The sequence below is a fragment of the Rhodococcus sp. BH4 genome (assembly GCF_002079265.1).
GTDB classification, from domain to species: domain Bacteria; phylum Actinomycetota; class Actinomycetes; order Mycobacteriales; family Mycobacteriaceae; genus Rhodococcus_F; species Rhodococcus_F qingshengii.
Window position 1 is genome coordinate 115,344 of record NZ_CP014942.1, and the last position, 230,686, is coordinate 346,029.

211 protein-coding genes and 8 pseudogenes (2 of these 219 only partly in view) are annotated in these 230,686 nt (G+C 60.0%); 90 read left to right on the top strand and 129 right to left on the bottom strand.

Annotation, left to right across the window (positions count from 1 at the left end; all coding sequences use genetic code 11):
• The 3 genes from A0W34_RS29870 to A0W34_RS33255 all read left to right on the top strand — a co-directional run.
• Window positions 1-278: the final stretch of an alpha/beta fold hydrolase gene (locus tag A0W34_RS29870; protein ID WP_042926476.1), read on the top strand. Its footprint begins 544 nt before the window's first position; 278 of the gene's 822 nt are visible here — the last part of the coding sequence; its start codon lies off the left edge, out of view; its stop codon occupies window positions 276-278.
• The gene (locus A0W34_RS29875; protein WP_042926474.1) at window positions 275-1,228 is read left to right on the top strand and encodes a hypothetical protein; all 954 of its coding nucleotides are present in this window, start codon (window positions 275-277) and stop codon (window positions 1,226-1,228) included. The genes A0W34_RS29870 and A0W34_RS29875 overlap by 4 nt, the downstream gene beginning before the upstream one ends.
• Window positions 1,229-1,421: 193 nt before the next feature.
• Window positions 1,422-1,580: a hypothetical protein gene (locus A0W34_RS33255; RefSeq protein WP_167349918.1), complete on the top strand. Its 159-nt coding sequence runs from the start codon at window positions 1,422-1,424 to the stop codon at window positions 1,578-1,580.
• 503 nt (window positions 1,581-2,083) lie between these two features.
• Here the strand turns inward: A0W34_RS33255 and A0W34_RS33515 are convergent.
• Window positions 2,084-2,224, bottom strand: a complete 141-nt coding sequence (locus A0W34_RS33515; protein ID WP_231917508.1) for a hypothetical protein — start codon at window positions 2,222-2,224, stop codon at window positions 2,084-2,086.
• Between the two features lie 222 nt (window positions 2,225-2,446).
• Here A0W34_RS33515 and A0W34_RS33860 point away from each other — a divergent pair.
• Window positions 2,447-3,120, top strand: a pseudogene (locus A0W34_RS33860) (transposase); the annotation flags it as partial.
• A gap of 199 nt (window positions 3,121-3,319) precedes the next feature.
• Here A0W34_RS33860 and A0W34_RS33865 read toward each other — a convergent pair.
• On the bottom strand, window positions 3,320-3,391 hold the full coding sequence (locus A0W34_RS33865) for a helix-turn-helix domain-containing protein (RefSeq protein WP_408990032.1): 72 nt from the start codon (window positions 3,389-3,391) through the stop codon (window positions 3,320-3,322).
• Window positions 3,392-3,431: 40 nt separating this feature from the next.
• On the opposite strand from A0W34_RS33865, the gene A0W34_RS29900 reads away from it, so the two are divergent.
• The 7 genes and pseudogenes from A0W34_RS29900 to A0W34_RS29930 all read left to right on the top strand — a co-directional run.
• Window positions 3,432-5,057 (top strand): hydantoinase/oxoprolinase family protein, encoded by a 1,626-nt coding sequence (locus A0W34_RS29900; protein WP_231917490.1) that lies wholly within the window; start codon window positions 3,432-3,434, stop codon window positions 5,055-5,057.
• A gap of 65 nt (window positions 5,058-5,122) precedes the next feature.
• Window positions 5,123-5,559, top strand: a pseudogene (locus A0W34_RS29905) (acetone carboxylase subunit gamma).
• A 22-nt stretch (window positions 5,560-5,581) separates the two neighbouring features.
• A complete protein-coding gene (locus A0W34_RS29910; protein WP_042926470.1) occupies window positions 5,582-7,708 on the top strand; it encodes a hydantoinase/oxoprolinase family protein in 2,127 nt (708 codons plus the stop codon).
• Between the two features lie 49 nt (window positions 7,709-7,757).
• Window positions 7,758-10,085 (top strand): hydantoinase B/oxoprolinase family protein, encoded by a 2,328-nt coding sequence (locus tag A0W34_RS29915; RefSeq protein ID WP_042926467.1) that lies wholly within the window; start codon window positions 7,758-7,760, stop codon window positions 10,083-10,085.
• A 98-nt stretch (window positions 10,086-10,183) separates the two neighbouring features.
• On the top strand, window positions 10,184-10,993 hold the full coding sequence (locus A0W34_RS29920; RefSeq protein ID WP_042926486.1) for a hypothetical protein: 810 nt from the start codon (window positions 10,184-10,186) through the stop codon (window positions 10,991-10,993).
• A 647-nt stretch (window positions 10,994-11,640) separates the two neighbouring features.
• Window positions 11,641-12,186: a DDE-type integrase/transposase/recombinase gene (locus tag A0W34_RS29925; RefSeq protein ID WP_328587284.1), complete on the top strand. Its 546-nt coding sequence runs from the start codon at window positions 11,641-11,643 to the stop codon at window positions 12,184-12,186.
• Window positions 12,102-12,653, top strand: a pseudogene (locus A0W34_RS29930) (PDDEXK nuclease domain-containing protein); the annotation flags it as partial. The gene A0W34_RS29925 and the pseudogene A0W34_RS29930, both read left to right, overlap by 85 nt.
• 128 nt (window positions 12,654-12,781) lie before the next feature.
• Here the strand turns inward: A0W34_RS29930 and A0W34_RS29935 are convergent.
• The 10 genes and pseudogenes from A0W34_RS29935 to A0W34_RS29980 form a co-directional block, all read right to left on the bottom strand.
• Complete coding sequence (locus A0W34_RS29935; protein ID WP_058228359.1) at window positions 12,782-13,579, bottom strand: hypothetical protein; 798 nt, start codon at window positions 13,577-13,579, stop codon at window positions 12,782-12,784.
• Window positions 13,579-15,540: a hypothetical protein gene (locus tag A0W34_RS29940; RefSeq protein ID WP_231917492.1), complete on the bottom strand. Its 1,962-nt coding sequence runs from the start codon at window positions 15,538-15,540 to the stop codon at window positions 13,579-13,581. Before A0W34_RS29940 ends, A0W34_RS29935 begins: the two co-directional genes overlap by 1 nt.
• Before the next feature lie 16 nt (window positions 15,541-15,556).
• Window positions 15,557-15,871, bottom strand: coding sequence for a type II toxin-antitoxin system PemK/MazF family toxin (locus A0W34_RS29945; RefSeq protein WP_042926284.1), 315 nt, complete (start codon window positions 15,869-15,871; stop codon window positions 15,557-15,559).
• A complete protein-coding gene (locus tag A0W34_RS29950) occupies window positions 15,872-16,093 on the bottom strand; it encodes a hypothetical protein (protein ID WP_042926289.1) in 222 nt (73 codons plus the stop codon).
• A 183-nt stretch (window positions 16,094-16,276) separates the two neighbouring features.
• Complete coding sequence (locus tag A0W34_RS33260) at window positions 16,277-16,624, bottom strand: hypothetical protein (RefSeq protein WP_063892177.1); 348 nt, start codon at window positions 16,622-16,624, stop codon at window positions 16,277-16,279.
• A gap of 29 nt (window positions 16,625-16,653) precedes the next feature.
• Window positions 16,654-17,955 carry an AAA family ATPase gene (locus A0W34_RS29960; RefSeq protein ID WP_058228360.1) on the bottom strand — a complete coding sequence of 434 codons (1,302 nt, stop codon included), beginning with the start codon at window positions 17,953-17,955 and terminating at the stop codon, window positions 16,654-16,656.
• 70 nt (window positions 17,956-18,025) lie between these two features.
• The gene (locus A0W34_RS29965) at window positions 18,026-19,213 is read right to left on the bottom strand and encodes a hypothetical protein (protein WP_081558947.1); all 1,188 of its coding nucleotides are present in this window, start codon (window positions 19,211-19,213) and stop codon (window positions 18,026-18,028) included.
• Entirely contained in the window at window positions 19,210-19,404 is a 195-nt protein-coding gene (locus tag A0W34_RS29970) for a hypothetical protein (protein WP_081558949.1), read from the bottom strand. Before A0W34_RS29970 ends, A0W34_RS29965 begins: the two co-directional genes overlap by 4 nt.
• Window positions 19,401-20,639 (bottom strand): vWA domain-containing protein, encoded by a 1,239-nt coding sequence (locus tag A0W34_RS29975; protein ID WP_081558951.1) that lies wholly within the window; start codon window positions 20,637-20,639, stop codon window positions 19,401-19,403. Before A0W34_RS29975 ends, A0W34_RS29970 begins: the two co-directional genes overlap by 4 nt.
• Window positions 20,636-21,735: pseudogene (locus tag A0W34_RS29980) on the bottom strand (ATP-binding protein). The gene A0W34_RS29975 and the pseudogene A0W34_RS29980 overlap by 4 nt, the downstream one beginning before the upstream one ends.
• Before the next feature lie 776 nt (window positions 21,736-22,511).
• Here A0W34_RS29980 and A0W34_RS29985 point away from each other — a divergent pair.
• Complete coding sequence (locus tag A0W34_RS29985) at window positions 22,512-22,889, top strand: hypothetical protein (protein WP_064113927.1); 378 nt, start codon at window positions 22,512-22,514, stop codon at window positions 22,887-22,889.
• Between the two features lie 292 nt (window positions 22,890-23,181).
• Here A0W34_RS29985 and A0W34_RS29990 read toward each other — a convergent pair whose 3' ends face one another.
• The gene (locus A0W34_RS29990) at window positions 23,182-23,517 is read right to left on the bottom strand and encodes a hypothetical protein (protein WP_081558956.1); all 336 of its coding nucleotides are present in this window, start codon (window positions 23,515-23,517) and stop codon (window positions 23,182-23,184) included.
• Entirely contained in the window at window positions 23,514-24,317 is an 804-nt protein-coding gene (locus A0W34_RS29995) for a hypothetical protein (RefSeq protein WP_081559624.1), read from the bottom strand. Before A0W34_RS29995 ends, A0W34_RS29990 begins: the two co-directional genes overlap by 4 nt.
• Here A0W34_RS29995 and A0W34_RS33870 point away from each other — a divergent pair.
• On the top strand, window positions 24,284-24,520 hold the full coding sequence (locus A0W34_RS33870) for a hypothetical protein (RefSeq protein WP_442971956.1): 237 nt from the start codon (window positions 24,284-24,286) through the stop codon (window positions 24,518-24,520). The genes A0W34_RS29995 and A0W34_RS33870 overlap by 34 nt on opposite strands.
• Here A0W34_RS33870 and A0W34_RS30000 read toward each other — a convergent pair.
• Complete coding sequence (locus tag A0W34_RS30000; protein ID WP_081558958.1) at window positions 24,411-25,133, bottom strand: SOS response-associated peptidase; 723 nt, start codon at window positions 25,131-25,133, stop codon at window positions 24,411-24,413. The two genes, A0W34_RS33870 and A0W34_RS30000, sit on opposite strands and share 110 nt — an antisense overlap.
• A 75-nt stretch (window positions 25,134-25,208) precedes the next feature.
• Here A0W34_RS30000 and A0W34_RS30005 point away from each other — a divergent pair, with 75 nt between their 5' ends.
• A complete protein-coding gene (locus A0W34_RS30005) occupies window positions 25,209-25,424 on the top strand; it encodes a hypothetical protein (protein ID WP_156888965.1) in 216 nt (71 codons plus the stop codon).
• A 206-nt stretch (window positions 25,425-25,630) separates the two neighbouring features.
• On the opposite strand, the gene A0W34_RS30010 is transcribed toward A0W34_RS30005, so the two are convergent.
• Complete coding sequence (locus A0W34_RS30010; RefSeq protein ID WP_081558962.1) at window positions 25,631-25,996, bottom strand: ATP dependent DNA ligase; 366 nt, start codon at window positions 25,994-25,996, stop codon at window positions 25,631-25,633.
• 174 nt (window positions 25,997-26,170) lie between these two features.
• Here A0W34_RS30010 and A0W34_RS30015 point away from each other — a divergent pair, with 174 nt between their 5' ends.
• Genes A0W34_RS30015 through A0W34_RS30025 form a run of 3 tightly spaced genes read left to right on the top strand, consistent with a single transcriptional unit; the run spans window position 26,171 to window position 30,068 of the window.
• Complete coding sequence (locus tag A0W34_RS30015) at window positions 26,171-27,193, top strand: tyrosine-type recombinase/integrase (protein WP_081559625.1); 1,023 nt, start codon at window positions 26,171-26,173, stop codon at window positions 27,191-27,193.
• Window positions 27,190-27,522: a helix-turn-helix domain-containing protein gene (locus A0W34_RS30020; protein WP_042953673.1), complete on the top strand. Its 333-nt coding sequence runs from the start codon at window positions 27,190-27,192 to the stop codon at window positions 27,520-27,522. The genes A0W34_RS30015 and A0W34_RS30020 overlap by 4 nt, the downstream gene beginning before the upstream one ends.
• Window positions 27,522-30,068: a hypothetical protein gene (locus A0W34_RS30025; RefSeq protein ID WP_081558964.1), complete on the top strand. Its 2,547-nt coding sequence runs from the start codon at window positions 27,522-27,524 to the stop codon at window positions 30,066-30,068. The genes A0W34_RS30020 and A0W34_RS30025 overlap by 1 nt, the downstream gene beginning before the upstream one ends.
• A gap of 96 nt (window positions 30,069-30,164) precedes the next feature.
• Here the strand turns inward: A0W34_RS30025 and A0W34_RS30030 are convergent, their stop codons facing one another.
• The 3 genes from A0W34_RS30030 to A0W34_RS30040 form a co-directional block, all read right to left on the bottom strand.
• The gene (locus tag A0W34_RS30030) at window positions 30,165-30,536 is read right to left on the bottom strand and encodes a VOC family protein (protein WP_042953669.1); all 372 of its coding nucleotides are present in this window, start codon (window positions 30,534-30,536) and stop codon (window positions 30,165-30,167) included.
• 183 nt (window positions 30,537-30,719) lie between these two features.
• Window positions 30,720-31,295: an ATP-dependent DNA ligase gene (locus A0W34_RS30035; RefSeq protein WP_232330072.1), complete on the bottom strand. Its 576-nt coding sequence runs from the start codon at window positions 31,293-31,295 to the stop codon at window positions 30,720-30,722.
• A gap of 860 nt (window positions 31,296-32,155) precedes the next feature.
• Complete coding sequence (locus A0W34_RS30040; protein ID WP_156888966.1) at window positions 32,156-33,175, bottom strand: hypothetical protein; 1,020 nt, start codon at window positions 33,173-33,175, stop codon at window positions 32,156-32,158.
• 175 nt (window positions 33,176-33,350) lie between these two features.
• Here A0W34_RS30040 and A0W34_RS32920 point away from each other — a divergent pair, with 175 nt between their 5' ends.
• A complete protein-coding gene (locus A0W34_RS32920) occupies window positions 33,351-33,524 on the top strand; it encodes a hypothetical protein (protein WP_198035723.1) in 174 nt (57 codons plus the stop codon).
• On the top strand, window positions 33,521-34,210 hold the full coding sequence (locus tag A0W34_RS30045) for a nucleotidyl transferase AbiEii/AbiGii toxin family protein (RefSeq protein ID WP_156888968.1): 690 nt from the start codon (window positions 33,521-33,523) through the stop codon (window positions 34,208-34,210). The genes A0W34_RS32920 and A0W34_RS30045 overlap by 4 nt, the downstream gene beginning before the upstream one ends.
• 71 nt (window positions 34,211-34,281) lie before the next feature.
• Here A0W34_RS30045 and A0W34_RS30050 read toward each other — a convergent pair whose 3' ends face one another.
• The gene (locus A0W34_RS30050) at window positions 34,282-35,295 is read right to left on the bottom strand and encodes an NADP-dependent oxidoreductase (RefSeq protein WP_081558970.1); all 1,014 of its coding nucleotides are present in this window, start codon (window positions 35,293-35,295) and stop codon (window positions 34,282-34,284) included.
• A 223-nt stretch (window positions 35,296-35,518) separates the two neighbouring features.
• On the opposite strand from A0W34_RS30050, the gene A0W34_RS30055 reads away from it, so the two are divergent.
• The 8 genes from A0W34_RS30055 to A0W34_RS32925 all read left to right on the top strand — a co-directional run bounded on the left by A0W34_RS30055 (window position 35,519) and on the right by A0W34_RS32925 (window position 43,798).
• On the top strand, window positions 35,519-36,487 hold the full coding sequence (locus tag A0W34_RS30055) for a polysaccharide deacetylase family protein (protein WP_081558972.1): 969 nt from the start codon (window positions 35,519-35,521) through the stop codon (window positions 36,485-36,487).
• A gap of 54 nt (window positions 36,488-36,541) precedes the next feature.
• Window positions 36,542-38,065, top strand: a complete 1,524-nt coding sequence (locus A0W34_RS30060) for a long-chain-fatty-acid--CoA ligase (protein WP_081558974.1) — start codon at window positions 36,542-36,544, stop codon at window positions 38,063-38,065.
• An 83-nt stretch (window positions 38,066-38,148) separates the two neighbouring features.
• Window positions 38,149-39,102, top strand: a complete 954-nt coding sequence (locus A0W34_RS30065; protein WP_156888969.1) for an AraC family transcriptional regulator — start codon at window positions 38,149-38,151, stop codon at window positions 39,100-39,102.
• 133 nt (window positions 39,103-39,235) lie between these two features.
• Window positions 39,236-40,072: an SDR family oxidoreductase gene (locus A0W34_RS30070; RefSeq protein WP_081558976.1), complete on the top strand. Its 837-nt coding sequence runs from the start codon at window positions 39,236-39,238 to the stop codon at window positions 40,070-40,072.
• Window positions 40,073-40,129: 57 nt separating this feature from the next.
• Window positions 40,130-41,347, top strand: a complete 1,218-nt coding sequence (locus tag A0W34_RS30075) for an acetyl-CoA C-acetyltransferase (protein WP_081558978.1) — start codon at window positions 40,130-40,132, stop codon at window positions 41,345-41,347.
• A gap of 44 nt (window positions 41,348-41,391) precedes the next feature.
• The gene (gene fabG / locus A0W34_RS30080; protein ID WP_081558980.1) at window positions 41,392-42,165 is read left to right on the top strand and encodes a 3-oxoacyl-ACP reductase FabG; all 774 of its coding nucleotides are present in this window, start codon (window positions 41,392-41,394) and stop codon (window positions 42,163-42,165) included.
• Window positions 42,162-42,617, top strand: coding sequence for a MaoC family dehydratase (locus A0W34_RS30085; RefSeq protein ID WP_081558982.1), 456 nt, complete (start codon window positions 42,162-42,164; stop codon window positions 42,615-42,617). The genes fabG and A0W34_RS30085 overlap by 4 nt, the downstream gene beginning before the upstream one ends.
• Before the next feature lie 596 nt (window positions 42,618-43,213).
• A complete protein-coding gene (locus A0W34_RS32925; RefSeq protein WP_156888970.1) occupies window positions 43,214-43,798 on the top strand; it encodes a hypothetical protein in 585 nt (194 codons plus the stop codon).
• Window positions 43,799-43,801: 3 nt separating this feature from the next.
• On the opposite strand, the gene A0W34_RS30095 is transcribed toward A0W34_RS32925, so the two are convergent.
• Both A0W34_RS30095 and A0W34_RS30100 read right to left on the bottom strand, forming a co-directional pair.
• A complete protein-coding gene (locus A0W34_RS30095; RefSeq protein WP_442971954.1) occupies window positions 43,802-43,987 on the bottom strand; it encodes a hypothetical protein in 186 nt (61 codons plus the stop codon).
• Window positions 43,988-44,562: 575 nt separating this feature from the next.
• Window positions 44,563-45,576 carry an enoyl-CoA hydratase/isomerase family protein gene (locus A0W34_RS30100; protein ID WP_332316328.1) on the bottom strand — a complete coding sequence of 338 codons (1,014 nt, stop codon included), beginning with the start codon at window positions 45,574-45,576 and terminating at the stop codon, window positions 44,563-44,565.
• Between the two features lie 138 nt (window positions 45,577-45,714).
• Between A0W34_RS30100 and A0W34_RS30105 the strand changes: the two genes are divergently transcribed.
• The 6 genes from A0W34_RS30105 to A0W34_RS30130 all read left to right on the top strand — a co-directional run bounded on the left by A0W34_RS30105 (window position 45,715) and on the right by A0W34_RS30130 (window position 55,653).
• Window positions 45,715-46,899 (top strand): CoA transferase, encoded by a 1,185-nt coding sequence (locus tag A0W34_RS30105; RefSeq protein WP_081558988.1) that lies wholly within the window; start codon window positions 45,715-45,717, stop codon window positions 46,897-46,899.
• Entirely contained in the window at window positions 46,896-48,293 is a 1,398-nt protein-coding gene (locus A0W34_RS30110) for an amidohydrolase family protein (RefSeq protein WP_081558990.1), read from the top strand. Before A0W34_RS30105 ends, A0W34_RS30110 begins: the two co-directional genes overlap by 4 nt.
• Window positions 48,294-49,360: 1,067 nt before the next feature.
• The gene (locus tag A0W34_RS30115; protein ID WP_081558992.1) at window positions 49,361-52,360 is read left to right on the top strand and encodes an ABC transporter permease subunit; all 3,000 of its coding nucleotides are present in this window, start codon (window positions 49,361-49,363) and stop codon (window positions 52,358-52,360) included.
• Window positions 52,357-53,082, top strand: a complete 726-nt coding sequence (locus A0W34_RS30120) for an ABC transporter ATP-binding protein (RefSeq protein ID WP_081558994.1) — start codon at window positions 52,357-52,359, stop codon at window positions 53,080-53,082. The genes A0W34_RS30115 and A0W34_RS30120 overlap by 4 nt, the downstream gene beginning before the upstream one ends.
• Before the next feature lie 23 nt (window positions 53,083-53,105).
• Complete coding sequence (locus A0W34_RS30125; protein WP_081558996.1) at window positions 53,106-54,356, top strand: ABC transporter substrate-binding protein; 1,251 nt, start codon at window positions 53,106-53,108, stop codon at window positions 54,354-54,356.
• 376 nt (window positions 54,357-54,732) lie between these two features.
• Window positions 54,733-55,653 carry a TetR family transcriptional regulator gene (locus tag A0W34_RS30130; protein WP_081558998.1) on the top strand — a complete coding sequence of 307 codons (921 nt, stop codon included), beginning with the start codon at window positions 54,733-54,735 and terminating at the stop codon, window positions 55,651-55,653.
• On the opposite strand, the gene A0W34_RS30135 is transcribed toward A0W34_RS30130, so the two are convergent.
• From A0W34_RS30135 to A0W34_RS30145, 3 genes are all read right to left on the bottom strand, one after another.
• Window positions 55,626-56,456: an SDR family oxidoreductase gene (locus A0W34_RS30135; protein WP_081559000.1), complete on the bottom strand. Its 831-nt coding sequence runs from the start codon at window positions 56,454-56,456 to the stop codon at window positions 55,626-55,628. The genes A0W34_RS30130 and A0W34_RS30135 overlap by 28 nt on opposite strands.
• A gap of 115 nt (window positions 56,457-56,571) precedes the next feature.
• Window positions 56,572-57,969, bottom strand: a complete 1,398-nt coding sequence (locus A0W34_RS30140; RefSeq protein ID WP_081559002.1) for a 4-hydroxyphenylacetate 3-hydroxylase N-terminal domain-containing protein — start codon at window positions 57,967-57,969, stop codon at window positions 56,572-56,574.
• Window positions 57,970-58,246: 277 nt separating this feature from the next.
• Window positions 58,247-59,074, bottom strand: coding sequence for an SDR family oxidoreductase (locus A0W34_RS30145; RefSeq protein ID WP_232330074.1), 828 nt, complete (start codon window positions 59,072-59,074; stop codon window positions 58,247-58,249).
• Window positions 59,075-59,474: 400 nt separating this feature from the next.
• Here A0W34_RS30145 and A0W34_RS30150 point away from each other — a divergent pair, with 400 nt between their 5' ends.
• Together A0W34_RS30150 and A0W34_RS32930 are read left to right on the top strand one after the other, a co-directional pair.
• Complete coding sequence (locus tag A0W34_RS30150) at window positions 59,475-61,022, top strand: AMP-binding protein (protein ID WP_081559006.1); 1,548 nt, start codon at window positions 59,475-59,477, stop codon at window positions 61,020-61,022.
• 556 nt (window positions 61,023-61,578) lie between these two features.
• A complete protein-coding gene (locus A0W34_RS32930; protein WP_156888971.1) occupies window positions 61,579-61,809 on the top strand; it encodes a hypothetical protein in 231 nt (76 codons plus the stop codon).
• Between the two features lie 567 nt (window positions 61,810-62,376).
• On the opposite strand, the gene A0W34_RS30155 is transcribed toward A0W34_RS32930, so the two are convergent.
• The 5 genes from A0W34_RS30155 to A0W34_RS30175 form a co-directional block, all read right to left on the bottom strand.
• Window positions 62,377-63,138, bottom strand: coding sequence for a crotonase/enoyl-CoA hydratase family protein (locus tag A0W34_RS30155; protein WP_081559008.1), 762 nt, complete (start codon window positions 63,136-63,138; stop codon window positions 62,377-62,379).
• A gap of 109 nt (window positions 63,139-63,247) precedes the next feature.
• The gene (locus A0W34_RS30160; RefSeq protein ID WP_232330075.1) at window positions 63,248-63,760 is read right to left on the bottom strand and encodes a DoxX family protein; all 513 of its coding nucleotides are present in this window, start codon (window positions 63,758-63,760) and stop codon (window positions 63,248-63,250) included.
• Window positions 63,757-64,029, bottom strand: a complete 273-nt coding sequence (locus A0W34_RS33265) for a hypothetical protein (RefSeq protein ID WP_198035724.1) — start codon at window positions 64,027-64,029, stop codon at window positions 63,757-63,759. Before A0W34_RS33265 ends, A0W34_RS30160 begins: the two co-directional genes overlap by 4 nt.
• Window positions 64,030-64,640: 611 nt before the next feature.
• Entirely contained in the window at window positions 64,641-65,810 is a 1,170-nt protein-coding gene (locus A0W34_RS30170; RefSeq protein WP_081559014.1) for a thiolase family protein, read from the bottom strand.
• Between the two features lie 45 nt (window positions 65,811-65,855).
• Window positions 65,856-66,626 carry an SDR family oxidoreductase gene (locus A0W34_RS30175; protein WP_232330076.1) on the bottom strand — a complete coding sequence of 257 codons (771 nt, stop codon included), beginning with the start codon at window positions 66,624-66,626 and terminating at the stop codon, window positions 65,856-65,858.
• Between the two features lie 200 nt (window positions 66,627-66,826).
• Between A0W34_RS30175 and A0W34_RS30180 the strand changes: the two genes are divergently transcribed.
• The 4 genes from A0W34_RS30180 to A0W34_RS33270 all read left to right on the top strand — a co-directional run bounded on the left by A0W34_RS30180 (window position 66,827) and on the right by A0W34_RS33270 (window position 70,068).
• Window positions 66,827-67,975 carry an acyl-CoA dehydrogenase family protein gene (locus A0W34_RS30180; protein ID WP_081559018.1) on the top strand — a complete coding sequence of 383 codons (1,149 nt, stop codon included), beginning with the start codon at window positions 66,827-66,829 and terminating at the stop codon, window positions 67,973-67,975.
• Window positions 67,976-67,995: 20 nt separating this feature from the next.
• Entirely contained in the window at window positions 67,996-68,640 is a 645-nt protein-coding gene (locus tag A0W34_RS30185) for a PaaI family thioesterase (RefSeq protein WP_081559020.1), read from the top strand.
• A gap of 158 nt (window positions 68,641-68,798) precedes the next feature.
• On the top strand, window positions 68,799-69,641 hold the full coding sequence (locus tag A0W34_RS30190) for an SDR family NAD(P)-dependent oxidoreductase (protein WP_081559022.1): 843 nt from the start codon (window positions 68,799-68,801) through the stop codon (window positions 69,639-69,641).
• A 100-nt stretch (window positions 69,642-69,741) separates the two neighbouring features.
• Window positions 69,742-70,068, top strand: a complete 327-nt coding sequence (locus tag A0W34_RS33270) for an AMP-binding protein (RefSeq protein ID WP_198035725.1) — start codon at window positions 69,742-69,744, stop codon at window positions 70,066-70,068.
• Window positions 70,069-70,294: 226 nt separating this feature from the next.
• On the opposite strand, the gene A0W34_RS30200 is transcribed toward A0W34_RS33270, so the two are convergent.
• Window positions 70,295-71,080: an enoyl-CoA hydratase/isomerase family protein gene (locus tag A0W34_RS30200; RefSeq protein ID WP_081559629.1), complete on the bottom strand. Its 786-nt coding sequence runs from the start codon at window positions 71,078-71,080 to the stop codon at window positions 70,295-70,297.
• Window positions 71,081-71,140: 60 nt separating this feature from the next.
• On the opposite strand from A0W34_RS30200, the gene A0W34_RS30205 reads away from it, so the two are divergent.
• A complete protein-coding gene (locus A0W34_RS30205; RefSeq protein ID WP_232330077.1) occupies window positions 71,141-72,745 on the top strand; it encodes a class I adenylate-forming enzyme family protein in 1,605 nt (534 codons plus the stop codon).
• Between the two features lie 48 nt (window positions 72,746-72,793).
• Here A0W34_RS30205 and A0W34_RS30210 read toward each other — a convergent pair whose 3' ends face one another.
• Together A0W34_RS30210 and A0W34_RS30215 are read right to left on the bottom strand one after the other, a co-directional pair.
• Entirely contained in the window at window positions 72,794-74,296 is a 1,503-nt protein-coding gene (locus A0W34_RS30210) for a class I adenylate-forming enzyme family protein (RefSeq protein WP_081559028.1), read from the bottom strand.
• A 46-nt stretch (window positions 74,297-74,342) separates the two neighbouring features.
• A complete protein-coding gene (locus A0W34_RS30215) occupies window positions 74,343-75,422 on the bottom strand; it encodes an amidohydrolase family protein (protein ID WP_081559029.1) in 1,080 nt (359 codons plus the stop codon).
• Window positions 75,423-75,601: 179 nt separating this feature from the next.
• Here A0W34_RS30215 and A0W34_RS30220 point away from each other — a divergent pair, with 179 nt between their 5' ends.
• Together A0W34_RS30220 and A0W34_RS30225 are read left to right on the top strand one after the other, a co-directional pair.
• The gene (locus A0W34_RS30220) at window positions 75,602-76,912 is read left to right on the top strand and encodes an acyl-CoA dehydrogenase family protein (protein WP_081559031.1); all 1,311 of its coding nucleotides are present in this window, start codon (window positions 75,602-75,604) and stop codon (window positions 76,910-76,912) included.
• Window positions 76,909-78,024 carry an acyl-CoA dehydrogenase family protein gene (locus A0W34_RS30225; protein ID WP_081559033.1) on the top strand — a complete coding sequence of 372 codons (1,116 nt, stop codon included), beginning with the start codon at window positions 76,909-76,911 and terminating at the stop codon, window positions 78,022-78,024. The genes A0W34_RS30220 and A0W34_RS30225 overlap by 4 nt, the downstream gene beginning before the upstream one ends.
• Before the next feature lie 21 nt (window positions 78,025-78,045).
• Here A0W34_RS30225 and A0W34_RS30230 read toward each other — a convergent pair whose 3' ends face one another.
• Window positions 78,046-79,137, bottom strand: coding sequence for a serine hydrolase domain-containing protein (locus A0W34_RS30230; protein WP_156888974.1), 1,092 nt, complete (start codon window positions 79,135-79,137; stop codon window positions 78,046-78,048).
• A 99-nt stretch (window positions 79,138-79,236) separates the two neighbouring features.
• On the opposite strand from A0W34_RS30230, the gene A0W34_RS30235 reads away from it, so the two are divergent.
• Window positions 79,237-79,833: a TetR/AcrR family transcriptional regulator gene (locus tag A0W34_RS30235; RefSeq protein WP_198035726.1), complete on the top strand. Its 597-nt coding sequence runs from the start codon at window positions 79,237-79,239 to the stop codon at window positions 79,831-79,833.
• 585 nt (window positions 79,834-80,418) lie between these two features.
• On the opposite strand, the gene A0W34_RS30240 is transcribed toward A0W34_RS30235, so the two are convergent.
• Both A0W34_RS30240 and A0W34_RS30245 read right to left on the bottom strand, forming a co-directional pair.
• Complete coding sequence (locus A0W34_RS30240; RefSeq protein ID WP_081559037.1) at window positions 80,419-82,695, bottom strand: CoA transferase; 2,277 nt, start codon at window positions 82,693-82,695, stop codon at window positions 80,419-80,421.
• A 148-nt stretch (window positions 82,696-82,843) separates the two neighbouring features.
• Window positions 82,844-84,325 carry an aldehyde dehydrogenase family protein gene (locus A0W34_RS30245; protein ID WP_232330078.1) on the bottom strand — a complete coding sequence of 494 codons (1,482 nt, stop codon included), beginning with the start codon at window positions 84,323-84,325 and terminating at the stop codon, window positions 82,844-82,846.
• A gap of 180 nt (window positions 84,326-84,505) precedes the next feature.
• On the opposite strand from A0W34_RS30245, the gene A0W34_RS30250 reads away from it, so the two are divergent.
• Genes A0W34_RS30250 through A0W34_RS30270 form a run of 5 tightly spaced genes read left to right on the top strand, consistent with a single transcriptional unit; the run spans window position 84,506 to window position 89,044 of the window.
• Window positions 84,506-84,976 carry a Zn-ribbon domain-containing OB-fold protein gene (locus tag A0W34_RS30250; RefSeq protein ID WP_198035727.1) on the top strand — a complete coding sequence of 157 codons (471 nt, stop codon included), beginning with the start codon at window positions 84,506-84,508 and terminating at the stop codon, window positions 84,974-84,976.
• The gene (locus A0W34_RS30255) at window positions 84,969-86,129 is read left to right on the top strand and encodes a thiolase family protein (protein WP_081559041.1); all 1,161 of its coding nucleotides are present in this window, start codon (window positions 84,969-84,971) and stop codon (window positions 86,127-86,129) included. The genes A0W34_RS30250 and A0W34_RS30255 overlap by 8 nt, the downstream gene beginning before the upstream one ends.
• Window positions 86,129-87,286, top strand: a complete 1,158-nt coding sequence (locus A0W34_RS30260; protein ID WP_081559043.1) for an acyl-CoA dehydrogenase family protein — start codon at window positions 86,129-86,131, stop codon at window positions 87,284-87,286. The genes A0W34_RS30255 and A0W34_RS30260 overlap by 1 nt, the downstream gene beginning before the upstream one ends.
• Complete coding sequence (locus A0W34_RS30265; RefSeq protein WP_081559045.1) at window positions 87,276-88,226, top strand: acyl-CoA dehydrogenase family protein; 951 nt, start codon at window positions 87,276-87,278, stop codon at window positions 88,224-88,226. The genes A0W34_RS30260 and A0W34_RS30265 overlap by 11 nt, the downstream gene beginning before the upstream one ends.
• The gene (locus A0W34_RS30270) at window positions 88,223-89,044 is read left to right on the top strand and encodes an enoyl-CoA hydratase/isomerase family protein (protein ID WP_232330079.1); all 822 of its coding nucleotides are present in this window, start codon (window positions 88,223-88,225) and stop codon (window positions 89,042-89,044) included. Before A0W34_RS30265 ends, A0W34_RS30270 begins: the two co-directional genes overlap by 4 nt.
• Window positions 89,045-89,061: 17 nt before the next feature.
• Here the strand turns inward: A0W34_RS30270 and A0W34_RS30275 are convergent, their stop codons facing one another.
• A complete protein-coding gene (locus A0W34_RS30275; protein ID WP_232330080.1) occupies window positions 89,062-89,361 on the bottom strand; it encodes a hypothetical protein in 300 nt (99 codons plus the stop codon).
• A gap of 250 nt (window positions 89,362-89,611) precedes the next feature.
• Here A0W34_RS30275 and A0W34_RS30280 point away from each other — a divergent pair, with 250 nt between their 5' ends.
• The 4 genes from A0W34_RS30280 (at window position 89,612) to A0W34_RS30295 (ending at window position 94,230) form a co-directional block, all read left to right on the top strand.
• Window positions 89,612-90,817 (top strand): amidohydrolase family protein, encoded by a 1,206-nt coding sequence (locus A0W34_RS30280; RefSeq protein WP_081559049.1) that lies wholly within the window; start codon window positions 89,612-89,614, stop codon window positions 90,815-90,817.
• A gap of 125 nt (window positions 90,818-90,942) precedes the next feature.
• Entirely contained in the window at window positions 90,943-91,368 is a 426-nt protein-coding gene (locus A0W34_RS33695) for a Zn-ribbon domain-containing OB-fold protein (RefSeq protein WP_269750134.1), read from the top strand.
• On the top strand, window positions 91,365-92,537 hold the full coding sequence (locus tag A0W34_RS30290) for a thiolase C-terminal domain-containing protein (protein WP_081559053.1): 1,173 nt from the start codon (window positions 91,365-91,367) through the stop codon (window positions 92,535-92,537). The genes A0W34_RS33695 and A0W34_RS30290 overlap by 4 nt, the downstream gene beginning before the upstream one ends.
• Window positions 92,538-92,583: 46 nt before the next feature.
• Window positions 92,584-94,230, top strand: coding sequence for a class I adenylate-forming enzyme family protein (locus tag A0W34_RS30295; protein WP_081559055.1), 1,647 nt, complete (start codon window positions 92,584-92,586; stop codon window positions 94,228-94,230).
• A 277-nt stretch (window positions 94,231-94,507) separates the two neighbouring features.
• Here A0W34_RS30295 and A0W34_RS30300 read toward each other — a convergent pair whose 3' ends face one another.
• Both A0W34_RS30300 and A0W34_RS30305 read right to left on the bottom strand, forming a co-directional pair.
• The gene (locus A0W34_RS30300) at window positions 94,508-95,107 is read right to left on the bottom strand and encodes a TetR/AcrR family transcriptional regulator (RefSeq protein ID WP_232330081.1); all 600 of its coding nucleotides are present in this window, start codon (window positions 95,105-95,107) and stop codon (window positions 94,508-94,510) included.
• A gap of 717 nt (window positions 95,108-95,824) precedes the next feature.
• The gene (locus A0W34_RS30305) at window positions 95,825-96,937 is read right to left on the bottom strand and encodes a CaiB/BaiF CoA transferase family protein (protein ID WP_081559059.1); all 1,113 of its coding nucleotides are present in this window, start codon (window positions 96,935-96,937) and stop codon (window positions 95,825-95,827) included.
• A gap of 130 nt (window positions 96,938-97,067) precedes the next feature.
• Between A0W34_RS30305 and A0W34_RS30310 the strand changes: the two genes are divergently transcribed.
• The gene (locus tag A0W34_RS30310; protein WP_081559061.1) at window positions 97,068-97,829 is read left to right on the top strand and encodes a 3-hydroxyacyl-CoA dehydrogenase; all 762 of its coding nucleotides are present in this window, start codon (window positions 97,068-97,070) and stop codon (window positions 97,827-97,829) included.
• A 76-nt stretch (window positions 97,830-97,905) separates the two neighbouring features.
• Here A0W34_RS30310 and A0W34_RS30315 read toward each other — a convergent pair whose 3' ends face one another.
• The 5 genes from A0W34_RS30315 to A0W34_RS30335 are packed head-to-tail and all read right to left on the bottom strand — an operon-like array spanning window position 97,906 to window position 103,910.
• Window positions 97,906-98,922 carry an ABC transporter ATP-binding protein gene (locus A0W34_RS30315; protein ID WP_081559063.1) on the bottom strand — a complete coding sequence of 339 codons (1,017 nt, stop codon included), beginning with the start codon at window positions 98,920-98,922 and terminating at the stop codon, window positions 97,906-97,908.
• A complete protein-coding gene (locus A0W34_RS30320; protein ID WP_442971957.1) occupies window positions 98,919-99,755 on the bottom strand; it encodes an ABC transporter permease in 837 nt (278 codons plus the stop codon). The genes A0W34_RS30315 and A0W34_RS30320 overlap by 4 nt, the downstream gene beginning before the upstream one ends.
• Before the next feature lie 59 nt (window positions 99,756-99,814).
• Window positions 99,815-100,753 carry an ABC transporter permease gene (locus tag A0W34_RS30325; protein WP_081559067.1) on the bottom strand — a complete coding sequence of 313 codons (939 nt, stop codon included), beginning with the start codon at window positions 100,751-100,753 and terminating at the stop codon, window positions 99,815-99,817.
• Window positions 100,754-100,770: 17 nt separating this feature from the next.
• Window positions 100,771-102,351 carry an ABC transporter substrate-binding protein gene (locus A0W34_RS30330; RefSeq protein WP_081559069.1) on the bottom strand — a complete coding sequence of 527 codons (1,581 nt, stop codon included), beginning with the start codon at window positions 102,349-102,351 and terminating at the stop codon, window positions 100,771-100,773.
• 35 nt (window positions 102,352-102,386) lie between these two features.
• Window positions 102,387-103,910, bottom strand: coding sequence for an acyl-CoA synthetase (locus A0W34_RS30335; protein ID WP_081559071.1), 1,524 nt, complete (start codon window positions 103,908-103,910; stop codon window positions 102,387-102,389).
• 196 nt (window positions 103,911-104,106) lie between these two features.
• Between A0W34_RS30335 and A0W34_RS30340 the strand changes: the two genes are divergently transcribed.
• A complete protein-coding gene (locus tag A0W34_RS30340; protein WP_081559073.1) occupies window positions 104,107-104,892 on the top strand; it encodes an ATP-binding cassette domain-containing protein in 786 nt (261 codons plus the stop codon).
• 212 nt (window positions 104,893-105,104) lie between these two features.
• Window positions 105,105-105,242: pseudogene (locus A0W34_RS33530) on the top strand (acyl-CoA dehydrogenase family protein); the annotation flags it as partial.
• Between the two features lie 49 nt (window positions 105,243-105,291).
• Here the strand turns inward: A0W34_RS33530 and A0W34_RS30345 are convergent.
• From A0W34_RS30345 to A0W34_RS30385, 9 genes are all read right to left on the bottom strand, one after another.
• Window positions 105,292-106,257: an NAD(P)H-dependent flavin oxidoreductase gene (locus tag A0W34_RS30345; protein WP_081559075.1), complete on the bottom strand. Its 966-nt coding sequence runs from the start codon at window positions 106,255-106,257 to the stop codon at window positions 105,292-105,294.
• A gap of 15 nt (window positions 106,258-106,272) precedes the next feature.
• Window positions 106,273-107,904 (bottom strand): AMP-binding protein, encoded by a 1,632-nt coding sequence (locus A0W34_RS30350; protein ID WP_081559077.1) that lies wholly within the window; start codon window positions 107,902-107,904, stop codon window positions 106,273-106,275.
• Window positions 107,905-107,960: 56 nt separating this feature from the next.
• On the bottom strand, window positions 107,961-108,992 hold the full coding sequence (locus tag A0W34_RS30355; RefSeq protein WP_081559079.1) for an aldo/keto reductase: 1,032 nt from the start codon (window positions 108,990-108,992) through the stop codon (window positions 107,961-107,963).
• Between the two features lie 2 nt (window positions 108,993-108,994).
• Complete coding sequence (locus A0W34_RS30360; RefSeq protein WP_081559081.1) at window positions 108,995-109,831, bottom strand: crotonase/enoyl-CoA hydratase family protein; 837 nt, start codon at window positions 109,829-109,831, stop codon at window positions 108,995-108,997.
• Window positions 109,828-110,583 (bottom strand): tyrosine-protein phosphatase, encoded by a 756-nt coding sequence (locus A0W34_RS30365; RefSeq protein WP_081559083.1) that lies wholly within the window; start codon window positions 110,581-110,583, stop codon window positions 109,828-109,830. Before A0W34_RS30365 ends, A0W34_RS30360 begins: the two co-directional genes overlap by 4 nt.
• Entirely contained in the window at window positions 110,580-111,026 is a 447-nt protein-coding gene (locus A0W34_RS30370) for a nuclear transport factor 2 family protein (RefSeq protein ID WP_081559085.1), read from the bottom strand. Before A0W34_RS30370 ends, A0W34_RS30365 begins: the two co-directional genes overlap by 4 nt.
• Complete coding sequence (locus A0W34_RS30375; RefSeq protein WP_156888977.1) at window positions 111,026-111,532, bottom strand: DoxX family protein; 507 nt, start codon at window positions 111,530-111,532, stop codon at window positions 111,026-111,028. Before A0W34_RS30375 ends, A0W34_RS30370 begins: the two co-directional genes overlap by 1 nt.
• Window positions 111,533-111,585: 53 nt before the next feature.
• Complete coding sequence (locus tag A0W34_RS30380; protein ID WP_232330082.1) at window positions 111,586-113,886, bottom strand: acyl-CoA dehydrogenase family protein; 2,301 nt, start codon at window positions 113,884-113,886, stop codon at window positions 111,586-111,588.
• A gap of 83 nt (window positions 113,887-113,969) precedes the next feature.
• Window positions 113,970-114,626, bottom strand: a complete 657-nt coding sequence (locus A0W34_RS30385; RefSeq protein WP_198035729.1) for a TetR/AcrR family transcriptional regulator — start codon at window positions 114,624-114,626, stop codon at window positions 113,970-113,972.
• Between the two features lie 62 nt (window positions 114,627-114,688).
• Between A0W34_RS30385 and A0W34_RS30390 the strand changes: the two genes are divergently transcribed.
• The gene (locus A0W34_RS30390) at window positions 114,689-115,096 is read left to right on the top strand and encodes a nuclear transport factor 2 family protein (protein WP_081559093.1); all 408 of its coding nucleotides are present in this window, start codon (window positions 114,689-114,691) and stop codon (window positions 115,094-115,096) included.
• 64 nt (window positions 115,097-115,160) lie between these two features.
• The gene (locus tag A0W34_RS30395) at window positions 115,161-115,988 is read left to right on the top strand and encodes a patatin-like phospholipase family protein (protein ID WP_198035730.1); all 828 of its coding nucleotides are present in this window, start codon (window positions 115,161-115,163) and stop codon (window positions 115,986-115,988) included.
• 341 nt (window positions 115,989-116,329) lie between these two features.
• Here A0W34_RS30395 and A0W34_RS33875 read toward each other — a convergent pair.
• From A0W34_RS33875 to A0W34_RS30440, 8 genes and pseudogenes are all read right to left on the bottom strand, one after another.
• Window positions 116,330-116,494, bottom strand: a pseudogene (locus A0W34_RS33875) (IS630 family transposase); the annotation flags it as partial.
• Window positions 116,495-116,764: 270 nt separating this feature from the next.
• Complete coding sequence (locus tag A0W34_RS30410; protein ID WP_081559099.1) at window positions 116,765-117,988, bottom strand: cytochrome P450; 1,224 nt, start codon at window positions 117,986-117,988, stop codon at window positions 116,765-116,767.
• Window positions 117,989-118,041: 53 nt separating this feature from the next.
• Window positions 118,042-119,511: an aldehyde dehydrogenase family protein gene (locus A0W34_RS30415; RefSeq protein ID WP_081559101.1), complete on the bottom strand. Its 1,470-nt coding sequence runs from the start codon at window positions 119,509-119,511 to the stop codon at window positions 118,042-118,044.
• Window positions 119,512-119,539: 28 nt separating this feature from the next.
• Window positions 119,540-120,400, bottom strand: coding sequence for a mycofactocin-coupled SDR family oxidoreductase (locus A0W34_RS30420; RefSeq protein ID WP_081559103.1), 861 nt, complete (start codon window positions 120,398-120,400; stop codon window positions 119,540-119,542).
• Window positions 120,401-120,457: 57 nt separating this feature from the next.
• On the bottom strand, window positions 120,458-121,270 hold the full coding sequence (locus A0W34_RS30425; protein WP_081559105.1) for an NAD(P)-dependent oxidoreductase: 813 nt from the start codon (window positions 121,268-121,270) through the stop codon (window positions 120,458-120,460).
• An 11-nt stretch (window positions 121,271-121,281) separates the two neighbouring features.
• Window positions 121,282-121,599 (bottom strand): ferredoxin, encoded by a 318-nt coding sequence (gene fdxA / locus A0W34_RS30430; protein ID WP_081559107.1) that lies wholly within the window; start codon window positions 121,597-121,599, stop codon window positions 121,282-121,284.
• 3 nt (window positions 121,600-121,602) lie between these two features.
• Window positions 121,603-122,958, bottom strand: coding sequence for an FAD-dependent oxidoreductase (locus tag A0W34_RS30435; protein ID WP_081559109.1), 1,356 nt, complete (start codon window positions 122,956-122,958; stop codon window positions 121,603-121,605).
• Window positions 122,959-122,971: 13 nt separating this feature from the next.
• Window positions 122,972-123,160 (bottom strand): ferredoxin, encoded by a 189-nt coding sequence (locus A0W34_RS30440; protein ID WP_081559111.1) that lies wholly within the window; start codon window positions 123,158-123,160, stop codon window positions 122,972-122,974.
• A 322-nt stretch (window positions 123,161-123,482) separates the two neighbouring features.
• On the opposite strand from A0W34_RS30440, the gene A0W34_RS30445 reads away from it, so the two are divergent.
• Both A0W34_RS30445 and A0W34_RS30450 read left to right on the top strand, forming a co-directional pair.
• Entirely contained in the window at window positions 123,483-125,060 is a 1,578-nt protein-coding gene (locus A0W34_RS30445) for an AMP-binding protein (RefSeq protein WP_198035731.1), read from the top strand.
• 32 nt (window positions 125,061-125,092) lie between these two features.
• Window positions 125,093-125,824: a TetR/AcrR family transcriptional regulator gene (locus A0W34_RS30450; protein ID WP_081559115.1), complete on the top strand. Its 732-nt coding sequence runs from the start codon at window positions 125,093-125,095 to the stop codon at window positions 125,822-125,824.
• Between the two features lie 6 nt (window positions 125,825-125,830).
• Here A0W34_RS30450 and A0W34_RS30455 read toward each other — a convergent pair whose 3' ends face one another.
• From A0W34_RS30455 to A0W34_RS30480, 6 genes are read right to left on the bottom strand one after another with little or no spacing between them, the layout of a single operon-like run.
• A complete protein-coding gene (locus A0W34_RS30455) occupies window positions 125,831-126,475 on the bottom strand; it encodes a PaaI family thioesterase (protein ID WP_442971958.1) in 645 nt (214 codons plus the stop codon).
• Window positions 126,476-126,489: 14 nt separating this feature from the next.
• Window positions 126,490-127,119: a PaaI family thioesterase gene (locus A0W34_RS30460; protein WP_081559117.1), complete on the bottom strand. Its 630-nt coding sequence runs from the start codon at window positions 127,117-127,119 to the stop codon at window positions 126,490-126,492.
• On the bottom strand, window positions 127,109-127,771 hold the full coding sequence (locus A0W34_RS30465; protein ID WP_081559119.1) for a PaaI family thioesterase: 663 nt from the start codon (window positions 127,769-127,771) through the stop codon (window positions 127,109-127,111). Before A0W34_RS30465 ends, A0W34_RS30460 begins: the two co-directional genes overlap by 11 nt.
• 25 nt (window positions 127,772-127,796) lie before the next feature.
• Window positions 127,797-128,582: an acyl-CoA thioesterase gene (locus A0W34_RS30470; protein ID WP_198035732.1), complete on the bottom strand. Its 786-nt coding sequence runs from the start codon at window positions 128,580-128,582 to the stop codon at window positions 127,797-127,799.
• Window positions 128,583-128,586: 4 nt separating this feature from the next.
• Entirely contained in the window at window positions 128,587-129,390 is an 804-nt protein-coding gene (locus tag A0W34_RS30475; protein ID WP_081559122.1) for an enoyl-CoA hydratase-related protein, read from the bottom strand.
• Between the two features lie 58 nt (window positions 129,391-129,448).
• Window positions 129,449-130,435 carry an NAD(P)H-dependent flavin oxidoreductase gene (locus A0W34_RS30480; protein WP_081559124.1) on the bottom strand — a complete coding sequence of 329 codons (987 nt, stop codon included), beginning with the start codon at window positions 130,433-130,435 and terminating at the stop codon, window positions 129,449-129,451.
• Between the two features lie 295 nt (window positions 130,436-130,730).
• Here A0W34_RS30480 and A0W34_RS30485 point away from each other — a divergent pair, with 295 nt between their 5' ends.
• The 3 genes from A0W34_RS30485 to A0W34_RS30495 all read left to right on the top strand — a co-directional run bounded on the left by A0W34_RS30485 (window position 130,731) and on the right by A0W34_RS30495 (window position 135,597).
• Window positions 130,731-131,981: an ABC transporter substrate-binding protein gene (locus tag A0W34_RS30485; RefSeq protein ID WP_081559126.1), complete on the top strand. Its 1,251-nt coding sequence runs from the start codon at window positions 130,731-130,733 to the stop codon at window positions 131,979-131,981.
• A 110-nt stretch (window positions 131,982-132,091) separates the two neighbouring features.
• Window positions 132,092-134,875: a branched-chain amino acid ABC transporter permease/ATP-binding protein gene (locus A0W34_RS30490; RefSeq protein WP_081559128.1), complete on the top strand. Its 2,784-nt coding sequence runs from the start codon at window positions 132,092-132,094 to the stop codon at window positions 134,873-134,875.
• Complete coding sequence (locus A0W34_RS30495; RefSeq protein WP_081559130.1) at window positions 134,872-135,597, top strand: ABC transporter ATP-binding protein; 726 nt, start codon at window positions 134,872-134,874, stop codon at window positions 135,595-135,597. Before A0W34_RS30490 ends, A0W34_RS30495 begins: the two co-directional genes overlap by 4 nt.
• A 162-nt stretch (window positions 135,598-135,759) precedes the next feature.
• Here the strand turns inward: A0W34_RS30495 and A0W34_RS30500 are convergent, their stop codons facing one another.
• From A0W34_RS30500 to A0W34_RS30515, 4 genes are all read right to left on the bottom strand, one after another.
• Window positions 135,760-136,563: a crotonase/enoyl-CoA hydratase family protein gene (locus A0W34_RS30500; RefSeq protein WP_081559132.1), complete on the bottom strand. Its 804-nt coding sequence runs from the start codon at window positions 136,561-136,563 to the stop codon at window positions 135,760-135,762.
• Complete coding sequence (locus A0W34_RS30505; RefSeq protein WP_081559134.1) at window positions 136,563-137,708, bottom strand: thiolase family protein; 1,146 nt, start codon at window positions 137,706-137,708, stop codon at window positions 136,563-136,565. Before A0W34_RS30505 ends, A0W34_RS30500 begins: the two co-directional genes overlap by 1 nt.
• 62 nt (window positions 137,709-137,770) lie before the next feature.
• Window positions 137,771-138,919, bottom strand: a complete 1,149-nt coding sequence (locus A0W34_RS30510) for an acyl-CoA dehydrogenase family protein (RefSeq protein ID WP_081559136.1) — start codon at window positions 138,917-138,919, stop codon at window positions 137,771-137,773.
• A 6-nt stretch (window positions 138,920-138,925) separates the two neighbouring features.
• Entirely contained in the window at window positions 138,926-140,467 is a 1,542-nt protein-coding gene (locus A0W34_RS30515) for a class I adenylate-forming enzyme family protein (RefSeq protein ID WP_081559138.1), read from the bottom strand.
• A 131-nt stretch (window positions 140,468-140,598) separates the two neighbouring features.
• Between A0W34_RS30515 and A0W34_RS30520 the strand changes: the two genes are divergently transcribed.
• The gene (locus A0W34_RS30520) at window positions 140,599-141,669 is read left to right on the top strand and encodes an acyl-CoA dehydrogenase family protein (protein ID WP_081559140.1); all 1,071 of its coding nucleotides are present in this window, start codon (window positions 140,599-140,601) and stop codon (window positions 141,667-141,669) included.
• A 66-nt stretch (window positions 141,670-141,735) separates the two neighbouring features.
• Here the strand turns inward: A0W34_RS30520 and A0W34_RS30525 are convergent, their stop codons facing one another.
• Window positions 141,736-142,365, bottom strand: coding sequence for a TetR/AcrR family transcriptional regulator (locus A0W34_RS30525; protein ID WP_198035733.1), 630 nt, complete (start codon window positions 142,363-142,365; stop codon window positions 141,736-141,738).
• A gap of 206 nt (window positions 142,366-142,571) precedes the next feature.
• On the opposite strand from A0W34_RS30525, the gene A0W34_RS30530 reads away from it, so the two are divergent.
• Entirely contained in the window at window positions 142,572-143,720 is a 1,149-nt protein-coding gene (locus A0W34_RS30530; protein WP_081559144.1) for an amidohydrolase family protein, read from the top strand.
• A 38-nt stretch (window positions 143,721-143,758) separates the two neighbouring features.
• Window positions 143,759-143,971 carry a hypothetical protein gene (locus A0W34_RS30535; protein WP_081559146.1) on the top strand — a complete coding sequence of 71 codons (213 nt, stop codon included), beginning with the start codon at window positions 143,759-143,761 and terminating at the stop codon, window positions 143,969-143,971.
• Between the two features lie 119 nt (window positions 143,972-144,090).
• Here the strand turns inward: A0W34_RS30535 and A0W34_RS30540 are convergent, their stop codons facing one another.
• The 3 genes from A0W34_RS30540 to A0W34_RS30550 all read right to left on the bottom strand — a co-directional run bounded on the left by A0W34_RS30540 (window position 144,091) and on the right by A0W34_RS30550 (window position 147,208).
• Window positions 144,091-145,065, bottom strand: coding sequence for an NAD(P)H-dependent flavin oxidoreductase (locus A0W34_RS30540; RefSeq protein WP_081559148.1), 975 nt, complete (start codon window positions 145,063-145,065; stop codon window positions 144,091-144,093).
• A 127-nt stretch (window positions 145,066-145,192) separates the two neighbouring features.
• Complete coding sequence (locus A0W34_RS30545) at window positions 145,193-146,380, bottom strand: acyl-CoA dehydrogenase family protein (protein ID WP_081559150.1); 1,188 nt, start codon at window positions 146,378-146,380, stop codon at window positions 145,193-145,195.
• Between the two features lie 45 nt (window positions 146,381-146,425).
• Window positions 146,426-147,208 (bottom strand): enoyl-CoA hydratase/isomerase family protein, encoded by a 783-nt coding sequence (locus A0W34_RS30550; RefSeq protein WP_232330083.1) that lies wholly within the window; start codon window positions 147,206-147,208, stop codon window positions 146,426-146,428.
• 395 nt (window positions 147,209-147,603) lie between these two features.
• On the opposite strand from A0W34_RS30550, the gene A0W34_RS30555 reads away from it, so the two are divergent.
• Together A0W34_RS30555 and A0W34_RS30560 are read left to right on the top strand one after the other, a co-directional pair.
• Window positions 147,604-148,434, top strand: coding sequence for a mycofactocin-coupled SDR family oxidoreductase (locus A0W34_RS30555; RefSeq protein ID WP_081559152.1), 831 nt, complete (start codon window positions 147,604-147,606; stop codon window positions 148,432-148,434).
• A 53-nt stretch (window positions 148,435-148,487) separates the two neighbouring features.
• Window positions 148,488-149,963, top strand: coding sequence for an aldehyde dehydrogenase family protein (locus A0W34_RS30560; protein WP_081559643.1), 1,476 nt, complete (start codon window positions 148,488-148,490; stop codon window positions 149,961-149,963).
• Here A0W34_RS30560 and A0W34_RS30565 read toward each other — a convergent pair.
• The 4 genes from A0W34_RS30565 to A0W34_RS30580 form a co-directional block, all read right to left on the bottom strand.
• A complete protein-coding gene (locus tag A0W34_RS30565; RefSeq protein WP_232330084.1) occupies window positions 149,922-150,617 on the bottom strand; it encodes a TetR/AcrR family transcriptional regulator in 696 nt (231 codons plus the stop codon). The two genes, A0W34_RS30560 and A0W34_RS30565, sit on opposite strands and share 42 nt — an antisense overlap.
• Window positions 150,618-150,753: 136 nt before the next feature.
• The gene (locus A0W34_RS30570; RefSeq protein ID WP_081559156.1) at window positions 150,754-151,497 is read right to left on the bottom strand and encodes an SDR family NAD(P)-dependent oxidoreductase; all 744 of its coding nucleotides are present in this window, start codon (window positions 151,495-151,497) and stop codon (window positions 150,754-150,756) included.
• Window positions 151,494-152,798: an acyl-CoA dehydrogenase family protein gene (locus tag A0W34_RS30575; protein WP_081559158.1), complete on the bottom strand. Its 1,305-nt coding sequence runs from the start codon at window positions 152,796-152,798 to the stop codon at window positions 151,494-151,496. The genes A0W34_RS30570 and A0W34_RS30575 overlap by 4 nt, the downstream gene beginning before the upstream one ends.
• A 22-nt stretch (window positions 152,799-152,820) precedes the next feature.
• On the bottom strand, window positions 152,821-153,501 hold the full coding sequence (locus A0W34_RS30580) for a TetR/AcrR family transcriptional regulator (RefSeq protein ID WP_081559160.1): 681 nt from the start codon (window positions 153,499-153,501) through the stop codon (window positions 152,821-152,823).
• A 151-nt stretch (window positions 153,502-153,652) separates the two neighbouring features.
• Between A0W34_RS30580 and A0W34_RS30585 the strand changes: the two genes are divergently transcribed.
• A complete protein-coding gene (locus A0W34_RS30585) occupies window positions 153,653-154,594 on the top strand; it encodes an NADPH:quinone oxidoreductase family protein (protein WP_332316358.1) in 942 nt (313 codons plus the stop codon).
• Between the two features lie 76 nt (window positions 154,595-154,670).
• Here the strand turns inward: A0W34_RS30585 and A0W34_RS30590 are convergent, their stop codons facing one another.
• Window positions 154,671-155,096 carry a Zn-ribbon domain-containing OB-fold protein gene (locus tag A0W34_RS30590; protein WP_081559164.1) on the bottom strand — a complete coding sequence of 142 codons (426 nt, stop codon included), beginning with the start codon at window positions 155,094-155,096 and terminating at the stop codon, window positions 154,671-154,673.
• Window positions 155,093-156,286, bottom strand: coding sequence for a thiolase C-terminal domain-containing protein (locus A0W34_RS30595; protein WP_442971955.1), 1,194 nt, complete (start codon window positions 156,284-156,286; stop codon window positions 155,093-155,095). The genes A0W34_RS30590 and A0W34_RS30595 overlap by 4 nt, the downstream gene beginning before the upstream one ends.
• Before the next feature lie 353 nt (window positions 156,287-156,639).
• Between A0W34_RS30595 and A0W34_RS30600 the strand changes: the two genes are divergently transcribed.
• Entirely contained in the window at window positions 156,640-157,437 is a 798-nt protein-coding gene (locus A0W34_RS30600; RefSeq protein ID WP_081559168.1) for a FadR/GntR family transcriptional regulator, read from the top strand.
• Between the two features lie 68 nt (window positions 157,438-157,505).
• On the opposite strand, the gene A0W34_RS30605 is transcribed toward A0W34_RS30600, so the two are convergent.
• Genes A0W34_RS30605 through A0W34_RS30615 form a run of 3 tightly spaced genes read right to left on the bottom strand, consistent with a single transcriptional unit; the run spans window position 157,506 to window position 160,156 of the window.
• Complete coding sequence (locus tag A0W34_RS30605; RefSeq protein ID WP_198035734.1) at window positions 157,506-158,255, bottom strand: enoyl-CoA hydratase/isomerase family protein; 750 nt, start codon at window positions 158,253-158,255, stop codon at window positions 157,506-157,508.
• A 31-nt stretch (window positions 158,256-158,286) separates the two neighbouring features.
• Window positions 158,287-159,807 (bottom strand): class I adenylate-forming enzyme family protein, encoded by a 1,521-nt coding sequence (locus tag A0W34_RS30610; RefSeq protein ID WP_081559172.1) that lies wholly within the window; start codon window positions 159,805-159,807, stop codon window positions 158,287-158,289.
• Between the two features lie 43 nt (window positions 159,808-159,850).
• A complete protein-coding gene (locus tag A0W34_RS30615) occupies window positions 159,851-160,156 on the bottom strand; it encodes a hypothetical protein (protein WP_081559173.1) in 306 nt (101 codons plus the stop codon).
• Between the two features lie 227 nt (window positions 160,157-160,383).
• On the opposite strand from A0W34_RS30615, the gene A0W34_RS30620 reads away from it, so the two are divergent.
• From A0W34_RS30620 to A0W34_RS30635, 4 genes are all read left to right on the top strand, one after another.
• Window positions 160,384-161,142 (top strand): SDR family NAD(P)-dependent oxidoreductase, encoded by a 759-nt coding sequence (locus A0W34_RS30620; RefSeq protein WP_081559645.1) that lies wholly within the window; start codon window positions 160,384-160,386, stop codon window positions 161,140-161,142.
• Between the two features lie 34 nt (window positions 161,143-161,176).
• Window positions 161,177-163,321, top strand: coding sequence for an acyl-CoA dehydrogenase (locus A0W34_RS30625; RefSeq protein WP_081559175.1), 2,145 nt, complete (start codon window positions 161,177-161,179; stop codon window positions 163,319-163,321).
• Between the two features lie 112 nt (window positions 163,322-163,433).
• Window positions 163,434-164,351: an acyl-CoA thioesterase gene (locus A0W34_RS30630; protein WP_081559177.1), complete on the top strand. Its 918-nt coding sequence runs from the start codon at window positions 163,434-163,436 to the stop codon at window positions 164,349-164,351.
• Window positions 164,352-164,575: 224 nt separating this feature from the next.
• Complete coding sequence (locus tag A0W34_RS30635) at window positions 164,576-165,403, top strand: DUF2889 domain-containing protein (RefSeq protein ID WP_232330085.1); 828 nt, start codon at window positions 164,576-164,578, stop codon at window positions 165,401-165,403.
• 25 nt (window positions 165,404-165,428) lie between these two features.
• Here the strand turns inward: A0W34_RS30635 and A0W34_RS30640 are convergent, their stop codons facing one another.
• Window positions 165,429-165,848, bottom strand: a complete 420-nt coding sequence (locus A0W34_RS30640) for a PaaI family thioesterase (RefSeq protein WP_232330086.1) — start codon at window positions 165,846-165,848, stop codon at window positions 165,429-165,431.
• Window positions 165,845-166,726, bottom strand: a complete 882-nt coding sequence (locus A0W34_RS30645; RefSeq protein WP_332316367.1) for an NAD-dependent epimerase/dehydratase family protein — start codon at window positions 166,724-166,726, stop codon at window positions 165,845-165,847. Before A0W34_RS30645 ends, A0W34_RS30640 begins: the two co-directional genes overlap by 4 nt.
• 103 nt (window positions 166,727-166,829) lie before the next feature.
• On the opposite strand from A0W34_RS30645, the gene A0W34_RS30650 reads away from it, so the two are divergent.
• Both A0W34_RS30650 and A0W34_RS30655 read left to right on the top strand, forming a co-directional pair.
• Window positions 166,830-167,801, top strand: coding sequence for an aldo/keto reductase (locus A0W34_RS30650; RefSeq protein WP_081559183.1), 972 nt, complete (start codon window positions 166,830-166,832; stop codon window positions 167,799-167,801).
• A gap of 47 nt (window positions 167,802-167,848) precedes the next feature.
• Window positions 167,849-168,874 carry a TIGR03617 family F420-dependent LLM class oxidoreductase gene (locus A0W34_RS30655; RefSeq protein ID WP_081559185.1) on the top strand — a complete coding sequence of 342 codons (1,026 nt, stop codon included), beginning with the start codon at window positions 167,849-167,851 and terminating at the stop codon, window positions 168,872-168,874.
• A 111-nt stretch (window positions 168,875-168,985) separates the two neighbouring features.
• Here A0W34_RS30655 and A0W34_RS30660 read toward each other — a convergent pair whose 3' ends face one another.
• Window positions 168,986-169,786: an enoyl-CoA hydratase gene (locus tag A0W34_RS30660; RefSeq protein ID WP_081559187.1), complete on the bottom strand. Its 801-nt coding sequence runs from the start codon at window positions 169,784-169,786 to the stop codon at window positions 168,986-168,988.
• Window positions 169,787-169,922: 136 nt separating this feature from the next.
• Here A0W34_RS30660 and A0W34_RS30665 point away from each other — a divergent pair, with 136 nt between their 5' ends.
• Complete coding sequence (locus A0W34_RS30665; RefSeq protein WP_081559189.1) at window positions 169,923-170,735, top strand: enoyl-CoA hydratase/isomerase family protein; 813 nt, start codon at window positions 169,923-169,925, stop codon at window positions 170,733-170,735.
• Window positions 170,736-170,761: 26 nt separating this feature from the next.
• Window positions 170,762-171,532 (top strand): SDR family NAD(P)-dependent oxidoreductase, encoded by a 771-nt coding sequence (locus A0W34_RS30670; protein WP_081559191.1) that lies wholly within the window; start codon window positions 170,762-170,764, stop codon window positions 171,530-171,532.
• A 106-nt stretch (window positions 171,533-171,638) separates the two neighbouring features.
• Here the strand turns inward: A0W34_RS30670 and A0W34_RS30675 are convergent, their stop codons facing one another.
• The 3 genes from A0W34_RS30675 to A0W34_RS30685 are packed head-to-tail and all read right to left on the bottom strand — an operon-like array spanning window position 171,639 to window position 173,203.
• The gene (locus tag A0W34_RS30675; RefSeq protein WP_081559193.1) at window positions 171,639-171,935 is read right to left on the bottom strand and encodes a putative quinol monooxygenase; all 297 of its coding nucleotides are present in this window, start codon (window positions 171,933-171,935) and stop codon (window positions 171,639-171,641) included.
• 37 nt (window positions 171,936-171,972) lie between these two features.
• Entirely contained in the window at window positions 171,973-172,617 is a 645-nt protein-coding gene (locus A0W34_RS30680; protein WP_081559195.1) for an FMN-dependent NADH-azoreductase, read from the bottom strand.
• Between the two features lie 49 nt (window positions 172,618-172,666).
• Window positions 172,667-173,203 carry an acyl-CoA thioesterase gene (locus tag A0W34_RS30685; RefSeq protein WP_232330087.1) on the bottom strand — a complete coding sequence of 179 codons (537 nt, stop codon included), beginning with the start codon at window positions 173,201-173,203 and terminating at the stop codon, window positions 172,667-172,669.
• An 86-nt stretch (window positions 173,204-173,289) separates the two neighbouring features.
• Here A0W34_RS30685 and A0W34_RS30690 point away from each other — a divergent pair, with 86 nt between their 5' ends.
• Window positions 173,290-174,294, top strand: coding sequence for a DUF2889 domain-containing protein (locus A0W34_RS30690; protein WP_081559199.1), 1,005 nt, complete (start codon window positions 173,290-173,292; stop codon window positions 174,292-174,294).
• A gap of 83 nt (window positions 174,295-174,377) precedes the next feature.
• Here the strand turns inward: A0W34_RS30690 and A0W34_RS33535 are convergent.
• Window positions 174,378-174,783: pseudogene (locus A0W34_RS33535) on the bottom strand (M24 family metallopeptidase); the annotation flags it as partial.
• A gap of 103 nt (window positions 174,784-174,886) precedes the next feature.
• Between A0W34_RS33535 and A0W34_RS30700 the strand changes: the two are divergent.
• The 3 genes from A0W34_RS30700 (at window position 174,887) to A0W34_RS33885 (ending at window position 177,466) form a co-directional block, all read left to right on the top strand.
• Complete coding sequence (locus A0W34_RS30700; protein WP_156888980.1) at window positions 174,887-175,645, top strand: hypothetical protein; 759 nt, start codon at window positions 174,887-174,889, stop codon at window positions 175,643-175,645.
• A gap of 27 nt (window positions 175,646-175,672) precedes the next feature.
• The gene (locus A0W34_RS33880) at window positions 175,673-176,545 is read left to right on the top strand and encodes a LysR family transcriptional regulator (protein WP_442971959.1); all 873 of its coding nucleotides are present in this window, start codon (window positions 175,673-175,675) and stop codon (window positions 176,543-176,545) included.
• A gap of 207 nt (window positions 176,546-176,752) precedes the next feature.
• Window positions 176,753-177,466, top strand: a complete 714-nt coding sequence (locus tag A0W34_RS33885) for a TauD/TfdA family dioxygenase (RefSeq protein ID WP_081559207.1) — start codon at window positions 176,753-176,755, stop codon at window positions 177,464-177,466.
• 55 nt (window positions 177,467-177,521) lie between these two features.
• On the opposite strand, the gene A0W34_RS30720 is transcribed toward A0W34_RS33885, so the two are convergent.
• The 13 genes from A0W34_RS30720 to A0W34_RS30780 all read right to left on the bottom strand — a co-directional run bounded on the left by A0W34_RS30720 (window position 177,522) and on the right by A0W34_RS30780 (window position 191,239).
• On the bottom strand, window positions 177,522-178,262 hold the full coding sequence (locus A0W34_RS30720) for an alpha/beta fold hydrolase (RefSeq protein ID WP_081559209.1): 741 nt from the start codon (window positions 178,260-178,262) through the stop codon (window positions 177,522-177,524).
• Window positions 178,263-178,349: 87 nt separating this feature from the next.
• Entirely contained in the window at window positions 178,350-179,105 is a 756-nt protein-coding gene (locus A0W34_RS30725; protein ID WP_081559211.1) for an SDR family NAD(P)-dependent oxidoreductase, read from the bottom strand.
• 31 nt (window positions 179,106-179,136) lie between these two features.
• Window positions 179,137-180,081: an ABC transporter permease gene (locus A0W34_RS30730; protein WP_081559213.1), complete on the bottom strand. Its 945-nt coding sequence runs from the start codon at window positions 180,079-180,081 to the stop codon at window positions 179,137-179,139.
• Window positions 180,082-180,141: 60 nt separating this feature from the next.
• Complete coding sequence (locus A0W34_RS30735) at window positions 180,142-181,083, bottom strand: ABC transporter permease (RefSeq protein ID WP_081559215.1); 942 nt, start codon at window positions 181,081-181,083, stop codon at window positions 180,142-180,144.
• Window positions 181,077-181,931: an ABC transporter ATP-binding protein gene (locus tag A0W34_RS30740; protein ID WP_081559217.1), complete on the bottom strand. Its 855-nt coding sequence runs from the start codon at window positions 181,929-181,931 to the stop codon at window positions 181,077-181,079. The genes A0W34_RS30735 and A0W34_RS30740 overlap by 7 nt, the downstream gene beginning before the upstream one ends.
• Window positions 181,928-182,953, bottom strand: coding sequence for an ABC transporter ATP-binding protein (locus A0W34_RS30745; protein ID WP_081559219.1), 1,026 nt, complete (start codon window positions 182,951-182,953; stop codon window positions 181,928-181,930). The genes A0W34_RS30740 and A0W34_RS30745 overlap by 4 nt, the downstream gene beginning before the upstream one ends.
• A 269-nt stretch (window positions 182,954-183,222) precedes the next feature.
• Complete coding sequence (locus A0W34_RS30750; RefSeq protein ID WP_081559221.1) at window positions 183,223-184,017, bottom strand: SDR family NAD(P)-dependent oxidoreductase; 795 nt, start codon at window positions 184,015-184,017, stop codon at window positions 183,223-183,225.
• Entirely contained in the window at window positions 183,998-185,584 is a 1,587-nt protein-coding gene (locus A0W34_RS30755) for an ABC transporter substrate-binding protein (RefSeq protein ID WP_081559223.1), read from the bottom strand. Before A0W34_RS30755 ends, A0W34_RS30750 begins: the two co-directional genes overlap by 20 nt.
• A gap of 162 nt (window positions 185,585-185,746) precedes the next feature.
• A complete protein-coding gene (locus tag A0W34_RS30760) occupies window positions 185,747-186,976 on the bottom strand; it encodes a CaiB/BaiF CoA transferase family protein (protein ID WP_081559226.1) in 1,230 nt (409 codons plus the stop codon).
• A gap of 85 nt (window positions 186,977-187,061) precedes the next feature.
• Window positions 187,062-188,744, bottom strand: a complete 1,683-nt coding sequence (locus A0W34_RS30765) for a thiolase C-terminal domain-containing protein (RefSeq protein ID WP_442971960.1) — start codon at window positions 188,742-188,744, stop codon at window positions 187,062-187,064.
• Between the two features lie 20 nt (window positions 188,745-188,764).
• Entirely contained in the window at window positions 188,765-188,986 is a 222-nt protein-coding gene (locus A0W34_RS30770) for a hypothetical protein (protein WP_081559230.1), read from the bottom strand.
• 14 nt (window positions 188,987-189,000) lie between these two features.
• Window positions 189,001-190,191, bottom strand: coding sequence for an amidohydrolase family protein (locus A0W34_RS30775; RefSeq protein ID WP_081559232.1), 1,191 nt, complete (start codon window positions 190,189-190,191; stop codon window positions 189,001-189,003).
• Between the two features lie 214 nt (window positions 190,192-190,405).
• Window positions 190,406-191,239: a FadR/GntR family transcriptional regulator gene (locus A0W34_RS30780; protein WP_198035737.1), complete on the bottom strand. Its 834-nt coding sequence runs from the start codon at window positions 191,237-191,239 to the stop codon at window positions 190,406-190,408.
• A 206-nt stretch (window positions 191,240-191,445) separates the two neighbouring features.
• Here A0W34_RS30780 and A0W34_RS30785 point away from each other — a divergent pair, with 206 nt between their 5' ends.
• Complete coding sequence (locus A0W34_RS30785; protein ID WP_269750135.1) at window positions 191,446-192,171, top strand: FadR/GntR family transcriptional regulator; 726 nt, start codon at window positions 191,446-191,448, stop codon at window positions 192,169-192,171.
• Window positions 192,172-192,193: 22 nt separating this feature from the next.
• Here A0W34_RS30785 and A0W34_RS30790 read toward each other — a convergent pair whose 3' ends face one another.
• From A0W34_RS30790 to A0W34_RS30800, 3 genes are all read right to left on the bottom strand, one after another.
• Window positions 192,194-193,012 carry an enoyl-CoA hydratase/isomerase family protein gene (locus tag A0W34_RS30790; RefSeq protein ID WP_081559649.1) on the bottom strand — a complete coding sequence of 273 codons (819 nt, stop codon included), beginning with the start codon at window positions 193,010-193,012 and terminating at the stop codon, window positions 192,194-192,196.
• Window positions 193,013-193,092: 80 nt separating this feature from the next.
• Entirely contained in the window at window positions 193,093-195,420 is a 2,328-nt protein-coding gene (locus A0W34_RS30795; RefSeq protein ID WP_198035738.1) for a bifunctional acetate--CoA ligase family protein/GNAT family N-acetyltransferase, read from the bottom strand.
• A gap of 74 nt (window positions 195,421-195,494) precedes the next feature.
• Window positions 195,495-196,652: an acyl-CoA dehydrogenase family protein gene (locus A0W34_RS30800; RefSeq protein WP_081559239.1), complete on the bottom strand. Its 1,158-nt coding sequence runs from the start codon at window positions 196,650-196,652 to the stop codon at window positions 195,495-195,497.
• A 124-nt stretch (window positions 196,653-196,776) separates the two neighbouring features.
• On the opposite strand from A0W34_RS30800, the gene A0W34_RS30805 reads away from it, so the two are divergent.
• Entirely contained in the window at window positions 196,777-197,541 is a 765-nt protein-coding gene (locus tag A0W34_RS30805) for an SDR family NAD(P)-dependent oxidoreductase (protein WP_081559241.1), read from the top strand.
• A gap of 58 nt (window positions 197,542-197,599) precedes the next feature.
• Here the strand turns inward: A0W34_RS30805 and A0W34_RS30810 are convergent, their stop codons facing one another.
• The 4 genes from A0W34_RS30810 to A0W34_RS30825 all read right to left on the bottom strand — a co-directional run bounded on the left by A0W34_RS30810 (window position 197,600) and on the right by A0W34_RS30825 (window position 200,545).
• A complete protein-coding gene (locus A0W34_RS30810; protein WP_232330089.1) occupies window positions 197,600-198,016 on the bottom strand; it encodes an acyl-CoA thioesterase in 417 nt (138 codons plus the stop codon).
• Window positions 198,017-198,040: 24 nt separating this feature from the next.
• Window positions 198,041-199,027, bottom strand: a complete 987-nt coding sequence (locus A0W34_RS30815) for an NAD(P)H-dependent flavin oxidoreductase (protein WP_081559245.1) — start codon at window positions 199,025-199,027, stop codon at window positions 198,041-198,043.
• A 9-nt stretch (window positions 199,028-199,036) separates the two neighbouring features.
• Entirely contained in the window at window positions 199,037-199,810 is a 774-nt protein-coding gene (locus A0W34_RS30820) for an enoyl-CoA hydratase/isomerase family protein (RefSeq protein WP_232330090.1), read from the bottom strand.
• Window positions 199,811-199,915: 105 nt separating this feature from the next.
• The gene (locus tag A0W34_RS30825; RefSeq protein WP_232330091.1) at window positions 199,916-200,545 is read right to left on the bottom strand and encodes a PaaI family thioesterase; all 630 of its coding nucleotides are present in this window, start codon (window positions 200,543-200,545) and stop codon (window positions 199,916-199,918) included.
• Between the two features lie 144 nt (window positions 200,546-200,689).
• Here A0W34_RS30825 and A0W34_RS30830 point away from each other — a divergent pair, with 144 nt between their 5' ends.
• A complete protein-coding gene (locus A0W34_RS30830; protein WP_081559249.1) occupies window positions 200,690-201,586 on the top strand; it encodes an NAD-dependent epimerase/dehydratase family protein in 897 nt (298 codons plus the stop codon).
• Between the two features lie 25 nt (window positions 201,587-201,611).
• Here the strand turns inward: A0W34_RS30830 and A0W34_RS30835 are convergent, their stop codons facing one another.
• From A0W34_RS30835 to A0W34_RS30845, 3 genes are read right to left on the bottom strand one after another with little or no spacing between them, the layout of a single operon-like run.
• Window positions 201,612-202,082 carry a MaoC/PaaZ C-terminal domain-containing protein gene (locus tag A0W34_RS30835; RefSeq protein WP_332316386.1) on the bottom strand — a complete coding sequence of 157 codons (471 nt, stop codon included), beginning with the start codon at window positions 202,080-202,082 and terminating at the stop codon, window positions 201,612-201,614.
• Window positions 202,024-202,515, bottom strand: coding sequence for an FAS1-like dehydratase domain-containing protein (locus tag A0W34_RS30840; RefSeq protein WP_081559253.1), 492 nt, complete (start codon window positions 202,513-202,515; stop codon window positions 202,024-202,026). Before A0W34_RS30840 ends, A0W34_RS30835 begins: the two co-directional genes overlap by 59 nt.
• A 7-nt stretch (window positions 202,516-202,522) precedes the next feature.
• Window positions 202,523-203,554: a phosphotransferase family protein gene (locus A0W34_RS30845; protein ID WP_081559255.1), complete on the bottom strand. Its 1,032-nt coding sequence runs from the start codon at window positions 203,552-203,554 to the stop codon at window positions 202,523-202,525.
• A 321-nt stretch (window positions 203,555-203,875) separates the two neighbouring features.
• On the opposite strand from A0W34_RS30845, the gene A0W34_RS30850 reads away from it, so the two are divergent.
• Complete coding sequence (locus tag A0W34_RS30850; protein ID WP_081559257.1) at window positions 203,876-204,676, top strand: FadR/GntR family transcriptional regulator; 801 nt, start codon at window positions 203,876-203,878, stop codon at window positions 204,674-204,676.
• A 96-nt stretch (window positions 204,677-204,772) separates the two neighbouring features.
• Window positions 204,773-205,858: an NADH:flavin oxidoreductase/NADH oxidase gene (locus A0W34_RS30855; protein WP_081559259.1), complete on the top strand. Its 1,086-nt coding sequence runs from the start codon at window positions 204,773-204,775 to the stop codon at window positions 205,856-205,858.
• Between the two features lie 155 nt (window positions 205,859-206,013).
• On the opposite strand, the gene A0W34_RS30860 is transcribed toward A0W34_RS30855, so the two are convergent.
• On the bottom strand, window positions 206,014-207,303 hold the full coding sequence (locus A0W34_RS30860) for an FAS1-like dehydratase domain-containing protein (protein WP_081559653.1): 1,290 nt from the start codon (window positions 207,301-207,303) through the stop codon (window positions 206,014-206,016).
• Window positions 207,304-207,489: 186 nt separating this feature from the next.
• Between A0W34_RS30860 and A0W34_RS30865 the strand changes: the two genes are divergently transcribed.
• A complete protein-coding gene (locus tag A0W34_RS30865) occupies window positions 207,490-208,293 on the top strand; it encodes a FadR/GntR family transcriptional regulator (protein ID WP_232330092.1) in 804 nt (267 codons plus the stop codon).
• 247 nt (window positions 208,294-208,540) lie between these two features.
• Complete coding sequence (locus A0W34_RS30870; RefSeq protein WP_269750127.1) at window positions 208,541-210,997, top strand: CaiB/BaiF CoA transferase family protein; 2,457 nt, start codon at window positions 208,541-208,543, stop codon at window positions 210,995-210,997.
• 898 nt (window positions 210,998-211,895) lie between these two features.
• On the opposite strand, the gene A0W34_RS30875 is transcribed toward A0W34_RS30870, so the two are convergent.
• From A0W34_RS30875 to A0W34_RS30880, 3 genes are all read right to left on the bottom strand, one after another.
• A complete protein-coding gene (locus A0W34_RS30875) occupies window positions 211,896-212,363 on the bottom strand; it encodes a zinc-binding dehydrogenase (RefSeq protein ID WP_198035740.1) in 468 nt (155 codons plus the stop codon).
• 330 nt (window positions 212,364-212,693) lie between these two features.
• Window positions 212,694-212,834 (bottom strand): hypothetical protein, encoded by a 141-nt coding sequence (locus A0W34_RS32940; protein ID WP_156888981.1) that lies wholly within the window; start codon window positions 212,832-212,834, stop codon window positions 212,694-212,696.
• Window positions 212,835-213,070: 236 nt separating this feature from the next.
• Window positions 213,071-215,062, bottom strand: coding sequence for a cutinase family protein (locus A0W34_RS30880; protein WP_081559265.1), 1,992 nt, complete (start codon window positions 215,060-215,062; stop codon window positions 213,071-213,073).
• Window positions 215,063-215,326: 264 nt separating this feature from the next.
• Here A0W34_RS30880 and A0W34_RS30885 point away from each other — a divergent pair, with 264 nt between their 5' ends.
• Window positions 215,327-216,397: a PDDEXK nuclease domain-containing protein gene (locus A0W34_RS30885; RefSeq protein ID WP_081559267.1), complete on the top strand. Its 1,071-nt coding sequence runs from the start codon at window positions 215,327-215,329 to the stop codon at window positions 216,395-216,397.
• Between the two features lie 130 nt (window positions 216,398-216,527).
• On the opposite strand, the gene A0W34_RS30890 is transcribed toward A0W34_RS30885, so the two are convergent.
• From A0W34_RS30890 to A0W34_RS30940, 11 genes are all read right to left on the bottom strand, one after another.
• Window positions 216,528-217,325 carry a hypothetical protein gene (locus A0W34_RS30890; RefSeq protein WP_081559269.1) on the bottom strand — a complete coding sequence of 266 codons (798 nt, stop codon included), beginning with the start codon at window positions 217,323-217,325 and terminating at the stop codon, window positions 216,528-216,530.
• On the bottom strand, window positions 217,325-219,175 hold the full coding sequence (locus A0W34_RS30895; RefSeq protein WP_081559270.1) for a hypothetical protein: 1,851 nt from the start codon (window positions 219,173-219,175) through the stop codon (window positions 217,325-217,327). Before A0W34_RS30895 ends, A0W34_RS30890 begins: the two co-directional genes overlap by 1 nt.
• A 28-nt stretch (window positions 219,176-219,203) precedes the next feature.
• Entirely contained in the window at window positions 219,204-219,503 is a 300-nt protein-coding gene (locus A0W34_RS30900; RefSeq protein ID WP_042445814.1) for a type II toxin-antitoxin system PemK/MazF family toxin, read from the bottom strand.
• On the bottom strand, window positions 219,503-219,739 hold the full coding sequence (locus A0W34_RS30905; protein ID WP_064688354.1) for a YlcI/YnfO family protein: 237 nt from the start codon (window positions 219,737-219,739) through the stop codon (window positions 219,503-219,505). The genes A0W34_RS30900 and A0W34_RS30905 overlap by 1 nt, the downstream gene beginning before the upstream one ends.
• A gap of 375 nt (window positions 219,740-220,114) precedes the next feature.
• Window positions 220,115-220,735 (bottom strand): TetR/AcrR family transcriptional regulator, encoded by a 621-nt coding sequence (locus A0W34_RS30910; protein ID WP_232330093.1) that lies wholly within the window; start codon window positions 220,733-220,735, stop codon window positions 220,115-220,117.
• A gap of 109 nt (window positions 220,736-220,844) precedes the next feature.
• Window positions 220,845-221,819: a DUF2637 domain-containing protein gene (locus tag A0W34_RS30915; RefSeq protein WP_081559273.1), complete on the bottom strand. Its 975-nt coding sequence runs from the start codon at window positions 221,817-221,819 to the stop codon at window positions 220,845-220,847.
• Between the two features lie 631 nt (window positions 221,820-222,450).
• The gene (locus A0W34_RS33540; protein ID WP_007733689.1) at window positions 222,451-222,603 is read right to left on the bottom strand and encodes a hypothetical protein; all 153 of its coding nucleotides are present in this window, start codon (window positions 222,601-222,603) and stop codon (window positions 222,451-222,453) included.
• Window positions 222,604-222,761: 158 nt separating this feature from the next.
• Entirely contained in the window at window positions 222,762-223,544 is a 783-nt protein-coding gene (locus A0W34_RS30925) for a ParA family protein (protein ID WP_029256883.1), read from the bottom strand.
• A 4,218-nt stretch (window positions 223,545-227,762) separates the two neighbouring features.
• The gene (locus tag A0W34_RS30930) at window positions 227,763-228,020 is read right to left on the bottom strand and encodes a hypothetical protein (protein ID WP_029256882.1); all 258 of its coding nucleotides are present in this window, start codon (window positions 228,018-228,020) and stop codon (window positions 227,763-227,765) included.
• A 728-nt stretch (window positions 228,021-228,748) separates the two neighbouring features.
• Complete coding sequence (locus A0W34_RS30935; protein ID WP_064688359.1) at window positions 228,749-229,687, bottom strand: phospholipase D family protein; 939 nt, start codon at window positions 229,685-229,687, stop codon at window positions 228,749-228,751.
• Between the two features lie 475 nt (window positions 229,688-230,162).
• Entirely contained in the window at window positions 230,163-230,390 is a 228-nt protein-coding gene (locus A0W34_RS30940) for a hypothetical protein (protein WP_190287610.1), read from the bottom strand.
• A gap of 78 nt (window positions 230,391-230,468) precedes the next feature.
• On the opposite strand from A0W34_RS30940, the pseudogene A0W34_RS33545 reads away from it, so the two are divergent.
• A pseudogene (locus A0W34_RS33545) lies at window positions 230,469-230,686 on the top strand (NAD(P)-dependent oxidoreductase); its annotated part runs 31 nt beyond the window's last position; the annotation flags it as partial.

Below are 230,686 nucleotides of genomic sequence, written 5' to 3' on the forward strand. Positions count from 1 at the left end.
CCACCTCTGCCGGTGTCCGCGCCCAGACCGCGATGGATCGATCCCACAATCGACTGACCGATCTCGCCGCGATCCAAGCACCGACCCCCGTCATCGGATTCGGTGACGACCGCTTGACCCCGCCGGCGCAGGGCATCGAAGTCGCCGCAGCCATCCCCGGTGCCCGATACGAACAAATCGCCCAGTGCGGTCACTTCGGCTACCTCGAGCGACCCGAGGAGGTCAACGCTCTGTTGATCGCTTTCCTCCACGGCCGGCCCTTGCCGCAGCAGCCATGACGGACCGGCACCTTCCCTGCCGCAGCGAGCGACTGTCCGCACGCGGCGAGAACACACCACCTCAGGACAACATGACCGCTGATCACCCCGACCTCGACGCACCCAACCGACAACACGCCACGAATCCGATGCTGCCGGCCGGCGGGAAAGTTGTTGTGATCACGACAGATCCGATGTGGAGTCTCCTGCGTAGATTGCACCGCAACCGCAGGACCTGGGGTGAGGGATACGCCGCGCTCATCCGCTACCGCACCGCACTACGCGCGGAGCACACCGCACTCTCGTTCAACGACGTTCCGCGGTTGGTCGAAACCATTCTCGCGCTCCCGGATCACGTCGAGACCGTATTCCTGATCGGACTGCCGCCCTACGGGACCGCGATCGTTCAGCACGAAGTGGCTGCACATCACGGCCCCCTCGTCATCGCGGACAACGAGACCATGACCGCGTCACTCGCGGCCCTGACGCTGACCGCCCTCGACAGGCAAGGCGTGTGGCCGTGGATGGCGACTGTCTACATTTCGCAGTCCCGGCACGCGCCACTACTCGAAGATGTGCTGACCCAGTGCGGCATCGGCACCGTCACCGACATCGATACCACCAACTCAACACGCGAGGACACCCGCCGGATCATCGAACAGTGCGATGTGTTGATCGACTTGTCCACCACCGAGAAATCGATCTCACCTCTTCGGTGCATTCGCCCGCCAGCAGATCCCTTCGAATACTCGTCGTTGCCGCTCGCGGGCCTGCTCAGTGCAGGCTGCGGTCACCGCATCACCATGATGACCCCGAATCTGATCGCCGCATCGGCACGCGCTCTGCACTCGCGCACCGCCGCGCACCGCTTCCTACCGGACATCACCGATCGCACCCTCGTGCGAACGGTCTCCGAGCACGTCGGAGCAGCTATCACGGTCTCCGCGCTTCACACCAGGCTCCAGCGATGAGAACCCGACCACCGGTGCACCGCCACGGAACAGCACCACCTCGACCCGCAGTAGTGGCCGCACGAAAAGCCGTGACCCTGCGCAGGGTATTACACCGAAGTTCGTTCCGACACCGCACAACTCGACAGACTCCGGACCGTATCGCAGTCACCCCGCCAGATCATCCCGAACACTTCACCTGCAGGAGCCCGTCATGCGCTTTCGCTACATCGGAACAGAGGAAATGATCTACCAAGGACCGCCTGCCCGCGTTCTCGGATACGGCGACATCGTCAGAGCCCTCACCAACCCCAACCCCCGATACTTCGAACCACTCGAAGCGAACCCGGAACTGGACGGACAAGAACAGTAGGCACCCGTGCCCGCGCCTGACAAACCCACGATCATGGCCGCCCCAGAGGGTTAAACAAGAGCAACCCGTACAGATTTGCGCCGCGTTTAGGCCCGGCCACGGTGGCAGGTTCAGGAGATCGAAAGATCCCCTGAAGTACAGCCAGGCTCACCCGCACCGATCGAATGCGCTATGAAGCGCCTTCTCTCGCTCTGAGGTAGATGGACCAACTGGTGCTCGCGTACCGGGTCCGTGGCAGGGAGCTATCGGTGAGGTATCACCGCAACTACTCGGCGTGGTCTTCCTCATTCTGAAATTCTTTTGGGTAAGTGTCGTTGGGACGAACGATATCGATACCGGCGACGAGGCCGCGCGCGCCCATCAAGGAGATCTTCCCACGACGCCCTTCGACCCAGACGAACCGATAATGAACGAACCTCACGTGACCGACAGAGCGAGCCTGTCGAGAAGCAACTTCTACTCGGGGCGGCCTCGCTTTGAGCTTTGCGGAACAGACCTGCCACTTAAGGGTACCCGTCACGCTCGGTATCCTCGATGGAGGTCTGCATACACAATGCTTTGCTCAACGACGCTTCGACGAAGCGGATCAGGTTGTAGTTCTTGTTTCGCGTTCGAGTCGCCGCGCCGCTCTCTTGAGCGCTCATTGCCTTACTCCATTCTCACCCCGCCCGACTTTCCTTTGTCACTGGGGCGATACCTGACACAGAGGTCCTCCATGCACCGTTACCACACGAGAGAATCTGGCTCTTCCGGATCTGGAGTGCATGAGTCGATCCACCGGTGATCAAGTGAGGCAAAAGATGTAGAGGGTCCTGGGATACGAGGAGGAAGGTTCCGAGCCCGAATCCGAACACATCACAGGACCCATGGACCAGACTACTAACCTTGTCGCCGACACCATCTGCAGAACCGTCGAACTCGGCGTCACTATCACCGGCGCCGCCGTCGCAGAACACCTCACCCACATCGACTGCCGGCCCGTCGAACACGACCCGACCTGCCCAACGTGCGGCCAGCCCGGTCGGCTCCGCGACCACGTCACCCGCACTCTCCTCGTGGTCGCCGCACCACCGGCTAAATCCTCGAACGACTCGCCTGCGACAAGACATCCGTTTCGGCGGCGGCTGCAGCGTTGGGGTTGAGTTGGGACGTGGTAAACTTCCCGGCTCTGTCCACGGTCCGGCATGTGGTCTACGACCAGTCCGGTCACCTCGACAGGGTGCGAGCCTTTGGGTGCGGACGAGCACAAGCGGAAACACGTTCGCGGGCAGGGTAATCCGAGCTTCGTGACCGTGATCGTGATCAGGCGTTTCGGGACCGGGTGAAGGTCGTCTCGATGGACGAGTTCACAGGCTACCACTCCGCCGCGAAGGACGTATTACCGCAGGCCAAGAGGGTGATGGACCCGTTCCATGTCGTGCACCTCGCCGCCGAGACACACCGTGTGCCGGCAGCGGATCCAGCAGGTCACACTCGGGCATCGTGGCCGGTCCGGCAACCCCGGGTGTACGCCATCAAAAGGGCGCTGCTGACCCGCGCGACGTCAAGCAGAAAGCGCGACGCGAGGCAGTGTTCACCGACGAGGAACACATCGATGTCGCGGTCACCGAACGCACATTCCGACACATGCGATCGGGTGATCATCTATGCCCACAACCGCACTATGCCCCGCAACAGAAGTCGCACCGACTGAATCAGCACATCGGTGCATTCAGGCTTAATGCCACAGGTGTTTCGTTTCATATCTTATAGATTTTCATTTTTCGATACAGCGATGATCGAGCAATTCCGAGGCTCTTTGCTGTACGCATTCTGTTTCCATCATTCTCTTCCAGGCTTTTTACTATAGCCTTGCGCACCGACGCAGAGTCTGCATCACTCTTAGACGACCTTGTCGGTCCCCGCACCTCGGTGGTCTCGGACGAGCTCGATGCCGACGCCTTGACCACGACATTGGTCGCGGAGATCAACAGGTTGACGACAGCGGGTGCGGAACGGCTGATCCTCGCGGCGAAGACCAAAGGCCGTGAGGCGCTGTTCAAACGGATCATTCTCGAGAGCTTCCCGAGACATCTCCTCGGGTCAGTCCCCGTTCTCTTCAGCTGGGAATTCGCCTCCGACGAACTTCGATCACGCCGAATCTGGTCCGGCATCATCAACTCGTTCCTCCACCCCACCGTAGAACGCTTCCTCTACAGCGCCGAACGACGCCTACGCACCTACAAGATCAAGAACCCGCTCCTCATCTACCGCAATGACGGGGCGTCCTCGCGGGTCGCGAAGTCCGTGGCACTCAAGACCTATTCTTCCGGACCTCGCGGAGGGCTCGAAGGCACACGCGCACTTGCCCAAGCGTACGAGCTTCCCCATGTGCTCATGATCGACGTAGGCGGAACTACCACCGATGTAGGGACGGTGAAGAACTATGCCATCGCCACCGAACGCCGGGGTCATATCGCCGGTGTTCCTGTCTCGTACGAGCTCAGTGACGTTCACTCCACAGGAGTCGGGGGCAGTTCCATCATTGCGGTAGAGAACGGCCGGATCGTAGTCAGCCCGGAAAGCGTCGGCGCGTCCCCCGGACCCGCATGCTTCGGTTTCGGCGGCAAGAAGGCCACCATCACCGACGTCAATTTGCTCTTGGGTGTTCTCGATCCCGACACCTACCTCGACGGTGAAATGTTTCTCGACGCCGAACGATCCCGCGCCGTGATCACTGAGAGCATCGCCGAGCCTCTGGGGCTCACTGTCGAAGAAGCCCTGCTCGAGATGGCATCGGCCTATGCGGCGAAGGTATCGGAATCGTTCGCCTCTTCCGTCGAAAGCGCTGAGACGACAACTGTGGCCGCGTTCGGCGGCGGCGGCCCGATGAGTGCGTGTGATGCCGCACGAATCGCCGGAGTGCGCCGGGTACTCGTCCCGAGACTGGCCGCGGTGTTCTCCGCGTACGGTATCAGTTTCTCCGACATCTCCCAGTCCTACGAAACCAACATCACCGACTGCACCCCTGAGCAAATCGACGCAGCGAGAAACGAATTACGTTCCCGCGCAACACGAGACATGTTCCAAGAAGGATACGACACCGCAGAGTGCTCGTTGGAGTGGACCTCTGTAGTCGAGGACGCGGATGGGATGGCGGCGCGCACCCAGTTCGAGCATGATCTCGATGTCAGTTCTACCGCGGGAAACACGACCATCCTCGCACTGAAAGTGACACGGGAACTCCCCCATTCGGTTGTCAAGGGCGGGTCTCCCAAGAAGAAGACGCCGGCGGTGTCGACGCTGGCGAGATCGGTCCGCACCTCCCCCACGCTGGTCGAGGAACTACCTGTCTATCTACTCGATCAGCAGATCGCAGGTGCGGTCGCATCCGGTCCGGCCATTGTCGAGGGGCAGTTTTTCACAGCTCAAGTCCCGACCGGCTGGAACCTGGAGGTCTCCAATTCCGGTGACCTCATCCTGACCGACACCGTGTAATCGGGCCCGGCGGTACCGCCCGAACGATCACATCGACATTTCTCGACACGAAGGTAACGAACATCATGCGTATCCCCATGACCGAATATCTTGCGATCGATCTCGACTCCGAGCGGTGGCTCTGCCGGGTCTGCCAGCACGACCTGGGCAATGCTCGGGGGAACTACAAAGAAGGCACTCTGGTCTACGACCGAGACCCCGCGAGATTCACCCCTCAATTCTCGATCCGGAGAAATACGAGTACACCTTCGCCCCGGATCCGTTGTTCTGCCGCATCCTCGAATTCTATTGCCCGGGGTGCGGTACGCAGATCGAAACCGAATACACCCCACCCGGACACCCACCGACCGTCGACATGATCTGGGACATCGACGCACTCAAGAAGCAGTGGGCCGACCGCGACGGCGATCCGGAAACACTGATCAACTACGGGCCCGGCGAGAACGCCATCTCCGAACCTCGCACTTCGCATTCGCACTCCCATTCACACGCTCAGCGCTGACCCCGGATCGAAGGAGACTTTCATGAAACGCATTTCTGTTGACATCGGTGGAACATTCAGCGACTGCTTCTTTGTCTGGGACGACATTTACGTCGAAGCGAAGGCGTTGACCACCCACCACAACCTGGCCCTCGGCTTCAACGAAGCACTCGATTTGGCATGCTCACGCGCCGGCGTCAGCCGCAGTGACGCTCTACGCGAGGTCGACTCGGTCCGCTACGCCACCACCCTCGGCACCAACGCACTCATCGAAGGCAAAGGCCCCAAGGTTGCCGCTCTGGTGACACACGGATTCGAAGACACGATCCACCTCTCCCGTGGCCGCGGCTACGGCGAGGGCCTCGACGGCATCAAACAAGGTGACATGGCAGACGCCCAACGACCGGATCCTCTAGTGCCGCGTCACCTGGTTCGATCCGTCAAGGAACGGGTCGACGCTGTCGGCGAGATCCTCGTTCCACTGATGGTCGACGATGTTCGTCAGCAGGTTCGCGAGTTGGTGGACAACGGCGCCGAAGCCATCGTCGTGGCGCTGACCAACGCCACCGAGAACTCCGCCCACGAGCAACAGATCCTCGAAATCATCCTTGATGAATACCCCACGCACCAGCTCGGCGCGATCCCCGTTCTGCTCAGCAGTCAGGTATCGGGCCGAAAAGGCGAATACGTGCGAGCAACATCGACGATTGTCGACGCCTTCCTCCACGAGACGATGTTCCACGCGCTCAACCAACTGTCGAGCAATCTGCGTGACTCCGGGTACGAGAAGCCGATGCTGGTCATTCACAATTCCGGCGGCATGGCCCAGCCGAACTCGACCGATGCGCTCCAGACTATCCACTCAGGCCCGATCGCCGGAGTCGGTGGGGCACAACACTTGGCGGAAACCACCGGAATCGGTGACGTCGTATCGATGGACATGGGAGGAACATCGTTCGACATCGGCCTGGTCCCCGAAGGCGGAGTTCGGCACTACGATTTCCAGCCGACCATCGGCCGCTGGCTGGTGTCGGTCCCGATGATCCATCTCAACACCCTCGGCGCCGGCGGCGGCTCGATCGCTTCTTTCGACAGGATCCACAATTCGGTGCAGATCGGCCCCGAATCGGCAGGTTCGGACCCCGGCCCCGCCTGCTACGACCGCGGCGGTTTGCAGGTGACGGTCACTGACGCCGATTTGGTGCTCGGATACCTCGACCCCGAGAATTACGCCAACGGCTACATCGCGCTCAACAAGAAGCGCTCTACCTATGCGATCGACGAAAATCTCTCCGACGAGCTCGACATGGACGCTGTCGACGTTGCGAAGGTCATCAAGCGCACCGTCGACGAGCAGATGGCCATCGGCATCGAGAAGGAATTGCGCTCGCGTGGCGGTCTCGTCGAGGACTACACCATGCTCGCGTACGGCGGCAACGGCCCGCTGCACGCCTGCGGGATCGCATCCAAGGCCGGAATCAGCAAGATCCTCTTCCCCCCGTTCGCATCAGTTTTCTCCGCCCTGGGCGCGGGCAACATGAAGCCCCTCCACATCCACGAACGGAGCGCGTACATCGTGCTCTACGAACCTCGCGAGCGAACCATCTACGACCAGTACGAACAGCTCAACACCTACATCGGCGAGCTTGAAGCCAAGGGCGCCGAGGACCTGGTCCGTCAGGGCTACAACCGCAGCGACGTCAAGTACCGACTCGAGATGGACATGCGTTACGGCAACCAGTTGGTCACCACCGCAGTCTCTTTCGACATCAACCGAGTCAACGGTGTCGCCGATGTGCTGTACCTGATCAAAACGTTCGCCGAAATCTTCGGCCAACGGTACGGCGAAGGCACCCAGGCCCCCGAAGCCGGTGTCCGCGTACAGACCTTGCGCGTCGCCTCCTACATCGACGGCGACGTCGTCAAATTCGATTCCATCGACGCCGGCGGTGACCGCGCAACCCCGGCACCTGTGACCACCCGCAAAGTGCATTTCACCGACATCAGCGAACCTGTCCAGACCCCGGTCTACGACGAGAACGCCCTCCACCACGCGTACGTGATCGCCGGCCCCGCCATCGTGACGACAGAAAGCACCACTTACCTGGTCGAACCGGGCTGGCGACTCGAGCCGACAGTGCAAGGCGCCGTCTGGCTCCTCAAAGACTGACGAGCAGTCGAATCAAACCACAGTTCTTACTAAGGAGCCTGAAAACATCATGACGATTTTAGACAACGGCACCGGGCCATCCGCAGACCGCGACGGGACCCAGCAACTCAGCGAGCAAGAGCAGCAGTGGGTCGACAAGTTCATGGACGAGACCACCCTCTTCCTCGGACCCGACCCCGACATCATGCGTCATCACCAGATCGCGCCGCGCACAGCGCACGAAAGCTATTGCATGACATCGGATACCGATCCGATCGAAGCCGACCGCATCCGCAAACGCCTCGCAGGCGCACTGGACGAGGCCTTCGAGATGTGCGAAAGCATGGGCGCGGCACCCGGCGCAAAATGGGCTGACCTCTCCGTCGCCGTCTACACAGCCGAAGGCGATGTCAGCTACCTTTCCAACCGCGGCGTCATCGCCTTCTCCGCAGTGTTGCACCACCCGATTCGCTACATCATGAAGAACTGGAAAGACGAACCGACAGTCGGGATCCGGCCCGGAGACGGCTTCTTCCACAACGATTCCCGGTTCGGCATGGTGCACAACACCGACCAATCGATGCTGGTACCCGTCATGCGAGACGACCGGATCATCGCCTGGGTAGGGGCCACCATCCACGAAGGTGAAAACGGTGCCTGCGAACCCGGCGGCATGCCGTCAGGCTCCGAAACGCCCTTCGACGACGGGCTGCGCGCATCGCCGATCAAGATCGTCGAAGGCGGGCGACTGCGCCGCGATCTGTTGACCTTCCTCCAGCACTCGACACGTGACCCCAAACTGATGCTCGCCGACATCAAGGTCAAGATGGGCGCCGTCAGCAGAGTGATGGACACCGTCGACCGCCTCATCGACGAAGTCGGTGAAGAAGCATTCGTCTCTACTCTTCGCACCACCGTCGAGAACGTGGAAGCCGAGGTACGGCGCCGCATTTCGGATCTTCCGGACGGCACCGTCACCTTCAACCAGTTCGTCGATTCGACCCTCAAAGAAAACATTCTGATCAAGTTCGCCTGCAAGATCACCATCAAGGGTGACACGATGACCGTCGACCTGACGGGTACCGGGCCGGAGATCCTCAACCGGGCGATCAACTCCCCCCTCGGCTCGACCAAATCGTTCATGACGCAAGCGATTCTGTCGTACTGGTGGCCGGACCTCCCCCGCAGCACCGGCGCCCTCTCCCCCATCGAGGTCATTTCCGAGGAACACACCTGGGCCGACGCCGGATACGACGCACCCGTCGGACAGTCGCTCCAAGCCTCGTTCCGCGGATTCTCTGCCCTACAGACCGCGTACGCGAAACTTCAGTTCTCCTCCCCCACCAAGTACTCGAACGTGATCGCCCCCTGGTTCAACCAGATCAACGACTTCCTGTGGGGCGGAACCACGCAGCACAGTGAGCAGGTCGGCAACCTCTGTGCCGATCTGAACGGAATGGGCGGCGGCGCCAAGGCATTCCGAGACGGCGAAGACGGCGTAGCACCAATGTTCTGTGCAATGGCCGACATCGCCGAGCAAGAAGTCATGGAAGAAGAAGTCCCGTTCCTGCAACTGGTCAGTAAGCGACTGGTCACAGACAATCAGGGCTTCGGAAAGTACCGCGGCGGCATGGGCTACGAAATGATTGTCGCTTCACGCGGCACCCCCAGCTGGGGATTCATGACCGTCACTTCCGGCTCGAAGTTTTCGTCGGTGAGCGGAATGTTCGGTGGCTACGGATGCCCCACCTATCCGTTGTCGATGGTCAAGAACATCAATATCTACGACATCATCCGCAAGGACCCATCACAGTTCGACTTGTCGATCGAACGGGTGATGAACGAACAGCCCTACGAGGGCGGCAAATACCTGACCGGCCACATGGGGTTGCAGTTCGATGTCGCCAAGGAAGGCGAGCTGTACATGATCAGCCAAGGCTCCGGCGGCGGATACGGGGACATCCTCGAGCGAGATCCAGAACTGGTCATGGCTGACCTGCAGCTCGCGCGGATCTCGGACAAGGTGGCCGGCGAACTGTACGGCGTCGTCTACGAACCCGACACATTCGTCGTCCGCGAAGAAGAAACCACAGCGCTACGCGCACAAATGCGCCAGGACCGCTTGAAGCGAGGCAAGCCGTACAAGGAATTCGTAGCCGAATTCGTCAAGCCCGAACCTCCGAAAGAGTTGCTGTACTTCGGTTCCTGGGGCGATGACAACGACCAACTGGTTGCCACGCACTGGGGCAAGAGTGCGCCGGAGCGGGTAACCGCGCGGCTCGAGGATCTACCCCTCATCATGATTCCGGACCGTCGCGTGCTCAAGATCGAGGAGCTGAGCAAGCGGGTACGCGAGCTCGAGACCAAGTGCGGCGAGAAAGTCCAGCACAAGTCCTGACCCTGCCGATTTCGCGCGGTGATGCTCCGCTGACCCAACATCACGTCGGTGTGAGCATCACCGCGCGGTATCGCACCAATCTCTCGAGGAAGACCATCATGACCACCAGCCTTCTCACCGCAATCGCCTCACCACCCTCGGGCCGCGCCACAGCCCTCCTACTCGATCACCACGCGTACGCCCAATCGGTGTTTCTGCGCAACCGGCCCGCCCCCTGGGACGACCCCACCAGCTACGCCCGCTTCTTCAACCAAGCACAAGGTCTACTCAAACCCGACCTGGCCATCCTCGACCTGAACCACTTCTACACCCATCACCTCGAACAGAACCCCGCCCTGCGGGATTCAATGTCTCAGAAGAAACGAACCGGATATGCCCTGCGTACCATGCTCGCGGACAAGGGCCTCACCCGTAGCGTCATCGATCTTGCGCAAACACTGACAGCAATGGCGTCAGGACCAGTAGTCCTACAGATCCCCTCCCCCATGCAGTGGCTACGAGCCACACACCACTATTCGGGTTCTTCCGACATTGACAGCCTCGACGCCGACGACGCGGAAAACTCGTCAATGTACGTCGCCGATTGGCTCCGCGGCTTCGCAGCACTCCCATTCGCCGCGATACTCCTCGACGACCGACCGATAGACCCCTCCGCACCAACCACACCGGTCGGGTACGACGCCTACACCCCGATCACCAACATCACCGCGCACTACCGACTTATCGTCGGCATGCGCGACTCCCATGGGGTAACCCTCCATCAGCAGACCATCCGCGGAAGTGTCCTCCCCGAGAACTACTGGCGCGGAGAACAAACAACACTTCCTCCCTGCGACTTTCACATCACTCAGATCCCCGCCACCGCAGTACCCGAAGTAGTCCTCAATCAACTTGCCCAGCTCAAGTAACACAAACTCATCCGAACCAACCAACCCGACCCGAAATCGCAACGAGCGAGTCGTCAAGCCCCTTCAACAGGCATCAGCGCCACGCACCCTATGGGAACCGCATGAGCGTGCCGCTCGGATGAATAGCGGGTTGACACATTCATCCAGATACTCTCGATTGACCTCACGGAGGGTTCTCTGCATCTGCAAGATATTCGCGTACAGAGCCGACGCCGTCGGAGTGGGCACCCCGAACTCTTGGCGATATCCGTGAATGCCATACCCGCAGTAGGCCTCTCATACGCACGCTGCCGACGTGCAATCCGTTCGGCGAGCTTGTCCCGCTTGGCTTGCCTCTCGCGGCTTCCGCGGAATGACATTCTCCCGCTTAGCTTCCTGCCGTATCACTGCAAGATCGGGAATAGAACTGCATGCCAGTCACCATTCCAGCGGCAATTGGGCATCAGCTGCACATTGCTGCGAGCATCGTCACCTTGGCTGTGCTGGTGACCGCTGGGGTGGTGGGTGACTGTGATCACAGCCCAGAATTCGTCAGCCACGCCGTGTGACTGTATTACCGCTTCACGTTGAGCCTGCGTGATGTGGAGGAACTGATGTTCGAGCGCGGCGTCGTGGTCTCCCACCAGACGATCCGGCAGTGGTGCGCGATGTTCGGCCGGTCCTATGCCAATGAGCTGCGTCTCCGAAGGCCCCGCCCGGGCAACAAGTGGTACCTCGATGAAGTGTTCACCTCGAATCAACGGCGAGCAGAAGTATTTGTGGCGCGGGGTCGATCAGGACGGCCTGATAGCGACGCTATCGTCCAGTCGGGTCGAAACGCCACTGCTGCCAAGCGGTTCTTCCGCAAGGTACTCAAGGGTCTGCGGTACGTGCCGACGGTGCTCGTGACCGCCAAGCTGGCCAGCTACAAAGTGGCGTACCGCGAGATGCTGACCTCTGCCGAGCATCGCCGGTCGAAGTATTTTCAGCAATCGGGCCGAGAACTCGCGTCAGCCAATGCGACAATGGGAGCGCCGGGTGAAGAGAATCGCTTCAGCCGGGCAGGCGCAACGGTTCATGCTGGCTGTATTCGTCTAAGTGATCTCGCGGATGATGCGAGCGGTGTTACCGACAGTTGGTGCGTGACCCGTACGTCTTCGATTTTCTCGACATCACCGAACGTGTCGCGGAGCGGGAGCTGGAGTCCGCGCTGATGCGTCGGCTGGAGCAGTTCCTCCTCGAACTGGGACACGGGTTCGCCTTTGTTGGACGCCAATACCATTTCGAGGTCGGTGATCAGGATTTCTATATCGACTTGCTGTTCTTCAACTGGGTGCAAGCGAGGTTCGTCGTCGTCGAGTTGAAGGTAGGCAGGTTTGAGCCGGAGTATGTCGGGAAGCTCGGCTTCTATGTTTCGTGGATCGACGACAACCTCCGCAACAAGGACATCCACGCCCCGACTGTGGGAATCTTGCTCTGCGCCGGCCGCAACGACAACGTCGTCCGGTATTCACTTGCCGGGACAACTGCACCCCTCGCCGTAGCCGACTACACCTATGAGACTCTCCCCTCCCAGGTTCGCGATCTCGTCCCTACCGACGACGAGATCGCGGCAGCTGTGGAAGCCACTGTCTCCGAACTCGACTCCCAACTGCCCGTCAAACCTGACAACTCCGGCTGAGAGGCGCCATTCGATTTTCGAACCTGGCCGACATATCCTCTGGTGCCGAGATCGCTACCGGTGTTTCGCACGAGGGTCTGCGAACGCGATGCCTGGTCCCGCCCGGTGCGTCGAGGAGCAGGGCAGTTCTATGTCCAGTCGATGTGGACGGATTCGATGGAATCGAAGTGAAATCCGAAAGTGTCGCCGTACTGGTCGAATCCCTTGTTTTCAGGGTAATCCATCGTGGCGTGACGTTCGAGGATGGCAACCACCCGGGCATGATCGTCGTTGGCCAAAGCCATGGCGAGTTCTCGTGTTTCGTCGAGACTGAAGGGGCTGTCGGAGTTCGCGAAATCGAGGGTACGCACTCGATAGTCGTAACCTTCTTCGGAACCGTTGCGGACGGACACTCCCCCGCGGACTCGGATGGTGGCCTTTTTGGGTTGCCCGTCGGGTCGTAGGACGCCGGCGCGGTCCATGACGTCGTGCGCTTTGACGTTCTTGAGTTTCTTTTTCGCGTCAGCGCGCAGCTCGTTCGTTTCGCCGGAACGGTAGCGAGAGACCGCTGATCGTGAACGACCGATTTTCTTTGCGACAGCGTCGATTCCACCGAGGCGTTCGATGGCGGCTCGCCGTTGTGCACGTTCGGTGACGTCGGGGTGCGGGATTCGTCCTTGCTGCGCCCAGCGGCGCAGTGTTCGGTCAGATGGGGGCTTTCTCCCGGCGTCGACAGCTGCTTGCCGTAGGCCTTCTTTACCGATTTCGGTACGGATCTGACGTACGGAGACTTTGCTGGTGAGTCCGGCCAATCCCCCACTTTTGACCGATTTCGATTTTTCGACACCACTGGTCGCTGCTGTCGAGACAGATACGTTGAGTCCGTCCAAACCGACGGTCTTCTGTGCGGGTTTGGTAGATCGCGGTTTCGGAAGATGCAGGGCCACTATATGTTTCCTTCATCTTCGTCGGTGAACGCAGCTTTGAGTGCGAGGTTGATCTCGTGGGTGTCGCGGGCGTCGGTCAGCATGACGGTTATGTTTTCGGTGAGCGGGGCGCTCTTTTCCAGAGTCATTTTCCCGAGTGCGTCACTCTCGTCTGCGATGTCGATGCCCAGGGGCAGGGGGTAGACCCAGGAGTCGGTGACGGTGCGCAGTGGCCAACGCCCGGTTTCGCGCGCGATGCGCATCGCGACGCGGCGGCCTCGCCAGCGGCAGTGTGCGATGATCGCTGCTCGCCAGAGCGGCTGATGATGGTGTTGCATTTGTTTGGCGGTCCACATGTCGGGGTTGACCATTCGGCCGATATAACCCTTGTAGCAGGCGCCGATGAACCGTTTCATTGCTGTGTCGCCGGTGTCAACGGCAACTTTGCGGGCCTCTCTCAAGATTTTCGCCCACTTGTCGAGGGCTCGACCCTGTTCGGGGTAGACCCACGCTTCTGCGATGTCGAGGTCGTCGAGTTCTGCGCCGATTCCGCCATCGGCGATGGACGTTTGAAGTGCATCGAGGCTGACGGTGGTGATCCAGGTCTGCACAGGTTGGTCGGCGAGCATGTGTGGGTGAGGCAACGGTAGAGCGGGTGGGAGCGCCAGCATGTCACCCGGTGGGAGGGTTACACGCCAGAGTCCGAACGGGGTTTTCGATTGCCGCGCAGCATCGAGCGCGTCCTCGCCGCGAAGATGTCGAGGTTTTCCGTAGCCGAATTCGAGCATGCCAGCCGAAGCGAGGTACGCAGCTCGTTGGTCTATCGATACCAGTTGTGTTGCATCGGAAAGTTCTTCGAGGTCCGGGATGCGGGTCCATCCGAGGGCAGGTTCGAGATCTCCGCGGGGTTCGCCGTCCAACGGTGGGACCGGTCCACCGACAGTGACGACGATTCCTTTACCGCTGCGGGTGCGGTCGCGTTTGATCTTGTCGACGATGGCGGCGCCGGTGCGTGCGGGGGTGGGCCCGGGTAGCACGCCGAGGTGTTGTGCGCACCAGGCGAGTCGGCGTCCCAGTTCGCGGGCAGCGGGGAGGTCGTCGTCGGGGAGGTAGGTTCCGGCGGCCGGTGACCCGAGGATCCCCATGTCCCCCACGCGATTGCCCCATCCGAAGTCCTTGTTCCAGTAGGTCCACACGTAGGGTTCGATGAAAATGTCGACCATGGATGTGAAGTTCCCGGTGGTGCGGGAGAGGTGAACGACGTGGCCGGGTTCTCCGCGCAGTTCCCATCCTGCGGTCAGCATCGGGGTCAGCGTGGCGTGGAGGATCGCGGTGAGCTCTTCGGCAGCGCGGGTACGGAGGACTTCCATGTCGTCGACATCGTCTTCACTGCCCGGGTCGATGATCCATCCGAGCATCTCGCACGCTTCGATTCCCACTATCCAGATCTGTGCCGGCGCGCCCAGCGGGGTGAGCGTTGCCCATCTGATGAGTTTGTCAAGTTTTTCGATGGAATCGACTGGGCCGGTGAGTGTATGGCCAGACGGTGTGTAGGTGCCGGCTGCTGTGACAATGACGGCGTGGCCGTCTGCTGCCTCGCCGGCGGGAGGAAGGGCGGCCGGTTCGGTTGCGCCCCGTTCGGACGCCGGGGGAGGTTCCGGTCCCACGTCAGCAATGGGCTTATCTTGGGGCACAACTGTTTCCGTGCTGTAATCCGAAGACGGTGACGAGTCCGTACCTTGCCACGCTATGGGGGCGCTTTCGCCTGCCACTGGTTCGACCTCTGGTTCCGCGGCGACACGATCCTCCGCAATCGGCGCACGGGCATCCATCACGTCAGCATCGGGATCCGGCGCCGCGGCGTCGTCGAGATCGAAGAGCGCTGGTTCAGAATCGACCTCAGAACCATCCCCATGAACTCCGGGCACCGGAGAAGGATCGAGGTCGAACAGGGGAATCTGCTCCCACTTCCTCACCACCATCGCTGCCCCATCCCCGCTACTGGCGTCCTAATGACTCGAGATCAAATGCTGATCGCAATGCCCTGGTCAACAACACTTCCTGAGCAGGCAAGAGAAATCCTCGATTCACCCCGAGTGCCGACACCGGGATGGTCGTCACCCCGTCGCAGTCGACAACCGATCCGTCCTCGACACCGTTGTCTTCGCCCAAACTCAGCTCGGTCGATAACCCCCGCCCCTCCGCACGAACGGGAGCAACAGTGACCGTCCCCAGATGAGGCCGAACCAGCTCCCTCGTCAGAACCAAGACCGGACAGAGCGTTTCGAGGTGGGCGTCATGGATTGGCCGCACTCAGTTCTTCTTCCCGTGCGCGGCGGCGATATTCACATCGCTACCGGTTCCGAGACCATCAGACAAGATCTCCACGTCTCGGGCTGCAAGCTGTCGACGCTGCTCACGCTCCAACGCTCGAAGCACAACTTGAGCACGGCTTTTCGCGCGCCCACCACTGACCTCACTGTCGAGAAACACCACGATGTCCTCGGGTAGCCGTACCGCGATCTGCGTGCTCATAATCATCATGATACCGAATTGGGATGTAAACCGGTACCGGCCATTCCGTTCATCTTCCCTCAGCCTCCGCCCCTGACACTCCCGGTGCCGTGGACTGCCGGCCGAACGTCCGTGGACTGCCGGCCGAACGTCCGTGGACTGCCGGCCGAACGTCCGTGGACTGCCGGGCCGTCAGTGCCCCGATTACTCGGTGCCGTACAACTCGGCGGTGTAATGCCCCTCCCCATTGCGTGTGGCCTCATCCCAATCGACGCCCAACGCGTCGGCCAGGTGATGTGCATCGGAGAGGAAGTCCGCGAACACGGTGGGCAATTCTTCGGTGCCGGTTCCGCAGCGGCGGGCATACGCGATCATTCCGTCTGCTGCCCGCACAGCGCGGACGCCGTTGTCGTGGATCTGCGACTCGGGGTCTTGCTCGTAGCGGAAGTCATCGCGCTTGCTGCCGCCTGCTGTCGATGCCGCGACTGCATCGAATGTGTCTATTCCTTCCCAGACGCGTGCACGGCATTCGATCTTCGTTGTTTCGGACATTGCCCAAGTCCCTTTCTTTTTCGGTTGAACTACACAGCGGGGGTGCTGTGCAGCGCGGCCAACAGGCCGGTCTGGACCTCGAGCGCGGGCGACGGCGCACCATGTGCAAGAACGCTCGCAGTCGCGCTGTCGATGACGACGGACATGTGGGCGCGGTGACGCGAGAGCATCACGCAGGCGCGGCCCGCATCGAGGTTGAAAGGTTCGGCGGTCCGGTATCCCGCCAACGGGTGCAGCACCACGACGGCAGGACGCTCGAGGCCTTGCAGCGAGTTGGCGGTGCCGACCAGTACGTCGGGGTGCTCGCTCAGTAGGGCACGGATTGCCGCAGCCTGAGTCACGTGCGGGACCACCACGGCCACGTCGGCGGCCGTCATTGGCCGCTGGCCTGCGGTGGTGACCAGATCCGCTGCCAGTAGTTCCGCCGCCCGCGCGGCGCATGCGGTCACCAGGGCCGGATCGGACGGGCCTCCGCAGGCTGTGATCGGGCGGTGCGCCAATTCGGGCCACACGGCTCCGCTCGAATCGGTGAGGTGTTCCGGGGGCCGCTTCGAGGTGAACGGCAGATCGGGGTAGAACAGTGGCGCGATCAGTGCTGTGGTGTCGGGGCCAAGTCTCCAGGTGTGCGCCAACCGCACCATCCCCACCACGTCGCCGTGCGCAGCCAACAGTGCAATCGGGGCGGGTAGATCGGGTGCGGTTTCGCTTCCCTCCCAACGAGATACATCGCCGGTCACCACCGGGTCGATCTGTCCGGGATCACCGACGCACACCACCTGTTTCGCCATGGCTCCCAGCGCTCCCAGATCGGCGTAGGTGCATTGCCACGACTCGTCCACGATCAACACGTCCGCACCGACTCGGTCCGGGTCCGAGAACAACCATCGCGCCGTCGTGCCGATCAGAATTGCACCGACGTCGCCCTGCCAGCGCACTTTCTGTCCCGAGACCACCGGTGTGTCGCCGCTGTCCGGTGCCGGTGCTTTCGCTTTCCACATCAATGCGGCGCGGTCGGTGAGTGTTCCCAACCGGCGTGCAATCTCCACCGCCTGTTCGCGGGTCTGCGCCGCGATCCCTACGCGCAGATCCGCCCGGTGCGCCAATGCCGCAGCCAGTAATGCAACCAAGCGGGTCTTGCCCGCACCGGGAGGGGACGGCACCACCACCGCAGGATCACCCGACCACACCGAAAACAGCACACGCGCTGTGATCGGGTCGGCCATGATCTCCGACCCCGGCCACCCCGTCAGCGACGGGACGGGCGGACGGGACGACGACGGCACCGGGCCGGAGGGGGCAGCAATATCGGACGACGAGGCAGTAATGCGCATGACGAATCAAACCTTTCAGGAAAAAAGTCTCTGAACTGGCTATTTACATACTTTGTGCCCAGTGCCGGCGTTATTCCTCTGCGCCCGCGATGAGCACGTCCAACGGCACTTCACGCCGGGAAGGAACGGGTGTCTGCCCCGTCGAAAGCCAGGACCGCCGCCCTCGGTAGAGCCGCCAGTACCGGCCACGACCAGCGCGCATCGTGTGCGGTGACGCCGCTTGCGGCATCAACACCACCGACGCCCCACTCGGCGGCGCATACATCCCTACCGAACCGAGTCCGAGCACCAACTTCCCGCCGACAACCTCGGTCGATGTGACTTCGACGGTGAACTGCTCGAACGGACGCCGTCGCGGTGTACCGACCCACCCGGTGACAGCAGATCCGACCCGCAGCCGTGGATCCAGACGCTCACACGTCACCGACAGCGACCCGTTGCGGCGACGTGAACCTTTCGGTGGCGGCGTCATCGATGCCACACCCACCGCGACGTGGCCGGTGTGCAGTGCACGCTCGCGCCACATCGGATCATCGAGCAGGGCTGATGACATCACATCTGCTGCGTCACAACGACTTCGCAGACCCATCGCGGCGCTGGCCGTGTTGTCGGGACGTGACCAGTCGTGGCCGTCCACCAGTGCGGACTGTGCCCGAGAAAACGAATACGCGTCGTCTTCGCCGATCGCAGCGAGCAGCGGCAGCAACGGGCCACTGCCGATCGCACGCGCCCATTCGTGCATCCCGGCGACACTCTCGTCCGCGATCTGAAACCACGTCCGCCACACCCTCGCCGACCGCTGCGCTTCCGGCACCACTCCGAGCACGTAGCGGGCACTGGAGGTGGCCGGAAGATTCACCACCGCCGACGTGCCGGGATGATCCGCCCGATCCGCCCACCACCCCACCATCGCGGCGCTACCGGAGATGTTCGGGTCACTGTGGTGAGCGTGCGCCCGCGCCAACCCCACCAGCGCCGGAATCGTGCCGCCGTCGTCGGTGAGCAACATCGCCGGGGCATCCGCCGCCAACGTGCCGCCCAACCGTGCCAGCAACGCCAACCCTGCCTCATCGCACGCGGTTTCCTCACCTCCACCGAACGCCGCAGCGGACACGCTCACGCTGCCGCCGCGTGCGCTCGCCCGCACCGCCAGCGCCGACGCTGACGGGGTGAACGTGGTGTGTGCGAGCCGAGCAACGGGGCGCCCTGTTTCGGCGGCATAGAGACGCTGAGCCAGATCGAACCATTCCACGCTCACGACACGTCCTCCGTCTGTTCGCACGCCAGGACCACCGGATTCGCGGCGCACTCCCACCCCGCACGCAAGGCCCGCGCCGCCGCATCCTCGCCGGTACCGGCGACCACGCTCGCCACCTGAGCGGGCTCGTGACCGGTACCGGTCAACACCTGCTGCGCGTACCGCAACAGGTCACCGCTCACCGCGTTCACGACGCACCGACCGGGATCTGCACACTCGACGCCCAGTCCGGGGTCCGTGCCAGTGCGGCGTCGTTGCCGATCACCGCGCACACCAGATGCGCCCGCGACGGCCGATCCGGCCACGGCGTATCCCCGTCCGTCAACACGATCACCACGTGCGGGGCAGGGCGGGCCGCGTTCGCCGCGTCGATCCCGACGCGCATATCCGTACCGCCGCCGCCCACCAACTGCACATCGGCCACCGACCGCACCGCCTGCGCAGACGTCGATTTCGCATCGCACGAGAGAATCCGTACCCGCTCCCGCGCTACACCGCCTGCCCGCAGTACACCCGCCACCTCACCCATCGCCGCCGACAGATCACCTGCCGACATGGACCCCGACGTGTCGATCACAATCGACACCGTGATCGACGGACCCCGCATCGCCGGGGCCACGATCCCCGGCAGGCTGCGCCGCGACGGACGCGCATAGCTGTAGTTCGTCCTCCCCGACTGATCCGCCAGCGCGCGCCGGATCACCGCACGCAACACCCGATCCCACGGCACGGTCGGCGGCGTGAGAACCTCACCGGCCCAGCGCGCCAATCCTGCCGGTGCGCTCCCGCGCCCCTTCCCTTGCGCCGCCTGCACCGCCCGCGCCACATGACGGCGCACCAGATCCGCTTCCGCGCCGTCCAACCCGTCCGCGACCTCCCCCGCTGCCGCACCCAACTCCCCCGGCACCGGCGCGCACCCCGCACCGGACCCGCATCCCACATCGTCGTCGTCTGGAAACTGCTGTCCCGTAGCCGGATCGATCAGGTGCGTGTAGTAGTCCTCTGCGATTCCGCCGTCCTCGCACCCGAACGATTGTGGAGTGATCACCCCGTCCGGTAACCCGATGCCCGCCGCCAGCAAGTCGTCGTTGATTTCCGCGTCCGCCGCGTAATTCCACGCCACGTGGTGCACCGGCTTCGGCAAGGACTGCCCCCGCACACCGTGTGCCCGCAGCAAGTGCCCGACCTCGTGCAGCAACACCGCACCCGCCACCGGCACCGGCCACGCACCCGCCCCCACCAACAACGCCGGATCTAGATAGAGCCGCCATTGCGCATCCACCGCGAACGTGCCCAACCCCGGTGCAGCAACAGGCTGCGCCGCGAACAATGCCCGCATGAAATACGGCATCTGTTCGGCAGAAACCAGTCGTGCCAGGCGAAACGCCCGCAACTCATCCGGCGCGAGGACCCGAACCCCGCTCATGCTGCCGCCTCCATCAGACCCGCAGCGGTCAACATCGGCGCGAACCGACGTGCAGACGCCGGGACAGTCGCCTTCGCCGGTCGCGCCTTCGCCAGCGTGCGCGCCGCCGCGCCCGCCACGTCCGGTGCGCCCGCCTCCGCAGCCGCGATCAGCGGACCCCACGCACTGCGCCAGGCCTCCACCGTGCCCCGTCCCACCGCCCACGCCGTGACACCGGACAGCACCGCCCACACCAGATCAGGACGCGACTGCCAATCGAACGCCGACTCGGGATTCTCCACCACCGCAACCGGATCGGGCAGATCGGCGCTACGTCGCCACTCCAAGAACTCCACGCCCGCGCCCTCACCGATCAACCCGAACACCGCCGTGTTGATCGCCGCGTTGTCGTCCTCGCGCAAATGCGGCAACACCGCCGCCAACATCGACCACGTACGACGCGACGGCCACGCGCCACCGGTCTGCGCCGCCGACGACGGAAACGCATCCAACGCATCAGGATTGCGCTGCACAAAGCCGGTGATCGAACTGCGCACCAACGCAACCCGCTGCTCATCGGTGGCCACCGCACGCGAGGCAGGTGGCGCACCCCACCCCGTCGACATACCGTCCAACCACTCATCCACAGACGGCGTGAACTCCACATGGCAGAACCGATTCGCCAACGGCGCTTCCAACTCGTACCCACCAGCGGCGCAATCCGGAGGGTTCGCCCCCGCAATCACCCGAGTTCCCTTCGGCAACTGCACATCACCGACAGTCAGATCCAGCGCCACCGCCAACATCGCCGCCTGCACAGCAGGCGGACTCGTCGTCAACTCGTCCAGAAACAGATACCCGCCACCACCGGCCACCAATTCCTTCGCCCACGCCGGAGCCTCCAACGTCACACCGTGCTCCCGCACCACCGGCAACCCAGCGAAATCCGACGGCTCACGCAACGACCCAGCACCGTCTTGCACAACACCCCATCCGCCGCAGCCAACCCACGCACCAAACTCGACTTGCCCATCCCCGGACCCGAAATCAGCAACGACGGCACACCCGCCCGCCCATTCGCATCCAACACAGTCACAGCAGTAGCCAAATCAGCCACAGGAATCCTCCAGAATCGAGCGAACTGGTCAGGTCCGCTACCGAATTAGACTCCCCAATTATATAGGTTGACCTGCACAAATAGGCGCTAGAATCGTTTCTCACGTCCCCGGCGCACCCTGTGCCGGGGACGTGAGAAACGATCATCACGCCCGACTGCCGGCACCACCGCGTACGAGGTACGAAAGGCCGCCAACGACGTGGAGTGCCAACTCTTCGCACTCGGGCTGCGGTCCGGACTGGGAAACACTTCGTATCGTCTGAACCCCCAGCGAGCCAGACAGAACCAGTGATCCCGCACGCCCCGAGACAATCACGGCCGTCTCCGCAACCGTCTAGGTGGCCGGCACCGCGGTGATGGCGTCCACACAAGTGACGAGCACGTCGATCAAGATCGGAAGGACAGGAAGGAAAAGGATCTTTTCGCTTCTACAGAGCGGAGCGCAGCGGAGCATCCTCTTGGGGGACACCGCAGGTGGCCGGGCCGCCGGGCAGGCGGATGCAGTAGGTGATCCGACCGACCGGGTTGAGTGCCAGGCATTTACTCATTTGGAGCTGAAAGCGGCAAGCGGATCGTTTCCGCCTCCGCACTTAAAGACGATCAGCCTTGTTTCACCTAGTCATAAAGTGTGAATGCCCAGATTGCGAGCCTTCGCGCTACAGCCGACGTGACCGACGTCATGTTCTCGCAAATGTTCGGTTATCACCTTTTGCGCTACCGTCAGTTAAATCAAGTTGGTTGCGGCCGATGCAGCCTTCGCGTCACAGGAGGTTTCCATGTCCCGTTCACGTATGGCTGTAGCTGCACTGTTGGTCCCGGTAGCGGCCGGTGCTGTGGCCCTCCTCGGGGCGGGTGCCGCTTCTGCCGCGACCCCGTATTCCGGCAACGGATTTGTCGGAGTCAATTTCGATCAGAACGAGACCCGATTCATCGCCGACACTAATGCCGGCAACCTCCTCGGCCCCATCCCGGATCGGGGTTGGCGCGTGAACCTCGGCCCTGGTTCCGTCTATCAGCCCACCGGGAACGTCGTCTACGCCACCGTCGACCAGATCGTCGACGAGGCAGCTTCACACGGAGGTCGTGTCTCCATCACGCTCAGCGACCCGGCGCTCTGGAATGGCACGTACGTCACCGGTTTTCAGCGCTGGTGACATAGGTCGATCTCGCATTTCCAGCGCCGGTGAGCACATCGCTCACCGGCGCTTTTGCGTGTCATTTGTCCAGCCTTCAACTCGCACTGTTGGTCGGGAGCTAATTGGTTGATCCGCCACGATCCAGGAGTGGATGGCGTGTCAGGGAAGCCTCGCGTGACGTACTCGATCGCTCCATCGGCGCGTACCACCATCAAGGCAGCGTTGGCGGACGCCCGCGAGCGTGAACGGCGTGGGAGCAGGTTCCGAGCGCACGGACCGCGGCTGCCACCTTCGATCGAGTAAAAGACGTTCAGGTGGCCGGCACTTCGGTGATGGCGTCGGCGGTCACGAGCATGTCGATTTCGACGAGGTTGGTTCCGCCGGCATCGGTAACGCGCACGGTTACCCCGGCCAACCATTGTCCGTCGTGCATTTTGACCCAAAACTGTTGAGCTGCATCAAGATACCCGGACATGTAGAGCGCGGACGTTTTCACCCGCATGCTCACATGATCGGCGCGCGAGGCTCCCCCACGTCCGAGCGGGAGCGCGCGGCCGATGTCGACTTTCACCGCTCTCGGCGGGTCGAATGTCCTGATCACGGGGTGGTCGGGCCATCGTTCAGTCCAGTGGTCGGTGTTGATCACTGCGCTACCCGGAGCGGCGGTGTCGCAGCACGCGTGCTGTCGTCGAGGGTTGCCCAGCGGAGTTGTCCGCTCTCGTCGCGGATCTCCAGGCTGCCTGTGCGTTGTTGGAAGCCTTTGCCGACGGCCGCGACGTCGAGCCGAACGCCTGTCACCCGCCCTCTCCCCGCTGATAGACCCGTATATCCGGACACTCGCGACAAGATCCGCAGATCCGGACCGTCCCATTGCCCTTCTGTCACGATCAACAGCGATCCCTTACTTCTTGCCCGCGCAGCCACAGCCCTTCCGCGAGAGGGCGTTACAGCGCCACCAGAGAGCCCCAGAACAACCACGTCGAAGCCCTCCAGCAAAATTGCAGCGCAGTCGATTGCAGCATCCTTTGGCTGCGGCACCAGCGCGACCTTCGCCAAGTTGCCACCTTGCTCGTGGAAGGCGAGGAGTCCGAGTCCGGGCAGTCCGATCACCGCAACGTGCCCGCCGGCGGCGGTGACGGTGGCGAGAAGGCCGATGAGGACCGATGCTGCGCCGTCGACGCTGACGACGGTTCCTCGGGCCAACCCGCCGCGTGGGAGCAAATCACCGATCGGCGCCGGAACGGGAAGCATCCGGAGAGTCGATTGCGCCGTGGCCACGATCGGAGTCGGCTCTTTTTCGCCGACGGGTTTGAGCATCACCGACGGTGTGGCTGGTTCGGTGCCGTCCGAGCGGGCGGGGATCGAGGCCATCTTGCGGCGTAGCTGTTCGAGCTTTTCCGCCTTGGTCAGCACTGTTGTTGCTGATGAGTGGGGCTTTTGGTTCATCGTCGCCCCACTTTCCTGGATCCGCGCGTACGTCCCGCCCACCAGGATACTCGAACACAGGTTCGATAAAAACAGACTCGGGGCGGTTGGGCTTTACGCCGGTCCAGCGATCGGCTCGAGCAAGCTCGGATCGTTGTTCCTCGGAGAGTTCACAGCGGTCGAGACTTCGTAGGGTTCGAGGTGCGGCTCCGGAACGGAGTTGATCATGGCCTGGACTTCACTTTTGTCGGTGAGATTCGGGTCGAGCCAGTGTTCCCAGAATGATTCGGGCAGGATCAGCGGGGACCTGTCGTGTATGTGTCCCAACGAATCTGAGGCTGGCCGAGTCAAGACTGTGCAGGTCCATACCCACTTGTTCGGATCATCTTCGGGCAGTTCGGGATCGGGCCACAACTCGTAGAGTCCGGCCATCGCGAGAATGTCGTCCTCGCCGTGAAGAAAATAGGGAATCTTCGACCCTGCTTCACTTTTCATCCACTCGTAGTATCCCGTCGCCGGGATGATGGCACGCCTTTTGGAAGCGCTACTCCTGAATGACGGCTTCTCCGTGACGCTTTCACTGCGGGCGTTGATCAACTTGGACGCCATCTTCCGGTCTTTTGACCAAGCAGGGAGCAAGCCCCATTTGACCGTCCTGAGCTGGCGCTGGGGCTCGGCGTCGGGTTCCTCGCGTGGGGTTCGTTCGAGGATCACGCGGACGGGCTGAGTGGGTGCGACGTTGTACGACGGGGGCAGTTCGTCGCCGACAGTCTGCATCGTGTCGAAAAACGACTGCAATTCCTTATCTGAGCTTCGGTTGGCGTAGCGCCCGCACATGGCCTGACCTCCTCGTAGTCGGTTCCTGTCCCATTGAACAGCGTGGGTCCGACTTCCACGCTCGCATGGCGTGTGATGATCTCAGCAAATACATCACAGCAGGGAAGGGGTAGCGCGATCAACGGTCCCCGGCCGGCACCTGCCGATGTCGCGTTGGCGGTCGCGTCCGCCACAGTTCTCGGTGTCACCGTGGGGGTTCTCCTTGCGGAGGTGGTGACCGGCGTTGTGGTCGGAGCCGGCACCGCGGTGGTCTTCCGTTTCGTCCTGCGCTCGATCATCACCCGAAAATGACCTTTCTTTGCTGGTCAGCAGCGCGGAATAAGTTCGCGCATCGTCTCGTTGTAGAGGCTGTCGGTGTTCGGTTCTTTGCCCCGGGTACCACCCCAGAAATGCCGCTTCGAGCGGCCACTTGCCGAGAGGCGCAAGACGGGCACCGACCCTGTGAAGCCGCTGGACACCTTTTTCGGGCCCGGCGGCTTCGTCATAGCCGGTGGCGATCAGTGGCGGCCGGGTAGGTCGACCTCATCAGCGGTCTTGTCGTTGCGCAGCCGCCGAAAGGATGGGTGCCGAAGGCTGCCACCGGTGTACTCCCTGTATTCCACGTCGCAGACAAGGATCGGCCTCGACCAGGATGCATTGCGGGTGACCGCTCTCGGCGGCTCGATAGTGAACGGGCTGATCGACTGATGGAGTTCGACGAGCTTGTTCCGTAGTTCGCGCCGCTGTCGATCGGTCAGACCCGTACCAACGTTTCCGATATATCTTAGGACCCCTGAAAACCCGGTGGAGTTGCATCGGATGCACGCGATTCGAGGATTCTCCCTGGCGAATCCGGGGCGCTTTGAACGACAACGCGATTGTATCGCGCCTTGCTGATCAGGCCTTCACGGCTTTATATTGCATCTAACGCAATATACGTGCACCAGAAGGAGACGGCAGCGGTGGCTGACAAGTATCGTGAGTTGCCCGGTTCTGCGCGGCTCGAACTTGTCGAAGGCGTCTCGCTGCTGCATCCCGAAGATGCCGTTCTCGGCGCGATGCTCAGAGGCTGGGAGCAGCAATTGCTCGGGGGACGGCGGATGGCCCAGCGGACAGTCCGCGCCTACCTGGGGACTGTGAACCGTTTTTCGGCCTTCACTGACGAGTATCCATGGTTGTGGACTGCTGCCCATTTCGACGAGTGGATGGCGGAGTTGGTCGGCGCTCGACAGCGTAAGAAGTCGACGCTGCGGAACTATCAAGGCGCGGTGAGAGACTTCTGCACCTATCTGACCTCGCCGCACTACAAGTGGCCGGAAGAGTGCGAAAACCGGTTCGGTACTCATCCTGTACAGATCTGCCACGAGTGGAACACGGTCGGTCACCTGGTCGACTACGAGGGCGATCCGGACCGCCGCCCGTTGAATCGCACTGAATTGCAACAACTCCTGGACTACGCCGACGACAGGGTGGAGTTGGCGGTCAAGCGCGGACGGAAAGGCGCGTTGACCGCCTACCGTGACGCGACGGTGCTGAAAGTGGCGTATGGCTGGGGTCTGCGCGCTCGGGAGGTCTCCCGACTCGACACCACCGACTGCTATCGAAGCCCGTCCGCCCCGGAGTTGGGCAGCTTCGGGCAATTGCACGTTCGATGGGGCAAAGCCAGTCGAGGTTCGCCACCCAAACGGCGAATGGTGGCGAGCGTAATGCCCTGGGCAGTAGAAGCTTTGCAAGACTACGTGGCCAACATCCGCCCTCGATTCACAGACCGAGCAGATGGACCGCTGTTCATGACCGAACGCGGCACCCGGCTCCAACCAAGGGAGATCGATTCGCGATTCGCCGACTATCGCGATGCCCTGGATCTACCGAGCACGTTGGTCCCGCACTGCCTTCGACACAGTTACGTGACGCACCTGATCGAAGACGGCGCGGATCCGAAGTTCGTGCAGGAACAGGTCGGTCATCGGTTTGCGTCCACCACGGCGATCTATACCGCGGTCAGTGGAGACTTCATGAACACGATGATGCGACGAACATTGGAGCGGGGACTCTCCGCAGACGAGGAGTGGATGGATTGAACAGCAAACTCGACTACCGCTGGCACCTACGAACGCTCATGGCCACCCGCGGTATGTTCTCCACCAGCGACCTCAAGCCACTACTCGCCGACCGCGGCATTGCTCTGTCCACCAGTCAGGTCTATCGACTGGTCGTCGAACGGCCCGAACGGTTGAGCCTGAACACACTGGTTGCATTGATGGACATTCTGGACTGCCGGATGGAAGACCTGATCGAGCCGGTCACCGCCACGGCCAGACGACGTAAAGCCGCCGGCGCCAACGAAACCGGGTCTGTCGGTGACCACCGCCCCAAACGTGCCCGCATCATCGGCACAAACGAGTCCTGATGGGGAACCGGACAGTCTCTGGGTACGCCGCAGCGGTGCTGGACGATCCGCTGTCGATCATCCACGCCGCGGTGCAACGTGCCGACCCCACACTCGCGGCTTCGGTGTTGTCAGCAGCACTCGCTGAGGCGGCACCCTCGATCACCGTTCAGCGTCGACTGGCGCAAGCACTGTTCGAGAATCCGGAGTTGCTGACAGACCGACAACCGCTGGGCCCACCCGCCATGGATCGACTGATCAAAGCGCTGCAGGGCCACGGATCAGCGGGCATCGAACTCCCCCTGTGCGGCGTGTGCCATCGCGACGTCGATCTGACGAATCGGCAGGGACCGCTACGGATCTGCGGAAGTTGCTACACCCGAGAACGCAAACGCATCGAGTCCTGCACGTCCTGTGAGAAATCAATGCTCACTCGCTACCGAGACTGGGAAGGACGCCCACTCTGCGCTGCGTGCGAGCACCGGATATCGGAAGTTGATCAACTGAATCGACTCGTCAACCAGATCACGATCATCAACGCAGCCGTCGACACTGGCCTCCTCCGCGAGATCGTCGAACGTGAGCTTCCCAAGGCAGGCAATCAGAGACGAATCGCAGACGAACTCGCGGAGCATCCTCTGCGGCTGACGACTGAAGCAGCACACGCCACAGCGGCAACCACTGGACTACTCCGCGCACTCGTCAACGCAGACATCGGCGGGTTCGTCATGCCACCCTGCCCGTTCTGCAACCGCGCAGTCGAACTGACCACGGTGCGTGAACGGCTCCGTTCGTGCCGCCGTTGCTACGAGCAGCACCACGCCCACATCTGTGCAGGGTGCGGAGCCGCCCGCCCTGCCGCCAGTAGGAACGCCTCGGGCGCACCGATTTGCCGAAGCTGCCACAATCACCAGCCCGAAAACCAGGACACGTGCCCGGGGTGCGGGGAGCGCGCGCGGTTGTATCGGCTCGCGGGCCAACAACCGCGCTGTCGCCGCTGTCAGCGATCACCCATAACCATCTGCGCGTTCTGCGGGAAACTCAAAGAATGCTATTTCGCCGACACCGCAACGCCGCGCTGCGAGCCGTGCTCGAGCAAACTGCTCCGCCGCGAGCCCTGCTCGATCTGCAACCAGATTCGTATCGTGCGCACCCGCACCGCCGACGGCGCACCTGTCTGCAACAACTGCGGCCTACCGAAAGCGTTGTGCCACAGCTGCCACCGGGTCATGACCGTACGCGCATGGCTACCCGACGGCCCACGATGCAAGGCGTGCTATCGCAGACACCCCGACTCCTTCAAACCCTGCCGACAGTGCGGAAAACTGGAGCATCTCCATCATTTCGGCCTGTGCAGAGGCTGTGCCTGCATCGCTCAGCTGCGGACCGCGCTCGGTGATGACACGAACATCATTCCTCGACTCCAGCCCATATACGACGCGCTCGCTCGTTCATCGCTTGAGAGCACGCTCACCTACCTCGAAGGGGGTGGCTCTCAGCTGCTGGGCCAGCTCCGCGAGACCGGCCGCCCCGTCACACACCAACTGCTCGACGAGTATCGCAATTTGCCGCATACACGTCCGCTACGGGACGCGTTGGTCTGCGCCGGTGCACTCGCACCGCGCGACGAGATCCTCCACACCCTCGAGGAACAACTTCACCGTTTCCTCTCCGACATCGACGACGAGGAAGATCGAAAGCTGCTGCGCAACTACGCCACCTGGCGGTTGTTACACCAACTCCGGACGAAAGCACGTCGACCGCTCACCCGACCACAAGCTACCTATGCCCTGCTCAAATTGTCGATCGCGGCGGATCTTCTGAAGTACTTGCGCCGGCACGGCCGACAGCCCGAGGAAGCGGACCAGCACGACCTCGACCGCTGGCAAATGTCGAACACTCAGGCGCATCGTGCTCGTGATTTCTTCCAGTGGGCTACCGCACGCCGACACTTTCGACGCGGCCTGCTCCTCGCACCTCGTCCTCGTCACCACGGCTCCGGCGCCATGACCGACGACGAACGCTGGAAGCACGCTCGCCGGCTACTGCACGACACCAGCATCGACCGTTGTGACCGGTTCGCGGGGCTGCTGCTGTTGCTTTTCGCTCAACCATCAAGGCGCATAGTCACACTGCGCACCGATGCCATCACTCAACGCATCGACAACCGCGCCGTCAGTCTTGCGCTTGGAACCGAACCCGTCGTCCTCCCCACGTTGATAGGTCAGTTGGCACTCGACCTGGTCGTCAACAGATACCGCGGACGCGCCGCACTCGCCCAAACAAGCGATCACGATTGGCTGTTCCCGGGTGTACGCGCAGGAAGCCCGATGAGCAGCCAAAACCTCAATATCCGCTTCAACCGTGTAGGTATTTCAGCCCAGCCCGCGCGTACTGCAGCGTTGATGGACCTCGCCGCGCAGATGCCGGCAGCAGTACTCGCCGCACTTCTCGGCATCGAAGTAACGACCGCCCAGGGCTGGGTCACCGAAGTCGGCCAAAACGGCGCCTACGCCGCCGACATCGCCAGAAGGCATCGACCTCCGAGCGAACAAGCCAATCCCTGATCACAATGTTCGACTCTCGATCCCCATGCACGATAGAGCCGTTCAACCGAAACCACCGTCACCAACCAATTCACGAAAGCGTCCGTTCGCGTCCAGTCAGTCGAGACAGAACTCATTGCCCTCGATGTCTTGCATCACAAGGCACGATTCGTGAACTCCGTCAGCACGCAGTAGTCGCACGCGTACCGCGCCGAGCTCGACCAGTCGTGCGCATTCGGCCTCGAGTACAGCCAAGCGCTCCTCACCCACCAGACCGGTACCGACCCGCACGTCAAGGTGCAGCCGATTCTTGACAACCTTCCCTTCAGGGACGCGCTGAAAGTACAAGCGCGGGCCCACACCTGAGGGATCAACGCATCCTGAACCCTTGTGTTCGTAACCAAGTACCTCGCCCCAGAAACGAGCGAGGCGCCCAGGGTCTGCGCAATCAAAGGTGACTTGGATTTGTTTGACCGTGAGTTCGGGCACGCTCTCATCGTTTCATTTCGATCTTATGCCGACTCCATTTCTGCTCAACGGGATTCGATTCAATCGAACCTGCTCGTCAGGCAACTCTTTCGGGTCCACCTCACAGACAAACTCCATTGTCAATTTTACTTCGGTATATCAGACGCAAGGAATCACTCGCGCCAACCAATCAGATCCACGCATTCAGCACGTTTGTTTATCACGCATTACCGGTGTCGTCGTGGGCCCGAGGATCAACGAACCGACTCCGCCTGCTGCGCCACCCGATCCAGGGATGAATCCGCACAATACGGCCTCACAATTAGCCCTCAACGGGGTCTTCAGCCAATCCCGAGATCGCTTGCCGGGCTGGTAGATCGAGGAAATATTTTTGGCAACGATACCTTCCAGATGGTGCTTCTTCGCGACTTCCAACATGGTCGGCCCATCGACGTTGAGCCAGTGCGGCGGAACTTTGATGCGCGGATGTTCGAGGCTGAGATTGGCGAGCGCTTCACGGCGCCCAAGGTAAGGCAGCTGGGTCGTCGACGTACCGTCGACGTCGAGGATGTCGAAAACATAATACGAGGTCAGAGCCTCGTTGCGAAGCTGCGCGGTGGGCCGCAGGACGTGCATCCGGCGCTGCAAAAGGGAGAAGGACGGCACACCGTCGGGTCCGAGTGCGACGATTTCGCCGTCGAGGACGGTTTCGCGGTGATCGAGCACCGCGCTTAGTGCGTCGAGAATCTCGCAGACGTCAGAAGAAGCTCGGCGGCCCACTACTAACACCAGATCCCGACTGACTGCATCACCTTCACGCTCCGGAGTGCCCTCCAAGACGGAATATTTGACGGATTCAAACTCCTATGTGCACTATTTCCACCGGTGCGAACGAATCCGAATTCCTTACCTCCACCGAAGGTCACGGCAACATTGGAGACAATACCGCGATTGACACTTGCACTCCCAATGTTCAGTACGCTGACGACCCACATCACCCGGGCCAGGTTTCGGCGCCGAAGTAGTGGGCAGGTGCTATTCGGCGGGTTAACCCTCTGCGCAGCAGGGTGATTCGTAGTTGCTCTGCCTGGGCGCCGCCAACCGACTGGTGATTCCACGGGAGGCGCATGCCCGGCTGCCTGAGCCTGCCCCGCGTTCAACAGCTCGCCTCGCCGAGCAGCCAGCGCGGCAATCACTCGAAGTTGCGTACATGCGCGCACCAGCGCCGTCCGAAAACTCGATAAGCCAGACCGGAGTCGACCGTTGTCCTAGCGCCTGAGCGACGCTCTAGGGAACGATTTTCCATGCGAGTGCTCGTCGTCAGCTCCCAACTCCCAAACGGGGCTCGCCGACGACGACGGACGCAAATCATTTGCCGCTTGGAGTAGATACTGTGCGGATTCAACCCGCACAGTAGGCGTACTTCCAGGATCCGAGAACGCCTGCTTCCACCACGGCACGCTCTCGTTGCGCTACAACGGCAGGACCAAGTAGGGAAGCCGGCGTCCACAGGCGATACATCAGAATCCCCCGACCACATCGCGCCGTCTACATCCGACCCCGACGCCCAGCCGGTTCGAACGGTGCATTGCCCGATTTCGATATTGCCGATAGCAAACAAGTAATCCAGACAGTCATGACTAACTAGGGTCCCCGTCGCTCCTCTTCGATACCCATTCCCCGAACCAACTCTGCGTTCCATCGTCGTCGTAGCCTTTGAATACGACCTTCTTCGTCAGCTCCGGATCACGGTGTCTTTCGCTCGACAAGCCCAACACCAGCGGCGACGCCACGAACTGCACCTTCGGAGTCTTCTTTCTGTGTGGCGCGTCAGTCGGTTTACCACGCCTCTTGATGACGCACAGTCCTACCATCTGAATGTGTCGTGATTTGAAATCGGAGTATGCCGTCGATGTCGTGACATATACGGGGTCGTACGGCATGACGATACGGACACCTCGCTTCGTAAAATGAATGAGGGGATCCACATCGTAATCACCAGTAAGGGAAGGGGTTTCACCCGGAGAGGGCCCGTTGAGAGTGAAGACTCGCCTGTCGAAGACCAACAAGTCACCCACGTCGAGAGATCGCATCCTGAATTCCTGAGTCAGCTTCTTTACCGGAAGTGCGACTCGCGCCAACCCTCGGGTTATCGAATCCATCACAGCCAGGAGCTCCATCATGTCCCGCTCCCCAGGAAGACTGAGGTCTGGCAGATCCAATACGATTTCGTGGGACGACAAGAGGTGCCTTAGTCGCGGAACATTGGCGTAGTGCACCGTGTCGATTCTCGGCAACCGGTGCAGTCGTAGCTCACCGGCGCCAGATGCAGGATCCGTCGCGGACTCCGGAGTTGACCCGGATGCCGGCCGAGCGCCTCTTCGTGCGGCCCCTTCCCGTTTCGCTTTTTCGTAGAGCGGCCAAAATCCGCCCGGAAGAGGTCGCTCCTTGGCCAGATAGGTAACGAGGATTCCAAGACTGTGTTTGTCCGCAGGAACCGCGTGACCGGCGAACCAGTCCCCCAGGCTGGACTTGTTGAGCTTCGTTCCTAGCGCAGATACGTCTTTGATGATTGTTTCGTAAGTCGGGTTGCCCGCGCCCATCTTCAAATCCTTCAACATTGTCCCGAGCTTGGCTTTCGCAGGTGTCGAATCAAGCACGAACATTCCCTTCAGTCCCGGGTTTATCCGAGGATCCGAGAGTCGGAATTCCGGAGCACCCTATTTGAACAGGCCTTTCAGGAACTCTAACGTGCCTGGACATCGCCGGACGCCACTGCCCGATGGGAGAACTAGAGGCACAGCACATCAACGGATTCGAGGAATCATGCCCAGTATGTCCGGAACACTCATCAACCTCGGTACTGACGTGGTGCCCCATCTTGCACTCACGGGCTACTTCGCCCTGATCACCGTCTCGACAATGACGGCACTGTGCGCTCGCACCAAAACACGTCGTCGTCACGCACTGGAGGTCCTACGCACTCTTCTCCTCAGAAAACAGGGGTGACTGGTCACGAGTTGCCTTTCTGCCCGCATCACATGCATTTACCCGCCCAATGCCCGATCGCCGAAACCGACAGCAATCTCGACCCGTTCCGGTTCGTGTTCGACACCCCGCGGCTGATGACCGGCGGCGTATCTGGAGCCAGCGTGAAAGTGAAGGTCTACCTCGGCGCCGTTCAACTCGCCGACTTCCCCATCGACCTGTCCACCGAACTGGTCCCGGTCGGCGACGTGGACTACCAACTTCCTCACCCGGTGGTTGAGATGGACGAGCTGGCGCCCATGCCGAAATTCGCTTTGTACCCACTGCCACAACAGGTTTCCGACAAGGTGTGCGCAATGTACGAACGATACGGAGACCTGCAACAACCCTCGACGCGCTACCACGACCTGGTCGACCTCGCGTTGATCGTGACCGCCTGGACCCTCGACGCCGCCCTCACCCGCACTGCTCTGCACCAAGAATCCGCGCGCCGCACACTGACACTGCCAACCAGCCTCTCTGAGGCTGCACCATCCTGGACTGCCGGCTACGCCAAAATCGCCAAAACCGTATCCGGATTGCCCGAACACGCACGCGAAATCGACGGTGCACTACGCATCGTCGGTCAATGCCTCGACCCACTACTCGGCCGGCACCTCGACCGTGGAACATGGAACCCGATCAAATCGAACTGGTCGATGTCCTAGTGTTTCTGAGGCGTGGTTATCGAGGCAGCCTGCGGTTGTCGGGTTATGACGTGCGGCAGCGTAGCTGCGAGCTACCGAGTCAGATCGATGATGATTTTGCCTGGTCGGCCGTTGGAGAACGAGTCCACGAAAGCCTCCGGTAGCTGCTCGAATCCGGGCAATACGGATTGCACAGCCTCCACCTGCCCGGAACTGATGAGTGCCCCGAGCTTTGCTTCTACCTCAGCTGCCCGGTCCATGTAGTCGAGAACGACGAATCCTTGCACAAGGACGCGCTTGGTGAGCAGTTGTCCGAAATTTGCTGGACCAGAGGGCCTTTCCGTCAGGTTGTAGCCGTCAATCAGACCGCACAACGCGATGTGAGCATGGTTGTTCAGCCTGGAAATTGTCGCCTCGAACATCGGACCGCCCGAGTTCTCGAAGACGCGATCAATGCCGTCGGGTGTTGCCGCCTTGAGGTGGTCCTCCCAATCCCGGGATTTGCGATCGATGACGACGTCCGCGCCCAATCGGGCCACCATCGCGCACTTCTCAGCGCCTCCTGCGACGCCGACAACCCGCGCCCCCGACTGCTTCGCGAGCTGGACAGCCACACTTCCGACTGCACCAGAAGCGCCGGAGATCAAGACGGTATGGCCTGGTGTCGGACGCAAGATGTCGCACATCCCCGCCCACGCAGTCAGGCCCGTCATCCCGAGGACTCCGAGGTAATGCCCCAAGGGGATATCCTCACGCGGTGTAAGCCGATCCCATTCACCGCCAGGGGAACTGACGATCTGGCGTCGTTGCCACCCGACGAAGCCACGAACGATATCGCCGACGGCGAAGTCGCTGTTAAGAGACGCCGTCACACGTGCCAGACCGAGGGCGCGAACTGGTGCTCCGAGCGCAACCGGCGGAAGGTAACTCGGCCGATCGTCGAGCCAGCCTCTGATAGCCGGATCGATCGAGATGAAGAGCGTCTCCATCTCGATGCCTCCAGCCTCCAGGTCGGGTAGGACGACATCCTCCAGACGGAAGTCTTTCGAGCTCACGTTCCCGTGAGGTCGCTGTGCCAGGACAATTTTTTGCGATGATGCATTCACGGCGTGCTTCTCCTTCGTCCCTACGACGGTATGAGTCGAGACGAGCCGGAACTTGGCCCCATGCGCACGGCATTCGACGGGTGCGCATAGTGGGCGCGAATCTCATGCGCGTGGTGAAAGTAGGCGCGCGCACACAGCCAAGACGTGATGTCGATCACTTCATAGGGTCGGTGAGAGACGGGCTTCGTGCCGAGAGCCCTGAGAAGATTTGGAGTCACCTTTCATGAATGACACCCGCGCCGTTCGACCTCTCAAGATTGCGGTCACGATCGATGACTTCGTCCTGTGGGACGGCGTGCCCATGCCGGACGACACAACGCCCACTGATGTCGCGCGATCTGTCGCGAAGACGCTCAACGACTACGGACTTGGAGGGACCTACGGCTTCTCTCATACGTACCGCCTCGAGAATGAGCCGATGCAGATGGAGGCCTTCGAGGCGTGGGCCGAAGCTGGCCATCACCTGGGCAACCACACTCACCAGCATGCTCCGTTGCGCTGGATGCCTGACGCGGCATTTCGATGCGATTTCGAGACGGCAGAGAAGTACATCGGGCATCTGATCGACGCCGCGCCGTCGAAATACTTTCGCTATCCGATGGACATGTCCTCCGGATCCGAACAACGTCGAGGAGAGGTCGAGAAGTACATCGCTGACCTCGGCTACCGAACTGCCCCGATCACCAGCTGGTTCAGCGATTTCGCGTTCATCATGCCGTACTTCCGTGCGAAGACCCTCGGCGACAAGGACACCCAGAAGAAGGTGCGCGACCTGCACGTGGCGACGGCGGTTGACCAGCTGTACAAGCATGCGGACACCGCACGTACCTTGTTCGGCGCCGATGCTCCTCTTATCTGGCTCGTGCACGGCACTCCCATCTCCCGTGACACCCTCGCTCCCATTTTCGAGGCTTTTCTCGAGCGCGGAGTGGAGTTCGTAACCCTCGACGAGGCCATGAAGCACCCGGTGAACTTCGCACAGCCGCCATGTGATGAAAGCTTCACCAATCAGCTCCAAAGGTTCGCGCTTGCCGCTGGGTTGCCGAAACCCGAACTCGGTTTCGAACAGCTGTCCGAAATCGTTTCCCTCGCACCGATTCCCGGCCTCGACACGATGTCGACTTACGAAGAAGGCATGTTCAAGCCACTGGCGAAGCGGGTCGGAGCCGAGTACGACTGGGATTGGTCCTGAATCGGGTAGTTCTCACCCAACACTGTCACACAGTTATCACCTGAAAGCAGGATCATGCTCAACCTGGCCACCATGCTCGCCGACACTGCTCGCCGCACTCCCCGCAGAATCGCTGTCATCGAAGGCGACCGCACCCTCACCTTCGGCGAGATCGATTCGGCTGCGAACAGTGTCACCCGCTTCCTTATTTCGCTGGGGGTGCGCCCAGGTGACCGCGTCGCCCTGACAATCCCGAATGTCGTCGAATTTCCGATTGTCTACTTCGGCATCCTCAAAGCAGGTGGGGTTGTCGTCCCGCTCAACACCATGCTCAAACGGGAAGAAGTTGCTTACCATCTGCGGGACTCTGGCGCGGTGGCTTACTTCTGCAGCGTGCCGGGGCTAGACGACGAGGCATGGCGCGGGTTCCATGACGTGGAATCCTGCGAGCACCTCGTCACGTTGGGTTCCGCATTGCTCGATGAGCAGAGCGAGGGAACATCCTTGGCTGATGTACTGACCGAACACGCCAGCGAAGACATTCTCCAGGTGACCGAAGCCACCGACACGGCGGTGGTGCTGTACACGAGCGGGACGACCGGTAAGCCCAAGGGTGCGGAGCTCACTCACGCCAATTTGGTTCTCAACGCGCTCGGGCACAATCAACTGCTCGACGCGCGTGCCGAGGACGTTCATCTCGTCGCTCTTCCACTCTTCCACTCGTTCGCGCAGACCGTGCAGATGAACGCCGGTTTCGCTGTGGGTGCCACCTTGGTATTTCTGCCACGATTCCACCCAGCTACAGCCCTGGAGTTGATAACGCAGCACCGAGTGACGATCTTCGCCGGCGTCCCGACGATGTACTGGGCTTTGCTCAACAAGGCCGGAGTCGACGGCATCAGCGCCGACCTCGCCGGTCTCCTACGAATCGCGCTCTCCGGCGCAGCCGCTATGCCGGTCGATGTGCTCGAGCAGTTCAAGGACGTCTTCGGTGTCGGCATCCGGGAAGGCTACGGACTCTCCGAAACCAGCCCGACCGTCACGTTCAACCCGCTCGATCAACCAAACCGGCCGGGATCGATCGGCAAACCCATCTGGGGAGTAGAAGTGAAGCTGATCGACAAAGACTGGAACGAGGTCCGTGCCGGTGAGCCAGGAGAACTCGCAGTACGGGGGTACAACGTGATGAAGGGATATCTCGGCAGGCCCGAGGCGACAGCGGAAGTGATCCGCGACGGCTGGTTCCGCACGGGCGATATCGCACGGCGCGACGAGGACGGTTACTACTTCATCATCGATCGCGCCAAAGACTTGATTGTGCGGGGAGGTTTCAACGTCTACCCGCGAGAGCTCGAGGAGGTGATCATCGCCCATCCGGAGGTCAGCCTCGTGGCCGTTGTCGGAATCCCTGACGAGCGGATCGGTGAGGAAGTGAAAGCCTTCGTCATCCGCGAGCCTGGATCGCAGCTGAAGGCGGAGGATCTGATCGGCTGGTCACGCGAACGTTTGGCGGCGTACAAGTACCCCCGCATGGTGGAATTCAGGGATACGTTGCCGATGAATGCAACAGGAAAGCTCCTCAAGCGGGCGCTACGATGATCGATCCGTTGGCATGCACGCCGGAGCGCGCTACCGTCGACTGTGGCCGGGGTCGTGGTTTCGGCTTACTGGTATGAGAAGGTGTGACCTTGTATTTTGTCGATACGTTGCGCAGTAACGAGTACGGCCAGCGCGAGCGTGGCGATTGGTGGCGCGATCAAGTTTCGTCGATCCATTGTCCGATGTCCTTCTCCCTCGCTGACAACTACCAGGGGACACTCGAGCATCAGCATTCGGATACGTACCAGTTGATCCGCTGGTGGGGTGAAGCAGAAGTCCTCTCTCGTACCTCAGCCGACATTCGTCGGCATCCTCACGGTGCGTACGAACTACTCATCCCGATCCGGGGCGAAGTGATCCTCGAGCAGGATCGTCGGATAGCCGCGATCAATCCTGCGGTCATGGCGCTCACCTCGTTGGACACCGTGACGGATCTGCGTCACGGTGATGGTTTCTCCTCTGTTGCATTCGTGATTCCACGTGATCGGCTCGACGCGCGCGTGCCAGCAGTGCCACGTGCAGGCACCACCCTCGACGCGACATCTGGACTGGGCCGCATCATTGTCGACGTTGTCACCAGTCTGCGCAGAGAGCGAAATGAGCTCACAGGTAGTCAGTTCGACGCGATCGCCGACCGAATCGTCGATCTCGTCGCGCTCGCCTACAACGCCGACACGACCACGCCTGCCGTGGCTGTTCAGGAAGGGTTGGTCACCTCGATCCGGCGCTTTGTTCGAGAGAACGCGCACGATCCGAACCTCACCGGAGCCGTGGTCGCAAGGCGCCTCGGGTGGTCGCTCCGGCACGTTCAGGCCCAACTGCAGCGGATCGGAACGAGCCCGTCGGACCTCATCCGGGAGGAGCGTTTAGCGTTGGCCCGGCTGCGACTTCAGGACCGTGGCTGGAGCCACCAGAGTGTGACTCAGGTGGCGTACTCTTCCGGATTCGGTGACCTCAGCACGTTCAGCAATGCATATCGGCGAAGCTTCGGTGAGCGCCCGTCCGACACACGTTCTGCAGCATCCGACGTCGAGTGAAACAGTGACCCGCGTGCTAGCTCGGTATGACACCTGAGCCTGCCCACGGATTGCTCATGGGCGATGCGCGTCCAGCAAGTGGAGTGCGTTGTCCCCCAAGCGATGACGGCGATCCAGCCTTAGCGTCGATAACATGACTACTACAACCGACCCCGAGGCGTATCCGGCACTAAACTCCCTCTTTTCCGTTGCAGGGAAAACTGCTGTCGTGACCGGCGGCTCACGAGGAATTGGCGCTATGATCGCTCGCGGCCTGGCGTTGGGCGGCGCCCACGTTGTCATCACCAGCCGAAAAGAAGAGCAGTGCCGCGCGACAGCCGAAGCGATCAACGCTGAGGCAGACGCTGCGGGAACGGCAGGACGATGCACGCCCGTCGCCAGTGATCTGTCGTCGAAGGAAGGGGTGAGCGGGCTTGTCAGCTGGCTCTACGAGCACCTGACAAGCGTCGACATCCTGGTCAACAATGCCGGGGCAACGTGGGGTGCACCGCTTGAAGAGTTTCCCCTCATCGGTTGGACAAAGGTACTCAACACCAACCTCGTCGCCCCGTTCTATGTGATTACCGGAACACTGCCGCTTCTGCGTAAAGCTTCCAGTCCCGACCGACCCGCTCGTGTGATCAACATCGGCAGTGTGGATGCCTTGGCCACGCCGAGCTGGGACAACTACTCGTACAGTGCGAGCAAAGCCGGGTTGCACATGCTCACCCGCCATTTAGCCAAGCAATTGGCGTCCGACGGAATCACCGTCAACGCCATCTCACCCGGCCCCATCTTGACGGACATGCTCGGACACGTCGCGGCGGATCCTGAGGTGGAGGCGGACCTTCTCGAGCGTGTCCCGCTCGGCCGGTACGGGCAAGCCGACGACCTGATAGGCACTGTCCAGTTCCTAGCCTCCCGGGCTGGCTCCTATCTGACCGGCACCATCATTCCGCTCGACGGCGGAATCTCGGGCTGCGCAGGGTGAACGAGAACCCACCAGCCTTCCTTCACTACACAGCAATCACCGATTCGAGGAACAATTATGTCTGAAGCTGTCATCGTCGCCACTGCCCGTTCGCCGATCGGAAAAGCAAACAAAGGCTCATTGAAGGACATTCGCCCCGATGACCTCACCGTCCAAATGGTCACCGCCGCGTTGGCGAAGGTGCCGGCCCTCGATCCACGCGATATCGACGACCTCATGCTCGGCGTCGGTCAACCATCCGGCGAAGCCGGCAACAACCTCGCCCGCGCGGTCGCAGTACTCGCAGGCTTCGACCGCGTCCCGGGCACCACGGTCAATCGATTCTGTGCTGCCAGCCTACAAACGACACGAATGGCCTTCCATGCCATTCGCGCTGGGGAAGGCGACGTCTTCATCTCTGCCGGCGTCGAAACCATCAGCCGCTACCTGCCAGGTGCTGCGGACGGTCTCCCTGCCAGCGCCAATCCGGCCCTCGCCGCAGCCCAAGCCCGCACCGAACGATTCTCCGCCGGCGGCCAGAGGTGGACCGACCCGCGCGAGGACGGGCTACTGCCGGACGTCTACATCGCCATGGGACAGACAGCGGAGAACGTTGCCCAACTCAAAGGAATTTCCCGAGCCGAGCAGGACGCCTTCGGAGTACGAAGCCACAACCTCACCGAGAAGGCACTCTCGAATGGTTTCTGGGAGCGCGACATCACCCCGGTCACACTTCCCGACGGCCGCGTGATCAACACCGACGACGGACCGCGTACCGGTGTCACGCTTGAATCGATCTCCGCCATGAACCCGGTCTTTCGGCCCGACGGAACAGTCACCGCCGCCAACTGCTGTTCACTCAACGACGGCGCCGCATCCCTGGTGATCATGTCTGATCAGAAGGCGAAAGAACTCGGAATCGCCCCTCTCGCACGCATCGTCAGTACCGGGGTCACCGGACTGTCACCCGAGATCATGGGCCTCGGACCAGTCGAGGCGTCACGCCAAGCACTTGCCCGCGCCGGCCTCGGTATCGGCGACATCGACCTCGTCGAAATCAACGAGGCCTTCGCCGCCCAGGTCATCCCCTCGGCCCGCGAACTCGGCATCGACGAGGATCGACTGAACGTCAACGGCGGGGCCATCGCCATCGGCCACCCATTCGGCATGACCGGGGCACGAATCACCAGCACCCTCATCAACTCACTACAGACACACGACAAGCAGTTCGGCCTCGAAACCATGTGCGTAGGAGGAGGACAAGGCATGGCACTGATCCTCGAACGGCTCTCCTGACCCGAATCGCTTCTCACCCGACCATTGAAAGGAACCCCACTTTCGTGAGCCCCTCATCTCACCCCGGACACCGCCGCATCGCAATCGTCACCGGCGCCGCACGGGGAATCGGTGCCGCCGTCGCACAACGACTCGCAGCAGACGGCCACGCTGTTGCCGTCCTCGACCTCAACGAAGACACCTGCCAGAACGTGGTCGACACCATCACCCGGGCCGGAGGTACTGCACTTGCCGTCGGCGCAGACGTTTCCAACGGAACCGCAGTAGAAAAAGCTGTGGACAAGATCGCCGCAAAGCTCGGCGCACCAACCGTTCTCGTCAACAATGCCGGCGTCACCCGCGACAATCTCCTATTCAAAATGACTGCTGCAGAATGGGATACAGTCATGAACGTGCACTTACGTGGCTCGTTTCTGATGACCAGAGAAGTCCAGGGACACATGACTGAGGCCGGCTTCGGACGAATCATCAACCTGTCGAGCGTGTCAGCGCTCGGAAATCGAGGGCAAGCAAACTACGCCGCAGCCAAAGCTGGGCTCCAAGGATTCACCAAGACTGTGGCCCTCGAACTCGGAAAATTCGGCATCACAGCCAACGCGGTTGCTCCCGGCTTCATCGAGACCGAGATGACAGCGGCAACGGCAGCGCGCATGGGAATGAAATTCCATGAACTCAAAACGAGAGCAGCCGCCGATATCCCCGCCGCCCGAGTCGGGGTCCCCGACGACATCGCCCATGCAGTGTCATTTCTCGCCAGCGAGGGAGCCGGATTTGTCTCCGGGCAGATTCTCTACGTTGCCGGAGGACCCAAAGCATGAAGACACTCAACGGAATCGACGAACTACGCGCCGCGGCGAACACCCGGATCGGATACTCGTCCTGGCACACCCTCACCCAGGAGAAAATCGTCGCATTCGCCGATGCGACGGGCGACCACCAGTGGATCCATGTGGATCCATCAAGGGCTGCTGACGGACCGTTCGGAACCACCATCGCCCACGGGCATCTGCTGACCTCGATGATCCCGATGCTTGTATGGGAGGTCTACACCGTCGACGGCGTCCGAATGGGCATCAACTACGGATCGAACAAGATTCGATTCCCATCGCCCGTACCTGTCGGCTCACGGATTCGAGCTGCAGTAGACATCAAAGATGTCGACACCGTTCCCTCGGGCGTCCAAGTTGTCACGGCCGTGACAATAGGACGCGAAAATGCGGACAAGCCGGTTTGCATCGCCGAGATCGTCAGCATCTACGTACCGAGTTAGATGTTGCGGGCGTGGACGTGAATGACACGGGAATGACGTAGACGTGCCCTCGGCGCGCGGCTTGACTTTGCGACACAACGGTTCTCCACCACCAAGGACCAGCCCTGCGAAACACCCACATTGTTCGATGCCGGTGGAGGAGGCGGCGACTCGTCGAACTATGCTTAACCGTCCGATAGCGCAGGTGCCCGGAACACGAACCTTATCGAGCAAACCGGAGACGCGCTCCAACCGGCCCGGGACGGAAGGTCCTCACCGACGCCTGGACACAGATCGAAAAGCAGCGCCTGGCACGGCCTTCCTCATCGAACCTGACGGAACCCATCCGTGACCACTGCCCTTGGTCCTGCGATAACGACTACTGCACTGTCGGCATTCGCAGCAAACCTTGTCGAGCACCACATGTCGTGTACACGAACAGCATCGGTGAGATCGGCGCGGCCGTCGTTCGGAATGACCCGTGCCGCTGGGCATCCCGCCTCTCACCCGACTCGCGACGCTGAAGCAACCTGACAGCACTATCGGATATACCGTTTGCCGGTTCGACTATGATTCCCCGAGCTTCGGTGACCGGCACCGCAGCGATGGAGAGGTTCATGGCAACGACGAAGCAGAAACTCAGTTGGGGACTAGGCGCTGTGTTGGTGCTGGCGGTGTTCGGCAGTTGCATCAACGACGATGGTCCATCGACCAACTCGATCGCAGCGCCCACGACCTCCGCTCAAGCGTCGCCCACGACAACCTCTGCGGTATCGATCCCGGTACGAAAGCGAGTCGAATGGGAAGGCACGGTCCTCGACTACGACGCAGCCGGATCCGGCGCAGGCCTCTACATCGACGTCGACGGAGAACGAACGCGCGTCGACATCAGCCACGTCGGCGCTGTGACCTGCGGCGGCTACACCGCCTCCGACTCGAATCGCGCGGTGGTGCGGCAGCGGTTGACCGAACTTGCACCGATCGGAACCGCCGTAAGGGTCGTGCGTTCCATGCCCCTCACACCTGGCGGATACGTGTACATCGCTGGACCCGTCGAAACCATCACCACCAATACCGCAACTGCAACGGAACCGACCACCACGGCCGGGTCAACGACTGCGTCAACAACGGCATCGGCCAGCACCACAACGACCACAACAGAAAAGACGTCCACGACCAAGACAACCTGTCGTTGCCGATGAAGATCAGAGTGAGCAAGGCGACGCCGATGAGAGCTGCCGCGACGCGGTCTTGATACCGGCCTGCCCGCGATCGGAGCGAAGGGTGAAGCTGAGCGCGAAGACTACGACTGCGAGGGCGAGGACGATACCGAAAACCAGACGCCATCCGACCAGTGTGCCGAGGGCGCCTCCGATGAAGAATGCACTCAATCCAGATACTGCCCGTGCCGAGCCCAACGAATCCAAGGCCCATGGGCACTCTCCGATCCGCGTGTCCCGACCTTCAAACCTTTTACCCCAGGTATTTGGATTGCAAACACATCACAAAATTTTCGCTGCGCCGAGCGATCTGACAGCGGGCGGCTTACCGTGAAAGTGCGGGGTTAGTCATGAGGGGGCAACTCGGCACGGATAGAGGGTCTTCGTGTTGTGTGCTCAACACGAATGACAAGAGGCCCCATCCTCCCAACGAGAGGGGCCTCTATTCTTGACCAAGACGCCGCCACCCCAACATGCAAAGCCACCGTAGGTGGATCCGTTGCGCACCGATGTACGTTTCGCCCCTCTATGAGTGGTGACCTTCACCGTCGCGCTCGCCAGAACTGAAGCGGGCATGGCAGTGCCGCGCGATCGTGGCAGCAAAGAGGCATCGCGTAATCCTGTTGTGTAACTGCGCCCTTCATGCTGACAGGATCCACACTCGCCGAATCTCCAACACATTTCATCGTTGAAACGAGTGGGTGGGTCTTGGCCGCATTGACCTCACCTATCAATCGCTGACGTTGTCAGCGCTCCTCGATCAAGTCGATCAGTCCCCATTCCAGGGCCCGACCAGCATTGATCGCAGTGCCAGAAACAAAAAGGTGATAAGCCCGCCACCGACCGATCCGACGAGGAATCGACACGGTGCCGCCAGCTCCCGGAATCAAACCCATCCCTATTTCCGGCAGTCGAAACACACTGCATGGGTGAGCCTTGATGGTCCGTGCAAACGCCGGGACTTCAATCCCCGCACCGACGCAACTTCCGTGGACATGGACTTCGATTCGATCGGCGAGTCGCGCCATCAATCTCGCCGCACCCGCTCGCGTCCGAATCAAGTGTGCGATAGCCAGATCCGGAGTGGTGCCGAACTCGTCTAGATCACCTCCAGCAGAGAACGACGGACCGGCTCCGTCGAGCAGGACCTGTTCGATACTGGAATCCATCGAGGCAAGCTGGAGTGCGGCCACCAGCCCGTCACGAACTTGTGCACCGTAGGCGTTGCGCCGCTCAGGACGGTTAAGTGTGATGTGCAGCAGCGCTTCACGGCGATCGATCAGCACCGGTTCCCGCGGCGCCGGGGGAGGCAGCGGTCTTGACCCTCGCCGATCGAGCCACCGCCGAAAATCAGGAGTGCCCAGAAGCGTCGAGTACGCTAAGGATTCCACGTCCAAGGCAGCCTGAATGGGCAAATTTTCACTCAACCGCAGAACCTGCGCCGCAACAACTGACGCATATGGATTCTCACTGAAATGCTCGACGACAACTTCCAATTCGGTATCGAGATCGTCGACGCTCACAAACTCCCGAATGCCGGAGCCATGGTGAGACGCGACGGTGGTATCGAGTGCCCGGGCGAGTGATCGACACGCCGCATCAGGAACTCTGTCGGCCCGACCAATGACAACACGGTCGCCCGCGACAACTTTGGCCGCCGCAGCCACGGCCGTGACTGCGGAGATCGGCTGATCAAGATCGACAACAACCACCGCGTCGTCAAGAACGCCACCCTCAGCCAGAATCGGACGATCGAGCACCCCATCGACAATGTCCGACGGAGACACCAAGTGAACCTGACCGACCATCCTCGTCCTTCGCACGTATAGGCACCGAATAGCTCCCATGTGTGCGGGATTGCCGGTCCGGTAGTACTTTTCGGAGTGTAACATCGTGTGATGTTCACCTGGCCGGACACCGTCGACGAAGCTGTCCGAATCCGGGACTGGCTGAGCAGCGGCATTGTTCCTCTAACCGGACCGTCGGACGGCCCTCCCCTGATTCCCCCCGGAAACGCCGCCACAATCGCCGATGCCTTGGGTTCGTTCATCGGCACACCGGTCCGCGGAGCTCGTTTCCTCTCCGAGCGAGCAGCGTTTACGGGAATGAACCGGAACGGCAATGTCTCAGTCGGCGGGAAAACCCGCCTGCTTCCTACGTCTGACGGTTGGGCGGCCGTATCCTGCGCTCGTGAGAGTGATCCGAGCCTCCTGGCCGCGCTGATCTCACACGATATCGGAAATGATCTCTGGCCTGCTGTCGGCGCCTGGCTGTCGGAGCGCCCTGGTGCCGAACTAGCTGAGCGAGCAATGTTGCTCGGGCTTGCCGCCGCACCAGTCCAACGCAGCACAATGCCGGTTCCCACTCCGACTACACGACGCAGTGTCGAGGGAATGCTGGTTGTCGATTTCAGTGCGCTCTGGGCCGGTCCACTGTGTGCACACCTCCTCGGGAAAGCGGGAGCGCGCGTGATCAAGGTTGAAACGCCCACCAGGCCTGACGGAGCGAGGCTGGGAAACAGGGAATTCTATTCGCTGCTGCATTCGGGGCATGAGTCGGTTGCGCTCGATCCTGATACCCCCGCTGGAAGGTCTGCACTAGCTCTGTTGGTCGAGCGAGCAGACATTGTTGTCGAAGCGTCACGGCCACGTGCACTGGCAGGGTTCGGGCTCGACGCAGATGCGGCGGTCGCGTCAGGGACCACCTGGATCTCGATCACCGCGGCCGGACGAGACTCACCACGTATCGGTTTCGGTGACGATATCGCTGCGTCGAGTGGGCTAATCGCACACGACGACGCTGGGTCCCCTGCCTTTGTCGGCGATGCGATAGCCGATCCGCTCACCGGCCTTCTTGCCGCAGCACTCGCCATGTCCGAAACTCCTCACGGAGCAGGGGAACTCTGGGACATCTCGATGGCGGCTCTCGTATCATCTACACTCTCGTCGCTGGTCGTCGAAACACCCAAACTCGACGCCGAATCAATTGCCTTTCCTTGCAGGCGCGCGAGCATCGGCATCGCGCCGGCGTCCGGCGCCGACACCGAACCAGTCCTTCGCAGCCTGGGAATCGACGTCCCGTGAGCGACCTTGTGATCGCCAACTGCGCAATCGAAGCTGTTGCAGGATTGGATATTCGAATCGAAAGTGGACGGATCTCCGAGATCGGACACAACCTCAGGCGCTCCGGTAATGATGTCCTCGATGCCGAAGGCAATGACATCATTCCAGGATTGTGCGATCACCACATCCATCTTCACGCCCTGGCTGCACAGCGCGCGTCTGTCGATTGCGGTCCGCCGTTCGTCCGGAATTCAACAGAACTTGCTGCAGCACTTAATGATTCAACAGGAATCAATGGATGGGTGCGCGGTGTCGGTTACTTCGAATCGGTTTCCGGAGAACTCGATCGAGAGCGTCTCGATCGTCTTCACTGTGCTCGCCCGGTCCGAATTCAACATCGTAGTGGCGCTCTGTGGATCCTGAACACCGCTGGCATCGAAGTAACCGGATTGGATCAGGCGAATCACCCTGGCATCGAGAGAGACAGTGCGGGTCGCCCGACCGGGCGTATCTGGCGAGCCGACGCATGGCTCCGCGATCGGATTCCCGGAAACACTCCCCCGTCACTGAGAGCTGTCGGGTCCGAGCTTGCTGCGCTCGGTATCACGTCCGTCACCGACGCAACCCCTGACCTCGACGTGGACGGTATCACCGCGATCGCCGATGCGATGTCCAAAGGTGATCTCCCACAACGGGTACACCTTCTCGGAGCACCGGTAAGCAGCCCCTCCCCGTTGGAAGACGTGAGCGGTTGGGCGACCCAGAGCACCTCCGCCCGTCTAACGATCGGTCCGTACAAAATTGTTCTGGCAGATTCCGGTTTGCCCGACCTCGACGAACTGGCGCGAACAATCACTGAGTGCCACCGTGTCGGTCGGGCGATCGCCGCGCACAGCGTCAGCCGCGAAACGCTACTGATCTTGCTGGCCGTGCTGAACGAAGTCGGCTCGATTCCCGGCGACCGAATCGAGCACGGAGCACTGATCCCTGCTGCGTCCATCGAGGAAATCCGCCGGCTTGGGCTAACGATAGTCACACAACCCGGATTCATCGCAGACCGTGGTGACGATTACCTCGAACACGTCGAGCGCGCCGATCAGCAGGATTTGTACCGGTGCCGATCTTTGATAGATGCGTCAATACCGATTGCTTTTTCGAGCGATGCGCCGTACGGACCTTTGGACCCGTGGACAGTCATCGCGGCTGCGCAGCATCGCATGACGCCTAATGGCATCGTTCTCGGCGGGAACGAAACAGTTGACGCCGCACGTGCTCTTGATGCCTATCTGAGCAGATCGGACGATCCGGGCGGCCCCGCACGTCGTGTGCAGGTCGGCGCACCGGCTGATCTCGTCCTAGTTTCCGGAAGCCGCAGGGCACTCGCAACCATCATCGGTGGTCGACAAGTGTACTGACGGAGGGAAATCCCTATCGATCACTACTTTCGGTCAACGGAGAGTTCCGCTTCGACGACCGCCACGGCTACCAGAAGAGCTCCGGCTGCCCGAGTACGTACGCGGGCAGCGCCTTAGGATCCGGGAACTACCTGGGCAGCAGTACCACATGGGAAAGACTTCACCGATAGTTCCCAGGAATCGGTCAACTGAGGCATTCCAACAGCTCGACCATGCCAGCGGTCCGCAACTGCCAAGAGGAGCGACCGATAGTCGAACCAAAATCCTGCTCCGCTCTACTTGCGAAATACTTGCACCCAGAGCTCATCGTCTTGATCTCGCACGCCCCAAGCCGGCACCGAAGACCTTACGCTTCGGTCCGCGCCAAGATGCGCCGACTCGATCCGCCGGACTCATCAGACTCCGACATCGAGCCCGAACACACGATGATCAAAAACACCATCAGACCTTGCGCGCGCAAACTCACCTTTCGGCGCACCACGAAAACAGTCGACGCGAGCTAGACCGTAGTCTCCCTTCTCCACTACAAGAGGAGGGAGCATCTACGACGGCGCAGTCCATTGAAGATTGCTTACAGCTGAGTCGACGTACTCAAGTAGTCACCGCGTGCGGCACGGCCGATCGCCTGCCCAGTTCGACACTCACAGTCAGTGTGAGTTGAAACCCGACATAAACCCACTGTTGCCTGGATCACTATACGTGTATATTGGGCGCATTGCCGCAGGCATTAATGCTTGCTACCGCACCGGAGACGGCCCGCCAGGAGAGGCCGGAACAACTGCTGGACAACAGATCTCACATGTTCGAGGCGCCGGAATGGAACGGCGACCTGCGCCTGCACAGGCACTGCTTTCATAGGGTACTCACACAGAGTTTCAGGCACCATATCCGGCATTGACAGTCCCGGCAGCCTAGCTACCAGGCATCGCCCGAACTCAACGCTGCGTGCTGGACCTGCAGCACAAGTCAATTAGCAACTCCGATGCGACGTTTCACGTCGCACAACAGAGGGAGCAAAACGTGCTAGGACCATCAAACAAACGAGTTCTCACGGCAGAGGTCCTGCTGTGACTGATTTTATGGGATATGGCGTCCTGAGCCTCGGCACCGCAGCCCTATACGCCTTTCTCGCAATCGGAATCGTCCTCATTCAGCGTGGATCCGGCGTGATCAATTTCGCGCAAGGCGCACTGTTGATGTTCTCGGCCTATTTTTTCAATCAGCTCGTGGAAACCTGGACGTTGCCGACTGCTGTGGCTGCCGCGACCACAATCGTGGCCACCGGCACCATTGGGCTTACCTTCCACGTGGTCGTGCTACGGCGCCTTCGAAATTCCACTCAGCTCCATCGCGTAATTGCGACACTCGGGTTGGCAATTATCCTGCAGGCCAGCGTCGGCCTCGCATTCGGTAGCGATCCCAGATCTGCGCCGGCGATACTACCGGACGGCAAAGTGTCGCTATTCGACCAGCAGATCGGCATCGATATCCTTTGGCGATTTCTGATCATATTCATTGTTGCCATTGGACTTTGGTCCTTTTTTCGATATTCCACTGCAGGTCTTGCGACGACTGCGGCCGCTGAAAACCCACAGGCAGCGTCGACGATCGGGTGGTCTCCCGACGTGATCGCGGGCGCCTCATGGTTTGCGGGTGCAGCTCTTGCAGGTCTAGCTGGTGTCCTCATGGCCCCACTGCAAAACCCGTTAAGCTCGAACAATCTACTTCTTCTAATAGTCCCCGCCCTGGCCGTTGCTCTATTCGCGGGATTCACATCATTTCCACTAACGATTCTTTCCGCATTCATCATCGCTCTCATCGAACTAGAGATCCAGGTACACAAATTTGGAGATAATTTCTCGATCGGAGGGCTCGACAAAGCGGTCCCCGTGATCGCGATTGTGATTTTCCTGATCTGGCGAGGACGCAGCATCCCTGACCGCGGGCATACAAGCGAAGACAGGCCAATCTTAGGAACTGGGCGGGTGAACCTACCAGCTCTCCTTGGAGGTTCCATTGCAGCGTTCGTATTGATCTGGTTCATCTTGCCGACACCGTGGTTGAATGCGATAACCCTCAACAGCGTCTGGGCGCTGCTCTTGCTCTCGGTGGTTGTAGTTGTGGGTTATGCCGGCCAATTGTCTCTGGGCCAAGTAGCTTTCGCGGGCATCTCAGCTTTGGTGTCAGGTCGCTTGGTGGCAACCCAAGGATGGCCCCTCGAGTGGGCGTTACTCGCCGGTGTCGTGGCGGTTGTGCCTGTTGGCATCTTGTTCGCACTACCTGCGCTACGAGCACGAGGACTTCAACTCGCCGTTGTAACCCTGGGTCTGTCGGTCGCAGTCGACGCCATCTTCTTTCGTCGCAGCTACTACTCGCCTGCGCCCGATGGGGCCAAGACTTCGGTCTTTGGAGATGCCCTGAGCAAGCCTGAAGGGACTATCGTCGGCAACGCCGAAATATTCGGCATACCGATTGACAAAACCTTGTACCCCGAGCGCTACGCCACGTTCGTCCTCATCGCGTTCGTTCTGGTCGCACTTGCAGTTGCGAGCATGCGCAGAGGCCGCGCTGGGCGACGGCTGATCGCTGTTCGAACAAACGAACGCGCAGCGGCATCAATCGGCGTGAGCATCTTTGGAGCCAAACTGTATGCATTCGGCCTTTCTGCGGCGATTGCAGGCCTTGGTGGTGTGCTGTTCGCGTTCCAGCAACGGAATATCACGTACGGCGGTGGCGCCTTCGACCCCTTCCAAGGCATACTCATCGTCGCATTCGCGGTAGTCGGCGGAATCGGTTACATAACCGGATCATTCGCGGGAGCTATGCTCGTCAGCGGCTCTTTGGGATCACGAATTAGCCTGTCCCTAAGTTCTTTTCTTGCGAAAGCCCCATTGCTGAGCCGACTGATAGGTACGCTCATCGCGGCTCTGACAGGTCTTGCAATTGGGCGAGCGGTGCTGCGAGGAATTGGACGACTACCCCGCTACCTACCGTGGATTGGTCTTGTTGCCTTCGGGTTGGTGGGAATCGTCTTCGGAGACCGGCTACAAGACTGGCTAACCAACTTGGACCGATATATGCCTCTGATCGGCGGCGTCGTCCTGCTTCTGATTCTGACACAACCGGGCGGCCGTGGTATCGCGGGCATGGCAACTGCTGACATTCAACGAGTTTCGGACCGAATTATGCCGAAGTCGTCGCGTCCGAGTCGTCAACGGCGACCAGTCGTTCTCGAAGAACTGCCCGCCGGCACTAAGCCTGTGCGGCCGGAAACCCAACTGCTGGTCGAGGATCTAACAGTTCGATTCGGCAACGTGGTTGCGGTGGACGGTGTGAGCCTGACCGTGCGGTCAGGAGAGATCGTTGGTCTGATCGGACCGAACGGCGCAGGCAAGACCACAATTGTCGACGCTATTACGGGATACAGCCAAATCGTCTCCGGTCACGTTCATTTGGACGGCATTGCGGTAGACGGAATATCGGCGCACAAGCGAGCACGTGCTGGAATCAGCAGGTCATTTCAGAATCTTGAACTCTTCGAGGATCTAACCGTGCTCGAGAATATCCGCGCCGCGAGTGACGAGCGGGACACCCTTGCGTATTTCACCAATCTAATCTGGTCTGGCAACAAACCGTTGACAGCAGCTGCGGTCGCCGCGATCGTGGAATTTGATCTGAAAGAGGACCTGCACCGGCCCGTCCGTGAGCTGTCGTACGGCCGGCGTCGTCTTGTGTCCATCGCCAGAGCAGTCGCGACCGCTCCTACAATCTTGCTTCTGGATGAGCCTGCCGCGGGCCTCGACGAGCATGAGAGCGCAGAACTCGCCACCCTCACAAGGCGTCTCGCAGATGAGTGGGGCTTAGGGATTCTACTTATTGAGCACGACATGGCCTTTGTCATGAAAGTCTGCGATCGGGTGGCGGTGCTGGACTTCGGTAAGCGGATCGCTGAGGGCATCCCAGCTGACGTGCAGTCCGATCGCACTGTGCTCGCAGCCTATCTCGGCGACGACTCGCAAGTGGAGTTGACCGAAATGGAATCGACAACAATCGGAGGTAAACAATGACAGCGGTAATCGCTGGTCGAAAGCTCACCGCCGGCTATGGTCCCGTCCCTGCTGTAGTCGATATCGACATTGAGGTGAACCCCGGTGAGGTCGTCGCATTGCTCGGCGCAAATGGTGCTGGGAAAACAACAACGTTAATGGCACTGGCGGGCGCGGTACCGGTGTCGTCTGGAGACGTACTGTGGGACGGGCTCAACACTCACGCTCCGCTAAGTCGACGAGCACGTATGGGAATGTCTTTAGTCACCGAGGAGCGCTCGACGTTCGCGGGATTAACTGTGCGGCAAAACCTCCGAATAGCTCACTGCGAAATCGAAGAGGTCGTTCGTCAATATCCGGAACTTGCGGGCCATCTTGAGCGCAAGGTGGGCTTACTGTCCGGAGGCCAGCAACAGATATTGGCGTTAGCGCGAGCTCTCTCGCGAAAACCGCACGCTCTACTCGCAGACGAACTCTCCCTCGGGCTTGCACCACAAATTGTTTCGCGCCTGCTGGCAGCTGTTCGAACCGCTGCCGACCAGGGTGTTGCCGTTCTGCTCGTCGAACAGCACGTACACAAAGCGCTGAAGATCGCTGATCGTGTCTGCATCCTTCGGCAGGGCCGAATCGACTGGACCGGAACCGTATCCGAGGCGCAAGCGATGCGGTCAGAGATTGAAGAGTCGTACCTGACTGGCCGAAAAGCTGGCGGCAGTAACGAATCGGCAGACCTTGCACGTTGAACTCACAATTGAAAGGAAATACATTGCGTAACAACAAGAAAGTCGCCGTATATGGGGCAGCGATCAGCCTCATTCTGGCGATGAGTGCGTGCAGCAGCACCGACTCGAAGGGGGACAGCGCCGAGACAGCGTCAAGTGATCCGATTAAGGTCATGACCATAGCCCCGACCGGCACATCCACAGGCGGCGCCAACCTGCCGGAGTCGGTTGCCGCAGTCTCAGCTGGCGTGAACGCGCTAAACAAGCGTGGCGGCATCAATGGGCGCCAGGTCGAGCTTGTGTATTGCAACGACAAAAATGATGCAACGGCCGCGGCGGAATGCGGCCAGCAAGCAGCTGATCAAGGTGCCGTCGCTGTCGTGGGAATGTACTCACAGACAGGTGGCGTGCTTCCGGCACTCGAAGCGGCAGGGATAGCATCGATTGGTAGCGCGGGCATTTCAGGTGATGGTTCGGAGCTGACGAGCAAAAACAGCTTTGTCTACTACGACGTCCCGATGGGTTTTGTGGCATGTCCGACCGTCTTGGCACAGGCTGGCGCCAAGAAGGTTGGTGGCATCTGGTTTGATGCCGCAGCATCCGAACGCATTGGACAGTTGGTGCAGGCTGGCGGTGCTGCAGCAGACAGACCGATCAATCCGATCATCAAGTTGCCGTTGACGACTAGCGACTATGCTCCGGTTGTCGCACAGTTGCGTTCGGCACAGGCCGACGCGGCGACCATTGTTTCCACTGAGCAGAGTTCCGTGGCGATCATGCAAGCAGGTGGCGACAGTGTCATGTACTGCAACGCACAAGGCGCACTTTCGAACGAAAGTCTGATCTCTGCCGGGCCCGCTGCGCAGAACTTCTACGAGGTCGGTCCCTTCCCTCCGTTTTCGGCGGCAGGACAGTATCCGGAGCTTCAGCGATTCATTTCAGAAATGGATGCTGAAGAGGCATCTGGAAATGCAGATGCCTCTGCCACCAAGCGTAAAGCGACGTCTATTAACGCTTGGCTGGCCGTTCAAGTCCTCGAACAAGCGGCAAAGGAGATCTCCGGCCCGATCACCGGGCAAGCAGTGCTCGATCAGTTGAATCGAACAACCCACATGGATGTGGGCTTGATCCCTCCGATGGACTTCACACAGCCAACCCCTATCCCTGGCTTGAATCGGATGTTCAACACCTCCGTCCGCGCAAATAGATGGGATTCGGCTACCCAACAGTTGGTGTCGGTCTCCTCCGAGGTCTATGACGGACTGAAACTCATCGCTGCTGGACAACCGAAGTAGCTTGGTCCAAGCTGCCCAATTCGATCAGGGACGCTCCGCGGGTAATTCCTGCGGGGCGTCGCCGGCCTATACCCAGGTTCTCTTGAAAGATCGAACCTACAGGATTCGTCCAGGCTACGGTTTGATGAGATCACGATGCTCACAGAGGGATTCACCCTCCCTTGACTCCTTGATCGATGCGGACGTCGAAGCAGTACGGTCGACCGTAGCTGTTGCAGTTTCAGAGGGCCTTTCCTGAGGTGACGAGGCGAAGTTTTCGGATTCGCAAGTCACTCACCACGTTCCGTCGACGTTGTCGCCAGACTGTCCGATCGATATGTTGTGTCGATATGTTGTTCGGGAAATCCGAAACACATGATGTCGCTACGCTGAACATATGCCACTTGCAAATGCGCCAGCCAGTCCCGGAGCACACGTCGGCGCACGGGTGCGAAAGATTCGAGGTGCAGCGGGGGTATCGCTGCGTGAGTTGGCGCGTCGGCTGGCAGTGAGTCCGGCGACCATCACCGCGCTCGAGACGGGCCGAACAACGATGAGCGTCAATCGACTTCATCAGATCGCCGTCGCACTTGACGTCTCCCCGAACGAATTATTCGCGAATGGGTCAGTCAAAGTAGCAAGAGTCCGAGTCGACGCGAGGGTGAACGAGAAGTCTGCAGAGGATGGGAGATGGCGAGAGTTCGACAGCCTCGACGTCGATGACGTGCTGCGCGCAGCACTCGCCGGAATTGGGCGAATGGGCTACCACGGATGCTCAATTCGAGATATTGCCGAGGAGGCAAACTCGAGCGTATCTGCCCTGTACCACTACTACCCGAGTAAACAGGCGATATTGGTAGCTCTGTTCGACCTCACGATGACCGAACTACTTCGCCGTGCCACGGTAGCGCGGGACGAATGCGAACCGTCTGATCCCATTGGTAGGTTCTCGAGATTGGTGGAATGCCTTGCGCTGTTCAATAGCTACCGCCAGGAGATGGGATTCCTTATCAGCAACGAGATGCGCAGCCTAGAGGGTGCCAACCACGCTGCCACCGAGGAGAGACGAACGGCGCTACAACGCATGATAGAAGCCGAGGTTCGGGCAGGTGTCGAACTCGGGGTATTCCTCACTGCCCGCCCTTACGAATCAGCCCGTGCCGTGCTGACTATGTGCGTCGCAATCGCTGAGTGGTACGACCCGGCGTCCGGCGAACGTCCAGAAGAGATCGCCTCTGTCTACGTTCGGTTCGCGTTGGACCTCGTCGGTGTCATCGAGAGTGATGATCTTCACCGGGGATCAACGAAGATATCGTAGTCCAACGGCGTCGTCCCTCCGTAAGGGCTCAAGTCGGTGACCCCGACTTCGGCGAGAACGTCCACGTCGATCATCGTTTTACCTGTCCGATAACCCGGAGTATGTGAAAGCACTGCTGCCGCAGCATCTGCCATCACCTGGGGGCTTCGGGCATGCGCCGCGCCTTCCTCGCCGCCAAGAAGGTTCTTCACGGCAGCAGTCGCGATGGTTGTCTCGGGCCACAGACAGTTGCTGGCGATGTCGAAGTCCCTGAATTCCGCGGCGAAACCTAATGCAAGAAGCGTCATTCCGTACTTTCCGAGCATATATCCGGGATGTTTACCCAGCCACTCCTCGGACATGTTGAGTGGTGGTGAGAGCGTCAGTACGTGCCCGGATTCCGATTTCTTCAGATAGGGCAGGCAGGCCTGCGTCAGCGCGAACGTGCCGCGCACGTTCACCTGCTGAATGAGGTCGAATCGTTTGAGCGACAGCTCTTCGGTGTTCGCGAGGTTGAGGACACTCGCATTGTTGATGCAGATGTCGACACCGCCGAACACCTCTGCGGCAGTCCGAGCAGCGCGTTCTACGTCATCGTCGTTTCGCACGTCACCGACCACACCTACGGCACGACCGCCTGCTGCCTCGATCTCTTCCACCGCAGTATGAATGGTGCCGGGTAGGCGTGGATCCGGGTCGTCGGTCTTGGCAAGAAGGACCAGGTTCGCCCCGCCGCGGGCAAGTTCGACTGCGATCGCAAGTCCGATGCCCCGACTTCCGCCGGACATGACGGCAGTGACCCCACTGAATCTTTTCTCGCTCATAGCGCTTCCTTCCTCAAAATTGTTCGATGATGGTGGGCGATGCCGCCGGACATACCTGGCGATCGGTGTCGAAGTGGCTCTGCCACATTCGAAGTCGAGTGGGTTGATGACAGAATCAGAATCCGAGGAGCTCTGAGACGTACGTACGCGCACGTGTCGAATCAAAGGATCGTGCGATCTGCATCTTCTCGGCCTCGGTAGATCCTTCGGCGTGTGTGGCGAGCACGGATTGATATCCGCCCCAACTTCCGGTGCAGAGGTCCCCGATCAGATTGATCAGCCGGAGACGTTGTTCGGCGGGAACAGCTGCGGCGAAGTACTTTTCGAGCACTTTCCTGGTGTCCGGGTCGGCCCAGTCTCCGCCACCGGGCCCCGTTGCGACCAAGCCGCCCGCCAGATCGAGAACAGTGGCAGTAGCAGCGTGGAAACCGTGGGCGAAGTGATACTTGGCCATATTGACTGCCAGCGGATCCGGGAGCTGAACACCGTTGTCGCCTTGAGTCGACCGCAGTGCCGCCAATTGACCGAATCCTCGAACGGTCTCTGTGTAGGAAACCAGTTCGGTCAGCTTGCTCCGCACGTGCCCTGCCTTGGAGATTCCATTCGCCTCGGCGACCATCGTCGCCGCACCGACCAGGAGATCAAGTAGTGGGAGCTTGTAGTTGATGGCGGTATATCGGTGGTAATCGACGAATGCGATAGCGAGTGGGCCGGCTAGCTCTGGTTGCCGCGCCAGGAATACACGGTTCTTCGGAACCCGAACGTCGTCGAACACAGTAAGGCTTTCGAGAAGCTTGTGCTTCGACGAGATCGGATGCGAGAACTCGTCCCGATCACCGTGAAGATAGGGAGAAACATACAGCGTCAGGCCGGGAGTGTCGACAGGTACAGCGAAGCTCAAAGCGTAGTCGGAATCAGCCGGACCCATTGCGCGGGTGGGTAGTACGAGAATCTCATCGGCGTTCGCCGAGAACGAGGTATGTACCTTTGCGCCTCGCACCGTAATCGTGTCTGCGTCTTCGTCGACGATGTGCAAGTACAGATCCGGGTCGGCTTGTTGATGCGGTGCCAGCGAACGGTCGCCCTTGACGTCGGTCTGTGCGACTGCGATCGCAACATCGTTCGCGCAGCAATGGTCGTAGAAGGCGCGAGCGTTCTCGAGGCCTTGTCCAGACAGAGCCCGCAGGAGTCCGAACAATGCGTCGCTCCCGACCTCCTTGAGAACGATCGTGCCGGTCCCCAGTTTGGACACGCTTTCGATCAATTGCCCACGTGCGGTGATGTCCTCAGCGGTACGGGGCACGCGATAGAACGCCGTGTACGGACCGTCACCGTCATCCGCGACAGCGAGTTCGGGCTCGAGAGTTGCGATGTCGTATGCGAGCGCTGAGTGGGAAATGGCTGTGTCGAACTCTTCGAAGGCGGTCACATCGGTGACTGGTTTCCCCTGGTAGACGATTCGTCGGCCGTCCTTCAGTCCCTCCCGGTACTGCTGTGCTGTGCGGATGCTCATCTGAACTCCTTGATAGTCGATGCGGCGCCGTGCCAAGAATGTTTGATTCGTGCGATCGTTCGGGCAGTTCGGGAACTGTGCCAGACGGTAGAACTGCGCCTCGACAGAGTCGAAGCTGGGTCTATCGAGAAATAGTGATTACCGAGACTGAGCACTGCAGACGGCGATGCCATTTTGACGCCAGTCACTGTCGCGTTCGCTCGCGTCCGACACCGAAGCTCTGTTCGTCGCGCTCCGACCAGGGCAACCCCGCCGCAAAGATAACCGGTACCACCCGTCATGCCCGTCGCCTCGGTGCCAGTGCTGTTGAAATTCGTTCTGCTAGATCGGTATTCGGCGTCCGTCGTAACTGATACTCGCGTACCTGCTGACCGGCTACGTGCACGACACGGCCGGTAATGTCCGCGGCGGCAGGCGAAGACAGGTACACAACCGCTCGGGCCACGTGTTCGGGGTTGAGGTCGTTTGGGTCGCCATCGGGGTCATTGGCTCGCCTGAATGAACGAAGGTGTTGTGCGCTCATTCGGGTGAGGGCGGCGGGCGAGATGGCGTTGACCGTAATTCGATCGTCGGCCAGTTGTGCCGCACTGGTCATCGTGATCGACCACAATGCTGCCTTGGCTGCAGAATATCCCAGTGAACCACCTGATCGGGCGTCGAGGGCCACTTCCGAGACCGTATTAATGATTCGCCCGTAACGTTGGGCTCTCATGTGGGGTATTGCTGCGCTCATCGTTCCCAGCGCCGCCTTGACATGCACCGCCGCTAGCGCATCGAATTCGTCCTCATCGGGGCACTCGATGGTTCCGCCGCCGCGAGCGAAGCCAGCGTTGTTGACAACAATATCGAGGCGTCCGAAGTGACCCAGAGCGGCCTCTACTACCGCTCGACCGCCCGAGACAGACGCAACATCGTGTACATCAGCAATAGCGCTACCGCCCGCGGCGCAGATTTCGGCCACAACGCCAACTGCCGGTTCAACGTCTTGTCCGGATCCGTTGAGCGCTGCCCCGAGATCGTTGACGAGGACCTTCGCGCCGGCCTTCGCCAATGCGATGGCATGGGCGCGGCCCAGGCCCCTACCTCCACCTGTCACCAGCGCCACACGTCCATCCAATATGGGCACCGGTTCGCTTGCTTCAATCACTAGGTCCGCCCGCCTGTACTTGTGAAGTGGATTTGGGTGACAGTCGAAACGTCGACCAGTTCGCGGGTTGGACCGCGCAAGACTGATTCCGACGAAGCCTCGGCATTCTCAAGCTGAGAATCTGCATCAGACAACGCTACTATACTTGTATAGTAGCGTCAGGATCCTTCAGCAACGGACAAGACCACAACCAAGACCACAACACTGTCGGACTCGCACGCCACAAAGGAGACCCGCCAGCGCGTTCAAGGTTGGTCCGCGAGTCCGCATCATCGTTCTCCACCGAGAGCGCCAAGGTGGTCGGCACTGATCCAGCGTTCCCATGAGCAGCATGATCTCGACCACCGAGGAGCACTGAATGCATACCGACCCCGTCAACTTTTACCAGTACGCCACGGAACTTCCGGACAAGGTCGCGGTGATCGAGCCCAATGGCAACTCAGTCACGTACGGAGATCTGCACAAAGTCGCCAACCGCATTTCCCACTCGCTGCTCGACGAAGGACTTCAGGTCGGCGACAGAGTCGCGCTGCTATCGCCCAACACAGCTCACTTCCTGGCGCTTCTCCTCGGAGCTGAGCAAGTCGGGATCAAGGTAGTGCCCGTGAACTATCACCTGACGGCACCCGAGATCGCATACATCATTGCCAACAGCGGCAGTACGCTGCTTTTCGCCGACAGGAAGCATCAGCCAGAGACGGAGCAGGCATTGACATCAATCTCGTTCCCTGCCGAGCGGTGTATCACTCTCAATGATCCTGTCTCGACAGGTCGCGACCTTGCCGACTTCATTGACGGAAAGCGTGACGTATCTCCGACGGAGCGAGTTCACGGGTCGGTGATGCTTTACACATCCGGAACAACAGGTAGACCGAAGGGAGTCCATTGGCCGGCCCGTATGGTCGACCCGGAAACCGCTGCGAGGGGGATGGATCCGATCATGGCCTTGCGCGGAATGGAACACGACCTCGGTGCCGTAAGCATCATTACAGGGCCTCTCTATCACGGGGCACCGCTGGGCTGGGGATTGCATGCACTTCATCACGGACACACAGTCGTACTGATGGAGCGCTGGGACAGTATCGAGTTCCTCCAGAAAATCCAGAGCTACGAAGTCACCACAGCGCAGTTGGCGCCCATACATTTTCATCGCCTGCTCCAGCTGCCCGCAGCGCAACGGCAACTCTTCAACACTGACTCCCTGAAAGTCGTCTCTCACTCCGGGGCCGCAACTCCCGTCCAAGTCAAGAGTCGCATACTGGAGTGGCTGGGACCGGTCTTGTTCGAGTACTACGCCTCCTCTGAGGGATTCGGCACGAGTATCACATCTGCGGACTGGCTCGAACATCCCGGAAGTGTCGGCCGTTTCGACGCCAACGGGGCTCAGATGAAAGTACTTGACGACCTCCAGAACCCGCTTCCGGCAGGCGAAGTCGGGACGCTGTGGATCGAGAACCCTGGCGGGCAAACCGCCGAGTACTTCGGCGATCCGGACAAGACCGCGGCTGCTCGCCTCGGGACATACTTCACTACAGGAGATATGGCCTACATCGATCAGGGCGGGTGGTTATTCATCGTCGATCGACGGACCGACATGATCCTGTCGGGCGGGGTCAACATCTACCCCGCCGAGATCGAAGACGTGATGCGAGCAGACGCCGCCGTCGACGACGTCGCCGTTCTCGGCTTGCCCGATGACGAATGGGGTCAGCGTGTACACGCCGTAGTTGTCCCGTCCCGGTCGGTCGAAGCCAACGACGCGCTCACTCGCGAAATCCTCTCGACGGCAGCGCGTTCACTTGCGAAATTCAAGATTCCCAAAACGATCGAGTTTCGGGACTCTCTTCCGTACTCGCCTACCGGCAAGCTGCTCCGACGAGTGCTGCGCGACGAACTCACCCGCTGACACCAGAGCAGGTGAACGATCCTTCTGTCCTACTTACTGCAGTCGGAACGATCTCTTCGGGACGCCCTCGCATAACGCGTAATGAAGGTACCTGCCTGCGCCCATACCGTTCCGCTGCACTTCCTACTCTCCGGTACGTCTCCCCGAAGATTGCTACGGGGAGACGTACCGGGAGCGTGGTGCTTTAGTTGCGCATGCCAGGGTGGGCCATGACCACTAGTTCGCCTGGTTTCTGCGAAGACCTGGTATCAGCAACGTTGCAGGAAAATGCTCAATACGAGTGGGTCGGTACTCATGCGGATGCGGTTCAGGGGCACAAGCTACGGAAGGCCGCCCCACGATAGCCAAAGTCTGCGAATCAAATTGGCGTGCCGACGCTTCAGCTGGGATCAAGCGCCGCGCTTTACCATCTGCCGTCGACCTTTCCATCTCGAACTCGATCGCGTTCGATGACTGGCCGAGCTCCGCCGCTTATTGCAAGCGAAGCAACTTCGGAGCGTCTGCACCGATCTTCATTCCGTGATCGACGACAACACTCAACTGGTTGGCACATGCCGTGGACTTCAACTACAAAACTGACTGGTCAGCAATAGATTTCATGGAAGATGCCGTGCGCATTTTCGCTACGCACGGCATCAACCGTATCGAACGCGCCATGATGGATAACGGATCATTCGATCACGCAGAATATTCACCACCACGCTACTGGAGCGCGGCAATACTGCATCCGGCCGCACACTCTGAAGTGCAACGGGAAAGCCGAGCACTACAACTGCCTGCTGACTGAAGAGCTGTTGCATGCTCGCGGGTACACGAGCAAGAAGCAGCGACGCGCAGCCGCACCGTGCGAAATGTTCACGATACTTACCGTCCACCGAATTCAGTATGCGGAACTGCGACTGCCCGCCGATAACCCTCGGCACCGAGTCATCAACGTCCGCGCTTCATACAGTTAGACACTTCTGACGCACCTGGCAGTCCGCACATATCTGCTTGACAGCTCATGCGCCGAATCTGTCTAGTTCATAGAAATCGTTCTTGCGGAATAGATTTGGATACACCTGGAAAACAAGTCAAAACCTACCAGTGACGCCCATACGGAGCATCCGACGGAGGAAGAACACACTGGCATGAGTCGCACACTCGGTTAGACGCCGGCCCGGGAATGTCGAGGTGCCTGCCCATACTCGCCCACGTTGCGCGATCAAGGCTTGTCCACAATTCTGTCCGCGAGTACTCCGACAGTCGAGATATCGTAGATGAGCCCCTGTGGTGTTCGAACCGTCCTGAACACGCAGACGGAACGCCCAACTGAGCGTTCCGTCTGCGGGCCAAGCCTATGTCCCGTATTCGCTTACTTAGCCAGCCATCTCGGAGCACGCCTTTCCGCGAACGCTTGTGCGCCCTCCCTGGCATCCTCCGACGCGAAGACCGGCATCATGATGTCCTTCTGTTTTGCGAACGCCTCGTGTGTTGTCCAGGACTGGGCAGCGACGATGATCTCCTTGGTTGCAGCGACCGCAAGGGGTCCATTGGCCGTGATATCCGTCGCAAGTTCGAGCGCCGCTTCGAGAGCGCTGCCGTCATCGACGCAACGATTCACCAGTCCATACCGATGAGCCTGCTCGGCCGTGAATGGTTCGCCTGTGAGCGCCAGTTCCATCGCGACTTGATACGGGATACGAGACGGAAGCCGGAGTAGCCCACCGCCACCGGCGACGAGGCCACGCTTAACCTCCGGCAAACCGAACCTCGCGCTTCGTCCGGCCACTATGAGGTCGCAGGCCAGGGCCAGTTCTGTGCCACCCGCCAGTGCATACCCCTCGATCGCAGCGATGACAGGTTTGCGCGGCGGCCGCTCGGTGAAACCGAGCCCACGACCCTCCACCGCAATGTCCTCGCCGGCTACGAACGCCTTCAAATCCATTCCAGCGCAGAAAGTTCCCCCGGCACCCGTAAGAATTGCCACCGAGAGGTCCTGATCGTCGTCCAGGATGTCCATGGCATCTGCGAGGCCGCGACTGGCCGAGGCATTGATCGCATTTCGCACGTCGGGCCGGTTGATGGTGACGATGAGAGTACGTCTCTCACGTCGGGTGATCACATCCTCTGACACCTGATGTTTCCTCTCACATTGTCATTCTGCCTGTCTCCGCACGGTCGCACGAAGGACTCGGTCACGCTCGGTCCGGTGGATTCGGATCGTTTCAGATAAGGCACAACTTCTACTCAGCCGTCGCGTCCACAGTCGGCCGGAAGAATGTTCCGAGCAGAACTGCCGCGGCCGCCAGACCGCCTAGGAGTGATATACCAAGCCCCCACCAGCCGTCGAACCAGGTATCGATCTCGATCAGGCTGTCGAACGACCATCGCCCGGGTCCGATCGTGGCGACACTGATACCGACGGTGGCGAGCACAAGGTTGTACTCCCAGCCGTTGTTGGTAACGAAAAAGGATCGATGGACGGTGTACGCGGCGACAAACATCAGCGATACAAATGCCGCGCCCGCGAACGAGGTCAGCAGACCGAACGCGAACAAAATTCCTGCTGCAAACTCGGTGGTCGCCGCGAGCACCGCGTGCATCCTGCCTGGTCGCATTCCGATGCTGTCGAACCAGCCTGCGGTACCGGCGATCCGGCCGCCGCCGAAGAACTTGTTGTAACCATGCGCAGCCACCGTCAGTCCGACCACAACGCGTAGAATGAGCAGGCCGAAATCAACAGCATGCTGGCTCACTTGATCACCTCGGTGACATCGAAAGGCTTTCTCGCAACGACTATCTCGTCCCATTCGACCAGCTTGATGTCCTTCCGCACGTAGGGCTCGCCGGAAACGAACTCATGTGCATCCAGCGCACACCATCCCCCAAGCGGGAAAACCGTTGTCCGCGCAGTTTCACGTCGACCAAACACGGGAACTTCCGGCGCCCAGTCCTCTGCCAACTCGGCATTGAAACAATCGCGAACTTCTGTCCACAGCATTTTGCCGCTGATCCCTGTCACCATGTGTGCGCCAGCGGCAATGCGGTCAGTGGATCGGGTCTCGTTGTGCGCATCGATAGTCACTGTTCCTCGTTAACTTGTGGGCGGTCGAACCGGCCACAGAATACGCTCTGCCGCAGCAGATACGCATCGTGGTTGCGGCGGCTGCGCCAGATTCGGAGTCATAAAATTAGGGCCAGAATTGCAGTCATTCTGTTGCACTAGAAGCGATTTAAGCAGCGCCTACCTTGAGCGTCAAATGCCGCGGCTTCGAAAGCCGTGAACAGTCGATCTGGCCTTGACGAAAAGCTCGATGCGCCACTGCAAGGGACTCCGCCGTTGTTCAGGGCCTTGACCCCGGAGCGTGCTGTTCGACGAACTGTCCGCGGGCTTCCAGTGCCTGAGCGATGACATTGCCGGGCATGGTCGATCAAACAGTCTCTCTCACAGCTATTCCCACAAAGAGTGACGCCCTTGATCGGATCAGTGATCGACGTCTCGGCTATGGGCGACTTTCTGCAGCATTACTCGGGCTGCACAAAGAATGTGGTCGGTCGAGATTACCTGGCTCGATATCGACGGACACTGGTTGATATCAGCCTTCGATCCCGTTCAGTGAAGAACGGATGCAGTCGTCATATCCGTTCATAGATGGTCGCGTTGGCAGTGCCGCCACCTTCGCACATGGTCTGCAATCCGTATCGGCCCCCGGTGGCGATGAGGTGATGGATCAAAGTAGTGGCTAGACGCGCGCCGGAGCATCCGAGCGGATGGCCGAGGGCAATGGCACCACCGAGGGGGTTGAGTCGGTCTGCCGACGCTCCCGTATCGAGCAGCCAGGCAAGCGGGACAGGCGCGAAGGCCTCGTTGACCTCGAACGCGTCGATGTCGTCGATCGACAATCCGGACTTCTTCAGAGCAAGTGCCGTCGCCGGAATCGGTCCCGTCAGCATCTTCACCGGATCATCGCCCGTGACCACCGCGGTGTGGATTCGGGCCAGCGGTGTCAACCCGAGCGATCGCGCCTTCTCCGACGTCATCACCACGACGCCCGCGGCGCCATCGGAGATCTGGGAGGCGTTGCCTGCCGTGATCATTCCGTCCTCCACGAACGGCGCGGAAAGAGTTCCGAGCTTCTCCACTGTCGATCCTCGGCGAATACCTTCGTCGGCAGAGACAAGCGTGGTTTCGGTCTGGACAGGTACGATCTCGCGATCGAATGCGCCGGAGTCCTGTGCGCGAGCAGCGCGCTCGTGGGACTCCAGGGCGTACTCGTCGAGCTGACGGCGCGACATCTTTCGACTCGATGCGATGAGCTCGGCACCGGCCCCCTGGTTGAAGCGGCCGCCGAAGCCGGGTCGACGTAGTTCCTTCTCGTATCGACTCACCGCGGGACCGCCCATTTCACCGGTGTCGGGCACGATAGCTGCTGCCATCGGTACAGCGGACATCATCTCGACGCCGCCGGCGACGATGATGTCCGCCTGTCCGGATACCACCGCGGCGGCAGCAGTGGAGATTGCCTGTTGCGACGAGCCACACTGACGGTCGATGGTGAACCCGGGCACCGACTCCGGCCATCCTGCGGCCAGTACCGCCATCCGCCCGATGTTTCCCGACTGCTGCCCGATACTGATGACATTGCCCCAGTGGACGTCATCGACAGACAGTGGGTCGATGCCGGTACGTTCAGCGAGCGCCTTGAGCACGAGTGCCGACATCTCGACGGCATGGACGCCGGCAAGACTGCCATTCCTCCGGCCGATGGGTGTACGAATCGCTTCTACGATGACTGCATCACGCATGGAATGCCTCTTTCTTGAGCGAGAAAACTCTCGGATATTGGGTAATCACTTGGGACCGAAGCGTTGTGCGCCGTCGAGGCGCACCACTTCACCGTTCATGTAGCCGTTTCCGAGCAGGAAGGCCGCGAGATCAGCGAATTCTGCAGGCATACCTAAGCGCTTCGGGAACGGCACGTTGGCCGTCAGGTGAGCCAGCATCTTCTCGTCGACGGACTCCATGATCGGAGTCTTCATCGTGCCCGGCGCTATCGTATTGAAACGCACACCGATAGCGCTCAGGTCGCGAGCACCGGAGATGGTCAAGCCCACTACCCCTGCCTTCGCTGCAGCGTAAGCAGCCTGACCGACCTGTCCCTCGTATGCCGCGATCGACGCGGTCGCCACAACAGCACCACGGCATCCGTCAGAATCCGGATCGTTGGTCGCGAGTGCGGCCGACACGAGACGGAGAACGTTGTAAGTGCCGGTCAGGTATGTTTCCACTGTTTTCGCGAAATTCCCCAGGTCTCCGGGGGTCCCGTCCCGGTTGACCACTTTCTCGGCAACGCCGAAACCACCGTGAGCGATCACTCCATACCTGAGTTCGCCGAGTTCGCGTGCGGCGTCGATCGCACCGGAGACGGATTCGGTATCGGTCACATCGGTGCGGACGTATCGCGCTCGATCACCGAGTTCAGCAACCAAGGACTTCCCTCTGTCATCGGCCAGATCGGCAACGACCACGGCGGCACCGTCTGCGTGCAACCGTCTCACTACCGCCGCGCCCAGCCCGCCTGCGCCGCCGGTGACTATCGCAACACTATTCGGCTTCAACACTATTTTCCTTTCGTCGTGCCGCCACCAGAGGATCGCCGCAGAGCAACGACACGAGCTAATCGCGGCTGGATCAAATCAACTCGGCGTTCGGCTCGATGTATCCGAATCAGCCAGGGTGACAGTTGCCTGAGTGTAGTATACGTGTATAGCTGGTAGCCAAAGAACAGCACACACTCACTTCGAGAAGGACGCAAACGAGCATGCGACGCAACATATTCGACCCCGAACACGATCAGTTTCGTCAGACCGCACGCGCATACTTCGAGAAGTACTGTGTTCCACACTCGGCGGAGTGGGAAAAGGCCGGCCACGTTGATCGTGAAGCCTGGCGACAGGCAGGCGCACACGGATTGCTCGGATGGGAGATGCCCGAGGAATTCGGCGGCTCGAACATCAAGGACTTCCGTTTCAACGCAATTCTTACCGAGGAGTTCCACGGAACGGGCGCGGTAGGAATCGGCCTCGGCGTCCAGAACGACATCGTGTCGGGATACTTCACCGGATTAGCCACCGATGAGCAGCGCAAACGCTGGCTGCCTGGCTACGTCTCAGGTGAGACGATCACGGCAATCGCCATGTCAGAACCCGGAACAGGTTCCGACCTGGCCAACATCAAAACCAGTGCGCGGCGCGACGGCGATCAGTTCGTGCTGAACGGTGCGAAGACCTTCATCAGCAATGGATTGTTGGCGGATCTGGTGATCGTGGCATGTCGAACCAACCCGGACGCGGACGCGCCTCATCGTGGCATTTCACTGATCGTCGTCGAGGACGGTACGCCCGGGTTCACCAAGGGTCGCGCTCTCGACAAGATCGGCCAGAAGTCCGCCGACACTGCTGAACTGTTTTTCGAGAACGTACGCGTACCGGTGGAAAACCTACTCGGAGAGGAGAATCGCGGCTTCTACCACTTGATGGCCAACCTTCCGGCCGAGCGGCTCGGCATTGCCGTCCACGCCGTTTCCCAGGCACGTCGCGCCCTCGACCTGACCCTCGAGTACGCGCGGGACCGCAAAGCATTCGGGCAAGCGATCGGTACTTTTCAAATCAATCGTCACGCGATCGCGGAGATGCGCATCAAAGTCGACGTAATGACCGCTTATATCGATCAGTGCATTCTCGCGGTCAATGCGGGCGAGCTAACCGCGGAGGAGGCTGCCGGTGCGAAATGGTGGGCCACCGAAACGCAATGGGAGATCCTGGACCGGTGTCTGCAGTTGCACGGTGGCTACGGCTACGTGAACGAGTACGAAATCGCCCGACTGTGGCGCGATGCCAGAGTTCAGCGACTCTACGGTGGCACAAATGAAATCATGAAAGATCTGGTCGGACGGTCGATGGGCTTCTGAGCGAAAGTAAGGTCGGGCCGATGACCGAACAGAGACTCCCCATCAAGCCGATCTCGACAGTCGGCGATCAGACCGACAGTTGGGCCCACCTCGGACCGATGGACGAGCGCGGCGGTGCTGGATATGCAGATTTCGTTCAAACCGTTCGGCGGTTACAGAACTGCATCGTTGCCGCAGACGCCCCGGCAGACGTGCTCGCCGAGGCTAGGACGAAGCTAGAACAAGCCTTCGACCTGCTCGCGCCGTACGAGGCACCGGAGACCGAGACCCCCGTCGGAACAAGGCTCGACCTGCCAGGTCGGGGACATCCACTTCTGCTGCCGCATATCGTCGACGAGTGGACGCCCTCGCACGTTCGTGCGCGAGTGACGTTCGGCCGCTTCTATCTCGGAGGGAACGGCGCCGCTCACGGTGGGAGTCTTCCACTCCTGTTCGACGAGGTGCTCGGACGACTCGCGAGTACGACCCGTCCGGTTGCACGCACTGCGTACATACACGTGAACTACAGGCACATCACGCCCGTCGATCGAGAACTTGTTCTCGACGCGACCATCGACTCGATCGACGGCCGTAAGAGGTTTGCCTCTGCGCGACTTCTGGACGGCGACAGAGTAGTGAGCGATGCGGAAGGGTTGTTCGTACAACTTCGGCCGGGTCAACCCTGACATAACGATCAATCGACGGACGTAGAGTGCCGGCGAAAATTGATCACGAGAATCCCGACGCGCCACCGACTATACATGTATAGTCGGTGGCGCGATCGCCCTAACTCCTTTCGGGAAACGGTCAGCGACCGCACCATCGAGCCTCGAGGAGTTCCATCATGCGTTTGTCGGAAAAGGTAGTTGTCATCACAGGAGGCGGCTCTGGCCTCGGCAGGGAAAGTGCACTGCTGTTCTCCGCAGAAGGCGCAAAGGTGGTCGTCACCGACCTATCGGCCGATCGAAGCGAAAAAGTAGCCAAGGAGGTCACTGCGGCAGGAGGCGACGCCGTCTGGCTGAAGGCCGATGTACGAGTCGAATCCGAGATGACCGCTGCGGTGGACCTTGCGGTATCGACCTACGGCCGGATTGATGTCATGTTCGCCAACGCGGGAATCGGCGAAATCGGTTTCGGCACCGTCGCTTTCGACGAGCTGACGTTGGAAAACTGGCAAGCCGTCCAGGACACCAACCTCAAGGGCGTCTTCCTGGCAGCAAAAGCAGCCTTCAGCGCGATGAAAGCACAGGAGTCCGGCACGATCGTCGTGACATCCTCGGCCTCGTCACTTGCTGCATACCCCGGCTTCGTCAGCTACACCGCATCGAAACACGGGGTGAACGGGCTCGTCAAGGCACTCGCCTTCGATCTCGGTCGGTTCGGTATTCGCGTGAACGCGCTCTGCCCCACTCACGGCATGTCCGCGAACCTCCCACTGCCGATCGATGCGGAAGTTCTAGGGCAATCGTACGAGGAAGCCATGGGGCCATGGGTAAAGGACCACGCCGCAATGCCGTTGCGCCTCAATCGACCACCGAATCTACGTGACAATGCGAATGTGGCACTGTTCCTCGCATCAGACGAGTCTGCGTACATGTCCGGTGTGTGTCTACCGTCTGCTGACGGTGGAACACTCGCTCGCGTCGCGATCAACTTCCCGGATACGCCCGGCGTTCTGCCCGAGTAGCAGCACTGACAGTGGAGTACCAGCCCCTGGCCGCGTCGAAGCGCGTCCATCCCCCACAGATCCCCGACGATGCTGGTTCGGCGTGGCGTCGACTCGGGGTGTGGGGGACGAACTCATCGACGGCTCTCTTCGCCGAGCGGCCGCGACCGCGCCGGAAACCATCGCGTTCCACGACAGACTCGGCGACGTAACGTTCGCCGAACTCGACCGCCAGGTCGGACAGCTTTCCACGTGGTTACTCGGCGCAGGTGTCGGTCCCGGTGATGTGGTCTCATGGCAGCTTCCGAACTGGTCGATCGCGGCCAGCGTGCATTTCGCAGTGGCTCGTGTCGGAGTCGTCAGCAATCCGATCACTCCGATATCGATCGAAGATCTTCTGTACCGACATCATGGCGTCGCGGACGTCGCACGCGTGGGGTCCCGATAGACACCCCGGATAGCAAGGTGCGCGCTTACGTTGTCGCAACCAATGACTGGGCTCCCAGCCTAGCGGAATTGGTCAAATTTCTTCGGGACAAGGGCCTTTCCAATCAGAAACTCCCGGAACGACTGGAAGTCAGGACCGAGCTGCCGCGCACCCCGAGCGGAAGGTCAGAAAATAACATTCTTCGTGATGACGCTCGATCAACTTCGCGCGGATAGCACTGTCCTACTCATGACTTCGCCCGACTTACTCTGGCCACGGCCTCCGCGTGCTCAGCAGAGCTCATGCTCGCCAGCTCGCCGCGCAGAGCGAGATCGAAGCTGCCGCCCAGTTGCACCTCGAGATAAGCATTGAGTGCTTTTTTCGTGTCTCGCATGGCCTTTCGTGGCACAGCTGCCAGACGCTCAGCAAGGGCGAGCGCCTCCGTTTCGAGGTTCTCCGGTGCAACGACTCTATGCGCCAGCCCGAAACGGACCGCGTCCTCTGGCAGGATCCGCTCCCCTAGCATCAGGTAGTACTTCGCGCGGGAGAGCCCTGCCAGTAGTGGCCATGCCATCCCTCCGTCACCAGGAACCAACCCCATACTTAAATGGGGGTCGGCGAAAAAACTACGTTCGGACATCAGGACGATGTCCGACAACATGGCAAGACTGCATCCCAGCCCTACTGCAGGCCCGTTTACGGCGGCGACCACCGGCAGCTCGCATCGAACCATGCCTTCGACGATTCGCCGTGCCTCGTCGATCGTCCGCTCCCGCACGTCAGGATTGTCGATGCAGTCCTGCATGTATTGAAAATCCCCTCCCGCGCTGAATGCCCGTCCTCGCCCGATCAAGACCACCGCGCGAGCATCCTCGTCCGCGGCGACCTGCTCCCATACAGCACCCAATGCACCATGAAGTGAACTGTTGGCGGCATTAAGATCGTCCGGCCGTTCCAACGCGATAATTCGGGTTGCGCCGGCGACGGTAACACTCAATTCTGGCGGAACATCATAATTCTTCGACTTCGACATAACTCGCATTCTTACACGTATAGTACTTTTTAGGCTAGCCCGTTACGAGGAGGCAATATCGTGGAGTCGCAAGCAGAGGTTGCCCGGCGCTATGTATCCGAAGGATGGTGGGACGGAAGCACTTTGCCGTCACTTCTCCGTGATGCCATCGCTCGGTCCGGATCAAATAGATTCAGCGTCCACTCCGCCCTTAGGGAGTGGCACGGACAACTCGACGACGTGGTGCGACTCGGGTTGCGTCTGGCAGGCGGACTGTCTCGGATCGGGGTCCGGCCGGGAGATCGCGTGGCGTTCCAACTGCCCAACTGTGTCGAGTCGGCCGCAACCTTCTACGGACTCGCCTTGATGGGGGCGGTGCTGGTCCCGATCGACAACGCCTACGCGAGTAGAGAATTGGAGTTCATTCTCCGCTCTTGCAATGCGCGCACCCTCGTGGTCGCCGACCGGGTGGGCACCCGAATACCTCTCGAGGAAGTCAACTCGATTCGTGGGCGCCTGCCGTCCCTCGAGAACGTCGTGGTTGTCGGAACCGACCCGATACCCGCAGGCGCCGTCCGATTCAATCAGCTTGCGGCAGGCGATCCCTGGCGCGAACGCGTCGATGTAGACCCGGCGGCAGCCGCCGTAATCGGATGGACGTCCGGAACCACTGCATCGCCCAAGGGGGTCGTGCTGAGCCATCGCGCGTTGTCCGCAGAAGTGCGACTGCACATGGCTCCGTTCCTGAGCCACCGCACTCGACCGCTTGCCAGTACATCACCGATCAGTCACGTCACCGGCATGCTCGTCTCGGTCCTGGTACCTCCGATCATCGGCCACGAGATCCACCTTCTGGATGCGTGGGATCCGGACTTCGTCCTCGGCCTGATGATCCGCGAGCAAGTTTCGGCCGGCACGGGCGTGCCGCTGTTTCTCTCGTCCCTGCTCGACCACCCTCGCATCAGTGCCGAGCACCTGAAGCTGATCGAGATGTCACAGTTGGGGGGCGCCTCGGTCCCACCAGACCTGGTTCGACGTGCCGACGCTCTTGGTATCAACGTCATGCGCGGCTACGGATGCACAGAGCATTCGAGTGTCTCACTTGGCCGACCCGATCAGCCTCTGGAGCAGCGGGCAACCACTGATGGGCTCCCCTGCCCCGGCGTCGAAGTCAGGATCGTCGACGATACGGGTGTCGACCTGGGTGCCGGTACTCCCGGGAACATCCTAACTCGGGGACCCGACCTGTTCTCCGGCTACACGGACGCCAAATTGACGATCGAAGCGTTTCAGGATCTCACATGGTTCAGGACCGGGGATATCGGATTTATCGATCATCAGGGATGCCTGAGCGTCATCGGCCGAGCCAAGGACATTATCATCAGGGCTGGACTCAATATCAGTGCGGCGGAGGTCGAGTCGGTGCTCGTCGAAATGGACGGCGTCATCGACGCGGCTGTGGTCGCCGAGGAAGATGCTCGAACTGGAGAGCGCGCTTGCGCTTTCCTACGTATAGCCCCGCATACGAATGCGCCGACGCTGGAATCGATTCGGGGTTTCTTGGCAAGGACGGGGATGGCGAAGTACAAGTGGCCCGAGGCGATTCGGCTCGTCGACGACGACTTTCCTCGGACCCCCGCAGGAAAGGTACGCAAAAACATACTGCGTGACTCGCTGAAAGCATGATGCCGTCGGCGTCGACCGAATGGTCGACGCCGACGACATCATGACGGCTTAACCGAGGCTGGACTCGATCTCCTTGCGGCGCAGCTCATTTCTCAAAAGCTTGCCCGTCTGCGTGTACGGAAGCTCATCACGAAACACAATATCGTCGGGTGTGCGTGAACCCCGAAGACGTTCTCTGACGTACGCACGTACTGACTCGGCGTCCGGGCCGGGTCTGATGTCCGTGAGGACGATCGCTGCGATGATTCTCTCGCCCCATTCGTCGTCCGGCGACCCGAACACTGCGGCGTCACGAATGGATGGGTGCTCGAGCAGAACGGTCTCGATCTCGGCTGGGGCTATGTTCTCGCCACCGCGGATGATCGTGTCGTCCGACCGTCCTTCGATGAAGAGGTATCCGTCGGTGTCGAAGAATGCACGATCCCGCGTCGGGAACCAGCCGTCCTCGTCGAGCACCGAGCCCAGGCCGACGTACTCCCCGGACACCTGGGGACCCCGGACCCACAACTCGCCCGTTACGCCGGCCTCCAGCGGACGTCCGGCTGCGTCGCGCACGACGCCCTCTATTCCCGGCACCATCTGCCCGACAGAACTCAGGCGGTCGAGGGCCACCTGGTCGCCCGCCATGGCCGCCCGATGGTCGTCGGGACCGAGAACCGCGATGGTCGAACTCGTCTCGGTCAGGCCATATGCGTTGACGAAACCCGTTGCGGGAAATACGGTCAAGGCGCGTTCGAGCACTGGCCGCGGCATCCGAGCACCTCCGTACGCCAACGAATTCAGGTGCGGCGTGTCCGCTGGTGCACCGTCCAATTCCTCAACGATTCGCGCCAACATCGTCGGAACCACCATGGCATTGCTCACCCGTTCGCTGCGAACCAGATCCAGCCAAGCGCGAGCCGAGAAGTTCGGCAGATATACCATGCGTCGTCCGGAGTACACATTGGTCAAAGCGGTACCGATGCCGGCGATGTGATAGGGCGGGACGCTGATGAGTGCTGATGAGTCCTCGTCTGCCGAAGCGAACTCGACAGTTTGGAAGACATAGCTGACCAGATTGTCGTGCGCGAGGACAACACCTTTGGGTGTCGACGTCGTTCCACTGGTGAACAGGACGACGGCCGGCTGGTCCTCGTCGGACGTCAGTCCCTCGCTGTCGACGTTGAGGCCAGACGTCGTTTCGAACCAGTCTGCGCTCGAGTACACCGCAGGGACGGAGCGGCGCACTATCTCCACATACTCCGGATCGACCACCAGCAACGGCTCCGGTAAACGACCGATCTGTTCCGCCAACTGCTCCTGGGACAACCTGTAATTCAGCGGTGTCAGCGGAACGCCGGCCTTGGCCGCGGCGAACAGGAGCAACGGGACCACTTCGCTGTTCACCCCTACCAGCGCGACCGATTGCGCGCCGGACCGAGTAATGATGTCCGCACCGCCCCGCGCGGAGGTCCGAAGCTCCGAGTATGTAATCCGATGTCGAGTTCCGGCCAGGGCGACTCTGTCCCCGTAGCTGTCTGCCACCATGTCCAGCAACATTGCAATGTTCACTACTGTGCCTCCAGGTTCACAACTGAGCCTCCACGATCAGACACGCTCACCGCGCTTCGTCGGCGGCGGTCCGCTCGGGGACACGGAAGAGCTCAGCGAACGTTCCGCGGAGGACTCGATCCTGTATCTCGGGCGATACCCCGTCGAACAACGTGCGGAGCGTCTCCTGGGTGTGTCCGTAGGTTCCCTCGAGGTGCGGGTAGTCGTCACCCCAGCACACGTTGCGGTAGTTGGTACCCTCGATAATCTGCACACCGCTGATGTCGTGCTGAAACGATGCATAGACCTGGTGGCGGACGATCTCGCTGGGAAGGCGACTGAGCTTGGGGCGCACGAACATGCCGTGCTGCCGGTACGCCTCGTCCATCCGATCACCGATGGCCGGGACCCACGCGGCACCCCCTTCTGCGATGAGGATCTTCAAGTCGGGGTGGCGATCGAGAGCGCCTCCGGCAACCATGTGAGACACCACGCGCATACCGGGATACGTCGTCTCCATGTAGTTGACGACGGCGCCGCCGGGACCCCGATAGACGACGTTCTCACCGCCTGTTCCGATGTGGAACGACAGCACCATTCCAAGTCTCTCTGCGGCGGCCCAGAGGGGTTCCCACTTGTCGAGGCCCCAATCCTCTCCAGGACGCGTACCGCATGGCAGAAACGCCGTCTGGAATCCGAGGTCGGCCGTCCGTTCGAGTTCTGCGACCGCGTCGTTGACGTCGGCTAGGGAAACAATCGCGGGGGTGAAGATCCTCTTGTTTTTCTGCAGGATCTCCTCGTAGGCCCAGTCGTTCCAGGCGCGAACCACTTCGCGGGCCAGTTCAGGATCCTGGATCTCCACAGTCCAGAATCCCATCGAGGGGAAGGCCAGCTGCGCCCAGACTCCTTCTTGGTCTAGATCCTTGAGACGAATGTCGAGATCTCGGGCGCCGGGCGGACGAATGGCGTCCATGAAGTCGTTGAGCTGACGGTTAATCTGCTTGCCGTCGATGTACAGGATTTCGTACTTCTCGCCCCGTTCGGAACGAGGTGCCCGTTCCGCGAGGCGCGCCGGTAGCCGTTGTGTCCATAGGTCGTCGGGTTCGAGAACGTGCGAGTCCGCGGAGTTTGCCCAGATCTTGGTCATCTTCAAAGTCCCTCTTCGATGCGGTGATCAATGGTCCGTACCGGCCCTGCAGGTGGTGAACACGACAGTCCCGAGCGCACAGGAGGCGACCCGGACACACGCCCTAGCGTGTGGCCACGATCACTACTATACACGTATAGTACGTGTAGTACCCACAACACAGCGAGCAAGGATGGCCAATGGCTGGTATCACCTCCGAGTCCGACATCGATGTCGACGATCCCTCGGGTTTCGAATCCGAAGTACGTGCGTTTCTCGATGCCCACGCACAGCGACGCCCATCCGGCGGCGAACGGATATGGGGCACCGGCGACGACCGGGTCTCATTCTTCTCGAACGAATCCGAGGAGGAAGAGATCCGACTGATCTCTGCGGCAAAGACTTGGCAGAGAACGAGATACGACAATGGTTGGGGCTGGATTACCGGACCGAAAGAGTTCGGCGGGCGCGAATTGTCCCCGACCCACCAAATGATCTACGACGCAGTCGAATCGAAGTACGACGTCCCAGACACCAGTCAGTTGTCGGTGGTAGGGCTGGGACTGATCGGTCCGACCATCTCGGCACACGCACAGCAGCCAACGCGCGAGCGCTACCTGCCCGCGATGTACCGCGGTGACATCATCGCCTGTCAACTCTTCAGCGAACCGGCAGCCGGATCGGATCTTGCAGCCGTCGAAACCCGGGCGACCCGCAGTGGTGACGGCTGGCTGCTGAACGGCCAGAAGGTGTGGACCTCGGCCGCACAGCACAGTCAGATCGGCGAAGCACTGTGTCGCACGGATACCTCGGTACCCAAGCATCGCGGAATGACCGCGTTTATCGTCGACATGACCGCCCCCGGAGTAGAAGTTCGGCCACTCAAGCAGATGACGGGCGGATCGGAATTCAACGAAGTCTTCCTCAACGACGTCTTCGTTCCCGACGACCACCGCCTCGGAGAAGTGAACGGCGGCTGGACAGTTGCGCTCACGACGCTACTCAACGAGAGAGACGTGGTCGGCGGTTCGAGCACCGAATCCGTGACCCGCGCATTGACTCCCGACAGTCTGGCCGCTCTGATGCGAGCCACGTGGACGTGGGACGATCGCGCTCTCCGTCGTGATCTCAGCGAATTCCTCGCCGAGTCCATGGCCGTGGCGGCTCTCAACGAACAGTCCGCGCGCACGCTGGCCGTCGGCGGAACACCAGGCGCAGAGCGATCCGTTGCCAAGCTTATGCAGGGCCGAAACCTAACTCGTGCAGCCCATTTCGTATCGAACATCCTCGGTCCGCGAATGATCGCCGACACCGGCGAATGGGGAACGTTCGCCTGGAGTCAACTCTTACTGGCCAGCCCGGCAATGCGCATCCTGGGTGGTACCGAGGAGATCATGAAGAACATTCTCGCCGAGCAGGTCCTGGGACTACCCAAGGATCCGACCATCGACAACTCACGACCGTTCAAGGACATCGCCCGCTCGGGCGCAACAGATGGGGTATCGAAGTGACCGCTTCAGTGGACGAACTCGACGACCTTCGCACGTCGGTACGCAAATTCTTCGAGACGAAGGTTCCGGAGGAGGTAGTACGGGCATTGTCTGCGACGACGGAGGCGCTGGACCCGGAGATCTGGAGTCAAATGTCTACCCAACTTCGAGCCCAAGGCATGTCGATACCGGAACAATTCGGGGGCGACGGGTTCGGAACGGTGGAACAGTCGGTCATCCTCGAAGAGATGGGCCGGGCACTGGTGCCCTCACCCTTCTTCGCAAGTGTCGTGCTCGCCGCGCGCGCATTGCTCGTCTCCGGAGACGATGATGCATGCGCGGAGTACCTGCCGGGCATCGCCGACGGCACGGTATGCGCAACCCTCGCAGCAGCCGAGCGGGACGGAACCTGGGACCCGGCCCTGGTCAAGACCCGTGCCACGAAGGACGAGTCCGGTTCCTGGACTCTCGACGGCGTCAAATCCTGGGTACCCAGCGCCGAGTCGGCGTCACTGATCCTGGTCGTGGCACGGACAACGGCCGGGCCGACGCTGTTCGCTGTCGATGCCCGATCACCGGGAATTCGAGTCGAACCCATGGATGTTCTGGACGCCACCCGACCACTCGCCAAGGTGGTCGTGGACGGGGTCTCGGCGCGTATGGTCGGCCGCGACGGAGGTGCCGGCCGAATGATGGCACGTGTGCTCGACCTTGCATGTGTGGCATTGGCTGCCGAGCAGGTCGGAATCGCTCGTCGTTGCCTCGAGATGAGTGTCGCTTATTCCAAGGAACGACGACAGTTCGGCCGGTCGATCGGTTCTTTCCAGGCGGTCAAACATCTTTGCGCCGAGATGCTGGTACACGTCGAGTTGGCCGCTGCCGCAGCAGGCCGCGCCGCAAGGCTGGCCGATACCGACTCCGACGAGGCTAGCGTCGCCGCTGCGGCGGCACACATAACCTGTTCCGCAGCAGCGATGTTCGTGGCCAAGGAGACGATCCAGGTGCACGGCGGCATCGGGTTCACCTGGGAACATCCCGCCCATCTCTACTTCCGTCGCGCCAAAGCATCGGAACTCCTGCTGGGCGGGCCTGCGTTGTTCCACGAGCGGATGCTCGACCGATTGGGAATCTGAGCCGGACCCGAGGCCGGCCTGTCAGACGACCAGGTCGGCCGCAAGGTTCCCGATGTTGATGATCCTGTTCAGTCCAGCCCGACCCTGCTCGTACCCACTGGCTGGATATCCGTTGGTCAGGAACGCGAAAGACAGTCCCGATTCGGGGTCGGCAAACGCGATCTGACTGGGAGCGCCGCCGTGACCGAAAGTCGACGGACTACCCGTTGTCGGAAGAAATGCCCGCTGGATACCGTCATCGCCGGCTACCGCGACGAACAGCGCGATGTTCCCGGGAACGCTGCGCGTTCCACCACGTTCACCCTGGATAGGAAGGGTCACACGTACCCTCAACGCGTCCTCGACGACTTCGCGCTTCCACAGCGGCGAGTTCATGATCGCCTGATACCACAGCGCAAGATCGACAGCAGTGGACACCATCGAGTGGCTGGGCTCTCCGGCCGCCAGGACGTCCGGAGTCGACAGGTACCACGGCCCCCACGGTGACACCTCGCCGCCGCCGTCTCCCAGGAGCACGAACTTCGCGACGTCTCCCTGAGATTCGATCGGGGGCCCGATCTCGATACTGTTCAGCCCGAGGGGACCCGTCAACTCCTCCCGGAGGTATTCACGCATCGACAACCCCGTCGTGCGCTCGCACAGTTCCCCAGCAATCCACGCAGCGGACGTCAGATGAAATTCCAGCCGGGTACCGGGCTCATACGTCAACCGCCACTTGGCGAAAGCTTCGAGCCGTGCCGACCGACTGAGCATCGCCGGAAAACCCAAGGGCGCAAGAGGGAAACCGCCGGTGTGAGTGAGAACCTGCTCAACCGTCACACTGTCCTTGCCGTTCGACGCGAACTCGGGAATGTACTCGGCGACAGGCCGTCCGATGTCGAGAACACCGTCACTGATGAGCTTCCACACGACACCGGCCACTACCGGCCGGCCAGCGGACTGTAGGACATATCGCGTGGTCGGAAGTGCATCCCCGAAAGTCGCGTCCGCCACGATCACACCATCATGCGCGACCGCCACCTGGGCCGACGGCAACAAACCACGGTCGATCTCGTTCTCTATTCGACGGAGCAAAATCTCCAGGCGCGTCGAATCGACAGACAATTTAATCATGGGTCCCTGACCTCTCAAATATGACGGCATCACCACGCCAAAGGGCTTTACATGTAAAGTACACCCTCTCGGGTGATGCCACGATCAAATGGGGGAACTGTGACCGTTCGACAGGAGGAGTCGCGCGCACCACTCGACCGAAAGATGATCGCTGCGGCGGCAATGAAGATTCTCGGTGAAGTCGGAGCCGACAAGCTCACCATGCGTACGCTCGCGCGCCATTTGAATGTCTCTGCGACGGCGCTGTATCACCACGTCGACAACAAGAACGATCTATTGCGCCTGGTCGGCGACGAGCTGCTTAGTCGCATCGAACTTCCTCACCCCGAAAGCGGTCCCTGGCGAGAGCTTTTCCTCTATGCGGTCGAAGCATCGATCCAAGCGCTGTTGAGCGTGCCGGGATTGAGCTCAGTACTGCTCTCGAGCCGACTACTCCCGAACGCGCGGGCTCTCGCACTGTTCAGCATCCACCAGTTCGAACGCGCTGGGCTCTGCCGGGCCGAAGCCCAGACGGCGTACGCCGGTGTGCACCAACTCGTTCTCGGATGCCTCTACACGGAGGAAAGCGCAAACTTCGCGACACCGGCCGGCGACAGTGAACTCGCCCGATACTCGGTAGTTCTTCGTAAGCACACAAGTTTTCAGGCAGCTGTCACTGCACTAGTCGACCACTATGCGCCCGACACGATCGCTTGATCGTCGACTCTTCGGCCAGCACTGACTACGGCCATTGGCTACAGGGAAGCGCCAAAGGTATGTGGAGCCGATCTACAAGGACGTGACACGGCCCTGCACGCCGCGGTTCCTGTTGAGCTTGAATCCTTCACTGTCGCAGCAGAAGCCAGTTCCCCCGAATATGCAATCGCTATCGAAAACTGAATCTCGAACCCGTCAAACGCTCGGCCGAGTCACTGCGAACGTCTACCGCCACGTTCACGGATCCACTCGAGGTCGACTTGACCCGCAGGCCCAACTGGCCTCTCTCGTTCTCTGCCAGATTGCACCGGCGTCTCGTTCGCATCTCGCACTTCGAACTCGCAGCGGCAGAGCACTACTTGTTGATTGCGAGTGGGATCGGTGTAACTCCGATCCATCGAAGGAGTCCTGAACCATCGCGACTCCATACTTTGCGAGGAGGACAACGAGACCCATGAGCTCATGATGATCTGTGTCTCGCGGTCGCGGACTCCTCGCCTCGTGCTCGATCTCTGACGATCCAAGTAAATGAGCGGGTGGAAATCTCGGTTCCACCCGCTCATTGCTGCCTAGCCAGGTGCTGCCTCAGCGAGGTACGAATGCGATCTCGCGCTCGGCGGCGATTCCGTGCTCGAATAGTTGACCGATCGCCGCTTCTTCGATGCCGATCTCGGCAAGGATCTCAGTCGTGTGTTGTCCGAGCAGCGGAACGGTGCGGTCGAGGCTGAGGCCCATGTCCTCGAATGACCAAAATGCGCCAGCCTGATCCAGGCGGCCGTACAGCGGGTGTTCGGTATGAGTGGCGAGCTCGGACGCCTGATTGTCGGGATCGTCAAAGAATTGTTCTTGGTAATCCTCGCGGACACGGTCAGCCGCGATACCTACCTCGGCCAGTTTCGTCACGGCATTGTCGACACTCAGAGCTGCAATCGACTCCTCGATGCTGCCTTCCAGTTCGGCGTTCACCGCCTTCCTCAGCGCAACCACGTCCTCAGCACTGATCGCGGCTACCGCGATCCACCCGTCGGCAGCCTGATATATACCGTAGCCGGGCTTGATTAACCGCTGGTCCTGGTCCAAAGTCGGTACCGGGAAGTAACTTCCGTCATCACGGATCATGGTTTCGCTGTTGATCGTCGCAGCCGCCCCCAGTAGGGAGGTAGTCACGAACTGGGCCTCCCCGGTCCGGTCACGGTGATAAACCGCGAGCAACGTCGCAACCAGCGAGGCCAGCGCAGTTTGGAAGTCCATGGGGGCGCTACGGGTCCACATCGGAGGATTGCCCTCGCCCGCTCCGGCCTTCATGAACCCTGAATTCGCCTGAGCGATCGGGTCGTACCCCGGCCAGTCGGCCCGTGGACCCTTCGATCCGTAAGAGCTGACGTGGCAATAGACGATATCGGGATTGATTGCGCGCAAGGACTCTTCGTCGATGCCGAGGGATCGTGCAGCAGGCATCCGGAGATTGTGATGCACAACGTCGGCCCAGCGAACGAGCCGCTCCAATACATCATGTGACTCCGGCTTGCTGAGATCGATGGCGATGGAGCGCTTACCTCTCTGACAGCCGATGAACATCAGCTCGGAGAAACGCATCCGGTCTCCACCGACGGCCTCGACCTTGATCACGTCGGCCCCCATGTCCGCCATCATCGCCGGTGCGAACGGTCCTGCGAGGAACATGCCGAAGTCCAGAACCTTCAACCCTTCGAGCGGGCGACTCGGAGCCGGTGTGTCGGCGCGTATCGGGTCGACCCGTTCGGACCAACGCGCGCCGTGATGCTCGTCCAACGTCGGAGCCGGCCGCTGCACCGAGGTCGCAGGCGAAGTGATGTAGGGGCTCGCGCTCTGCTGTACCCGCCCCCATATGGGATCGGTGACCTCGACGATGTGACCATTGGCTACTACCTGAGGATCTGTCAGGATCTCACCCAACTCATTCACCAGCCCCGCCGGTACGTCACCGTCCCAGAATGCCTGCAGCCACTCGTCGGATGTCCGCTGCAGGAACATCCGCATCCACACGTCCTTCTGCTCGGCTGTCGGCATCTGCTGGAACGGTACGAACACATATTCCTCGCCCATCATTGCGATCGTCTCGATCACGAGAGGGTTCTCCATGAATCCACCGAGCGTCTGGACCCAACGACCGTCTGCACACTCGAACAGTGTTATCGCTGGGAACGCCTGGCGCTTGGGGAGAGGGATCTTCGCCTTCAGGAACTCCGTCGGGTGTTCTTCCCTGTTCCAAAAGGCCCCCATCGCGGCAAGCATTCCTTGCTGGAGGCTCGTGTGCACAGGCCCTGCTTGTCCGGTCCGAAGGCGTAGCAGCAGGCGGGTCACGATTCCTGCTGCTGCGAGATACGCGGTGGTCCAACCGGCGAGGGGCATTCGCAGATGGGTGGGTCCGTCGCGATGACCCATCTGTTCATCCATTGCGCCCGTCTGCGCTTGCACTGTGACCTCGTAACCGGGCTTCTCCGCATCCGGATGGTTGCGCATGAAGCCGGTCAGGGAGGAAGCGATGAGGTTGGGGTACTGCTCACGCAGAGTGGCGTCGTCGAGCCCCCGATCCTTCGCTCTGGCCGGCGTGAAGTTGTGAATCAGAACGTCGGCTCCATCGAGCAAAGCGTGTAGTTCGGCTCGCCCGGCATCCGTTCGCAGGTCGATCACCACGCTGCGCTTGCTTCGGTTCCAGTTCGAGAAGCCTGCCGGGTGTTGTTCGCGAATCGGATCTCCGCCCGGTCGCTCGATTTTGATGACGTCCGCTCCGGATTCGGCCAACAGACGTGTGGCCATCGGCCCTGCCAACCCCGATGTCATATCGACGATTCTCACGCCGTCCAAGATTGATTCTTTCACGAAGTTTCCTTTCGACGAGCTGCGATTCGTATACGCATGGTGCGGTCAGGCCGACATATCGGTGACCGTTTTGAGGAGTTACGGGTCGGCCGCGCAATTCGATGTGGAATTGCGCGGCCGATGATGTTGGTTTTCGGATTGCGGGGGGTTACTCCGACGGAGCGGGGCTCGCAATTGTCTTCACTTGCAAGTACTCCCGGAACCCATCGCGCCCATGCTCGACACCGACGCCACTGATTCCGTACCCGCCGAACGGCGAATCCGGGGACAGGTAGAACGAATTGTTGATATTGACCGTGCCCGCCTTGAGGCGGTTCGCGACCGCCCATGCGCGATCGGGATCTCCGGACTGCACGTAACCGGACAAACCGTAGTCACTATTGTTGGCCACTCGCACGGCCTCGTCGTCGTTGCCGCTGTACTTAACCACCGTGAGCACCGGCCCGAATACCTCAGTCTTGGCAATCTCGGAATTCTCGTCCGCGTCCGCAACGACCGTGGGCAGGTACCAGAACCCCTTGCCGCCGCGGTCGCCGCGCTTGCCGCCTACGATCACCCGCGCGCCGTCGCTCACTGCGCGATCGACCAGACCCTCTATACGGGTCAACTGTTCCGCGCGGATGATCGGACCGACGACTGTTGCGGGATCGGTCGGGTCGCCCCACGGCATCCCCCCGACGACTGCCTCCAGTCTCGCCAAGACATCGTCGTAGACATCGGTATGCACGACCATTCTGGTGGCCAGGGCACACCCCTGACCACTGTTCTGCATGCACATCATCGAACCGAGCATCACTGCCATATCCAGATTCGCGTCGGGCAAAATAATGTTCGCTGACTTTCCGCCCAGCTCGAGGACCACATGACGGATCCCGACCGCGGCGTTCTGCGCGATGCGCTGCCCCACCCCCGGCGAACCTGTGAAATGCAACAGTCCCACCCGAGGATCAGTGGTCAACGCCTCGCCGGCAATCGCCTTGTCGGCCGAGCTGATCGTGTTGATGATGCCTGCGGGGATGTCGGTGAACTCCTGCGCGACCTTCGCGATGACACCGGCCGACAGTGGTGTGTCCGGGGCACTCTTGAGTACGACAGCGTTGCCCGTCGCCAACGAATGCCCGACCTTCCAAATGTTGGTCATGAACGGGGCGTTCCACGGGGAGATCGCACCGACGACCCCGTAGGACTCGTACCGAACGCGACGGTTGCTTCGCATCCCGAGCAACTCGTACGGACCGAGATCCTCCTCCCACGGCCACGTCTCGATCAGGCCGTTGAAGAATGACATGTCCTCGATTTGTGCGTCCACGTGTGTCATGGTCGCCGTCGTCGGCGTTCCGGCTTCGGCAGTCGCTAACGCTCTGGCCGTGGAGGCTTCCTTACGGAGTCCGGCCTGAAGCTGAGCCATGCACTTCGAGCGGAAATCGCGGTCAGTGGCCCAGCGCGACGACTGCGCCGCATTATGTGCCGCTTCGACAGCGTCCGCGACATCTTCCGGTCCAGCGTCCGCGGCGGTCCCGACGATTGATTCGTCAGCCGGATTGACGACATCGTAGCGTCGGCCGGAGGCCGCCTCACGGAAGTCGCCGTTAATGAAGAGCCGTCCCTCGTACTCAACGCTTGCAGTCAATTTAACTCCAGACTCGATCGGCCGCGCTGTTGTCGCGATGTCATGTGGGTCACAGCATGAGACTTGCGCCACACGCCAACTGTACATGTAAAGTCGGCCATCGGGAACACATTCAAAAATGCAATCTGCCAACTTCTTGGCACGGCAGATCGCGTCCCCATCAAAAAAGGAGCGTGCGGATTGGCAACATCGACACCCATCGCAGAGGGCCTCTGGACACAGAACAGCGCCGACGAGATATCACTTCTCGGCGGTCGCTGCGGCGCGTGCGACAGCGTTCACTTTCCAGTCAGACATACGTGCGGGCACTGTCAGTCAGCGGACATCACCGTTGAGTCGCTGCCACGCATCGGGAAGGTCTGGACCTGGACCACCCAAGCCTTCCAGCCGAAAGCACCCTACGACGGCCCGGAGTCCGAATCCGACTTCGAAGGCTTCGTCGTCGGCTACGTCGACCTCGACGGCGTATGCAAAGTTCAGACACGCCTGGACGTGCCCACAGCCGATGCCGGCACGCTGGTCTCGATCGGCACCGAAGTGGAGGCGGTCTCGGTGCCATTCGGAACCGACCCCGAAGGCAACGCTCGTTCTACCTACGCCTTCCGGCCACTATCCCGCCCGACTACAACGCTAGAAGGTACACATGAATAAGGATTTGCTGGCGATCGTCGGGATCGGAATTCATCCTTTCGGTCGATCAGACCTCACTGCTCAGGAAATGGCATTGGTTGCGATCCGGCAGGCCTTGGCCGACGCTGGAGTAACCTGGCCGGCCATCGAACTGGCCGTCGGCGGAAGCCTCGACGGAGGACAAGCCGATGTCATGGTCGGCGAACTCGGGCCGACAGGCCTCCCCTTCGTAAACGTCCTCAACGGCTGTGCGACCGGTGCTGCCAGCCTCATCACCGCCGGCAGCATGATTACCGCCGGTACCGGAGAACTCGGCGTGGTTGTCGGGTTCGACAAGCATCCACGTGGAGCCTTTGCTGCGGCGGACGTCACGACATGGGGCGTCGGTAAGTGGTACGGCCAGAACGGTATGTTCGTCAATCCCCAATTCTTCGGAATGAAGATCCAGCGTTACATGCATGAATACGGGATCTCGGAAGAGACCCTGGCCCGGGTGGCCGTCAAGTCCTACGAGAACGGCGCCCTCAACCCAAATGCGTGGCGTCGAAAGCCAATCTCCGAAGAGGACATCATGTCGTCGAGGATGATCAACTTCCCCTTGCGTCAGTACATGGTCTGCTCACCCAGCGAGGGTGCCGTCGCGTTGGTTGTCTGCCATCCCGATGTTGCCGACAAGTACACCGACACACCAGTTTTCGTAAGGGCGTCCACCTTGCGAAGCCGCCAGTACGGGTCGTTCGAGTTGTTCCAGACGTCTCTGCCCGCTGATCTCCCTCCCACCCCGTCGCAGTTGGCTTCCAAGGCTGCTTTCGAGGCCGCCGGGCTGACGCCGTCCGACATCGATGTCTGGCAGCTACAAGACACCGAAAGTGGTGCCGAGGTAATGCACATGGCAGAAGTGGGGCTCTGCTCCGACGGAGAGCAGACCGACTTGATCGCGACCGGCCAGACGCGCATCGGCGGGTCGCATCCGGTCAATACCGACGGCGGCCTCATCGCGAATGGTGAACCTGTCGGCGCCTCAGGGCTCCGGATGGTCTTCGAAGCCACGACGCAACTGCGCGGCGATGCCGGGGATAGACAGGTGGCCGGCGCGACCAACGCGCTCACCCATGTATACGGCGCGCCCGGCATCAGCGCATGCACCATCCTCAGCACCCAGCGGGGTAGCTGATGTCACCGGCCGGCGACGACATCACGGGGTCGTTCGCGGCGGCACTCGCCGACGCACGGGATGCACTCGTCGACCTCCGGAAGCCCCCCCACGACCTGGACTCCCAGATGGTGAACTCCCGCAGACTCATGCGCTGGCTACACGACAGGTCGTGGACCACCCGGGGATGGCCCACATCGGCTGGCGGGACGGGTGGTTCGTCCGCAGATCGTGGCCGAATTTACGACCGGCTGGTGGCGGACGGCTACTCCATTCCCGATCACCTATTCGTGCTCGAAGTAGTCGGCCCCGCGGTGGTCAACCACGCTCCGGAGCTGGCGCGTCGATTTCTTCCCCGTGCGCTCACCGGGGAAGAACTCTGGTCACAAGGCTTCTCCGAACCCGAAGCGGGCAGCGATCTCGCTTCCCTTCGTACCCGCGCGGTCGAGTCGGAGGGCGGGTACGTCATCAATGGCCAGAAGGTCTGGACATCTTATGGGGCACGGGCCGACAAGATCGTGCTCCTGGCCCGCACCGGTACAACCGAGAGCCGCCACCGGGGATTGACCATGTTCCTGGTCGACCTCGACCAGGTTGGAGTCGAGCGGCGCCCCATCGCGCTCGCCAGCGGCCGGGAAGAACTCGCCGAAATCTTCTTCACTGATGTTCGTGTCGACTCCGATCGGATCATTGGCGAGGTTGGAGGCGGGTGGGCAGTCGCCATGGACCTTCTACAGTACGAACGCGGTATCTACGCCTGGATGCGAATGGCGACGACCACCGCTCACCTCCGACAGATCGTGCGCCGGTCCAGCAAGGAGCAGGGCGCGAGTCCGACTGCCGATCGCGTGGTCGGCCGCGCGTATCTACACCTTGCAGCACTACGCGCTCGTACCTTCAGCACTCTCGGCAAGCTCGCTCGCGGTGAGACAGCCGGGCCGGAAACCAGCATCGACAAGGTCCTGTTGGCGACCGCCGAGCAGTCCGTGCTCGACGCTGCACGCGAACTCATCGGCGCACAGTTCGTGATCGGGGACGACCCCGAAGATGTCCACTGGCGAGAGGAGTGGTGGTACTCGCGCGCGGCCTCCGTCTACGGCGGTGCCGGCGAGATACAGCGAACGATCATTGCAGACCGACTGCTCGGCCTACCTAAGGAACACGATAATGGACGCTGACACACTCGACCTCCTGCGCGGATCAGTTCGTGCAGTGCTCGGCTCCGGACCCGAGCACCTACAGACGGGCCTCGACGAGTTGGGATGGGATGACGTTCTCGACGAGGACGAAGCAGCAGCCATCAACCTCCTGTTCGTCGAACAAGGCAGGACTGCCATCGGATCTCGCGCCCTCGACGCCGTGGTATCACGGGCTATCGGACTCGAATCCGGTGACGCGGTCGGCATGGTCTACCCGCTAGGTGACCCGTCACCTCGATCACGCAGCGAACGCGGCGCAGTGATCATCGACGGTGTCGTACTGGGAAAGTCGGACTCCGGTTCGCTACTCGTTCCCACTGTTGTCGACGGTTCGACGCGCATACTTCTCGTCGAACCAACGCAGAATATCGAATACCGCCAGGTATCCGGGTTCGACCCGTCCTCCGGCATCGTTGCGGTACGGGGCGTAGTCCCCGAGGACGCGACGACCGACACCAGCTCCGACTGGGCCGTCATCGAGTCGGTCGTCCGCCGTGCGCTTGCCTCGGAGCTCGTCGGCACCGGGCGCGCGATGATAGACATCGCGACACGACAGATTTCCGACCGCAAGCAGTTCGGTAGGCCTATCGGCGCCAATCAGTCACCACGGCACCGTCTCGCGGAAGCCCATGTCGCCGTGTCCGCAGCCGAGAATCTGATCGAACTCGCGTGGTCAGATGCGACTCCTTGGGCTTCTGCCACGGCCAAGGCCTTCGCCGGATCGGCTTTGGACACCACGTCCCGAGCATGCCTTCAGGTCTGTGGCGCAATCGGTCTCACGTTCGAGCACCCACTGAGCGGATACGTCCGGCGCTCGACACTGCTGGATGCGATGGGCGGTACATGGTCAGCCCTGTCCGACGAATTGGGCTCCGCAATCAGGTCCACGCAGTCCGTCCCCTCGGTCGGTGCACTGTGAACGTCGACTCTGCACCGACCGACGCCGAGCACGCCCGGTTCGAGGTCGTCGACGGTTCCATCGCACGAATTGTATTGAACCGTCCGGAGCGTCTCGGCGCATACACACCACGCATGTGCGACGAGATCATCGCCGGAATCACTCGCTACCGACTCGACGATTCGCTCAAAGTACTGATCGTCACAGGCACCGGGCGCGGGTTCTGCACGGGTGGCGATGTATCACCCGACGCGGGTTTCGCGGCCGATCTGTCCGCTCAGGTCGGCCGCGCACGCGAGCTTCGCGAGCATTCACACGCCATAGTTACCGCTCTGACCCGGCTCGACAAACCAGTGTTGTGTGCTGTCAACGGGATCGCGGTCAACGGTGGACTCACGTTCGCTTTGGCCTGCGATATCCGAATCGCCGCATCAAGTGCACGGTTGGGCGATACTAGTGGCCGCGCCGGACTGCTCCCGGACGAGGGCGGCGCCTGGTTGTTCACTCGCGCGATGGGTTACGACCGCGCGTTCCGGATGGTTGCCCTGTCGGAGATCTACGACGCGGCTACTGCGCTGGAGTTCGGCCTGCTCACCGAGGTGGTCGATGACGCCGACCTTGTCGACCGATCGCTGGCGATCGCTCGCGAGCTCAGCGGCAAAGCACCGCTCGCGCTGCGCGCAGTCAAGTTCATGATGCGTCGCGCACTCGAGAACTCGCTGGAATCATCCCTCGGAGATGCACAGCAGGCTGTCCTGTGGGTCGGCCCCAGCGACGACGCCCAGGAAGGAAAGCGTGCCTTCCTCGAGCGTCGCACGCCACGGTTCACTGGACGTTGACCCAGAAAGGAAATCGATCAATCCGATGCGGGAAGCCTGAGCGGGCTCTTGACCACGAGCGGACTTCCATTCACCGACAGCACACCTGCGCCAGTCTTGGTCACGAGGACCTCGAGACCAAGACTGGCCTCCTCGTAACGCTTGCCGACAACAACTTCGCCGTCCAGCGCCGCTGCCGGGCCGTCAAGTTCCACGGGCGACTCCGCCATCGGCTGCCCACCACAATGGACGATACTGTCGGCGTCGCCAAGGCGCACGACGATGACCTGCACATCACTGACAGTGCTGTAGAGACGTGTCCCGATTTTCAACGACATTCGATGCATTCCTTTCAACGACCGATTGCGTCGCACTAAGCACGACGAACCCCTACTATACACGTATAGTAGCCTCTTTCGGGCAGCCGTAAACCCCTATTTCACCTCCCTGAAACGACCGCAGATCTAGAGCTTTACATGTATAGTTGCTTTTGACCGAGTGGCTACTCACGGAGCCACGAAAAGACGCGACCAAGATCGGCCGCCGAGTCTCGGTCGATCCGACGACTCCGTTACGAAAGGACACCTGATGGCGATCATCGAGAGCACTGTCGGTGAGCTTCCCTACCAGCTGACCGATTTCGATCAGCACTCCTACGAGGCCGAAGACTGCTTCACTCGGCACCTACCGAAAGCCAAGATCGACACGGCCGTGCGCCCGATCCTGTCCGCCAGCGGCCGCAAGATCCTGCTTGCAAACGACCGCATCGTCACCGCACTCGAGAACGATCTCGATCAGGCCTACGTACCCGGGTCACTCGTCGAAATGCTCAAGCAACGTGCGTCCGGCGACACTGCGGACGCCGACAGGTTCTACGAGCCGATGCAGAAGGAATACCTCGACCGTGATGCACGGCTCATCCAGCTCACCGAGCAACAGATCGAGAAGTCGATCATGTACCCGGGCGGGTGGGCCCTGATGGCCGAGCAGTACCTCGACGGCATCGACCCTCTCTACGACAACCTCGAATCCTTCAACAAGTGGATCGACGAGGACTGGGGATTCGCATACAAGGACCGCATCTACGCACCAGCGATGCTCTCCATGCGTGACCTCGACCGAGCATGCGCGGAACTCGACCGAGTCCTCGAGGCCGGCGCCCGGTTCATCACCCTGCCAGCCGGACCGGCATACGGCCGCTCCCCGGGAGACCCGTACTTCGACCCATTCTGGGCACGAATCAACGAGGCGAAAGCGGTCGTCTGCTACCACATCGCCGAGTTCCATTACCAGGACAACGTCGCATCCCAGTGGGGATGGGGTCTCGTCCCGCCGTTCCAGTTCTCGGCCTGGCAATGGCAGAACACATACGGCGAACGGCCCATCACCGACACGCTCTCCGCTCTCATCTACGACAATGTCTTCGGAAAATTTCCCAACGTCAAGGTCCTGGTGAGCGAATTCGGTGCCGAATGGGTTCCACACTTCATCCGGCACATGGACAAGAGTCGGGGAATGGCTCGAAACGGCCGTTGGTTGGGCGGTCAGCTGACCGAGCGACCGAGCACCATCTTCAAGAAGCATGTACGAGTCGTTCCCTACCCCGAGGACGACACGGTCAGCATGATCGAGAACCTGGGTTCCGACGAGACACTGCTCATGGGTTCGGACTGGCCACATGCGGAGGGCCTGCGAGAACCCGCCGACTTCTACAACAAGGTCGCCGGTCTCGACGAGAACAAACGTCGACTCTTTCTCCGTGAGAACGGGATGAACCTGATCGCAGGAAAGTAGTCAGTCAGTTCGTGGCCGGGCGGGCAATCATAACGAACGCCTGCCCGGTCAGTTGGTAGATATGCATAGCCGCCGCCACTGGAGGGAAAGTCTTGACCAGCAGTGAAATCGACGACGAGGCACTGGTGCGTGCCTTTCCCGGGGAACCCATCACACACGACAACGCAGCGCACTACCGAGGCCGATTGAGGCATGAGCTTGTCATCAGCAAATGCCAGGACTGCGACGAATGGCACCACCCACCCAAACCTGTGTGTCCGCAGTGCTGGTCGACACGAGTGGTACCTACATCGGTCTCCGGGTCAGGGACCATCTTTATGGTGATCTTCCTAAACCAGGGACCACCGGCCGACGGCGTCGACTACTCGACGCCGTACCCAGTGGCGTCCATCGATCTCGCAGATGCACCCGGAGTGAGATTCACCTCCACGGTGGTCGGCGGAACCAACGACGAAGTCGTTATAGGAGCAGCTGTGGAACTCGACTGGATCGAGCGAAACGGTTCGCCGATGCCCGTTTTCCGACTCACACGTTCCGAGGCAGCTAAATGATCGACTCACGAAACCCCATGAAGGACCGGGTGGCCATTGCCGGCGCCTCGACGACCGGGTTCACGGCACGAAACACCGCGCGCAGTCAGACGTCTCTGGCCGCAGAGGCATCGATCGACGTGCTGCGCCTGTGCGGACTTCGCGCCTCCGATATCGACGGAATCTGCGGGTCCTGGCCATCGGCAGCGGTCATGCAGTCCACGCTGGGGATTCCCGAGATCACGTGGTCGGGAAATCCGCTGATCCCGGTCGTCGACCACGTCGCGATCGCCGCCGCCGCCGTCCACAGCGGCCTGTGCAACACGGTCCTGGTGTACCACGCTGCATACCGACAGGCCTGGAACACGTCCTCGGCGCTGAAAGATCCGTACCGTCGCATTGCAACCGCAGGTCTCTCCGACCCCCAGCCCGGCCCCGAAACCATGGCATCCAGCACCGGATACACGGGCTGGGCCGCACGCTACATGCATGAGTTCAACGTTCCCAAGGAACATTTCGGACTCGTCGCAATCAACGACAGAAGCAACGCTGCACGTAATCCGGCAGCGGCAATACGGACTCCGATGTCCATGCAGGATTATATGAATGCTCGGATGATCCGCTCCCCCCTGTCCTTGCTCGATATGGACATTGCCGTGGACGGCGCCGACGCATTCGTAGTCACCACCGCGGAACGAGCGGCCGACATGCCTCTGCCGCCAGTTCTGATTCAAGCAGCAGCGCTCGGCCAGCGCGCCAAGAACGAAGAAGATCAGACAACGAGCCTCCGCGAACACGGCCAGCAGGTGGTCATCGAGGCACTTAAACGCAAGAGCGATTTCTGGATCGACGACATCGACGTCTACTTCCCGTACGACGGATTCACCCCAATCACTCTCAACTGGATCGAGAACGCCGGCTGGTGCGCGCCCGGCGAAGCGGGTGCGTTTCTCCAATCGCACTGGGTCGAAGAAGAACAACGCGTACTGATCGATGGGCGGATACCCGTCAATTCGCACGGTGGGTCCCTTTCCGAGGGCGCAACCCAGGGTTCCGGCCATATCCGCGAAGCGGTTCACCAGTTACAAGGACGTGCCGGCGACAGGCAGGTCGACGGCGCTCGACGCGCTCTCATCACCGCTGGCGGTTTCTTCTTCAATGCCCAGGGCCTCACCCTGCACCGTGCTTGACAACCAGCGTGACGATTCAATTCCACACAGATTAGGAACGACAACGATGATCGACGAGAGTCCGGAAGTCGTAGCAACCGGGACACCGCTATCGACTGCGACGCAGAGCGACAAAACCGCACTCGACCTTTTCGACGAAGCCGTTGCTGCGGACCGTGACGCGCCGATGATCAGGTACTTCGACGCGATACTGTCAGCCGATCAGGTCGACCGCGAATCGAGCGCCTTGGCCGCCGCCCTCCTCGATCGCGGCCTCGCGTCCGGTGACCGAGTCGTGCTCTACCTGCAGAACGTGCCGCAATACGTGATTGCACTCGTAGCGATCTGGAAGGCCGGTGCGGTTGCCGTCTCTGCCAACCCAATGCTCAAATCACGCGAATTGGGGCGGATCCTCGATGACTCCGGAGCCACTGCGCTGATCACACTGGACTCGCTCTATACCTCGTACGGAGTTCCAGTCCTGTCAGATTCCTCGGTGACCATTGTGGTCACGACCGACGAGAGGGACTATCAGTCCCGCAACGATTCAAGGGTCCTCCCGTCCGGACCGCGTACTCGGGCGGACGCACACGACCTTCGCGAACTCGTCTCGGAATATTCTGATCGCAAACTCACCTCACCCGCTACCACCGCGGACGACATCGCTGTGATCACCTATACCTCCGGCACAACGGGCGCTCCCAAAGGCGCCACAAATACTCATCGCAATGTCGTCCTGGGCGGCGAGGCCTACCGCGACTGGTTCGAACTAACCGCAGGTGACACCATTCTCGGAGTTGCTCCTCTGTTCCATGTCACCGGACTCAGCGGCCATATCGCGGCAGCGTTCGCGGCTCGCATGTCGCTAGCCCTCACATACCGATTCGATTCCGGAGTCATCCTCGATGCAATTCGTGAGCATCGCCCTGCTTTCACCGTAGGAGCCATCACCGTTTTCATCGCGTTGATGAATGATCCCCAAGCCACCCGCGACGATCTCTCCTCGCTACGGACCGTCGCATCGGGAGGAGCGCCCATTCCACCGTCAGTGGTCGAACAATTCGAATCCAAGTTCGGGCGCTACATCTACAACGCCTACGGAATGACCGAAACCACGTCTCCAGCACTGTCGGTACCTGTCGGCGAAGTCGCCCCGGTCGATCCGCTCTCGGGCGCCCTCTCTGTAGGCAAGCCCGTCTTCGACTGTGAAACATGGGTAGTGGACGACAGTGGTCGCGCGCTTGCGACTGGGTCGGTTGGCGAACTCGTCGTCGCGGGACCCAGGATCGTGCCGGCGTACTGGAACAACGCCGAGGAAACAGCTGAAACGTTTGAGAAGGGCCGCCTGAGAACAGGCGACATGGGGTACTTCGACCATGACGGCTGGTTCTACGTCGTGGATCGTAAGAAAGATGTCATCGTCGCCAGTGGTTACAAGGTATGGCCACGAGAAGTTGAGGATGTGCTTTATTCTCATCCAGCCGTGAAAGAGGCTGCGGTGGTCGGTATTCCCGACGAATACCGTGGCGAGTCGGTCAAGGCCTACGTCACGGTCAAGGGTGACCACACTGTCAGTGCGGAGGACCTTGTGTGGTTCACCAAAGATCGGATGGCAGCTTACAAGTATCCACGAACAGTAGTTATCGTCGACGCACTTCCGATGACCGCCTCAGGGAAGATTTTGCGGCGCAGCTTGAAATCCCCGCCCGAGTAGCATATCGACATCGTGAGGGCAGGATTCAATGCATGACATCTCAAACCGGTAGGTAGATCCCGTTGGACCGTAGCCCGCGCCAACAACCGGATCGACTCCGCGCCGACACTCAACAATTCACTTCGCGGAACGCAGATTCACTCTTTCAACCTCGCCACAAAACATGGATCAAGTGGACGGATACCGGTTCGGCCGCTACATAATACGAGGCGCTCGCACCGATGGACTATGCGGAATCGAACTGTGCAGTTGCCGTAGAAGCGCTCGCCCCGAACGATCAGGCGTCCGTTACGTAGGGTTCGAGGAGCGCAAGGAGCGCCCGGTCGAATGTCGCGTCGCTACGAAGGATATCCATGTAACCGCTCAACTCGGCGTCACGTGAAACACCACCATGGGCTGCGAAGTTCATGTTTTCCTGCACGACAAGTCGACCGAGGCACAAAAGCTGAACCCCTGCATACGCTGCCTGCGCGTCCGTATTTGACAGGCCTGCCCGCTCGAACTGTCGAAGGCTGAACACAACCAGGGAGCGCGCATTCTCTAACAGCTTGCTCGACAGCAGCACTGCACTGAGCCCGGGAACACTACACAATGCGTCCATCGAGGCATGAGTCGCGAACAGAAACAGTTCCTGCCACGGCGCGCTCTCAGGGTCCGGCAACTCGATGCGGCCCAGGATGTCGTCTCCGATCAGCCTGAGAAGCTCCTCCTTGTCATCCACATGGTGATAGAGAGCCATCGCCGATACACCAAGTCTGGATGCTAGTGCCCGCATGGTGAGCTTGTCCGACCCGACTTCTTTCAGAAGCTGGATCGCTTCCGCCGCGATCAGCTCGCGGCGAAGCGGCTCTCGGGACACTTGCTTTACGGTTGGCATCAATAAACCTCCTGAATACATTCTCAGCACTACACCGAGTTCGACCCCTAAGACCGTACACGTATACTATCTTCTCTGACGGCGAGTTGCCGGTCGATCACAGCGAGATCCGAGCATCGATGGACCGCTCTCGACGCCATTGGGCGCCTCTCTGATTCTCCATGCCGCCTCGGACTCAACGGCATATCACCAAATGGCGGAGCCGACGGGGCGTGGGTTCCTCTGAGTCGAAGAAAAACGGAACGGCACGATCCTGAGGTTGAGCACGTCCGCGGCGACATCGACCATGTGTTCGACCGACAAGGAGCCACCGAATGGTCACTTCCGATAACACGAACGTAGTAGTCCGCCCTTCCACCACTTAGGAGAGAACCGCCTTGGCGGCACACCGACAGCGCCTAGACGACGCAGAGAATGGGGCCGCCCGGCACGGTCGATGATCTGATGCAGCGCCGTCGTCTCACCGGCAAAGCGAGGTGCGGAACCAAAACCCAGAGAGACAAAAACGGAAAGATCATCTTGCGTCCGCGCCAGAACCTCGCACCGTCGATGCGATCGAAGTAATCCGACCACCTGGATTGACGATAGCGCTGCCGCCAGGCCTCATAGCCGACCGCGGAGACGACCGCCGGCATGACCTCGACTGTTCAGATCTTCGGGATCTGCATAGGTACGGCTCTTCAGTCGACGCCGATATTCCCTTATGGCCATTCGCGATCACAAGCCGGCGTGGACTGCCCTCGCCCGCCAATCTGCCAGCACCTCGTCCGCGAACACCGCGACGTTGTTCATACTCGGCTTGCCGGACGCGGTACGGGAAAAGCGCGGCGCGGGCGCCGCCTGCGGCACACCGTTGATCTCCACCAACGTCGCTCTTGAAAGGAGGTGCTCGTCCTCAGCTGCCTCCGACATCGACAGCACTGGCGTCACACACGCATTGGTTCCCGAAAACACACCAGTCCAGTAGTCACGATCCTTTGATCCGAAGATCGTCGTGAAATCCGCACGCAGTCGCGACCAGCCGCTTCGATCCATCTGCGGTGGAAGTAGTGTCTGGTCCAGTCCAAGTCCTTCAAGTAGTTCTGCGTAGAACTGCGCCTCGAGTGCCCCCACGGCTACCCAACGGCCGTCCGAGCATTCATATGTGTCGTAGAACGGTGCGCCTCCGTCGAGAAGATTGGTACCGTGGTCGTCACTCCACCGGCCCTGCCCTCGCAGTGACCACATTGCCTGCATCAGAGCGGTCGAACCGTCGACCATTGCTGCATCCACGACTTGGCCGAGACCCGAACTTCGCCTCTCGAATAGCGCCGCAAGCACGCCCACCACGAGGAACATGGACCCACCGCCGAAGTCGCCGACCAAGTTGATCGGCGGGACGGGGCGTTCCCCCTCGCGGCCTATTGCATGGAGTACTCCGGTGGTGGAGATGTAGTTGATGTCGTGCCCGACATCCTTGCTCCGCGGACCGTCCTGACCCCAACCGGTCATGCGCCCGTATACGAGTGCCGGATTTCGACGCGCACACACGTCCGGTCCGACTCCGAGCCTCTCGGCCACTCCGGGGCGGTTGCCTTCGAGTAGTACGTCGGCATGCTCGACTAGATCGAGCACCAGGTCCCTCCCGGATTCGGACTTCAAATCCACAGTCAGCGTTCGACGGTTCCGGAGCGTGTAATCGATATCGCCGTCGAACAGGTCAAGCCCACCTGTCGGCCGTTCGATACGAATCACGTCGGCACCCATGTCTGCCAACATCATTGCCGCGTGTGGTCCCGGTCCGATGCCTGCAAGCTCGACAACCCGAAGACCCTGCAATGGTCCGCTCATTGATTTCACTCCCACTACCGCTCTTGGATGCCCCCGAGGAGTATGCATCCCCTTCCCACCATCATAGACAACATAGTGCACTATGTATACGGAGTTTCGGAATGAAGCCGGAACCGTCGAAAGGACACGAATGGAAATCAACGGCAACGTAGCTGTCGTCACGGGCGGCGCATCAGGACTCGGACTCGCCACCGTCACCAAGCTCGTCGATCTCGGCGCCAGCGCCGTGATCATCGACCTCCCGTCATCAGCGGGTGCAGTAGTAGCCGAGAAACTCGGCCCCCGTGTTCAATTCGTCGCAGCGGACGTCACCAACGAGTCCCAGGTCGCAGCAGCCCTCGATGCCGCGGAAAGAATGGGAACACTGCGCATCGCAGTGAACTGCGCAGGAATCGGCAACGCGATCAAGACCGTGAGCAAGAACGGCGCGTTTCCGCTTGCCGACTTCACAAAGATTGTCACCGTCAACCTCATCGGAACCTTCAATGTGATTCGTCTTGCAGCCGAGCGCATTTCGCACACCGAGTCGATCGACGGCGAGCGCGGTGTCATCATCAATACAGCTTCCGTCGCCGCCTACGAAGGCCAGATCGGACAGGCTGCCTACTCCGCCTCCAAGGGCGGTGTTGTCGGTATGACGTTGCCGATTGCACGAGACCTCGCGTCACTGCAGATTCGCGTCAACACCATTGCGCCCGGCTTGTTCAAGACGCCGCTTCTCGGTTCCTTGCCCGAGGAGGCGCAGCGATCACTCGGCGCTCAGGTACCGCATCCCTCTCGCCTCGGTGATCCCAGCGAATACGGCGCATTGGCGGCACACATCGTGCAGAATCCGATGCTCAATGGCGAAACCATTCGCCTGGACGGAGCAATCCGTATGGCACCTCGTTAATTTCGGAGCCTGGACGAGTGCGCCCGGTCTCGATGTGCATTCGAGATCGGGCGCATTGTCGGTCGATGGATATGCTCTATCCAGCCGAGACCTCGGATACCAGTCTGGTTGCCGATTCAGGGTGAATACACCGGTCACCGCATCCCATCTCGTCCAGATGTAGCACAGGCAACGCGCTGTCGCACAAACCCGGTAAGGAAAGCGGGCAGCGTGGGTGGAATCTGCACCCCGACGGTAGATCCGCCGCAGGCGGAACATTTCCCACGATCGGCAGCAGTCTCTCGCGCGATCCCCTAATCGGAGTGGCGTCCAAGAGGCCTCGCGTGTACGGGTGCGTCGGGCGCATCAGGACATCCGCGGTGGAACCTTGCTCCACGATCTGACCGCAGTACATCACCGCAATCCTGTCGCAGTAACCCGAGGCGACCCCCAGATCATGGGTAATCAACAGCACCGCAACGTCGAGATCCTGCTGCAACTCACGAAGTAAGTCCATCACTCGCGCCTGCACCGTTGCGTCGAGAGCAGTAGTCGGCTCGTCTGCGATCATCAGTTTGGGCTGACACGCCAAAGCCATCGCAATCATTACGCGCTGCGCCATACCGCCACTGAAACTGAAGGGATAGTCGTGGGCACGCTTGTGCGGCTCAGGGATTCGAACTCGGTCGAGCATCTCGACAGCCTGGTTCCAGGCCTCACGTTTGCTCAATCGACGATGTCGCCGAATCACCTCGGCTACCTGATTGCCGATCCGCATCGTCGGATTCAGGCTTCGCATCGGTTGCTGGAAGATCATTCCGATGTCGCGGCCCAGCACGTCGGATCGCTGCCGGGAAGCGAGGGACAGAATATCGGTCCCTTCCAGGTGTACCGAACCACCGACAACGCGGCCGCCGGTGTAGTCTGTCAAACCTGTGACGGCAAGAGAAGTAACGCTCTTACCCGATCCTGATTCTCCCACCAATCCCAGCATTTCCCCGGCTCGAATGGACAGACTTACTCCGTCGACCGGACGGATAATCGTCCCGTCAGCAGTGAATTCGACGCTCAGGTCCTTGACCGTCAGTGTGTTTCGATCAAGTCGAGGTGTCATCGTGAGGCCTTCTTTCCTGTAAGTGCCCCGCCCAGTCCGTCTCCGAGTTGAGAAAATGCGAGAACTGTCAGTCCGATCGCCAATCCGGGTGCGAACATGAGGAACGGTGCAGCGTAGAAGGTGTCGAACGCCGTGCGCAACATGCTTCCCCAACTCGCTTCCGGCGGCACTACGCCCAAGCCGAGAAAGCTCAGATTGGCTTCAGCGATCATGGCAATGCCGATGAGAAGACTGATCTGCACCAGCACTGGCGGAAAGATGTTGCGGAGCACGTGAACGAACATGATTCGAGGAGAACGAGCGCCGATTGCGACGGCAGCTTCGACGTAGGTCTCCGAACGCACCGACATCGTCGAGCCTCGGACCAGGCGGAAGATCGACGGTGAGAACACGACACCGATTGCGAACATCGATGTGGTCAGTCCGGGTCCGACAACAGCTACGACTGCGATAGCGAGGATCAGAGCCGGCACGCTCATGAGGGCGTCGTTGAGGCGACTCAGAACCGAATCGACCTTCCCACCGAAATATCCCGCGACAAGGCCGAGGGGCAGTCCGATGATCAACGAGACTGTTACCGCCTCGGCTGCAGCAAGCAACGTCACTCGGGTGGCGTAGATCAAACGACTGAACTGATCACGACCCAAATCGTCTGTTCCCAACCAGAATTCCGAGCTGGGTCTCGCCAGTGCGTGCCGCAGATTCAGCTGATTCGGGTCGGTCGACACCAGCAGCGGCCCGAAGATTGCAATCAGAATTACAGCGCTGACAAAAATGAATGCCACGAAAGATAATGTGTCGCTCCGCAAATCGGAGAACATCTTGCTCGCTATCGATTCGCCTCGAACCTTTCGTGGCGCCGATGATTCGACTGCGTCCTTACGTTGCAACATCACTGCGCCGTCCTTGGGTCGATGAATCGGTACGACAAATCCACAAGAAGGTTGATCACGAGTACACAACCCGTTGCCAGGGCCACGACACCGAGAATCGTGGGCATATCGCGTCCGAGCACACTGTCCACCGTCAAAGTTCCGAGTCCCTGAATCCCGAACAATGTCTCGATCACGACAGTGCCGCCCAGCAGCTGGGCGATGCGGATGCCGAGCACTGTGACGATCGGGATCCCGGCATTGCGCACCACATGCTTGAAATAGATGGGTCCCGTCAACATTCCCTTGGCCCGCGCCGTCAAGACGAAGTCCTTGTCCAGCACCTCGGAAACGGAACTTCGCACGTGTCGCATCAACTCGGCAGCGGGCATCAACGAAAGCGCGAGGGCGGGAAGGATCACGTGCGCGGCCCAGGGCGCCAATCCATCACTGATATGTACGTATCCGGTTGCCGGCATCGCTTTGAGCTGTAGCGAGAACACCATGACCAACAGCATCCCGACCCAGAACTGAGGAAGCGCAATGCCGATGGACGAAATGACCGACACGAATCGATCGACAATTCCACCCGGCCGCACTGTTGCAAGAATCCCGAATCCGACTCCGATGATCACCGCGAAGAAGATCGCAACCAGAGCCAGTGAGAGTGTGGGTTCCAAGCGAGAACTGATCAGTTCCGACACCGGTTGCCGACGACTGTACGAAATCCCGAAATCGCCGGTGACAGCACCGGATAGCCAGTCCCAGTATCGAACCAACAGTGGTTGGTCGAGTCCGAGCTCGCTTCGTACCCTGGCAATGTCCTCAGGCTTCGCGTTCTGTCCCGCCAGGTCCACAGCCGGGTCTCCCGGTGCCGCTGCCATCATGGCGAACACGGAGAAGCTGACGAGAACAAACAACAGTGGCGTGGTGATAACTACGCGTCGAAGAGTTTTCATTTACCTTGTCTCCATGACTATTTCGCCCGACCTACACTGCGAAGATCCAACATGTACTGGGCTTCAGGGCTGGTTGCCGACGAGAATCCGATCACGTCGGAGGCAACCAGATAGTACGAGTTGAAGTGGCAGATCGGAACAAACGCAGCTGAATCAGCAAGGGCCCTCACCAAGTCCGCGTTCGAGCTTTCACGTTCCTCGGGCGAAACTGCTCGGGAGGCCTTCGCAGCCAGATCGGCAATCAACGGATCCGTGAACTCGAGTCCCGCTTTGGACTGAATCCATTTGACGGTCTCCGCAACGGTTCCCATCGGCGCAACCTGGAACATGAACGAATCGGTCTGCGAAGTCCTGTATGCAGTGAGCGCTTCGATACTCGTGCCGGGCTGCAGTCTGCTGCGAACCCCTGATCTCGCCAAATCGTCCGAAGAGATCACGGGCAACGCCTCACGACCCGCGATGTAGGACAAGTCGAAGTCCATGCCGTCCACATATCCGGCTTCGGCCAACAATTCCTTCGAGCGTTCCGGATCGAAAGGATATGGATCTTCGAAATCTTGGAGGTGGCCCGCGAATCCCGCGCGGGAGAGTTGCGCGGAGGACGCACACATACCTTGGAAGTAGCCGTCGGCGATCGCGCCACGATCGATACCCGAGACCAACGCTTGTCGGACGCGAGGATCGGTGAGTCGATCCGATCGCAACCACAGAGCTGCAAGAACATTGGTCTCGCGCTCGACCAGTCGCAGTGTGCTTCCCTGCGCTGCGAGTTCCGCTTGCTTGATTGCCTGGGAAACGGCGCCGTTGACAAGGGCCACATCGATCTCGCCGGCCCGAATCGCCGAGTCTCGCGTCCTGTCGTCAGCGACGTATCTGATCTCCAGCCGTGCCAACCTTCCCGCATCAGCGTCCCAGTTAGTGCCGGGGGCTCGGACGTAAGTCACACTTTGGCTAGGAGTGAATTTTTCCACGACGTACGGGCCGGATCCGTGGAGACCCGGCGACTTGCGGAGATCAACGGCAGGGTCACTGATTCCAGTTCTGCTCATCACGGCTCCCACTGGCCCGGCCAAGGACACCGCAAAGTCAGGACTCGGGGCATTGAACCTGAATTCGACTGTGTGCTGGTCGATTTCCTCCACCGACGTCACCGTCGACAGGAAGGGTTTGACCGTCGAATCCTCGAGAGATTTCGCCCGTTCGATATTGAGTCTGACCGTTTCTGCGTCGAGAGCGTCACCGTCGTGGAACGAGACGTCGGTTCGCAATTTCATCGTCAGCGACATCGCGTCGGGTGCCAATTCCCAGGACTCCGCCAGCATCGGCGTCGGCTGCAGGTTCTCGTCAAGCCTCGTCAGTCTGTCGAATACCGGAAAATAGTAGGGCCTCTCACCTGCAGTTCGCTCCCGATGAGGATCAAATCCGGTGGGTACCGCAGTAGTTGCCACGATAAGTCCCGCATTAGGATCGAACACGACCTCCGTCGATGCCGGGTCGATCTCGGCACCGACGCTACCCGGACCGTATCCACATCCGGACAGCACCAAGGCCCCGGCCGCGGCCAGTACGAACCATCTCGAGGATGTGGAAGTCCGCATTGCACTCCTTGATCTGCGCGACGGCCGATGATCGGTCACTGTGCTGTCTGATTCTCGAAGTCGGCGATGAGTTCACGCCGAAGAATCTTTCCGCTGGGCAAGCGTGGAACGTCCCCGAAAGTCACCGACCGCGGGGTCTTGTATCCCGCGATATGCGCACGGCAGTACTTGATAATCTCGGCCGCCAGAGCGTCGTCGGCAATAACGCCGGATGCCGGAGCGATCACCGCATGGACCTTCTGCCCCATTTCGTCATCGGGAAGTCCGATGACAGCGACGTCGGACACTGCTGGATGCATGGCCAGTGCGTCTTCGATTTCCTGAGGGTAGATATTTACTCCCCCGGACAGGATAAGATCGGACCGACGCGCGGACAGGTAGAGATAACCGTCTTGGTCGACGTGCCCGAGATCTCCGAGCGTGTTCCAGCCCTTGTCGTTGAAGGACTCCGCCGTCTTCGCGGGCTCACCGTGATATTCGAAGCGGCCGATATCGCTGAACCACACAGATCCGATCTCACCCGCGGGGAGTTCAATCCCGTCGTCGTCACAAATATGAACGACCCCACGAATGGCCTGACCCACAGATCCCTTGTGAGTCAACCAGTTCGGCGAGTCGATCATAAAGAATCCGGTGCCTTCACTACCTGAGTAGAACTCGGTAAGTTTTGGCCCGAACCATTCGATCATCCGTTCTTTGACCTCGATGGAACATGGAGCAGCTGCATGGACCACCAGTTTCATACTGGAGACGTCGTAGCGCGCTCGGGTGGCGTCGTCGAGTTTGAGCATGCGCACGAACATCGTGGGAACGAACTGACCGTGTGTGACCTCGAACCTTTCAATCAGACCCAAAGTGCGTTCCGCGTCGAATTTCTCCATGACTACGGCCGTCCCACCGTTACGCACCGTTCCCAGACACCAACCGAGAGGCGCGGCGTGGTAGAGAGGGCCCGGGCTGAGGTAGACCGCTTCCGGACCGAATCCGAACGCTGATGCCATCAGCGAATCGATGCTGAGTCCCGCGCCGAAAGGTTGTCCGGTCAGTTCCGGGAGGATTCCCTTCGGCCTGCCCGTGGTCCCCGACGAGTAGAGCATGTAGTAGCCCTCGGTTTCGTCGGATATCGGAGTGACCGGGAGTCCGTCGATTGCCGCCTCGAGCGAATCTTCGGAATCAGACCTCACCGACAAACGTGACTTCACCAGCGGTGCAGTCGATTCCGAGTAGACAGCCAGGTCCCGCAACGACTCGGAATGCACGAGCAGTTGTGCACCACAATTCTCGACGATGTACGCCGCTTCGTCGGCGCTGAGATGCCAATTGACCGGTGTATACAACAGCCCGGAACGTTGAGCCGCCCAGACAACAGGGAAAACGTCTATCTCGTTCTCCATGAGAATCGCGATGTGATCGCCGGCAGCAAGCCCCCGCAATCGAAACAGGTGCGCAATCGCATTCGACTGTTCTTCGAGTTGCCGATACGTCAACGACTTACCCGACGTTCCCATGACGACGGCAATCTTGTCCTCGTACTGCCGAGCCAGTTGGGTCAGATTCACGATTCATTCCACCTCTCGAGGCCGATCCGACACGAATTGACATGTTTCCAAATACACAAACTTGGCACACGGAAGAAGAAAACTGTTGAAGGAAAGCACATTCGGTCATCTGGATACTAGTTACATACTTCGTATACTAGGTTCATACTGTAACCCATCACGTCATGACGCAGGCCACAATCCAGATCGGAGATCCATGCCACTCCTCGAAGTACGGAATCTGACCAAATCCTTTGGTACCGGCGCACAGAACCGACGTGCGGTATCCGACGTCTCGTTCGACCTGAACAAGGGCGAAACCCTGGCTTTGGTCGGCGAATCGGGCGCCGGGAAGTCCACTACCGGCCGGTTGGCCTTGAGACTGATCGAACCGGATTCCGGCACAGTAGTTTTCGACGGGGCAGATGTCCGAGCAATGAAGTCCAGCACGCTCCGCGGATTTCGGCGGAACGCGCAGATGATCTTCCAAGATCCGTTCTCGTCACTGAATCCGAGGATGAAGATTTGGAAGTCCGTTGCGGAACCGCTTGTCGTTCACTCGATCGGGAAAAGGAGCGAACATCGCGATCGTGTCGCAGCGCTTCTCGACAGCGTCGGTTTGTCGTCACACCTGATCGACCGCTACCCGACAAGCTTGTCCGGCGGACAACTTCAACGTGCGGCGATCGCACGGGCATTGTCTACTGATCCGTCGTTGATCGTCTGCGACGAGCCGGTGTCAGCGCTTGACGTGTCAGTGCAGGCACAGGTGATCAACCTGCTGCTCGACATTCAATCCGAACGCAATGTGTCGTACCTGTTCATCACCCACGACCTGGCACTTGTCGAGATATTCGCACACAACGTAGCCGTCATGAAGTCCGGAGAGATTGTCGAGAAATCCTCCGTGGCCGACCTGTTTGCCCATCCGCGCGAGGAGTACACCCGCACACTCTTGAACGCAATCCCGGAGCTCCCTGCCCGCGAAGATGCACCTGTCTGAGCTCGTCGTGCGATCGAGCTGCTATCCACAACTCCACCGACGCCCAGAAGTACAGCTGCCGATACGTCGCCCACATCGCACGGACTGCTGCCGCCACCCGAGCGGCCGGCTCACCGGCCACACGGTGTCCGAACCTGCGTCCTGAACCCGATCACTCGCGAGGTGATGAACCGCTGCGACAGGCAAGGCGTCGCGCGACGGAAAGTGGTGCAGCAGAGACGGGTGAATCTGTACGTCTCGAAGAACTCTATCGGGACGCGAAGATCCTCGAAATCTTCGAGGATGCAAACGAATTACAGCAATGGATCATCGCCCGACGATTGATCGGCAGGGACGTCACCGGCTGGTAAGCGCTGATAGGCAGAACCGGCGTCCGGTTCTGCCTATCCTTGGGAGTCGCTAGAACGAACGGAGAAGTCGTTCGCGCCAATCCCCCACTACTCGTGCATTTTCGAATTCTGTTGCGAGCCTGTCGACGACAGTGGCCACATCCGGCACGTCGTCGATCAGCGCAACCGAATGGCCGCCGCTCCACACCGTCTTCCACGGCTTGATCCCAGCCGGCAAGTTCGGTCGGTGCATACCCAATGGTGTCGGAAGGTTGTCCGGGTCGAGTCCGGCTGCAACCATCGAAGGCTTGAGGAAACTGGCCGGCAATCCGGAGATGGCATCGGTGAACAGCACGTCCTCGCTGCGCGAAGAGACCAACATTTCCTTGTACCCGCCGAACGTTCCGGATTCCGCGGTCGCGATGAAGCGGGTGCCCATCACGACCAGATCTGCGCCCAATGCCAAGGCCGCGGCAATCCCGTTGCCGTCGGCAATGCCACCTGCCAACATGATCGGCCCGTCGAAAAACTTGCGGACTCTGGGCAGAAAGGAGAATGGCGACAGCGTTCCCGCGTGACCACCGGCCCCCGCGCACACGAGCATCAAACCGTCGACACCAGCCGCCACTGCCTTCTCCGCGTGACGCACGGTGGTGACATCGTGAAAAACCTTGCCGCCCCATTCGTGGGCGGCGTCGACAACCTCTTGGGGGTCACCCATGTTCGTCAGAATCAATGGCGCCTCATGCTTACGCACGGTGGCAAGCGCTCTAGCCCGCGCCTCTTTGTCCAAAGCACTCGATGCCAGCATGTTCACACAGAACGGGGCGAATCGCTCACCCCGCGAAAGAGACTCAGCCTCTGCTTCACGGATGGCCGTGAGCCAACTGTCCAAGGATTCGGGAGACCGCGGGTTAGCCGACGGGAATGCGCCGATAATTCCTGCTCGACACGAACTGATGATCAGGTCGAGATTGGAAACGATGAACATGGGCGCAGCCATCACGGGGATGCGCAGTGCATTCAAGTCGATCATGGCATCCTTCTTCCACTACATTTTCGGGAAATACTCGCGACGGATGTCCGCCTTGCGGATCTTGCCGACCGGTGTCCGCGGAAACTCGTCGACAACAAGCAACTTCTCCGGAGTCTTCTGCTTGGCGAGGCCCGACTTTGCGAAATACGTACGGATGCTCTCGAGGTCTATCGATGCATTCGGATTCAGAATCACCACTGCTGCCGCAACTTCGCCGTAGCGCTCGTCCGGCGCTGCAACGACAACAGCCTCGAACACTGACGGATGCTGGTTCAGCACATCTTCGATCTGGCCGGACGAAATGGTCTCGCCGGCCCGAATGATGACGTCCTTGATCCTGTCGGTGATGGTGAGTCGCCCCTTGGAATCAAGATTCCCCAGATCTCCGGTGTGCATCCAACCGTCCTCGGTGAAAGCCGCCCGGTCGAGCGAACTATCCCGATAGCCGATGAACTGATCGGGACCGCGAGTAACAACCTCACCGTCGACGCCGCTGGCGACATCTGCCCCGGACTCGTCGATAATCCTGATCTCGACTCCGAGTATCGGAACGCCGTCTGTCCTAGTCCGCGCATGGGCATCGTCCGAGACCCTGCTCGCGCTGATTGTCGGCTGTTCAGTGGAACCGTAACAGCGAAAGGTCACGATGCCCGCTTCTTCAGCCCGGCGGCCCAATTCGTCCGGCACGGTGGCTGCTCCCACCAAGAACTCTCGAAGCGTAGAGAGCTTGTCCCCGATTCCCTCCAAATCCAGTATCCCGGTCAGATGGAACGGGGTACCGACGGTCGACGTAACCCGATAACGAGCAATCAGACCAGCTGCGACCGAAGGATCCCAGGCCTCCATGTACACCGCGCGGGTTCCGTGCAGGATTGGACGCATCATGCTCCCAACACCCGCTATGTGGCCGGGCGGGAACGAGACGAGATGCACGGCGTCCGCAGCACCACTAAGCAGTTGAGGTGCTGTTCTCTGTTCAGCCAAGAACGAATTATGACTGTGCTGCACACCTTTGGGTGCAGATGTCGTGCCAGACGTGTACACCAGAACTGCCACCGAGTCTGGATGGGGAGCAGGCTTGACGTAAGGACGATCAACCGACAGTGAGTCCCAATCCACCACGCCTTCACGCAAATTGCCAGAGTCTGAGGTTCCGACCGTCACCACCAGTTCAAGATCGGGCAGCGACAAATAGCCGGGGATCCGATCAGAGTACCGAGTCGACCGAATTCGCTCCGGCATGATCAAGACGCGTGCCCGAGACTGTTCGAGGATAAAACTCACTTCGTTCGATCCGTAGATCGCCACCACGGGGACCAACGTCGCGCCGGTCAGGAGTACCGCCTCGTACGTAGCGGAGCACTCGAACCCATTGGCCAACTGCACTGCGACCGCGTCACCCACCCCGATTCCGCGGGCTTGCAGAGCTGTCGCGACCTCCACCGCACGGGCGTGGACTTCACCGACCGTCGACTCACGGATCGTGTCGCCGGAGTAGACAACGGGAACATCGGCGTAGCGACTGCCGCCGAGTTCCATTGCATCCACGCAGGTGAGATCGGAGTACCATCCTTCGCGATACCATTTGTCTCGCAACGCCTTCGGGTCATAGGTCGAGATATCTGCCGCTGTCGATTCCGTCGTCATGTCATCTCATTCGTTTCGCTGGAAAGGCTGGCCACCACTGACATTGGACTCACCGCTCATACAGGGATTCTGCGAAGTTCCTTCTTACGAAGGGCACGCGGCTCGAACGCCAGATCTGCACTGGAAATATTGTGACCGGGCGCGACCAATTCGTCGATCCGGTCCAGCGTTTCGGGCGAAAGCCGTACGTCTGCAGCTCCCAATTGGGACTGCAGTTGAGCCATCGTGCGCGGTCCGATGATCGTGGATGTGACCGCCGGATGAGACAAAGTAAACGCGAGGGCGAGCGTCACCAGATCCATACCGGCGTCCGCCGCAATCGCATCGAGTCCGTCGAGCAAGTCGAATTTGGTTTCGGAACCCGGAGAATCAAGTTTCCACGATCCGCGCCCCATTCGACTGAAACGTGAATCGGCCGTGGCAGATTCACCGCGGCGGTACTTTCCCGTCAACCACCCGCCGTTGAGTGGGCTCCAGACAATCGCGCCCATCCCGTACTTCTGGCACGTGGGAAAGATGTCTCGCTCAGCACCACGAACAAAGATCGAATACGGCGGTTGTTCACAGCGGACTGCAACGTGCCCACGGTCACGAGACACCCACTGACCCTCGACGATTGCTTCGGCAGGGAAGGTCGACGTACCGATAGTACGAACCTTGCCGGCACGCACCAGATCGGAGAGTGCTCCCAGAGTTTCGTCGAGATCGGTCTGCTCGTCGAGCCGATGGACCTGATACAAATCGATGTAGTCCGTTCCGAGCCGACGCAGGCTGTCTTCACATGCCTGCATGATCCAACGCCGCGATCCGCCTCGCTTGTTGCGGTCCTTACCCATCGGATTGAAGAACTTGGTGGCGAGTACGACGTCGTCTCGACGGCCGGCAAGCGCCCGGCCGACAATCTCTTCCGACTGTCCCGCAGAATAGACGTCGGCAGTGTCGATGAAATTTATGCCGGCGTCGAGCGCTGCATCCACCATCGCGGCACATTGATCGTAGTCGGTGCTGCCGATAGTCCCGAAAGACATTGCGCCGAGGCAGAGTTTCGACACCTGCACACCCGAACGCCCCAGATAACGCATCTCCATGACTAACGCCCTTCCCATCTCGGTTCACGCTTCTGAGAGAAGGCCAACGGGCCCTCCCTGGAGTCGCGGGTGGCCCCAACCCGCGACTTTTCTGCATACGAACGCGCCCATGCAGCCTGTTCGTCCACCGGAACACCATCAACGATTCCGGCCACCAGACGCTTGCTGGACTGCACCGCCAACGGCGCATTTGCAGCCACCGACGCCGCCAGTTCCAGAGCCACATCCAGGGATGCACCCGGTTCACTCACTCTGTTGACCAGCCCCCATTCCTTGGCCTGATGTGCACTGAATCGATCTCCGACCAGAAGCACTTCCATGGCAATCGCTTTCGGCAACCACTGCGCAAGCCAAATTGCTCCTCCGGCAGAGGCGATAAATCCGTTCCGAACCTCGGGCAGGGAGAACTGCGCTCGCTCGTCCGCGACGACCAGGTCACAGGCCATCGCAATTTCGGTTCCCCCACCGATAGCAAATCCGTTGACTGCGGCAATGATCGGTTTCTCGATCACATGCTCGCAAATGCCGCCGAATCCCCGTGCCCGTTTTACCGGATCAGCCGGAATCAAGTCCTCGCCGGCCGCCATGGCTTTGAGATCGCCGCCGCCGCAGAATGACAGGTCTCCGGATCCGGTCAGCACGATCACACGGATAAGAGGGTCGGACTCTGCGTCGGCAAGCGCGTCACCGATACCCTCGGCAACAGCAGCATTGACAGCGTTCCGTGCTTCCGGACGATTGATGGTGATGATCGAGATGAATCCACGACGCTCACTGACCACCTCGGAACCCGTTCCGTAGGTGTGAATCTCGCGCGTGTCCTGTGCAATGTGAGTCATGTCAGGACCGTACCTTCGGCAGTGGAACCGTCGTCCACCAGCCGTTTGTGCCACGAGTCCATATCCAAGGTATCGACGCCGTGATCCGACATCCACGCGCACGCACCACCCTGCCAACCGGTAATCACATCAACCACTTCGGATATGGCATCCGAAGGTGCTTGCATGAACTCTTCCCGAATCGGCTTCCCGCCCGGACGAATCACCCCCTTGGCGACCCACCGGGCCCGTAGAGCATCCATGTTGGCCGCGGTATCGACGTAGTCGTCAATGACTGCGCGAGGCTCGACGTCGGCCGCCAAGAGGAGCGCGGCAATGACGATGCCGGTGCGGTCTTTGCCGACAGTGCAGTGCACCAGAACCGGTCCCGCCGCACGCATCACTACCGACGCGGCACCAGCAACACGGGGAGCGTCGTTGCTGACGATGGTGCGGTACATCCCAGCCAGACTGGTCGGCCGACCGGTAGTCGGTGCCGCGTCGTCATGGAGGGGCGAATGGTGCACAACAGTTCCGCTGTCCCACTGATACCCGACATGGTCAGTTTCGCGCTGCGAGCGCAGATCCAGCACTGAAACCGGTGGCCACACCGACACCGATTCTGGACGTCGATCTCCGGGATACGGGGCATCGCTTCGGTAGAGCACTCCCGATCGAGTGCGCCCACCTCCGCGAGTCGGGAGTCCACCGACATCCCGGAGGTTGACCAAACAGTCGGCTGAACCAACTGTTTCCACAACTGGCTGGTTCATCTGCTACCGAACCATGAGTTGTCCACGGTCGCGTCGACCGAAACAAGCCGGCTCGAGAACAACCAACGATCCCCGCTGGGGACCAGCACGTCGCGGTACCGCCCCCAGTGATCGACACCATTCGGTGTGAACACAGTGAAGTACGCGGACGTCTCCACCCGATCCGATTCGATGGAGTCGAACCGCAGATTGGTGACGAAATGTCGGATGAAGAACTTCTCGGCCTTCGGCGGTTCAGTATCCGACGCCGTGTCTGAATTCGGCGTGAGCATTGCAACGATCGCCGCCTTACCTACTGCGGCCGTGCGCCCCTTCACCTCCAGCGCTCCGTTCTCGGTGAAGCAATCTGCCAACGCCGTCAACTGCAACCGGTCACCCGAATGCGTGTAAGCCGCAACGGTATCGCGCACTCGTTCCCGAATGACCAACTCCGACAGCTCCATCAACTGGCCACTTTCGCCGGCCGGTAGTAAGCGGCGAGCAGCGCGACACCGGCCCCCGCACCGAGGACTGCCGAGATGACAAATCCTCCCCAGCCAGTGAGGATGTCATGCCCGAAGATCAGGTGATCGATGCTGATCCGTCCCGCACCCGCCACTGCGACGGAGACCGCGCCGACCGCGAGAATCATGTTGTATTCCCAACCGTTGCCGGCGATGAAGAAGCCGTGCGAACGGTGGACGGTCCACGCTGCGACGAGCATCAGTGAGACGAAGGCGGCGGCCGCAAACGGGGTGAATAACCCGAATGCGAAAAACAGTCCAGCGCCGACCTCGGTGAGAGCCGCAAGCCAGGCATGCATGAGCCCCGGCCGCATCCCGATACTGTCGAACCACCCTGCGGTACCCGGAATCCGGCCGCCGCGCATGAGTTTTCCGTAGCCGTGCGCGGCCATGGTCAATCCGAGACAGATCCGAAGTAGAGCCAGTCCCATGTCCATCGCAGTCACAATCAATGCCTTTCAGATTTAGCGAGCAGCGTCGGTGATAGGTGACGAAACGTTCAGGACAAACTTTCGATCACAGCGCCGACAGCTCGGTCCCTGAGGACTTCGGGGCGTCCGAGAAGAACCTGATTCGAGGTAGCCCGTCGCAGCAGCAGGTGAGCGGGGTGCTCCCAGGTGAAACCGATACCACCGTGAATCTGGATGCAGTCCTCGGCCGCGGAGACAGCCGCGTCCAGCGCAGCCGCTGTTGCAAGATCAGCGGCCGTACCAGCATCCGCATCGTCGGCAAGCAGGTCCGCCGCAGACAGAACCTGTCCGCGAGCACCCTCCGCACCGACAAGCATGTACGCGCACCTGTGCGAAATCGCCTGGTAAGAACCGATCAATCTGCCGAACTGCTCACGCTGACCAGCCCAGTCCACCGCCATCGCCAGTGCGCGATTGGCAACACCGACGGAGTCCGCCGCAAGCACCAACTGTGCGTGGCGTCGTGCGCGATCGAGCACCGCGACCGCCGCATCCCCTCGAGCAATGATCTCGATTCCGAGTCCATCCATCTCCACCGCGCCGATCGTAGCCGTGATGTCTACCGAATCCTGTTCATTGACAGTCACATCCGTGGAGTAGGCAAGACCGATCACCAATTCATCAGCAAACTGATCCTCGGCGACAATCACGAGGAGATCAGCCACTGGTGCGCCGGATACCCGCTCCACCCTTCCCGTAACTTTGCCACCATCGAGGACAGGGAGGCCGGAACCCAGTGACCAGCCGCCGTCGTCGATCGGAATCACAAGCGCCGCAGTCGACCCATCACAGATGGCTCGGACCGGGCCTGACGCCTCGGCCTCGCGCAGAACTTCCAAGGCAATGATCGTGGGAACCAGCGGTACCGGAGCAAGATTGAATGCTGCCTCCTCGACTGCAGCGCACAGCATCCGCAGACTCGCTCCGCCGCCGCCCGAAGCTTCGTCGACCGCCAGACCGGGAAGACCGAAGGCAACCAACTCGTCCCAGAGCCCAATGTCGTAATCGGCCGGCTTACGCGCCCATCCCAGAAGGCTCTCGGTGGATCCATGACTCGATACCGCTTTGCCCAGAACTTCGCGGAGCGCAGCCTCGTCCTCACCCGGTGCAGCCAAGGGTCGACCGGGAGAAACAATGGCCGGCCGTGTCCCCTCACCGCGGTGCGAAGGCAATCCCAGCACCTGTTCCGCAATGGCGTTGCGCTGTATCTCGGCAGTACCGGCGCCGATGGTCGAGGCGCGGGTCATGAAATAGCCGTAGCTCCAACGGCCGCCGTCGACACTGCCTTCAGATCGGTTGCCCAACGCTGCGCCAGTTCCCGTCAGACGCAACGCAAGTCGATGCAGTTTCTGCTCGAATTCCGACTTGACCAGACGGTTGACCGACGCCACTCCACCCGGATCTTCGTTGCGCAGAACCGCATCGAGTGCCCGAGCACTGTTGGCTGCAATTGCCCGCACACCTGTCTCGACCGCTGCGAGTTCCTGACGGACCAGCGCGTTGTCGGCATAGCCTTCTTTGACCGCCAGCTTGAATACTTTGTCCACCAGACCGCGGTAGCGGAACTCGTCTGCGAGAAATGCCGTAGCGCGCTCGTGTCCGAGCGACGTCCGCATCACGGACCAACCCTTGCCCTCTTCACCGACCAGATTTTCGGCAGGAACAACAACGTCGTCGAAGAACACCTCGGCAAAATGATGTCCACCCGAGGCGTCCTTGAGCGGGCGGACTTCGATTCCGGGGGTGTTCATCTGAATCAACAGGTAGCTGATTCCCGAGGTTCCACGCCCGGCCGGACCCGTGCGCACTAGTGCGAACATCCAGTCGGCCTTGTCGGCCTGCGTCGTCCAGATCTTCTGCCCGGTAACCCGGTAATTGTCACCGTCGCGGACCGCGCGGGTAGACAGCGAAGCGAGGTCGGAACCTGCTCCCGGCTCCGAGAATCCCTGGCACCAGACCTCGTCGGCGCGCAGAAGCGGATCGAGGAAACGGTCCTTCTGCGCCTGAGTACCGTACACGATCAACGTGGGTGCAACGATGAACGAAATTCCGCTGGGATGCTTGGGAATTCCCGCTTCGCTGGTCATTCGGTAGTAATCAAGCTGGTCTTCGAGGCCAAGCTCCAGACCGCCGACCGACTTCGGCCAACCCGGCGCGGCAACGCCGGCATCGACCATTTCGGATTGCCATGCCCGGGCGGCAAGTGCTCGGTCCTTCGACGACGCGGGCCGCGGACGCTTCGCGTAGTCCTCGAGCAGTGCCGACAGCCGAACTCGCCAGTCATCGCCGCGTACGGATTCGTCTCGCACCAGTGTCGCCGACTTCTCCACAACGCCTCCTTGTTCCACCATCACTAAGTTAACTTAGTAATAGGTTACAACGTGAGTGCAGTTGTTGAAAGAGTGAGCATTTTTCAGCAGTCAGTTTCACCCCCACTCATCATGGGAATGAGACCACTCAGAACCTGATCCACGGCAGCCACCGCCTCGACCTTCGCCAACTTCGGATCTACCGCGTTAGCAATGAACAGCGCAGCCTCGTCGACTACGGCAAGAAGGATGTGAGCAAGAGCGTCCAACGGCTGATCAGCCAGAACACCCTCGGCAACTGCAAGTTCCAGCAGTGCATGTAGGGCTCCGAGCCCATAGCGTTCCTCGCGCGCGCGCCATTCCTGCCGGCCCAGAACGGCCGGACCGTCGATCAGCAAGATGCGTTGGACTGCCGGCGTCAGTGAAGCCTCCAGAAAACCCATCAACCCGCCACGAAGGCGCTCGAGGGCGCCAGCAGGCGCAACGCCACTCGCCGAGGAAGCGAGCAATTCCTCCTCGACCCTCTCGATCACGGCGACAAACAGTGCACGTTTGTCGGCAAAGTGATGGTAAAGCGCGCCGCGGGTTCCCACTCCCGCTGCGGCGACGATTTCTTCTGTACTGGTCGAAAAATAGCCCTTCTCGACAAACAGACGTCTCGCAGCCTCGACCAACGCTTCGCGAGTTCTTTCGGCACGTTCCGCAACAGCGTAGGCGCGCAACGCTTTTGACGATGATGTAGACCGTTGACGTTCAGACATACCAACAGTATGGTCCACATGCAGCCTGTATGTCAGGCGTTACCCCAACGATGGGAAGATCCATGACCATCTGTGGCCAAATAGTCCGAGAATTCTGCGACCTGATGGTGTCGCGCGACGCCGAGAAATTGCGACCGTTCTTCGCAGACGATGCGGTCTACCAAAACACCGGAACGCCTGCCACCGTTGGCGTCGAGGCAATCGTCACCAACCTCGCCGGACAATTCGGCACCTTCCCCGATTCCTACGAATACAAGACGATAAACCTCGCCGCCGATGGCAATGTCGTCTTGACCGAACGACTCGATCTGATCCGCACCCCGTCCGGAGTCCAAGGCGTACCGGTCATGGGGACATTCGTGCTTGAAAACGGCAAAATCACCCGGTGGACCGACTACTGGGATACGTCACTGCCGATGAAGATGATGACGGGCCAAGACGTTTCGGCTCTGGTTCCTGCCATCTACTGAAATCGGCTCCCCCAAAACGATCTACAGACTCCCACTATTCGAGGAACTAAAGGGTCATTCAACGATGAGTAGAAGTAAGAACAGGGCACTCGTACTGGGAAGCGGCGGCGTCGTTGGTATCGCGTGGGAGACCGGGCTACTCGCGGGACTCGCAACCAAGGGCATGAGTCTGCTCGACGCGGATCTCATAGTTGGCACGTCCGCCGGAGCCGCGGTAGCGGCACAGGTCACCACCACCCCGCTGGAGAAGCTTTACAGGGATCAGATCGAAGGAACTGGAGCACCGGAACCCGCGATCGACATCGATATGCAGTCATTGCTCGGTCAGATCGCCGAACTGCTCGCCAGCACGCCGGACCCTGTCGAGGCACGCAGGAAAATTGGTGCGCTCGCATTGGAAAGGGATCGCGTACCTGAGGCTCAACGCCGCGCGATCATTGAGGCGCGTCTCGCCTCACACGAGTGGCCCGAGCAGCTTGTTCAGCTGGCGACGATCCAGGCTGACACAGGCGAATTCAAGGTGCTCGACAAGAACTCCGGTATCAGCATGGTGGACGCTGTGGCCGCGAGTTGCGCGATCCCGGTGGTGTGGCCGCCCGTCACGATCGACGGAAAACGGTACTACGACGGCGGTCTCCGCTCCAGTACGAACACTGACGTAGCCGACGGATACGCGAAGGTTATTGTCGTCGAGGTCATGACGCTTCCGGAGACATCCGATATCAGAGACATCAGTGGCAATGCCCAGCTCCACACGATCCGTATCGACGAAACGTCGAAAGACGCGATCGGCGAGAACTTTCTCGACCCGGACGCACGTTCCGCCGCGGCAAAGGCCGGATACGACCAGGGCGCCCGGATCGCTGATGAGATCAAGGCCTTTTGGGCCTGATTATTCCCGCTCGCGCACGACGAACCGGTATGAGCACCGGCACGGAAATTCCGACGGAGGTAGTCGTGGGTTTGCTTCTCGGGCATCCCGATCTGCATCGGCAATGTCGGCGCCGTCCGATCCAACGCTTGAATCTGCGATTTCTCGTCCACACAGAGCACGATCGCGTTCTCCGGCGGATCGAGATACAACCCGACGATGTCGGTCACCTTCGCGACCAGTTCCGGATCGGTGGAGAACTTGAATGTTTCACTGCGCCAAGGTTGCACGCCGTATTCGCGCCAGATACGTGCGACCGTGCCGTACCCGATCCCTAGATGTTTCGCGAGCAGGCGCGAACTCCAGTGCGTGACAACGTATTTCTTCGGCGGCGGCATCAGGGTCGCGGATACGATCTCGCGGTGATCGAGGCTACGCGGCCGCCCCGAGCTGGCATCGTCTTCGAGGCTGGCCAGCCCGTCCACGTCGTAGCGGGCGCGCCAGGAGATCACCGTCGGCCGCGACACCCCGCCAGTTCCGCGATCGACGAATTCGACTCACCTTGAGATGCGAGCAAGATAATTCGCGGCCGCTGCGCCGCACCGGAGGGGATCGATCTCGACCGCATCCGCCTTGCCAACTCGAGATCGTCGCCGTCTCGCAAGAGTAGGGCCTTAATCCGCATGCCTGAAGTATCTCAAACCGTACTGTTAAAGAACTTTGGGCGCGCGGCACTAGGGAGTTTTCAGTCCACCCGCAATAAGGTTTGGTACAACGCGACGGAGGTCGAACTTTTCTCAGGCCAGATCCCACTGCAAAGGAAGTGAAGTCAGACCCATTTGTCCACCGGTTTCGATCAACTCGGATCCAGGTAACAACCGGTAGTTCGGAATGCGCTTATGCCACTCCTCCAGAGCAATTCGGAGTTCCCGACGGGCTAGGTGTGAGCCCAGGCACCGATGCGGACCAGCGCCGAACGCAATGTGATTGTTAGGTGAACGCTCGATGTCTACGGTCTTCGCATCCTCGAAGGCCGCCTCATCCCGAGTGGCCGCATTCAACGGGATATTGACCATGTCACCGGCCTTCATCGGGCAACCTTGAATCTCGATATCCTTCATCACTTTTCGAGCAGGAATCACAATCGCATATGCGCGTAGGAACTCCTCGATCGCGGTCGGAATACCTTCCGGCTGCTCAACGATCGACGCAAGATCCTCCGGGTGCGTCGCCAGGTGATAGAAGGCCCAACCGAGGGTGACCGACACGGTGTCGAGACCTGCCATGAACATCAACAGACAGAACGACAACAGGTCTGCATCGGTAACCGGCTTGCCGTCGACTTGGAATTCGAGAGACTTGCTCACGATGTCATCACGCGGTTCGATTCGACGCTCGGCGATGACCGAGGCAAAACGGCCCATCACCGCCTGCATAGCACCAAGCTTCTCCTGCTGCATTGCAGCCTGATCGTCGCCGGACGAGTGCAGGATCGTGTGTTCCCACTCCATGAACTGATCGAGTTCGTCGACGGGCAGGCCCATCAACTCAAGGAATATCGAGGTCGGATACCGCTGCGCAAAATCACGCATGAAATCGCACGAATCTCTGCCGTTGGCGAGGATTTCGTCGATCAGATCACTCGCGCGCTGACGCACCTTACCTTCGAGCTTTTCCATCGCCTTCGGTGAGAACAGGGGCCCGAGTTGCTGCCGCCACTGAAGATGTTCCGCGCCGTCGAGCATCTCCGGAATCCACTTGTACTGCGGATTCGGATCCAATGCGGTGACAACACTATTCGAGAAAGTGTCTGCTTTCTGCAACACCTCGAGGATGCCCTCGTAGTTGACGACCGTCCAGAAACCAGGGCCGAATTCGTTCCAGTAAACGGGAGACTCGTCCCGGAACTTGTCGTACGCGTCAAGCCACGTGCCCACGGGCTTGTTCTCGGTGTAGTTGAAGTTGTGCACCGGGCACACGTCCGCTGCAGGCCCCGTCTGGGCCGGTTCGGTCTGGGTCATGACAATTCCTTCACTGTCGAGGTTTATGAGGGTCAACTCTCAGCCCGGCTGGGTCAGCCTCGAGCTGCGCTCCACGTAATGGACTTGGTCTGCAGGTACTCCTCGAGTCCTGCGGCGCCCCACTCGCGCCCAAGACCACTCTGCTTGTAACCGCCGAACGGCACGTGCGGCGTCACGCCGCCTCCGCCGCCGTTGATTGTCACCATGCCCGTCCGGATACGCTTGGCAATTCCGTACGCACGCACCGGATCACCGGATGAGACCCCCCCGCCCAGCCCGAAATCACTGTCATTGGCAAGGCGAACAGCGTGATCGTCGTCGTCGAAGGGAATGATCACGCCCACTGGACCGAAAAATTCCTTCTGCGCGATGTCCATCGAATTGTCGACGTCTGCGAACAGCGTCGGCTCGACGAAGTAGCCCTTGGCCAGCCCTGCCGGTCGCCCGCCACCGAATGCAAGTCGAGCACCCTGGTCCAGACCTGACTGAATCAGTGTCTCGACCTTGCTCCGCTGCGCCTCACTGATCAACGGACCCATCATCGTGCTCGGATCAGCAGGATCCCCGACCTTGATCATGCTGAGACCACCCGCAACCATTGCCACAAGTTCGTCGTAGCGTGAGCGATGGACGAGCGTACGGGTCAGCAACGAACAGCCCTGACCCGCATGGGTGACCATGTTGCCGATTACTGACTCCGCAACCTTCGCGAGATCAGCGTCTTCACAGATGATATTCGCGGATTTGCCGCCGAGTTCGAGGACAACCTTCTTCAGCGAAGGAGCCGCCTGCTCGTATACGAGGCGACCCACCGTATCGGAGCCGGTGAAGCTGACCAGGTCCACCATCGGATTGGTGGTCAACTCACGTCCGGCATCCACATCACCGGTGACGATATTGAGCACTCCCGCCGGCAATCCCGCTTCCTCGGCGATCTCACCGAGGATGAACGCTTCCAAAGGCGTTGTGGGAGCAGGTTTGAGCACAACGGTGCACCCTGCCGCGAGCGCCGGTGCCAACTTCATGATGTTGAGGAACAGTGGAAAGTTGTATGCCGAAATCAGTGCCGCCACACCGGCGGGTTCGCGCACCACGACGCCCTGACCCAACCCTTGGCCGACTGTCGGCAAAACACCGCGCTCGAACTCGAAGGCCGGCAGGATACGCTCGGCCATATCGCGCATGTGCGTGATCGGAATTCCGACCTGCAGGTACTCGGCGAGCGCACGGGTGGACCCGGATTCCGCGATGTTGAGATCAACGAGTTCTGCTCGCCGCTTTTCCATCGCGTCTGCCATGCGCAGCAGGACCTGCGCGCGTTCCCTCGGCGGCATGGTCGGCCACGGGCCCTCGTCGAATGCACGTCGCGCGGCCTCGATCGCCCGGGTCACTTCGCCCACAGTGGCCTGCGGGATACGTCCGATCACTTCCTCGGTCGCCGGGTTCACGACGTCGAGGATCGTGTCGCTCTCACTGTCAAACCAGGCGCCGTCGATGTAAAGCTGGGAAATAGGCTGTGCCACGGTGTACTCCGAAAGTCGAGGGATTAGGTCAGAACGTCGGCTGCTGCGGGCGATTGCGGACGTATCCGCCGGCGTCCACGCGCATCTGCATGCCCGTCACGTAGCGCGATTCGTCGGAGAGAAGGAATAACACCATCTGCGAGATGTCCTCGGGCTCGACAAATGGCACACCCATCATCGTCATCGCGGGGAAGAACGGCAACGCGTCCTCGCGGGTTGGAGCCTCGAGGTCCGGACGGAACTGGCGGTACATGATGTCACTGTTGAGCATGTTGGTGTTGCAGTTGGTCGGGTGCACGGCGTTTGCTCGAATCCCCTTGGGACCCATTACCACAGCAAGGTCATTGATAAACGAAGCAACCATCCGCTTGGCAAGTGAATAGCCGAGTCCGCCGACACCGTTGGAGGGATTGTCCGTCGCTCCTGCCATCAACGCGGCCAGACTACCGGTGGCCACGATCGAACCACCCTTATTCAGATGCGGGACTGCAGCTTCGACGGCGTTAACGACGCCGACAAAGTCGACTGTGAACGCGTCGAGGAACGCTTGCGGGTCGTCGGTACCGAGTGGGCAGATGCCGGCTTGCGCGACGATGCCGTCGAGTCTGCCGAATTCTGCCACTCCCTGCTCGACCGCGGCGACGATCGCCTGGCGGTCTCGGACATCGGCGATGGACGTAATCATTCGTCCACCAGCGGCCTCGACGAGACGCACGGTCTCGTCGAAATCTTCCGGGGTCGCCATCCCGTAACTGTTCGTCTTGATGTCTTCACAGATGTCGACACCGATGATGTTCGCACCTTCCTGTGCAAGGCGAACAGCATGTGCGCGGCCCTGACCTCGTGCGGCCCCGGTAATGAAAATGACCTTGTTCTGTACACGTCCCATGACGAAATCCCTTCGCAGTTCTGGCATGAATTCGATTGGAAAACTTTGTTTTTCGAGCTAGATCGGATGTAAATCCATTGGACCCAACCGTGTTGCCTCCACAAGCGCCTCGATATCCAACCCGATGTCTTTCGCAACCGCAGTGGCCGCAACGACATCCTTGGAGAGGTAGCGGGGCAAGCCCTTCGAGAACTCCGCAGCGGGAACCTGCGCGGCAGCGATGTATCCCGCGGCTGCACTCCCCCCGCTACTCGCCTGCAGCACACGAAGGAAGTCCGACTCCTCGATCCCGAGTGCGGCAGCTGAACTCACCGCACTCAAGGTCAGCTGAGAGCAGGCTGCAAACAAAAGATTGTTGAGAAGCTTTGTCGCGAGAGCACTTCCGAGCGCACCGGTGCGCAGAACAGTACTGGCATACGGTGCCACAACATGAGCTACCACGTCCACTGCCGCGTCGTCGCCGCCCAGCATCACCGTCAACTGACCAGCACGAACCGTCTCCGCTTGACCGCTGAAGGGTGCGTCGACGACGGCCACTCCGCAACGCTCCGCTGACGCTGACAATTTCTCGAGCACCGACGGGCTGCCGGTTGTGTGCGAGTAGACGACAGTTCCACTTCGCAGTTGCGCGACCAACGGTGAAAGCACCTCGGCCAGTTGCGCATCGGAGAAGAGGCAGCTTCCGAGAATATCGACGTCACTGAGCGCGTCCACGGAGTCGACGACGCGAACGCCGCCTGACTCGAGCCGCTCGCGCACGTCCGGGCGACGGGCATAGACCGAAATGCGACCGCCTGCGCCCGCGATTTGCAGAGCCATCGGTTCACCGATCTGGCCTGCGCCGATGAAACCGATGTGTCGCTCGTTCATGAACTCTCCGATCAGTCGCGAGGTGGCAGGGCAGCAATGTCGGGATGGTCTGTCCCTAGTTTTCCGTATTTTCGTGCCCCACCGAGCTTTCCGAGCGGAGCGAACAGTTCGTTCTGTCGATCATGTGCCATCTGCTGATCGGGCATCAGGTCCGCTTCGTGGACAATTGCCTCGTGAGGGCAGGGCGGTTCGCAAGCTCCGCAGTCGATGCACTCGAGCGGGTTGATGTAGAGCTGTCGCTCTCCTTCGTAGATGCAGTCGACGGGGCACTCCCTCATACAGGAGCGGTCCATCAGATCGACGCAGGCATCGGTGATGACGTAGGGCATGAATCAGCCTCTCGAAGATGAGTATTCCGGGTCCACCCCGGAGTTTTCGCCAACTGCTCGTCCGATATCGACAAGCGTTTGCCAATCCTGGATCTTGACCCGACCCCGGCCACAGTCTGCCCCGAGCGCATGCTCGTGGCGGACTATCCGGCTCCAGGATTCTTTGTCCAAGAACACAACTCCGCGTTGAGCAAATACGTCCTCCACGGTCGATGAGGGCAAAACTTTTGACGTCCGCCCGAAATCTTCCCGGATTACGTGTGCCGTGTCTGCCGCGTCGCCTCGATTGGTACCAAGAATGCCTGAGGGTCCACGCTTGACCCAGCCCACCGCATATTCACGTCCAGTAGCGTCATCTCCGCGTCGAACTCGATGATCCTGGTGCGGGATCGTTCCCGACTCTTCGTTGAAGGAAACTCCGGCAATCGGCTGCGACCGATAGCCGATCGCCCGAATGACAAGGTGAGCATCAACATCAACGCTCCCCCTTGCTGTTGCCACTCGAATCCCCCGCACAGACGCGTCACCGAGCAACTGCTCCGGTCTCGCGCCGAAATGCAGGTGCACACGTCGCGGCGCTCCCGCGCGCTCCTGCGTCGCCCAACTTCGGAGGACGCCGAGATTGCGACGGCCGACCGAACCGAGACCATCAGGATCGTCCGCGGGGATCTCTTCGGGATCGACAATCACGTCGACGCCGTCGAGTCCGCCGAGTTCCCGCAGTTCTTTGGTCGTGAACCGAGCGAATTCAGGTCCACGTCGTGCAATCAGATGCACGTCTGTCACCGAACTCGCTGCCAGTGTGTTTAAAACACCAGCGGGAATATCGGTATCAGTCAACAGCTTCGCATCTTTGACGAGGATCCGCGCGACGTCGAGCGCGACGTTGCCGGCGCCGATTAAGGCAACCGACTTGACGCCGCGGAGATCGTGCGCATCCGCCTCCGGATGCCCGTTGTACCACTTCACAAAATCAGTGGCCGAGGTACTTCCGGGCAGCTCTTCGCCTTCGATCCCGAGTCGACGATCAGTATCTGCACCGTTCGCGTAGACGACTGCGTCATACCGTTCACGCAGTTCAGCGACCGAAACATCTCGTCCGACCTGAACGTTGCAGTACAAGTTGACCTGTGGACGGTCGAGAATCTCCTGAAAAGTCTCGGAAGCCGACTTGATGGTGGGATGGTCAGGCGCAACGCCGTAACGCAGGAGCCCGAAAGGTACCGGCAGTCGCTCGAAAAGATCGACAACAGTGGCAGTTTCAGCGTCGTATGTCAGCTGATCGGCAAGATAGAGCCCGGCCGGCCCCGCGCCGACGACAGCGATCCGAAACGGCCTCAATCCACTCGCCGCGTTCATTTTTCGAGTGCCTTCAGCTGACCGAAATTGCACGCTCAGGGCAGGCTGCGATCCCGGCAACGATCTGCGCGTCGAGGGGTTCGGAGACGTCCCGATCCATCGGAACCGCGTATCCGACGTCGTCGATGTCGAATACCTCGGGAGCAACCGCATAACAACGCGCATGACCCGAGCATTTGTTGGTATCGACCGTGAGTTTCATGAATTCCTACCGTTTCAGGTAATGCCATGTGGCAGAAGGTCTTTGACAGCGTCAGCGAACTGCAGTCTCACCTCGAACATGTTTGATGAGACTATTCATCTCGGACAGTTTCATATTTTGAGACGCTGGAAGGTTTACAGTAGCGGCAAGGCTTCGAAATGTCGAGACCTACGTCACATCTTTATATATGTCTTGGTGAGAGGTGACACCTGAAACGACTTCCGACCCCCCAATGAAGGTGTAGCAATCCCGTTTTCGTTAACTGCAATAACGATGCATACTAGGTGCACTAGGTATGTGCCATTCGACGAGCGGATCGAAAATGCAGTCAACATGGACCCCACCCGAAAGCCTGTCCGAGGGCGACGACGACGCTCTTGGCTACAGCCTTGATCCAGAAAATATGTTGCCGCGCGTACTTGCCCGCCGCGCGAACGAACACCCGGAGCGAACCTTCCTGTCGGAGGTCACCGGACGTGAACTTTCCTACGGCCAAACCTGGATACAGGTCGAGCAGTGGTGCACCTGGCTCACCGGTCTCGGAATCCGTCGTGGCGATCGGGTGCTAACCCTGCTGCCTTCATCGATCGACGCAACGCTTGCCTGGTTGGCACTCGGCTGTATCGGCGCGTGGGAGGTTCCGGTAAACCCGGACTTGCGTGAATCCTTTCTCACGCACGTCCTCAACGACTCACAGGCCGACCTCTGCCTGACACGACCACAGTTCGCGCACCTACTGTCAAAAAGCGGTACATCCCTGAGGATTGTCGAAGTCGACTACGACGACCCACGCCCAACATCAACGGCATCAACTCCGATAACTACGTTCCCGGAGCCGGCGGAAACGTCATGTGTGATCTACACGTCAGGTACAACCGGGCCTGCCAAGGGAGCTGTTCTCACGTGGGCGCAACTAGCCGCCGTTGTGGGCCGGATCCCCCGATCGTGGCTGTCGGAGAAAGACACGGCCTACTCATATCACCCGACATTCCACGTGACCGGCCGTTCGCCGCTCTTGTCCATGGCTGACTGCGGGGGCCGGGTGGTCTTCCGCGAACGATTTTCTGCCAGCCAGTTCTGGTCCGATGTGCGGCTGCACAACTGCACCACGACGACTGTGCAATCCGCACTTCTGTTGGGATTGCCCGAAGAACCCGACGATCTCGAAAATCCCCTCCGAGTAGCGTTCGGTTCACACAATGCGATCCTCAACGCTCGATTTTCAAAACGCTTCGGGGTGCACCTGCTCATGGCCTACGGGAGTACCGAAGTGGGCTTCCCCTTGCTGACGAGATGGGCACCTTCGGATACGGACAGGCGGTGGTGTGGAAGATTGCGTCCCGGCTATCAGGCCCGAGTCGTCGACGAATCCGGCAGCGATCTTCCCGACGGTCAGCCGGGCGAACTCTGGATCGAAGCACCGGCGCGTGTGCTCGCACTACGTGAGTATCTCGATCGACCGGACCTTACCGAGAAAGCCTTCAGTGAATCGTGGTACCGCACCGGCGATATGGTGATCCGTCATCCCCAGGGGGAATTCGAGTTCGTCGACAGGCTTCGAGACACGATTCGTCGACTCGGTGAGAACATCTCGGCTTCGGCATTGGAAGCCGTGATCGATACCGACCTCGAGGTTGAGGCATGCGCCGTCGTCGGCGAGCCTGATCCGGTGTTCGGGCACCGCGTCGTCGTTGTCGTCACAGCAAAGGAGGGAGCCGTGATCGACCCACCGGCGCTGCACGAGCGCCTCACCGAGCGGCTGCCTCGATACATGATTCCTTCCCGCATCGTGGTGTGTGATGCATTGCCGGTGACGGCCACGTACAAGGTTCGAAAGACCGACCTGCTGAACTCACTCGGTGAGGCCGCTATCGACTGGGTAGCGCCAACGCGACGCTGAGATGTTCACAGATCGAAGCTAGGGTTTACCCCATGCCGCCGCACAGTTCCGACCCCCATGGTTTCGCAACAGACGAAGCCGGCAACGACAGCGTCTGGGCGCGACTCGTGCGGGCTGCAGACGACGAGATGACTCGTCAGGACACGGTCAACGTCACGATGGCATCGGTGGCGGAACGCGCGGGAGTATCCCGGGCAACCGCCTTCCGGCAGCTCGGCGGCACCTCGGAAATGCTCATCCAGGTCGGGCTTTCTCGCGCACACAAACACATCACCCGAGTGCGGGAAATCATGGATGCACAGCCTGATGTCTTCATGAAAATGGAGGAGGCAATGGTTTACACAACGCGGGAACTGCCCCTCGACCCGGTGATCACGGCGATGATGGCCCAACGTGCTGCCACCGTCCGCGATCAGGATATTCACTCGACCACGGCGCAGATTTCCGGCCCGGTACTTCTGGCAGGGCAGGCCGCCGGCGTAATCCGAGTAGACGTGCCACTACCCGAACTAATCGATTTCATCGTCGAGCAGACGTATCTCGCAGCTGAATACCCCGACCGTTCCGAGGAAGCTGCGCGCCGACGCTTCCGACTGTTTGTCGCGCCCGCACTGCGACAACAAATTTCCACATCGCATGATGAAACTTGCTCTCCCACAGCAGACCTGGACGAGGCTCTCACAACTGCATCGGACGCAATCGCAGCGGCAACAGAGGCCGCAGCGCGATTGCGGCGCATCTCGACACTCGACGGTGAGAATTAGATCGGACTACGAGCGGCGAGCAATGAATAGTCCCTGCGCCGACACCGTAACTTCACCGTCAGCAACGATTTCACCCATTGTGAAGCGCTTACGCCCATCCACATTCAGTTGACGCGACCGAACCGTCAACGGCACGTTCAAGGGAGTGGGCCTCTTGTACGACATCTCGAGTTTTGCCGTCATTCCGTTGGTTCCGGCCAGATGATTGGCAACTGCCAGTGCGGCGTCCAGCATCAACGCACAGATTCCGCCGTGAACGTTACCCGGTGGACCTTGATACGGCAGTCCGAGTGTCACGGTGCCGACGGCCCACCCGTCTCCCCCGTCGAACAATTGCAACGGCGGAGCCATCGGGTTTTCCTGACCCGTCGCGGGGTCGTGTCGGGCGATCCCCTCGCCTTGCCACATCTCGAACAACTGGGTGGGAACCGGTCGTGTGTGCTTTTCGAGCGAGTCTGCAAGTGCCAGGAGCTGTTCGGACGTTGCCGCTAGGTGCTCACCTTCGGGCGCAGTCCGCGCGAGAGCATCGATGATTCTCCGTAGTGCGTCCGCCGATGTGTTCAACGGATCGTCGATCGGCGGCGCGGTGAGCACCCTGTCCCCCGGCGTGAAGTGCGAGAGTTCCTTGCGTGGATGCGGCAACCAACTCAACGGCCCTTGGGAATTCACTGCGAGGCTCCTTCCGCCGTCGTCGCCGACATCAGGTCGAGCCGTTTCGCGATGAACAGCCCCTCTGCCGACACAGCGACCTGGTCGTTTACGCGAATTTCTCCGGCGACTCGTACCTTCCGTCCCTCCACGGACACTCGGTGCGCTGTCAGCTGTGCCTGCTCGAACAACGGAAGCGGACTCTCGTATCGAAAGGACAGTTCTGCCGTGACCAAAGGTTGATCCGGCACCCGTTCTGCCACGCTCAAGACGTGATCGAGAACCATGGCCGAAATACCGCCGTGCACAATACCTTTCGGACCTTGATACGGGAGACCGAACACCAACTCGGCTCGAGCCTTCCCATCCTCGTCCAACTCCATGACGATGGGTGGCGCCAGCGCATTCTCGACGCCGGACACCGGATCATGCCGTGAGACCAGCCACTCTCCGGCACGTGCGTTCTCAAAAGGGCCTGCACCTGCTTGTGCTGACTCGAGTTCCGCAGACATTGCGTCCAACTCCGTAATCAGATCGATCAGCGAAGGATCATTCTCGTCTACCCGAAGCATCAGGTCGACCAACCTTCGCACTGCCGCGGCAAGGTCCGCGACCTCGGCGCCCGGTTCCTCCTCGTCATAGATCACTGTGTGCGAACCCTTCTCTAGCAGTCACGAACAGTCCGTCGGCGCGCACGCAGACCTCACCGTCAAGGCGAATTTCCGCCCAGGAACGGACCTTTCGACCGTCCCGGTCGATGTGCGCAGCAACGACTGTCAATTCTCGGTACAACGGAGTAGGTCGCAGATACCGAATTCTCAGGGAGGCGGTCATCCCCGGATATCCGGCATGGGCGTTCGCGGAGGCAAGCGCGACGTCGAGTACCAGCGCGGCAATACCGCCGTGCAGGCACCCGGGTGGACCTTGATGCAACACACCGAAATTGACTCGACCCTCGACCACACCATCGGCCAGCTGGTGCAATACGAGTGGGCGAGCTACCGCATTCCTGGTCCCTGCAACTGGACTGTGCTTGGGGACACCGCCCGCCGGATCCCACATGGTTTCAACTCGTACAGAGGCCGAGGGCGCTCGCGAATCGAGTTCGTCGGCAAGGATATTCACGCGCTCGGCCATGGTCGAAACCCGTGGATGATCCGCTGACATGCGGACGACCGCCTCGGCAAGCCTGCGAACTGCGTTTGTCGCGATATCCGCCTGACTCATTTCCCTGGGCTGCGAGTGATCTCCTGCCATCACTGCCGAATTGAGAGCGCTGAGAGGACTGATCTCGATCATGAAATTCTCCTACTGGGATACGAGATCACCGAGGTTCACGGTAGACCATTTCCTGCGCGAGGCTGGCTACAACCTCGCCACTTCCATTGCGAATCGCCCCCGAGTACCACCCGCGCGAACCACGAACGATTCCCGGCGCGTGTTCGACGATCAGCCAATCCTTCCAGTCTGCTTCACTGTGAAACCAGAGCGTGTGATCGAGGCTGGGCCCGATAACCTTCCCCTCGTGCTGCCGATCCAGCCCGGTCGAAAAATCTGACATGTACGCAATCGCTGCGGCATGCATCAACGAATTATCTTCCGGAAGTGGAACATTAGGTCGAACCCAGAATTCCCGCGGAAAGAACTCCTGCGCAGTCGGCCACTTCTGCACGAGCACTTCCAGTGACACCGCGGGCTCGGCGTGGATCGGTTTGGCTTTCTCGGGTTCGGGAACCGGGACGTAGTTTTCTCCGCCTACGCGCAACCGGAACGAAGCCGACATACTGAGTACAACTTCGCCGTTCTGGATCGCAACTACCCGACGCGAGGAGTATGAGCCACCGTCACGATCGTTCTCCACTCGGTAGATCACCGGCCGGCCCGCGTCCCCGCGACGTAGAAAGTAGGCGTGCAAGGAATGCGGTGTGCGATCCGGATCGACAGTGGCACCGCAGGCCATCAGCGCCTGACCGAGAACCTGACCGCCGTACAACGCGCCCTCTGTGAGATGCCCGCTGCCGCCGCGAAAGAGTCCTCTGTCGATTCGCTCGAGACTGAGTAATGCCGCCAATGGCGGCGCCAATAGTTCGACGTCGGTGGTTCCGCTCACTTGATCACTCCGATTTGCCGGGACGTTTGTCGAAACGAGCCCCGATGTCCTTGCCGTCGGGACGCATGCTTGCCGACGCTTCTGCCTCCAGTCCGAGCGCATGAGCTACGGATGCGCCGGCTCCTTCCTTCAGCAGTCGCAGCATGCGCCGGACGGCACCCGGGTGACTGGCCGAAATCGAATGCGCAATCTCGAGAGTGCGCGGCAAAAGTTCGTCGTGCGGAACCATCTCATTGGCGAGTCCGATTCGAAGTGCGGTCTCCGCGTTGATCGGATCGCCGCTGAGAATGATCTGAATAGCGGCGGGCAATCCGACGACCCGGGGAAGCATTGCGCTGCCGCCCCAACCGTTCAGAAGACCGATCGACGCATGAGTGTCGGCAAAAACCGCGTTCTCGGACGCAATGATGAACGAACAGTTGACTGCGAACTCAAATGCACCGGTGTAGCAAGGCCCGTTGACCGCGGCGATAACCGGCTTGGAAATTGCCCGAAGTACCTGGCCGGGGGTACTCCCTTCCGTGCGCGGCGGCGGACCCGTCAGCGCCTCCGGTAGATCGACCCCGGCGGAAAATGCGCTGCCGGCACCCGTGATGACCACCACGCGCACATCGTCGTCCGCGTCGGCAATCCACAGTTGCTTCTTGATGGACTTACGCATGTCACGATTGAACGCGTTCCGTCGATCCGGACGGTTCAGCGTGAGAATCGCGACATGCCCGTCCCTTCGAACGAGTACGGTCGGCTCCGTCTCCGTCTCGGGAACGGTATCGGCCGCTGTCTTCGCCTCGGTCGTATTTTCAGCCATCGTTAAATACCCACTTACTCTTAGAGATTCGAGAACTACTCGGATAGAAGCAACACTGTCAGGATGCTGGAAGAGGGTCTATCAACACCGAATTCAGCGACCGGATGATCGCCTCCGCATCTGAGACGATTCGAGTGACAAGTTCCCCCGCACCCGGGATGTCCCGGATCAAGCCTTGGACCATCCCGACAGTCCAGATACCGGCCTCCGAATCACCGTTCTCATACACCTTACGGCCACGAGTACCGGCCACCAGATCCTGAACATCCCTGAACCGCCCACCCTTGCCGAGGATGTCGACAACCTCTTCACTGACGGAGTTCTTCGACGCACGCATCGTGTTCCGCAACTGCCGGAAAATGAGCTGCGTATCCAACTCCGACGCCCCGACAATCTGTTCCTTGATCTTCTGATGAATCGGCGACTCCTCGGTGCACATGAACCGCGTCCCCATGTTGATTCCCTGCGCACCCAACGCCAACGCCGCAGCCAAACCACGACCATCGGCAAAACCACCCGACGCAATGAACGGAATCGACAAAGCATCAGCCGCAGCCGGAATCAACACCAAACCCGGAACATCATCCTCACCCGGATGACCCGCACACTCGAAACCGTCGATGCTGACCGCATCGACACCGAGCGACTGCGCTTTGAGCGCATGACGAACACTGGTGCACTTGTGAATGACCTTGATGCCGTGTTCTTTGAAATGCTCCACATGCACAGCCGGATTGGAGCCGGCCGTCTCCACGATCGTGACACCGGAATCGATAATCGCCTGGCGATACTGCTCGTACGGAGGCTGATTGATCGACAGCGTCAACGTGAGATTCACACCGATCGGCTTGTCCGTCAAGGCCCGCGCCTTCGCGATCTCGGCCGTCAGGTCCTCCGGCGTCGGCTGCGTCAGCGCTGTGATGATGCCCAAGCCACCAGCTTCGGAGACTGCAGCCGCCAACTCCGCGCGGCCGACCCACATCATTCCGCCTTGAACGACGGGATGCTCGACACCGAATTCCTCGGTGAATCTTGTCTTCAACATCGTCAGCTCCTACATCGTCAGCTCGGCGTGCGTGAGGCACGTCGGTACGGAAATTCCTGCCGCCCTACCACTTCGTTGATATCTAACATAGTGCACTATGTGAACTCATTCAATCTATTGGCCATATTTATTCAGGGGAACCGACCCTCCCACCTAGTTAACCTCGATACCTTATTGACAGAAGTCGTCCCTGCGCCTACGTTTGTCATGCCCACCGTGATGTGACAAACGTCACTAAAACTGCGGATCGGGTCAATCGTGCGCCTGTTCACATTTTCTGAAACAGAGGAAGTCCATGACGTTTTCTCGATCAACTCCCCGCACATTCCGTCGAAGCCGGCTCGCTGCCGTTGCACTGATGGCCGTGGTTCCGGTCATCGGGCTCGGAACCGCATGTAGCAGCGACAGCACGGATACTGCTTCCAGCGACTCTGTCGAAGCACCCTCGAGCGCCTTCCCGGACAAGCCGGCAACCGGTACCCCGATCAAGATCGGTCTGATCAATCCCGAGGGTGGCCCCGCCGTCTCGCAGCCCGGTAACCGCGAAGCCGCAGAGGCCGTCGTCAAGTACGCCAACGCAAATCTCGGCGGTATCGCCGGGCACCCGATCACCATGGTCAGCTGCAAGAATCAGGAAGACCCCGCGTCCGCACGCGATTGCGCCAATCAGATGGTCGAGCAAGGCGTAGCCGCGGTAATCGTGCCCACCACCTCAAATGGCGAAGCGATGGTTCCCATCGTGACCGGTGCCGGCATCCCGATCATGAGCGTCTCGGGCTCGGGCCCCGCAGAGCTGACGACGCCGAACTCGTTTGTACTCACCGGAGGGTTCCCCGGAACACTCAAGTCCATGGCCGCCCATTCCAAGGCGAACAACTTCAAGAAGGTCACAGCCTTCGTCACCGACAACGGTTCGGTGGTCGCCGGCACCAAGGCAATGGGCGAGCCGGCATTCAAGGCCGCCGGGGTCGAGCTTCAGATCGTCCCCATTCCCAAGGGCACGCCCGACGCAACTCCACAGGTCAGTTCAGGCCTCTCCGGCACCGACGCAGTCGCTATCGTCGGCGATGCCACCATGTGCACCTCGGTACTGAAGGCATTCAGCACAGTTGGCGCTGACCAGAAGAGAATGATCATTCAGCCGTGCATCGATCCCTCGACAATCGAAGCTGCCGGTGACGCCGTGGAAGGATCGCTCCTCTTCACGACATCCGACACCCAGTCCAACGATCCCGAAGCTGTTCTCTACCGCTCGGTCATGAAAAAGTACTCGCCGTCCACTGACATCGGCGGCTACACCGTAGTCGGCTACCAATCGATGCTCTCCCTCATTCGCGCTACTGAAGGCTTGACCGGCGAACCCACTCCGGCTGCAGTCATCACCGCACTCAAGGCCGCAAAAGATGTGCCGCTGCCGGCCGGTCACGGCATGACCTTCACCTGCGACGGCACCGCCGTGACCGGCATGCCGGCCGTCTGCAGCTCCGGAACCATGACAGCGACCGTCGAGGACGGAAAGCCTGTCGACCCCCAGCTGGTCAAGTAACCGAGCACCCACAATTCAGTTCGACAGATAACCTCAACAGCACTACACGACAACAGATTTCAGGAAGTAGACATGCTATCGCGCTATGGCAGTGAGACCGAGGAGTCGCCATGACCGACCACATAGTTTTCTTGGCTCTGGGTTTGGGTAACGGTGCCGTCTACGCGGCGCTAGGCCTTGCCCTGGTCATGACATTCCGAAGCTCCGGAGTCGTCAATTTCAGCACCGGCGCGGTAGCGCTCTACGTTGCGTACACCTACGGGTTCCTACGCAAAGGTGAACTGCTCAATCCCATTCCCGGCCTACCCAAGACAATCGACTTGGGTGGCCCGATGGGCCTGGTGCCCGCGATGGCCATTTCCCTGGTCATCGCGGCGCTTCTGGGCGTCCTGATCTACGCCGTTGTGTTCCGCGCACTGCGCACGGCGCCACCCGTCGCGAAGGCTGTGGCGTCGATCGGCGTCATGCTCTTCGTGCAGGCCTTGCTCGCACTGAGAGTGGGAACTACGCCGGTTTCGGTGAAGGCGATCCTCCCGGCCGGCGTCATCACGATCGGAGACGCTCGAATCCCGTTGGACCGCTTGTGGTTCGCGGCCATCATCCTGCTTCTGGCCCTCGCGATCACGCTTGCCTTCCGCTGGACAAAGTTCGGGTTGGCAACCCGGGCGGCTGCGGAATCGGAGAAGGGCGCACTTGTCACCGGCCTCTCCCCCGAGCGAATTGCGTTCGGCAACTGGGCATTGAGCACCGTTGTAGCCGGCCTCAGCGGAATCCTGATCGCACCGATCGTTCCGTTGATCCCCGTTTCGTACACTATGTTCATCGTCCCGGCGCTGGCTGCGGCTCTCGTGGGCAACTTCAGTGCGCTAGGCCCTGCTGTCGTGGCCGGCCTCGGCATCGGTATGTTGCAATCGGAAATGACGCATCTGCAGAGCACGGTGAGCTGGTTCCCACAGTCGGGAATGGCCGAACTTGTTCCGCTCGTGATGATTTTGATCTTCCTCGTGTTTCGGGGAAAGCCACTACCCTCGCGCGGCGCCATCATTCAGCAGACTTTGGGGCGGGCACCCCGCCCGAAGGGACTTCTCGTCCCGACCCTCATCTCCGTGATCATCGCTCTCGCCGGGCTCCTACTCACCACCGGAAGCTACCGCGCGGCGATCGTCACCTCGCTCATCCTCGCAGTGGTGGCGCTCTCGCAGGTTGTGGTCACAGGTTTTGCGGGACAGATTTCGCTTGCCCAACTGACACTCGCAGGTGTGGGTGCCTTCACGCTCACCCGTCTCGGTAACGACTTGGGGATCCCATTTCCCATCGCACCGATCCTCTCTGCGGTGGTCGCCATGGTGATCGGTGTGGTGGTCGGACTTCCGGCACTTCGCATCCGCGGCCTTCCTGTCACCGTGGTGACCTTGGCTTTGGCTGTATTCCTCGAGGTGTTCTGGTTCCGCAATTCCAACCTCAACGGCGGCTTGACCGGCGCGCCGATCGATTCCCCGAGCCTGTTCGGGCTCGATCTCGGCATCGGTGCCGGAACCGAGTACCCGCGAATTCCCTTCGGAATTCTCTGTCTCGTGGTGCTGACCGGTACCGCGATCGGAGTGGCGAAACTACGCACCAGCCGACTCGGCGCCTCCATGCTCGCGGTGCGCGCCAATGAACGCTCCGCTGCCGCTTCCGGTATCGACGTTTCGCGTACCAAAATCAAGGCGTTTGCGATTGGATCCTTCATCGCCGGAATCGGCGGCACACTCATGGGATACCAACAAACATTGGCTACCGCCGAATCGTATTCGGCACTGGCCGGTATCGGACTGTTCGCAATCGTGTACATCGCGGGCATCACCTGTGTCTCCGGCGGTATCCTCGCGGGAATTATCGGGGCCGGCGGAATCCTGTTCATCGTCATGGACCGGTTCCTGCACCTGGGCAGTTACTACGCGATGCTCAGCGGTGTCTTCTTGATCCTCACCATCATCCAATACCCCGAGGGTCTGGCCGGACATCTACATCAACATTCTGCGCGAGTCCGGAAACTCATCGCTCGGATCCGTCCGAACGACGCCCCGACTTCAGCTACACCGACCCCGGCTACCTCGGAAGTAATCGCCGAAGCCGGCGAACGCGTCATCCGCAAAACCCACGGCGAAGTCCTTCTCTCTGCCAAGGGAATCGGAGTACGCTACGGCGGAGTTGTCGCTCTCGACGACGTCACATTCGATGTCCATGCCGGCGAAATCGTCGGACTGATCGGACCCAACGGAGCCGGCAAAACCACCTGTATCGACGCGATCAGTGGTTTCGCAGACTCGACCGGAACCGTCACACTCGGGGATACTCGCGTCGATGGATTGAAGCCGCATCTCCGAAGCAAGATGGGACTCGGACGTACTTTCCAGGGTATCGAACTGTACGACGATCTCACCGTCCGCGAGAACGTCGAAGTCGGAACCGTTGCGGCAGTCGGACGTCAGAACGATGCCGACTCCCCCACCGATTCAGACATCGACTCACTGTTCGGCGTGCTGCAACTGACCGAAGTCGCCGATCGTTCCGTCAGCGAACTGTCCCAGGGACAACGCCAGCTGGTTTCAGTCGCTCGCGCACTGGCCGGCCGACCGAAGATCGTTCTGCTCGACGAACCTGCTGCCGGACTCGACAGCACCGAAAGCCAGTGGCTCGGTGAGCGTTTGCGAGCCGTTCGTGATGCCGGCGTCACGGTATTGATGGTTGACCACGACATGGAACTTGTACTCGAGGTTTGTGATCGGATCATCGTTCTCGACCTCGGCCGTACCATCGCATCCGGTCCGCCGGCAGAGATCTCCACCAACCCGGATGTGGTGCGCGCGTACCTCGGCGCCACCCACGCTGCAACGGAGGCAACAGTATGAGTGCAGTACTCGAATGCTCAGGACTGGCCGCCGGCTACGCCAAGGGCAGGCCCTGTCTCCGAGATTTTGATCTCGAATTGCAACCAGGAGAAGTACTCTCGTTGCTCGGTCCAAACGGTGCCGGAAAAACCACACTGCTGATGACACTGACGGGACTGATCCCCAGCCTCGGCGGCGGCGTCAAGATTGCCGGGACTGCCATCAAACCGGGACAGGCCCGGGCAGCCTCTCGCGCCGGACTGGTTCTTGTTCCCGACGATCGGGCATTGTTCACCGGCCTGACTGTCAAAGAGAACCTGGAACTGGCGGGCCGCCGGGGCGGCACCACGGTTGCCGACGTTCTCGGATACTTCCCGGCACTCGGCGAACGCATGAAGGTCAGCTCAGGGATGCTGTCGGGCGGTGAGCAACAGATGCTCGCAGTCGGACGTGCACTGATGCAGGATCCAAAGGTCCTGTTGATCGACGAACTGAGTATGGGGCTGGCACCCGTCATCGTCGAGGCTCTACTACCCGTGATCCGCAAGGTTGCCGATGACACCGGCGCCGCTGTCATCCTGGTCGAGCAGCACGTACGGTTGGCACTCGAAATTGCGGACACCGCAATCGTTCTGGCTCACGGAGTAGAGGTGCTGCGTGGCCCTGCCGGCGAACTCGCTGCGGAACCGGAGCGGATCGAGCGGGCTTATCTCGGCGGCGTGGAGGCCAAAACACCCGTCTAGCTCAGGGAAAGAGTTCAACGCACAACACAGTTCACGATAAGAGCGCAGGAGCCACGGCACCTGCGCTCTTATCGTTGCCATCCATTCCGTACAAGAAAGAACCCGCCCTACCTCGAAAGGTAGAGCGGGTTCTTGATTACCCGAGGGGACTTACGCTTTCGGTCAGCGTGCCTTCCAGACCGGTGCGCGCTTCTCTGCGAAGGCGAGTGGTCCTTCCTTGGCGTCTTCACTGTCCATCAGACCGTCCCACTCCGTAGCGGAGAGGTTCCACTTCTCGGTCTCATCGACACGAACTCCACCGAACACGCCGTACGCAAGTCGCTTACTGGCCTGCACGGACAGCGGAGCGTTGACCGAAATGCGCTCGGCCAGAGCAACAGCCGCTTCCACAACTGTACCGTCGGCCACAACCTCGTTGATCAGTCCGAATTCGAGCGCTCGGGCTGCCGAGATCGGGTCACCGGTGAAGATCATCTCCATCGCCAAACGCTGAGGAATCTGCGCCGGCAGACGGAACACTCCGCCAGCTCCGGCGATCAGTCCGCGCTTGACCTCGGGGAGACCGAAGCTCGCGCTTTCGGTTGCCACGATCAGGTCAGCGGCCAGCGCCAACTCAGTACCGCCACCGAGTGCAGTGCCGTTGACGGCCGCGATGACCGGCTTATTGATGAAGTGATTGACGAACCCTGCGAAGCCCCAGTGCTCGTTGCCGGGTGCGTGCAGGCCTTCACCGCGGGAGATCGCTTTGAGATCAGCTCCGGCACAGAAGGACTTGTCCCCGGCTCCGGTGATAACGACAGCGCGGATTTCGGGATTGTTCTCGGCCTCGACCAGCGCGCCACCCACCCCGATACTGACTGCGGCGTTGACGGCATTGCGGGCATCGGGACGATTGATCGTGACAACGAGAACATTGCCTCTGCGCTCGACGAGCGCACCATCCTGAGTGACAGTAGACGAGGTCATCACTTCACCAACTCGAGGATCGTGGCGTTGGCCTGTCCGCCACCTTCACACATGGTCTGCAGGCCGTACTGAATGTCGTTGCGGCGCATGTGGTAAATCATGTCGGTCAGGATTCGGGCGCCCGATCCACCCAGCGGATGGCCGAGCGCGATGGCGCCGCCGTTCGGGTTCAGAACCTCGTCAGAGGCGCCGATTTCCTTCTGCCATGCCATCGGCACGGGGGCAAATGCCTCGTTGACCTCGAAGACACCGATCTGGTCGACCGTCAGACCGGACTTCTCGAGGGCCTTGGCTGTCGCCGGGATGGGAGCACCGAGCATCATCACGGGATCGGCACCGGTCACCACGGCGGTGTGGATGCGAGCGATCGGGGTGAGTCCGTGCTTCGCTGCGAACTCGTCGCTGACGATGAGCAGCGCGGCAGCACCGTCGGAGATCTGCGATGCGTTACCGGCGTGAATCACACCGTCTTCCTTGAAGACCGCCTTCAGTCCGGCAAGCTTCTCGACGGTGGTGCCACGGCGGATTCCCTCGTCCTTGGAGATCACGGTGCCGTCGGGGGTCGTGACGGGAACGATCTGCGCGTCGAACAAACCCGCGTCCTGAGCGGCAGCAGCGCGCTCATGTGAGCGGGCGGAGAATGCGTCGACCTCGGTGCGCGAAATAGCCCACTTCTCGGCCATCATTTCTGCACCGACACCCTGGTTGGGGGCCGCGTCGTAGCGCTCCATGAATTTCGGGCTCAGCGGGCTGCCGCCGACGGCGGTTGTGGTGCCCATGGTGATACGGGACATCGACTCGACACCACCGGCGATTACGGCGTCGTAGTGTCCGGCGATGACGCCTGCGACAGCGAAGTTCAGCGTCTGCTGCGAGGAACCACACTGGCGGTCCACAGTCACACCGGGAACCGATTCAGGCCAACCGGCGGCGAGCACTGCCGTGCGAGCGATGTCGTGTGTCTGCTCGCCAACCTGGCCGACGCAACCCCAGATGACGTCGTCGACCAGCTCGGGATCGATTCCGGCGCGCTTGACCAACTCATTGAGAACTACTGCGGACAGATCTGCGGGGTGGATTCCGGAGAGTCCACCGTTCTTCTTGCCGACCGGGGTCCGGACTGCTTCGACAATTACTGCACCCATGAGATTTCTCCTTCTGGAGTCTGTGAGATGTGAGGGCTGTGAAATTTAACGGCTCGACAAGGTCAAAGACCGAGCGAGCGGCCGATGATTTCCTTCATGATCTGGGTCGAGCCGCCGTAGATGGTCTGGATGCGAGCATCGGCGTACGCCTTGGCAATCGGGTATTCCATCATGAAGCCGTACCCGCCGTGCATCTGCTGGCACGCGTAGATGAGGCGCTGCTGAAGTTCTGTAGTCCACCACTTCGCCTTGGCTGCGTCAGTGCCGTCCAGCTTGCCTGCATTGAGCAAGGTAATGCACCGATCGACGTAGACCTGCGCGAGGTCCACCTCGGTTTCGAGAGTAGCCAACTCGAACTTGTTGGCCTGGAAGGATCCGATCGGAGTTCCGAAAGCCTTGCGCGTCTTGACATATTCGAGAGTCATATCGAGCAGACTCCGGCACGACGCGACAGCAGTGACGGCAATCGAGAGTCGTTCCATGGGCAGGTTCTGCATGAGATGGATGAACCCACGCCCGACCTCGCCGACCACGTTAGCAGCCGGTACTCGCACGTCCTCGAAATTGAGCTCGGCGGTGTCCTGGGAGTGCTGACCCAACTTCTCGAGGTTACGACCACGCGTGAAGCCGGCCATACCGCGTTCGACGGCCAACAGGGTGAACGCCTCGCTGCCCTTGGCATTCGGATCGGTGCGCGCGACCACAATGACCAGATCGGCGTGGATACCCGAGGAAATGAATGTCTTAGCGCCGTTGAGGATCCAATCGTCACCGTCGCGTCGTGCCGAGGTCCGGATGCCCTGCAGGTCACTGCCGGCACCGGGCTCCGTCATCGCTACCGCGACAACCAATTCACCGCGAGCGAAGGCAGGCAGCCACCGAGCCTTCTGCTCGTCGTTCGTCAGATTGAGCATGTACGGTCCGAGCACGTCGTTCTGCAAGGTGAACGCCGGACCGCCCGATGACGCGTGTGCCAGTTCCTCGGCCACAATCGCGTTGTAGCGGAAGTCATCTGACATTCCACCGCCGCCGAACTCCTCGGGAACCGAGAATCCGATCAGACCGAACTTGGCGGCATCGACGTAAAGCTGCTTGTCGATGATGCCGTCCTTCTCCCACTGCTCCTGAAACGGAGTTGCGTAGCGGGCCAGGAATTCTCGAACCGAATCGCGATACTGATCGTGTTCGGATTCGAAGATCTCACGCTGCATATCTGCTCACTTCCCGCTTGCGGCGACAGGTTCCGCCTGGTTTTCGATCTCTGCGACCAACTCGAGCAGACGTCGACGGTCCACCTTCAACGAGACACTGCGCGGTAGTTCTGCAACCGTGTAGATGTTCACCGGAATCTCGTAGGCGGTCAACTGATCCCGGCAGAAGGTCTTGAATTCATCCTCGGTCGCTGCCGTCGCGCCCGGCAGAAGTTCTACGACGGCGACCGGCACCTTACCCAACCGTTCGTCCGGACGGCCGTACACGGTGGCGTCGAGCACCGCACCGTGTGCACGCAGTGCATTGGCGACGGTCTCGGGATGCACCTTGAAGCCGCCGCGGACGATCGCGTCGTCTGCTCGCCCGTCGATGTACACAAAATCGTCTTCGTCGATGTGACCGAGATCGGAGGTCCGCACCCAGTCGTCGGCGCCGGTGCCGGTTTGGCTCGAACTGACTTCCAGTCGACCGGACGATCCGCCGGGAAGGACAGTTCCGTCTTCGGCGACAGCGCGCAATGCCACCCCGGGGAAAGGCCGTCCGACGCTGCCACGCTTCTTGTTCCACCATTGCGCATGCAACGGCTTGGTCCAACCTGCGATTGCACCGGAGAATTCCGTAGCCCCATACATGATGAGGACCGGAACTCCGTACTTCGCCATGAACTCGTCAGCGAGATCCGGGTCGACAAAAGTTGTTCCGGCAGTGATCGCACGTAGGCTCGAGAGGTCCGATGCCGGAACGTCCGCACTCATGAGTCCACGCATGGCTGCAGGTGGCAACCCTGCTATCTTCGGCTTGTGCTCGCGCACCGCCGACACCCAGCCGTCGACCGTGAATCGAGGCAGCATCACGAACGGACGCGCCTCTGCGAGGTTCTGCAGGACTCCCCACAGGCCGCCGATATGCACGATCGGCAAGGTCACAAGAGCAACTCGACCGGAAAACTGAACCCTGTCGTCAGGACCAGCTGCACCGGTGTGACTATGGACGGCGGTAAGCGCAGCTTCGAGCTGGCGCCATGTCAACGGAATTCGCTTGGGCGGTCCGGTAGTTCCGGACGTGAACATCTCGACGGCAACCTTGGCTGCTATCTGCTCGCCCGTCGTGCGAATAGTCGCAACATCGAGTCCATTGGCGACAGCGACATCTTGGCCGTCGACAGTAAGGCCGAGGATCCCGTGGTCGACGGTGGCCCCGAGAAACACGCTCTCCCGCCACGCTGCTGCACCGGCGAGAACTGCGTCGGGCAGAGCGCCGACCATATCCGCAGTCAATCGCGCGGTCGGCTGCATCGGATTGAGCGTGATGATGGTTCGTCCGTGACGAAGAATCGCGATGAGAGCCGCGATGGACTCCATCCGATTGTCGAGTACGACGCCGATGCGGCTACCTGCACCACATCCGAGCCTCGTCAGCTCCTGATCGATTCGCTCGGACAGTTCCCGAACCTGGCCCCACGAATACCAATCGTCGCCCTGTTGAATCATTCGGGCAGCGTCGTCTGCCGACCAGAGCTTGGTCAGAGCATCGTTGATGCTTGTCATGTTAAGTCTCTCCACTCCTGTGGCACTGGCGATGTTTGCGCTCGACACGTCGCCGGCGGGTTGTCGTATGCTCTATTCAGAAGATAGATCACATGGTTAACTAGGTCAACAATCAAGAGGAGGGATTGCTCATGGATTTCGCACTCAGTGCCGAACAAGACGAACTCGCTGCAAGCGAGCGGGCATGGCTGACCAAGCACGATCCGATCGCCAGTCGCCGAAAGTCCATCGATGACGGGCCGGTTGCCATCGACCCCGCGACCGTCAGCCATGCGATCGAATCCGGCCTACTCGGCCTCATGACCGAGGACATGGGCGGAACACACGTCGACCTTGCGGTACTCGTCGAGGAGCACGGTCGCGCCGGCAGTGCACTCCCCCTCGCGGAACTCGCTTTGGCCGCGGCCGAATTGGAAAAACTTGACCACCCCCTGTCCGCAAAAGCGGTGGATGCGGCCAGTGGCGAAGACATCATCGCGATCGCGACAGCATCCAACGACGGTGTCCCGTTCCGCGTAGATATCAACGGCTCGACTCTGAATCTCGCTGGATCGTCGGCCCCGAGCGTCGGACTTTTCGACGCAACCGGATACCTCGTCGCCGGACAGGACGCCGACGGCCGGGAAATTGCCGCCCTGCTGACACCCGGTCAGACCTCCGTTGCGGTACGCAATCTGGAAACTCTGGATCTGACCAGAACCTGGTCGACGCTGGAATTCGACGTCACGCTTTCGGCCGAGCACTGGACCCTAGTTCCGGAAGGCACTCTCTCGCGCATCTCCGACGCACTGGCGCTCTACCGGAAGATGGATGCACTGGGAGCAGCGCAAAAGCTTCTCGACCTATCAGTGGAGTATGCGACACAGCGAACCCAGTTCGATCGCCCCATCGGCAGCTTCCAGGCTGTCAAACATCATTTGGCCAACATGGCCCTGATGGTCGAGGCTTCCCGCGCTAGCCTGTGGGCCGGCGCAGTCGCATTGGACGAAGGCTCCCGGGAGCGTCGCAGCGCTGCGGTATCAGCGGCAGCCGCATACGCGGGCGAGTCCACCAGCACGGTTGCACAGACGGCGCTCCAGGTGCACGGCGGAATCGGTTTCACCTGGGAACATGATCTTCACCTGCTGATCCGTCGGATCAAAGTTGATGAGCTACTTAACGGCTCGGTCAGCTGGCACCGCCGACGCTTGATCTCTGCCTGATCCATATCCAGACACGTAAGGTCGATCCGACGCGCCGCGCCGGATCGGCCTTGTGTGGTTCAAGTGCTATTGCGCCGACTCGAATTCGAACTCTCGCGGATCGAGCCGGCGAATGACCCGAAGTGTGTCCTCGATGACCAATTCGGTCGCCTCCAGCGTACGACATCCGAGGACCGCACGGGCAGCTTCGGCACGGATAGCCATATGGAAGTCGCCGAACAGATGCTCACGACGACCAGAACTCAATCCGAGAAGTTCGATGTCGTTCCCACTGCCACGCCTCGCACTACCGCGTCGTAGAGCATCGAATCCGGGCGGCGTGTCCCCCATGGCGACCACCCGCGCGCGCGACTGGTTCTGCCAGATCGATTCCAGGTATGCGCGTGTACTGACTTCGAACAACTCGATACGATCGGTCACACCGTCGGCTCGGGCACGCTCCAACGCCCCACCGACCTGCAGCCCCATTCGCTCCACAAGATTGTTCCAAATCGCCATGAAGACTTCGGATTTGCCACCGAAGTGGTGGTAGATACTGCCGACGCTGACGCCCGACGCTTCCACAAGGTCCGCCATGGTCGCATCGGTAAATCCCTTGCGCGCGAAGATCTCAGCCGCCGCGTCGAGCACACGGTCTTTGGTACCCGTGGAACTCGTCCACGTCCGAGCCCCCGGCTTGGCCTTCAGCTCTTTCATTTCATCCTCCGTCATTCGGCGCCGGGTATTGACTTTAGCGAGCCGCCCTGACCACAATCACTCTAGCATTCTAAAACGTGATTCTAGAAAGCGATTCTGTAGCAGCTTTCGGCCGATGCTCAACCCGACTCTCGTCCGGCATCGCCGTCAGCGCACATCCACACCCGATCGCCCGAACCGGGGCGACGCGACCAGGAGGTCAGAGAATGGCAACGAAACTGTGGGCCAACTCCGGAGATTCCCATTTCCTCGAGCCCGAAGACCTGTGGCAGTCCCGGCTCCCCAAGCACCTCGCCGAGCTTGTCCCTCGTTCCGAGAAGGACCCGGACGGCAAGTGGGAGACCGTATTCGTCGACGGCCAGGCATTCCGACGTCGCCTACCCAGCATCGCCCAGGAAGAGTTCTACGCGGCCGCCAGCCGCGCTCCGGGCGCTGGAAACGTCGATCTCCGACTCAAAGACCTGGACGAAGAAGGCATCTGGTCCGAACTCGTCTTCCCGTCTCTCGGCATGTGGGCGTCTTCCTTCCGCACTCCCGAGGTTCTGCGTGGAGCAATGCGCGCATCCAACGACTGGGCCGTCGAGACGTTGATGGCTGCCTCTCCCCGACTGCTGCCGACCGCCCAGGTTTCAACTCTCTCCATCGAAGACGCCTGCGCCGAACTCAAGCGCTGCGGTGACCTCGGATTCCGGGCCGTCTTCATGCCCGTCTCACCGCACCCACTCCAGAAGGACTACAACCAGGACGACTGGGAACCCTTCTGGGCCTTGGCCGAAGACATCGGCATGGTCATCGCTTTCCATATCGGCACCGAGCCTGTCGACATGTCCTCCGGCGGAGCCGCCGGCATCATGTACAAGGGACCGGGCGGCGCTGTCCTGAACTACACCGAAACAACTTTCGGTGGCCAGCGCGCCGTCATGAAGCTTGTCGCATCCGGCGCTCTCGACCGCCACCCGAACCTCAAAGTGCTTGTCTCCGAAGGCGGAGCGACCTGGGTGCCGTTTGTCGCGGACCGCATGGAAGAGGGTTACCGCCAGCATTCGATGGTGGTACGCCCCAAGCTCAAGCGCAGCCCCAAGGAGATCATCTACTCGCAGGTGTACGCCTCCTTCCAGCACGACGAGTCTGCTGTCGCCGCAATGACCGGCATGGGCTACAACAACGTCCTGTGGGGCAGCGACTACCCCCACATGGAGGGCACCTACGGCCACACCCAGCGCACTCTCCACGACCTGTTCGACAACGTCGATCAGGTCACCCGGGATCGAATCACGTTCGGTACCTTCGCCGAACTGTTCCCCGGCGCTCCGCTGCCGCCCGCACCTGGCACCGAGAACCCCACCCCCGCCTGATCCACCCGAGCCTCACACTTCGGAAGCTAGGACAACTCATGGAAGACAGCATTCTCTACGACTTGCCGACGGAATTCTTCGCCGACATGGCTGCGTCCTCGGGATACTGCGACGCGCAGTCCATCCTGCCCGTCGAGGGTAAGTATCTCTGCCACTGCACCTGTGGAGCCTGGGACATCGAGACACCCGATCGCGACACCGGCCTCGCACTGGCTCGCGCGCATACCGCGCAAACCGACGTCACTCGCTAGTACCAAATACATCAAGCCGTTGCCCACGGATATCGATCCGGAGGCAACGGCTTGATGCGTTGTCTCAGCTGCAAATTCGAGTTGATTCCGAAATCTGCGACCCTAGAGCACGGCACGCCCTACGAAACTCGCGCCTTCGCCTCGTCGTACTCACGAACGAGTCGATCAACGGTCACAGCTACCGGAACCACTGCATCCACTGCACCGATACCCTGGCCGGCGCCCCAGATGTCGCGCCAGGGCTTGGGCTCCGAACTCGGAGCAGAATCGGATTCCTCACCGATACCGAAGTCCATTGCGGACGGGTCGGAAACAGCGAGATTGTCGGGATCGAGCCCGGCCGTTTCGATGCTGCCACGCAGATAGTTTCCGGGCACCCCTGTGAACAGATTCGAGTAGACGATGTCGGACGCGCTGGAATCGACGATCATCTGCTTGTACTTCGGTTCAGCGTTGGCCTCCTCGGTGGCAATAAAGGCAGAACCGATGTAGGCCAGGTCCGCGCCGGCAGCGACTGCAGCCAGAACCGAGCGACCGTGCGCAATCGAACCTGACAGCAGCAACGGTCCGTCGAACCACTCGCGGATCTCCTGAATCAATGCGAACGGCGATTGCGTGCCGGCGTGTCCGCCCGCGCCCGCCGCAACGGCGATAAGGCCGTCAGCGCCTTTCTCCACAGCCTTTTTCGCGAACTTGTTGTCGATCACGTCATGGAGGACGATGCCTCCATAGCTGTGGACAGCCTCGTTGACATCCGCCCTGGCACCCAACGACGTGATGACGATCGGGACCTGAAATTCGACGATAGTTGCCAGATCCTGCGCGAGACGATCGTTTGTCTTGTGCACGATCAAGTTGACCGCATACGGAGCAGCCGGCGACTCGGGGTTGTTTGCATCGTGCTTCGCGAGCTCTTCCGTGATTCGGGTGAGCCACTCATGCAAGACCGGCTGTGGCCGGGCATTGAGAGAGGGAAATGATCCGACAACGCCCGAGATAGATTGGGCAATAACCAAATCCGGTCCGGAGATGATGAACAATGGTGATGCGACTACAGGAAGACGCAGATCCTGCAGAATTGCGGGCAAACTCATGAATGCTCCTAAAAATTGTAGATCAGAACCGGCGACTGACTAGCCACCAGTGACATGGACGTAGATACGAAGGTGGGCTCCGCAGAACGGAGCCCACCTTCGCTGGCCTCAACCCACCCCGGCAAAATCAGCGCGGAAGTTTGAGTCCGCGCTCAGAGATGATGTTGCGCATGATTTCCGAGCTACCACCGGCAATGGTGAAGGCCCGCGCGTAGAGGAACTCGTCCTGCCAACGACCGTCGTCGATTGCATCACGATCCCCTTCGACGAGAATCCCTGCCTCACCACTCAATTCGAGTGCAAACCGCGCGATATCGACTCCGAGTTCACTGAACATCAACTTGGCCATGGGCGCATCCTGCACCCGTTCTGTACCCCGCGACCAGCGGCTGATATTCGCGTAGACGAGAGCGCTCAGTGCCTCGACCTCAGCGGTGAGCTTGCCTAGAGCCTCTTGGACTCCCCCGTCCTCGATCGCCGGTCGCCCATTGCGCGTCACGTTCTTGGCCAAGTCCATCAATGCTTCGACACCTTGACGCAGCCTGACGGTGCTCGAGGCGACCCCACTGCGCTCGTGAGCAAGACTCGAGTTCGCAATGTTCCATCCCACGTTGATCTCACCGATCAAGGCTTCCGCCGGGAGCACCACATCGTCGAGGAAGACCTCGTTGAAATCCGAGGTGCCCGTCATCTCCCGCAGCGGTCGAACATCAACGCCTGGCAGCGTCATGTCCACGATGAATGCACTGATTCCCTTGTGCTTGGGCGCATCGGCATCAGTTCGGGCGAGCAGGTAGCCGTAGTTGGCCCAATGACCGTTGGTGGTCCACACCTTCTGTCCGGTGACCCGGAAGCTACCATCGTCGTTGCGAATTGCCTTGGTACGAAGCGATGCGAGGTCGGAACCCGAACTGGGCTCGCTGAACAGTTGGCACCAGATGTCCTTGCCCGAACGAATACCTGCCAGATAGCGCTCGCGCTGCACATCCGTGCCGAAGTCGATCAGTGCATGCGCCACAAGCGAACCGGCGCCTGCCAACTGAGGAGCCCGAGCGCGGGCAATCTCCTCACCGATCACCACATCGTGTTCGGCGGAATGTGCTGCGCCTTTTCCGCCGTACTGCTCTGGCCAGTCGCCGCCGAAGTAGCCTGCTTCGAACAGCTTTCCGCACCACGCCTTGATCAGCGCCAACTCGGCCTCGTCTTCCGCGCTGCGCACACCTGCCTTCGGCGCGATAGCGGGCGCGTTCTGCTCTACGAATGCTCGAACCTCCGAGCGGAAGGCCTCGAGTTCGGGGCTCATTCCGTAGTCCATGTCAGCTTCCTTCTTTCAGAGTTCGAACTCACCTACGGGCGTGTATCAGCGGATTTCATACTTGCGAGTGGGTACCTCGGAGCGCACGATCTGCTCCCGTCCGATCGGGTTTCCGATCGTGGTGTAAGCCATTCCCGTTGCCAGCGCGTGACTTCTGCCGGTGTCCCGCGACTCCCAGATCGCACGAATACTGCCCTGAACTGCCGCCGCCGGCTTCGCTGCGATTCGCTCGGCAAGGACCTGAGCACGATCCCAGAGATCGGCCCGCGGAAGGACTTCCGAGACAAATCCGATCTCGAGCGCGCGCTTGGCAGACATTCGCTCGTCCAATCCGACCAACACCATCCGGAGCACCTCACCTATCGGGATACGGTGCGCCAGCCCGATCGGCTCGAGAGCCGCGACCATGCCGTACGACACATGTGGGTCGAAGAACTGCGCGTCGTCGCTCGAGATGATGATGTCGGCCTCGTTGAGCCAGTACAACGCCCCGCCGGCGACCATGCCGTGGACGGCGCACACCAGCGGCTTCCAACAACCGTTCTGCTTCGGCGAGAGATCGACACCGGGATCCTTCTTGCTGAAGGGATTGTCGGAAAGATAAATTCCTTCCTGCACGTCGACGCCGGTACTGAATGCTCGGTCTCCGTTTGCGCGCAGCACGATCACGTGAACGTCGTCATGGTCGTCAGCGAAGCGCCACAGCGATCGAAATTCCATCAGCATCGTGTCGTTGAACGAATTCATCCGATCGGGTCGATTGAGCGTGATCGTCAGGACATGGTCCTTCAACTCGGCAATGACGGTGGTCAGCTCACTGAGATCCACAGTTCCTCCTGAACTCGATGTAATTGCTTCACTATACATATATTACTAAGTCATCGATCTGACTTTTTGGTCAAATTTTCCCCGGGCAGCCAGCCCGGAGCGGTTGCGGAATCCACCTGGGCGGCCACCACCGACTTGCCAACCCGACGCGACTGTCAAATCTCAAGCTACTTGGGATTACGGCACTTCAACAAGGGTCCCGAAAACCCCATTGCGGCAGACACCGCCTAGGCCCGACCTCCCTGCTCGAAGCTCCCGCAGCTGAAGTGCACTTAGTTAACTGTCATTGCGTTGTCCATTTCGGTCATGTAGCGTCCATAATTAGCGCCACTGTGTTGCGCATCACATCTTTTGTCAAGTGTCCAGACACCTCACAGAATCCTCGGAGCACACGCATGACCACTCTCGACGGCAAGGTCGCACTGATCACCGGAGCAGCTCGCGGCCAGGGCAGATCCCATGCAGTGCGCCTCGCATCAGAAGGTGCCGACATCATTGCGATCGATATCTGCGCCGACATCGCAACCATGGACTACCCCAACGCGAACTCAGCAGATCTACAGGAAACGGTGCGTCTGGTCGAGGATCTCGGGCGGAAGATCGTCGCCATCGAAGCCGATGTTCGTGATGCTGTCGAAACAACCAAGGCCGTCGACGACGGCGTTGCGACCTTCGGCCGTCTGGACATCGTGCTGTCCAATGCGGGCATCGTCCGCCTCGGCGAGGGCCCGGACGACGAGGCTCAACTGTGGGAAGACGTCGTAGCCACTAACCTCACCGGTGGCTGGAACGTCACCCGCGCTGCGATTCCACACATCCAGGCAGGCGGATCCGGCGGCTCGATCATCTTCACCGGATCGACTGCCGGAGTGCGCCCCACGCCGACAACAAGCACCGGCGCATTCGCCTATACAGCGTCGAAGTGGGGCTTGGTGGGCCTGTGTAAACAGTTGGCCGCCGGACTGGCCAAGGATTCGATCCGCGTCAACATCGTCCATCCCACCGGAGTGGCGTCGGGAATGACCATGAACGAAGCGATGGCGAAGATGTTCGAGCAAGCCGCGACCAGCGGCTCCAGTGGGCTCGCCACAATGCAGAACGCGATGCCCGTGGACATTCTTCAGCCCGAGGATATTTCGGATGCGATCTCATTCCTGGTCTCTGACCGCGCGAAGTGGATCACCGGAGTGTCGCTGCCCGTGGACGCAGGCTTCTCGATCCGCTGATATCCCAATTCTCCGATCGCTTCAACTCGACCCTGCGACAGAACGGTGCCCAGATGACCTCCACCACACAAGATCTCGCAACCAATCTCGAACGACCAGCAGTTCATCTCCACCTCGGCGGTGAGAAGCGTGCCAGCGGCTCCGCCGGCACCCACGATCACATCGACCCGTCGACCGGGCAGGTCGATCGGACCATCCCACTAGCCGGAGCCGCCGAGGTCGACGAGGCTGTTCAGATCGCCCACTCCGCATTTTCGCAGTGGCGCACAACCGCACCTGCCGAGCGTCGGCGACTACTTCACGTTCTCGCCGATCTCATCGAACAGAACAACGAAGAGTTCATCCGCCGTGGCACTTTCGACAACGGATGTACGCCCGCAACCGTAGCCGGGCTGATCGAGAAGTCGGTGGAATGGACCCGTTACTACGCGGGCTGGGCCGACAAAATTTCGAGCGAAGTCACGTCAACCTTCGGCAATGGCGGCGAGTTCAGCTACACGATCGATCAGCCTTACGGCGTCATCGGCGTCATCATCACGTGGAACGGCCCGCTCATTTCACTCGCCATGAAGATCCCGGCCGCACTCGCGGCCGGCAATACCATCGTGGTCAAACCGTCCGAACTCACGCCCTTCACCGGCGAACTATTCGCAGAATTGGTGGCAGCAGCAGGGATTCCGCCTGGCGTTGTGAATATCCTGCCCGGCGATGCCGACGCGGGCGCCGCCCTCGTCGCCCATCCCCTGGTCAAGAAGATCACGTTCACCGGTGGCCCGGACACGGCGCGAAGAATTCTGCACAGCTGCGCCGATGAAATGAAGCCGGTAGTCCTCGAACTCGGCGGCAAATCCGCGAACATCATTTTCGACGACGCAGATCTCGATGCAGCATGCACCCAAGGCACTATGATGTCGATCGCTGCGCTCAGTGGTCAAGGCTGCGCACTTCCCACTCGAATGCTGGTACAGGACACCATCTATGACGAGGTCATCGCTCGTGTCACCGCTCTTGCCGGCTACATCAAGGTCGGCCATCCACTGGACCCCACAACGGTGTCCGGCCCGGTCGTCAATCAAGCTGCACTCGACCGCATCCTCGGAATGATCGACCGCGCAAAGAACAGCGGGGCCAGACTGATCACGGGTGGATCCCGCATCGGCGGTGAACTGGCTGGCGGGTACTACATCGAACCCACCATTTTCGCGGATGTAGACCCCGCATCGGAATTGGCACAGACCGAAGTGTTCGGCCCGGTCCTTGCCATCACCAAATTCAGTACCGAAGAAGAAGCCATCGACATCGCGAACAGCACACGCTACGGATTGTCCGGCTACATCCAGACCAAGGATCTTCGCCGCGCTCACCGCGTCGCCGAAAAGCTCGAGACCGGTGAAGTCCTCATCAACGGCGCAGTCAACCTCGGCGTGACGCGCCCGTTCGGCGGCATCGGCATCAGCGGAACCGGCAAGGAAGGCGGCCGTCTCGGCCTACAGGAGTTCCTCCAGACGAAGTCCATCGGCATCGCCTGATTCGCGTACGGTCGGGCCCGAATCGGTACTCGGTTCGGGCCTGATCCCTCGCACCACGAAAGCAACCATCGGTTCCATCTCAGCACGCGGATCAGCGTGCGCCCGCTCTCTCTCGCTCGGCGACAATGCCATCGAATGGACAACCACACCGCCGAATAGACAGCTGGCCATCGACCCCATGTCGGCGCCCGTGTTCAACTCACCGCGCTCAACAGCCGAGGTCACGATCTTCGATATCGCAGCGCGGTGCATCCTGACGACCTTGGTTTGATACGCGTCCAGGTCGGCCGCATGCAACGCCGGCTCTTCCACGGCGATGTCCATCGCCACACGCATCGTCACCCAGCCGACCGGCCCCAGATAGAACTGCAGCAGCGACGAGGCCACCTCCAGCAGATCACCGTGCAAGCTTCCGGTGTTCGGATCCATGACCAGCGGACGGGTCACCGATTCCAAGCTGTCTACCAGCAGAAGTTCTTTCGTAGGCCAACGTAGATACAGCGCGGACTTCCCCACACCGGCGCGGCGCGCGACACCCTGCATGCTGAATGATGCCCAACCTGTGCGTGTGTATTCTTCGAGTGCCGCGGTCATCAGCCGACCACTCAGATCCGGATCTCTCGGCCTACCCGCCGCGCTGGGCTCGCTTGGCACTGACCTTCTCCTCCGACCGCTCGTTCGATGTTCTCATCGCCCCCGATCATCCCACCTCGAACGAACGACGGTGTGGGTGACATACCTTCGTCGCCCACACCGCCGAATGTCAGAACCCGTCAGCTCGAAGACCCAGTCAGTACAGTCCGCCGTCCACACGGACGAATGATGCCGTCGTGTAACTCGATGCGGGGCTAGCCAGGTAGAGCGCCGTTGTCACGATCTCCGAAGGGTTGCCAGGTCGGCCGATCGAACTACGCGTCGACTCACGCGCTTCGTCCGGCCAGGCCTTGGAGATATCGGTGAGGAACGGGCCGGCCGAGATCGTGTTTACCCGAACCTTGGGTCCGTACTCCCGGGCGAATACCTGTGTGAGCGCATTCAATCCGGCCTTCGCACCGGAGTACGGACCGAAGCCCGGTTGCGGCATAATCGCGCCGGATGACGAGACATTGATGATCGATCCACCGTCACCGGCCGCCATCCGCTCCCCGACCAGAGCACTGAGCCGGAAGGGACCCTTGAAGTTGACGTCGATCACCTTGTCGAACAGTTCTTCGCTGGTCTCCGCGGAAGACGGTGCCAGCGGTGACATTCCGGCATTGTTGACGAGAACGTCCACACGGCCGAACTCCGAGTACGCAGCATCTACGAGGCGATCGATGTCGCTCCAGTTGCCGACGTGGGCACCCACCGCCAGCGCTCGTCTACCCAACGCACGAACCTCTCCAGCCAACGCCTCACACGCGTCGACCTTACGGCTGGTGATGACAACGTCGGCCCCCGCGCGGGCAAAGACAAGAACCATCTCACGACCGAGTCCTCGGCTACCACCAGTGACCAGCGCTACTTTGCCTTCGAGGGAGAACAGATCGTTCATGCCACACCGAATTCGCTCAGGACGTCGGCATAACGGACACGCGCCGCCGCTCGCCGGGTCGGGATGTGCTCCGTCGGGAACAAGCCCTCGGCCGGGCTGTACCCCTTGAGGACGCCCTTCGATACCGCTACCTTGTGAACTTCGGTGGGCCCGTCTGCCAACCCCAACGACAAGCTACCGGTGAACCAATCATGCAGTGGCAACTCCGTTGTGACGCCGAGTGAGCCGTGAACCTGAATCGCGCGATATACGACGTCGTGGCAGATCTTCGTCATGGCGACCTTGCACATGGCGATGTGTGTACGAGCTGCGCCGTGTGGCTGGTTGTCGATGATCCAGGCGGTCTTCATCACGAGGAGCCGGAACTGCTCGAGTTCGATCGCTGAATCGGCGATAAACTGTTGCACCAGTTGCTTTTCCGAAAGTTTCTCACCCTGCGTGGTTCGAGAGAGTGCACGTTCGGCCATCATGTCGAATGCCCGCTGGGTTCGTCCGACAGTGCGCATCGCGTGGTGGACACGACCACCACCGAGCCTCGCCTGAGCTACTTCGAAGCCCTGTCCCGGTCCACCCAGGATCGCATCGGCGGGCACACGAACATCGTTGTACTGGATGTATGCGTGAGTACCCTCGTCGAGCTCTTCGCGGTCGCCCATCACACAAACGTCACGCAGGATCTCGATTCCCGGGGTTTCTGCGGGAACGACGAACATCGACATCCGACGGTAGGGCGAAGCATCCGGGTCGGTGACGGCCATGACGATCAGGAACGACGCGTATCGCGCATTCGACGAGAACCACTTCTGCCCGCTGATCACCCACTCGTCTCCGTCTTTACGGGCCGAGCAGACAAACTCTTTAGGGTCGGCGCCGGCTTGCGGCTCGGTCATCGAGAAGCACGAGACGATATCGCCGTCGAGCAGTGGCTGAAGGTAGCGACGCTTCTGGTCATCGGTTCCGAACATCGCCAGGATCTCGGCGTTGCCGGTATCTGGAGCGGCAGTACCGAACACCGTCGGGGCCCAGATCGACCGCCCGAGAATCTCATTGAGAAGTGCAAGCTTGAGCTGCCCGTATCCTTGGCCACCGAGTTCAGGGCCGAGATGGCACGCCCACAAGCCTTGGGCCTTGACCTGTTCCTGCAGAGGTTTGACAATGGCCCGAGCTGCTTTGTTCTCCATGTTGTAGGGCTGTCCCAGATGAGGAAAGAGAAGGTCGAGCGTCTCACATTCTTCGCGAACGAACGTCGCAGCCCAGTCGAGTTTCTGCTGAAACTCCGGATCAGTCTGAAAATCCCACATGCTTGGTAGTCCTTTGTTCTGTTCAGTCGTCGAGTGGACCTAACCCCTGCAGACAGAACTGCACGAGGGCCTCGCGTTCCTCGCTGGTCGGTCGGTGACCGAACTCCATGTGCCGCGACGTGATTCCCATAACCAGCGTCTGGACGAGGAGCGCGGATTGTTCCGGTTCTGCAATTCCGCCTGCTGTCAGGACGGAGCTGAGCGATCTGAGAATGCGAGTGTGTCCGACCGGCTCGATCTCACTGCTGCCCCGGTTGATCTGATTGACGTTCCACAGGATGTTGCCGCTGAGTTCGGAAAGGTCAGGATCCTCGATCTGATTGAGGACACCCTCGATCCAGGCGCGGACACGATTCTCGCTGCCTGTCACTTTTCCGATACGGTGGTCGAGATACTCGGCCACCGCCAGCAATCCCTGTTCGTACGTCGCGACGATGACATCGTCGCGACTACGAAAGTGCCTGTAGAAGGCCTGATTCGACATCCCCGCGGCACCGACTATGTCGGCAACCTTCGGCTGTGCGCTCCTCCCCTTCTCGGCCATTACCTGCTGCGCGGCGTGAATGAGCACGCGGACCTCGTCGTCATACGATGCTTGGCGTCGAGGTTTCGCGATCCTGCGCAGCTGCCGGCCACCGGAGATCACCAGATCTTCGGTGTTGACGGTGAGAGATTCGGTTTTCGGGGCTGAAGACTCGGTCATTCCTCAACCCTCCCATCCAATAATGCAGAACGCTATTCTGGAAATGACATTCTGAAAATAACAGATGAAACGGCCCAAGCAAAGGCCTCGAAGAAAATGGAGCACAGGTATGCGCGCATCCCGCTGCACAACCCACGGCGAACCTCGAAACTTGACAATCGAAAACATCGAAAACCCTACCGCCGAAACCGGATCGGTCGTGGTGGCCATCGAAGCCGCATCAGTCAACTTCCCCGATGTCCTGATCGTCGAGAACAAGTATCAGATCAGTGTTCCGACGCCATTCACAGCCGGGAGCGAATTCGCCGGAACCGTAACCGAGGTCGGACCGGACGTCTCGTGGCCGGCAGTAGGTGATCGCGTGACGGGATCAGCATTCTGTGGGGCATTCGCGGAGCAGATTTCGGTCCCGGCACGCCAGCTCAGCCCAGTCCCGAAGGGCCTGGACATGATTCACGCAGCGGCCTTCGGAGTCACTTATCGCACCGCATACCACTCACTGGTCACTATCGGCGGACTCGAAGCCGGCGACTGGGTCGTGGTGCTCGGCGCCGCCGGCGGTATCGGCTCAGCCGCCGTCGATATCGCAGTCCGGTTGGGCGCGAAGGTGATCGCGGCCGTATCGAGCGCAGAGCGCGCCAAGGTCTGCCTCGATCTCGGTGCCGGCGAAACGATTGTGTACACCGCGGAGTCACTGAAGGACCGGATCAAGGAAATCACCGGGTCCGGGGCCGACCTCGTAATCGATCCGGTCGGCGGAACCTATGCGGAGCAGGCGATTCGAGCGACAACGTGGGGCGGACGATACGTCTGCGTCGGGTTCGCGGACGGCGAAATTCCGCGCATCCCCCTGAATCTGATACTCCTCAAGGGCGTCATTCTCCGCGGCTTCGAGATTCGCACGCTCGCTGATCATCTACCCGAAGCTGTTGCCCTCGGTGACAAACGAATCGGCGAACTTGTGGCCGAAGGAATGAAACCCTATGTTTCCGACGTCTTTCCGCTCTCCCGCACTGCGGACGCACTCACGGCGGTGCGCGATCGGTCCACCACCGGAAAAATCGTCATAGACACGCGCAACGAACAATTCTGACGACAAAACTCCGGTGCCGGGCGGACCATTGGTCCGCCCGGCGCCGGAGTTCCGCAAGTCGAAATTGAAGATCCGGTTACACCGCTCGGAACACCGGCAGTTTCCATCCGTCAGCGATGTCGACGAAGTCGACCGTAAGCTCCATTCCGATTTTGGCGTCAGCGGGACTGATGCCGATCACATTGGTCACCAGACGCGCCTCACCGGCGTCAGGCAGGCTCACGACGGCCGGAACGAGAGTGATATCCGGCAAGCCCGGGAAACCGTGCACGACCGCAAAGCTGTACACCGTCGCGCGCCCGGACAACTCAACCCAAGACTTCTCGGTGGACTGGCATTCAGGGCAGAAGGGCGTCGGCGGCATCCGGAAATGACCACAGTCACCACACGCGAGAGCAACCAGGCGACCCTCCTTGGCTGCCTGCCAAAACGGCTCAGTTGCCCCGTCCGTGGTGATGGTGATCAATTCACCCGGAATCGTTCCTGCGATCACGTCGCTCATGCGTCACGTCCCAAGATGAGGCCGCTCACGGGGAGAGCTGCCGGTCCGCCTGTCGCCAAGGCGAATTCCGCGTCCTTGACCTGGTTGATAGCTGTGCCGCGCATCTGCTCCACCGCTTCCTTGATATGTGTCATTCCGATGATGTACGCCTCGGACAACTGACCACCGTGTGTGTTGACCGGGATCGAACCGCCGTCGTAGCGAATGGCTCCACTCTCGACAAATGCCCCTCCCTCACCCTTGCCGCAGAAGCCGTAATCCTCGAGCTGCATGACCACCATCGGGGTGAAGTGGTCATAGAGCAACGCGACGTCGATATCCGAAGCGGTAAGACCGGATTGCGCGTAGAGACGCTTCGCAATCGGCGCGTGACCCGAAGACGCAAATGTCTCGTCCGGCATTCCGAACCAACCGAACGCGCGACCCCAATCCTTGGTCCCACCGTGTGCAACCGCAACGACAGGCACAGGCTTCTGCTTCGTGTCTTTGGCTCGATCTGCCGCCATCGTAATGACCGCAACTGCGCCTTCTGTCTCGAGACAGAAGTCGAACAGACACAACGGTTCTGCGATCATCCGAGCATTGAAATAGTCTTCCTTGGTCATCGGCTTGCGCTGCATCGCCTTGGGACGATTGAGCGCGTTCTGCCGACTCGACATCGCGATCTCGGCCAAGGCATCACGCGTCGTTCCGTACATATGCATGTGCCGACGCGCCATCACCGACATCAGATGTCCCGGACCGGACAAACCCGAAGGCTGCAGGAACGAATTCAGCGGACTCGGGGCCGCTGCAGCAAAAACACTGCCCAGGCGCTGCTTCTCCTGCTGCAGAGCCATCACGGTGACGACTACCTTCGCGTCACCTGAAACGATCGCAGCACGCGCCAACCCGATCGCGCCGGCAGAACCGCCTCCGCCGGAGGTGAGCGCAGCAGAGAAGGTTACCTCCGGAATTCCAAGGGTCTCCATGAAAGTGGCGGTATCCATCGTCTCGCCATATCCCGCACCAGCGCCGGAGTAGTAGGCAAAGCCGTCGATGTCCTTGACCGAAATTCCCGCGTCCTCACAGGCGGCCAAAATGGCCTTGCCCGCAAGTTCCGTATTGGTTTGCGGAGCCGACTCACCACGGCGGTAGTAGGGAGTTGCGCCGACACCGACGATCGCAACATCCCTGAGTCCATTTGTCACAAGAGTTCTCCATTTCTCACAAGAGTTCTCCATTTCTCACAAGACATCTGCCGTCATCGCCTGCCGCACTCGAACACTGCCCGAGGCAATCATGGCCACAAACGCAGTCTAACTAAAATCTCGTTCTAGTTCTATACCTGTTAGCACTTATTTAACTTTGATACAGAACAGGAAGTGAAAACTGCCCGACTGCCCCACCCGACGCAGGTCCAACCCGTTCCGCCGGTGCGCACATCGACTCGTTTGTGTGCCCTTCGGCACAAGATCGAACAAACGATCAGGTATCTGTCCACACTCCGTTGCGTATAGATGGTTTACTTGGCATAAGAAGCTATTTCTACTGGGAGGTAACTGTGACCGACAAGGCTTTCGCGCCGATCTTCGACACGCGAAACGATTCGTCGCGTCCCATCCGGACGCCGAAGACGGCCGAGTTGGTCGCTCTGAATCTTCGTCGCATGATCATCGACGGCGACCTCAAGGACGGCGACCACCTGCCTCACGAGGCTGAATTGATGGAGCACTTCTCCGTCAGCCGACCGACATTGCGTGAAGCGGTACGCGTTCTCGAAGCGGAGCGCCTGGTCGAGGTGCGCCGTGGATCACGGACCGGTGCCCGCATCTGTGTCCCCGGCCCCGAAGTTGTCGCCCGGCCGGCTTCCCTACTACTCGAACTGTCCGGCGCCACCGTGGCCGACGTGTTTGTGGCCCGGGAGGCTATCGAACCGATGGCAGCACGTATTCTCGCAACCGACGGTACCGAAGAAGATTTCGACGAACTCGAACGCATAGTTGACGAAGACATCCCCGCAGCTTTTGCAGCCGACAAATTGGCGCAGGGTACTTCGGCTTTCCATCTCCGGATGTGCCAGCTGTCCGGCAATGCGACCATCGCCTTGATCGCGGGCATGCTTCACGAGATCACCGAACGGCACACATCGGCTGTCACAGCGGAGCGCAGCCGCACGGCGAAAGCCGAGTACGAAGCCAGCTACAAGCTTCACCTTCGATCGGACCGGCGGCTGATCAAACTGCTGCGCGCACGCGATGCAGACGGCGCATTTGCGCACTGGCAGAAGCACATGGTCGCAGCACGAGACTCACTTCTCAAGGACCGTGAACATATCCGGGTGCGCGATATTCTGGACTGAAGATAGAAACATCTGAACACAAGAACGGCCACCGCAGCGGATTGCTTTCGCTACGGTGGCCGTTTGCGTCAGACCTTGCCCAGCAACTTTTCCGTCAATGCCCGGAAATCCGCCGAGCACAAGAGTTCTCCCTGAAACTCGCCGGATCGATCGAAATTCGCCTCGGCCGGCCACGACGCCAATCTTCCCAGCGCCGCATACTTGCCCAGCACCGACCTGCTCATGTAAGCCAGAGCGTCGACTCGCTCGAACGCCGCCGTCATGGCATCCGGACTTCCCGACTCCCCGAGACCGAGCTCGACAGCTCGATCTGCGCCGATTCGCTCCTGCTTCGCCAAGATCGGCCACAACTGTGCCGGCGCAATCCGATTCAACAGTGATACTCCGCCGGTGCCGGTTATCAGACCGGCACGTGCCCACCCCTGCATCAGGAATCCGCTGGGACCGATGAACCGCATGTCGCAGGCAAGGGCGATATCCATACCCAAACCGATGGCTGCTCCGTCAACAGCAGCGATAGTCGGAATCGGACAATCGCGCAGCGCACGAATGATCGACTGTACGCGCGAGTAGATCGTGTGGTGAATCTGTTCCGGCGTCAGGGTTCGTCCCAGCGCGGCAAAGTACGGGAGATCACCACCGGCCGAGAACGTGCCGACTCCGGTCACGATCAGAGCTTTGGCTGACTCGTCATTGCCTGCCTCGGTGATGGCCGCAGCCAAGACATCGGCATCCTCGGCGGACAAGGCATTACGTTTGTCGGTCCACTCGAGAGTGACCACAACTGCATCGTTGCGGGACTGAATTGAAACTGGCACTATGCTTCCCGTTTCTGTCGATGGCGGATATTCAGGAAACCGTCGTGGCATCCGGAAGTAACTTGGCCAGCACATGACGCCTGACCAACTTGCCGGTCTCGGTTCGAGGCAGCTCGTCCCAGTAGACAATCTTCTCGGGAGTTTTACTGCCCCGCAGGGTTTCTCGTACATAGGCCCGGAGATCATCCACTTCCAGAGCTGAGCCAGGACGCAGCACGACAGCAGCTTCGATGCGCTGGCCCCATTCCTCGTCCGGAACACCGACCACCGCTGCGTCGATCACCGAAGGATGGCGCAGGAGCACCTCTTCGATCTCGGCCGGCGCGATGTTCTCCGCACCACGGATGATGGTGTCATCAACACGGCCGCCGATGTACAGGTAGCCATCGCTGTCGACATACCCCTTGTCGCGGGTATTGAAGAATCCTCGATCATCGACTGCGCGGCCGATTCCCGCATACTCGGCCGACACTTGATCGCCTCGGACGCAGATACTTCCGGCAACACCCGGACCGACGGGTTCATCGAAAGCATCACGGATTTCCAACTCGATACCCGGCACAACTTGACCGACCGAACCTAAGCGCGCGCGGACCGCCGGATCGTCGCTCTCCAACGCCGACCGATGATCCTCCGGACCGAGAACCGCTACGGTGGAGCTGGTTTCAGTGAGTCCGTAGGCGTTGACAAAACCGACCTCCGGCCACATTTGCAGAGCCTTCTCGATCACCGACGCCGGCATCGGCGCGCCGCCGTATGCAAGCCCACGCAAATTCGGCAAGCTCTTGTCAGAGCTGTCTTCGACAATCCGTGACAGCATGGTCGGCACCACCAAGGCATTGGTGATCTCTTCACGACGCGCCGTCTCGAGCCATTCCGCAGGAGTGAACCGCTCGAGCACCATAGTGCGGCGACCTGCATAGAGGCTCGTGATCACATTTGCGACTGCGGCAATGTGGTACGGGGGAACACTTACGAGTGCCGCTTCGTACGCTTCGGCCCCGGCGAATTCGACCGAACCGAATACATACGACGTCAGGTTTTCGTGGCGCAACAGAACGCCCTTGGGCGCGGACGTCGTACCACTCGTATAGATGACGACCGCGGGCGCTTCGTCTTCCGACTGTTCCGCTTCGAGGAACTCCGCCATCGTGACAGCTGGCACGGGTTCGCTGACCAACGTGAGCCAGTTGTCCGGCGTCAGCACAGAAAGCCCCGCCTTCTCCAGCGCCCCTACCTGCTCCGGGTCCGCAATCCCGAGGGCGTGCGGATGATTGGCCAAAAGTGCATCCAACTGCTCGGTGCCCAGGCGGTAATTGACCGGCACCAACGGAACCCCTGCTCGTGCTGCCGCAAACATCGCGACAGGAAACGACGGTCCGTTCACTGCTAGATAGACGAGCGAGTCCGCACCGGAATCCCGGATTGCAGCAGCTCCTGCGACCGACATCTCGAGTAGACGAGACGCGGAGATTCCGCCGTCCTTGCGCCCGATGACCACACGGTCACCGAAGCCGTCCACCGCCATGTCGAGCAGCATCGTCAAGTTCATGAAAATCTCCAGTCTTCCTGCGCGGACAATGAATCGGGACGGATCAGTCCGAGGAGGGAAGCGGCTTGGCTGGCTTGACCTCGAGGTGGCGACCGTCGAGTGCGAGCGTGCCGTCTCCGGCCTTGGTGCACAGCACCTCGAGCTCGGCTACGTCGTCGACGTACCGCTTACCCAGCAGAGATCCACCGCGATGCGCGGGGTCGATGTCGCCACTGGCTGCAGTCGACTTGCCGACGATCATGTCAATGCCGCCGCATGTCAGCGCAACGTCGGACTTGGGTGCACGAACAACGATCACCGCTGTCGCGTCGACCGCGCTTGCGAGTGTTTGGCCTACCTTGAGAATCACAGTGCCTCCATGGGGCTTGCTCGTTGCGTCTACGTCAGTCCTGATCGGCAGGATCTGCTACCTCTGAATCACCGAAATAGTGGTACAGATTGCAATTCCTAGCTTCTGAGGCCTTCGCCACATAGTATAGATAGTACTACAAGTGATCGATAGACCTCGGACGAATTTTGCAGTGCCGGACTTCGATCACGATTCCCATCAATCGCACACAAGATGAAGAGGGCTCCATGGACATCACCGGTAAGAAGGCAATCGTCGTCGGCGGCGCGTCGGGAATGGGCCGGGCCACGGCCGAGGCTCTGGCTGCACAGGGAGCGATCGTTGCCGTGCTCGATCGCGAAGGCAGCGCGGGCAAAGACGTCGCGACCGCGATCGGGGGTACTTTCTACCCCATCGACATCACAGACTTCGAAGGTGCCGAAGAGACACTCGCCGCGGCCGTCACCGAACTCGGCGGCCTTCACATAGCGGTCAACACCGCCGGCGGTGGCACTGTGAAGAAGACCCTGAGCCGCGGCAAGCCTCACGACCTCGAAACCTTCCGCAACGTAGTCGATCTCAACCTGATCTCCACGTTCAACCTCAACCGCCTGCAGGCTTTCCACATGAGCCAGAACGAACCTGAGGACAGCGAGCGCGGCGTCATCATCAATACGTCTTCGATCGCAGCGTTCGAAGGACAGATCGGTCAGGTCGCCTACACCGCATCCAAGGCCGGCATTGCCGCCATGGCACTGGTCATGGCACGCGACCTCGGCCCTCAAGGAATCCGAGTACTGGCGATCGCCCCCAGCCTGTTCTCCACGGGAGCCACGGCAGCCTTTACCGACGAACAGGTCGCTCCGCTGGTCGAGGATGCTGCCTTCCCCAAGCGGATGGGCCGCCCGGAGGAATACGCCAAGCTGGCCGTTGCCATAGTGGACAACCAGATGCTCAACGGCCAGTGCCTGCGCCTGGACGCCGGGCAGCGATTCGCACCCCGCTGATCCCTGACACCGTCCATCTCTCGAGGAGTTTCCCATGCCATTGGCATTGACCGACGATCATCTCGCAATCGCAGAAGTAGTGCGCAGCTTCCTGTCCGAACACAAGGCGCGAACGCTCACCCGCAGCGTCCTCGACCATCCCGACACCGACATCTCCGAATTGTGGAGGCAGATGGCAGGACTCGGATGGCTCGGCCTGCATCTCCCCGAACAGTTCGGCGGAGACGACTACGGTCTCCCCGAATTGGCAATCGTCGCTGAAGAACTCGGCCGCATTCCCGCCGCCGTTCCCTTTATCTCTACGGTCGTCACCTCGGCCGCAATCGCCGCCCACGGCACACCCGAACTCCAGAATCAGTGGCTCCCGAAGCTCATCGACGGAACCAGCATCGCGGGCGTCTCCCTCTCTGCCACAGCAACTCTCGACGCCTCGGGTCGGCTGACCGGAATTGGCGGTCCGGCCGTCGGCGCGGCGGGCGCCCAGCTGATTGCCGTCCGTATCGGCGCGGACGTCGCCCTGGTCCGCTCGGATGCAAGTGGTGTCGTCACCGCTGACATCGCAGCACTTGATCCCACCCTCGAAGTACGGGCAGTCACGTTCGACGCTGTGGTTCCCGAAGCGCTACTCGAAGGTGCCGCTGCTGAATTCGTCCGTAGCAGCCGGGCACTCGGCGCAGCAGAAGCTGCCGGCGGTGCGCGTGCATGCATGGAAATGGCTGTCGAATACTCCAAGGTCCGTGAACAATTCGGCCGAGCAATCGGTTCGTTCCAGGCCGTCAAGCACCATGCCGCCAATATGCTCGTCTCTGCGGAACTTGCAGTGGCCACCGCCTGGGACGCCGCACGTGACGACGCAGATGCAGCCCAGGCCGAACTTGCTGCGCAGACCGCTGCCGTCGTCGCTTTCGACTCCTACGTCACCAACGCCGAGATGAACTTGCAGATTCACGGCGGCATCGGATTCACCTGGGAGCACGACTGCCACCTCTTCATGCGTCGAGCACAGAGTCTGCGAGCGTTCTTCGCGGACTCCGATACCGCTCGCGATGGTCTGTTCGCCGCCGCCCAGACCGGGGCGCGCCGAAACTACTCGGTGGACCTTCCTGTCGAGGCTGACGCATTCCGCACCACCGCCAGGCAATTTGTCGCCGACTACAGCGCTACCGCCGAGGCTGATCGACGCGCGTTTCTCGTTGATTCCGGCTATATGGTTCCGCACTGGCGCACCCCGTTCGGGCTCGCCGCCGGTCCGGTTCAGCAGCTCGTCATCGACGAAGAGTTCGGCTCCGTCGACGTACCTAATCTCGGCATCGGCGGGTGGGTGCTTCTCACGATCACCGAACATGGATCCGAAGAGCAGGTAGAACGCTGGATCCGGCCCAGTCTCATGGGCGACCTCGTGTGGTGTCAGCTGTTCAGCGAACCCGGTGCCGGCTCGGACGCTGCCGCTGTCAGCACGCGCGGCATTCGCGTCGACGGCGGCTGGCGGGTGACGGGCCAGAAGGTCTGGACCAGCAATGCTCAGAACTGCAACCGCGGCCTCGCCACGATCCGCACCAACCGCGACGCCCCCAAACACAAGGGCATCACGGCCATGGTTATCGACATGGCAGCGCCCGGCGTCACGGTACGACCGCTACGCGAGATCAGCGGAGACGCCGTGTTCAACGAGATCTTCTTCGACGACGTGTTCGTTCCCGACGCCGATGTCGTCGGAGCCGTCGACAACGGATGGACCGTCGCCCGGGCAACGATGGGTAACGAGAGAATTTCGATCGGCGGAATGAACAGCGGCAGAAGCGCTTTCGACCTCGTTGATCTGGCCATGACCTTTGCCCCCAGCGACGGTGCAGCTGTGCGTTCGGTGGCCGAACTACTCGCAACCGAACAGGCGATACGTGTTCTCAACCTTCGCCACGTCGTCAGGGCAGTCTCCGGCGCCGGTCCCGGGCCCGAGGGAAGTGTCACCAAGCTTCTGTCCGCCGAGCACTCCCAACATGTTTCCGAACTGGGTATGCGAATCGGCAAGGTAGCCACAGTCACCGGCATCGTTCCCGAAGTCGCGTACGACTACCTGTTCGGTCGGGCCCTGACTATCGCCGGAGGCACTTCGGAGATCAACCGAAACGTGATTGCCGAGCGCCTTCTCGGGTTGCCACGCGAGCAAATCGCACGCTGACCCGGATCAGGCTCGAGGGGATCCTGGCACCGATTGGCGCCAGGATCCTCTTCTGCCGGAACACTTTCCCATTCAAATGACTTGAAGTATTACTTAGTTATATAATTGACCAATGGCTATCTCGTTGGACGACAATGGATCCGAACTGATCACACCCATTCGGCCACCACTACTCGACGTGCTGACTCTCGAGCAACTCGATCCACTTCTCTACCTTGGACGCTCACACACTGCGAGTCCCCGCATCTACGGCGGACAGGCGGTCGGGCAGGCACTCCTCGCCGCTGGACATACGGTCCCCGACGATCGTCGACCGCACTCGATTCACGGCCATTTCCTCCACCCCGGAAACACCGGAGTTCCTGTCGTCTACCACGTCGAGAAGGTAAGGGACGGCGGTAGCTTCAACACTCGCAACGTGAAGGCCACACAGAATGGCCTCGTCATCTTTCAGCTCACCGCATCGTTTCAGCGACGCGAGGACGGATTGAGCCACCAGTCACTCGAAGCCCACGCACCCGAACCTGAGTCACTCCCCGACTTCGAAGATTCACTCCCCGAGGAAGAGCGGATCACTGCGGCGGAATGGCTCCGAACTCTCCGAGCGAACATTGCAGTCGATTTCCGGTTCCCCGAGGAGTATCCGCGGGTCGCCAATGCCCGTGGTGAGACCAGGCCCGCCCGTCAGCGGGCCTGGGTCAGAACTTCGGAGAAGCTGGGCAACAAACCACTCACCCAGGCTGCTGCCTGGGCATACATGTCAGACTTGTTCCTACTCTCCTCTGCCCTGCCGCCGCACGGCATTACAATCGACGAGCCAGGCTTGCAATTGGCAAGCCTGGATCACTCCGTGTGGCTGCACCAAGAGTTCCGGGCGGACGAATGGCACCTGTATGAACAGGAAGGTATCTGGATGGGCGGCGGACGCGGACTGGCTCGCGGAAACCTCTACGACAGAGCCGGCACCCTCGTCGCCTCGACCATGCAGGAAGGGCTACTGCGCCTTCGCAAGCCCGGTAGAGCGCTATGACACGCCTCGAATTGGGGCGAAATCACTTCGAACTCAATGCTCTGCACGGCCTGCATGATCCCACCACGAGTACGCCGGCGCGAGCACCGATCTCTGCCCGTCGAACCAGCAACGTCGATATGATCCGCCCCCACGGAATGACCGAAACCCTTGAATTGATAGGCAATTCCCGCGATCTCTACACAGATTCGGCTGGAAATGGACATTTGGCGGGAAGCGCGTCCATGGACGCTTCGATCGCTTACTTCAGTGGCCGGACGTTGACGGCGTTGCGCACCACTCCCGAACACAGCTCTCTGCAACGACTGGTCGGATCGGTTGCCGCATCAGGATTTCGAGCGAAGACCAAGGAATTGGTTCCACAACTGCACCGCGGGCGCAGCCCTCTGTTCATTCTTCTCGACGACATACCCGTTGCGACGCTGATTTCAGGACACGCCGTGGGCGCTTCAGGAATCGGTGGCATCGGGAAAAGTGGATACGTACCGGTGGCAGACCAGTGCGCAGGATTTGTCAGCGGCGGACTGTTGATGAATTCGTTCGAGAAACAAGGCAGTTCCGTCACCGTGACCGGACCCGATGCGCCGACTCTGGAGGACCCGCACGACCCTCAGAGTTGGCACCGACTCGAAGTACTGCCCTTACACGCGATGCGGCGCAGACGTCGTATCGATATCCGACGGACACTCGACGAAGCGCTGCCTTCCGGACACCGCTCGACCGTCGACATGGACGCGATGTTCCGCGACTCGTACGTCCGAGCAGACGGTGTCGAAACGATCATTCACGAATACACGCTGACTGCGACAATCGATGCTGATTCCCTGCTGATCCTCACCGCAGAGGCCACCCCCAGAGTCCTTCCCTGGCAGGAATGTCCGGGCGCAGTCGCGAGTGCCAGTCGCATCGCGGGCATGACTCTGCAGGAACTCGACGTCAAGGTCCGGGCCGAGTTGCGCGGCACGTCGACCTGTACGCACCTTAACGATCTGCTGCGTAGTGTGGCCGACGTGTCGGCGCTACTCGACATTCTCAGCGAACGAAACCGCTGAACGACGCCTTTGACTCTGCGACCAGCTACGACTCCAGATTCGCCAGGCGAACGGTACCTTGTGCAATCAGCTTCCCGTTCGGGTCGGTAATGACAACGTCCCACAGTTGCTGAGTACGGCCACTGTGAATCGGAAGTGCCTCGGCAAATAGTCTTCCGCCCGCCACTCCCCGAATGAAGTCCGTGTTGTTGTTGACGCCGACAACGGTGCGCCCGGGTCCAGTCCAGGCCAAGGCGCCCCCGACGCTGGCCAGTGTCTCGACGACCGCGCAGTACAGACCTCCGTGGACGAGCCCGAACGGCTGCTGATGCTCGTTCGACAACTCGAGCGTTGCACTCACTCGGGTGGCACTTGCTTCTTGGAGAGTGAACCCCAAGGCTCGGTTGAACCCGACTTCGAGCGATCGAGCGAGGTCATCGAGGTTGGTGCTCATTACTTCGGTCATGACAGTTCCACCTTGTTCTCGTGATTGTCCAGGATTGTGACTGCACGCCAACCGAATTCGGGTTCGAATCCGAGCGACCTGCGGGCTTTGTCGATGCAGAGCAGACTTTCGTTCTCCCCCAGTTCGCGATTGATCGGCACATCGGGAAACTGCTCACGAACAAGTCCGAGCGTGCCGCGATGCATCACCGTGTCAGAGTTGGCAATGATGAACGTCTCGAATCCGGGCAGGGGCGCTTCGAGGGCCAACCGCACAGCACGAGCACCGTCGCGGGAATCGATATACGACCACAGATTCCATCGACGCTTGGCCGAGTCCGCCTGAAACTCGTCGAAGGTTCGATAGTCCGACTCATCGAGAACGTTCGACAGTCGTAGACCGGTGATCGACAAGGTCGGATTCCAACGGGCGAACTCCGCCGCCATGGTCTCTTCGAGATGTTTGGCCAGTGAATATGAACTCTCCGGCCGCGCGGGACACTGCTCGTCCACGGGAAGGTACGGCGGGGCAGCATCGAACGGTACCCCCAGCAGAGTTTCACTCGATGCCCAAACCACCTTGTTCACGCCGGATCTCGCAGCTGCAGTGAAGAGGTTGAAGGTCGTCGTGAGGTTATCGAGGAACGTGCTCGAATTAGTACGCAATCCTGGCCCGGGTATCGCGGCTAGGTGAATTAATGCATCCACCTTGCGAAACCTGCTGTCCACAGCATTCACGGCTTCGTACGCTTGACCAAGGTCAGTCAGATCTGCGATCACTGTCGGCACGTTCGGATCGGGATGTCGAACGCGGTCGATGTTGACCACACGCCATCCGCACGCACGTAACTCGTCGATGACGGCACGGCCCAGCTTGCCACTGCCGCCTGTTACCACCACGCGCCCGGCCACTAACCAGGCCCTGTCAGATTGTTCACTAACCTAGTATACTAAGTATCGTTGGAAATGTGATCGCAACTCCATAGTCCGAGAACGGATCCGCATGAGATACGCAAAATTGGGCAACAGTGGTCTCGACGTCTCGAGCATCGGACTCGGGTGCATGAGCTACGGAGCCCCTTCTACCGGTGATCATTCCTGGACACTGGGCGAAGAATCGGCACGACCGTTCATTCGACAAGCCATCGAAGCCGGTATCAACTTCTTCGATACCGCTAATGCCTATTCCGGCGGAACCAGTGAAGAGATACTCGGAAAAGCCTTGCAAGATTACGGTGTTCGCGAAAGCCTCGTAGTCGCGACCAAAATCTTCGGCCGAACCAGGCCGGGACCGAACAGTCTGGGACTCTCGCGCAAAGCCATCATGACCGAGGTGGACGCCAGTCTGCGCCGACTGGGCACTGATTACATCGACCTTCTCCAGATCCATCGGTGGGACAACCGCACTCCCATCGAGGAGACGTTGTCGGCACTCGACGACGTCGTGCGCTCAGGCAAGGTGCGTTACCTCGGCGCTTCGTCCATGCATGCCTGGCAGTTCTCGAAAGCCCTCTATACAGCCCGCATTCATGGTCTGACACAGTTCATTTCGATGCAGAATCACTACAATCTTCTCTACCGCGAAGAAGAACGCGAGATGCTTCCCCTGTGCGCCGATCAAGGCATCGGCGTCGTGCCCTGGAGTCCGCTCGCCCGCGGACGACTCGCTCGGGCGTGGGACGAGACAAGTGCGCGAGCCGAAACTGACGAGTTCGGAAAGAGCCTCTACGGCAGCCACGACCAGCCGATCATCGATGGAGTAGGAGCCGTCGCCGAAAGTCAAGGCATCAGCCGTGCGCAGGTCGCACTCGCTTGGGTCGCAAGTAGACCCGGTGTCACCGCACCGATCGTCGGCGCCACCAAGGAACATCATCTCGTCGACGCCCTGCGCGCCATCGACATCACCTTGACCGAGACGGAGATCTCCTCTCTCGAAGCCCACTACACGCCGCGCGCGATTGCCGGCTTCGCCTGATCTCTCCACTCAACCCGCACGGAAAACACCTACCTTTTGGAGAACCTGTGAAAGTTGTTCTGCCGCTGTCCTCGCCCACTGGCGCGCTCGCCGATGTCGCCGATGCCGCCCGCACCGCCGAAACAGCCGGTTTCGATTCTGTCTCGTTCAGCGAGGTTGTCTCGGATCCACTCCTGCACTTGACCATTGCAGCCGGAGTGACGGAGCGCGTCGAACTACTCACCAATATCATCGTCGCTTTCGCCCGGTCACCAATGACGCTCGCAGAGCAGGGCCGAGCGCTTCAGGATTACAGCGGCGGACGACTGTGGCTCGGACTCGGCAGTCAGATCAAACCGCACATCGAGCGCCGATTCTCCATGCCGTGGAGCTCACCCGCTGCACGCATGGCCGAGTTCGTCTCGGCCATGAACGCCATCTGGGAAGCCTGGGCCACCGGGGACCGCCTGGATTTCCGCGGTGATTTCTACACACATACTTTAATGACCCCGATGTTTACTCCTCCCACGCTCTTTCCCGCTCCCAAGGTCCTGATCGCGGCGGTAGGCGAGAAAATGACCGAGACAGCCGGAGCGGTTGCCGACGGGGTTCTCCTGCACCCGTTCAGTACCACCCGGTACATCAACGAGGTGACAGTTCCCGCGATCGAACGGGGTCGTGCGCGAACCGGTAAGACCGGAGAGTTCCAGGTTGTCAGTTCCAACTTCGTCGTCACCGGACGCAACGAAGACGAATTCGCGAAATCGGAGCTGGCCGTGCGTCGCCAGATCGCCTTCTACGGTTCCACTCCCGCGTACCGCCCCGTCCTCGAACTCGACGGTTTGGGCGCGCTCGCCGACGAACTGCTCGCACTTTCACGCAGTGACAGAGAGGACAAGTGGGAGGCGATGGGCGAACTGATCGACCCCGGCACCTTGAAGTTGTTTGCCGCCGTGGGAACTCCTCGAGATGCTGCAGCACAACTTCATTCGAACATCGGATCGAAGGTCACCCGGTATGCGATCAACAACATCGGCGTCACTGACACCGATGTTCAGGCCGAACTTGCCGACGCCCTGCGGAGTGCACGTTGACGACCCTGTCGCGCGTACTGGTGGACAAGACCACGACATTTTTGAGCTTCGACAGCTGAAACGTCGGGCGGTGGAGCGCAATCCGTCCACCGCCCGACGTTTCATCTCCGATCAGGCTGTGGCTCCGCCCTGACTTCGTCCGCGGTCGATGACCGCTTCACGCCGTTCCGCGACCATTGATGGATCGAAATCAGCCATCCATTGCTGAGAGGTCGAATCCTCTACCTGCAGAGCCTGATTCACAATGTGGTCATGCGATCGCCGATATGAGTCGAGCAGCGTCCGGACACCGGGCTGGTCATTGCCCACAATAGAAACAGCGACATCAACGGCAGCCTCCATCAACCGATCATGCGCTACCACCTCGGTAACGAGGCCTGCTCGCAGCGCCCGTTTCGCATCCAGGAAGTCGCCGGACAGGCTCATCCTCCTCGCCAAGCCCGTTCCGACAGCCGCCGGCAATCGATATGTCAGACCCCAACCCGGCAGCACACCGACTCGGGCATGGGTATCGGCGAAGGTTGCACGTTCGGAAGCGATGAGAAAATCGCAAGCAAGCGCGAACTCGAGACCTCCTGTAATAGCTGCGCCGTTGATCGCGCCGATCAACGGCTTGGACAAGGGGCGCCACGGATGCCCGACCGGGATTTCTTGTCCGGAGATGGCGGCCGCATTCTTTCCGCTACTTCCCAGTTCTCGGAGATCCAAGCCTGCGCAGAAAGCTGGATCAGCGCCGGTAAGAATGACTACATCTACCAAATTGTCGGTATCAGCGCGGGCAAGAGCGTCACGTACCGCGGCAATCAACTCAGTACTGAGTGCGTTGCGTGAACGAGGACGATTGAGGGTCAGAATCCTGATTCTCCCTCGCTGTTCCTCGAGTAGGACTGCGCCGGAATCGGCAGTTGGCATCACATGACTCCTAGTTCTCGTCGTTCTGATTCTCGGCAGTCTGGGCGGCATAAGGCTTACGTCCAAACTGGACTCACAATGCTTCTCATACGCTACTCTTAGTAATCTAAGTTATCTATGTGATTGGCGGTTGACCATGCCCTCGACTCCCCCCTTGATCGTCGAACGCCCCCGAGAGGGCGTCGTAGTTCTGCGTCTCAATCGACCAGAGCAACTCAACGCGATGAACAGCGAGCTCATCGAAGCACTACACATCGAACTCGACTTACTGACCCGTGATACAGCCTGCCGGACAGTGGTTCTCACCGGGTCGGGTCGCGGATTCTGCGCTGGACTCGACCTCGGCGGATACGGGACGATCCCAGGGACCGAAGAACTCGGGCCGGTTCAGACCACTCTTGCAACCCAGAATCACATTGCATCACTGGTCCAGAAGATTCGCCGACTGCCTCAGGTATTCATCGCAGCTGTCAACGGTGCTGCCGCCGGAGGCGGACTTGCGCTTGTCTGCGCGTGTGACATTCGACTGGCCACGGAATCAGCCATCTTTGCCGTGTCCTTCATCCGCGTCGGCTTCTCCGGTTGCGATATCGGCGTCTCATGGTTGCTTCCGCGAATCGTCGGCGCCGGACGTGCGCACGAATTGATGCTCACCGGCCGACGTTTCGGCAGCGACGAAGCCCTCCGTATCGGACTGCTCGCCGACGTCGTCGAACCGGAAAGGTTGCAGGAGCGGGTCGAAGCCACCATCGATTCATTGCTCGAGGCCGCACCGATGTCACTCGCATTGACGAAGCGTGGCATGTGGCTTTCATTGGAGATCCCCAGTTTCGACACAGCAGTCGAGATGGAAAATCGCCAGCAAGTTCTCACCAGCGCGACTGCCGACCAGAGTGAAGCCATGAGTGCATTTACCGAGCGTCGCACCGCTGAATTTCGAAATCACTGATCCTTCAAACTATCTACGAGGACACCATGACAAATACAGCACCGGTAGCAGTGATCAGCGGAGCGAGTCGAGGCGTCGGACGTGCCCTGGCCCTCCGCCTGGCAGCGGACGGCTATGACATCGCCGGGACGTGGAACCGTAACGAGGCGGCGGCGCAACAGGTTCGATCAGAGATCGAGTCGATCGGTCGCCGGGCGACGATGTACTGCAACGACGTAGCTGACGGCGAGGCAACGGCAGGCCTGGTCGAGGCAATCCTTGCCGATCATGGCCGGGTCGATACCCTCGTCCACAATGCCGGAATCGCCAGTCGCGGAAGGTTTGTCGCCGACACGACCAGTGTCGAGATCGCGCGTGTCATGGGCGTGCACGCGATGGGCGCCTTTCATCTGTGTTCCGCACTGGCTCCGACCATTCGGCTCAGCGATCGAGGAAGCGTCGTCCTTATATCGAGCACAGCCACCTCCTACCCGGGCGCCGGCGGCGCCCCGTACATGATGGGCAAAGCCGCTCTCGAAGCACTCGGAACCACACTTGCACTTGAAGAGCGCACACACGGAACACGAGTGAATGTCATAGCACCAGGATTGATCGTCACCGAGATGGGTGATCGACTGGCCCATGCACTCACCGGCGCTGAAAATGCTGCGGCACTCGACGAGAAAACGCCGTTCGGCCGAGTTACCCGCCCCGAGGATATCGCCGACCTGGTGTCATTCCTCGCCTCCGACGCCGCCCGACAGATCACCGGGCAGCGGATAGAAATCCATGGCGGATGCCCGGAGTTGGTCCACTGAAGTCTTTACGCATAAAGTATCGGGTTCGGTTGCAGTGCAACCGAACCCGATACTCGCAAAATTGCCATCACCACGCAGGATTGTGTCCCCGTACCGGAATGATGGATCAGATCGCAGAATCAACTACATACTTGGTCAATCCGGGTGCGCCGGCAAGGAGAGGCCCCAGATCCTTGATCGCCCCCGGGCCGGCACGCCATGCACGGTATGCAGCATCAGCCTCGGAGGAAGCCCACTTCTCTACGCAGAGCCAGTGACCCTCGTCGTCGTCGTCGATCAAAACGTCGACGCCCTCACAACCCTCGAACGCACGAGTTTCGGTCAGGATTCGCCCCACCACCTCGCGAGCGGTATCGAGGCTCTCTTTCTTCAGGCGCAAATCGAGAATTGCAGAAATCGTCACAGAAACTCCTTGTTGTAGTTGAGGTGAAAACAAAAAATCAGGAGCCGAGCGCAATTGCCAATTCGCGCACTGCACTCTCGGCGTATTCGAGGCTAGCGGAGGCGCGTTCCGCGAGTGGTGCCATCGGCGGGATACGTCCGGCCAACGTCAATTCTGCGGTGACAACCGAAACCTTCATTCCCAGCGAGCTTCCCAGCACCTCTTGCAAAGGCGGAATCGTGAAGTCGAGGCCCGCATTGTGGCTCCCCGGCGCGTACGTGTTGCCTCGACTCGACACGATGACAACCGGCTTGCCGGCGAAAGGCCGATTCGGTTCGTCGAAGGGAACCGTCGTACCGAGGACATGGATGTAATCGATCCACGCCTTCAGCGTCGACGGCAACGACCAGTTGTACATCGGAGCGCCGATGACAACCACGTCAGAGGCAGCGACCTCCGCAATCAACTCCGCTTGCAACGCCTCAGCCTGAGCGTCAGGCACGCTCCCCGGCTTTCGAAGTCGCTGGGCGTAGTGCAACTCTGCATCAGGTAGGTGCGGAAGCTGATTTCGGTGCAGATCGCGTTCGACAACGATCTTGCCTGCACCTTGTTCACGCCAGGTCTGCGCGAATAGCGCCGTCAATCTGCGCGACACCGAAAATTCCAACTCCGCGGACGAATCGATGTGCAACAACTGTGGCATCACATACTCCTTAGATCTGATTCACATGCAACCACACGGATGCCTGACTTCACGCCGGACCAGGTTCGCTGGTCAAACACGGATCGTTCTCGTCGAAGCCCGACCCAAGCCACAAACCTTCCAACGCACTACGCACATCGCTTGTCAGCGCCACCGGTCCGTCGCTGCCTAACGCCACCAGCACCGTGTCGCACAGACTGGTGCACTGCCCGTTGTGAAAGAGAGCCGAGGACGCGACAAACGACGTTCTACCGATACGTCCGATCCCGATTCCGGTGTCGATCCGTGCGGGCCAATGCGCTTCTACAAGAAAATGCACGACATTCTGCGAGGTGACCAGGCGGACCGTGTCGATCTTGGGGTCGTAGAGTCCGGGAAACAGACGTCCGTTGAGTACCGCGCGTGCATTCTCGTGCATGGCTTCGAGCGCGAGATTGTTCAAGTGCGCATTCGCGTCCATGTCGCCGAATCGTGAATCCGAAGTTCTTCGAATCGGATACAGATCGATGCTCAACCGTGCTGGGTCCGGACGTGGACCGGTGACGACGAGCGAATCAATGCTTTCCATGGAATCTGCCGAACTCACGTCCGCCTCCTTCTGTCACGCCCCACCCCACATTCATACATCACTAGGTATACCTTCATTAGTAAGCGTCACGAATTGGAGGATCCATGGCTATCACGATTCCCTTCGGCCTGAAGGCACGCGGTCCGGCGCAAGCTTCACCGGCGCGCAAACCCGGCTCGGTACGACGCACCTCGACGATTGACATGCAATGGCCCAACGGCCCCGGAACTCAACTCATGTTGACGGGCCGCGCACGAGATCTGAAAACGCCTGTCGACGGTAGTTCCCCGACTGTTCTCACCGAGGATCAGATGCGGGTCGGAGTTAACGCCACGACTCGAACCATCGAAAGTATCGAGTCCATTCCCGCACGGTCGAATCTCGACAAGATGCTCGGAGCCCGAGGGGGCGGAAATTCTCGCAAGGTTCTCGCAGAGGCCCTGGCTGACGAGGCCGCAGCCGGAACACCGCTGTATCTCATGCTCGACGACATCGCCGGCGCGTCACTGGTCGCCGGATTTGCCTATTCACGGTGGATGGACCGGGACCTGCTGGTTGCCTCCATCAAGGGCAGTGGAGGCGCTCGCAATATGGAAAGCATCTGCACCGGTTTCCAACCAGGTTCCGGCGCATTGATGCCCGACGGCTCGTCCAAATGGAATCACCAGGTGTGCGAAGTTGATCCGCTTCCCACCGCAGATGATCCACTCGGGTGGCACCCCATCCAGGAAGTGAGCGGGATCGCTATGCGACGCGCTCGCCGTATCGACGTCACACTCGGCGAGACGATCGAGATCGACTCGATGTTCCAAGACAGCTCGACCACCCCCGACGGTGGACGTGTCGCGGTTCACGAGTATCGCTTGACTGCAACTGCCGACCGCGTCACCGGCAAATTGCTCACCATCAACGCCGACCCGCGGGTACTCCCCTACGACGAATGCCCGTTGGCTTCGCTGAATGTGAAACGCATCGTCGGTACACCTCTCTCGGAACTGAGAACCGTTGTTCTCGAACAGTTTCCGGGAACCGAAGGCTGCACCCACCTCAATGACGCGATGCGAGCCCTCGCCGAAGTTCCGGCACTCGTCAGCGCAATCGAGAGTTGAAGCACGATCGACCCACTCACCGTAGTAGAAGGCTGATCAGACCGGGCCCGGCCTGAAGTGGTACCGGACGATGGCATGGATTCCGCGACGTATCCCGAACACGTCAGCAAACGTGGCGCGCCATGGGTGAGTAAGAAGGTGTGTTCACTGTGGGCGGCACGAGATCCGTCGGTGGAGCGATGGGCCACTTGCCAACGTCGTAGACGGCGCTGTCGATGCGGTGCGCGAACCAGGGAACGAGGGTCAGGGTCAATCCGAGCTGCAATTGAAATCATGTCCAGCGCGCCCCACATTGGAGACGTGCGGGCTGTCATGCCTGATGCGCCCGATTCCGTGTCCACCAAACTCCTTGTTGACCAAGTACCCGAAGTCGGTGGCCACCGCGCCGATCGCCGAGGAGATATCACCCAAGCGATTGTGGCTGTGCAGCGGCAGTCCGGTCAGCAGTGCGTCGTTGACCGACAGACAGATGACGTTGTGGAGCGGGCCTCACCCGAGTTACGGCGAAATCCCCGGAACACCACGGGTCTCCGTTCCGACATCGAATCGGCAGGAATCGTCGAGGTGAGCACTCCTCGGTTTGTTGGGGATCGTGTCGGGATCAGTGGCCGTACTCAATCTGGAGATGGGCCACCTCGGCGATCCGCACGACGACCTTGCGTGGGTCTCACTCCGGGCGGTGCAGGAACCGTTCACCAACTTCCCCGATCGGCCTCAGGACTACGCTGCGCTCGTACCGTGGACCGTCGAAATCGACAGGATTCGCTACGATCGCGTGTTGGCAGAACTCGGGGTAGTCATCCTCGGACATCGTTCGACATCGAACCCGAATCTTCTTTCGGAAGTGGGTAACTCACTCATCTACGGTCTACTCCGCCGTCGCCAACTGACGGAAGCACTCGGCGATGTTCTAGGGATTCCGCTCCCAGACATCTCGGTACCCGAACCGAAACCAGGCCCGATGGATTGGCTGTGTGGCGCCGCTCTCGAACAAATTCGACCGATCATCGTTCCTCGCAGCGAGGATCCATTCGTGATTCAGCGAAGTAAAGGCCTTGCTCGAATTCTCGAGGTATTACGGCAATTCGAGCATCACAACGGAGACCTAGCTGAGCTCAATCTTGCCGAACTCAACGAGATACTGGGCGCTACTTACACCAGTTCCCACGAAGCGAGCAGCGAACTGTGCCGACGCGTCCGCGCGGGCCAACTATCAGAGATCAACGTGGTCTCTGCATTGGCACGGTCAGTCGGACGTCGCGCCGAGATGCTCAGATCAGCATCCGGGGTTCCGGCGGACCGCCATTTTGATCCTTTGCTCGCCGATCTACCTGCAGCGAAATCGGATTGAGCGGTGGAAGTTCAGTAGCTTCGGTGCATCGTTGCAGTAGCCGACCATGAAAACTTCACCCGCGCAGCACTCTCCCTCCGCATCGCCCACCCGACACTGTCCAGTTCTATCGCCAAGCTGGAAAAGGAACTGGAACTGCAGATCTTCGTCCGTACCCCCAAAGGCGCCGATCCCACGTCTGCGGGAACTATCGTCGTCGCCTCTGCCCGAGGCGTGTTGCGGCGAATCCTGGAGTTGGAATCCTCGGTGCACGAAATAAAGTCGGTCACCGCCGGGACTCTGAGACTCAAACCCAATCGTACTTTTGCAAGCCTGACCAGTAATCCGATTTACATGTTTCAAAAGAAGTATCCACTGGTTCAGATCGATTGGCGATCTTCTCGATCCGATTTCGAGGTTTCAAATTTCGTTGGACAAGGACGATGCGAAATCGGATTCTGCCGGCGTCCACAGTCCTCTCCACAACTCGATTTTCATCCAATCTGCCAGAGCCAATTGGTCGCCATATACGCGGCGAACAGTAACTTCGGAGCCGTTTCCGACCCGATGTCCCGGATCTCCGATCCCTTGTCCCGGATCTCCGATCCCTTGTCATGGTTGGAGGTTTCGCAACTTCCGATGATCGTCCCACCAATAGGTTCGGCCGCAAGATCCGGCCTTGAGCGCCTATTCACCGAGCGGTCGCTACACATCAATGTGTGCATGAAAGTCGAGCACTTCGAGTCTCATTTCGAGATGGTACGGATAGGGGCGCAGGCACTACCCTCGTCGAACGTACATCGATCAAGCATCTCGACGGACTCGAGGTTCGTGCCGCACACCCTCCCTCCACTCAGAGATCGGTTTGATTCACCGATTCGAGACTCTACTGCCCGGCTGCAATCGCCTTCAAAAATCTGATGATCGATCATTTTTCCACCCATAGATCCTCTACATAACGTAGATGGAAAATACTTATCGGACGGGAATGCCTGCAAAGCATTCAACTATTGGAGTAATTCACAGAGACGTCTACCGAATGAAGATACTTCCGTTAACTACCCGCATCGGCGCCGAAGTATGCGATTCTCTCATGGATGAATTGTCACACCGGAGTAAGTCGAAGAGATCCGCTACCATCTGATCGAGTTCAAGGCGCTCTTTTTCAGAGACCAGTTCATAACCCCCGAAGATCACGTTTCGTTCGGAAAGAAATTCGGATCCCTGGAGACATATCCGTTCACGGGATCCCATCACGAGCATCCCGAAGTTATGACCATTAAACGTTCGCCGGAAGAAAACCTGCGACACGGACAAAACCCCGATGGAAAGGATTGTTGGCACGCAGACGTGAGCTGGCGAGCCACGCCGTCCTTCGGGTCGATCCTTCGAGCCGTATCGGTATCTCCTGTCGGCGGCGACACGCTATGGTCCGACATGGTGGCGCCATCCGAGGGCCTTAGTACATCGATGAAGAACGCCTTAGTAAGACTGCGCGCCGTGCACACTGCAGAAAAGGCTTTCGGGTCCCGCCTGCCACCTATGAAGAAGGCTGATCTCCTCACACAGTTTCCCGCCTGTCGGGCGCCAGATCTTGCGCACACAGCCCGATACTGGCGAAAAGATACTGTTCGTCTGCGAATCCTTCATGTCCCACATAGTCGGCATGGATCGACGCGACAGCGACGAATTGCGAAAATCCTATACCGGCAAGCTGCGAAACCTGAGTATCAGGCTCGGTTGAGTTGGAGACCAGGCACTGTCCCATTCTGGGACAATCGATCCCGCAACAGTACGCATGCAACGACTTCGGAGATTTCGAACGAGAAGTACAGCACGTGACCATCGTCGGTGATCACCCCTTCTGACGGCGCCGGGATGATGGCGCGCACGGACATCAGGTCGTGCGTGCCTCCGTCATCAGAAGGTCGGCAAGGAGATCGGGATGAGTAATGAATGGTTCGTGTGGCGTATCTATGCTGTAGAGCCGAGTCACGCCAAGCCGCTCGGCAAATCTCCCCTGCCACGCTGGTGGCAGGATGGGATCACGTTCGGTGACAACATAACTGACGTTGACAGAACCGGGAAATCCGCTGCGGTATACGGACTCCGCCGAAGCGCACGCCGGCCAGACATCCTCAAGTGCATTCTTCAATACGAGATCAAATTGTCCGGGCGTCATGTCTGGAGCGAACATCGCCGCAAAGAACGATTTAAGGCCACCTTCCGGCGACGCGGGCCACCCAAGACGGGTCTGGTCCACTCCACGCAACTCCGTGCCGAACAGGTCACGAATGCTCTCCCCGTTCTGCGGGATCGATGTCGTGAGAAAGCAGGCCGACGAGAACAGATCAGGGCGACTATCGAGCATCAGAGGAAGTACAACCCCCGCCATCGAATGACCCACCAGCAGTGCATTTCTCGTATCGAGCGCAGTGAGTTCGTCGTTGAGCTCCTCGGCTATGTCGGCCAATTTCAACCGGTCAGTATCTCGGCCACGCTTGCTGCCACAGCCCGGCACATCAGGGGTATGTATGTTTCCCTCATAGCCGAGGGTTCGCAGGCATTCCACAACAGCGTCCCAACACCACGCTCCGTGATGACCTCCGTGCACCAGGACAATATCCCGATCATTCATTTTCGCTCCTGCCTCTCTTGAGCCGAACTTGCCTCCTTAGCAGAGACACGACCGAATTCAATGCTCATTGACTTCGGGACTGTAAACTTATATCCACAGCGGAATTCCGCCAGAGACCTTGAATCTCTCACCGGTAATGAACGATGCGTCGTCAGAACACAAGTAGATCGCCATCGAGGCGATATCCGCGACTTCACCCAGCCTGTTGACGAGCTGCCTGTCGGTGACGATGCCGTTCACCAAACCCTCTGGTAGATCTGCCATCGCACTCTCACTCGCGATTAGCCCCGGAGCTATCGCGTTGCACCGAATAACAGCTCTGGCGAACTCCGTTGCGAAAGCGATTGTCAATCCCCGCACCGCAAGTTTCGAAACGCCGTACGGCGACGCCGACGAGTAGCTCACCATCGACGAAATGTTCACAATGCTGCCACCTCCTCGAGCCCTCATCGGCTCGAGACTTGCGAGCGAGCAATTGATCACGCCCATCATGTTCACTTCGAACAAAGCACGAATGTCTGATAGAGGCAAATGAGAGAAGCGCCGGTTGTACTTGGTCAGGTGCAACCCCGCATTTTTGATCAGTATTTCGATACCGCCGAAAGGATCGACAGTCTCCGCGACGGCGTGATCAAACTGACCTTTGTCGACAACGTCGCATTCCACCGCAGCGGCATGCAGCCCTGCAGCCGATAGTTCGGCTGCAGCCTGCTTCGCTGCAGCTCCGTTTCGATCCACTAGAACTACCGCGGCCACTTCACGCCCGAGGGTCTCGCCGAATGCGCGTCCGAAACCCATTGCGCCACCGGCGATGAACGCGACACGACCATCGAACCTGCTCATTCACAGGCCTTTCCAGAGTCACACTCGATTCTCATTTCTTGCGTGGCTTGATCCGACCTGTTCCTTCGAGCGCGTCCCGCAGTCCATCACCGAATGTCGAAAATGCCAATACCGTGAGCACGATCATGATTGCCGGCGGAAGGAGCGACCACGGCGCCGAATACACATTGTCGAAAGCATCACGGACCATCGAACCCCACGAAGTCTGTGGCGCCTGCACGCCGAGACCCAGAAAACTTAGACTGGCTTCGGCGACGATCGCGACACCAGCAGAGAACGAAAGCTGTACGAGCAGCGGCGACGACGCGTTCGGTAGCACATGGCGCCAGAGCAGTCGCCACTTCGAACAACCGAGCGCCCGACAGGCCTCGATGTACGTTTCGGTCGCGACCGACTCTGCTGCACCGCGCGAAAGTCGATACAACGAGGGAGCCAGAACGATACCGATGGACACCATCGCATTGGTCAAACTGGGGCCGAAGATGCCGATGATCGCAATAGCGAGGATCAGAGGCGGCAGCGACTGCATTGCGTCGGAGATACGACTGATGAGCGCACCGATCCATCCACCGACCAGACCCGCGAACAGGCCGGCCGGGATTCCCAGGACAGCAGCAACGCCCACCGCCTGAACGACAGCCAGCAAAGTAACCTGAGCCGAATCTAACAGCCTGCTTAATATGTCTCGGCCGAACGCATCGGTCCCCAGCCAGTTAGAACCGTTCAGACCGGCAAAACTGTTGCTGAGATCCTGCTCGTTCGGATCGTGTGGCATCACGAGGGATCCGAAGAGTGCCAGTAGAACAACAAGAACGATGAAGATTAACGACACCATCGCTGTCTTGTTCTGTCGAAGCAGCCGCAGCGGCCTACTGGTTCGCAAAAAATGCTTGAACCGATTCTGATACAGGGACATCGAACTCGAGGCCCCAGGTGCCTCGGCAGTTACTCGAGTAATAGTCGGAGTTTCGGTCATCGGAACTGTCCTTCACGGATTGTAATGAGCACTGTCTGTCTGGGCCGAACAGCTTGCTCGCTACACACGAACACGCGGATTGAAATAGCCGTAGCTCAGATCTACGACAAGATTGACGAGCACGATGACTACGGCCGTGACCATCACCATGCCGAGAATCACCGGAATGTCGCGGCTGAAGACCGAACTGACCGCCAAGGTGCCGAATCCGGGTAAGGCGAAAACAAATTCGACGGTCACCGCACCGGCAAGTGCCCTGCTGACCTGCAGACCCAAAACAGTGACGATAGGCACACCAGCAGTCTTGAGCGCATGCTTGCCGATCACATGCGCGGACCGCAAACCCTTCGCCCGTGTGGTCCGGATAAAATCCTGGCTCAGCGTATCGACCATCGCCGCGCGTGTTTGTCTCGCGACCTCGGCAGCGCTGATCACCGCGATCGCAATCGAGGGCAGGATCAGATGCTGCAACCACGGAACAAAACCGTCGCCGAGTGGCGTGTATCCGGTAGCAGGAAAAATCGGACTGGAGATTGCCAGCGCAATGACGAGCACTAGGCCGATAATGAAGGGCGGCAGCGCCATTGCAACACTCGATACCGCAGTCAACGCGCGATCCAAGGCCGTGTTAGCCCGAACAGCCGCGACGATACCGAGTGGTAGACCGACGACAACGACGATGACCATCGCGACGACTGTCAGCGACAGAGTGACAGGCATCCGGTCCATGAGTATCTGTGAGACGGATTGCGAACTGTAAAGCGAATTCCCCAGATCCCCGTGCAGAACGCCCCACAACCAATCCAGATAGCGCAGCAGCAGCGGCTCATCGAGCCCCAACTGCTGTCGAGTCGCCTCGATATCAGCTGGCGTGGCACCATCTCCGGCAATAGTTTCGGCCGCATCTCCCGGAATGAAGTCAACCAGAGCGTAGACGAAAAAACTGACTAGGAGAAGCAATGGAATCGCTGACAGTAACCGCTTGATCAACAGATTCAGCATGACAGATCCTCGGCACTCGACATGGCCACAGCACCGGCCAGCGCATCGGGACTACACCGCGATCGCGGATGCGGAATCGCCGACACCAATTTTTGCGTATAAGGATGTTGCGGATTCTCGAAAAGCTCTTCGGACGTTCCGATCTCCACAATCTCCCCCTGGTACATCACCGCAACGCGATGCGCCAAGTACCGCACCAACGACAGATCATGCGAAATGAAAATGTAGGCCAATCCGCGCTCCTGCTGAAGGTCCAACAACAGATTCAGAACCTGAGCCTGGATCGAAACATCCAATGCAGCAACAGGTTCATCGCAGACGATAAACTCCGGGTCGAGAGTCAACGCCCTCGCTATCGCGATCCGCTGCAACTGTCCACCAGAGAACTCGCGAGGGTACTTCAGCAACTGATCTTCGCGCAGCCCCACGCGCTCGAGCAACACCCGAACCTTCTCGTCCCGTTCCCGAGCACTGACGTCCTGGTGAATGGTGATGGGCTCCCCCACCGCATCACGAATACTCATATGCGGATCCAGGGAACTGTACGGGTCCTGGAAGATCATCTGCGCGCGCCGCCGAAACACCCTGAGCTCGCGTGAATTCATCGACAATACGTCAGCACCGTCAAAAGTCACCGAACCGGCATCCGGTTCGATCAGTCGCAAGGCCTGCCGACCTATCGTGGACTTGCCAGCTCCGGATTCCCCGACGATACCCAGAGTCTCTCCCCGATTGAGAGTGAACGAAACATCCTTTGAGACTTGGGATCGCTCAACTACTTTTCCGAACATATTACGGCGCAACGGATATGACTTCATCAGCCCCGAAACCTCGAGCAGTGGACTCATCCTGCGATTCCTCTCAATTCCAATTCACCGTCGCGGATGCACCGCACTGCGCGATTGTCCGGGCGCATTTCGAGCGGAACAGGACCGTTGTTGCATCGCCCCTCGACCGCGTAGGCACATCGATCGTGAAATCGACAGGACACCGGCCAGTCCCATGGCGCCGGAACAGCCCCGGGGATCGCCTTCAACCGTGTTCCTTGCGCCCGTGGGTCCGGAATGGCGTCCAAGAGACCCTCCGCATATGGGTGCAGCGGATTTTCGAACAGATCGTCGATGCCGGTGGACTCCACAACCTGACCTGCGTACATCACATTGACCACATCACACATTTCGGAGACCACACCGAGGTCGTGTGTGATGAACAGGATGGACACGTCGAATTCGTTCTGCAGCTCCTTCATCAGGCGCAGCATCTCCTTCTGTACCGTCACATCGAGTGCAGTGGTCGGCTCATCCGCAATCAGCAGCTTCGGCTTACACACCATTGCAATGGCCAACATGACACGCTGGCACATACCACCGCTGAATTCATGCGGATACGCCCTCGACCGGCGAGCTGCGTCAGCAATACCCACCCGATCAAGCATCTCTACTGCTCGTCTGACCGCTTCCTTCCTGGACGCACCTTCATGCCGACGTACGACCTCGGCAATCTGGTCACCGACAGTGAAGGCCGGCGACAGACTGCGCCGCGGTTCCTGAAACACCATCGAGACATCTGCACCACGGACGTCAGCCAGCTCCGTCTCCGGTAAACCGACAAGTTCACGGCCGAGCAACTGTATCGATCCGGAAACTCGCGCATTGCCTTTGGGCAGTAACCCCATTGCCGCGAGCGAAGTGACCGTCTTTCCAGATCCGGACTCACCTACCAATCCCACGGTGGTACCTGCCGGCACCCGGAGATCGACTCCGTCGACAACTCGGGTCCAGCCGTGATCGGTATGAAACTCGACGGAGAGATTTTCGATGCGAAGGGTGTCTTCTGATGGAGTCGACTGAACGGCAACATGATTGGGCATAGGCACAAGGCTCCTGGATTCGACCTCGGAATCCGCTGACGGGTTACGAAAGGCTCGCCCCGCCCGGACGAGTAGATGATCTGGATCACAGCCTATCGGGTTCATGACTCCACGTCTACATCTGAGATGACTTCGCTTACTTTGTATTTCGCCAACTATGACTGCACGTATTGAAAGGTGCCCCGAGTCGACTCACGTCACCCCGGGGCACCTCGAATTGAACTGCAACTCAGCTGGGCAGGAACAGCATCAACGACAGCGGTTCCGATTCAGCGAACCATCAGGCCGCCACCGTCCACAGCAAAGACCTGTCCGGTCATGAACCTGGAACCGTCACCCGCCAGAAACTCGAGTACTGGAACCAGATCAGCGTCAATATCACCGAGCTTGCCACCGATCGGAATTGAGCCGATCAAATCTCGATCATGCTGCGCCAACTGTTCTTCAGTCATCGAAGCTCTGGTGCGGTCGTACATCGGCGTCCAGACCGCCGGCGCAATCGCGTTCACCGTAATTCCGAAGGGCGCCCATTCGACTGCCACCGAACGCACCCAGGCCAGGACGGCACCCTTGCTCGCCGCGTAGGCCGACTTTCCGGGATATCCCTTTGCGCCAGCCGCCGAGGAGAAGTTGATAATTCGCCCGCCGCTTGCCTTCATGTGGCGAAATGCCGCTTGGTTCGTCAGAAACGTTCCCGTGGCGTTGATGTCGAGAGCCTGGCGCCACAGATCGACCGGCGTCGATTCCGCAGAGGCCCCGGGCGCAATTCCGGCAGCATGGATGAGCACGTCCAACCCGCCCAGATCCTCAACTGCTCGGGTGACCGCACCATCGACTGAAAGCTGTTCGGATACATCGCACTTGACGAAAGTTGCACCGGCGTCCGATGCGATAGCAGCGCCGACAGATTCCTCGATATCGAGCGAGACCACCTGAGCGCCGTGCGCCGAAAAAGCGACTACCAACCCTGCGCCCATTCCGCTGGCACCACCGGTGATAATTACACGCCGTCCGGCGATGCCAGAGAACGCCGCCAGTTGTGCGTTACTTCGAGAGACCGACATAACGCAGATCCGGATATCCCGCGTAGTGGGCTACACCCATCGAATTTGCGCCGATTACCCTGTCCGAGTATGCAAATTGCGTTCCGACCGCACAGATGAACACATCCAACGCCTGCTCGTTGACCACCGAAGATGCCTTCTCGAGCGCGACGGTAACGTCTTTCGCCGACGTACTCGGGTCATATGCGGGCGCCAGTGCACTGACGAGTTCGGGTGGGGTTGTCCCCGGGAACTGACGCGGGTTGACATAGTTGCGCGCCAACGACTGCGCGGAGCTGGGATCCGAAACACGCACCTGCACCATCGAATCCTGCCCCTTCTGCGCGTAGCGAGTGATCGCCTCGATCACGTCGGAGGGCTGGACGTTCAACGTAACGCCAACCTCACCGAACTGAGCCGCGAGTGCCGCAGCCAAGTCGGTCTGCGGCGACAGACCTGCACCGACGGAAGCATCGATGGTCAGATTCGTGACGCCGGCTTCGGCCAAAAGGCTACGGGCCTTGTCCTTGTCGTAAGTGTAATCGACCGGAGGATTCTCTGAGAATCCGTCCATCGGCCCCGTGAGCGGTTGTGAAGTCGGTGTGCACTGGCCGTTCAGCAACGACTTGTTGATTCCCTCACGGTCGACGGCGAAGTTCAGCGCCTGCCTGACCTTCTGATTGTTCAGGTTGGGCCTGTCGATGTTCATGTACATCGAGTAGACCTGAGAGGGCGGGTAGGCGAAGTGCCCGAACCCATTACCCAGGTTGGTGGCCTGCGCATACTGCCCGACGCTGAAGTTGATGATGTCGACCTGGCCAGAACGAAGTGCATTCAGCCTGGCGTTTCCGTCCGGAAAACCCTTTATGTTGATCGTCTTCGCCAGCTGAGCCTCGGGCTCCCAGTAACCGTCCCGGCGTGCGTACGAGGCCGAATCACCGATCTTGATCTCCGTTGCGACATACGGTCCGGAGCCCACCGGTTTGACGTCCAGGTCAGGATTGTCCAACGCTGCCGGACTGATCAAAGAAGCTTCAACTCCGGAAAGAACGTAGGGAAGATCCGCAGCCTGGCGGTTCACCTTGATCTCAACGTGCTTCGGGTCGATCACATTGACGGAGTCGATCATCGAAAAGTAGTTTGCGACAGTGGAACCCGGAGAATTCTTTGCATGATCGAGCGTCGCTTTCACGGCGGCGGCATCCAACACGGCACCGTCAGAGAACGTGACCCCATCGCGCAAAGTGAATGTTGCCGACTTTCCGTCCGGTGCGAAGGCCCACTCGGTGGCGACCATCGGAGCGAGGGTGAGAGTGCCGTCCACGTCCGTCATCTGAGTCAGGCGATCGTAGATCGGCGTCAGATAAGGGAAGGCTGCCGGAGCACTGACCACCTTGTGTGGGTTCAGTGCCGGAGTCGGCACCGTGAACCCAACCTTTAACTGTGCATCCGAATTCGCTTGGGAAGCTGACGGACCTGAAGAACCACCGCCGGCATTGGTGGCGTTTCCGCCACCCCCGCAGGCTGTCAATGCCATGGCAACAGCGACTGTGCTGACACCGATCTTGATGCGGACTCGTCGATTCACGGCGAATTCTCGCTCTCTGATGAAGGTAGCAAGGCTACGTATTGGGTTGCTCCGCGGCACGCGGCCGAGGCATAGCTGATCGCCCGAGCAACTCAGAGACGCTGGCGAGAAGCAAAGTACCTCTGATTTGCTCGGTGAAATAAGTTCTACCTATGGGTGGAGTTAGGTAACAGCGCCGGCGATCTTCAGCGCAATGAGGCCATCGTCGTCGAGTCCCAGTTCGCGCAGAATTTCGTCGGTATGCTCCGCAAAGCCCGGAGCACGCGTGATCTGCACGGGCGCGTTGTCGAACTTGACGGGATTGGCGACCAGTTTCTGCGGATTTCCCTCCGCGTCAATCAAATCGACGATTCGGCCGTTCGCGATTAGGGCCTCGTCATTGCCAAGATCCCAAGCGTCCTGGACGGCAGCCCACTGACCCTTCATATCCTTGAACGCCACTACCCACTCGTCGTACGTCCGCTGAGCAAGGGTGTCGGCGATGATGTTCGTCGCGGCGTCCTTGTTCTCGAACATGGATTCCATCGTGGCAAAACGCTTGTCATCCACCAAGTCTTCGCGTCCGATTACCGTAGCGAACTCACCCCAGTACCGGGTGGGCTGAAGCATGCTGAGCTGAATCCAGCGACGATCGGACGTGCGGTAGTTTCCGGTCAGCGGATTACCCGGTGCGGCAGTCGTCTTCTGCACCTTGGGCAGCGGTCCTCCTGTCAGTAGGGCGAGATTGATGTTGAACTGAGTTGCCCACGCCCCCACTGCAAGTAGCGAAACATCTACGAAGGACGGTTCCCCCGTCACTTTCCGACCGTACAGTGCCGCTGCGATGCCGCCGGCGATCGTCATGCCACCGATGGAGTCGCCGTATGCCCCTGCCGGCATGAAGCTCACACAGTCTGCGTCGTCGGGGGTGGTACCGTCGGCGCTGCCACCACGTGCCCAGAAGGCAGTGGAATCGTAACCGCCCTTGTCTGCGTCCGGGCCTTCGCTACCGAAACCACTACCGGAGACATAGATGATGTCCGGGTTGATCTTTCGAACATCCTCGAGTGTGATCCCAAGTTTTTTTGCGACGCTCGGCAGGTAATTCGTCAGAAACACGTCACTCGACTTGATGAGTTCTTCGAGAATCGGCTTCGCTTCCGGCTTGTCCAGTGCGATACCGATACTGCGCTTGCCACGGTTAGGCCCCTCCATGATCGGTGCGAACGACGATCCGTTCTTGCCCGCAGCCAGTCCGAGCACCCGAACAAGGCCGCGTTGGGCATCCCCGGTCTCCGCGTGCTCCACTTTGATGATGTCGGCTCCCCAGTCGGCAAGCACAGCGCCGGCAGCGGGGACGAAGGTGAACTGGGCGACCTCGAGTATGCGGACGCCTTCCATAGGACGGTGCATTATTCTCTCCTGATTCGTGAAGTATCGGTGCCGCGCGGACACGTGCAGCAAACCCACCGATGTGGGCCGCGAAATGAGATCGGATTCAGCTGTTACGCAACAGTATTGCGCCGGAAGGAACGCCACCACCGGCCGTAACGACAGCAACCTTCGGATTGGAAACCTGATTGCCGGGCGCTTCGTCACGGAGTTGGAGCACTGCTTCTCGGAACAGTCCGTATCCGTGAGTTCGGCCGGCAGAAAGCTGCCCTCCGTGCGGATTGAGCGGCAACCTGCCGTCCACTGCAATGCCTCTTCCTTCATCGATGAATTCACGTGCTCCACCGAATTCGCAGAAACCGAGGCCTTCGAGCCACGACAGTGCATTGAATGTAAATCCGTCGTACAGCAGCGCAACGTCGACATCTGCCGGAGTGAGATCAGTGCGACTCCACAGGTGCGCCGACGGTCCGAGGGACTGCGGCAGATGCGACATCGTTCCCTGATCCCAAGACAACCTCTCCATGATCTGAGTTCCGACAGCTTCGACGAAGACCGGGCGGTGCCCCGGAACTACGGCGTCGACGGCGGACACGATCACGGCAACCGCGCCGTCGGAAGGTACGTCGCAGTCGTAGAGTCCGAACGGAGTCGAAACCATTCGAGCCGACAGGTAGTCGTCCATCGTTATCGGATCTCGGTAGACAGCTTCAGGATTCGCAGCCGCGTTAGTGCGGGAGTTGACCGCGATCCAGCCCAGAGCCTCACGGTCGCCGCCGTAGCGATGCAGATACTGCGAAGCCTGACACGCGATCCAGTTTGCCGCGGACATCGCGCCGTACGGTGCCCGTTCCTCGAACATTCCGATCGCTCGTCCCGAGCCGGCCTGCCAACGCCCTTCACGCTGAAGGGCTGAGTGAGAGGATTCCCAGACCGTCCGGAAACACAGGACATGTTTGCACAGTCCCGAAGCGACCGCGAGCATCGCCGCGATGATCGACCCGTTCTGTCCCGGAAGATCACCGCCACCGTTCACCCAGGTCGGATGGATGTGGAGGACGTCCTCCAATGCCATGATTCCGCCCTCGGACATGCCGCCGGCGGAGGCACCCGGATATGTCGAAAGCCCGTCGATGTCATCGATCGTCAAGCCCGCATCGGCGATCGCTTCCAGGCACGCATCGACGGTGAGAGACAGTGGATCGACCATCAGCCGTCGACCCACCTGCGATTGACCGACACCTGTGATCGCGACTTTGTCCTCGAACTTGTTCGCGGACACCATCGGCCGAAGGTGTCTCTTGTAGTCGTCCGGCTCCGGAAGTTCGCCGAGCTCACCCTGGGCATCGGGATCGGGTTCGAAAAGTGGCAACCAGATATCGTCATCTGCTTGTTCGAAGAGGATTCGAACCTTGGTCCCGATCCGTACATCAGCAGGATCACAGTTGACGATGTTGGTTGTCAGCCGAACCGACGGATCCTCGTCGATCGCAACTACCGCAACAACATACGGGGGCGGGAACTTGGGTAGCCATTGCTGAACGTTGACGGTAAATCCGATGACAACCGCTTTGCCGGACGTCGCAGCCATACCGATGTCGCGCCCACGACACTTCGGACACACCACGGACTGTGGATGTATCCATTGTTCGCAAGACCGACACTGAGCGATGCGAAGAATTCCGTCCTCGCCCGATGCCCAGAACGACGCACTTGACAACGTCGGCTGTGGAAGCGGGCGTCCGGTGTCAACTGATTGCACGGTAATACTCCTGTGGTTCTGGTCGATCAACCGGAAACCGGTTGCTGTCAAAGAGATCGGTCGCGGATGGCAATCATGGCGTCGACGCGACGCTGCATATCGGCTCTGGTCATGATCAGGTCGCCGCCACGTTCGCCGGCGTCGAAGCGCCGAATGCGGTCGTTCTCTGCCTCGATCTCGGTGTCGAGCAAGGAACGTGCAAGATCTCGGGTCAGCAGGTCCTGGTCAACCCAGTCTGCATAGGGCAGCTGCTCAATGTGCTCTTCCATGGGAGCAGTCCTTTTCAGCTGGTGCGCGGAAAGTTGAGCAGCGTGCGAGCATTGAGCTCGACGATCCGGTGAACTTCGTCATCCGGAACTTTGATCATCTGGTCATGCACGATCTTGCGACTGTTGGGCCAGTTCGAATCGGAGTGCGGGTAATCGCCCTCCCAAGTGATGTTGTCGATCCCGACCGCGTGGCGGTTGTCGATACCGAACTGATCATCGATGAAGCACCCGAACAGGTGCTTGGCGAACAACTCCGACGGCTTCACCGTCTGATTGATGTTCTGGTAGAAACGGTGCTTTGCCCACACACCGTCCATGCGCTCGAGCATGTAGGGAACCCAACCGATGCCGCCCTCGGACAGCATGAACTTCAGGTTCGGGTGGTTGTGGAACACCGGAGAGAACAACAGGTCGGCAGTCGCGTACATGGAATTGCAGCCGAACAGAGCCGTCATCACAGCCATCGGCGCCTCGGGGGCGGTGATGGGAGCCTTGCCGGACGTACCGAAATGAATGCACAGGGGCTGGCCGGTCTCGACCGCAGCAGCAAACACCGGGTCCCAGTGGTTGGTATGGAATGACGGCAGCCCCAATGGAACAGGGTTCTCCGGGAACGCAATAGCCCGCGATCCCTTCGCTGCGGTGCGGTAGATCTCCTTCACACACTCTTCCACCGACCACAGCGGCAGAATAGTCAACGGAATCAAGCGATCCGGCGCGTAGGCACACCACTCGTCGAGGACGTAGTCATTCCACGCCTGGACACTCAGCAGCGCCAACTCCTTGTCGTTTGCCTCAAGGAAGACTGTGCCGGCAAACCTCGGAAACGATGGGAACGACAGGGTGGCCTGCACTCCGTCAATGTCCATGTCCTGAACTCGAGCCTTCGGCTCGTAGCAGCCGGGGATCATGTCCTCGTACCGCGTCGGCTCCGCACCGAACTCCTCGGGCGCCTTTCCGGCCACCGCGTTCAGGCCGATGTACGGGTAGATTCGGCCCTCGTACTCCCAAACCTCAGCGATCTTCGTGCCGGACCCGATTGCCTTGCCGCCGTCTCCGACATGGATCGACTTGGGCATCTCCTTCTCGATAATCCTGGGGCCGGCCTCGAGAAACTTCTTGGGCAGGCGATCCGACCAAAGCTTGGGATGCTCGATCAGATGATCATCAGTGGAGATCAGGTGCATGTGGTCCTGAAGTGGCATTTCGACTCCTGAGTGGGTGCGAAGCTCATCTAGAAGGATTGAACTTGTTTATCTATGTGCACCAGGATAGCAGTCATTGTTGCGTACGTCACTACCCAATTTAGGCAAATTCGTTACCCATTGATTAATCCCACCATCGGGATCATCCCGAAAGCGACTCGTAGCAAACAAGTTTCGTTGCAGTCAGGCAGTTCGAAGGCGGAGAGACTACAAATCAGTCAAAGAGACTGATGGGAGTCGATCGATCCCTCGACTCGAAAATGATGCTTGCGGCGGTGCCGAGGTGCCGTCGCCAGTGAAGCTCCGCACCGTCCGCATCACGGGCCTCTACGAGATCCACGAGCTGCACGTACGCATCGACCGTCAACGGCGCAAAGGTGTGCGCGTCGAGATTGTCGCCTCGATCGACGCGCTGACGAATCCCCATTCGCCGATGTGCCTGTGCCACTTCACGCAGCGCGTGCGCTTGGGCACCGAGCGTCTTGTTCCCGCAATGATCGGCAATGAGATCGTGGAACTCAGCAGTCAGCTCTACCCAAGCCGTGAAGTCCGCGACATCGTCGAGCCCACGCTCGAGCATCGACGCCAACTCACCGGCACAGGCACGCATCGCCGCCAGTCCGTCCACGGAGCAGCGAAGCGCAAGAAACCGAGCACACAACGGCTCGAACGCTGTTCGCGCCTCGAGGAGGTCCTCGAGCGTCGTCCCCTGCACCTGTAGATACAGACCAATATGCCTCGCAGCGACACTGAGACCGGGCAATTGCGCCTGTGGCCCACCGCGTGCACCAGTCAAGACCTTCAGCAGGCCTTCGCTCTCGAGAATCCGAAACGACTCGCGCAACGTGGGGCGCGACACCGCGAACTCCACCATCAGCAGCTTCTCCGACGGCAGCATTTCGCCCGACGCGATTTCGCCTCTCACGATCCGGCTGCGCAATCGATCCGCGATCACTTCGGCAGCCTTGGGCGTCCGGATCACTGCAGCCGAGTTCGACAGAACCGTCGACCGGCGCGTTCGGAGATCCTCGGCATTCACAAGTGTCATCTTAGGTCGCCGCTTCCGCTCGGTCCGGTTTGGCACAATCGCACACTGCGCAGGGTTGCAACTCCACCCCAGATGGAACATAGTACAAATAGTTAAACCGTTTTGAGATTGGAGCGTGAACCATCGACATCTTCACGAAGTCCCCGCCACGCCACATCTCGGACAAGAACGGACCTCACGCGATACGCGCACCTAAAACATCGGAGCTGGTCGCGCGTGAATTGCGTCGTATGATTATCGACGGCGCACTCGCCGCGTCGGAGAAGTTGCCTACACCCAACGATCTCTGCGCCCGCTTCGGTGTCAGCGTTCCCACCATTCGCGAAGCAGTCCGAATCCTGGAATCCGATGGTCTGGTTGATTCGCGGTACGGCGCACGGATCGGAATTCGTATTTGCCGACCCGGGGCGGAAACAGTGGCACGCCCGGCTTCTTTGCTGCTCGCCCTGCAGAAAGCCAGTGTCGCCGACGTACTGACGGCGTGTGTCTCCGTAGAAGTCGCGTCGGTCCGGATGATTGCAGAAAAGATAACGACCGACACCCGTACACAGACCGAGGTTGTTGCCCTGCACGACATTCTCGACTCGAATTGGTGGCCGGCCTACGAATCCGGGAACTTCCCCGCCTCGCTGTTCGAGTTTCACCGTGCATTGGTCCGAATGGCCGGGTCACCCACGCTATTGCTTCTCGCAGACACCCTCTACCAGCTGCTCACTCCGCCCGCAGTGCGAAATTGGACGGATATGGCAGAAAATCCACAAAGTACGCTGTCCTACTACAAGGGTGTCCGACGTGGATCGTCCGAACTGTTGACGGCATTGCCTACCGCGCCACCTGATGCAGCTGCGGAGCTATGGACCAAACATCTTGAATCACGATGGGCGACACTATTTCTGTATCAGTCACGGTCGAGGTTGATGACCGCCTGGTGAGTTATCAATCTCAACCAGCGCGTCACAGTCGAGCGTCAGTCCGGAGAGCCTCGGGAACCCAATTCGGCGAGCGCCGTTCCTTGAAAGCCGCAAAGCCCTCGACAAACTCTGGGCCCCGCAAGCTCGCTGCCATTCCCATCCTGTCGTACAGTCCCACATGAGCGTCGAGGGCACGCTTCATCTGTAAACGCGCATCCGGCGCACTCTGGCAGCACTGCTCCAAAGCCTCAGTTGCCGCATCCATCAGGTCTGCGTGCGGAACGACGCGTGAGACCAGACCCCAATCCATCGCTTCGTGCGCCGTAAGTACGCGGCCCGTGAGCATGAGATCTCGCGTCCGCACCGGGCCAATGACTGCCGGGAGCATCTGGGCGTAATAGAGATCTGCAATGCCTCGAAGTAGCTCCGGCACACGGAAAGTCGCACGCTCGCTCACCACTGAAACATCCGAGCAGAGGGCGATCATCAATCCGCCGCCCTGACAGATACCGTTGACCGCCGTCACGACCGGCTTGAGCGATTGTCGCAAGGTATCGAACGGAAGAAGGCTGGCACCAAGATGCGAGAAGTCCATCCAACTGTCCGGCGTCGCTCGGCCAAGATCTCCACCGGGAATGAAAACATCACCGGTTCCGGTGATGAGCAGACCAGCCAGATCGGGGTCGTCGTCCACAACAGAACTCGCGTAACGCACTCCGTAGTACATCGCATTGGTCATGGCATTGCGACTGTCCGGCCGATCGACGGTCAGGGTTGCAAACGGCCCCTGCCGAACCAGCGAGAGGTACGGCGTACCAGTCCAATCACCGTACGGAGCGCGAGCACCGTCGCCTGTAGTCATGTCAACCTCGATTTCACTTGTCGGCAATTCAACTCAACATAGCGCACCTGGTCGACCTGTTGTCGAAAAATGCTGAAACACTACAACATTCGCCTCGGAGCATCGTCAAGATGCTGCGGATTGGCGATCCACCCCTCGGCACTGATCGCATGAACGCCGTATTCACTGCACCGCGCCACAACCTCCAGGCTGGCGAGCCGTGGATGATCGAAACCGACCCGACTCATCCTTATCAAGAATTCTTCCAGAGCATCCCGATCTACAACAGGGCCGTCGTTGTAGCCGAAAAGCAAAGGTGCCGAATCGATATCATCGATCATTCGTGCAGCATCTTCATCGGTCATCGGCAATGCCCGCCAGGAGACATCTCCGAAGAGTTCGGAATAGACGCCGTCAAGCCCGAACGAGAGGACACGCCCGAACAGGTCATCGTCCGCAACCCGTGCGACGACACGAATTTCCGGTTCCGCCGAATCAGGACGCAGACCAAGCCCGTAGGCGTCAAGCACGTCGACGAGTATGTGTTCTGAGAGTTCGGATTCACCCGACCGCTCCGCAGTGGACAGTGCGGCACTCGCCTTCGAGCGGTCGATACGGTCCAGAGAGGGAACACCTCCGGTGGGCAAACTCAACCATTCGACATACGCAGCGACGTGCCCGAGTGCACGTACCGCATCTTCAGGCGACGAATAGGCTGGAACTCCGGAAGGCAGTTCCCCCGCTGTGATCACCAGGACCGGTTTCTCGGTAAGCGCCGAAAGTTCTTCGATCACCAGCCCTGCCTCACCGCGATCCCCGACTGGCGTCAAAAATGTGGTTACCACCGAATCCACCTCCGGATTCGCGAGTACTTCAGCCAGCGCAGAGCGGAACTCGTCGATCGGTGCAGCAGCGCCGAGGTGTTGCAGTCCCATGACCGCAAGCCCGTGAACCTCACACGCGGCCGCTGCAATCGCACCGATCGACGTGGTGTTGTCGATGATCGCCACACGATTTCCTCGAGGAAGGCGCCCAGTCGAGATCAGCGCGGCAACATCGAGGGATTCACTGAGCGAGTCGACTCTCAGGACACCGGCCTGGCGGAACATCACCAAGCTCCTACTGCGGTCCTGCGGCGAAACTGCCTGCACCAGAATCAGCGGTTTGCGCCGGGAGACCGAACGCGCCAGGCGTGCAAACTTCTTAGGATTGCCGATTGTCTCCAAATACAGCAGAACACAGTCGGTCGCATCGTCGTCGAGCCAGTACTGCAGCAGATCGTTGACAGAAACGTCGGCGCGAGCGCCAGCCGATACCAGGGTCGAGACACCGATTCCCCGAAGCATTGCTCTGGCCAGAATATCCGCACTGAGCGCACCACTTTGAGCAAAAAACCCGACGCGGCCGCGCATCGGAAACGTATCGACCAGCGTTCCGTTCAAGGAAACAGCGGGATCGGTGTTGATGATGCCCATGCACTCCGGACCGACGATTCGCATCCCGTAGGCGCGCGCCAACTCCACCGCCCGCTCCTGACGTTCACGACCACCAGCCGTTTCCGAAAAGCTCGAAAACAACACCAAACAGTGAATTCCCTTGCTAGCGCAGTCCGGAATGATCTCGAAGACATGCTCGGCCGGCAAGGCCACAAACGCCACGTCGATAATCCCGGGTACATCGACCACGCTGGGATAGGCGTGAACTCCGGCGATGTGCCGCGCAGCGGGGTTCACCGGAAATGTGGGCCCCTCGAAGGAGGAATCAAGCAAGTGACGAAAAATCTCGTTGCCGATCGAACCGGGATGACGACTCGCTCCGATGACCGCTATGGAACCGGGATTCAAGAGTCTCGCCACCGAGCGCGCCTCGGACGCATGCTCACGCGCTCGCGCAACTTCGAGCGAGCGCTCGGTGTCCGCCAGATCGATGGTCGCGTGAATCTCGCTGTCGTCGAGCCTGGTATTGACGGCAAACCCGATCTGACGAAAGACCGAAATCATGGCCTTGTTGTCCGGTCGGATCTCCGCAATCATGTGCACGATGCCTTGATCGCGAGCAATCGACGCCAAATGCTCGAGGATGATCGAGGCCATCCCCCGATGCTGCTGGGCATCCTCGACGATGAAGGCGATCTCAGCAGTAGACGGATCCTTGGATGAACGCTGGTAGTACGCCACCGCAACCACAGACTCGCCGAGGGTTGCGAGAAGCGCTACCCGAGAATTACCGTCCGACGTGACAACACGATCGATGTCGATCTCGAGCAAGTGCGTCGCCGGACCGAAGAAGCGCATCTCGATGGTGTGGCTCGACAGCCTCCCGTACATGGCCCGGAGTGAATCGCGGTCCGCGATCTGTGCCGGGCGAAGCCGAACCACCCCACCGTCGGCAAGAAGGACATCAGCAATCCACGATCGTGCATCCAGCACGGACACCTCCTGGTTTCGGATGGTTCCGACCTGATGCATTCTGCCTGCCCGCAGCCCTGAGGCCGCGAGCAGGTTCAGATACCGAGCGACTTAGCGATGATCGTTTTCATGACCTCGCTGGTGCCGCCGTAGATCCGGGAGACTCGCGTATCGGCATACAGCCGTGCGATCGGGTACTCGAGGATGTAGCCGTAGCCGCCGTGCAGTTGCAAACATTTGTCGATGACACGGCCGGCGGTTTCTGTGCAGAACAGCTTCGCTTTGGCCGCATCGGCGACGGTAAGTTCTCCCGCATCGTGCAACTCGAGCGCACGGTCAGCCATCAGGTTGACGGCGTCGACGTCGGCAGCGCACTCGGCGAGGACGAACTTCGAGTTCTGGAAGGACGACACCGGCTTGCCGAAAACCTTGCGCTCCGCGGTGTATTCCAGCGCGTGTGTGAGCGCGGCCGACGCAAAGGCTGCACCACCCAACGCGATAGTCAATCGCTCCTGCGCAAGGTTGTGCGTCAGGTAGGTGAATGCCGCGCCCTCGTCGCCAAGTCGGTCTTCTACCGGCACCCGAACATCTACGAAGGACAACTCTGCCGTGTCCTGCGCCTGTAAGCCGATCTTCTTGAGCTTACGACCCACCGCATAGCCCACCGTGTGCGCATCGACCACCAGAATCGTGAGTCCGCGACGCCGATCCTCAGGGGTTGCCTGAGCGGTTCTGCACACAACAAGAACACGATCGGCAAGTGCCCCTCCGGAAATGAAGGTCTTCGACCCGTTGAGGATGTAATGCGATCCGTCGTCCGACAGAACGGCCGAGGTCGAGATACCTGCAAGATCGGAGCCTGCACCCGGCTCCGTCATCGCGATGGCAAACATCGTCTCGCCGCTGACGAATCCCGGCAACCATCGTTTCTTCTGCTGCGCACTCGCGTAGGTCGTGAGGTACGGGAGAATAAGATTGGAATGCACGGAGAAATTTCCGAAAGACACACCGGCAGAGGCCGATTCCTCGATAACTATCGCATTGTATTTGAAGCTTTTCTCACCGCCGCCACCGAACTCCTCGGGAGCCTGGATACCGAGAATTCCTGTCTCACCGAGCCTGTTGTAGAACTCTCGAGGCGGGTGCCCCTGCTCCATCCAATCCTCGAATACAGGGGCAACCTCCCGGGCGATGAACCCGCGAACCATTTCCCTGAATGCGCTGTGATCCTCGTTGTACAGAGCTGTGCGCACGCCGTTTCCTACTTTCCTCCGGACCGACAGCGACCACCTGCCATATCCATGACCGTTGATTCAATACGAAGCTTACCTGTATAACTACGTGTACGTAAACAGTATTCAACGAGAAAGGTTCTCCATGATTTTGGATCATGCGTCAGCCGCCGTCACCGGTGGGGCATCCGGTTTGGGACGCGCCACCGCAGAGGCATTCATTGCACGCGGCGTTCCCACCGTCATCATCGACCTCCCAACGTCGAATGGTGCCGTCGTAGCAAAGGAATTGGGCGAACTCGCCACATTCATGCCAGCTGATGTCCGTGACGCGGAAGCCGTCGACGCAGCACTGGCGGAAGCCGAGAAATCCGCGCCGCTGCGCGCCGTCGTGCACTGCGCCGGACGCGGCGGAAAACTACGAGTCGTCGAAAAAGACGGCGAACCAGGAAGTTTGGAACTCTATAGCGAAGTTGTCACGATCAATCTGATCGGCAGCTTCAACGTTCTCCGACTGGCCGCAGCCCGGATGGTCAAGAACGAGACGATCGACGGCGAGCGTGGGATCGTCATCATGACAGCTTCCGTGGCAGCATTCGAAGGCCAGATCGGCCAGGTTCCTTACGCTTCCGCGAAGGCTGGCATCGTCGGCATGACGCTTGTCGCTGCGCGAGACCTGGCACGCAAATTCGTTCGCGTAGTCACGATCGCTCCCGGAACATTCGAAACGCCTATCCTGAACAATCTTTCGGACAGGGCTCGCGAAAGCCTGGCCGGTCAGGTACCCCATCCCGCGCGTCTGGGCTACCCAGCGGAGTATGCCAAGCTGGCACTCTCGATCGTCGACAACGCAATGATCAACGGCGAAACCATCCGAATCGACGGCGCAATCCGGATGGGTCCAGTCTAGTCTCCTTGAAGCGATCAAACTTCGGGACCGGATGGACTTTGTCCACCCGGTCCCGAAATCATATGTCCAGCAGAAACTTTTCCATGATCGTTCGATGCTCCGCAGAAAATTCCGGCACTGCTGATCCGTCGGCGTTGGTCTTGACGTCAACCGAATTCGACAGAGCAGTGCATCGGCCGTTCTGAAACAGCGCTGCGCTATGTGTCACCGAAGTTCGCCCGATTCTCGCAATACCGATACCCAACTGAATCTCTCCGGGATAACGCATCTCAGCCAGGTAGTCGATTTCGACGTGCGCGAGCAGCATTCGCTCGTTGAACGCAACCAAAGCCAATTCGTCTACCGCACGGTGAAGCAGGACCCGGCCTTCCTGAAAATACTTTGCGAACGCAACATTGTTCACATGGCCGACCGCATCCATGTCGTCGTAGGTGAGTACCAAAGTACGACGAACAGGATAGGTGTCGAGTTCCATTGATCTCGGATTGTGACGCATGTGTCAGGATGCCGGAACAGGGTCTATCAACACCGAATTCAGCGACCGGATGATCACCTCCGCATCCGAGACGATTCGAGTGACAAGTTCCCCCGCACCCGGGATGTCTCGAATCAAGCCTTGGACCATCCCGACAGTCCAGATACCGGCCTCCGAATCACCGTTCTCATACACCTTACGGCCACGAGTACCGGCCACCAGATCCTGAACATCCCTGAACCGCCCACCCTTGCCGAGGATGTCGACAACCTCTTCACTGACGGAGTTCTTCGACGCACGCATCGTGTTCCGCAACTGCCGGAAAATGAGCTGCGTATCCAACTCCGACGCCCCGACAATCTGCTCCTTGATCTTCTGATGAATCGGCGACTCCTCGGTGCACATGAACCGCGTCCCCATGTTGATTCCCTGCGCACCCAACGCCAACGCCGCAGCCAAACCACGACCATCGGCAAAACCACCCGACGCAATGAACGGAATCGACAAAGCATCAGCCGCAGCCGGAATCAACACCAAACCCGGAACATCATCCTCACCCGGATGACCCGCACACTCGAAACCGTCGATGCTGACCGCATCGACACCGAGCGACTGCGCTTTGAGCGCATGACGAACACTGGTGCACTTGTGAATCACCTTGATGCCGTGTTCTTTGAAATGCTCCACATGCACAGCCGGATTGGAGCCGGCCGTCTCCACGATCGCGACACCGGAATCGATAATCGCCTGGCGATACTGCTCGTACGGAGGCTGATTGATCGACAGCGTCAACGTGAGATTCACACCGATCGGCTTGTCCGTCAACGCCCGCGCCTTCGCGATCTCGGCCGTCAGGTCCTCAGGCGTCGGCTGCGTCAGCGCTGTGATGATGCCCAAGCCACCAGCTTCGGAGACTGCAGCCGCCAACTCCGCGCGGCCGACCCACATCATTCCGCCTTGAACGACGGGATGCTCGACACCGAATTCCTCGGTGAATCTTGTCTTCAACATCGTGCGCTCCTACACCTTCACCGGACGAAAGAAGACCGCATCTCGCTTTTCCATGAATGCATCCTTGGCCTCTTGGGCCTCTTCTCCATTGATGTTGTTTGCCTGTACATGACTTTCGTGTCGGAGAGCTACTTCGAGCCCGCCGCCGTCGGCCGATGCATTCAGCAACTGCTTCGTCAGCGAGATTGCCTGCGCGGGGCCCCCTACCAAGCGAGCCGCCATGAGATCGACTGTTGGGTCGAGCTCCTCGACAGCCACGACCTTGGTCACCAGTCCCAGTTCAGCTGCGTCGGCCGCCGAAATGATGTCACCAAAGAAGGCCAACTCCTTCGCCTTCTGAATGCCTACAAGCTTAGGCAGCAACCAGGATCCTCCGAAATCCAAGGACAGCGCACGTCGCACGAAGATCTGCGAGAACCGGGCCCGCTCGGTCGCCACTACCAGATCGCACCCGAGCGCGAGGTTCCAACCGGCGCCCACGGCAACGCCATCCACCTTCGCTATCGTCGGAATTGTCAAGGCATGCAACGCCCGTGGAACTTCGTGAGCAATCGCCATGTACTTGAGAGCGTCACCACGTAGTCCGGCCAGGTCCGCACCCGAACAGAAGTCTCCGGCCGCCCCGGTGAGAACCAGAACGCGATCATCCGGATTGTTCTCGACCTCGGTGAAGACCTCGACAAGTTCTCGGAACATTGTCGGGGTAAGCGCATTTTTCTTGTCCGGACGGGACAGCGTCACCGTCACCACGCCGCCACTACGTTCCACTACTAGCGTTTCCACGATTCAGCCTCCTAGGCAGTCCCTATACCTAGATAACATAGTGCACTATGTGGGCCCGAAGCAATGTATTTCCATCCTAGCTCCGAATCACGACATGCAACCGAGTCAGGGTTGGCCCGGATTCAACTGAACAAACAGCCCTTCAGCTTCCGCAACCACCACATCACCGACCCTGAGTTCCGCAGCAAGAAAACGCTTTCGGCCCTCTTCCCGCTCGAAGCGGGCCTCGATACTCAGATTTGTATCGAGCGGCGTGATCGCCCGATAGTTCACATGCAGGTAGGCGGTCCGCGAAGGCCGCCGATCCGTGTTAGCGAGCCTGCCGAGAACCTCATCGAAGATCAACGGAATTGCGCCGCCGTGAACTGCGCCGTTACCACCGAGATAGAACCGCCCGAACCGAACCACCCCGGCCACGCCGTCACGATCCCATCGCGTCGACGTGAATACCGGCGACAAAGTTTGTGCGCGGCCAGGAACATCGACGTGACCGAACACTGCATTTCGCTCCGGAACCTGAAACTGCGCCAGCTCGAGCGCCATTGCCCGCACCCTGTTGGCCAAATCTGCCGAAAGTTCCGACGGCGGCCTCGCACCCGCTAATTGATTCTGAAACTCACGTACAGCACCTGCCAAGTCCACAAAGGACTCGGCCAGCCGCGGGTCGCAGTCCCGATTCCGCCACGACGTGCGCGCAGTCGGCTCCGCGCGCGTCAGTTCATCATTGCCAGTCATCGCGATCCTCGAATTCATCTCAGCCACCGGGCGGAGTTCGCCTCGAGCCGACTATCTCATGCACCCGCAAGACCTTCCGACCGACAACCCCTTCCCACATGGTTTACTCAGTAACCCATTACTTAACAGACTGGATGTAAGCCGATGAATGTGTTGGTTATCGGAGCGGGCGGCTACCTTGGCTCGTCCATCGTCGAAAGATTCCTCATCGGAAATCACGAGGTTCGAGGACTCGTACGCAATGCGGCTGCCGCGCAGCGCCTTCGGAATCTCGGCGCAATGCCGATCAACGGCGACCTCACCGCACTCGAATCGCTCCTTCCCGCAATCCTCGAAGCCGATGCGGTCATCTACGCTGCCCAACTCATGCTCGAACCTGAAAAAAAAACTGTCTCAACGATTCTCGATGCCCTTGAAGGAACCGGCAAGACCTTCGTCTTCACCTCCGGAACCGGAGTGCTCTCGCAACGTACGGACGGGGAATGGAGCGAGGATACATTCGCGGAGGACGACCACTTCGTCCCGTCCAAGTACATCGGCGCACGCCGCGACACCGAAGACCTGGTCCGACAGGCCACTAATCGCGGAATCAGAACAATGGTGGTGCGCCCCTCGATGATCTGGGGCCGAGGCGGTTGCCCGATGATCGACGGCCTCTATCGGTCCGCCGCAGCAACGGATGCGGTCTGTTACATCGGTCGCGGCCTCAACTTGTATTCGAATGTTCATGTCGACGATGTAGCCGAACTCTTCCACCTGGCAGTGGAGAAGGGTTCCGCTGGTGCGCTGTATCACGCGGTATCAGGAGAAACGAACTTTCGAACCCTCGCGGAAGGCGTCGCCAGGGTTCTGGACGTTCCGACGAGAAGTGTCGACCTCGGCGAAGCAATCACGTTCTGGGACAAGTTCACTGCACTTATCGCCTTCAGCGTCTGCAGTCGCTCACGTGCAGTCAGATCTCGCCGCGAACTTGGGTGGCGCCCACACCCCGATCGCCTCGACATCCTCGACGACGTCGACCACCCGAACTACGTCGGGTGATCGACCAACTGCGACCGGATCTGCGTCAAAATATACCGCCATCGAACTCTGCCGCCGCCTCGACAACGACATCTGATCGCCTATCGGTAAGTCGCGCCTCGACAACAAGAACTCGCCGACCGTCGTCAACCCGAATCTCGACGAACTCTCCCACCGCTGAGAGCACTTCCCCCCGAAACACCAGCTTGCGAAAACGAGTCCGAAACCTCCGAACAGTGCCCACCCCAAAGATTTCCGTGCAATAGCTCGCAAGATAGCCTGCACCCAACATCCCGACGCAGAATGCCGACGGATACCCTGCCGAACGAGCCAACTCGTCATCATGATGCATCGGATTGAAGTCACCACTCGCGCCCTGGTACCGCACGATGGAATTCATCGTAATCGGACCGAACTTCCTGGACGGCAACACCATCGGAGACTCCGAATCAACACCCCTACGCTCGATCACGGCGCGCCCCCAACTTGCCCGCGGGAGGGTCCCCGGCTTGGACATCGGCCATGAACCCTGATGTATAGCGACATTCGGCGCGTAACCTGCTCACGCCATCGACCGTATCTTCGGACCGGAACTCCACGACAAAATGCACCATGATCATTCGCCCTGCTGACGACATCTTCTCTTCGATCCTGTCGAACCGGATCGAGGTGTAGAGCACCTGCCCTGCCCGTGGCAGTTCAGTGTGGTAAATGTATTCCTGTTCGAGAGAAAGTAGTCGTCGTACGTCCGCGCTAATTCCCGCATCCCGTAGCGCCGCAACCGTCTCCGGAAAATCGAAGACCGATGTCAACGATTCCCAGAAGACAACAGTGGAAAGAAACGTCGGCGGAATAACCGCGTCAATGTCATCCAAGTATGTCGACGCGAAATTGTCAGTTGCAAGTGCGTATTCACGCACTTTCCCATGTTCTATCGGCATTCTCGCCATCAGTTCATCAGCGCCCGATCAGAGACATCGCTTCGGACAACAGGTTCGGCAGCTCCGGCTCCATGAGCGTGAACGACGAATTCACGATTCCGCCTTTCCGAGCACGCTTGATCAGCAGGCCTGTCGCGGCAGCCTCCTTGTACCGAGTGAGTGCATTGAACCAATCGATATCCGGAACCGATCGCCCTAGCGCCTGCTCGTACTCACGGACCACCTCCGCGACAGTCGGCGCACCGCAGGGTCCCGTTCCCGCTGCGGCAGGATGCTTTGCTTCATCGGTGAAGTACGTCAGCCAGGTCAGGTCGACGCGGGGGTCGCCGACCGACCAGATTTCCCAGTCGATGATCGCGGTGACGGCATCGCCTTCGCATAATGTGTTGCCGAGTCGGTAGTCACCGTGATTGACGACCGGCGGAAGTGCGACTGGCATCGTCTCGTGCAGCGCCTGAGCGCATGCCTGGAAATCCCCCCGGAGATCGTCGGGAAGAGTCTCGAATGCCCTTGTCCAGCGATCGATCTCGCCTGAAAGCTCCATTACGGGTTCGTCACCCAAACCGACATCGCACGGATTCACGCGGTGCAGGTGGCCGAGCATCCGGGCCGCACTGAGGAACCGGGCACGAGTTTGCCTTCGGGACTCCGCGTCGCGAACGCGCTCCGCCTCGAGAAGTGGCTCCACGCATTCGCCTGGCACGACCTCCATCGCGACAAAGGGCGGAACGTTCGGTGGGTCACCCGAATCGTCGAAACGGACGATCGGGGCTTTGACTCCGAACTTGCCCTGAAGTGCATTCATGACGCGCCCCTGGCGGATCACATCTCGATTGCGCAGCGGCGCGAGTCCTGGAGGTGCCACTTTGAGCACGACGGATTCAGAAAGGCCACCATGCTCGAGCTCTGCGATGAACGTCAGGCTCGAGGCACCTCCGGTGAGGGCGCGCACATCGGTGACCGTCGTGCCGGCACGCCACTTCTCTGCCGCTACGGCGGTGCGTGATGCCAGTTCCCGAACCAAGGTCTCGTGTTCGGTTTGCTGCATTGGTAGTTCCTTCCATCAAGGATTCGATCGCCCCGCATTGCCGGCGCACCGCAATTATCGAGAAGCAGATTCTCAGAATATGGTTCTGCCTTTTGAGGTGGATGTCAAGGGTGAACCGTCGACCTCGTGACATAGTCCCGGACTTTCCATGAAGAAACATGACTTCTATCACATAGTTAGATATGCTGGCACCAGTCGGTCTCGGCAGGCGGATCACGCGATGGCGCAATTTTGTTCTCGCACAACATCTACAGCCCTCAATGACAGCGTTTCACCTACAAATCACACACCAGCCCACCGCCCAATATCCGGAGGTATCCAGTGGCCGATACGTCGCACTCCACAATTTTCGAGGCGCGAGGTACGACCACCGTGCGCCCGATCCGAACACCGAAAACAGCAGAATTGGTTGCGAGGAATCTACGGCGGATGATCGTCGACGGAAATCTGACCGACGGCGACCACCTTCCTCACGAAGCCGAACTGATGGAGCATTTCTCAGTTAGTCGACCTACGCTGCGAGAAGCAGTGCGGGTTCTCGAATCGGAACGACTGGTAGAGGTCCGGAGGGGGTCGCGCTCCGGTGCACGAGTCTGTGTGCCAGGACCTGAGATCGTTGCCCGGCCCGCGTCACTACTCCTCGAACTCTCCGGCGCAACGGTTGCCGACGTGTTCGTCGCCCGGGAAGCCATCGAACCCGCTGCAGTTCTACTCCTCGCCACCACCGGAACCGAAGAGTCGTTCGCAGAACTGGAGCAAATGATCGACGAGGTGATACCGCGAGCTTTCTCCGAAAACGACTTGGCCGCAGGCACCTCGGCATTCCACCTTCGCATGGTTCAACTCGCGGGAAACACAACACTGGCACTCATAGCAGGAATGCTCAACGAGATCAGCGAGCGTCATATCAACACAGTGACGACCGCCAAGAGCGCTACGGATCGAGAGCAATACGAATCGAACTATGCGCTCCACATCCGGTCCTGCCGACGACTGGTCAAGCTACTCCGAGCACACGATGCCGACGGCGCGTGCGAACACTGGATAAGGCACATGGTTGTCGCACGCGACGGCCTGCTCGCAGGGTGCGAAGACCTGCAGGTGCGTGACATTCTCGACTAGCGCATACCGCACAGCGTCCACCGACATTCACGGTATACTTAGTTATCTTTCTACATCTGCACGGTGTAGACCGTAGCTATCGGAGATAGGCACCATATGACACAGAGTCTCTTGTTCTCACCAATCACATTGCGCGAGGTCACATTCCAGAACCGAATCTGGGTAGCGCCGATGGCACAGTATTCCGCGTCGGAATCCGGCATCCCCACCGACTGGCACCTGGCTCATCTCGGCGGAATGGCACGCGGCGGCTCTGCGATGGTGATGTGCGAAGCTACCGCCATCGACCCTGTCGGTCGAATTTGCCTGCAGGACACTGGTATATGGAACGACGAACAGGCCGAATCCTTCGCCCGGATCAATCGATTCATTGCCGAACAAGGCGCCGTCCCGGCGATCCAACTCGCGCATGCCGGCCGCAAGGCCAGCACTCACGTGCCCACCCGCGGACGTGGCGCCCTCACTGCCGAAGAAGGCGGTTGGGAGACTATCGCACCGTCCGCCATCGCCTACGAAGGATTACCTGTCCCCCACGCACTCGACCACTCCGAGATCGCTGAGGTAGTCGCTCTGTACGCCGCCGCAGCAGCACGATCAATCGAGGCAGGCTTCCGAGTCATCGAGATTCACGCTGCGCACGGCTACCTAATGAACGAGTTCTTGTCACCACTCGCAAATCAGCGAACCGATCATTACGGCGGCAGCTTCGAAAATCGCTGTCGTCTACTTCTCGAGGTCATTGCCGCTATCAGATCGACTATCCCCGAGGGCATTCCACTCTTCGTGCGGATCTCGGCCAGCGACTGGGCTGACGATGGCTGGAGCATCGCCGACAGTGCCCTCCTCGCACGGCGGCTCGAAGGCACCGGTGTCGATTTGATCGATGTCTCGAGCGGCGGCATGGTTGCCCACCAGAAGATCACGGTGGGCCCCGGTTACCAGGTTCCGTTTGCTCGCGCCGTCCGCGAATCAGGCTCCATTCCTGTTGCCGCGGTGGGCCTGATCACCGAAGCGGCACAAGCCGAGCAGCTCCTCGTCGACGGCGCTGCCGACGTTGTCATGTTCGGCAGACTGCTTCTGCGTGAACCACACTGGCCGTACAAGGCCGCAGTCGAACTGAAGTCCGAAATGCGTTGGCCGGCGCCGTATCGCTCCGCACGATACCGCGGCAGCATTCCGTAATCCAGAGAGCGCAAAACTGATGCGCCGCAGCGGTCGATACAAATTCGACGGCTGCGGCGCATTGTGCATGGTTGCCTACATAGCAAGAGAACGGCTCAGCACGTCGAGGACCACCCACGACGTGCTGAGCCAAATCTGAGACTGCAGGCGGTTAGCTACTTGTCGCCGTTGCGGCGGGCGGCACGAAGCTCTCCGTTGCGGACAAGCATCGCAGTAGCGATTGCTGCCACGTCCTCCGGCGGAGTAGGCAGACCGGCGGCGCCTGCCGCGCGACTCGGAAGCGACACCGTGGCGGTGGCCGGGCACGTAACCTCGCCGCGCTGACTGGTGCCGCGGAATTCGATGTCGACCAGGTACCGATCACCCTCGACACGTTTGCCGACAACCTCGCCGGTGAATGTGTGCGAATCCCCGAGATAGTTGAACTTGCGCATCTGGCTGGACATCTTGACGATCCAGCCGTCGTCACCGATCCAGTCGGTGAGGTAGTGGGTCAGCCAGCAGTCACGCATCATGCCGTAGTCGTACGCGGCCGGTAGGCCGATCGAACGTGCGTAGTCACTGTCCCAGTGAATGCGCTGCGCCACATCGGGAATGCCCTGCTCGTTCTCGATGTAGAAGGGCTTGATCCGCTGACGGTTCTTGTACGTGAGACGGCTTGTGCTGGGCGTGTAGGGAGCGAATCCGTAACCGCCGGAATGGAATACGACCATGTCAGTGACCGAGAGCGGACCCTTGGCCATGACACCGAGGGTTTCGCCCACCTCGACGTCTTCCCAATGACGCTTTTCTGCGCCGCGACGCACCTCGGCCTCGTAGATCGCGTCGATCTTCGCGATATCCTCGGGCGTGTAGATTGCCGGCTCGATGGCCTGGTACTTGTTACGCTTCTTCGATTCGTGACGCTCGGTGTGAATCGTGATGACGTTCTGAATCTGAACGATCTCACCGCGCTGGTTCATCTGTACGTGCGAGCGGGTCACGATCAAGGATCTGCCGGCGAACTCGGATTCCTTGAGCTCGACGTTACTGAAACCCTGGAACGAGTACAGGGTGTCGCCGTCGTACACCGGCCGGTACCATTCGGTCGTGGTTCCGGACACGAAAACGTGGATGCCGCGGAAGGACGGGCGACGCTGATCCTTCGGAATCGGATCGGCCAACAGTTCCTTGGTCAGACCGATGTTGATCATCGGAGGCGCAATCTGTGCACCCCAACGGGTATCGAGTCCGTACTCCTCATCCACGAACAGAGGATTATCGTCGCCGTAGCTGCGCGCGAATGCGCGAATCACGTCAGGCGTAGCCCTCGTGAAGTGCTCGCGCTGCGTGACAGCGTGATAAACACCGACCAGATCACGCGCACGTTGAATGTCCTCGTCGCGGAAGGTGTACACCTCCGGCGCCGCCGCCGACTTGTCTTCCGTCTTCTCGGATGTCGTCATCAAAACCTCCACAATCAAGGGTCGAAAACAGAGAACGGTGGCTACGGCCGTCTTGGCGAGCCCGACTCCGTCTCCTTCGATACGAATCACCCTACATACAAAGTTGACTTAGTGAAAGATGTCTGTTGAAAAATGTCGGAAGTTGTACAACAAAGAAATCTTGTATATAGAGGTAAGCTGCCTGACGTGAGCCTCAATAGCCGAGTCAGCGAGCTGAATACCGTCGGCACGATCCGAACGCCGAAGACGGCAGAACTAGTGGCCATGCGGCTTCGCAGCCGGATTGTGCACGGCGTGCTGACGGCGGGCGACGTTCTCCCCACCGAGGCGCAATTGATGGAGGAGTTCGGCGTCTCCCGCCCCACATTGCGCGAAGCCGTGCGTATCCTCGAGACCGAATCCTTGATCGGAAGCCGCCGCGGAACCCGTGGCGGCGCAACGATCATGACCCCGAACATCGGAGTCGCAGCACGCTACGTCGGGCTCCTTCTCCAATTGCAGGGAACTACCGTCGCGGACGTCTACGAGGCCCGGACAGTTTCCGAGCCGTATTGCGCCCGCCTGCTCGCGGAAAACCATACTGACGACGACATCGTGGATCTGCGAAAACTCATCGCCGAGCTGCGTGAGCTAACCGCCGGCGACCTCACGAATTCCGCCGCAATGTACCGATGGTCCGCGCTGACTACGACGTTCCATCAACTCATCACCCAACGAGCCGGAAACAACACTCTGGCAGCCCAGTCCGGGGTACTTCAAGACATCGTCCGAACACATCACGAACAAACCCTCGCCAAGGGTGCACGAATGAAGGACCCCGAAAAATACCTGAATCGTGCGTGCCGTTCATTCGAGAAGTTGGTTGCGCTCATCGACACCGGCGACGCACCTGGGGCACAGAACCACTGGACCGCCCACATGCAGGTCGCGGGCCGCGGCTTGTTCCGCGAAAACGCCGGCGACAAGACAATCGTCGACCTCTTCGACTGACCGCCGTCTCCCCACCAGGCCCGGGCCGCGCACTGTACTGCGCAGCCCGGGCCTTTGCCATCTATTTAACAAATTACTTCGAATATTTAGATAACCTTGTAAACTACGTCACACCGACTTAGAGTGTCAGCTACGGAAGCGCGCTGCAGAAATGCTCCTTCGTGCAGCGAATCTTGCTGCACTACAACATGAAACACCACCATGGCTTCTTCATGACGTATACCGCTGACCGATCCGGAGAATCACAGTGATTGACGCGAACGTGCATCTCGACACCGCAACCGCCCCACTTACAGGCCTGACAGTCGTCGACCTGTCCACCACCGTGCCCGGCGCTCTGGCCACAATGTTCCTCGCAGACTGCGGAGCTGAGGTCATTTTTGTCGAACCATCCGGAGGAAGCCCCATGCGCGAGCTGCCCGGTTGGCCCGCATTGGGTCGGGGCAAGCGCAGCGTTGTGCTCGACCTTCACTCGGAATCCGGCAAAGACAGCGTTCGTGACCTGCTCCGGTCCGCGGATATCGCCGTCACCACCATGCGGCCGGCAACTGCAGCCCGGCTCGGCTTCACTCCCGACGCGCTCGCCGATCTGAACCCCGCCCTGGTCAGCGCGTCGATCACAGGATGGGGCTCCTCTGGTCCGTTCAAGGACTACAAGGGATACGAGGGCCTCGTGATGGCCAAACTCGGCATTCTCTTCGGAAAACGTCAGACCATCCCCCGTCCCGGCCCGTCCTTTGTACCAACACCTTTCGCAACCTGGGGCGCTTCTCAGACTGCGGTGCACGGCATACTGACCGCCTTGTTCGAACGAGAGTCCAGCGGCCGCGGACAGCACGTCGAAGCCGATCTTGTTCGCGGCATGGCCACTCTCGACACCTGGAATTGGTTCTCTGAACTCGTCACCCTGCGCTGGCCGGACGCGTTCACTCCCGTCACAGCTTTCGACGAGAACGGACTGCCCAACGGCGCACTCATCTACCCACTACTTGTCACGCCGACCAAAGACGGCCACTGGATGCAGTTCGCCCAAACTGCACCGAGACTGTTCCTCGCACTGCTCACCGAACTCGGGCTCGACTGGATGCTCACGGACCCCAAATGGGCCGGAATGCCGCAACTCGAAGACATGGCGCTCCGCATCGAATTGTGGGAGATGATGCTCGAACGCGCCTCCTCCCGGACGCTGGCAGAGTGGCAACAGGTCTTCGACACCAACCCCGATGTCAGCGCGGAGATCTTCCGCTCCCCGACCGATGCCCTCGCGCATGCGCAACTCCATCACGACGGCCGCACTGTAGTGTTCGACGACCCGGAGCTGGGTCCGGTCATCCAGCCGTCCACCATCGTTCACAACGACGGCCAGGCACTGACTCCTCCGAGGTCCGCACCGCGTCTCGGCGAATACCAAACGGAGATCGCCAAATCCTCGCCCCAGAAGGTCGACACCCCGACCGCACCTGAATCGGGCTCCGGCCTCCCCCTGGCTGGTGTGACTATCCTCGAAGTCGGCTCGATGTTCGCCGGACCTTACGGGACCACGCTGCTGACCGATATGGGTGCACGCGTGGTCAAGATCGAGCCGCTCGGTGGAGATCTGATCCGTGGGCTTGTTCCGTTCCCAGAAGCCGGAGGCGCCAAGGTGATGCAGGGCAAAGAAAGCATCACCCTTGATATGCGCACACCAGAAGGTCTTGCAATCGTTCACGCGTGGGCCGCAAAATCCGATGTCGTACTTCAGACGTATCGTGCGGGAGCGGCAAAGCGGGCGGGCATCGATGCAGACACCCTGCGCGCTATCAACCCGAACCTGATTTACCTCAGTGCGCCAGGCTACGGAACCGACGGCCCCTACGGGAACCGACCTGCCTACGCACCGTCCATCGGCGCTGCATCCGGGCTTGCGTTGACTGACGTTCCCGATGCGATCGAGAAAACCGGATCCATCGAGGAAATCAAGGCAACTGCTATTCGCCTGTACGCCGGCGGTGCGAATCTCTCTGCACAAGCCGACGGCATCTCGGCCTTGGCCGTCGCCTCAGCAATCCTGTTGGGACTGTATGCACATCGTCGTGGCACGCCCATGGGTGAATTGACCGCAACAATGCTGGCATCGTCGACCCATGCCTTGATCGATCGCAATATCGACTACGCAGGGAAGCCTCGAGGGTGTCAGCCCGATCCTCAGATGTACGGCTATAGCGCACTGTATCGGCTCTACCCTGCCTCCGACGGCTGGATTTTCCTTGCCGCCCCGAAGGATAACGAATGGACCGCCCTGGTCAAGGCCATGCAGTCCTTCGTCAATCTGGATCAAGACAAGCGATTCGATTCCGCCGCACTTCGCCAGGAGAACAGCGAAGCGTTGGCCAAAGTCCTTACTGACGTTTTCGCGACACGCAGCAAGGACGCTTGGGAGAGAGACCTCACCAACTTGGATGTCGGTTGCGTTGCTGCAGCGGAACATACGAGTGAATGGACACTCCAGAGCGACGAGTTCTTCGAAGCCGGATACAGCACGCTCGCCATGAGCCCTGTGTTCGACGAGCATCGCAGGCTCGCTCCTGTCACCACGTTCTCGCGTTCCTCGACAAAGGCGGACGGCGGATGCATGGCCGGCGAGCACACCGACGCATTACTCGCCGAAATCGGCTACGACGATGCCATCATAAATTCCCTGCGGGAGCGCTCAATCGTCGAGTGAGACAATCGCGATCAACGATCGGTTCGTGCTTCCGACGAGGGGGAACACGGACCGATCGTTTGCTGTACACACTCGAATCTACGCACAATTCTAGCCCCGTGCATGCCCGCTTGCGCCGATTTGCGGCAGCCATGGAGCCCAAATTCTCGCGGTCACCATCAGCGGCAGACGAACATCGAATGCGGCCTCTTTGCGGTGTCGCCGTATTGCAGGTAGCCGTGAATGTCATTGTTTCGAATACTTCACCACTGCACGACGACGGCGTTGCGTTCAACGTAAGTTCCCCGCGGCACCACGCGAACACTCCGACGTCTACCTCTACTCGGCACCCGACGGACACATCGCATCCGCCCGCACAACGACTACCCCGGTGCCCTGCCAGCCGCAGGATGAGGCGATCGCCTTCACGGAAGGGATCTGATCAGCGGATCGGAAGCGAACGGCTGCGCCTCGCCACCACTGTCCGTCTGACGCGGCGCAACCAGCCTCGCCCACTCCGGCATCGCAACCGGCTCTCTCGATCGACTCTCCGCACCGTTTGAATCCTGAAAATGTGGAGTTGCGGCGCTGCGAACGCTCTACTTCGATGAGTCGCCGATCCTTGAGACTCGGTACTCCAAACGAGTTTCGTGTATTCCTCTGCTGATGTCACTACTGACGAGGTGGAAACTCGCATAAGGACCCAGTCGTCACGGCCTAGCCGTATCGCTATCAGGTTCCTGTACCGAAACAAATTGCAATATAACTTTATTCGAAATCTCACGGTCGAGCGCGGTACGGAAGCGGTCTCTGCGTCGCGGACGTAAAAGGTGTGTGTCAGCATTGCGGCGAGGTCGGTCCCGGTAGCGAGAAGTTTGACGGCGTCGGTGAATTCATCCAAGAATCGAAATGAGCCGAGCTAGTCGGCTTCTCTCGTGACCAGTCTTCCAAGGTCGAGGGTGATGTCGCCCGCGGGGAGCATCCCGACTTGCACGATTCTTCCTCCGGGGCGGACGCGGTCGAAGCATATTTTCAGCGCGTGCGGAACCCTCGTTGCTTCGAAAACGACGTCGGCGTTCGGGGTGAGAGTTTCATTCTGCGCAATGTTCACCACTCGGTGCGCTTCGAGTGTCGTGGCGATGGTGAGCGCGCGATCCGTTAGGTCGCCGACGCAGATTTCCGAAGCCTCGGCAGCAAGTGCACTGACGATGATGAGGCAGCCAATCGGCCCGACTCCGTTGACCACCACGCCTCTTTCCTCGGAGGTCGCCAGCTCGTTGCACCGCATGCAACGCGACGGCGAGACGCTCGGATGCTGACGCGATCCGGGTACCGAGGTGCGGCGGAAGTACTCGTATCCGTGACGCGCTGACAACGACGTATTCACTGAACGCTCCATTGCTGTGAGGTAGGTGTGCGGCACTGCCGAGGTGATCGACGTCCGGTGAGAGACGGAGGGTTTTCCCGTTGTACGTGGTGCCGGGCGAGGGAAACGTGGTGGTGGCACTGAAATGCAAGGTCATCGAAAGGTGCTCTCCGACAGAAGGAAACGCGGATAAACACCATGGAAAATCGACGACAGACAACAATCTCTTAGAGCGAATCAACGCCGTTCTCGACTCCGTAGAGACACTCAACTTCTACTGCTATGGTTACTCGACAACTCACCAAGATGCTTACACAAACGTCACCGATATCAGTGACGCATCGCGCCGAATCATGCCTCACAGAAGCCGACTTCATGGTTGTTCCAGTCTTCGATCAAGCCATGCAACCTGTGCACCAGATTGAGGTGCGAATCGATCATGCGCGACGAGAAGATCTGACCTAAGCCCACCTTGTCTCGGCCTTCCGTCATGCGGCTGATCAATCGGTGACCATTTGACGGACCCTTGCTACGGTCGAGCTCAGGGGTTTCACAAGATCGAACAGAGGCTAGGCCGAAGCCTCAGGCGTCGGCCAATGCAGAATTGGAGTTCGTCCAATCACTCTATTGTGCAACAGATCTCATACCGATATCGTCTAAGTCTCTGGCGCCCTTCAGAATTCTGACGTAGTCGATCAGATGGCCAGGTTTGCACACGGAGTACTAACTCATGCTGCACGTCCGATCTGCAGATTGAGCCAGTCCGAGATCCACTGGATCGCGTTGCGGCCGGCGTTGTCGACGACGAGGGAGTTGTAGTTCTCGTGTACTCCGGATGCGAAGAAGGAAACTGCGTCGAGCCCCTCCCCCACCAGCGCTGCAAGCTCGTTGGCACCTTGTGAGTTGGCCATCCCGCCCAGTGAACCGCCCAATGCAGCAAGGTCTAGGTCCTGTTCCGGTGTGTTGATCGTCCTAGCGACCGCCGAGGACGGCTTGCCGAGCAGCGCCGGGTCGGTTTCGGCGGCTTTTCCGGAGAGCATGTTAACCGCGACAGAGGCGAGTTCGAGTCCGACAGGGAGGAGGCCGGTCATGGCAGCTCCGGCTCCGAGCGCGTCCGGAAGCTGCCCTGGCCGTGGAAGCAGCTTCTCGACTGCGGCCCAAGCGATTTCCTGCACCTGACCAACGAGGTTTGCCAGCTTGACGATGTCGACCCCTCCCAGGATCGACGCGACGAGCGCAGCGACCTGCGAGTAGCCCGACGGATCCGGGATTACCGCCAGAACCTGCGAGACCCACTTCAAATCGACACCGGCGGCCATCTTCACCAGCGGCGAGAACTGATTGTTGAGGTCCCCGGCGACCGTGTGGGCACCCTGCGCGTCGAGCGCGGCGACCTTCTGCGGAAGGAGGGTCAGGTTCGCCAGAATCGCAGGCATATCCAGGGATGTGACCCCGGTGGTGACGTTGAGAACTTGGTTGACGACCACCGTGGGTTTGAGCAAGGTGAGGACTCCGGAGGCGGATCCTAGGACATCGCTCGGTGTCGCCAGGAGCGGCGCGATCTGGCTGTCGAGGGTGCCAGCGGCGGTCGACAGGGAGGTCAGGTCCGGAGATGAGGCCGGCAGCGTCGTGGAGCCCTTGCTGGCGAGCTTGCTCGCGGTGTCGGCGATCGCGGTCACTGTCGAGAGCGCACTGCTGAGATCGGATTTGCTGGCCTCGTCCAGAACGTGGCCGGCATTGTTTTCAGCGGTCCCGGCGGGAGCTGCAGCAAGCTGCCCGTTCGTCACAGGATTGGCGCCACCGAAACCGAGTAATTCGGCAAGCGGACTGATGGTGTCCGCCAGAGTTGTCGCGCTGGAGGCGACCTTCTCGAGGTCGACTGTGCCGTCCGTCTTCGACAGTTCACTGGTCAGATTGCCAGTGACTGTGGCAAGGCCGGGGAGGTCCGCTTGGGAGAAATCCGACGCCAGAGCGGTGGCCAGGTGCGAATTATCGGCCACCTGGCCGTCGCCCCCAGCACTCCGAGCTTTGGTGAGCACTGAACCCAGCGATCCGAGCACCGGACTCGAACCCTTCTGGATCGAGCAGTAGAGATCTTTCGGATCGCAGATCGACGCAACCCGGCCCGACAGCTTCCCCATGCCCTGCGGGCGCGGATCGGCGATCCCCTTTCCTGACGGCTTCGGGCCGATGACTGCTTCGCCGTCAGTTCCGGAACCGGGATCGGCGAGAAGCCCGACCGCGAGGACTTGCTCTGCTTTGATGGGGCCGGAGCCATTGCCGATTTCAGAGGCAAGATCACCTGCGATGTCCGCGCCCTGGGAGTAGCCGGTGATGGTGAATTTGGTGTCGGAGCATTTCGTTGCGATCTCGGCGATCACGTCCTTCGTCCTCGCTAAACCATCAGATTTGCTGTCTGCGTATGTTTTTCCGTTGTCGAAGGCTCGGGCCATGTACGGCAGAGTGTAGATCTGTGCCGCGCTACCGTTCGTGTCCGCGATGCTGTGGGCGATCGGTTTGAGCATACCGACCGGGATCGAGGGATCGGCGTCTTCTGCGGTTTCCCAGGTTCCGGGGATGATCAGGTTGAAAGTCTTCGAGCATCCGTTTGATTGGGCGGACGCGGTGCCCGGCGACATCAAAGCGATGGAGGCTGCGACGACTGGTGCCGTCATCAGCATGCAGACCGGACGGTGGATGGTCGAACCTAGGAACGGCATGAGAACCTTTCTCGACCAGGGGGCACGATGTACCTGTCCGCGCGCGGGCTGGTCTGACGCGCCCGATTTCAGGTGAGGGCCGTCATGGTGCTGGACGGATTGACTCCGATCAATGCGCCCTGTGAAGAACTGAGCTGTGCCGGGGGCCGGGTGATCCTGTGTCGAGTGCGCCTCCAGGCCCGAGTCGCCGTTCCTGCGGGCTGAGGTGTCCAGTGGGGGCATGTCCGGTGGGCGTTCCCAGTAGCGCTGGGTAAAGATGGATGGGTGAATGCTCCAGCCGAACTGCCCGCCGACTACGCCCAGCTTCTCGATCATCTCAAGTCGCAAGTTCGGCAAGCGCGAGTTCGCGCCACCCGAATCGTCAACACCGAACTGCTCAGCCTGTATTGGGACATAGGGCACGCGATCGTGCAGCGTCAGGAGGCCGAGGGCTGGGGTTCAAAGGTGATCGACAGGCTCGCCGTCGATCTTCGATCGGCCTTTCCCGACATGCGTGGGTTGTCGCGGACCAATCTGAAGTACATGCGGCAGATGGCGAGCATCTGGGGGCGCGATGCAATTGGCCAACAACCTGTTGGCCAATTGCCGTGGGGTCATGTGACGGTATTGCTCGACAAGCTGGATAACCGGTCCGACCGCGACTGGTATGCATCGGCCGCTGCTGAACACGGGTGGTCGCGCAATGTGCTGCAAAATCAGATCAACAGCGGTTTACGGCGCAGGATCGGTGCGGCACCGTCGAATTTTCAGGACCATCTTCCGGCCGAGGATTCCGATCTCGCTCAGCAATTGGTGCGTGACCCGTACGTCTTCGATTTTCTCGATATCACCGAACGTGTCGCGGAGCGGGAGCTGGAGTCCGCGCTGATGCGTCGGCTGGAGCAATTCCTCCTCGAACTGGGACACGGGTTCGCTTTTGTCGGGCGCCAGTACCATTTCGAGGTCGGTGATCAGGATTTCTATATCGACTTGTTGTTCTTCAACTGGGTGCAAGCGAGGTTCGTTGTCGTCGAGTTGAAGGTAGGCAGGTTTGAGCCGGAGTATGTCGGGAAGCTCGGCTTCTATGTTTCGTGGATCGACGACAACCTCCGCAACAAGGACATCCACGCCCCGACTGTGGGAATCTTGCTCTGCGCCGGCCGCAACGACAACGTCGTCCGGTATTCACTTGCCGGGACAACTGCACCCCTCGCCGTAGCCGACTACACCTATGAGACTCTCCCCTCCCAGGTTCGCGATCTCGTCCCTACCGACGACGAGATCGCGGCAGCTGTGGAAGCCACTGTCTCCGAACTCGACTCCCAACTGCCTGCCAAACCGGACAACTCCGGCTGAGAGGCGCCATTCGATTTTCGAACCTGGCCGACATATCCACTGGTGCCGAGAGATCGCTATCGGTGTTCGGTCCGAGGGTCCGCGAACGAGATGCCCGGTCCTGCCCGGCGCGTCGAGAGGCAGGGCAGCTTTATGTCCAGTCGATGTGGACGGATTCGATGGAATCGAAGTGAAATCCGAAAGTGTCGCCGTACTGGTCGAATCCCTTGTTTTCAGGGTAATCCATCGTGGCGTGACGTTCGAGGATCGCAACCACCCGGGCATGATCGTCGTTAGCCAAAGCCATGGCGAGTTCCCGTGTTTCGTCGAGACTGAAGGGGCTGTCGGAGTTCGCGAAATCGAGGGTACGCACTCGATAGTCGTAACCTTCTTCGGAGCCGTTGCGGACGGACACTCCCCCACGGACTCGGATGGTGGCCTTTTTGGGTTGTCCGTCGGGTCGCAGGACGCCGGCGCGGTCCATGATGTCGCGGGCTTTGACGTTCTTGAGCTTCTTTTTCGCGTCCGCACGTAGTTCGTTGGTTTCCCCGGAGCGGTAGCGAGAGACCGCTGATCGTGAACGGCCGATTTTCTTTGCGACAGCATCGATTCCGCCGAGGCGTTCGATGGCTGCTCGCCGTTGGGCGCGTTCGGTGACGTCGGGGTGTGGGATTCGTCCTTGCTGCGCCCACCGCCGCAGTGTTCGGTCAGAGGGGGGCTTTCTTCCGGCGTCGATAGCTGCTTGCCGCAGGCCTTCTTTGCCGATTTCGGTACGAAGCTGGCGTACGGAGACTTTGCTGGTGAGTCCGGCCAATCCCCCGCTTTTGACTGATTTCGATTTTTCGATACCACTGGTCGCTGCTGTCGAGACAGATACGTTGAGGCCGTCCAAGCCGACAGTTTTCTGTGCAGGTTTGGTTGATCGCGGTTTCGGAAGATGCAGGGCCACTATATGTTTCCTTCATCTTCGTCGGTGAACGCAGCTTTGAGTGCGAGGTTGATCTCGTGGGTGTCGCGTGCGTCGGTCAGCATGACAGTGATGTCCTCGGTGAGCGGGGCACTCTTTTCCAGAGTCATTTTCCCGAGTGCGTCGCTATCGTCTGCGATGTCGATGCCCGGGGGCAGGGGGTAGACCCAGGAATCAGTGACCGTGCGCAGTGGCCATCGGCCGGTTTCGCGCGCGATGCGCATCGCGACGCGGCGGCCTCGCCAGCGGCAGTGTGCGATGATCGCGGCTCGCCAGAGCGGTTGGTGGTGGTGTTGCATTTGCTTGGCGGTCCACATGTCGGGGTTGACCATTCGGCCGATGTAGCCCTTGTAGCAGGCGCCGATGAACCGTTTCATTGCTGTGTCGCCGGTGTCGACGGCAACTTTGCGGGCTTCTCTCAAGATTTTCGCCCACTTGTCGAGGGCTCGACCTTGTTCGGGGTAGACCCATGCTTCGGTGATGTCGAGGTCGTCGAGTTCTGCGCCGATTCCGCCATCTGCGATGGAGGTTTGCAGTGCGTCGAGGCTGACGGTGGTGATCCACGTTTGCACAGGTTGGTCGGCGAGCATGTGTGGGTGAGGCAACGGTAGAGCGGGTGGGAGCGCCAGCATGTCACCGGGCGGGAGGGTTACATGCCAGAGTCCGAACGGGGTTTTCGATTGCCGCGCAGCGTCGAGCGCGTTCTCGCCGCGAAGATGTCGAGGTTTTCCGTAGCCGAATTCGAGCATGCCAGCGGAAGCGAGGTATGCAGCTCGTTGGTCTATCGATACCAGTTGTGTTGCGTCGGAAAGTTCTTCGAGGTCCGGGATGCGTGTCCATCCGACTGCAGGTTCGAGATCCCCACGGGGTTCGCCGTCCAGTGGTGGGACGGGTCCACCGACGGTGACGACGATTCCTTTACCGCTGCGGGTGCGGTCGCGTTTGATCTTGTCGACGATGGCGGCGCCGGTGCGTGCTGGGGTGGGGCCGGGTAGTACGCCGAGGTGTTGTGCGCACCAGGCGAGTCGGCGTCCTAGTTCCTGTGCGGCGGGGAGGTCGTCGTCGGGGAGGTAGGTTCCGGCGGTGGGTGATCCGAGGATCCCCATGTCTCCCACTCGATTGCCCCATCCGAAGTCTTTGTTCCAGTAGGTCCACACGTACGGTTCGATGAAGATGTCGACCATGGATGTGAAGTTCCCGGTGGTGCGGGAGAGGTGAACGACGTGGCCGGGTTCTCCGCGGAGTTCCCATCCTGCGGTCAGCATCGGGGTCAGCGTGGCGTGGAGGATCGCTGTGAGTTCTTCGGCCGCGCGTGTGCGGAGGATTTCCATGTCATCGACGTCGTCTTCGCTGCCTGGGTCGATGATCCATCCGAGCATTTCGCAGGCTTCGATTCCGACGATCCAGATCTGTGCCGGTGCGCCCAGAGGGGTGAGCGTTGCCCATCTGATGAGTTTGTCGAGTTTTTCGATGGAATCTACTGGGCCGGTGAGTGTATGGCCGGATGGTGTGTAGGTTCCAGCTGCTGTGACAATGACGGCGTGGCCGTCTGCTGACTCGCTGGCGGGAGGTAGGGCGGCGGGTTCGGTTGCGCCCCGTTCGGACGCCGGGGTGGGTTCCGGTTCCACGTCTTTGGCGCGCTTATCCGGAGGGGCGACGATATGGTCGATGGCTGGGATCGCAGCGGCGTCGGAACTCGTTTCGAGAGGAGCGATGTCGTCAACGTCGAACAGTGAAGGCTGGTCTGGCTCGGGAATTTCGTCCGAACGGGTAGCGGATTCTGGTGTTTCGAGCTCGAATAGCGCGAACTGCTCCCCTTTCTTCAGCGCCATGCTGCATCCTTTCCGTTCACTGTCGTCCTCATTCGAGATCGAATGCGGCGCGCACGGCTATGGACAGTGATTCTTCTTGTGCTGGCAGAAGATAACCGATGACGTTGCCGAGTGCACTGACGGGAATGGTGGTGATGTGATCGCAACTGACGACCGCGTCGGCGGATAGTCCGTTCGCGGCACTGACGGACACCTCAGTGGACAGTCCTCGGATCTCGTCGGTGATGGGCGCTACCGTGACGGTCCCGAGGTGTGGACGGACCACCTCTCGGGTGAGTACGAGGACCGGGCGGACTGTGTCGAGGTCGGCTTCGTGAATTGGTCGCATCAGCTCAAGCCGGTTGACTGCGGATTGGCGGCGTGGTGAGCGAGAGAACTCAGGTCATGTTCGGATGTGGCGTTCGCGAGAATCTCCGCGTCACGTGCGGCAATCTGACGGCGACGTTCGCGTTCGAGAGCGCGCAACACTACCGAGGCCCGGGAGGTGGCGCGATGTTCCCTGATTTCGTCGTCGAGAAATGCCACGATCTCGTCCGGTAGTCGTACCGCGATCTGCGTGCTCATATGTCCATGGTATCGAAATGGGATTCACTTTGGTACCGCGATCGTGTGCGAGTTGAGGAACCGATCATTTCAACGGGAGGCAAGGGTCGATGAAGTACTCAGAGGCCCTAATGCGGCACACCTTCCCACGGTCCCGTCGATGATCACGTCTTCACGTCGGCACGGCGCGGAACACTATTGCTGAAATATTCGGCATGAGACAAAGCTCTTCGGGGATTCAACGCTCGATGCCTGGCACGTTGTGGCCCCTCTCGACGGCGCGACTGCCTCGCTAGCGTCGAGGAATTAGCAGTACACCGTGTACACGGTTGGCGACATCACCGCGAGGATTGAGTCCGGCCCCCTCCCCTACCCACGATCTCGCCAGCGCGCGGACTACATATCTGAGATCACATACGCGTTCACTAAGTCGTCAATCCGCGAAGTGAAATCTCCAGGGTCGCCAAGCACCTGTATGACTTGAATCGCGCCGATGAATCCCGCGCACAGATTCTCAGCCAGGCGCTGGGCGGCGGAGGCGGGGAGCTGTCCGTCTGCGATCGCGGTATCGACGAGTCGGCTGACGAGTTCCACCCACTTGCGGAATGCGGGTCGGGCGGTATCGAGACCTGCTTCTGTGGTGAGCCTGAGGCCTGCTCGGGCCAGGTCATCGTCAGCGATAAGCGCCGCCGAACCGTTAAGGAATGCAGCCAACTGCTCGATTGCCGGTATTGCTGATTCGTCGGTTGATTGTCGGGTTTGGCGGAGCGCGGTCAACCAGTGGTTGATGAGTTCTCGCGCGATCGCTTCCTTGGAGTCGAAGTGGAAGTACACCGCACCTTTCGTGGAGGCAGCCTCCGCGATGATGTCGTTCAACGAGGTGGCGGCATACCCATCGATCGAGAAGGAGCGTGCAGCTGCCTTGAGGATCTTTGCCTTCGTGTCGTGCGCTCGTTGTTGTCGGGGTCGTTGGCCGGACGGAACGATCAGATGGAGTCGGTCGTCTGGGTCAGTCAATGCGGGTTCCTTACCTGCAGTCGGTGGGGACTTCGCGGGCGCCATCCCCTCCATGATGGCGCCTTTCCTGCCCCTCGGAGACTGTGGCATTGCTGAGTTGCGGCGCTAGTCACGCTGTAGGGACGAGTTGGTCGGCGAACTGGGCGTCGGAGGCTCGCATGTCGATGAGCGGGGGGTTCTCGAAGCCGGCCGCTCGGGCCGCGGTATCGAATTTTTCGTACCGGCGCCACGACGTCGATGTTGCAACAGGAGGGTTGGATGTCTGAGCGATCATCTCCCAGGTGAGAGTTGGGTCTGCGAGCTTGCGTCGTGCGGTGTCCTTGACAGCGTCGGGTAGGCCCGATGTGGCAATGAACCATTCCAGATCGGCGTGCGCCGCCGCCTCGTCGTTCGACGATTCCGGATCGACTGAGGAGCTCGTCTGTTCGGAGGGGCTCGAATGCGGAGCGCTTTCCGGCGCGTGATGCGTTTCCACGACGCCCAGAGAAGGCTGGAATCCCTCAGCTGTTTCGTTGCGCATGACGCGCCTTTGCGTAGCGACCATGCCCACGCCTGCAGCGGCATTGTCGATCTCGATCTTGTAGTCGGAATACGCGATACCCGTTGCTTTGATCAGGATCCCCAGTCCATGGGTGAAGGCGAGTACCAGCACCGGCGGAATGATCGCGATCATGGCAGCAACAGCAGGGTCGAGAGGCATGTAGCCGATACTCTGACCTGCCGCAACGGCCTGTTGCGCAACCGTTGCAGAGTGGAACGCATGGTAGGCGTTCCCAAGGATGCTGATCGCGACCACTGAAACAGCCACGGCAACGTAGAAGTACTTGTCGCGCCGATGCATCTTCAGTTTGCTCAGAATGACGATGGCTACGGTTGATCCGAAGATTGCACTGTCAACGATGACGGGAAAGATCCATGCGAGGTTTTCGGGGATGGTTCCTTGGCGCGCGAGGTCCCGCTGGACCGCGAAGGAGAGGACGAATGCGCCGGCGGTGATCCCGATCGCGATGAAAATCGCGATGAGAAGTGCGGCGATCAGTGCTCCAAGCTGGATCCGCGCGGCGCGCAGACTAAAATCACCCATGATCGGGTTTTCCTTCCTACAAGGGGTGTTCTCGGTCTGGAGTCCCGCTGGTTGCCGCCGGCGGGACTCCTCTGGTTTCGGAAGATTTCTTCTGGTTGCACTCCTTGCGTTTCGTCCGTTTTGCGCGCGGTGAAGGTTGACAGCGATTTCTAACGGTCGTATCCGAGAGTCGACTGATGCTTTTTGCGTCGCACTCAGAACACGTCGGGGATGTCGTTCCAGCGGCGTGCCTGTTGATCTCAGAGGGACGTGGGGTGGTCTGCAATTTTGCGTGAGAATTGCGTGACTGCAGCGAATTGTTCACGCAATTTGCTCCAGGGTTTGCGCTGCCAAGGCTTCCAAGTTCTACAGAACGGAATGTCAGCAGATGAAGGAACATGGCATTGCACGCCCCAGCAAGGACTCCCACTCGGGCGGGTTCGCATGTGCCCGCCCCCCCGCCGGCTGACCACTCGAAATACTGAAATCTGTGGAATGCTTCTCGGGTGCAAACCCATTCAGCGGGCGCGCTAAGCGCCGCTGCGTAGGTCTTCCCGCCGAAGTACAAGATGCCCCTTGCCCGTGACCGAAATTCACAACCAGGACAATTCATGGAGTGCATGCACGCCGTGCATGCCGTGCACGCAGCGCCCTACAGTCCTCTGGCTTTCAAGTATTCGTCCAGCGCAGCCTCGGTCATCGACGCCTCGCTGATTTCGCGATCGCCTGTCTCGTACCGCAACTTGTCGACACCGCGCCGAAGGCGATCCTTGGTCGAAGGTTTGATGCGCGTGTTGTGGGTCATCGACAGCTTCTCCTCCTCGTCTTTGCGGCCGCTGAGATCCACTGAAGGCGACGATGGTGCAGGTGCAGGTGTCGCAGGGGCCGTGTCTCCCCTGGGCGGACGTTCCGGGATGAGTTCAGCCGGGTGAGTCTTACGAATGGCAGGTTCCCGCTTCACGCTCATGCCGGCGCTCCGATCACGATGGGCAACTCAGCGAGCAAGTCACTGTATGCAAGTTGCAGTGTCAAAGCCTTTCCGCCCTTGAACTGGTGAATCGGAGTGCGATTCGAATGCGCATCCTGGCGGGCCGCGAGTTCCGGGATCGACGTCTTGGCGACGAGAGCTCCGTACGTCTCCCGTAACTCGCTCTCTCGGAACTCATGTTCGCCGGTGGAGCGTTTACGACTGATCACGATCTTGTCGAACGCCAGCTTGGGGTTTGCGCGTTTACGAACGGTGTCGATCGTCTCTTCGAGCTTCTGAACACCACCGACGCTGTCGATTGTGGGTTCGGTGATGGCGACAACGCCATCTGCTGCGATGAGAACCGCGAACAGCACCTTGCCCATATTGGGAGGGCAGTCGAACAGCACGGCGTCATACGGAGAAAGGTCGAGCCCTTCGAACGCAACGTCTAGGCGAAACACCAGGTCGTTCGACCCATCCGATTCGATTTTTCCGAGTTCTTCGTCCGCTGGAATGAGGTCGACGCCATCCCATGGAGTAGCGATGATCGCCTCCGCTGCAATGCCTTCCCTGGTCTGGTTCATGAGGTGGTAGGCCGTCATCATGCCCTCTTCGAGCGTGACGCCGAGGCCGCCGGTCGTATTGCCCTGCTGGTCCATATCGACGACGAGTACTTTTCCGCCGACCGCGGTGATGGCGCTGGCAAGCCCGAGCGTGGAGGCCGTCTTGCCTACGCCACCCTTCTGGTTGCCGAGTGCGATTTTGCGTGGCTGCATTGCGGACCTTTCATCGAGGGCGTTGACGCGTGCGGGGCGTGCATTGCGTGTGGATCACGCACTGCATGCAATATGTGCATTGCTTGCCGTGTGCGCAGTCCACGCTGTACGTGGATCGCATGCAGACTGTGCGTCACATGCGATCTGAGCACAGCATGCATTGCATGCTGTAGCTGCTCTGCCCGCTAGACACGCACACTGTGCATTACGTGCGCGCGTAGCATAACACGCATGTAATGCATGTCGTTCAAGCCTTGCACTCTGTGCGTGTCGTGCATTTCGTGCATGCTTTGCGTTACGCGCAAACCATGCTCGCAATGCGATTCGTGCAAGCATTGCGCGTAATGCTTGCGTTGCTAGACACGCGTGTATTGCAATACACGCTTGCATAACGTGCAACGCATTCCCTGCATTGTTTGCAACCCTCGCATTCTTCGCTCGGCGTGCACTGCGTGACATGCGTGCGCCCGTCGCAATGCACTCATAGCACGCATGTCACGCAGTGAATGCTCATAACGCATTGCATGCATGCAGTGCGTACGGCGTTGTGCATGGCGAACTCGCAGCGCATGCATCGCGCGGTCTGCATGGTTTGCACGTGCTGCATGTATTGCATGCACTGCATGCGCCCGCAAAAGTGCTGTTCACAGCACTAACTGGTCTCGAACGAATCAAGAAATTCGCCACGAAGATCAGACATCGAGGCAAAGGTTCGACCGGCCGAGAGCAGATTGACTGTCGTGATCGCCCGATCACGACATGTCGCAGGCCCCGAATCGAACCAGGAGGCAGATAGTTCGCAGCGAGATTGTCGAGGAGATCGATCTGAAACTCCTGGAATGCCAACTGGCTCGAGGCCCGAGATCAGGGGGATTCGACCATTCCGGTTTGGACGGCACGGATTGTTCAGAAGTCGCCGAGCGACCCTATTCAGCCAGTTCGTACCCAGGCCATCATTTCGAGGCCGGCGGGAACGGGCTGCCACTTCAGAAAATCTCTGATACTGCCCCGCGGCGGTAGGTCGACAGATGCACATGCTGTCAGTCGAAGCCAGAACATATTTCATCTCATCGGGCTCGGAAGGCCGAGACCCGCACGAGGGCACACAATGAACCGCGAGACGTGCACTGAAAGTGGCTTCCGGCACGCGGCGAGGAGGGGCGAACGACCACACTGATCCCCATTTTGGTTGGGCGGAGGGAACACCTACGTCTAGTGAGAGTTGCAACTACAGCAGATTTCATTGGCCAAATGGCGTGTTCACCTGACTCGCGAAGAATGTTTTCCGAGACATCCCAGGTACCTACGGACCCGTGCACAATCGAAATTTCCGCGTGAAATGCGCGTCGAGTGTGTGACTCCCGAGTACGAGCCAAACGACATACCGAGATCCGAATGGGGCCGAGGTTTGGTCGACGTGTGGGCATCAATGCGAATCCAAGCAGGCATGGACTTATCGTCACAGTGACGAAATCGGGTTAGGGGCTACGGTGGGGATGATCAGCACTGTGAGGGCCGATTTCACTGCTTCACGAGCAGAATTTTCGGATGCGGGCACTCGCACCCAGCGTCGCGCAGTTCGGTACAACCAAACACGCGTGTCCATTCGACCGGGTGGGGGAGTGGCGGCGATCAAGACCTAAGTCAAGTGTCTGTGAGAATCCCGTGCAGGACGCCTACTCTGCCGTGTCGGCGGATACGAACGTCACAAGGTGGCCGACGGTTGCCCGCAACAGTAGTGCCTTACATGCAATGCATGCCTTGCAACGCACGCATTGCGTGTATGGCACGCGCGACCAGAATGCCTCGCAACGCGTGCGTCACATGCAGTGATCGCAAGGCCATTCTTCCGCGCAAAATAGCCTCTACCTGCGAAAATCAGATTTCAGGATCAGACGCACCGCAGCATTGCGGGACGCACGACAGGGCGACACGTCCTCAGGCGTGCGAACGTGTCGGCATCCGGGACGGCAGTTTTCGACGTGACTATGCGCACCGACGGCCACTATTCACTGGTTTGGGCGGGTTCAGTCCTTCGAAGCGGGGATCGAGTGCAATGCATAGACCCAAATGCCGTCCTCCTGATTCTCAGTGCACTATCAACCACCTCACGCGTATTCAGACCAGGGCAAGCAGGGCTTTATCCAAGCGCAATCCTTCTCGCCAGCACTCGTTGCGCACCATGCGGCGCGATTCTGGACGTGCACTGCAGCCTTGGATTGGACGGCCTCAATGCTGAAGTTTGCTCAGGTGCGCACGAATGCTGGCGAGACTCCTCGCGCGGTGGTCCGGGTCCGCTGCCATTTTCGTGCGGTGTACGTGTGAGTTTTCGAGTAGTTGTTGTTCCCTCTTTCTCGCCAGGTCGGCCGACCTACGCTGTTCGCTGGGGGATTCTCTCGTCCAGTCGATGCCGTCGAGCCTTCGTCTGAGGTAGCCCAACGGCGAACCCAGGCTTGATCTCGTTGGCCAGATCCACCCCCGGTCTGCTGTGTCACGGGAGAGCGTCAGTGCGATGTCACGGCCGGTCCACCGAGTCGTATCGATTTTGACATCGCGGAGAAGATCGCAGATCACCCCGATATGTCCGGGTGGTCTGAGGGCCGGAGCATGGTTCACGAGTTCAGCCGCAGTCCTTTGAAGTGCCAGAGGCCGCGGTGTCCGAGCGCTGCTTCGTTTTTTCGATGTCGGCCGAGTTCGCGCGTGTACGCGTTGGTGAGTTCTTCCTAACGGAAGAACTTCAGAAGATAAAAAACCAACACTAGATAGGGTGTCAGCTCCTATCGACCCTGGTCGACCGGTGTTGGGCGGGTTGACTCGGTTGAGGCCGTCCCCCCGAGAGCTCCGAACCCTGCGGCGGGGAGCCTTCTCAGAGGCACGAGACGGCCGTGTCTTGGCGACCTTTCGAGGTGGTGTCGTTGCTACGACTGTTCGAGGAGAAGACAGTGACCATGTCGATGCAGCGCGGTGCTGTTGACCCCCGTGGTGGGCCTCAGCAGCGAGAAATTCCAGGGTTTTGAGGTTTCGCCCCCGGACGTGTTCGATGCCCATTCCAAGAGCGATGAGCACTCTCCTTGCGCGGTTGACCGAGGATTCGCTGACTTTGGCCCGGGCAGCGATTGTTGACTTGGCTGCGCAGACCCCGCGGCCTGTGTGGGATTCGGCGAAATGTGCGTGAGCTTGTGCCACGAGGTAAGCCTTGTCGGGCCTGATCAGGTTGCGCGCGCACAATGCCTTGCCGGCCGGAGTGGTGGTGTGGTGCCGGAACTGGCGGAGCCATTCCCTGCGTGACGTCCAGACCGGAACGCGTGCTTGTTCTTTTGGTTCGACGGGGAGGGCCCAAGAGCGCCCACGCTGGTCAGTGCGCTCGTTGAGTTGTCGTGCGGCGGCTTCGATACGAGCCACACGTGCGAGCGCGTCGTCGACTGCTGCTTGCCATTCGTCGACTTCTGTCGATTGAGAGACAACGGATCGGGTGCCGATGCGCGACACGCCGACGGTTGGTGATATGGAATGAGTTGGGGTGTATTCAGGGTATGCGCTACCCTGAGACATACCTGCCATAGGTAAGTCCCTTCCAGGGGATGCAGTACGAGCAGAGAAAGCGCCAACTTTCGAAGCTCACCTCTCGAGAATGTTTCGAGAACGGATGTCGGAGAACCTGCCAGTTCTCAGTCGACGTCAAGGACCTGCCAGTCCTATTTCGCCGCGATGCGGTCCGCTCCCAATCACCCCCTTCGGGGGCCTTTGTACTTTTCAAGAGGTCTGCGCTGTTTAGTTAGGTATCGGGGTACTTCGCTCGCTGCCGGCTAGGGGCGCCCTCCCTCTCTGCGGATCCGCTGTACGCGCGTTGCGGCCGCGGTCGTTCGAGAGGTCTGTTCGATCCGGCGGCCGCACATCGGTACCGCTATGGGTAGGGTGCTGGCCTGCTCGGAGGGGACATTCGGTACGCAGAAGTGTGATCCTGGCGTCGCGAAAGCTGAAATGTGATCTGGACGTGCCAGAAATGACACCGAGAACACGTCCGCGGGTATGGCGGAATTGCGTTTCTGCGATATCATCGAGTAAGCACCGCCTCTTCCTTTCGAGGTAGTGGTGGTCACCGCCTCTTCCTTCTCTGGGTTAGTGGTGGTCAGGAAGCTGGGAAGCTTCCACAACCGCATAAACGGACAGCCCCCGATGCCGCCAAGCCCTGGGGGTTGTTCGCTGTCTAGGGATAGTTCATGCGCCGACCGCAAGCTGCTCGATGCGACGCAACGATCCGGCCGCTTCGACTTCGAGAAGTCTTAGCTGCTCCGGATGCAGCTTGTCGCTGATGTAGTCCGGTATGTCCAGTCCGTGTGTGATGGCCAGTATGAGCACGGAGTAGTCCCCAGCAGGGATTCCGAGTTCGGCGGCCCGATCCTCGTAAACCTTGTGCTGCTTGAGGGGAGCACGAGTCGCGATGTGTCCGCGAGGTCCCTTGTTGTGCTGTGCCATGAGGAAAGACTAGAACCAATCTGTAACTGATACGGGTAGGCGCGCTTGTTCGGTGTGTCGCGTGTGGTTGATGTTGCCATGGAGTTCTGTGGGATTTTTCGGCGGCCCGCGTCACAGGCCGCCGCCGGCCCGTCCAGCGACGAGCCCGATGGGGCGTTTCTAAGGCTTCACCGAAGGCGGATCCTGGGTGTGTCGGCGCCGGCTCGTTCGAAGGCGTTCTCGTGTCGGAGTCGGTTCGAAACTTGAGGAGCGGATGGAGATGCTTAGCGCTCATGCTCTGAAATGCCGGGTGCAATCATGTGTGATTGAACGAGGGGGAGGGGTGGGGCAGCCCACGTGTGAGCTGTTGCCTCCGCAGCGCACTGTCGTGTGACGAGGAGAGGAACTTGTGGACAGTGGACGGGGGGAGGGTCGTCGGAAGGATCCGGAAAGGAAAACTCGATGTGGCCTCTTGTCGAATGTGCGTCTCGAACGGGGAGAACTTTACGTTTCGTGTTCGCGGGCGAGTCGTGACGGGACTTCGGTTGGCGCGAGGTTCATCTGAGTGCAATGCCGCGGTTAATGCTCTTCATCGCAGTTACACAAAGGATTTCGTTCGGCAGGTGGGGCAGCAAAGTCGCGTGTTGTTCGACTTCCGCCAGTGCAATGTTCGGGTCGACATATCGGGAGAGAAGTGCACTTGCGTTCGAACGGGTGCTGTGTGTTTCGTCAACATGTGTTCCTCGGGGTCAATGGCTCCACAGTGCCAAGAGTTCGGCCCGAAGACTGGGGGAGCGAACATAGTGGTTAGACCTCAGTTGTGCGCTGGGATGCCCAACGTCGGCGAGACGCTTTTCGACGTCCGCAGCAGGAAGCGGCACTAGATCGTTGCGAACGCGGAGAAAGCAGTGAAATTGGCTGGGGGAGAGGGGCATTCTTTCCTGATTGGATATCACGGCAGCGGGTGGCAGTAGCAATTCGTCATCCATGGAGACGCGAATGACGACGTCCCCGCGTGCAATGCTGCATGGCTTTTCGATTGTGAGCGTTTCGAGTCGGTATCTGGCTGTCGGATCGACCGAAAGCTCCTTCGTTGAAGGCTTTTTCACAGGTGGGGTGCGCGTGTGAGGATGGCTCTCGTGGCGCCTGATGAATACTCTGTTGGTCGGAGTTGGAAGAAAGTCGTTGTCGAGGTTCTGAATTCGTCCTGCGATGCCGGGGATGGGTACGGCTCGCCCGGTTGCCCATTCGCGTTCAGCGTTGTCGATGAATGTCTGGTCTACGGTGGTGGTTTCGTCGATGTTGTTGATGAATGCGCGACTGTCGGCGACCACTTGAGGGTCATCGGAAATGATGACCGCCTCATGGGAGAATATGGAGTTTTCGGAAGCATTCGCCGAGCCGATTACAGCTCGTTGGTTCGTCACGATGACCTTGGCGTGCAATGCTGACGACGAGAGGATGCGAACGCCCTTGCTGAGGTAGTGCGAAAGAACGACAGGTGAAGTGGCGTGGGCGCGGATCGCCGCGGTTGAAGCATTGACGACCAGAAGGTCTCCACTGCGAAGTGGAAGTAGTTCAGGCGCAAGGTGTCCAAGGTAGGGGACAGCGGCATAGCGTGGGCCTCGCGTGCGGATTGCGCGAGTGATGTGTGGCCACGGGTTCGGTCCGTGGAAGCTGGTCCCCATAACCTAGAACGGTAGCGCGAATCGGGCCCGATTTATGGCGCCTGAGTGAAGTTGCTGTTGTTCTGCGTCACCTCCGAAGCAGAAGCATCGTCCGGATGTCTGTCGTGGAGGTAGTGGAACGGTGTGGCGATCACCCCCGCGGGGCCAGGCGATGTGATTTTCCAGTGCTACTGCAACGCTGTCGATTCGGCGTGCGAATCCGATACGGGACAGTGGCAGTAGTAGGGCGGACGTGCCGGGGAAGGCGTCTGCCGCCCGTTCGAACAGCGCCCTGCACAGTTCACCGGGAAACTCTCCGCCTGAGCGATCCCGCCGAGGTAGGGTGGGCGTGGTGGCTCGTGATGGCGCTCGAAAAAGGAACGTGCAGAGAGCTTCTCAAGCTTGCAGTGGAGGTCGATTGGCGTGGTCTTCATGAGCTGGTGAACCCATGCGTTGCGTCGGGAAGCCGGTTTGTTTGCTTGAGGTTGAGGTTCGCCTACTGCTCTCGGGTCGTCGCTCGTCCCGAGTTCAGGTGAGGTGGCGGCTGGGAGGCGTCAGCGTGGCTTCGACGCCCCATCAGGTAAAAGGCGATAGTGGCCGGCGTGATGGTTGCGAGCGCAACGTAGGACATGGCACTGACTGGAGACGGTGCGGGGAAGAAGATTCCGTTGAGATAGATCCATGAGGTTGCGACGGCACCGGCGATCAGTGCTGCGATTGTCACGGCGGTGGCTGCGCGCTCGCGGAAGAGGAGCCCCTCGCTGCGGCTGGAGCTACAGTCGCCGAATCTCCACAATCTGCGATTGCGGCCAGCCCGCTAATCGTCATCAGTCTCCTGAACTACGAGATCGCCAAAGATGTCGTTACAGAAGCAGATTCGATTGCCGGAAAAATCATCGTCAACACCGCAACCGGTACGCCGGAGGAAGCGAACCAGTTCGCCGAGTGGATCGCAGGGCGAGGCGCTCGGTACCTCGACGGAGCCATAGCTGCATACCCGGAGGACATCGGAACCGAAAG

Coding starts and splice junctions, on each gene's coding strand:
- A0W34_RS29875 (WP_042926474.1), top strand. CDS start 275: ATGACGGACCGGCACCTTCCCTGCCGCAGCGAGCGACTGTCCGCACGC.
- A0W34_RS33255 (WP_167349918.1), top strand. CDS start 1,422: ATGCGCTTTCGCTACATCGGAACAGAGGAAATGATCTACCAAGGACCG.
- A0W34_RS33515 (WP_231917508.1), bottom strand. CDS start 2,224: ATGAGCGCTCAAGAGAGCGGCGCGGCGACTCGAACGCGAAACAAGAAC.
- A0W34_RS29910 (WP_042926470.1), top strand. CDS start 5,582: ATGAAACGCATTTCTGTTGACATCGGTGGAACATTCAGCGACTGCTTC.
- A0W34_RS29915 (WP_042926467.1), top strand. CDS start 7,758: ATGACGATTTTAGACAACGGCACCGGGCCATCCGCAGACCGCGACGGG.
- A0W34_RS29920 (WP_042926486.1), top strand. CDS start 10,184: ATGACCACCAGCCTTCTCACCGCAATCGCCTCACCACCCTCGGGCCGC.
- A0W34_RS29925 (WP_328587284.1), top strand. CDS start 11,641: ATGTTCGGCCGGTCCTATGCCAATGAGCTGCGTCTCCGAAGGCCCCGC.
- A0W34_RS29940 (WP_231917492.1), bottom strand. CDS start 15,540: ATGGTGGTGAGGAAGTGGGAGCAGATTCCCCTGTTCGACCTCGATCCT.
- A0W34_RS29950 (WP_042926289.1), bottom strand. CDS start 16,093: ATGAGCACGCAGATCGCGGTACGGCTACCCGAGGACATCGTGGTGTTT.
- A0W34_RS33260 (WP_063892177.1), bottom strand. CDS start 16,624: ATGTCCGAAACAACGAAGATCGAATGCCGTGCACGCGTCTGGGAAGGA.
- A0W34_RS29960 (WP_058228360.1), bottom strand. CDS start 17,955: ATGCGCATTACTGCCTCGTCGTCCGATATTGCTGCCCCCTCCGGCCCG.
- A0W34_RS29975 (WP_081558951.1), bottom strand. CDS start 20,639: ATGAGCGGGGTTCGGGTCCTCGCGCCGGATGAGTTGCGGGCGTTTCGC.
- A0W34_RS29985 (WP_064113927.1), top strand. CDS start 22,512: ATGTCCCGTTCACGTATGGCTGTAGCTGCACTGTTGGTCCCGGTAGCG.
- A0W34_RS29995 (WP_081559624.1), bottom strand. CDS start 24,317: ATGAACCAAAAGCCCCACTCATCAGCAACAACAGTGCTGACCAAGGCG.
- A0W34_RS30000 (WP_081558958.1), bottom strand. CDS start 25,133: ATGTGCGGGCGCTACGCCAACCGAAGCTCAGATAAGGAATTGCAGTCG.
- A0W34_RS30005 (WP_156888965.1), top strand. CDS start 25,209: ATGATCTCAGCAAATACATCACAGCAGGGAAGGGGTAGCGCGATCAAC.
- A0W34_RS30015 (WP_081559625.1), top strand. CDS start 26,171: ATGCTCAGAGGCTGGGAGCAGCAATTGCTCGGGGGACGGCGGATGGCC.
- A0W34_RS30025 (WP_081558964.1), top strand. CDS start 27,522: ATGGGGAACCGGACAGTCTCTGGGTACGCCGCAGCGGTGCTGGACGAT.
- A0W34_RS32920 (WP_198035723.1), top strand. CDS start 33,351: ATGTCCGGAACACTCATCAACCTCGGTACTGACGTGGTGCCCCATCTT.
- A0W34_RS30055 (WP_081558972.1), top strand. CDS start 35,519: ATGAATGACACCCGCGCCGTTCGACCTCTCAAGATTGCGGTCACGATC.
- A0W34_RS30060 (WP_081558974.1), top strand. CDS start 36,542: ATGCTCAACCTGGCCACCATGCTCGCCGACACTGCTCGCCGCACTCCC.
- A0W34_RS30070 (WP_081558976.1), top strand. CDS start 39,236: ATGACTACTACAACCGACCCCGAGGCGTATCCGGCACTAAACTCCCTC.
- A0W34_RS30075 (WP_081558978.1), top strand. CDS start 40,130: ATGTCTGAAGCTGTCATCGTCGCCACTGCCCGTTCGCCGATCGGAAAA.
- A0W34_RS30085 (WP_081558982.1), top strand. CDS start 42,162: ATGAAGACACTCAACGGAATCGACGAACTACGCGCCGCGGCGAACACC.
- A0W34_RS32925 (WP_156888970.1), top strand. CDS start 43,214: ATGGCAACGACGAAGCAGAAACTCAGTTGGGGACTAGGCGCTGTGTTG.
- A0W34_RS30105 (WP_081558988.1), top strand. CDS start 45,715: ATGTTCACCTGGCCGGACACCGTCGACGAAGCTGTCCGAATCCGGGAC.
- A0W34_RS30120 (WP_081558994.1), top strand. CDS start 52,357: ATGACAGCGGTAATCGCTGGTCGAAAGCTCACCGCCGGCTATGGTCCC.
- A0W34_RS30130 (WP_081558998.1), top strand. CDS start 54,733: ATGCCACTTGCAAATGCGCCAGCCAGTCCCGGAGCACACGTCGGCGCA.
- A0W34_RS30135 (WP_081559000.1), bottom strand. CDS start 56,456: ATGAGCGAGAAAAGATTCAGTGGGGTCACTGCCGTCATGTCCGGCGGA.
- A0W34_RS30140 (WP_081559002.1), bottom strand. CDS start 57,969: ATGAGCATCCGCACAGCACAGCAGTACCGGGAGGGACTGAAGGACGGC.
- A0W34_RS30150 (WP_081559006.1), top strand. CDS start 59,475: ATGCATACCGACCCCGTCAACTTTTACCAGTACGCCACGGAACTTCCG.
- A0W34_RS33265 (WP_198035724.1), bottom strand. CDS start 64,029: ATGGTGACAGGGATCAGCGGCAAAATGCTGTGGACAGAAGTTCGCGAT.
- A0W34_RS30170 (WP_081559014.1), bottom strand. CDS start 65,810: ATGCGTGATGCAGTCATCGTAGAAGCGATTCGTACACCCATCGGCCGG.
- A0W34_RS30180 (WP_081559018.1), top strand. CDS start 66,827: ATGCGACGCAACATATTCGACCCCGAACACGATCAGTTTCGTCAGACC.
- A0W34_RS30185 (WP_081559020.1), top strand. CDS start 67,996: ATGACCGAACAGAGACTCCCCATCAAGCCGATCTCGACAGTCGGCGAT.
- A0W34_RS30190 (WP_081559022.1), top strand. CDS start 68,799: ATGCGTTTGTCGGAAAAGGTAGTTGTCATCACAGGAGGCGGCTCTGGC.
- A0W34_RS30200 (WP_081559629.1), bottom strand. CDS start 71,080: ATGTCGAAGTCGAAGAATTATGATGTTCCGCCAGAATTGAGTGTTACC.
- A0W34_RS30215 (WP_081559029.1), bottom strand. CDS start 75,422: ATGACCAAGATCTGGGCAAACTCCGCGGACTCGCACGTTCTCGAACCC.
- A0W34_RS30220 (WP_081559031.1), top strand. CDS start 75,602: ATGGCTGGTATCACCTCCGAGTCCGACATCGATGTCGACGATCCCTCG.
- A0W34_RS30230 (WP_156888974.1), bottom strand. CDS start 79,137: ATGATTAAATTGTCTGTCGATTCGACGCGCCTGGAGATTTTGCTCCGT.
- A0W34_RS30255 (WP_081559041.1), top strand. CDS start 84,969: ATGAATAAGGATTTGCTGGCGATCGTCGGGATCGGAATTCATCCTTTC.
- A0W34_RS30260 (WP_081559043.1), top strand. CDS start 86,129: ATGTCACCGGCCGGCGACGACATCACGGGGTCGTTCGCGGCGGCACTC.
- A0W34_RS30265 (WP_081559045.1), top strand. CDS start 87,276: ATGGACGCTGACACACTCGACCTCCTGCGCGGATCAGTTCGTGCAGTG.
- A0W34_RS30275 (WP_232330080.1), bottom strand. CDS start 89,361: ATGTCGTTGAAAATCGGGACACGTCTCTACAGCACTGTCAGTGATGTG.
- A0W34_RS30280 (WP_081559049.1), top strand. CDS start 89,612: ATGGCGATCATCGAGAGCACTGTCGGTGAGCTTCCCTACCAGCTGACC.
- A0W34_RS30290 (WP_081559053.1), top strand. CDS start 91,365: ATGATCGACTCACGAAACCCCATGAAGGACCGGGTGGCCATTGCCGGC.
- A0W34_RS30295 (WP_081559055.1), top strand. CDS start 92,584: ATGATCGACGAGAGTCCGGAAGTCGTAGCAACCGGGACACCGCTATCG.
- A0W34_RS30300 (WP_232330081.1), bottom strand. CDS start 95,107: ATGCCAACCGTAAAGCAAGTGTCCCGAGAGCCGCTTCGCCGCGAGCTG.
- A0W34_RS30305 (WP_081559059.1), bottom strand. CDS start 96,937: ATGAGCGGACCATTGCAGGGTCTTCGGGTTGTCGAGCTTGCAGGCATC.
- A0W34_RS30310 (WP_081559061.1), top strand. CDS start 97,068: ATGGAAATCAACGGCAACGTAGCTGTCGTCACGGGCGGCGCATCAGGA.
- A0W34_RS30315 (WP_081559063.1), bottom strand. CDS start 98,922: ATGACACCTCGACTTGATCGAAACACACTGACGGTCAAGGACCTGAGC.
- A0W34_RS30325 (WP_081559067.1), bottom strand. CDS start 100,753: ATGAAAACTCTTCGACGCGTAGTTATCACCACGCCACTGTTGTTTGTT.
- A0W34_RS30330 (WP_081559069.1), bottom strand. CDS start 102,351: ATGCGGACTTCCACATCCTCGAGATGGTTCGTACTGGCCGCGGCCGGG.
- A0W34_RS30340 (WP_081559073.1), top strand. CDS start 104,107: ATGCCACTCCTCGAAGTACGGAATCTGACCAAATCCTTTGGTACCGGC.
- A0W34_RS30345 (WP_081559075.1), bottom strand. CDS start 106,257: ATGATCGACTTGAATGCACTGCGCATCCCCGTGATGGCTGCGCCCATG.
- A0W34_RS30350 (WP_081559077.1), bottom strand. CDS start 107,904: ATGACGACGGAATCGACAGCGGCAGATATCTCGACCTATGACCCGAAG.
- A0W34_RS30355 (WP_081559079.1), bottom strand. CDS start 108,992: ATGGAGATGCGTTATCTGGGGCGTTCGGGTGTGCAGGTGTCGAAACTC.
- A0W34_RS30360 (WP_081559081.1), bottom strand. CDS start 109,831: ATGACTCACATTGCACAGGACACGCGCGAGATTCACACCTACGGAACG.
- A0W34_RS30365 (WP_081559083.1), bottom strand. CDS start 110,583: ATGAACCAGCCAGTTGTGGAAACAGTTGGTTCAGCCGACTGTTTGGTC.
- A0W34_RS30370 (WP_081559085.1), bottom strand. CDS start 111,026: ATGGAGCTGTCGGAGTTGGTCATTCGGGAACGAGTGCGCGATACCGTT.
- A0W34_RS30385 (WP_198035729.1), bottom strand. CDS start 114,626: ATGTCTGAACGTCAACGGTCTACATCATCGTCAAAAGCGTTGCGCGCC.
- A0W34_RS30390 (WP_081559093.1), top strand. CDS start 114,689: ATGACCATCTGTGGCCAAATAGTCCGAGAATTCTGCGACCTGATGGTG.
- A0W34_RS30395 (WP_198035730.1), top strand. CDS start 115,161: ATGAGTAGAAGTAAGAACAGGGCACTCGTACTGGGAAGCGGCGGCGTC.
- A0W34_RS30410 (WP_081559099.1), bottom strand. CDS start 117,988: ATGACCCAGACCGAACCGGCCCAGACGGGGCCTGCAGCGGACGTGTGC.
- A0W34_RS30420 (WP_081559103.1), bottom strand. CDS start 120,400: ATGGGACGTGTACAGAACAAGGTCATTTTCATTACCGGGGCCGCACGA.
- A0W34_RS30425 (WP_081559105.1), bottom strand. CDS start 121,270: ATGAACGAGCGACACATCGGTTTCATCGGCGCAGGCCAGATCGGTGAA.
- fdxA (WP_081559107.1), bottom strand. CDS start 121,599: ATGCCCTACGTCATCACCGATGCCTGCGTCGATCTGATGGACCGCTCC.
- A0W34_RS30435 (WP_081559109.1), bottom strand. CDS start 122,958: ATGAACGCGGCGAGTGGATTGAGGCCGTTTCGGATCGCTGTCGTCGGC.
- A0W34_RS30440 (WP_081559111.1), bottom strand. CDS start 123,160: ATGAAACTCACGGTCGATACCAACAAATGCTCGGGTCATGCGCGTTGT.
- A0W34_RS30445 (WP_198035731.1), top strand. CDS start 123,483: ATGCAGTCAACATGGACCCCACCCGAAAGCCTGTCCGAGGGCGACGAC.
- A0W34_RS30450 (WP_081559115.1), top strand. CDS start 125,093: ATGCCGCCGCACAGTTCCGACCCCCATGGTTTCGCAACAGACGAAGCC.
- A0W34_RS30465 (WP_081559119.1), bottom strand. CDS start 127,771: ATGATCGAGATCAGTCCTCTCAGCGCTCTCAATTCGGCAGTGATGGCA.
- A0W34_RS30475 (WP_081559122.1), bottom strand. CDS start 129,390: ATGGCTGAAAATACGACCGAGGCGAAGACAGCGGCCGATACCGTTCCC.
- A0W34_RS30480 (WP_081559124.1), bottom strand. CDS start 130,435: ATGTTGAAGACAAGATTCACCGAGGAATTCGGTGTCGAGCATCCCGTC.
- A0W34_RS30485 (WP_081559126.1), top strand. CDS start 130,731: ATGACGTTTTCTCGATCAACTCCCCGCACATTCCGTCGAAGCCGGCTC.
- A0W34_RS30490 (WP_081559128.1), top strand. CDS start 132,092: ATGACCGACCACATAGTTTTCTTGGCTCTGGGTTTGGGTAACGGTGCC.
- A0W34_RS30495 (WP_081559130.1), top strand. CDS start 134,872: ATGAGTGCAGTACTCGAATGCTCAGGACTGGCCGCCGGCTACGCCAAG.
- A0W34_RS30500 (WP_081559132.1), bottom strand. CDS start 136,563: ATGACCTCGTCTACTGTCACTCAGGATGGTGCGCTCGTCGAGCGCAGA.
- A0W34_RS30505 (WP_081559134.1), bottom strand. CDS start 137,708: ATGGGTGCAGTAATTGTCGAAGCAGTCCGGACCCCGGTCGGCAAGAAG.
- A0W34_RS30510 (WP_081559136.1), bottom strand. CDS start 138,919: ATGCAGCGTGAGATCTTCGAATCCGAACACGATCAGTATCGCGATTCG.
- A0W34_RS30515 (WP_081559138.1), bottom strand. CDS start 140,467: ATGACAAGCATCAACGATGCTCTGACCAAGCTCTGGTCGGCAGACGAC.
- A0W34_RS30520 (WP_081559140.1), top strand. CDS start 140,599: ATGGATTTCGCACTCAGTGCCGAACAAGACGAACTCGCTGCAAGCGAG.
- A0W34_RS30525 (WP_198035733.1), bottom strand. CDS start 142,365: ATGAAAGAGCTGAAGGCCAAGCCGGGGGCTCGGACGTGGACGAGTTCC.
- A0W34_RS30530 (WP_081559144.1), top strand. CDS start 142,572: ATGGCAACGAAACTGTGGGCCAACTCCGGAGATTCCCATTTCCTCGAG.
- A0W34_RS30535 (WP_081559146.1), top strand. CDS start 143,759: ATGGAAGACAGCATTCTCTACGACTTGCCGACGGAATTCTTCGCCGAC.
- A0W34_RS30540 (WP_081559148.1), bottom strand. CDS start 145,065: ATGAGTTTGCCCGCAATTCTGCAGGATCTGCGTCTTCCTGTAGTCGCA.
- A0W34_RS30545 (WP_081559150.1), bottom strand. CDS start 146,380: ATGGACTACGGAATGAGCCCCGAACTCGAGGCCTTCCGCTCGGAGGTT.
- A0W34_RS30555 (WP_081559152.1), top strand. CDS start 147,604: ATGACCACTCTCGACGGCAAGGTCGCACTGATCACCGGAGCAGCTCGC.
- A0W34_RS30560 (WP_081559643.1), top strand. CDS start 148,488: ATGACCTCCACCACACAAGATCTCGCAACCAATCTCGAACGACCAGCA.
- A0W34_RS30570 (WP_081559156.1), bottom strand. CDS start 151,497: ATGAACGATCTGTTCTCCCTCGAAGGCAAAGTAGCGCTGGTCACTGGT.
- A0W34_RS30575 (WP_081559158.1), bottom strand. CDS start 152,798: ATGTGGGATTTTCAGACTGATCCGGAGTTTCAGCAGAAACTCGACTGG.
- A0W34_RS30580 (WP_081559160.1), bottom strand. CDS start 153,501: ATGACCGAGTCTTCAGCCCCGAAAACCGAATCTCTCACCGTCAACACC.
- A0W34_RS30590 (WP_081559164.1), bottom strand. CDS start 155,096: ATGAGCGACGTGATCGCAGGAACGATTCCGGGTGAATTGATCACCATC.
- A0W34_RS30610 (WP_081559172.1), bottom strand. CDS start 159,807: ATGAACTTGACGATGCTGCTCGACATGGCGGTGGACGGCTTCGGTGAC.
- A0W34_RS30620 (WP_081559645.1), top strand. CDS start 160,384: ATGGACATCACCGGTAAGAAGGCAATCGTCGTCGGCGGCGCGTCGGGA.
- A0W34_RS30625 (WP_081559175.1), top strand. CDS start 161,177: ATGCCATTGGCATTGACCGACGATCATCTCGCAATCGCAGAAGTAGTG.
- A0W34_RS30630 (WP_081559177.1), top strand. CDS start 163,434: ATGGCTATCTCGTTGGACGACAATGGATCCGAACTGATCACACCCATT.
- A0W34_RS30635 (WP_232330085.1), top strand. CDS start 164,576: ATGGACGCTTCGATCGCTTACTTCAGTGGCCGGACGTTGACGGCGTTG.
- A0W34_RS30640 (WP_232330086.1), bottom strand. CDS start 165,848: ATGACCGAAGTAATGAGCACCAACCTCGATGACCTCGCTCGATCGCTC.
- A0W34_RS30650 (WP_081559183.1), top strand. CDS start 166,830: ATGAGATACGCAAAATTGGGCAACAGTGGTCTCGACGTCTCGAGCATC.
- A0W34_RS30660 (WP_081559187.1), bottom strand. CDS start 169,786: ATGCCAACTGCCGATTCCGGCGCAGTCCTACTCGAGGAACAGCGAGGG.
- A0W34_RS30665 (WP_081559189.1), top strand. CDS start 169,923: ATGCCCTCGACTCCCCCCTTGATCGTCGAACGCCCCCGAGAGGGCGTC.
- A0W34_RS30670 (WP_081559191.1), top strand. CDS start 170,762: ATGACAAATACAGCACCGGTAGCAGTGATCAGCGGAGCGAGTCGAGGC.
- A0W34_RS30680 (WP_081559195.1), bottom strand. CDS start 172,617: ATGCCACAGTTGTTGCACATCGATTCGTCCGCGGAGTTGGAATTTTCG.
- A0W34_RS30690 (WP_081559199.1), top strand. CDS start 173,290: ATGGCTATCACGATTCCCTTCGGCCTGAAGGCACGCGGTCCGGCGCAA.
- A0W34_RS30720 (WP_081559209.1), bottom strand. CDS start 178,262: ATGAATGATCGGGATATTGTCCTGGTGCACGGAGGTCATCACGGAGCG.
- A0W34_RS30725 (WP_081559211.1), bottom strand. CDS start 179,105: ATGAGCAGGTTCGATGGTCGTGTCGCGTTCATCGCCGGTGGCGCAATG.
- A0W34_RS30730 (WP_081559213.1), bottom strand. CDS start 180,081: ATGACCGAAACTCCGACTATTACTCGAGTAACTGCCGAGGCACCTGGG.
- A0W34_RS30735 (WP_081559215.1), bottom strand. CDS start 181,083: ATGCTGAATCTGTTGATCAAGCGGTTACTGTCAGCGATTCCATTGCTT.
- A0W34_RS30740 (WP_081559217.1), bottom strand. CDS start 181,931: ATGAGTCCACTGCTCGAGGTTTCGGGGCTGATGAAGTCATATCCGTTG.
- A0W34_RS30745 (WP_081559219.1), bottom strand. CDS start 182,953: ATGCCCAATCATGTTGCCGTTCAGTCGACTCCATCAGAAGACACCCTT.
- A0W34_RS30750 (WP_081559221.1), bottom strand. CDS start 184,017: ATGTCGGTCTCTCGAAGTAACGCACAACTGGCGGCGTTCTCTGGCATC.
- A0W34_RS30760 (WP_081559226.1), bottom strand. CDS start 186,976: ATGCACCGTCCTATGGAAGGCGTCCGCATACTCGAGGTCGCCCAGTTC.
- A0W34_RS30770 (WP_081559230.1), bottom strand. CDS start 188,986: ATGGAAGAGCACATTGAGCAGCTGCCCTATGCAGACTGGGTTGACCAG.
- A0W34_RS30775 (WP_081559232.1), bottom strand. CDS start 190,191: ATGCCACTTCAGGACCACATGCACCTGATCTCCACTGATGATCATCTG.
- A0W34_RS30780 (WP_198035737.1), bottom strand. CDS start 191,239: ATGACACTTGTGAATGCCGAGGATCTCCGAACGCGCCGGTCGACGGTT.
- A0W34_RS30790 (WP_081559649.1), bottom strand. CDS start 193,012: ATGACTACAGGCGACGGTGCTCGCGCTCCGTACGGTGATTGGACTGGT.
- A0W34_RS30805 (WP_081559241.1), top strand. CDS start 196,777: ATGATTTTGGATCATGCGTCAGCCGCCGTCACCGGTGGGGCATCCGGT.
- A0W34_RS30810 (WP_232330089.1), bottom strand. CDS start 198,016: ATGGAACTCGACACCTATCCTGTTCGTCGTACTTTGGTACTCACCTAC.
- A0W34_RS30815 (WP_081559245.1), bottom strand. CDS start 199,027: ATGTTGAAGACAAGATTCACCGAGGAATTCGGTGTCGAGCATCCCGTC.
- A0W34_RS30825 (WP_232330091.1), bottom strand. CDS start 200,545: ATGACTGGCAATGATGAACTGACGCGCGCGGAGCCGACTGCGCGCACG.
- A0W34_RS30830 (WP_081559249.1), top strand. CDS start 200,690: ATGAATGTGTTGGTTATCGGAGCGGGCGGCTACCTTGGCTCGTCCATC.
- A0W34_RS30835 (WP_332316386.1), bottom strand. CDS start 202,082: ATGTCCAAGCCGGGGACCCTCCCGCGGGCAAGTTGGGGGCGCGCCGTG.
- A0W34_RS30840 (WP_081559253.1), bottom strand. CDS start 202,515: ATGGCGAGAATGCCGATAGAACATGGGAAAGTGCGTGAATACGCACTT.
- A0W34_RS30845 (WP_081559255.1), bottom strand. CDS start 203,554: ATGCAGCAAACCGAACACGAGACCTTGGTTCGGGAACTGGCATCACGC.
- A0W34_RS30855 (WP_081559259.1), top strand. CDS start 204,773: ATGACACAGAGTCTCTTGTTCTCACCAATCACATTGCGCGAGGTCACA.
- A0W34_RS30860 (WP_081559653.1), bottom strand. CDS start 207,303: ATGACGACATCCGAGAAGACGGAAGACAAGTCGGCGGCGGCGCCGGAG.
- A0W34_RS32940 (WP_156888981.1), bottom strand. CDS start 212,834: ATGACGGAAGGCCGAGACAAGGTGGGCTTAGGTCAGATCTTCTCGTCG.
- A0W34_RS30880 (WP_081559265.1), bottom strand. CDS start 215,062: ATGCCGTTCCTAGGTTCGACCATCCACCGTCCGGTCTGCATGCTGATG.
- A0W34_RS30895 (WP_081559270.1), bottom strand. CDS start 219,175: ATGGCGCTGAAGAAAGGGGAGCAGTTCGCGCTATTCGAGCTCGAAACA.
- A0W34_RS30900 (WP_042445814.1), bottom strand. CDS start 219,503: ATGCGACCAATTCACGAAGCCGACCTCGACACAGTCCGCCCGGTCCTC.
- A0W34_RS30905 (WP_064688354.1), bottom strand. CDS start 219,739: ATGAGCACGCAGATCGCGGTACGACTACCGGACGAGATCGTGGCATTT.
- A0W34_RS30915 (WP_081559273.1), bottom strand. CDS start 221,819: ATGGGTGATTTTAGTCTGCGCGCCGCGCGGATCCAGCTTGGAGCACTG.
- A0W34_RS33540 (WP_007733689.1), bottom strand. CDS start 222,603: ATGACCCACAACACGCGCATCAAACCTTCGACCAAGGATCGCCTTCGG.
- A0W34_RS30925 (WP_029256883.1), bottom strand. CDS start 223,544: ATGCAGCCACGCAAAATCGCACTCGGCAACCAGAAGGGTGGCGTAGGC.
- A0W34_RS30930 (WP_029256882.1), bottom strand. CDS start 228,020: ATGGCACAGCACAACAAGGGACCTCGCGGACACATCGCGACTCGTGCT.
- A0W34_RS30935 (WP_064688359.1), bottom strand. CDS start 229,687: ATGGGGACCAGCTTCCACGGACCGAACCCGTGGCCACACATCACTCGC.